Genomic DNA, 230,686 nt, shown 5'->3' on the forward strand with positions numbered 1-230,686 from the left:
CAGGTCGAGATCGCCGAGTCGCTGGAGGCCTTCCCCTCCACGCTGCCGACCCGGCGCGAGTCCGCGTACGCCGCGTGGGTCTCCATCTCCGTCGGCTGCAACAACACCTGCACCTTCTGCATCGTCCCGGCGCTGCGCGGCAAGGAGGAGGACCGCCGTCCCGGCGACATCCTCGCCGAGATCGAGGCGCTGGTCGCCGAGGGCGTCTCCGAGATCACCCTGCTCGGCCAGAACGTGAACGCGTACGGGTCCGACCTGGGCGACCGCGAGGCCTTCAGCAAGCTGCTGCGCGCCTGCGGGGAGATCGAGGGCCTGGAGCGCGTCCGCTTCACATCGCCGCACCCGCGCGACTTCACCGACGACGTCATCGCCGCCATGGCCGAGACGCCGAACGTGATGCCGCAGCTGCACATGCCGATGCAGTCCGGTTCGGACACCGTCCTGAAGGCGATGCGCCGCTCGTACCGGCAGGAGCGCTTCCTCGGGATCATCGAGAAGGTGCGCGCCGCGATCCCGCACGCCGCCATCTCCACCGACATCATCGTGGGCTTCCCCGGCGAGACCGAGGAGGACTTCGAGCAGACCATGCACGCCGTCCGCGAGGCCCGCTTCGCGAACGCCTTCACCTTCCAGTACTCCAAGCGCCCCGGCACCCCCGCGGCGACCATGGAGGGGCAGATCCCCAAGGAGGTCGTCCAGGACCGCTACATGCGCCTGGTCGCCCTCCAGGAGGAGATCTCCTGGGAGGAGAACAAGAAGCAGGTCGGCCGCACCCTGGAGGTCATGGTCGCCGAGGGCGAGGGCCGCAAGGACGGCGAGACCCACCGCCTCTCCGGCCGCGCCCCCGACAACCGGCTCGTCCACTTCACCCAGCCGGACGAGGACGTGCGCCCGGGCGACGTGGTGACCGTCGAGATCACCTACGCCGCCCCGCACCACCTCCTCGCCGAAGGCCCCACCGGCGCCGTCCGCCGCACCCGCGCGGGCGACGCCTGGGAGAAGCGCACCGCCGCGGCCGCCGCGAAGCCGGCGGGCGTGCTCCTCGGCCTGCCGAAGATCGGCGTCCCGGAGCCGCTGCCGGTGGCGGACGCGCCGGCCTGCGGCAGCCACTGACCGCCCGCCCCGCCGCGCGGGGCTGCCTGAACGACTCCGCCGCCCCGGCCGCCCGGAAGGCGACCGGGGCGGTCCGGCCTCCCGAGGACCGGGGCGCGGCGCAGTAGGCTGCGGATCATGCTTGTCGCCGCCGCCGTGTGCCCCTGCCCCCCGCTGCTCGTGCCCGCCGTCGCGGCCGGTGCCGCGTCCGAGCTCGCCGACGCGCGGACGGCCTGCTCCGACGCGCTCGCAGTGCTCGCCGCCTCCCGTCCCGACCGGCTCGTCGTCATCGGCCCCGCCGAGGAGGGCGCCCGGGGCGTCCATCCCGCCGGTGCGGCCGGATCGTTCGCCGGGTTCGGCGTCGACCTGACCGTACGGCTCGGCAGCGGGCCCGGCGGGGAGCGGGCGCTGCCCGCGTCGCTCGCGGTCGGGGCCTGGCTCCTGGAGCACACCGACTGGGCCGACGCGCCCATCGAGGGGCTCGGCGTCGGGACGGAGCTGCAGCCCGCCCGGTGCGCGGAGGCGGGCCGCGAGATCGGCGCCTCGGCGGAGCGGGTCGCCCTGCTGGTGATGGGTGACGGCAGCGCCTGCCGCACCGTGAAGGCGCCCGGCTACCTCGACGAGCGCGCCGAGGGCTTCGACGCCGCCGTCGGCCACGCGCTGGGCACGGCCGACCCGGCCGCGCTGCTCGCCCTGGACCCGGAGCTCGCGCAGGCGCTGCAGGCGGCGGGCCGGGCCCCCTGGCAGGTCCTCGCGGGCGCCGCCGAGGGCACGGGCCTGGAGGGCCGGCTGCTCTACGAGGACGCGCCCTACGGCGTCGGGTACTTCGTCGCGGCCTGGAGCTGAGCGCGGGCCCGCACACGACGGCGGACGGCCGCGGAGCGCACTGCTCCGCGGCCGTCCGCCGTGTGGAGGGACCGTGGGTGACGCCGGGCATCCGCCGGCCCCGGGTGCGCGGGCCGCGTGCCTCAGGCGGTCGGCGGCGGGGTGGCGCCGTCGCCCTTGTCGCCGTCCGTCCCGTCCTTGTGGGCGAGCCGGTCGATGGCCTCCTTGGCCTTTCCGGTGCCGGATTCGATCTTGTCGGTGTACTTGCCCTTGGTCTTCTCGTCGACCACCTTCGCGGCCTTCTCCAGACCGTGCTCCACCTTGTCGCCGTGCTGCTGCGCGAGGACGGAGACCTTGTCCTTGGCCGGGGCCAGCTTCGCCTTCAGTGAATCCAGGAGACCCATGGGGTCACCCTCCCTCCGACGGACCCCCGTGGGGCCCGTGTCCGTGCCGTGCCGGTCAGTACCGGTCAGTGCCGGTCAGTGCCGGTCTGTGCCGTGCGTGCCTATGCGCGGGCGCCTTCGCCGGCCCCGTTGTCCGCGGCGGCCTCGGCCGACTGCTGCTTCGGGATCTCGACGGCCTCGGCCTTCGCCTCGGCCGCCACGGGCTCCGCGGCCTCGGTGCCCGCCTCCGCGTCCGCCTCCACCGGCTCCGCGGTGCCCTGCGGCTGCTCCGTCACGTCCCCCGCCTCGGCGGCGGTGTCGACGGCGACGGCGACGTCCGTGGCGGCGGTGGTGCTGCTCTTGCGCCGAAACAATGCGAAAACGCCCATATCTGCTCCCTAGCGTACTCAGGGTCGGAATCCCGCAACAGCAACGAAGCCGTGACGAAGGCCGTCACGTAGCTCATTCGGGGACGCGCCGCCGGGTTTGCGAGACTGGTGCGGTGAGAAGTGCAGCTCCCGCCCCGCGGGTCATCGCCGTCGTCGGTCCCACAGCGGCCGGAAAGTCCGATCTGGGCGTCTTCCTCGCCCAGCAGCTGGGCGGCGAGGTCGTCAACGCCGACTCGATGCAGCTCTACCGAGGGATGGACATCGGCACCGCCAAACTGACGCTGGAGGAGCGCGACGGTGTTCCGCACCACCTCCTCGACATCTGGGACGTCACCGAGGCCGCCAGCGTCGCCGAGTACCAGCGGCTGGCCCGCGCCGAGATCGACCGGCTGCTCGCCGAGGGCCGCACCCCGATCCTCGTCGGCGGCTCCGGCCTCTACGTGCGCGGCGCCCTCGACGTGATGGAGTTCCCCGGCACCGACCCGGAGGTCCGGGCCCGCCTGGAGGCCGAGCTGGAGGAGCGCGGCTCCGGCGTCCTGCACGCCCGGCTCGCCGCCGCCGACCCCGAGGCCGCCCGCGCCATCCTGGCCGGAAACGGACGCCGCATCGTGCGCGCCCTGGAGGTCATCGAGATCACCGGCAAGCCGTTCACGGCCAACCTGCCCGGCCACGACTCCGTCTACGAGACCGTGCAGATCGGCGTCGACGTCGGCCGCCCCGAACTCGACGAGCGGATCACCACCCGCGTGGACCGCATGTGGGAGGCCGGGCTGGTCGACGAGGTGCGCGCCCTGGAGGCGCAGGGCCTGCGCGAGGGCCGCACGGCCGCCCGCGCGCTCGGCTACCAGCAGGTGCTCGCCGCGCTCGCGGGGGAGTGCACGCAGGACGAGGCCCGCGCGGACACGGTCCGCACCACCAAGCGCTTCGCCCGCCGGCAGGACTCCTGGTTCCGGCGCGATCCGCGCGTCCACTGGCTGAGTGGCGCCGTCGAGGACCGTGCGGAACTCCCGGGTCGGGCGCTGACGTTGGTCGAACGAGCGGTTACAGCCTGATCACGTGATGGCATCGGGACGTCATGCCCGTCATTCCGGGGGGTGGTGGCGTGCCATCATCGAGCATCGATCGACCAAGTGGAGTCCGAGTGGGGAGGGCGCGTGGCGATGGAGGCCGGCCCTCGTGACACGGAACAGCAGGCCGCCGTCCGGGGCGAAACCCCCGGTGAGGCGGTCGGTCTGACGCCGGACGGACCCGACCAGGCCGAGGGCAGCGCCGTCGAGGTGGACACGGCGGAGGTCGAGGTGGAACTGCGGCCGCAGCGCCGCCTGAGGATCTGGCAGCTGGCCCCGATCGTCGGACTCGCCGCCGTCGGCTCCCTGATGTTCGCCTTCCCGCTCGCCTTCGGCTCGGGCGACGGCGGCGCCGTCGTCGCCATGCTCGGACTGCTCATCAGCTCCTGCGCGGCCGGCTGGGGCATGATGGCCGCCCGTCGCGTCGGCTACACCTGGCCGGGCCTGCCCGCCCGGGGCTCCGGGGAGCGCCCGAACTGGGGCGCCCTCGCCCTGTACGTGTCGCTGAGCGCCCTCCTGGTCGCCCTCGCGGTCTGGCGCGTGGCCCGCCTGCGCTGAGGCCGCGCCGCACCGGGAGGGGCTCCGTCTGCCGGGCCGGGGGCCCCGCTCGCTTGGGAGCCCCTCTCACCTGGACGCCGCTTGCCCGGGGCGTCGCCTGGCCGTCCGGGGGCGCCGCCCGCCGCGGCTCGCGCTCCGCCGGGACCGACCTCGGGGAGCTCGGTCCCGCCGCCTCCGGCCCGCCCGCCTCCGGCCCGCCCGCCGCCAGGCCACCGGCCGGTCGACTCCGCGTAGCCCGGCCCGTCCGTCCCGCCCCCTGGGCCGTCCCGCCCGCTGTCCTGCCCGCCCCGTACAGTTGATCCCGTGACCAGCACGCAGACCTCGCCCCTCACGTTCCTCAAGGGCCACGGCACCGAGAACGACTTCGTGATCGTCCCCGACGCGGAGAACGCCGTGGACCTGCCCGCCGCGCTCGTCGCCCGGCTGTGCGACCGACGGGCCGGGATCGGCGGCGACGGGGTGCTGCACGTCGTGCGCAGCGCCGCCCACCCCGAGGCGCGGCACCTGGCCGACGAGGCCGAGTGGTTCATGGACTACCGCAACGCGGACGGCTCGGTCGCCGAGATGTGCGGCAACGGGGTCCGGGTCTTCGCCCGCTACCTGGAGCACGCCGGACACGTCACCGCCGGCGAGGTCGCCGTCGCCACCCGAGGCGGCGTCAAGCGCGTCCACCTCGCCAAGGACGGCTCCGTCACCGTCCGCATGGGCCGCGCCGCGCTCCCCGAGGACGGCGTCACCATCACCGTCGGCGAGCACAGCTGGCCCGCCCGCAACGTCAACATGGGCAACCCGCACGCGGTCGCCTTCGTCGACTCCCTCGACCACGCCGGCAACCTCTACACCGAGCCGCCGTACGAGCCGGCCGGTGTCTACCCGGACGGCGTCAACATCGAGTTCGTCGCCGACCGCGGCCCCCGCCACGTCGCCATGCGCGTCCACGAGCGCGGCGCCGCCGAGACCCGCTCCTGCGGCACCGGCGCCTGCGCCGTCGCCGTCGCCACCGCCCGCCGGGACGGCGCCGACCCGGCCGTGTCCGGTGCCCCCGTCACGTACACCGTGGACGTCCTCGGCGGCACGCTCGTCATCACCGAGCACCCCGACGGGGAGATCGAGATGACCGGCCCCGCCGTGATCGTCGCCGAGGGCACCGTCGACCCGGCATGGCTCGGGGCCGACGGGGCCGACGCGCGCGGCTGACCCGTCCGGGATCCGCGCGAGTGCCCCGATTCGAAACGGTCAACGACTGATTCGTCCCTCGAATGGGTGATCCGGTTCACGCTCGGCGAGAGCGGGACTGCGCCACGTGGTGGGGTCGGTAGCATCAAGCACCGGCCCGCCGGGCACGCCCTGCCCCGGCCCTCCGCCGGTCCACGCCGCCGGAGGTGCCCCATGAGCGCAGAGGCCACCAACCCCGTGAGCGAGGCCGGGGCCACCGGCCCCGACGCTCCCGGCCGCAGACGCGGCCGCCCCAGGATCGACCTGCGCAGGCTCGGCCGCGCCGCCCTGCTCGGCGCCACCGCGGGCCCCGCGATCCGCGACCGGCTGCCCGACGCCATCGGGCACGTCGCCGAGGCGCACCGAGCCCACCATCCCGAGGCCGACCTGGCGGTGCTGCGCCGGGCGTACGTCCTCGCCGAGTCCTCGCACCGCGGCCAGTTCCGCAAGAGCGGCGAGCCGTACATCACCCACCCGCTCGCGGTCACCCTGATCCTCGCGGAACTCGGCGCGGAGACGACGACGTTGACCGCCGCGCTGCTCCACGACACCGTCGAGGACACCGAGGTGACGCTCGACCAGGTGCACACCGAGTTCGGCGACGAGGTCGCGTACCTCGTGGACGGGGTCACCAAGCTGGAGAAGGTCGACTACGGCGCGGCGGCCGAGCCCGAGACCTTCCGCAAGATGCTCGTCGCCACCGGCAACGACGTCCGGGTCATGTCGATCAAGCTTGCCGACCGCCTCCACAACATGCGCACGCTGGGCGTGATGCGCCCCGAGAAACAGGTCCGCATCGCCAAGGTCACCCGGGATGTCCTCATCCCGCTCGCCGAGCGCCTCGGCGTCCAGGCGCTCAAGACCGAGCTGGAGGACCTGGTCTTCGCCATCCTCCACCCCGAGGAGTACGAGGCCACCCGCGCGCTCATCGCCGCGAACGCCGGCGCGGACGACGCCCTCGCCGTCATCGCGGACCAGGTCTCCGGCCTGCTGCGCGAGGCCGGAGTCGGCGCCGAAGTCCTGGTCCGGCCGCGCCACTTCGTCTCCGTCCACCGGGTCCGCCTCAAGCGCGGCGACCTGCGCGGCAGCGACTTCGGCCGGCTGCTCGTCCTGGTCGGCGAGGACGCCGACTGCTACGCGGTCCTCGGCGAGCTGCACACCTGCTTCACGCCGGTCGTCTCGGAGTTCAAGGACTTCATCGCCGCCCCCAAGTTCAACCTCTACCAGTCGCTCCACACCGCCGTCGCCGCCCCCGACGGGGCCGTCGCCGAGGTCCTCATCCGCACCCACCGGATGCACACGGTCGCCGAGGCCGGCGTCGTCGCCCTCGGCAACCCGTACAGCGGCCAGGAGGCCACCGACCAGGCACCCGGCGGCCCCGCCGGCGAGGACGGCGAGCGCGTCGACCCCACGCGGCCCGGCTGGCTCTCCCGGCTCCTGGACTGGCAGCAGTCCGCCCCCGACCCCGACACCTTCTGGACCTCGCTGCGCGCCGACCTCGCCCAGGACCAGGAGATCACCGTCTTCCGCACCGACGGCGGCACCCCCGGCAGCATCAGCCTGCCCGTCGGCGCCACCTGCGTCGACGCCGCGTACGCCCAGCACGGCGAGGCCGCCCACGGCTGTCTCGGGGCGCGGGTCAACGGCCGGCTCGCGCCCCTGAGCACCGTCCTCCAGGACGGCGACACCGTCCAGCCGCTGCTCGCCCAGGACAGCACCTCCGGGCCCTCGCCGCAGTGGCTGGACCACGCCCGCACGCCCGCCGCCCGGATCGCCATCACCGGCTGGCTCCAGGCCCACCCGGAGGCCGCCAAGATCCCCGCCGCGACCCCCCGCCCGGCCGCGGGCGTCACCGCCGACCGGCGCTCCGACACGCGCCTGCGGGCCGAACTGCCCGGCACCGGCACCCCCGCCGTCCGCCCCGCGGGCTGCTGCACCCCCGTACCGCCCGACGAGATCACCGGCTTCGTCGTGCGCGGCGGCTCCGTCACCGTGCACCGCACGGCCTGCGCCTCCGCCGACACCATGCGGCGGCTCGGGCGCTCGCCCGTCACCGTGCACTGGGGCGACACCGCCGCCTGCCGGGTCACCCTGGTCGCCGAGTCCTTCGGCCGCCCCCGGCTGCTCGCCGACCTCACCGAGGCCATCGCCACCGAGGGCGCCGCCGTCGTCGCCGCCACCGTCGAACCCCCCAGCGAACAGCGGGTCCGCCACACGTACACCCTCCAACTCCCCGACGCCGCCGGGCTCCCCGCCCTCATGCGGGCCATGCGGGACGTGCCCGGCGTCTACGACGTGAGCCGCGCCCGGCACCCCGCGTCCCCCCGGCCCTGACCCCTTCGGGTGGCCGGCGCGCGCGCCGCCCGGGGGAGCGCGCCCGTCCCTGGTAGCGGTAGCCCATGCCGCTCCCCACCCGTACGCCCCGCAATCCGTCGCCACGCGTGCGTGCCCGCGCGCGCGTGCTGCGCTCCGCCGTCCTCGTCGCCCTCTCCGCCGGGCTCGTCGCCGCGGCCCTGCCCCCGGCCGCACCCCTGGGCATCGGGGACCCGCTCTTCCCCCAGCTGGGCAACCCCGGCTACGACGTCCTCTCCTACGACATCGACCTCACCTACCCCGGCCGCAACACCGAACCGCTGGCGGGCGTCACCCGGATCCAGGCGCTCGCCACCGCCGACCTGGAACGCATCAACCTCGACTTCACCCACGGCACCGTCTCCGCCGTCACCGTCGAGGGCGAACCCGCCGCCTACGAGAGCAGCGGCGAGGACCTGGTCATCACCCCCGCACGCCCGGTCGACCGGGGCGACGCCGTCGAGATCGCGGTCACCCACACCAGCGACCCCACCGGGCCTGCCGACAGCGGCGGCTGGGTGCGCACCGGGGACGGCCTCGCCATGGCCAACCAGGCCGACGCCGCCCACCGCGTCTTCCCCTCCAACGACCACCCCTCCGACAAGGCGTTCTTCACCTTCCGGATCACCGCCCCCAACGCCCTCACCGCCGTCGCCAACGGCCTCCGCGAGAGCCGTGTCCGCAACGGGGCGACCACCACCTGGACGTACCGCACGGCCCACCCCATGGCCACCGAGCTCGCCCAGGTCTCCATCGGCGACTCGACCGTCGTCCACCGGCAGGGCCCGCACGACCTCAAGCTGAGGGACGTCGTCCGCACCGCCGACCGCGAGCTCCTGGAGCCCTGGCTGCGCCGCACCCCCGGCCACCTGGAGTGGCTGGAGAGCCGGATCGGCCGGTACCCCTTCGAGACGTACGGGGTGCTCATCGCCGACGCCGACACCGGCTTCGAGCTGGAGACCCAGACGCTCTCCCTCTTCGAGCGCGGCCTGTTCACCGAGCCCGGCTACCCCGAGTGGTACGTGGACTCGATCATGGTCCACGAGCTCTCCCACCAGTGGTTCGGCGACAGCGTCTCGCCCCGCGTCTGGTCCGACCTGTGGCTCAACGAGGGCCACGCCACCTGGTACGAGGCGCTGTACGCGCAGGAGAAGGGCGGGCCCACCCTGGAGCGGCGCATGAAGGCCGCGTACGGCGCCTCCGACCAGTGGCGCGCGGACGGCGGCCCGCCGGCCGCGCCCAAGCCGCCGGAGCCGGGGGAGAAGATCAGCCTCTTCCGCCCCGTCGTCTACGACGGGAGCGCCCTGGCGCTGTACGCGCTGCGGCACGAGATCGGCACCGAGGCGTTCGAGCGCCTGGAGCGCGCCTGGGTGAGCGAGAACCGGGACGGGACGCCCGGGACCAAGGACTTCGTCGTACTCGCCGAGCGGATCTCCGGCCGCGACCTGGCGCGGTTCTTCGCGGACTGGCTGTACGCGGCGAAGACCCCGCCCATGCCGGGACACCCCGACTGGCGCAGCCGGGCGCCGAGGCGGTGAAACCGGGATGACGGGCCCGGTCCGGCCGTGTCACCATCTTCAGGTCGGCGGCGCGGCCGGACCCCGGGAATTCTTCCGGGACGTCACGCGTTGTGACTGACGTAACGGACTCTTCTTCGACGTAAGGATCAAATGACCTCCTCTTCATCCCCTTCCCAGGACAAGCAGAGCTTCGCGGAGACGAACCGCACCGAGAGCCTTCGGGCCGATGCCCTGATGGAAGAGGACGTCGCCTGGAGCCACGAGATCGACGGGGAGCGGGACGGCGACCAGTTCGACCGCTCCGAGCGCGCGGCCCTGCGCCGTGTCGCCGGTCTCTCCACCGAGCTCGAGGACGTCACCGAGGTCGAGTACCGCCAGCTGCGCCTGGAGCGCGTCGTGCTGGTCGGTGTGTGGACCTCGGGGACGGTGCAGGACGCGGAGAACTCCCTCGCGGAGCTCGCGGCCCTCGCCGAGACGGCGGGCGCCCTCGTGCTCGACGGCGTCATCCAGCGTCGCGACAAGCCGGACCCGGCCACCTTCATCGGCTCGGGCAAGGCCCGGGAGCTGCGGGACATCGTCCTCGAGACCGGCGCCGACACCGTCGTCTGCGACGGCGAACTCAGCCCCGGCCAGCTCATCGCCCTCGAGGACGTCGTCAAGGTGAAGGTGGTCGACCGGACCGCCCTCATCCTCGACATCTTCGCCCAGCACGCCAAGTCCCGAGAGGGCAAGGCGCAGGTCGCGCTCGCGCAGATGCAGTACATGCTGCCGCGCCTGCGCGGCTGGGGTCAGTCGCTCTCCCGTCAGATGGGTGGCGGCGGCGGTGGCGGCATGGCCACCCGTGGTCCCGGTGAGACCAAGATCGAGACCGACCGGCGTCGGATCCGCGAGAAGATGGCGAAGATGCGCCGGGAGATCGCGGAGATGAAGACCGGCCGCGACATCAAGCGGCAGGAGCGCCGCCGGAACAAGATCCCGTCGGTCGCCATCGCCGGGTACACCAACGCCGGCAAGTCCTCGCTGCTCAACCGCCTCACGGGCGCGGGCGTGCTGGTGGAGAACGCGCTGTTCGCCACCCTCGACCCGACCGTGCGCCGGGCCGAGACGCCCACCGGCCGGGTCTACACCCTGGCCGACACGGTCGGCTTCGTCCGGCACCTGCCCCACCACCTGGTCGAGGCCTTCCGCTCCACCATGGAGGAGGTCGGCGACTCCGACCTCATCCTGCACGTGGTGGACGGTTCGCACCCGGCCCCGGAGGAGCAGCTGGCGGCCGTGCGCGAGGTGTTCCGCGACGTCGGCGCGGTGAACGTGCCGGAGATCGTCGTCATCAACAAGGCGGACGCGGCGGACCCGCTGGTGCTCCAGCGTCTGCTCCGCGTGGAGAAGCACTCCATCGCGGTCTCCGCCCGCTCGGGCGAGGGCATGGAGCAGCTGCTCGCGCTCCTCGAGTCCGAGCTTCCGCGCCCGCAGATCCAGACCGAGGTCCTGGTGCCGTACACCGAGGGCGGTCTCGTCTCCCGGGTGCACGCCGAGGGCGAGGTCCTCTCCGAGGAGCACACCCCGGAAGGCACCCTGCTCAAGGCGCGGGTGCACGAGGAACTGGCGGCGCTCCTCGCGCCGTACGTCCCGGCCGCGCACTGACGCCGACGCGACAGCGGCGACGGACACAGACGAAGGCGCCGGCCGCCTCCCTCACGGGAGGCGGCCGGCGCCTTCGTCTGTGTCGGCCCGGGTCGGCCCGGGTCGGCCTAGGTCGGACCAGGTCGGACCAGGTCGGCCCGGGTCGGCCTGTGCCGGCCCGGGCCCTGTGGAGGCCTTCCTCCGTCGGCCTGCTCGGCCTGCTCGGCCTGTTCGGGTGTTCAGCGCCCTCGGGTCAGCGGGCGAACTTCTTGCTGACCATCTCGTGGGCCGCCTTGGCGCCGCGGCCCAGCTGCGGTCCGGCCAGCCAGCCGTTGCGGCCGGCGGGGCCGATCGAGGTGTTCGACACCAGCGCCGTCGTGCCGTTGGGCAGGACGCGGAACCAGCCGCCGCCGGAGGAGCCACCGGTCATGGTGCAGCCGATCCGGTACATCGTCGGCGTCGCCGGCGCGGTGGTCAGACGGGTGGCGCGGTCCAGGCACTTGTGCATGATCATGCCGTTGTACGGCGGCGCCGCCGGGTATCCCCAGGCGCCGACCGTGCCGGCCCGCGCGGGCGCCGGCGCGGAGAAGTCGACCGGCAGGGCCACGCCCACGGTCTCCTCGAGGGACTTGCGGCCCCGCTCCGGCTGGACGTGCAGCACGGCGTAGTCGTACGGCCAGGCCTGGTTGGTGCCGCCGCTCTGGAGCCACTCGCCGGAGGTCACGGCCCAGTCGGCCCAGTACTGGCCGTAGGGGTACACCTCGTAGGGCTTGGCGTTGCGCAGCGCGGCCGGCGACTTGCCCAGGTCGTTGAAGGCCGGGACGAAGGTGATGTTGCGGTACCAGCCGCCCCGCTTGCCGGCGTGCACGCAGTGGCCCGCGGTCCACACGAGGTTGGACTTGCCCGGGTGGCGCGGGTCCTTGACGATCGTGCCGGAGCAGACCATCGAACCCTGGGGCGAGTCGAAGAAGATCTTGCCGACCGGGGCCGCGAAGCGGTGGTACGGCGTCTTCTCGCGCTGCGCCTGGACCGGCCGCGGCACCGGGTCGCTGCCGGAGCTGCCGGCCTGTGCCGTGATCGTCGGGTCGGGGCTCTTGGCCGACTGCATCCGGGCCGGGTCCCACAGCCCGTCGATCACCGGGTTGACGAAGTCCTCCGCCTCACGGAGCCACTTGTCCTGGTCCCAGTTCTTCCAGTCGCCGTTCTTCCACTGGTCGAGGTCGACGCCGTGCTTCTTCAGCTTGCCGGCGATGTCCTTGGTGAGGTCGGAGCCGGAGCCGGCACCGTCCTCGGCGGGAGTGGAGGCGGCGGGCTTGTCGGCGGGCTTGTCGGCCGCCGGGGTCTCGGTCGGACCACAGGCCGTGGCGGTCAGCGCGAGCGCCGCCGCCAGGGCCGTGAGGCCGGGCAGGATTCGTATGGAACGCATGAAGTGATGTCCCCCTGGGATGTTCTGCGCGTCCGGTCTCGTCCGGCCGCCGGCCGTGGCCCTCAGGGCCCGCAGGCGGCCGCCGGGGCGGAGGAACCCGCTCCGGATTGCCATGGACGCGTCACTAGCGGTGCACAGTATGCCCGTACGGAAGGGCGGGACCCCGGACGGGTCCCGCCCTCCTCCGTGCACGGGGTCAGCGGTTCGCGTACTTCTTGCTGACGCCCTGGTAGATCGTCTTGGCCTCGGCGCCGAGCCGCGGCCCGGCCAGCCAGCCCGCCGTCACCGGCCCGATCGAGGTGTTCGACACCAGCGCCGGCTTGCCGTCCTGGCCCGTGGCCACCCAGCCGCCGCCGGAGGAACCGCCGGTCATGGTGCAGCCGATCCGGTACATCGTCGGCTGCTCGCTCTTCACCGAGAGGCGGCCCGGCTTGTCCTGGCACTGGAACATCTTCTGCCCGTCATACGGCGGACCCGCCGGGAAGCCGGTCGCGGTCATGTCCGCGATCTTCGGCACGGCCGGGGCGTTGAACTCCACCGGGAGCGCCGAACCGACGGTCTCCTCCAGGGACTTGCCGGTCGATCCCTTCTCCGGCGTCACGTGCAGCACCGCGAAGTCGTACGGTGCGCCCTGGCCGCCGGTCTGCCCGCCCTGGTCGATCCACTGGTCGGAGGTCTGCGCCCAGTCGCTCCACCACACGCCGTACGGCGCGATCTCCTCGCGGGTCGCCTTCTCCAGCTCGGCCGTCGGCTTCCCGGCGTTGTTGTACGAGGGGACGAAGGCGATGTTGCGGTACCAGCCGCCCTTCTTGCCCGCGTGCACGCAGTGACCGGCCGTCCACACCATGTTGGACTTGCCCGGGTGCGCCGGGTCCTGCACGACCGTGGCCGAGCAGACCATCGATCCCTCGGGGCCGTCGAAGAACACCTTGCCGGAGGCGGGCGCGGTCGAGTGGTACGGCGCCTTGACGGACGTGGCCTTCACCGGGTCAGGCGTCGGGTCGGTCACGCCCTTGTCACCGGAGATGTCCTCGTCCTTGACCGGCTTGTCGGGGCGCTCGGCGTCCCGCATCCGGTCCGGGTCCCAGAGGTCCTCGATGATCGGGTTGACGTAGTCCTTGGCCTCACGCAGCCACTTGTCCCGGTCCCAGTTCTTCCACTCGCCGTTCCGCCACTTGTCGAGGTCGATCCCGTGGTCCTTCAGGCGCTGCTTCAGGTCGTCCGGAATCGTGATCTTGCCGCCCGCGGTCGGGTTCGCGGAAGCGCTGGGCTTGTCACCCCCCGCGTTGTCCTCGGTCGGACCGCAGGCCGTCGCCGTCAGCGTCAGTGCCGCGACGGCGGATGCTGCGGCCAGCATCGGACGAATCGATCGCATCTCGTGATCCCCCTGGGACTACGTCAACTTGTGCATCAGTGAACAGTGGCGGCGCGGGCGGGCCGCGCCATGTGAAGCCCCCACTATGCCGGTGCCGGATGGGACGGCACGACGCAGGTCCGCGGTTCCGGACCCCAACAGCCTTTGCCGGTCCGTGATCCGGGACACGCCAAGGATCTCGGCCTCCGCCCGTGATCCCCGGCACGCCCCGTCGTTGGTACGTACGGGGGACACAACGGCGGTGTCCGGGACGCCTCTTCGAGCGGCCCTGCAACGTACCGATGTGCAACGCAACTGTTACAGCGGGAGGACTCCGAGCCGTGGCCGTGACCGAACCAGCTCCGGCCGTGACGCCGGCCGAGCGGACCTGCGACGCCCACCGGGACGCGACCGGCGGCGGGGCCCGCGGCGACCACCGGGACGCACCCCGGGGCGAGACGCGCGCGACCGGTGACGCGGGCGCCCACGAGGGCATCCTGCGCCGCCAGGCACAGCGCGAGTCCGCGGCCCGCACCTACGCGCGCTCCCTGCCGATCGTCCCCGTGCGCGCCCGGGGGCTCACCATCGAGGGCGCCGACGGGCGCCGCTACCTGGACTGCCTCTCCGGCGCGGGCACCCTGGCGCTCGGCCACAACCACCCCGTCGTCCTCGAAGCCATCCGCAAGGTCCTCGACTCGGGCGCCCCGCTGCACGTCCTGGACCTGGCCACGCCCGTCAAGGACGCCTTCACCACCGAGCTCTTCGCCACGCTCCCGGCCGGCCTCGCCGACGACGCCCGGATCCAGTTCTGCGGGCCGGCCGGCACCGACGCCGTCGAGGCGGCCCTCAAACTCGTCCGCACCGCCACCGGCCGCGACGGCGTGCTCGCCTTCAGCGGCGCCTACCACGGCATGACCGCCGGCGCCCTCGCCGTGTCCGGCGGCGCCACCGACGTCCGCGTCGCCCGGCTGCCCTACCCGCAGGACTACCGGTGCCCCTTCGGCGTCGGCGGCGAGCGCGGCGCCGAACTGGCCGCCCGCTGGGCGGAGACCGCGCTCGACGACCCCAAGAGCGGCGTCCCCGCACCCGCCGGGATGATCCTCGAACCCGTCCAGGGCGAGGGCGGCGTCATCCCCGCCCCCGACAGCTGGCTGCGCCGCATGCGGGAGATCACCGCCGCCCGCTCCATCCCGCTCATCGCCGACGAGGTGCAGACGGGCGTCGGCCGCACCGGCACCTTCTGGGCCGTCGAGCACAGCGGCGTCGTCCCCGACGTGATGGTCCTCTCCAAGGCCATCGGCGGCTCCCTCCCGCTCGCCGTCGTCGTCTACCGCTCCGGACTCGACGCCTGGGAGCCCGGAGCCCACGCCGGCACCTTCCGCGGCAACCAGCTCGCCATGGCCGCGGGCACCGCCACCCTCGCGTACGTCCGCGAGAACGGGCTCGCCGCACGCGCCGGGACCCTCGGCGCCCGCATGCTCGGACAGCTCCAGGGCCTCGCCGCCGCCCACCCCTGCATCGGCGACGTCCGGGGCCGCGGCCTGATGATCGGCGTCGAACTGGTCGACCCCGAGGCCGAGGGCCCCGACGACCTCGCCGCGCCGCCGGACCCGGCGCTCGCCACCGAGGTGCAGCGCCAGTGCCTCGACCGGGGCCTCATCGTCGAACTCGGCGGCCGCCACAACGCGGTCGTCCGGCTGCTGCCCCCGCTCACCCTCACCGACGAGCAGGCGGCCGCCGTCCTCGACCGCTTCGCCGACGCCCTCGTCGCCGCCGAACGGGCCCACCGGGCCCGCCCGTCCGGGCCGCCCCGCTGAGTCCGGGACTTTCCACCGGCCCCGGACCGACCCGCCCGGCCGCCTCCCCCGGCCCCGCCCCCAAGGAAGCCTCCGTGAATCCCACCCCCACCCCCGCCTCCGAGTCCGCAGGCGCCGCGCGCGCGCCGCTCACCGCCGAGCCCACCGTCCCGCGCCAGTACCCGGGCCCGACCGCGGGCGGCCACACCGGGGCACCGGTGGGGGCCCAGGCCGGGGCCTTCTCCCCGCCCGCGGCTTCCGGGTGCTCCTCGCCGCCGTCCGTGACCTCCGGGGCCGCCGTGGACGCGTGGTCCGCCGGGTCCACCGTGCCTGTCGGGTCCACCGGGCCCGACGGACCGGCCGCCACCGCAGGGACCGGCGGCTCCGCCGGATCGGCCGTGCCCTCCGCCTCCGCCCCGGACCCGCTGGACGACCCCGACCCCCGGCGGGCCGCCGACCAGGCCGCCGTCGAGAACCTGCTGCGCTGCTGGGTGCGGGAGAAGGGCCTCCCGGCTCCCATCGGCGCAGCCGCCCCGGGCGGAGCCACCCTCCGCGTCCCGCTCGACGCCTCCGGGACCGCCCTCCTGGTCCCCGTCCACTACTGGTCGCCCACCGGCTGGCACCGCTTCGGCGCGCCCGTGCTCGAAGGCCCCCCGGCCACCGCGCCGACCGTCGACGCCGTCACCGTCGCGGCGCTCCTCAGCCGCGAGTCCGGCCGCCCCGAGGGCACCGAACTCGTCGGCCGCGTCGCCGACTCCGCCCGCCGCACCGCCGACTTCATCGCCGAACGGCGCCGCGACCCGCTGCCGGACCCCGAGGCCGACCTGTTCCTCAGCGCCGAGCAGTCCCTCCTGCTCGGCCACCCGCTCCACCCCACCCCCAAGAGCCGCGAAGGACTCTCCGAGGCCGAGGCCCGGCTCTACTCACCCGAGTCGCACGGCTCCTTCCCCCTCCACTGGATGGGCGTCGACGACCGCCTCCTCGCCACCGACTCGGCCTGGACCGAGCAGGGTCGCCCCGTCGCCGCCGCCCAGCTCACCGCCGCCCTCGCCGAGGGCCTCGACCTGCCGCCCGGCACCGCCGCCCTGCCGCTCCACCCCTGGCAGGCCCGCGAACTCCGGCACCGCCCCGCCGTCGCCGCCCTCCTCGACGCGGGCCTCCTCCACGACCTCGGCTCCCACGGCGCCCACTGGCACCCGACGTCCTCCGTCCGCACGGTGCACCGCCCCGGCGCCCGCGCCATGCTGAAGCTCTCCCTCGGCGTGCGGATCACCAACTCCCGCCGCGAGAACCTGCGCAAGGAACTCCACCGCGGCGTCGAGGTGCACCGGCTGCTGCGCACCGGCCTGGTCGACCAGTGGCAGGCCGCCCACCCGGGCTTCGACATCGTCCGCGACCCGGCCTGGCTCGCGGTCGACACCCCCGAAGGCGAAGCCGTCCCCGGGCTCGACGTCATGATCCGGCACAACCCGTTCGGCGCCGGCGACGACGCCGTCTGCCTCGCCGCCCTCACCTCACCGCACCCGCGGCCCGGCTCCGCCCGTATGAGCTCGCGCCTCGCCGAGGTCGTGGGCCGGCTCGCCGCCCGGACCGGCCGCCCCACCACGGCCGTGGCCGCCGAGTGGTTCCTGCGCTACCTCGACCTCGTGGTCCGCCCCCTGCTCTGGCTCGACGGCCAGGCGGGCGTCGCCCTGGAGGCCCACCAGCAGAACACCCTGGTCCTCCTCGACCCCGAGGGCTGGCCCGTCGGCGGCCGCTACCGCGACAACCAGGGCTACTACTTCCGCGAGTCCCACCGCGACGAGCTCGAAGGCCGACTCCCCGGCATCGGCAAGGCCAGCGACACCTTCGTCTCCGACCAGGTCACCGACGAGCGCTTCGCCTACTACCTCGGCATCAACAACGTCCTCGGTCTGATCGGTGCCTTCGGTGCGCAGCGACTCGCCGACGAGCGCGTCCTGCTCGCCGCACTGCGCCAGTTCCTCACCACCGCGACCAGCCTCGGCTCCCCGCTCCCGCACCGGCTCCTGGAGGCCGCGACCCTGCGCTGCAAGGCCAACCTCCTCACCCGCCTGCACGGCCTCGACGAACTCGTGGGCCCGGTCGACACCCAGTCCGTGTACGTCACCATCACCAACCCGCTGCGCGCCTGACCCGCCTCCCCCGTCCCGCGCCCGCCCCGCGCGGCCGAACCCACGGATCCCGCCGGCCCCGCCGATCCGGCGGACCGTACCCATCCCACCGACCCACGGACCGCACCCACCGCACCGCACCCCACCCCACCACCGTCCCGCCGAGAGGAGAGCGCCCCGTGCCTCCCACCGAAGCGCACCCCGGCACCGAGGCCGCAGGCCCCGCACCCGCCACCGGCACCCAGCCGGGCGTCGACGACACCCTGGACCTGCAGCTGCCCGAGGAGCTCGTGGCGCTCCTCGCCGCCGACCCGCCGCGCGGGACCGCCGACGGCGACCTCCTCGACGGCCTCGCCGACTGGCGACCGGCCGACACCCCCGTGGGGCGCTTCCAGCTCGTCCCCGTCCGGCTCGACCGCGACCTGCCGCTCCTCGCCCGCTGGATGAACGACCCCGCCGTCGCCGCGTTCTGGGAGCTCGCCGGACCCCCGGACGTGACCGCCGACCACATCCGCGCCCAACTCGACGGCGACGGGCGCAGCGTCCCCTGCCTCGGCGTCCTCGACGCCACGCCGATGAGCTACTTCGAGATCTACCGGGCCGACCTCGACCCGCTCGCCCGGTACTACCCGGCGCGCCCGCACGACACCGGGATCCACCTGCTCGTCGGAGGAGTCGCCGACCGGGGCCGCGGGGTCGGCACCACCCTCCTGCGCGCCGTCGCCGACCTCGTCCTCGACCACCGGCCCCGGTGCACCCGGGTCCTCGCCGAACCCGACCTGCGCAACACCCCCTCCGTGGCGGCCTTCCTCGGCGCCGGCTTCCGCCTGTCCGCCGAGGTCGAGCTCTCCGACAAGAGGGCCGCGCTCATGGTCCGCGACCGCGCCCTGCGCCATCTCCTGTGAACAGCCACTGACTCGCACCCACCGCCCGACCCACAGCGGTACCCACCTTGAGGAGTCCTCGTGTCGACGTCCCCTGCACCCCACGACTCCGCACAGCCCGCACAGCCCGCACAGCCGGCCCTTTGCGGGCCGCCCGAGCTGAACCCCGCCGCCTGGAGCCGGGCGTCCGCCCGCCTGCTCGCCAAGGCCATCGCCGAGTTCTCGTACGAGGAGGTGATCGAACCCCTACCGGCCGGGCCCGGCGGGGACGACGGCCGGCCGAGCCCGTACACCCTCACCCTCGACGACGGCGGCACGCTCGCCTTCACCGCCCGCCGCGGCGCGTACGGCGGCTGGCGCGTCGAGCCCGGCTCGATCACCGTCGACGGCAGGCCCGCCACCGACCCGCTGGACTTCCTCGTCCGCGCCCGGCGCCTGCTCGGCCTCGACGGCGCCACCCTCGGGCACCTCATCCGCGAGCTCACCACCACCCTCGCCGCCGACGCCCGGCTCGACCACACCGCGCTCACCGCCGCCGCCCTCGCCGACCTCGGCTACGCGGAACTCGAAGGCCATCAGACCGGCCACCCGTGGCTCGTGCTCAACAAGGGCCGCATCGGCTTCTCCGCCACCGACGCCGCCCGCTGGGCCCCCGAGGCCCGTCGCCCGGCCCGCCTGCCGTGGATCGCCGTCAGCAGCCGGATCGCCGCCTACCGAGGCGTCGCCGGTCTCGACACCCCCGAGCTGCTCTACGCCCGCGAGCTCGACCCCGAGGTCCGCGAGGGCTTCCACGCCACGCTGCGGTCCCGCGGCCTCGACCCCGACGGGTACCTCCTCCTGCCGGTCCACCCCTGGCAGTGGGACGAGGTCCTGCTCCCGCTGTACGCCCCGGCCATCGCCTCCGGGGCCCTGGTGCCACTCACCGAGGACGCCGACCTGCGCCTGCCGCAGCAGTCGATCCGCACCTTCCTCAACACCAGCCGCCCCGACCGCCACACCGTCAAACTGCCGCTCTCCGTCCTCAACACCCTGGTCTGGCGCGGCCTGCCCACCGAGCGCACCCTCGCCGCCCCGGCCGTCACCTCCTGGGTCCACGGCCTGCGCGACGCCGACCCCTTCCTGCGCGAGGACTGCGGGGTGATCCTCCTCGGCGAGGTCGCCTCCGTCGCCGTCGAGCACCCGCTGTACGACCGGCTGCCGGAGGTGCCGTACCAATACAAGGAGCTGCTCGGGGCGATCTGGCGCGAACCCCTGCGGCTGCCGCCGGGCGAGCGCGCCCGGACCCTCGCCGCGCTGCTGCACACCGACCCCGAGGGCCGGGCCTTCGTCGCCGAGCTCGTCGGGCGCTCCGGGCTCGCCCCCCGCGCCTGGCTCCAGCGCCTCTTCGCCGCGATGATGCCGCCGCTGCTGCACTTCCTCTACCAGTACGGCACCGTCTTCTCCCCGCACGGCGAGAACGCCATCGTCGTCTTCGACGCCCAGGACGTGCCCGTACGCCTGGCGATCAAGGACTTCGTCGACGACGTGAACATCAGCGCCCACCCGCTGCCCGAGCACGCCACCATGCCGGAGGACGTCCGGGCCGTCCTGCTCACCGAGGAGCCCGACTTCCTCACCCAGTTCATCCATTCGGGCCTCTTCGTCGGCGTCTTCCGCTACCTGGCTCCCCTGTACGAGGAACAACTGGGCGTGCCGGAGGAGGAGTTCTGGACCCTGCTACGGGCCGAGATCCTCCGTCACCAGGCGCGCTTCCCGGAGCTGAAGGAACGCTTCGAGCTGTTCGACCTCCTCGTCCCCCGGATCGAGCGCCTCTGTCTCAACCGGAACCGGCTCCACCTGGACGGCTACCGCGACCGGCCCGAGCGCCCCCACGCGGCCGTCCACGGCACCGTCCCGAACCCCCTCGCGTGATCACGGGGAGGGACCGGCTGTCGGTGCCGACCCGTAGGCTGGAAGCGCTATGACGAAGCCATCCCTCCCCGACCTCCTCCACGCCGCCGTCGCCGCCGTCGGCGGCGTGGAGCGCCCCGGCCAGGTCACCATGGCCGAGGCCGTGACCGAGGCCATCGACGACGGTTCCCACCTCCTCGTCCAGGCCGGCACCGGCACCGGCAAATCCCTCGGCTACCTCGTACCCACGCTGGCGCAGGGGGAGCGGGTGGTCGTCGCGACGGCGACGCTGGCCCTCCAGCGCCAGCTCGTCGAGCGCGACCTCCCGCGGACCGTCGACGCCCTGCACCCGCAGCTGCGCCGCCGCCCGGAGTTCGCCATGCTCAAGGGCCGGTCGAACTACCTGTGCCTGCACCGCCTGCACGAGGGCGTTCCGCAGGACGAGGAGGACGGCCTCTTCGACCCCTTCGAGGCGGCCGCCCCCACCAGCAAGCTGGGCCAGGACCTGCTGCGGCTGCGGGACTGGTCCGACGAGACGGAGACCGGCGACCGGGACGACCTGACGCCGGGCGTCTCCGACCGGGCCTGGGCGCAGGTCTCGGTCTCCTCGCGCGAGTGCCTGGGCGCGAGCAAGTGCGCGTACGGCCCGGAGTGCTTCGCCGAGGCGGCCCGTGAGCGGGCCAAGCTGGCCGAGGTCGTCGTCACCAACCACGCCCTGCTCGCCATCGACGCGATCGAGGGTGCGCCGGTGCTGCCGCAGCACGAGGTGCTGATCGTCGACGAGGCCCATGAGCTCGTCTCCCGGGTGACCGGCGTCGCCACGGGCGAGCTCACGCCCGGTCAGGTCAACCGGGCGGTGCGCCGGGCGGCGAAGCTGGTGGACGAGAAGACCGCCGACCAGCTGCAGACCGCGGCCGAGGGCTTCGAGCGGCTGATGGAGCTGGCCCTGCCGGGCCGTCTCGAGGAGATCCCGGAGGACCTGGCCTACGCGCTGATGGCGCTCCGCGACGCCTCCCGCGCGGTGATCACGGCCCTCGGCACCACCCGCGACCGTGCGGTGCAGGACGAGGACGCCGTCCGCAAGCAGGCCATGGCCTCCGTGGAGACCGTTCACGGGGTCGCCGAGCGGATCACCCAGGGCTCGGAGTACGACGTCGTCTGGTACGAGCGGCACGACCGCTTCGGCGCTTCGCTGCGCGTCGCCCCGCTCACCGTCTCGGGGCTGCTGCGGGAGAAGCTGTTCGCCGACCGGTCGGTGGTCCTCACCTCCGCCACCCTCAAGCTGGGCGGCGACTTCAACGGGGTGGGCGCCTCGCTCGGGCTCGCCCCCGAGGGCACCACGGGCGACGACCTGCCGGTCTGGAAGGGCATCGACGTCGGCTCGCCCTTCGACTACCCGAAGCAGGGCATCCTCTACGTCGCCAAGCACCTGAACCGGCCCGCTCGGGACGGCGAGCGCGGCGACATGCTGGACGAGCTGACCGAGCTGATGCAGGCGGCCGGTGGGCGCACCCTGGGCCTCTTCTCCTCGATGCGGGCCGCGCAGCAGGCGGCGGAGGAGCTGCGGAGCCGGATTCCCGAGCTGCCGATCCTGCTCCAGGGCGAGGACACCCTCGGCGAGCTGATCAAGAACTTCGCGGCCGACCCGAAGACCTGTCTCTTCGGCACGCTCTCGCTGTGGCAGGGCGTCGACGTGCCGGGGCCGAGCTGCCAGCTCGTCGTGATGGACAAGATCCCCTTCCCGCGCCCCGACGACCCGCTGATGAGCGCGCGGCAGAAGGCGGTGGAGGACGCCGGCGGCAACGGCTTCATGGCGGTCGCGGCGACGCACGCGGCGCTGCTCATGGCGCAGGGCGCCGGCCGCCTGGTCAGGGCCACGGGGGACCGGGGCGTCGTCGCGATCCTCGACCCGCGGCTGGCGACGGCCCGGTACGGCAGCTATCTGAAGGCCTCACTGCCGGACTTCTGGTACACCACCGACCGCAACCAGGTGCGGAAGTCGCTGGCGGCCATCGACGCGGCGGCGGGTGCCGCGGAGGCGTAGCCACGTCGTCGTCCCGGGGCCCTGGAGACACGGCAGGGCCCCGGGACCGGCGCAGTGGGTCCCGGGGCCCGGTTCAGGGCCGACGAGGTGGTGTCACACCCGTCGCAGCACGGCGACGACCTTGCCGAGGATGGTGGCCTCGTCGCCGGGGATCGGCTGGTACGCCGCGTTGTGCGGGAGCAGCCAGACGTGCCCGTCCTCGCGCTTGAAGCGCTTGACCGTGGCCTCGCCGTCGAGCATGGCGGCCACGATGTCGCCGTTCTCGGCGACCGGCTGGCGGCGGACCGTGACCCAGTCCCCGTCGCAGATGGCGGCCTCGATCATGGAGTCACCGACGACCTTGAGGACGAAGAGCTCGCCGTCGCCGACCAGCTGTCGGGGGAGCGGGAAGACGTCCTCGACGGACTCCTCGGCCAGGATGGGGCCACCCGCCGCGATACGCCCGACCAGGGGGACGTAGGAGGCGGCGGGCTTGCCGGTGGTGTCCGTCGGCTGCGTGCTGGGCTGGTCCGAGCCGCGCACCTCGTACGCACGGGGGCGGTGCGGGTCGCGGCGCAGGAAGCCCTTGCGCTCCAGGGCCATCAGCTGGTGCGCCACGGAGGAGGTGCTGGAGAGGCCCACGGCCTGCCCGATCTCACGCATCGACGGCGGGTACCCGCGGCGCTGGACCGAGTCGCGGATGACCTCGATGACCCGGCGCTGCCGGTCGGTGAGGCCGGAGCTGTCGGCCCGGATGCCTGGAGGTCGCCCGGGGAGCGAGCGCGCGGGTCGGCCGGGCTCCTCCCCGTTCATGGCTGCGTCATTCATCGCATGCACCGGCTCGAGTCGGCCCTGGGAGCGGTCCTGGGCAGTGATGGTGGCACTGTCTGCGGTGGTGGTCACGTCGGCGGCCCCTCTCGAATGGTCTCCCTGGCTGGCACAACGGTAGTGGCTTTCGAAAGGTTGCGCCAAACACACGTTCGAGTGAAAAATCGCAGATCGACTTACGCGCGTGCGTACGGGGGTGTATGTGCGGCCGCACAGGGTGTGACCGAGGGTCTCCGGCGTCCATGTCGCCGAAGTCTCAATTCGGTCATTACGGTAACCTTCGGCGCCGGGCCGCGAGCGGCGGGGTGCCCTCCCAGTGTCGCACCGGCGACCCCGGAATCCGTGCAGCCGCGCCCTTCCCGTACCCTCGTGGCCGGTTGGGGGCGACGACACGCGCGTCGGGTCGAAATCGCGGGCCAACCCAAGATCTAGTGGTTGGATCGCATCAGCCACCTAGAACTAGTGGTCCTCGGTCTGCCGAGGGTCTCCACATCACCTATGCTGGTGGTCGCTTCGAGGGCCTTGACCGGCCCGGTGGGGCTTTTCAGTCGTGCCGTGAGGGAGGGTCGGAAACACATGCACTGCCCCTTCTGCAGGCACCCCGACAGCCGAGTCGTCGACAGTCGCACCACCGACGACGGGACGTCGATCCGACGCCGCCGCCAGTGCCCCGACTGCTCCCGCCGTTTCACGACGGTGGAGACGTGCTCGCTCATGGTGGTCAAGCGTTCGGGGGTCACCGAACCCTTCAGTCGCACCAAGGTCATCTCGGGCGTGCGCAAGGCATGCCAGGGACGCCCCGTCACCGAGGACGCGCTCGCCAAGCTGGGCCAGCGGGTCGAGGAGGCGGTGCGCGCCACCGGAAGCGCCGAGCTGACCACCCACGACGTGGGTCTGGCGATCCTCGGCCCGCTGCAGGAGCTCGACCTCGTCGCGTACCTGCGCTTCGCTTCCGTTTACAAGGCCTTCAACAGCCTCGAAGACTTCGAGGCCGCCATCACGGAGCTCCGTGAGCGGCCTCCCGCTGAGCTGCGCGGGATCGGAGCGACCCCCGAGGTCCCCGTTCCCGCCACCGCCGCCGACTAGATCGGCGGGCCGGACCGGGACGGTCCGGCGACAGGCCGCCGCGCGGCCCGGAAAGACCTGCCCCGAGTGAACCGTCAGGTGCTCGTGGCAACTGCACCACAAGACGAGTACAGAAGGCGGAGCCCTGGAATTTTCCAGGCGCTCCAGCGTGTTTTGCCCGTATATGGGAGGCGGCATGACAGAGACGGCGAGCGGCCCGGCACGTGGTTCCCGCACCAAGGGGACCAAGGCGGCCAAGGGCCTGCGTATCGAGCGCATCCACACCACCCCCGGCGTGCATCCGTACGACGAGGTGAACTGGGAGCGCCGTGACGTCGTCATGACCAACTGGCGCGACGGCTCGATCAACTTCGAGCAGCGTGGCGTCGAGTTCCCCGACTTCTGGTCGGTGAACGCGGTCAACATCGTCACCAGCAAGTACTTCCGCGGGGCCGTCGGCACCCCGCAGCGCGAGACCGGTCTCAAGCAGCTCATCGACCGGATCGTGAAGACCTACACGAAGGCCGGCGAGGAGTACGACTACTTCGCCTCGCCCGCCGACGCCGAGATCTTCGAGCACGAGCTGGCGTACGCCCTCCTGCACCAGATCTTCAGCTTCAACTCCCCGGTGTGGTTCAACGTCGGCACGCCGCAGCCCCAGCAGGTCTCCGCCTGCTTCATCCTGGCCGTCGACGACTCCATGGAGTCGATCCTCGACTGGTACAAGGAAGAGGGCATGATCTTCAAGGGCGGCTCCGGCGCCGGCCTGAACCTCTCCCGCATCCGCTCCTCCAAGGAGCTGCTCTCCTCCGGCGGCAACGCCTCCGGCCCGGTCTCCTTCATGCGCGGCGCCGACGCCTCCGCGGGAACGATCAAGTCGGGTGGCGCCACCCGCCGCGCCGCCAAGATGGTCATCCTCGACGTCGACCACCCGGACATCGAGGACTTCATCGAGACCAAGGTCAAGGAGGAGGAGAAGATCCGCGCGCTGCGCGACGCGGGCTTCGACATGGACCTGGGCGGCGACGACATCACGTCCGTCCAGTACCAGAACGCCAACAACTCCGTCCGCGTGAACGACGAGTTCATGAAGGCCGTCGAGGCCGGCGGGAAGTTCGGTCTGCGCGCCCGCATGACCGGCGAGGTCATCGAGGAGGTCGACGCCAAGTCGCTCTTCCGCAAGATGGCCGAGGCCGCGTGGGCCTGTGCCGACCCGGGCATCCAGTACGACGACACGATCAACCACTGGCACACGTGCCCGGAGTCCGGCCGCATCAACGGCTCGAACCCGTGCAGCGAGTACATGCACCTGGACAACACGTCCTGCAACCTCGCCTCGCTGAACCTGATGAAGTTCCTCAAGGACGACGGCAAGGGCAACCAGTCCTTCGACGTCGAGCGCTTCGCCAAGGTCGTCGAGCTCGTCATCACCGCGATGGACATCTCCATCTGCTTCGCCGACTTCCCCACCCAGAAGATCGGCGAGAACACCCGCGCCTTCCGCCAGCTCGGCATCGGCTACGCCAACCTCGGCGCCCTGCTGATGGCGACCGGCCACGCGTACGACTCCGACGGCGGCCGCGCCCTGGCCGGTGCCATCACCTCGTTGATGACCGGCACCTCGTACAAGCGCTCCGCCGAGCTTGCCGCCGTCGTCGGCCCCTACGACGGCTACGCGCTCAACGCCCAGCCGCACCAGCGCGTCATGCAGCAGCACGCCGACGAGAACACCAAGGCCGTCCGCGTGGACGACCTGGACTCGCCGATCTGGGCCGCCGCCACGGAGGCCTGGCAGGACGTGATCCGCCTCGGCGCCAAGAACGGCTTCCGCAACGCGCAGGCCTCGGTCATCGCCCCCACCGGCACCATCGGTCTCGCGATGTCCTGCGACACCACCGGCCTCGAGCCCGACCTCGCCCTGGTCAAGTTCAAGAAGCTGGTCGGCGGCGGCTCGATGCAGATCGTCAACGGCACCGTCCCGCAGGCCCTGCGCCGCCTGGGTTACCAGGAGGAGCAGATCGAGGCGATCGTCGCCCACATCGCCGAGCACGGCAACGTGATCGACGCCCCCGGCCTGAAGACCGAGCACTACGAGGTCTTCGACTGCGCCATGGGCGAGCGTTCCATCTCCGCGATGGGCCACGTCCGCATGATGGCCGCCATCCAGCCGTGGATCTCCGGCGCCCTCTCCAAGACCGTCAACCTGCCGGAGACGGCGACGGTCGAGGACGTCGAGGAGGTCTACTTCGAGGCCTGGAAGATGGGCGTCAAGGCGCTCGCCATCTACCGCGACAACTGCAAGGTCGGCCAGCCCCTCTCCGCCAAGAAGAAGGAGGAGGAGAAGGCCGAGGTCACCGCGAAGTCCGAGGCGACGATCCGCGAGGCCGTCGAGAAGGTCGTCGAGTACCGCCCGGTGCGCAAGCGCCTCCCGAAGGGCCGCCCGGGGATCACCACCTCCTTCACCGTGGGTGGCGCCGAGGGCTACATGACCGCCAACTCCTACCCGGACGACGGTCTCGGCGAGGTCTTCCTGAAGATGTCCAAGCAGGGCTCGACGCTCGCCGGCATGATGGACGCCTTCTCCATCGCCGTCTCCGTCGGTCTCCAGTACGGCGTCCCCCTGGAGACGTACGTCTCGAAGTTCACCAACATGCGCTTCGAGCCGGCCGGCATGACGGACGACCCGGACGTGCGGATGGCGCAGTCGATCGTCGACTACATCTTCCGCCGCCTGGCGCTGGACTTCCTGCCCTTCGAGACCCGCTCCGCGCTCGGCATCCACTCCGCCGAGGAGCGTCAGCGTCACCTGGAGACCGGCTCCTACGAGCAGTCCGAGGACGACGTCGACGTCGACGTCGAGGGTCTGGCCCAGTCCGCTCCCCGCGCCCAGGAGCCGCAGGCCGTCCTCGCTCCGGTGCGCGCCGAGGTGCCCGCGCCGAAGCAGGCCCACACCTCCGCCGAGCTCGTCGAGATGCAGCTGGGCATCAGCGCGGACGCCCCGCTCTGCTTCTCCTGCGGTACGAAGATGCAGCGCGCCGGCTCCTGCTACATCTGCGAGGGCTGCGGCTCGACCAGCGGCTGCAGCTGACCTTCCGCGGACCGCCCGGGCCTGGCCCGGGCGGTGCGTGAGCAGTGCTTGAGAAGTGCCTGAGAGAGGGTGCCGACCACAGGTCGGCACCCTCTCTCGCGTCCCCGTCTCCCGCGCGGGCGCGGATACCGCCGATATCCGTGTTCGCCTCGGAACGATCACCGGTTAGGCTCGCCGCCGCGCCGTCGCGCGCGTACGACAGGGGGGAACATGGGCGAGGACGCCGAGAACGCCGAGAACGCCGAGAACGCCGAGAACACGGCCGGATCGACGAACGGGCCGAGCGTCGGAGGGCAGGTGGCCGCCGCGCTGGCCCTGGGGGCGGTGCTCGCGGGCGGCTTCTGGTACATGGCCAAGTCCGACATGGACGCGGCCGCGGCGAAGGGGCCGGCCGTCTGCACGCCGACAAAGGCCGCGACGGACCCGACGGACCCGACGCCCCCACCGCGTAAGCTGCCGGCCGCGTACATCCCGGGGAACAAGCTGTGCGAGGCACTGAACCGGCCGGACCTGCCGGCGCTCCTGGGCACACCCGGCGAGAAGGCGCAGAACGCCTGGGGCAGCGACGGCTGGGTCGGCCTCGGAGGCACCAAGATCGCGTCACCCGAGGGCAACGTCCGCCTCGCGACGTACTCCGTGAAGTTCTCCGCCTCCTACGACCGCCTCCCGGTCGCCCAGATGGGACAGCTCCTGGGAAGGACGGCGGAACCGACGAAGGTCCTGGGGCGCACGGCCCTCTTCTACTCGGACCGGACCATCGCGCTCAAGTTCCCGCTCGGCGGTGGCAGCAAGGCCGAGACGGGCACCGGCGGCATCGCCCGGCATCTGCTCGTCGCCAAGGACGCGAAGGACGGCGGCGGCTCCTTCGAGATCGTCATCTGGCGCCAGGACGAGGCACTTCCCGACGACGCGGCGCTGCTGCGGGTCGCCGAGCGGGTGCTGCCCACACTTCCCGGCTGGGCCACGCGGTGACGGAACGGGGGACCGGCCCTCTGGGCGGGTCCCCTCGCCGCATCAGGCGCGCCGCGCCCCCATCTGGGCGCCGAAGTGGCGCGGATCGGTGTCGAAGCCCACGGACAGGGGGCGCAGGGTCCAGCCCTCGGCGCCGTCGCGGGTGAACTCGACGACCGTCGCGGCGGTCGCGTCCGCCACGGCCGCGAAATCGTCCTCCAGCAGATCCGTGTAGCCCTCGCGCACCAGGACACCCGTGTGCGCGACCTGGCCGAACGTGAGCCTGCCACCGCCCTGCTGTATGGCCACGCCCACCACCACGCGCGCGTAGCGCGGTGCGAGCCTGGTCAGCTCCAGGGTCATCGCCTCGTCGTAGCCGAAGCCCTGCCCCGTACGGCTGTCGCGGTGGAGGGTGATCGTGCCGTCGGGGGAGCGGCTGTCGAAGTGCACGAGGTAGTCCGGCGGTCCGTAGGGGGCGTCCGCCGTGTAGACCCCCGCGACGAGGTCCAGGTCGTGCGGCGGGGTGCCCATCGGACTCGGGTCCCACTTGAGCGTCACCTCGGCCTTGCCGACCCCCTTGTTGAGTCCGCTCACCGTGAATCCCCTCTCCCTGTACGGTTCCTGACGACTCGGTCATGGTGTCATGTGATCAACATGTCATCGGTCGACGGGGGATGCGGTATGTGGAGCGGGGAAGAGCTGGATCTGGACGCATATCTGGCGCGGATCGGGTACGCGGGGGAGCCCGCGCCGGATCTGCCGACGCTGCGGGCCCTGCACCGCGCGCATGTCCGGGCCATCTCCTTCGAGAACCTCGACGTGGCGCTCGGGCGGCGGATCCCGCTCGACATCAAGAGCGTCCAGGCCAAGCTGGTGGGCCGGCGGCGCGGCGGCTACTGCTACGAGCAGAACTCGCTCTTCGCGGCCGCCCTGGAGAGGATCGGCTTCGAGGTGGCGGGGCGCGGCGCCCGCAACAGGTCGCGCGGGGACGCCCTGACGCCGATCACCCACGCGCTGTTGGTCGTGACGATCGACGGTGAACAGTGGCTCGCGGACACCGGGTTCGGCTGGCAGGGCCCGCTGGAACCGGTCCCGCTGGCCGACGGCGCGCGGGTCGAGCAGGACGGGTGGGTCTTCGGCGTCGTGGCGGAGGCGGAGGGCGTCCACCTGCTGCGCTCGCTTCGCCCGGAGGGGTGGGCCGACCTGTACTCGTTCGCGCCGCACTCCGTCTACCCCGTGGACTTCGAGCTGATGAACCACTACAGCTCCAGCCACCCGCGGTCGCGTTTCGTCGGCCAGGTGGTGGTCCTGCGGCCGGGCTCCGAGGTGCGCAGGTCCCTCGTCCGGTCCGCCCTGACCTCCGTGCGGGTCGACGGAACCACCGAGGAACGGACGGTCGGCCCGGAGGAGTTGGCCGGGACGCTGGACGAGCTCTTCGGAATCGAACTGGACGCCGAGGAGGCCGCGGGTCTGCTGCGGCTGCAGTCCACGGAGATCTGACGGCGCGTCGCTCCGCCCCGTACCATGGCGCGGTGCTGGTCAAGTGGATTCGCTGCACCGTGGTGGACCGTCGAGGGTTCGAGCGGGGGCAGCGGAAATGGGCGGGGCTGCTCGGTGAGCCGGGCTTCCGGGGGCAGGGTGGCGGATGGAGCCGGCGACGGCCCGATGTCGCCCATGTCTTCGCGTTCTGGGAGAGCCGGGCGTTCTACGACTCGTTCATGGCGCGCTCCCACGACCGGCTCGCCGCCACCCAGGCCGGCACCTTCAAGAACGCCCAGGTCAAGCTGTTCGACCACCGCTTCGACGTGAAGACCGGCTTCGAGCCGCGCTTCGCCGACGCCGACGTGGCGCGGGTGGCCCACAGCCGCGTCCACGAGGAGCGGGCCGAGCACTTCGCCCTCATGCAGGAGAAGGTCTGGAACCCGGCGATGGCCGGCTCCCCCGGCATGCTTCGGGGGCTGTTCGGCGAGGCGCCGGGGCCCGAGTTCCTCGTGCTCTCGATGTGGAACTCGGCCGCCGAGCACGGGAAGTACCGGGTGGAGCGGGTGGAGCGCCTCGGCCTGCGCGCGCAGACCGCGGCGGACGTGGCCGCCCTGACGGGCGACGTCGTGCAGCTCGAATCGACGTGGGCGGTGTGACGTCTGTGCGTTGCCGTGTGTCCTGTGTGGGGTGAGGTCCTCGCGTCTCGTGGGTCTCGTGGGTCTCGTGGGTCTTGTGGGTCTTGTGGGTCTTGTGGGTCTCGTGGGCTTTGTGGGTCCCGTGCGTCTCGTGCGTCTCGTGCGTCCCGTGCGTCCCGTGCGTCCCGTGCGTCCCGTGCGTCCCGTGCGTCTCGGGTGGCGGGTGAGGTGGGTGTGATCCGGGCGGGGTGCCGCGTGGCAGGTCCGCGCCCGGGTCAGGCGGTCGCCTCGCCGGGCGACTGCCGGGTCGGCGCGTCGGAGCCGTGGACGAACGCGCCCGTCGCGACCGCGGCGAGGACCGTCCGCGCTGCCTCGTCGGCGACGCGCGCGTCCACTGGTTCGCGGGTGACGAAGAGGCGGAGGAAGAGCGGCGCCGACACCGCCCGGACGACCGCGCCCGCGTCCGTCCCGGCCGGGGCCTCGCCGCGGGCCACGGCCCGGTCCACCACGGGCTCGCAGCGCCGGAAGCGCTCCGTGTAGAAGTCGCGCAGCGACTCCGCGGCCCGCTCCGACTGGAACGCGGCGCCTACGAAGGCGGTCGGCGCGGCCGCCTGAGCCGGATCGGCGAAGGCGTCGGCCACCTCGCGGGCCAGTGCGCGCAGATCACCGGCGAGGCTCCCGGTGTCCGGGGCCGCCCACGCGTCCTCGCCGGCGAGTGCGAGCGCGTCGGCGACCATGCCCTCGACGCCGCCCCAGCGCCGGTAGAGCGTCGTCTTGTGCACCCCCGAACGCTCGGCCACGTACTCGACGGTGAGCGCCGGATACCCGTGCTCCGCCAGGCCGGTCAGAACGGCGTCGCGGACCGCGGCGCGGGTCCGCGCGGTGCGCCCGCCGGGGCGCCTGCTGCCGGGGGCGGGGGACTTCTCTTCCTCGGACGACTCGTTCAATTGCTACTCCCGTTGCGTTAGTGGTGATGAGTGTGCCACACTCGTCGTAACGCGACATCCGTTGCGTTTGTCGATTCGCCGTGACTCCGTGCGAGGTGCTCCTTGCCCACTCAGATCTCACTTCACGAGGCGACCGTGACCCGTGGTGAACGCCTGCTGCTCGATCAGGTGTCGCTCACCGTGCGACCGGGCGAACGGATCGGGATCGTGGGGGAGAACGGAGCGGGCAAGTCCACCCTGCTGCGGATCCTCGGCGGCCTCGACGCCCCCGACGCCGGCGAAGCCGTCACCGTGGCCGACGGCGGCACCCGCCTGCTCGCCCAGACCCCCGAGCTGCCGCCCGGAGCCACCGTCGCCGAGGCCATCGACGCCGCGCTCACCGAGCTGCGGACCATGGAGCGCCGCCTGCGCACACTGGAGGCCGGACTCGGCGCCGCGGACGCCCGAACCCTCGGCGAGTACGGCGACCTGCTCACCGCCTTCGAACTCCGCGGCGGATACGAGGCGGACGCCCGCGTCGACAAGGCCCTGCACGCCCTCGGCCTGGCCCACCTGGGCCGCGACCGGCACCTCGGCAGCCTGTCCGGCGGCGAGCAGGCCAGACTCGGCATCGCGTGCGCGATCGCCGCCGCCCCCGAGGTGCTCTTCCTCGACGAGCCGACCATCCACCTCGACGCCCGGGCGCTCGACTGGCTGGAGGACTCCCTCCTCGCCCATCGCGGCACCGTCCTGGCCGTCTCCCACGACCGGGTCTTCCTGGAGCGCGTGACCACGGCGATCCTGGAGGTCGACGCCGACCGCCGGACCGTCGTGCGGTACGGCGACGGATACGCGGGCTTCCGCGCCGAACGGGCCGCCGCCCGGCGGCGCTGGGAACAGGCCCACGCCGAATGGTGCGCCGAGACCGCCCGACTCGCCGCGTACGCGACGACGACCGCGCTCGGCGTGGCGCCCGGCCGGACCATCAAGGACAACAACAAGATGGCCTACGACCGCGCGGGCGGCCGGGTCCAGGCCTCCGTCTCCGGCCGCGTGCGCAACGCCCAGGAACGCCTGCGCAGGCTTCACGAGGAGCCCGTTCCCGAGCCGCCGAAGCCCCTCGCGTTCACCGCACGGCCGGTCGCCGGCCGGGTCGAGGGCGAGCTGCTCGCCCTCGACGGCGTGCGGGTGGCCGACCGCCTCAGCGTGGACGCCCTGACCGTCGACGCGGGCGACCGGCTGCTGATCCACGGGGACAACGGAGCGGGCAAGTCCACCCTGCTGCGCGTCATGGCGGGCCTGACAGAGCCCGACACCGGCCGGGTCACCCGCCGCGGACGCACCGGATTCCTGGCCCAGGAGATACCGGCGCACCGCCCCGCCGAGCGCCTCCTCGCCACCTTCGGCCGCGGACTCCCGCTCACCGAGGACGAGCAGGCCGAACTGCTCCTCTCCTACGGACTGTTCCGCCCCGCCGACCTGCGGGTCCCGGTCGGCAGCCTCTCCGCCGGGCAGCGCCGTCGCCTGGCACTCGCCCGGCTGCTCGCCCGCCCCGCCGACCTCCTGCTGCTCGACGAACCGGCCAACCACCTGGCCCTCGGAGTCGTCGAGGAACTGGAGGAGGCACTGGAGCAGTGGCCGGGCGCCGTGGTCGTCGTCTCCCACGACCGCGAACTGCGCCGCCGGTTCACCGGACGGATACGCCGGATGGACTCCGGACACCTGCTCGACTGAGCCCGCCGCGGCGGGGCGATCTAGGGTCGACCCATGGCACGACCGCGGCGCATCGTCCTCGTACGGCACGGAGAGTCCGAGGGCAATGCCGATGACACGGTGTACGAGAGGGAGCCCGACCACGCGCTCCGGCTCACCGAGACCGGATGGCGGCAGGCGGAGGAGACAGGGGGACGGCTGAGGGAACTCTTCGGCCAGGAGCAGGTCAGCGTCTACGTGTCGCCGTACCGGCGGACGCACGAGACCCTGCGCGCCTTCCGGCTCCATCCGGCGAGCGTGCGGGTCAGGGAGGAGCCGCGCCTGCGCGAGCAGGACTGGGGCAACTGGCAGGACCGGGAGGACGTACGCCTCCAGAAGGCCTACCGGGACGCGTACGGACACTTCTTCTACCGCTTCGCCCAGGGCGAGTCGGGCGCCGACGTGTACGACCGGGTCGGGGCGTTCCTGGAGAGCCTCTACCGCAGCTTCGAGGCCCCTGACCATCCGCCCAACGTCCTGCTCGTCACCCACGGGCTGACCATGCGGCTGTTCTGCATGCGCTGGTTCCACTGGACGGTCGCCGACTTCGAGTCGCTGTCGAACCCGGGTAACGCGGAGACGAGGACGCTGCTGCTCGGCCAGGACGGGAAGTACCGGCTCGACCGGCCCTTCGAACGCTGGCGTACCCCGGAACCGTACGGCCCCACCGGATAGAGTGGCAGAGCGATGACCGCTGATTCCTCTCCCGACCGGCGCTTCGACCGCGCCCTGGCCAGCCTGCGCGGGCTGTCCGTGGGGGACGCGCTGGGTTCCCAGTACTTCGTCCCCGCCCACTATCCCCTGCTGAAGCGGCACGAGCCGCCCACCGGTCCCTGGCAGTGGACCGACGACACCGAGATGGCCTGCTCCGTTCTCGCCGTGCTCGTCGCCCACGACCGGATCGACCAGGACGCGCTCGCCGCGTCCTTCGCCCACCACCACGACTTCGACCGCGGCTACGGCCCCGCCGTCAACCGGATGCTCCGGCTGATCCGGGAGGGCGGCGACTGGCGCGAGCTCGCGGCCGCCCTCTTCAAGGGCCAGGGCTCTTGGGGCAACGGTGCCGCCATGCGGATCGCCCCCCTCGGTGCCTGGTACGCCGACGACCCCGAACAGGCGACCCACCAGGCCGAGATCTCCGCCTACACCACGCACCAGCACCGCGAGGCCGTGGTCGGCGCGATGGCCGTCGCCGCCGCGGCCGCACTCGCCGCGAGCCCCACGGGGCCGCCCACCCCCGAGGCGCTGCTCGACGGCGTCATCGCCCTGGTCCCGCGCAGCGCCGTGGGGGCCGGCCTGCGCCGGGCCCGCGACATGCTCGACTACGGGGACGCCGCGACGGTCGCGGCGGTGCTGGGCAGCGGCCGGCGCACCAGCGCGCACGACACCGTGCCGTTCGCGCTCTGGTCGGCGGCCCGCTCACTCGGCGACTTCGAGCGGATGTTCTGGACGACGGCCGCCGTGGGCGGCGACGTCGACACCACCTGCGCCATCGCGGGCGGAGTCGTCGCCTCCACCCCGGCCGGGACGCCCCCGGCCGCATGGTTGGACCAGACCGAGGAGCTGCCCGCCTGGGTGCCGACCGGGGTGGCCTCCTAGCGGAACCCGAGCCCGGGCCGCCACGGCGCGCGCCGGGGCGGAGTGTCACGGTCCTGCCACAGCGGCCGCCGAGCGGGTTCGCGGGGGCGGGGCGCGGTTAGAGTCGGCCACTCCGAAGCGCTGATCATGACAAGCGCGCGCCGACGAGACACCCGGCAGCGACCGGGCGCCGCCGCCCGGCCGCGCCCACGGGCGCCGGGCCGGGAGGGGGTCCCGTGACCGACACACCGTCCGCACAGCCGCCGCAGGACAGCGGAGCGAACGACAGCCCGCCGAAGGACAGCCCGCCGAGCAACGGCGACGGACCGCCGCAGGACGTTCCGCCGCCCGCGCGGCCGACACCCGCGGCCACCTCGGCCGCCGGGCCTTCACCCGTCGCTCCGGCGGGTCCGACCGCGGGCGCCCCCGCTCGGGCCGTCGCGGCCACTCCGACCGGCGGGCCACCCCCGGGCGGACCGCCGCCGGGGTGGCCCGGCGCGCACGGTGTCCCGCCGCACCACCCCTGGGCGCCGCCGAGGAAGCCGCGCGCCCCGAGCGTGCTGCGGCCCCCGGCACCGGGGCCCGCGACCCCGGCGACGCTCGGGGCGATCGTCGCCACCGCCCTGCTCGCCTCCCTGCTCCTCGACGACGGGGCCGGGGTGAACCTGCTGCTCGTGGCCGTCCCCGCCACCGTCGCCGGGGCCTTCGCCGCCCGCGCCGCCGGACGACGGCTCCGCCCCTGGACCGCCGTCTGGGCACTCGGCGGCGCGGCCCTGCTCGCCGTCCCCGCGTTGAGCGATGCCGGCTGGCCCACCTTCCTCGCGGTCGTCGCCGCCATCGGCCTCACCGGCTTCGCCCTGCACGGCGGCCGCGGCTGGCCCAGCATGCTGCTCGGACCCGCCGGTCTCTTCGACTCCGTCGGCGGCGGCATGATGTGGGTCTGGCAAGGCATCCGCGACCGCGCGGCCGGATCACGCGGCCGATGGGGCCCGATCCTGCGCACCGGCCTGATCGCCCTCGGTCTGCTGGTCGTCTTCGGCGCCCTGTTCGCCGGCGCGGACGCCGCCTTCGCCGACCTGCTCGGCTCGCTCATGCCCGACATCTCGATCGAGCAGGCCCCTTGGCGCACCCTGTGCTTCCTGCTCGGCCTGCTCGGGGCCGTCGCCGTCGCCCGCACGGCCGCCGCCCCGCTCCGCTGGGACCGCCTGGCCTTCGCCCCCGGCAAGCCCCGCAACCGCCTGGAGTGGGCCCTTCCGCTCATCGTCCTGAACCTGCTGTTCGCCGCCTTCAACGCGATCCAGCTCGCCGTCCTCTTCGGTGGCTACGACAAGGTGCTCAGCGAGACCGGTCTGACGTACGCGGAGTACGCACGCCAGGGCTTCTGGCAGCTGCTCACGGCGACGCTCCTCACCCTGGCGGTGATCGGCCTGGCGCTTCGCTGGGCACCCCGTACCGATGCGGGGGACCGACGGCTCGTGCGGAGCGTGCTCGGCACCCTGTGCGTCCTCACCCTCGTCGTCGTCGCCTCCGCGCTGCGCAGGATGGACCTGTACGTGGACGCGTACGGCCTGACCCGGCTGCGGATCTCCGTCGCCACCATGGAGATCTGGCTGGGCGTCGCCCTTCTGCTGATCATGGCCGCCGGGGTCTGGGGCGCACGCCTGCTGCCCCGCGCGCTCGCCGCCAGCGCGGCCGGGTTCGTCCTGGTCTTCGGCCTGATCCAGCCGGACGCCGTCATCGCCCGGCAGAACGTCGACCGCCACGAGCGGCTCGGCAAGATCGACGTGGACTACCTCGAAGGGCTCTCGGCCGACGCCGTCCCCGCCCTCGACCGGCTCCCCGAACCCCTGCGCTCCTGCGCGCTCGTCGACATCGACACCCGGCTCCGCGAGGACGAGGGAGGCTGGTACTCCACCAGCCTGGCCGAGACCAGGGCTCGGCAGATCCTGGACGAGCGCCCCCTGACCCGTACCGCCGACGCCTGCGGCCCGCCCGGCCGCGAGGAGGACTACGACCCGGACGCCGACCCGTACGGCGCCCCCTGACCCGTACCCCGGACACACACCGAGGGGCGTGCCCTCCTCCCCGTAAGGGAAGGAGGGCACGCCCCTCGGCCGCGATCAGGAACGGCCGCGCCCGGTCAGACGGCCGGCCCGGCGGCCTCCGCGGTGCCGCTGAGCGCTTCCAGGTCCCTCTTGCGCACCCGGATCACGGTCACCGCGGTGACGAACGCGACCAGCGCCATGACGACGGCTGCGGTGAAGGCGAGCGATATCCCGGCCGTCAGCACGTCATGGGACCAGGGCGGCGGCAGTTCGTGGGTCCGGGCGAACTGCGCCTGCTGCTCCGGCGTGGCCTCGGCCAGGAACTCCGGCGCCAGCTGCCGCCCCTCGTCCCGGCTCGCCGTACCGAAGACCGTGACCAGGATCGACAGGCCCAGCGAACCGCCGACCTGCTGCGTGGCGTTGAGCAGCCCCGAAGCGGCCCCGGCCTCGTGTTGCGCGACCCCCGAGACGGCCGTCAGGGTGAGGGTGACGAAGTTCAGGCCCATGCCGAACCCGAAGACGAGCATGGGGCCGAGGACACCGCTCGCGTACGAGCTGTCCGAGCTGATGAAACTCAGCCAGAAGAGCCCGATCGCGGTGCACGCCGCACCGGTCACCATGAACGGCTTCGGGCCGAGGGCCGGCAGCATCCGCTGGGCGAGTCCCGCGCCGAGGCCGATGGCGAGCGTGACGGGGAGGAAGGCGAGCCCGGAGCGGATCGGGCTGTAGCCGAGCACGTTCTGCACGAACAGCACGATGAAGAAGAACATGCCGAGCATGGCGGCGGCCAGGCTGAGCATGATCACGTACGTGCCCGAGCGGTTGCGGTCGGCGAACATCCGCAGCGGGGTGATGGGTTCGCGTGCCCGTGACTCGACGACGGCGAAGGTCGCGAGCAGGACGCCCGAGGCGACGAACGCGACGAGGGTCAGTGAGTCCCGCCAGCCCTCCTCCGAGGCGCGGATGAAGCCGTACACGAGCGCCGTCATGCCCAGGGTGGACGAGAGCGCGCCCGCGAGGTCGAAGCGGCCCGGGTGCCGCTCGGACTCATTGATGAAACGGGGTGTCAGGAAGGCGATGACCAGCCCGATCGGCACGTTCACGAAGAGCACCCAGCGCCAGTCGAGCCACTCGGTGAGCATGCCGCCCGCGAGGAGGCCGATCGCGCCGCCGCCCGCCGAGACGGCGGCGAAGACGCCGAACGCCCGGTTGCGCGCGGGGCCTTCCGGGAACGTCGTGGTGATCAGCGCGAGGGAGGTCGGCGAGGCGATCGCGCCTCCGACGCCCTGGAGGGCGCGAGCGGCCAGCAGTTGCCAGGGTTCCTGGGCGAAGCCGCCGAGCAGGGAGGCGAGGGTGAAGACCAGGATGCCGGTCATGAACACCCGGCGGCGCCCGAGGATGTCGCCCGCCCGGCCGCCGAGCAGCAGCAGACCGCCGAAGGTCAGGGTGTAGGCGCTCAGCACCCACGACAGATCGGTGGTGGAGAAGGAGAGCGCGTCCTGGATGTGCGGAAGCGCGATGTTCACGATCGTGGCGTCGAGGACGACCATCAACTGACAGGCGGCGATGACGGTGAGAGCGATTCCCGGCCGATTCGGGTACTTGGCGGTGCCTGGACCTGTCCGGGTGCCCACCGGAGATGTTGTCACTGTGTATCCCCCACGGAAGAATCCAGTGAACGCACTCGTTCACTGTCCTCCACGGTAGTGATTCCCCCTCAGAGAACGCAACCGTTCACTGAGCACTGCCCGTTGCCCGAGGGCGACCCAACAGAGAGGTCCTGATGGTTACTTCGCACTCCGTGGCCACCGCTCGGCCACCGGGGGCGGCGTCACGACGCCGCGGCGCCGTACTGGAACGCGCCATCCTGGAGGCGGCGCTCGAACAGCTGAGCACGGTCGGCTGGAACGGGCTCACTATGGAGGGCGTCGCCGTCGGCGCGCAGACCGGCAAGGCGGCGGTGTACCGGCGCTGGTCCTCCAAGGAGGATCTCGTCGCGGACGCGCTCCGGTCCGCGCTCCCCGCCCTGGGCGAGGCGCCTGACCACGGGAACGTCCGCGAGGACCTGCATCAGCTCTGCCGCAGGGTGCGGGCGGCGATGTACTCGAAGCCCGGCTTCGCCCTGCGGGCCGTCATTCACGAGTGCGACGGCGAGACCTCCGAGCGCTTCCAGGCGCTGATCCTCACCGGCGTGACCGATCCCTCGAAGCGGCTGCTGCGCGAGGTGGTGGAGCGGGGCGTCGAGCGGGGGGAGGTCCGGGCGGACGCCCCCGGCGACCTGGTCTACGACGTCATCCCGGCGATGATGATGTACCGCGCCAAGGTGTGCGGCAGCGAATGGAGCGATGCCGAGATCGTCGAGATGATCGACCAGGTCATGGTGCCGCTGCTGCGGAGCTAGGGCGGGGACCGGCCCGGGTGGGGGACCCGGAACGGGGCGGGAGGACGCCGGGAGCGGGCCGCCGGGGCGGGCACGGGGCCGTGGCGGGGCCGGGGCGGGGCCGGGGCGGGCCCCGAGGAAGGGGTCGGTATTCGGTCGGGTGCGGGTCACCAGATGGAATCCGGGTACCGGCGGAGGTATTCATCGGCGTAACCTGTCTGGCGCCATGCCGTACGAACCACCCACCCACAGTGTCGAGCGATCGATCCGAGCCATCACCGGCGCCAAGATCGTTGCCGGGGTCGACGAAGTCGGACGCGGGGCGTGGGCCGGTCCCGTGACCGTGTGCGCCGCCGTCACCGGCCTGCGCCGAGCCCCCGCCGGACTCACCGACTCCAAGTTGATCACCCCCAAGCGACGCACCGCGCTCGCCGCCGAGCTCCAGGACTGGGTCACGGCGTACGCGCTCGGTGACGCCTCACCCGAGGAGATCGACGCGCTCGGGATGACCGCCGCGCTCCGGCTGGCCGCCGTCCGCGCCTTGGAAGGCCTCCCGGTGCGCCCCGACGCGGTGATCCTCGACGGCAAGCACGACTACCTCGGCAGCCCCTGGCAGGTCCGCACGGTGATCAAGGGCGACCAGTCCTGCATCGCCGTCGCCGCCGCCTCCGTGATCGCCAAGGTGCGGCGGGACGCGCTGATGGGCGAGCTGGAGGCGGAGCGGTACGCCGCATACGCCTTCGGGGCCAACGCCGGGTACCCCTCACCGGTCCACAAGGCCGCGCTGGAGGAACTGGGCCCCACCCCGTACCACCGGCTCTCCTGGTCGTACCTCGACGCGATGCCCCGCTGGCGGCACCTGAAGAAGGTCCGCGTCTCCGCCGAGGCGGCCGCACTGGAAAGCGGGGGCCAACTCGGCTTCGACTTCTGACTTCCGGCCGCTGGAATCCTCCGGCGGGAACCCGTTCAGGGTTCCCCTCGGCGGAGCCCTTCCCGTGGCCGGGGCGCACAGGCGCGCCCACCCGCCGGAGCTTCCCGCGACGGCGTTTGATAGACATCCACCCATGCCTCTCATCCCCGAGGAGTCTCAGATTCACGAGAGTGCCCAGGGTCCCCGCGCGACTGCGGCCGCCGGCCGCCCCGTGCCGACCCCCCGACCCGTACCCGGCCCGCGCACCGCGGCCGCCCCGCGGCCCGGAAACCCGGTCCCCGGTCCGGTCCGTCCGACGCCGCCGGTGCCGCGCCCGCAGCCCGCTGCGGGACCGACCCCCTCCGCCGCGGAGAATCGTTCCGACCTGCGGTCCGGTGCCCAGATCCAGCTGATCCCCGCCACTGCCGACGGCGCGCTCGACGCCGCCGAGGAGGCCGTGGATCTGCTGCTGGAGTCCGGCCGTGCCCCCGGCGACGTGCTGGTGCTCACCACCGGCGAGCAGCACCCCTGGGCGGCGCACGAGCTGTCCTTCGGTGAGACCGCCTACTGGGCGCAGCAGGAAGCCCGCGAGGACGTGTTCTTCGCGGACGCCGCCGCCGTGGAGCGGGCCGCGGCCCGTCCCGTGGTGGTCGTCGCGGTCAACGGCGGTGCCGACGACGCCGTCTCGCGCTCCCTGCCCGAGGCGCTGACGCGGGCGACCGCGCTGCTGATCGTCTGCGGTGACGCCGAGCGCGTCAACGCCGCGCTGGGCGCCGGCGTCTGACCGACGCCCGCCCGGGACCCGGCTGCCCCTGAGCGGGCGGCCGGGCGGCGGCGCGTTGCTCAGCGGAGAGCCGGTCGCAGTGCCACGCCCGTGTGAGCGCTGTCGCCGAGTCGCCGTACGAGGACCCGACAGCCCGTCCACCGGCTCGCCGGTGGGGGTTGCCTCAGCGCGCGGCGGCCCGGCGCAACGGCTCCGGTGCCCCGCTCGCGATGCGGGGCACGAGCCGCTCGAAACCGGACTCCTCGCCGAGCGGCACCGGGGGAGAGTCGGAGCTCGGCCGTCGGCCCACCCGGCCCTCGCCGAGCACCTGCCAGCCGCCTCGCGTGAGCGTGATGTACGCCCCGCAGCGCAGCCCGTGGAGCGTGCAGGCGTCCCGTAGCCCCCACATCCAGGCCCCGTCCTCCTCCGTCCAGCGCTCGTCGCCCTCGCGGCAGTAGAGCAGGACGGCCGTGCGCACGGGCGTCCGGCGGCGCAGGTCGTGCGGGATGACGCGGCGCAGGTGGGCGAGGAGCGCGTTGCGGAACTCCCAGCCGTCCGCCGGGGCGGACCTGCGCGTGAACGAGGCGCTGGCGGCGAGCCGTTCCTCGTGGTCGAGGACGGCGACCACCGCCGTCGCGGGGGTGGGCAGGTGCCGCGAGTGCAGGCCGCTGACGACCTCACGGGGATTGCGCAGCAGCGGGATCCCGGCCGCGGCCCACTCCGCCGGTTCGAGCATCCGAGCGAGGCGGCTGGCCGACCCGGACGACGAACTGATCGAAGAGGCTGAGGACGGAGCGAATCCGAGGGTCACGATCCTCCCTTCGGATACGCGCCCGCTCCGCGGGCAGGGTGGTCGGGTGGTGAGGGCGCACCACGGCACGGTCCAACCGGACCGCGTACGGGCCGTGCGGGGCGGATTCCCAATTCTTCCTGGCCCGTGCGCGAGCGGCAACGAGCAATTGAGGCCGCTGACTGGAATGAGCCGGTATGACTCTCATATCCCTGCCCAGTTGCCCATTGTTCACTCCCCGTTTCACCCCTGGACGGCAAGCACCAGCGGGAACACCCCCTCCGCTCCCGCGCGCCGCAGCAGCCTCGCAGCCACCGCCAACGTCCAGCCACTGTCCGCGAGATCGTCGACGAGCAGGACGGGCCCTCCCGCCGAGGCCAGGCGCTCCACGAGATCGTCCGGGACGACCAGCGCCCGCTGCAGCCCGACCACCCGCTGCGCGCTGTTCGTCCGGGAGATCCGCAGGTCGGCCGCCTCCGGCGCGTACTCCACCGTGCCCAGCAGCGGCATCCGGCCGATCTCCGAGATCCGCCGGCCCAGCGAACCCACGAGCCGGGGCTTGCGATGCGAGGCGACCATGACCACCCCGGCCGGCCGGGGCGGCGCGTCCGGCGCGCCCGAGGCCCAACCACCCGGACCCTTGGCCCAGTCGGCGAGCACCCGCACCACCGCCTGCACCACATCGTCCGGCACCTCGCCGTCCGCGGCGCCGTCGGAGAGCATCGGGCGCAGCCGGTTGCCCCAGCCGATGTCCGAGAGCCGGCCCAGCGCCCGGCCCGCGAAGGCCTGCTCACCGGCCGGGATCCGGCCCTTCAGGTCCACCCCGACGGCGGCCAGACCCGTCGGCCACATCTTCCGCGGCTCCACCTCCACGCCCGCCCGGCGCAGCTCGCCCTTCGCCGTATCGAGCGCCGAGTCGGAGACCTTCGCGTCGAACCTGACGCCCGCGCAGTTGTCGCAGCGACCGCACGGGGCCGCCGCCTCGTCGTCCAGCTGGCGCCGCAGGAACTCCATCCGGCAGCCGTCCGTCGCCGCGTACTCCCGCATGGCCTGCTGCTCCGCCGACCGCTGCCGCGCCACCCACGCGTACCGCTCGGTGTCGTACGTCCAGGGCTGCCCGGTGCTCTCCCAGCCGCCCTTCACCCGCTTGACGGCCCCGTCCACGTCGAGGACCTTCAGCATCGTCTCCAGCCGGGTCCTGCGCAGCTCGACCAGCGGCTCCATGGCGGGCAGCGACAGCGGCCGGCCGGCCTGCGCGAGCACGTCCAGAGTGCGCCGCACCTGCTCCTCGGGCGGGAACGCCACCGACGCGAAGTACTGCCAGATCGCCTCGTCCTCCTTGCCCGGCAGCAACAGCACCTCCGCGTGCTCCACACCGCGCCCCGCACGGCCCACCTGCTGGTAGTAGGCGATGGGGGAGGACGGCGAGCCGAGGTGCACCACGAAGCCGAGGTCCGGCTTGTCGAAGCCCATGCCGAGCGCCGAGGTCGCCACCAGAGCCTTCACCCGGTTCGCCTGGAGGTCGTCCTCCGCCTGCTGACGGTCGGCGTTCTCCGTCCGGCCCGTGTACGAGGAGACCGTGTGCCCGCACTGGCGCAGATGGGCCGTCACCTCCTCGGCCGCGGCGACCGTCAGCGTGTAGATGATCCCGGAGCCCGGCAGCTCGTGGAGATGATCGGCGAGCCACGCCAGCCGGTGGGCGGCGTCCGGCAGCCGGACCACGCCGAGGCTGAGACTCTCGCGGTCCAGCGGCCCCCGCAGCACCAGCGCGTCCGTGTCCCCGCCGGTCCCCAACTGCTCGGCGACGTCCGCCGTCACCCGGGCGTTCGCCGTCGCCGTGGTCGCCAGCACCGGCACACCCGCCGGCAGGTCCGCCAGCATCGTGCGCAGCCGCCGGTAGTCCGGCCGGAAGTCATGACCCCAGTCCGAGATGCAGTGCGCCTCGTCGACCACGAGCAGACCCGTGGCCGCGGCGAGCCGAGGCAGCACCTGATCGCGGAAGTCAGGGTTGTTCAGCCGCTCGGGGCTGACCAGCAGCACGTCCACCTCACCGGCGGCGACCTCCTGCTGGACGGTCTCCCACTCCTCCTGGTTCGACGAGTTGATCGTGCGGGCGCGGATACCCGCCCGCGCCGCCGCCTCGACCTGGTTGCGCATCAGCGCCAGCAGCGGCGAGACGATCACCGTCGGGCCGGCCCCGCGCTCGCGCAGCAGCGAGGTCGCCACGAAGTACACCGCCGACTTGCCCCAGCCCGTGCGCTGCACGACCAGCGCCCGGCGTCTGTCCGCGACCAGCGCCTCGATGGCCCGCCACTGGTCCTCGCGCAGTCTTGCCGCACCCGTCGGGTCGGAGACGAGACGGGCGAGCACGGAGTCGGCGGCGGCGCGGAGGGCGGCGCGGTCTTCGGGACGGTCTGCGTGGGTCATGCCCCCATGCAACCCGATCGGTCGGACAACCCGCGAACGGGGCGCCCCGCCTGTGGATAACTCGCCGTGACGGTCACCGAGAGTTATCCACAGGGGTTTCGCGATCAGGGCCGGTCGCGGGACCGTCCTGACCATGAACACGAACCGCCACGAATCCCATGGCTCCTCCGCCGCCCCGCAGATCACTCTGCGTGGCCCCGCCGAGCTGGCCGACGCACTGCCGTTCATGCTCGGCTTCCACCCCAGCGACTCCGTCGTGCTCGTCGCACTCCACGGCGAGCGCGGCCGCTTCGGAGGCCGGGCCAGGCTCGGCATTCCCGGCTCGCCCCACGAATGGCCCGAGACCGCCGAGCACCTGGCCGAATGCCTCGTCGAGGGCAGCACCAGGCGCGGCGACCGCCCGGACGCCATCGTCGTCTTCCTCTGCCAGGACCCCGCCCCCGGCGAGACGGGACGCCGGGTCATGGAGCGGCTGCGCCCCTTCGCCCAGCGCCTGCGCACCGCCTGCGGAGCACTGGACGTCCCCGTCCTCGAAGCCCTCTGCATCTCCGACGGCCTCTACTTCTCCTACTGCTGCCCCGACAATCGCTGCTGCCCACCGGACGGCACACCCCTCGCCCTTTCCGGTACGTCGGTGATGGCGGCGTCCGCTGCCTACGCGGGGATCCAGGTGCGCGGATCCCTCAAGGACATGGAGGCCCGGCTGACGCCGAGGGAGTCCGACACCGATCCGTCGCGTACCTCGGCCCAGCGCGCGGCCCTGGGCGAGGCCGCCTTCGTCCTCGTGCCCAAGATCCTCGGCACGCCGGCCGGACAGGGACGTCAGGAGGTCCGCGCGACCACCCTCGAGCTCGCCCGGACCCTGATCGAGCGGCTCTCGGAGCCGCTCGGGAGCCCGACGGCCCGTGCCGCCGACAGTCCCCACGACGTGCTCACCGGCCGGGCGGGCCTCACCGTGGGCCGCGGACACCTGTCGGCCGACGCCGCCGACGACGCCCGCCTCACCCCCGAGGAGGCCGCCGCGTTGATCCTCGGACTCCAGGACCGGGACACCCGCGACCAGGCCGCCGAATGGATGGAAGGTCCCGAGGCCGCCGGGGCCCTGCGGCTCTGGCGGGCCCTGTCGCGACGCTGCGTCGCCCCTTACCAGGAGTACGCGGCGGCCCCGCTGGCGCTGGCCGGCTGGGTCGCCTGGTCCAGCGGCGACGAGCCCTCCGCCCGCGTCGCCCTCAGCCTCGCACTGGACGCCGACCCCGAGTACCTCTTCGCCCGCCTGCTGCACCAGGCGTGCAACGAGGGCCTCGACCCGGAATCCCTCCGCAGCTGCCTCCGCAAGGAGCGCGACGCCCGACACGCGGCGGCCGGGGAACCGGAGCCGGACGAGAACGACGACCAGGCCACCGATCACGGCCCCGGCCGGGCGGAGGAGCGGTCCGGCGGCCGGACCGCGGCGCGAAGTCGCGCACGGGTCGCCGACCGGCCCGCCGGACCCCGCCCCCGCGTGGCCGCCATGCGGACCACGCGCCGCGGGGGAGCGGGCCGCGCCCCCATGCGCGACGCCGGAGCCGTCCGGCGCGGGGTGACGGCGCCGAGGAGCGCGGTCGTCCGGCGGGTTGGGCGGCGGGGGACGAGGAGCGGCGGATGAGGCCCGTGACCCCGAAGGCCGTGGCGGCGTTCACCTGGAGGGCGGTTCCGCATGAGCCGGACCGCCGCACCCCTGCCGGAAGCGCGCACCGACCGAACCGCTCCCTGCGCGCCCGCCGTCCGGGCGGGCCCAGCCGCCCGGACCGCACAGAGAGCTGCACGCACCCGTCATGGCCCCCAGCTCCGCCCAGGCCCCCGGGCCCCCCGCCGGACACCCGCCCCCCGCCGGAGCCACCGGAGCGAACCGCCCCGGTGAACTGCCCGCCGTGCACGACGCCCTCGTCGGCGTCGCCCTGCCCGCCCTCGCCGTCAGCGCGCGGCACGCGCAGCTCACCGGTGCCGGTCTCGAAGGGGTCTACCTCTCCGGACGCAGGCTCCTCTCCTGTTGTGTCCTACGCGTCGCCGGTCGCGAACCCGTCCCCCTCCAGGGCCGCTCGACCACCGCGGACCGCGCCGACTTCCTCGGCGCCGTGCGCACGCCCGGCGACGCCGGACCCGACCCCGGGCTCACCGTGGAGCGCTCGCGCGAGGCGGACGGGACCGAGCGGATCACCCTGCGCAGCTCCTCCCCCCGCGCCGTGCGGCTCCCCGTGGAGATCGCTCTGGGTACGGATCTCGCGGACCTGGGCGCGGTGGCGGCCGGACGGCAAGGACCCGAACTCTCCGCCAGCGTCCACGGCACCGGGCTGCGCTGGACGGGCACCGACGGCAGCGCGGCCTCGGTCACCGCGGACCCTCCGCCCGACGACGCCCTCGCGGCGGCCGGACTGCTCCGCTGGGAGGCCGAGCTCGCCCCCGGCGGCACCTTCACCCTCACCCTCCGGGTCCGCGGCGAACGGGCCGCCCGGCACCCGGGTGCCGGCGCGGGCCGCCCCGGAGGCCACGTCCTCGCCGACGCCGCCGCCGAAGGGGACGACCCGCGCCTCGGCGAGCTGCTGGCCGCCTCGATCGACGACCTGCGCGCCCTGCTCCAGCGCGACCCCGCCCACCCCGCCGACGTCCACCTCGCGGCCGGAGTGCCCTGGCGCTGCGGACCCGTCACCGCCGAAGCCCTCTGGGCAGCCCGCATGGCCCTTCCGCTCGGCACCCGACTGGCCGTCACCACCCTCCGCGCCCTCGCCCGCACCCAACTCCGGGGAACCGGCGACGGATCCGGCCGCATCCCCGGGCCGCTCAGGGACGCCGGCCCCCACCTCCCGCCCCGGTGCACCGGAGTCGAGGCCACCCTCGCCTTCCCGGCCGTGCTCGCCGAAGCCCGCCGCTGGGGCCTGCCCGAGCAGGACCTCACCGAACTGCTGCCCGCGGCCGAGCGGTGCCTGGAGTGGCTCCGCGGGGCCCTCGACACCCACGGGTTCGTCCAGGAGTCGGGGCCCGCCGGACCGGCACGCGCCGAGACCCAGGCCCACGCGCACCGGGCCGCCGTGCTCGGCGCCGATCTCCTCGACGCCTGCGGGCGGCCGGGCGGCGAAGCCTGGCGGGAGTGGGCGCGGGCGCTGCGCGACCGGTTCCGGGACCGGTTCTGGCTCGACGACCCGCACGGCGGACGCCCCGCGCTCGCCCGGACCCCCGACGGACGTCTCCTGCCGTACCTCGGAGGCTGGGCGGCGCACCTCCTCGACACCGGACTCACAGCCGGCGGCGCCGCCGCCCCCGGGCTGCTCGACAAGAGCCAGACCGAGCGGCTGGCGAGACTCCTCACCTCTCCCGCGATGGACTCCGGCTGGGGGCTGCGCGGCCTCGGTACGAAGGAGCCGGGGTACAACCCGTTCGGGCACCGGTCCGGAGCGGTGCGGGTGCACGAGACCTCGGTGGCCGTCGCGGGACTCGCGGCGGCGGGGTACGAGGCCGAGGCCGCCGCGCTGCTGCGCGGGGTCGTCGACGCGGCGACGGCCTTCGACCACCGCCTCCCCGAGATGTACGCGGGGGAGCGGCGGACCTCAGGCTCGCTGCCCGCGCCGCACCCGGCCGCCTGCCGGCCCGCGGCGGTGGCGGCCGCCGCGCCGGTCCACCTGCTGACCGTGCTGATCGGCGTCCGCCCGGACGCCCCCGGCCGGACGGTCGCCCTGCATCCGCTCCGCTCGGCCCCGCTCGGCGAGGTCCGGCTGTCCGGACTGCGCGTCGCGGGCGAGCCGTTCGCGGCCCGCGTCGGCAGGCTCGGTCTCGGCATGGTCGAAGAAGCGGCCCCCGGCCTCCAGCTGGGGGTGTGAGGAATGGAAGGTGATCCTTCCCGCAGGCGTGTTTATCGTCAGGGAGACGACTATGATCGCCGCATGCCTCCCTACGACCCGTCGGCCTTTCCGCCCTTCGCTGTCACCGTCGACCTGGTCGTGCTCACCGTGCGGCGCCATGCCCTGTGCGCCCTGGTCGTGAAACGGGGTGAGCAGCCCTTCCAGGGATGCTGGGCTCTGCCGGGCGGCTTCGTCCGGGAGAACGAGGACCTGGACGGTGCCGCCGCGCGCGAGCTGGTGGAGGAGACCGGGCTCTGCGTGCACGACCCGGGCGCCCCCGGGCCCGTACCCGGGACCGGGGCGCATCTGGAGCAGCTCGCGACCTACGGGGCGCCCGACCGGGACCCTCGCATGCGCGTGGTGAGCGTGGCTCATCTGGCGTTGGCCCCGGACCTTCCGGCGCCGCGCGCGGGCGGTGACGCCAACAGCGCGCGCTGGGCACCCGTCGAGGACCTGCTCGTACCGGAGGGGGCCGGAGCGCACGAGGACGGGCAGCCGGAGCCGCTCGCCTTCGACCACGCCCGGATCCTGGCCGACGGGGTGGAACGCGCCCGCTCCAAGATCGAGTACTCCTCGCTGGCCACGGCGTTCTGCCCGTCGGAGTTCACCGTCGGTGAGCTCCGCCGGGTCTACGAGGCCGTGTGGGGGGTGGCGCTCGACCCGCGCAACTTCCACCGGAAGGTGACCGGCACGCCCGGCTTCCTCGTTCCGGCCGGCGGCACCACGACCCGTCAGGGCGGCCGCCCCGCCCAGTTGTTCCGTGCTGGTGGGGCCACCCTGCTGAACCCGCCGATGCTCCGCCCGGAGGTCTGACGGACGGTTCCCGGGCCGCTCCGAGTCATCAACCCTGCGCCAAAAGTCCGAAATGTGGCGTTATCTTGCTGGGGTAGCCGCCCTGCCGCGGAGCGGTCTCACCTACCCGCGAGAGAAGCGATGCTCCAGGCCATCGGACTCACCAGTACCCCCCGCCGGGACCGCCCGCCCGCCGTGGACGATCTCACCTTCGAGGCCCGGCCGGGCACCGTCACCGCCCTGCTCGGGCCGGCCGGCTCCGGCAAGACCACCACCCTGCGCCTCATGCTCCAGCTCGAACCGGGCCGCGGCGTCACCTACTTCCGGGGCCGGCCGCTGCACCGCGTCGCACGCCCGGCCCGCGAGGTGGGCGTTCTCTTCGGCGACGTCCCCGGACACCCCTCACGCACCCTGCGCAGCCAGCTGCGCATGCTCTGCGCCGCCGCCGGAGTGCCCGGCGGCCGGGCCGACGACATGCTCCGGGCGGTCGGCCTCACCGGCGTCCACGACCAGCGGATCGGCACGCTGCCGCTCGCCATGGACCGCCGACTCGGCCTCGCCTCCGCCCTGTTGGGCGACCCACACGCACTGCTGCTCGACGAACCCGCCGCCGGACTCTCCGTACGCGAGAGCGCCTGGCTGTACGAACTGCTGCGCGCACACGCCGACGAGGGCGGCACCGTGCTCTACACCACCACGGACGCCAAGGACGCGGCCCGCAACGCCGACCGGGTCGTCGCCCTCGACGGCGGGCGGCTCGTCGCCGACCAGGACGCCGCCGAGTTCGCCCGCACCCGGCTCCGGCCCCGCGTCGCCGTCCGCACCCCGCACGCGACCCGGCTCGCCGCCGTCCTCGCCCAGGAGTCCCGCGCCGCCCGCCGCCCCGTCGAGATCGTCACGGAGGGTGGCAACCGCCTCTCCGTCTACGGCAGCGACTGCGCCACCGTCGGCGAGAGCGCCTTCCGCAACGGCGTGCTCATCCATCGACTGGCCGACGAGACCGGCGACAGCCGTCCACCCGCGGACGCTTCCGCGCCCCACCCCGCCGCTCCGGCCACCACCACGCCCCATCCCGCCGCTCCCGACCACTCGCCCGCCCCTGCGGCCCCCCGACGGGCCCCCGAGGCCGCCCCCGACCAGGCCCCCGAGGTCGCCCCGGAGGGGCGGCCCGCCGTCCGCCGGCGCCGCGCCCTGAACCGTTCGCCGCTGCGGCCCCTGCGTTACGAGATCCGCCGACTGCTCGGTGTGCCCTCCACCCTTCTCGTCGTCGTGGGCGTCCTGCTCGTCTCCGTGACCCTCTCCGTACTGCTGGCCCGCAGTGGGCGCACTCCGCTGCCCGCCGTCCTGGCCGGCTGGCCCGGGATCTCCCCGCTCCCGCCGGCGGCGCTCGGGGCGGGGCTGCTCGGCGCCTTCTCGTTCGCCGAGGAGTACCGCTACCCCGCGCTCACCACCGGGCGCGGCGCCGTCCCGCGCCGCCTGGGCCTGCTGCTCGCCAAAATGGCCGTCGCGGCGGCCGTCGGCGCGGTCCTCGCGGTCCTGGCCGTCGTCGTCGACCTGGAGGCGCTGCGGCTCGTCTACGGCGGCGAGTTGATTCCCGTACCCAGGAACTGGGCGACGCTGTCGGCGAATTGGTTCGGGCTCGTGATCGGCTGCGCCTGGGCCGGGGTGCTCGGTGCCGGCGTCTTCCGGGCCGCGGCGGCCGGGGTCGCCGCGGTCCTCGCCGTACCGGTGCTCCTCGCCCCGCCGCTGCGGACGGCACTCGCGGGGGCGTCCGGGCGCTCCGTTGCGGGACTTCCGGCCCGGCTCCGCGAGTTCGCGAGCGTCGAGTGGTCCTCGGCCGCGGACCGCTGGGTCATGGGGGCGCTGAAGGTGGTCGGACAGCCCGTAGGGGTGGCGCTCGCGCTGACGTTGACGGTCCTGCTCTGCGCCTATGTGCTCACGGGCCTTCGCGGCAGGGCCCGTTGGTGATCACAGTCGGACCGAAAGATTCCGGTTTGCCGCCAACTCCCTTGGGGAGTGCCCTTTATGTCTGATTAATCGTCAATTGTGTAGGGGGTGCCGATCACCCTTTCGTGTGCTTTTCACCAAAGACCTCAAGGGTCACGAGAGGCACGCCGACAAAGGATGCGTGAGTACCCTTGCGCACACGATGATGACCGCCGCCCGTTCCGTCGAGTCCGGCCTCGGCGCCCCGGGCGATCTCGACCGCTACCCCTACGCGGAGGCGCCGGGAGCCGACCGCGTCGGCCCGCCCGCCTGGGAGGGGGCGGAGACGGACCTCGGCCGCGTCGGCCGCAGGACCGCCGGCAACCGTGGCCGCGGACTGCACGGACAGCTCGTCCAGCAGCTCGGCCAGATGATCGTCTCGGGCGACCTCGGTGCCGACCGCCCCCTCGTGCCGGAGGAGATCGGACAGCGCTTCGAGGTCTCGCGCACCGTGGTCCGCGAGTCGCTGCGCGTACTGGAGGCCAAGGGCCTCGTCAGCGCCCGCCCCAACGTCGGCACCCGGGTCCGGCCGGTCAGTGACTGGAACCTCCTCGACCCGGACATCATCGAGTGGCGCGCCTTCGGTCCGCAGCGCGACGACCAGCGCCGCGAGCTGAACGAGCTGCGCTGGACCATCGAGCCCCTCGCCGCCCGGCTCGCCGCCGGTCACGGGCGTGAGGACGTCCAGCAGCGCCTCGCCGACATGGTCGAGATCATGGGCCACGCCTACGCCCAGGGCGACGGCATCACCTTCTCCCGCGCGGACGCCGAGTTCCACGCCCTGCTCATCCAGCTCGCGGGCAACCGCATGCTGGAGCACCTCTCCGGCATCGTCGCCGCCGCGCTCCAGGTGTCCGGCGCCCCCGTCACCGGCTGCGACCGCCCCGGCGAGGCCTGCCTCGTGCACCACGCCCGGATCGTCGACGCCCTCGCCGCAGGGGACGCCCACGGCGCCGAGACGGCCATGCGCCAGCTGCTGACCGTCCACCCCGAGGTGGACCGGGTCGTCCCGGCTCCCCGCGAGCACTGACGCGCGCCGTGGCACCGCGGCCGGTAGGGGTGGGAGGCACCCGTCGCGTGCCGCCGGACCCGAGCGGAGCCCGGGGGCGGGAGACCGTCCCCGGTTGCGCCAGGGCCTGGCGGCGCGAGGGCGTCGCGGGGCCGGTCGCACCTGGACCCGCGGGCAGAGCGGCACCGGCGAGCCGTGCCGTACCGGCGGACCGTGCCGGGCGGGCGGGGCGTGTCGCACCGGCGAGTCGTGCGCGCCGGGCCTGCCCTGTCGACCGGGCCGGGCCTGTCGGGCGGGCGGATCATGCCGATCGGGTCGATCGCGCCGAGTCGGGATGATCATGTAGATCCCGGCTGATCGGGCCGATCGAGTCACGTTCCGACCGTTTCGTTCAATAATGGGCGTGAATGAGGTGTGACTCGGGCCACGCGGATTGGGCGTAACACTCCTGGGAGCCGCGCGATGACCTAAGAGGTGACAGCCGAGGAAGGAATACAGCCGCCCCTGAGGGCGCTGTCCAGTTCCCCGGTCCAGCCCGCGCCGTCGGCACATCCCAGGCCGACGGTCGTCGGCTCCAGCCTGATCCAGGGCGGGGCCGGAAGCCGTTTTCCATCGTTCCGAGAGGTTGTTCGTGTCGGCCAGCACATCCCGTACGCTCCCGCCGGAGATCGCCGAGTCCGAGTCTGTGATGGCGCTCATTGAGCGGGGAAAGGCTGATGGGCAGATCGCCGGCGATGACGTGCGTCGGGCCTTCGAGGCTGACCAGATTCCGCCAACCCAGTGGAAGAATGTTCTGCGCAGCCTCAATCAGATCCTCGAGGAAGAGGGTGTGACGCTGATGGTCAGTGCAGCGGAGTCGCCGAAGCGCGCCCGCAAGAGCGTCGCTGCGAAGAGCCCGGCCAAGCGCACCGCCACCAAGACCGTCACCGCCAGGACGACCGTGACGAAGACCGTCTCGGCCGCCACCGCGGCCCCGGCGGCCGAGAGCGCGGACTCGTCCGACGAGGCCGGCTCGCCCGCCAAGAAGGCCGCAGCCAAGAAGACCGTCGCCAAGAAGACGGTCGCCAAGAAGACCGTCGCCAAGAAGACGGCCGCGAAGAAGACGTCCAAGAAGGACGACGAAGAGCTGATCGAGGGCGAGGAGCTGCTCGAGGACGCCGCCCCCGGCAAGGACGAGGAAGAGACCGAGGGCGAGAACAAGGGCTTCGTCCTGTCCGACGAGGACGAGGACGACGCCCCGGCCCAGCAGGTCGCCGTCGCCGGTGCCACCGCGGACCCGGTCAAGGACTACCTCAAGCAGATCGGCAAGGTCCCGCTGCTCAACGCCGAGCAGGAGGTCGAGCTCGCCAAGCGCATCGAGGCCGGTCTGTTCGCCGAGGACAAGCTGGCGAACTCCGACAAGCTGGCCCCCAAGCTCAAGCGCGAGCTGGAGATCATCGCCGAGGACGGCCGCCGCGCCAAGAACCACCTCCTGGAGGCCAACCTCCGTCTGGTGGTCTCGCTGGCCAAGCGCTACACCGGCCGCGGCATGCTCTTCCTGGACCTGATCCAGGAGGGCAACCTGGGTCTGATCCGTGCGGTCGAGAAGTTCGACTACACCAAGGGCTACAAGTTCTCCACGTACGCCACCTGGTGGATCCGTCAGGCGATCACCCGCGCCATGGCCGACCAGGCCCGCACCATCCGTATCCCGGTGCACATGGTCGAGGTCATCAACAAGCTGGCCCGTGTGCAGCGCCAGATGCTCCAGGACCTGGGCCGCGAGCCCACCCCGGAGGAGCTGGCCAAGGAACTCGACATGACCCCCGAGAAGGTCATCGAGGTCCAGAAGTACGGCCGTGAGCCGATCTCGCTGCACACCCCGCTGGGCGAGGACGGCGACAGCGAGTTCGGTGACCTCATCGAGGACTCCGAGGCCGTCGTCCCGGCCGACGCGGTGAGCTTCACGCTGCTGCAGGAGCAGCTGCACTCCGTGCTCGACACGCTCTCCGAGCGTGAGGCGGGCGTCGTATCCATGCGCTTCGGTCTCACCGACGGGCAGCCGAAGACGCTCGACGAGATCGGCAAGGTCTACGGCGTGACGCGTGAGCGCATCCGTCAGATCGAGTCGAAGACCATGTCGAAGCTGCGTCACCCGTCGCGTTCGCAGGTGCTGCGCGACTACCTCGACTGATCCTTCGCAGACGACGTGCCCAAGGCCCGGTCCCCCGAAATGGGGGCCGGGCCTTCGTCGTGCGCGCGTGCGGCGGAGGCGGGTGTGGACGACTCTGGGTGAACCGACATCACCGGAGAGTCAGGAGGCTTCATGAGTCGTCCCATCGCCCGAGCATTGACCGGTGCCCTGGGCCTGATCGCGACGGCGGCGCCGCCGTTCGCCGCCGCCGCACCCGCGGTCGCGGACAGTGTCGTGGTCGGCGGTCAGCCGGCCCGGATCGCCGACGCGCCGTGGGTCGTCGCGCTCTCCAGCCGTGACCGGTTCGGGGGTACGCGGGCGGGACAGTTCTGCGGCGGGGTGGTCGTCGCGCCCACCAAGGTGCTCACGGCGGCCCACTGCCTGGGCCGTGAGGCCCTCGGGGGCGAGCCCTGGCAGGTGCCCGACTTCAAGGTCATCGCGGGCCGTACGTCGCTGCGTGGACCCGGCGGGGAGGAGGTCCGGGTCTCCGGAACCTGGGTCAACCCGGACTACGACCCGTCGACCAACTCGGGGGACCTGGGGGTCCTCACCCTGGAGAAGGCCCTGCCGGCCTCGTACGTGATCGCGGTGGCGGCACCGGGCGACGCCGCGCAGGAGCCGGGGACGGCGGCCGACGTCTACGGCTGGGGCGACACGACCGGGAACGGCACGTACGCGATGTCGCTGCGCTCGGCACAGGTGCAGGTGCTCCCGGACGCGGCCTGTGAACGCGCGTACCCGGGCCGTGTCGGTGTGGCGTACCGCGGCGACACCATGGTGTGCGCGGGTGATCCCCAAGGGGGCAGGGACGCCTGCCAGGGGGACAGCGGAGGCCCGTTGGTGGCCAAGGGCCGGCTGATCGGCCTGGTGTCCTGGGGAAGCGGCTGCGGTCAGGCGGAGAACCCGGGGGTCTACACGCGGGTCTCCACGGTGCTGCCGCAGCGTTACTGACGGTGGGGGAGCGACGTTCCCGGCCGAGTGCTCCCGCACCGGCCCGGCGGCAGCGCTCCTGAGGGTGCGAGAACGGGCGGCCACCCCCCTGGTGCTGCGGGGGTGGCCGCCCGTCGGCCGGTCTTCAGGTACCGGCTCCTGGCTCGTCGTGGATGAGAAGCGTCAGTGCTCGTCGCCCATCGTGCGGGCCGGCACATCCGTGAGCCGGTCCGTCTCGTCCTGTATTTCTGCGGCGATCTTCTTGAGTTCCGGCTCGAACTTGCGTCCGTGGTGGGCGCAGAAGAGCAAGTCACCGCCGCTCGTCAGGACGACGCGCAGGTATGCCTGGGCGCCGCAGCGGTCGCAGCGGTCAGCGGCCGTCAGGGGGCTCGCGGGTGTCAGAACAGTAGTCACGTCGCCTCTTCTCTAGCTCGACGAGCTGTCGTACCAGGGTCAACATCCAACCAGGCCGAAAACGTTCCCGCTCGTGGCTTTTCCTCGAAACTTCTTCGCAAGGTGGCTGTCTGCTGCCGGTTGGCGGCGAATGAGCCGTATTGCATCGCTCTACGGGTTTCGCATTGCTGTGTGTGGTCGCATCCTCCCGGCGGGTTGCCGGTTGTTCATGAGGACGTGCCCGAACCCTAAATGGTTCATGCCTGGAAGGGAACGTGATGTTCGCGTCACCCCATCGAGGGATCGAACATCCATACGACCCTGGACTAGCATGAGGAATCAGGTGGGTGGCGTGACAACGGCTCTACCAGGCATCGGTACCCTCTGACCGGTGACCGACGCCGGGCCTTACCCCACCGGGCCAGATTTCAAATTCAGCGAGGAGCGAACCGCGTGACCGCCGAGACGTCCGTGCCGTCCAGTGCGCTGCTGACCGCAGACCGTGACGGTTCCAACTACACCGCGCGGCACCTGCTCGTCCTGGAAGGGCTCGAAGCCGTTCGCAAGCGACCCGGTATGTACATCGGGTCCACCGACAGCCGTGGCCTGATGCACTGCCTGTGGGAGATCATCGACAACTCCGTCGACGAGGCTCTCGGTGGCTACTGCGACCACATCGACGTCATCCTCCACGAGGACGGCTCCGTCGAGGTCCGTGACAACGGCCGTGGCATCCCCGTCGACGTCGAGCCCAAGACCGGGCTCTCCGGCGTCGAGGTCGTCATGACCAAGCTGCACGCCGGCGGAAAGTTCGGCGGCGGCTCGTACGCGGCCTCCGGTGGTCTGCACGGCGTCGGCGCCTCCGTGGTGAACGCCCTCTCCGCCCGCCTGGACGTCGAGGTCGACCGCAACGGAGCCACGCACGCGATCAGCTTCCGCCGCGGCGTCCCCGGGATGTTCACCGAGCAGGGCCCCGACAGCCCCTTCGACTCGTCCGGCGGCCTCCTCAAGGGCAAGCGCGTCCCCAAGACCCGCACCGGCACCCGCGTGCGCTACTGGGCCGACCGCCAGATCTTCCTCAAGGACGCCAAGCTCAACCTGGAGACGCTGCACCAGCGCGCCCGCCAGACCGCCTTCCTCGTGCCCGGCCTCACCCTCGTCGTCCGCGACGAGCGCGACCTGGCGGGCGTGGGCAAGAGCGAGGAGACGTTCCGCTTCGACGGCGGCATCAGCGAGTTCTGCGAGTTCCTCGCCCAGGACAAGGCCGTCTGCGACGTGCTGCGCCTCACCGGCCAGGGCACCTTCAAGGAGACCGTCCCGGTCCTCGACGACCGCGGCCACATGACCCCCACCGAGGTCACCCGTGAGCTCGGCGTCGACGTCGCCCTGCGCTGGGGCACCGGCTACGACAGCACGGTCAAGTCCTTCGTCAACATCATCGCCACCCCCAAGGGCGGCACCCACGTCTCCGGCTTCGAGCAGGCGATCACCAAGACGGTGAACGAGGTGCTGCGCTCCGCCAAGATGCTGCGCGTCGCCGAGGACGACATCGTCAAGGACGACGCCCTGGAGGGCCTCACCGCGGTCGTCACCGTCCGCCTCGCCGAGCCGCAGTTCGAGGGCCAGACCAAGGAGGTGCTCGGCACCTCCGCGGCCCGCCGCATCGTCGCCACCGTGGTCGCCAGGGAGCTCAAGGCCTTCCTGACCTCCACCAAGCGCGACGCCAAGGCCCAGGCCCGCGCCGTCCTGGAGAAGGCCGTCGCCGCCGCCCGCACCCGGATCGCGGCCCGCCAGCACAAGGAGGCGCAGCGCAGGAAGACCGCGCTCGAGTCCTCCTCGCTGCCCGCCAAGCTGGCCGACTGCCGCAGCGACGACGTCGAGCGCAGCGAGCTCTTCATCGTCGAGGGAGACTCCGCGCTCGGCACCGCCAAGCTGGCCCGCAACAGCGAGTTCCAGGCGCTGCTGCCCATCCGGGGCAAGATCCTCAACGTCCAGAAGTCCTCCGTCTCGGACATGCTCAAGAACGCCGAGTGCGGTGCGATCATCCAGGTCATAGGGGCGGGCTCGGGTCGCACCTTCGACATCGACGCCGCCCGGTACGGCAAGATCGTGCTCCTGGTCGACGCCGACGTCGACGGCGCCCACATCCGCTGCCTGCTGCTGACCCTCTTCCAGCGCTACATGCGCCCCATGGTCGAGGCCGGCCGGGTCTTCGCCGCCGTGCCGCCGCTGCACCGCATCGAGCTGATCCAGCCGAAGAAGGGCCAGGACAAGTACGTCTACACGTACTCGGACGGCGAGCTGCGCCAGACGCTCCTCGAGTTCCAGCGCAAGGGCGTCCGCTACAAGGACTCCATCCAGCGCTACAAGGGCCTCGGCGAGATGGACGCGGACCAGCTGGCGGAGACCACGATGGACCCGCGCCACCGCACCCTGCGCCGGATCAACATCGGCGACCTGGACTCGGCCGAGCAGGTCTTCGACCTCCTCATGGGCAACGACGTGGCTCCCCGCAAGGAGTTCATCACCAGCTCCGCGGCGACCCTCGACCGCTCGCGCATCGACGCCTGATGTCCGCGCCTGACGCCTGACTCCTGACGCCTCACGCGCGGTGCCCGACGGGTGCCGCCGCGCCCGACGGCACTCCTTGACCGGTCCGTCCGATATGCCTATCGGACGGACCGGTCAGGCGTATCGGGGTATCCGTCACCTAATGGGGTGAAGAGTGCGGGAGAAGAGTCCGGGATCTTCCCGCTCTGTCCATCCTTGGGCACGCGGCCGAAACGGTTCGCTGACAAGGAGAGTTCACCAGTGGAGAAGCAGGAGGGGCGCGACCCCGCGGCGGTGCGGATCGACGACCCCTGGTACGACGGGCCGGCCGCCGGGCGAGGCGGGCACGACGCGAACGGAGCGACCGCCACGAGACCGCACGGCGGCCTCCCCCGGCAACAGGCGCACAGCGCGGCCGAGATCTATCTGGAGGTCCAGCGCAGCCCCGCCTTCCAGGAGGTGCGCAGCCGCTACCGCCGCTTCGTCTTCCCGGCCGCCGCCGCCTTCATCCTCTGGTACCTCGCGTACGTGGTGGCCGCGACCGCCGCTCCCGGCCTCATGGCCCGGCCGGTCGCCGGAGCGGTGAACGTGGCGATGCTCGCCGGACTCGGCCAGTTCGCCACCACCTTCCTGCTGACCTGGGCGTACGCCCGGCACGCCCGCCTGCGCAGGGACCGCGCCGCCCTCGAACTGCGCTGGGACACCCAGGAGATGACCCGGGGGGTGCGCCGGTGACCGGAAACCACCAGACCCTGTCCCTGCTGCTGTTCAGCGCCTTCGTCGCGGTCACCCTCGGGATCACCACCTGGGTCGGACGCAAACGGCAGGGCTCGGCCGAGGAGTTCTACGCCGGAGGGCGGCTCTTCTCCCCCCTGGAGAACGGGTTCGCCATCGCCGGCGACTACATGTCGGCCGCCTCGTTCCTCGGCATCTCCGGACTCATCGCCCTCTTCGGCTACGACGGCATGCTGTACTCCGTCGGATTTCTCGTCGCCTGGCTGGTCGTGCTCCTCCTCGTCGCCGAACTGGTCCGCAACTGCGGCCGCTTCACCCTGGCCGACGTGGTCGCCTCCCGGATGGCCGAGCGCCCCGTCCGCATCGCCGCCGGGACCTCCTCCGTGACCGTCTCGGTGCTCTACCTCGTGGCCCAGATGGTCGGCGCCGGCAGTCTCGTCGCCCTGCTCCTCGGCGGTACCAGCGAAGCCGCCCGCTCCTGGACCGTGATCGGCGTCGGCGCGCTGATGGTCGTGTACGTGTCGCTCGGCGGCATGCGGGCCACCACCTGGATCCAGATCGTCAAGGCCGTGCTCCTGATGGCCGGCACGATCGCCCTCACCGTGCTCGTCCTGCTGCGCTTCCACGGCGACTTCGACCAGCTGCTCACCGCCGCCGCCGATCGCAGCGGCCACGGCCGGGACTTCCTCGCCCCCGGGCTGCGCTACGGCGGCGACTGGACCGCCCGGGTCGACTTCGTCAGCCTCGGCCTCGCCCTCGTGCTCGGCACCGCGGGCCTGCCGCACATCCTGTCCCGCTTCTACACCGTGCCCACCGCGCGGGCCGCCCGCCGCTCCGTCGTCTGGTCGATCGGCCTCATCGGCTGCTTCTACCTGATGACGATCGTCCTGGGATTCGGTGCCGCGGCCCTCGTCGGACCCGACACCGTCCGCGCCTCCAACAGCGCCGGCAACACCGCCGTACCCCTACTCGCCCTGGACCTCGGCGGCGGCGCCGGATCCACCGGCGGCACCGTCCTCTTCGCGATCGTCGCCGCCGTCGCGTTCGCCACCATCCTCGCCGTCGTGGCCGGGATCACGCTGGCCTCCTCCGCCTCCGTCGCCCACGACCTCTACGCCTCGCTGCGCCGCCGCCACGCCAAGCAGTACAGCGAGGTCACCGTCGCCCGGTGCGCCGCCGCCGGGATCGGGGTGGTGGCGATCGGCCTCGGCCTGCTCGCCCGCGACCTCAACGTGGCCTTCCTCGTCGGCCTCGCGTTCGCCGTCGCGGCCTCCGCGAACCTTCCGGTGCTGCTCTACTCGCTGTTCTGGCGCCGGTTCACGACCCGGGGCGCGGTCTGGTCGGTGTACGGCGGGCTGATCCCGGCCGTCCTGCTGGTGCTGGTCTCCCCGGTCGTCTCCGGGAGCCCGGAGTCCCTCTTCCCGGGCGTCGACTTCCAGCTCTTCCCGTTGCAGAACCCGGGAGTGGTCTCCATCCCGCTCGGCTTCCTCGCGGGCTGGCTGGGCACGGCCACCTCACCGGAGCCGCCGGACGAGGCCCGGCACGCCGAGACGGAGGTACGGGCGCTCACGGGTGCGGGGGCCGTCTGAGGCTGCCGGAAGCGGGGCCGAGGGCGTAGACCGCGGCCAGGACGTCGGCGGAGCCGCCCGCCCCAGCCGTACGCGCGACTCCGCCGCTCGATCCGTACGGCCCCGCCTCCGCCCCGGGTCCGTGCCGCTCAGCGCGTCGCGGAGGCGGCCCACTCGTAGCGGTGCTCGGGGCGGCCCGTCTCCCCGTACTTCAGGGAGAGCCGTACCCGGCCGGTCCGCTCCAGCAGCTTCAGGTAGCGCTGGGCGGTCTGCCGGCTCACCCCGGCCCGCTCGGCGATCTCCTGCGTCGACAGCGCGCCCTCCGCCGCGAGCAGCACCTGCCGGACCAGCTCGGCCGTCGTGGGGGAATGGCCCTTCGGCAGCTCGGGGGCGACCGTGCCCGCCGAGAGCGCCGCGAAGATCCGGTCCACTTCGGCCTGCTCGGCCTCCCCGCCGCCCTCCAGGGCCCGCCGCAGCGCCGCGTACGCCTCCAGCTTGGCCCGCAGCCCCGCGAAGCTGAACGGCTTGACCAGGTACTGCAGCGCCCCGTGCCGCATCGCCGCCTGGACCGTCGCCACGTCGCGCGCCGCGGTCACCATGATCACGTCGCTCTGGTGCCCGAGGGCGCGCAGCTCCCGCACGACCGCGAGGCCGTTGCCGTCGGGCAGGTAGTGGTCCAGGAGGATCAGGTCCACCGGGGCCTCGGCCTCGGCGAGCCGGGCCAGGGCCTCCGCCGCCGAGTGGGCGACGGCGACCACCTCGAAGCCGGGCACCTTGGCCACGTAGGCGGCGTTGATCCGCGCCACCCGCGTGTCGTCGTCGACGACCAGGACGCCGATCACCGCGCCTCCCCGAAGGAGTGGGGCGAGGGCTCCCCGGTGGGCTCCCCGGAGGGCGCGGGCAGCAGCGGCTCTGCCTCGCGCAGCGCCTCGGGCAGGACGACGGTGAACTCCGCGCCCCCGTCCGCGCCGGCGCCGACCCGGGCGTCGCCGCCCCGGCGCTCCGCGAGCCGGCGCACCAGGGCGAGGCCCAGGCCCCGCTTGCCGTGCGCCGGAGGCTCCTTGGTGGTCCAGCCCTCGGTGAAGATCAGCTCGCGCCGGTCGGCCGGGACGCCGGGGCCGCTGTCCGTGACCCGCAGGACGACCGTGCCGCCCTCGGCCCGCAGATCCACGTCCACGGCGGCGTGGGCCGTGCCGGAGGCGGCGTCCAGGGCGTTGTCGACGAGGTTGCCGACGACGGTGACCAGCTCGCGCGGGTCGACCAGGCGGTCCGGGAGCAGCGAGCCAGGGGTGATGCGCAGCGACACGCCCCGCTCGGCGGCGACGGTCGCCTTGCCGACGAGCAGCGCGGCGACCAGCGGGTCGCGCACCTTCTCGGTGACCTGCTCGGCGGTGGTGCGGTGCACCCCGACCACCTCGTTGACGAAGTCGGCCGCCTCCTCGTACATCTCCAGTTCCAGCAGGCCGAGCAGCGTGTGCAGCCGGTTGGCGTGCTCGTGGTCCTGGGCGCGCAGGGCGTCGATCAGACCGCGCGTCGAGTCCAGCTCTCGGCCCAGCCGCTCCAGCTCGGTGCGGTCGCGCAGCGTGGCGACCGCGCCGCCGTCGTGGGTGGGCATCCGGTTGGCGATCAGCACCCGGCTGCCGCGCACCGTCACCAGGTCCTCGCCGGTGGCGCGCCCCGCGAGCACGTCCGCGGTACGGCCGGAGCCCAGCACCTCGTCCAGCGGGTGTCCGGTCGCCTCGGGCCCGAGGCCGAGCAGCCGCTGGGCCTCGTCGTTCATGAGCCGGATCCTGCCCGTGCGGTCGAGGGCCACCACGCCCTCGCGGATGCCGTGCAGCATCGCCTCGCGCTCGGCGAGCAGGGCCGAGATGTCGGAGAAGGCGAGGTCATGGGTCTGCCGCTGGAGCCTGCGGGAGATCAGATAGGCGGCGAGCGCGCCCGCCGCGAGGGCACCCCCGGCGTACGCGAGGAGGCCGGGGATCGCGGCCAGGAGCCGGTCGCGGACGCTGTCGTACTCGATGCCGACGGACACCGCGCCGACGATCTCGCCCCGGGCGTCCCGCAGCGGCGCCTTGCCGCGCGCGGAGCGGCCCAGGGTGCCGCTGTCGATCTCCATCACCTGGTGGCCCGCGAGCGCCTCGCTGGGGTCGGTGGAGACGATCCGGCCGATCTGGACGGGGTCGGTGTGGGACCAGCGGACCCCGTGCGTGTCCATCACCACCACGTACTCGGCGCCCGTGGACCGCCGGATCCGCTCCGCCTCCGCCTGCACCGGGCCCTGTGCGGAGGGCCGGGTGGTCGCCAGGTCGGCGGCCATCCGCGAGGAGGCCGTGGTCTGGGCGATGGCGAGGGCGCGGCGCATCGCCTGGTCGTCGAGCTGGGCGCTCAGCGGGGCCAGGAAGAGGCCGGTGGCCAGCACGGTCACGCCGGTGGCGATGGCCAGCTGCATCAGCAGGACCTGCGAGAACATCCGCCGCGGCCACCCGAACCTGCGCCGGCGGGCGGGCGGCCGCGCGGGGGGTCCCCCCGGACGGGGTCCGGGGAAGGCGACTGCGGGGCTCATGCCGGAAACGGTACGGGGACGAGGGCGCCCGCCGGAAATGCCGCTGCCCGGATCCGGGGCAGGGCCTGCCTATCCTGGAGGCTTCGCGCGCGGGCTCCGACGACCCGTGCGGGCACCGCAGGCCCGGAGGACAGCACCCTTGACCACCCAGCAGATCCCCGTCGTCGTCCTGGCAGGGTTTCTCGGGGCGGGGAAGACCACCCTGCTCAACCATCTGCTGCGCAGCGCGCGCGGGACGCGGATCGGGGTCATGGTCAACGACTTCGGCGACATCGGCATCGACGCCATGACCGTCGCAGGCCAGGTCGGCTCCACCGTCTCCCTGGGCAACGGCTGTCTGTGCTGTGCGGTGGACGCGAGCGAGCTCGACGAGTACCTGGAGGTGCTCACCCGCCCGGAGGTCCGTCTGGACGTCATCGTGATCGAGGCCAGCGGGCTCGCGGAGCCGCAGGAGCTGGTCCGCATGCTGCTGGCCAGCGAGAACGAGCGGATCGTGTACGGCGGGCTGATCGAGGTGGTCGACGCCGCCGAGTTCGCCGCCACGCGCGCCCGGCACCCGGAGACCGACCGGCACCTCGCCGTGGCCGACCTGGTCGTCGTCAACAAGGCCGACCGGGTCCCGGCGGAGGAACTCACCGGCGTCCGTGAGACGGTCGCCGCACTCGCCCCGAGGGCCGCGGTGATCGAGGCCGCGCACGGGCGGATCGACCCCGAGCTGCTCTTCGACCGGGTCGTGCCCGAGGACGAGATCGAGGGCCAGATGTCCATCGAGGACATCCTGTACGGACCCGAGGACGAGGGGGCCGGGCACGCCCACCCGCACGCCGCCTACGACACGGTCTCCCTGAGCACGGCGACGCCGCTGCACCCGCGCCGGCTGATGTCCTTCCTCGACGGACGTCCCGAGGGCCTCTACCGCCTCAAGGGCTTCGTCGACTTCGGCACCGCCGACCCGGCCAACCGCTACGGCGTCCACGCGGTCGGCCGCTTCCTGCGCTTCCGGCCGGAGCCGTGGCCGGCCGGAGAGGAACGGCTGACCCAGCTGGTCCTCATCGGCACCGGCGTCGACGCGGCCGCCCTCCGCAAGGAGCTCGCCGAGTGCGAGCAGAACGGTCCGGGGGACACCCCCGACGACCACGCCATGTGGGGCGTCCTGCGGTACGTCCCGGGCAGCGAGGACGAGCCCGGGGACACCCCCTAGCCCCCCGCCGGCGGGTGCGCGGCGCCGAAGGCGGCGAGGTAGCCGGCGAGGCCGTCGCCGTCGGAGCCGGCCCAGCCGACGTACCCGTCCGGGCGGATCAGGAAGAGACCCGTGCCGTACGGCTCGTACGCGGCGAGGCGGGCCGTGCGCACCGAGCCGTCGGCCAGGGGCGGCAGCGGGACGCCGACCGCGAGCAGCGTGAGGTGCGGGCCCCGGAAGACGTCGAAGAGCCGGCCGGCGCCGCACGGGCCGTCGGGCGCCCGGTCCCCGGCGCGCAGGGCACTGTCGGCGAGCCCGGTCCTGGTCTCCACGGTGAGTGGCGAGTCCCGGTAGCCGAGCCCCAGCTGCTGGACCTCTTCGCCGCGCTGGGTGTCCGCGCCCTCGGAGCTCGCCCGGTGCAGGCGGGTGCTGATGCCGAGGACCTCGGCGGCGACGGGCAGCCGCTCCGCCTCGTACGAGTCGAGCAGCGCGGCGGGTGCTCCGTGCCGCAGCACCCGTCCCAGCTTCCAGCCGAGGTTGTACGCGTCCTGGATGCTGGTGTTGAGGCCCTGGCCGCCCGCGGGGGAGTGCACATGCGCCGCGTCGCCCGCGAGGATGACCCGGCCGTCCCGGAACCGGTCGGCCATCGCCGCGCGGGCGCGGAAGTCGGAGGCCCACAGCACCTCGACGACGTCCGTCGCGGCGAGCGGCGTGCGGTCGGCGAGGAGCTCGCGCACCGCGCGGGGAGCGGTGTCCACGGCGGCGGCCTCGTCCTCGAAGGCCGCGATGAGCTGGAAGTGGTCGCCCCCGGGCAGCGGGCACAGAGCCACGGCCCCGCCCGGTGCCTTCGGCCAGACGTGCCAGTTGTCGCGGTCCACGATCGCGTCGGGCGAGAGGCGGACGTCCGCGACGAGCATCGGGCGCGGGTCGACGGTCTCGCCCGTCATCCCGATGCCGAGCGCCCTGCGGACGGTGGAGCGTCCGCCGTCGGCCGCCACGAGATAGGCGGCCCGCACCGTCTCGCCGGTGGACAGCTCCGCCGCGACGGCCTCCTCGGACTGGCGGAACCCGGTGAGGGCCGCCCCGAAGCGGACGTCGCCTCCGAGCTCGCGGAGGCGTGCGTACAGCACCTCCTGGGTGCGTGACTGTGGGATGAGCAGGATGTTGGCGTACGGCACCTGCTCGGTCGGCTCGGAGCGCGCCATCATGTCCCACTCGCCCTGCCGCTCGGCGCCCTCCCAGGCGCGCATCCTCGGGTAGGGCGAGCCCGCCGCCAGGATCCCGGGCAGGGCGCCGAGGTCGTCGAGCACCTCCTGGCTGCGCGGCTGGATTCCCTTGCCGCGCGAGCCGGGGAAGAGCCGGTCCGCCTTCTCGACGAGCAGGGCGCGCACGCCCCGGCGGGCGAGGTCGATCGCGAGCACCAGCCCGGTGGGTCCCGCTCCGACGATGACGACGTCCGTCTCCACGGCCCCCTCGGTCCTCTCCGTCTCCACGGTCTCGATGGTTTCCATGCCGCTGCCTCCGATGCCCACGCCCTTAACGGCGTTAAGTCCCGACATCGGAAGCATCCCCTTAACGCCGTTAAGCTGTCAAGGGGATACCGTGACCGAGTGGCGACCAAGAAGACGACCCGGCTGGACCCCGCATCGGTGGCGGAGACCGCGCTGAGCCTCCTGAACGAGCGCGGACTCGACGGGCTGACGCTGCGCGCGATCGCCCAGGAGCTGAACGTCCAGGCGCCCGCGCTCTATTGGCACTTCAAGAACAAGCAGGCGCTGCTCGACGAGATGGCGACCGTGATGTACCGGCAGATGGTCGAGGACCCCGAGACGCGCCCGCCCGGCGACCTCACCTGGCAGGAGCGGATCCTCGCCGTCAACCGGGGTCTGCGCGCCGGACTGCTGCGCTACCGCGACGGCGCCAAGGTCTACAGCGGGGCCCGCTTCACCGGGACCGACTTCGCCGCGGACATGGAGCTCCAGCTGGGCTCGCTCGTCGACGCCGGCTTCTCGTTGCACCAGGCGGTGCGGGCCAGCACCACGGCGTACATGTACACGCTCGGCTTCGTCACCGAGGAGCAGGGCACCGAGCCGGTACAGGGGCAGCCCCGCGAGGGCTTCGACGTGGAGCGGCGCGCCGAGCGGCTCGCGGACTACCCGCTCGCGGCGGCGGCCGGCGCGGAGCTCTTCGCCGACTACGACGACGGCTTCGAGGAAGGGCTGCGCCTGATCGTCGCCGGGATCGAGGCCGTCTACGCCCCCACCGTGCCCCACCCGGCCTAGGCGGAGGCAGCGCAGAAAGCCCCCTGCCCCGCGCGACGGCGCGGGGCAGGGGGCTTTCGTACGGGTCCGGGACCGGCCTAGCCGATCGGCCCCGCCACGATCTCGACCGGCTTCGCCAGCGGGGTGCCCGAGCCGTCGCGGCGCGGGTCCGGGTCCGGGAGCTCGGACGGAAGGCCGTTCTTCTGGGCGGCGTGCGCCGGGACGGCGCCCGCCCAGGCCAGGACGAGCACGTCCTCGCCCTTCAGGAAGCGCTGGCAGCGCACCCCGCCCGTCGCGCGGCCCTTGCGCGGGTACTGGTCGAACGGAGTGAGCTTCGCCGACGTACCGGCCGAGGCGTCCAGCGTGCCCGTGGAGCCGGCGACCGTGAACACCACCGCGTCCGCCGCCGGGTCCACGGCGGTGAAGGAGATGACCTCGGCGCCCGCCGTCAGCTTGATGCCGGCCATGCCGCCCGCGGGGCGGCCCTGCGGCCGCACCTGCGAGGCCGGGTAGCGCAGCAGCTGGGCGTCGGAGGTGATGAAGACCAGGTCCTCCTCGCCGGTCCGCAGCTCCGTCGCGCCGACGATGCGGTCACCGTCCTTGAGGCCGATGACCTCCAGCTCGTCCTTGTTGGCCGGATAGTCCGGGACCACGCGCTTGACCACGCCCTGCAGCGTGCCGATCGCGAGGCCTGGGGAGGTCTCCGCCAGGGTGGTCAGGCAGACCACCGTCTCGTCCGCCTCCAGGGAGAGGAACTCGGTGAGCGGTGCTCCGCCCGACAGGTTCGGCGCGGCCGCCGTGTCGGGGAGCTGCGGGAGGTCGATCACCGCGATCCGCAGCAGCCGCCCGCCCGAGGTCACCGCGCCGACCTCGCCGCGCTGGGTGGCCGTCACCGAGGAGACGATCGCGTCGTGCTTGACGCGCTTGGCCTCCGGGTCGGCCGGCGGTACCTCGGCCGTGGCCGTCCGGGCGAGCAGGCCCGTGGAGGACAGCAGCACCCGGCACGGGTCGTCCGCGACCTGCAGGGCCACGGTCGCGACGGGGGCGCCCGCGGACTCCAGCAGGACCGTGCGCCGGTCGGTGGCGAACTTCTTCGCGACCGCCGCCAGTTCCGCCGAGACCAGCTTGCGCAGCTCGGCGTCGGAATCCAGGATCCCGGTCAGTTCGTCGATCTCGCCGGTGAGCCGGTCGCGCTCGGTCTCCAGCTCCAGCCGGTCGAACTTGGTGAGCCGGCGCAGCGGGGTGTCCAGGATGTACTGCGTCTGGATCTCGCTCAGGGAGAAGCGCTCGATCAGGCGCTCCTTGGCCTGCGCCGAGTTCTCGCTCTCCCGGATCAGCCGGATGACCTCGTCGATGTCGAGGAGCGCGACGAGCAGGCCCTCGACCAGGTGCAGCCGGTCGCGCTTCTTGCCGCGGCGGAACTCGGAGCGGCGCCGGACCACCTCGAAGCGGTGGTCGAGGTAGACCTCCAGGAGCTCCTTGAGGCCGAGGGTGAGCGGCTGGCCGTCGACCAGGGCCACGTTGTTGATGCCGAAGGACTCCTCCATCGGCGTCAGCTTGTAGAGCTGCTCCAGGACCGCCTCCGGCACGAAGCCGTTCTTGATCTCGATGACCAGGCGCAGGCCGTGGCTGCGGTCGGTGAGGTCCTTGACGTCGGCGATGCCCTGCAGCTTCTTGGAGCCGACCAGGTCCTTGATCTTGGAGATCACCTTCTCCGGGCCGACGCTGAAGGGCAGTTCGGTGACGACGATGCCCTTGCGGCGGGCCGTCACGGTCTCCACGCTCGTGGTCGCGCGGATCTTGAAGGTGCCGCGGCCCGTCTCGTACGCGTCCTTGACGCCGGAGAGGCCGACGATCCGGCCGCCGGTCGGCAGGTCGGGACCCGGCACGAAGCGCATCAGCGCCTCCAGGTCCGCGTTCGGGTAGCGGATCAGATGGCGGGCGGCCGCGATGACCTCGCCCAGGTTGTGCGGCGGCATGTTGGTCGCCATGCCGACCGCGATGCCGGAGGCGCCGTTGACCAGCAGGTTCGGATAGGCGGCGGGGAGCGCGACCGGCTCCCGCTCCTGGCCGTCGTAGTTCGGCGCGAAGTCGACGGTGTCCTCGTCGATGGACTCCGTCATCAGCAGCGCGGCCGGCGCCATCCGCGACTCCGTGTACCGCATGGCGGCCGGCGGGTCGTCGTTGCCGAGGGAGCCGAAGTTGCCGTGGCCGTCGACCAGCGGGAGGCGCATGGAGAAGGGCTGCGCCATGCGCACCATCGCGTCGTAGATCGACGCGTCGCCGTGCGGGTGCAGCTTGCCCATGACCTCGCCGACGACACGGGCGCACTTGACGAACCCGCGCTCGGGTCGCAGGCCCATCTCGCTCATCTGGTAGACGATCCGGCGCTGCACGGGCTTCATGCCGTCGCGGGCGTCGGGCAGCGCGCGCGAGTAGATCACCGAATACGCGTACTCGAGGAACGAGCCCTGCATCTCGTCGACTACGTCGATGTCAAGGATTCGCTCTTCGAACGCGTCGTCCGGCGGCGGTGTCTTCGTGCTGCGGCGGGCCATCGCGGCTGCGGCTCCTTCACCAACAAGGTTGATCTGACGCGGACCATTGTGGACCGTCCCACTGACAAGCGGGACCGCGACCCGGGTCTGACGACCTGCGGGGTCACCGGCGCGCCCCCCTCACGACCCGGAAGAGGGACGTCGGGACGGGACGGGAACTTCGCGAGGTGTCGGCGCGCTTGCATACAGTGGCAGGACTTTTCCACATCGCGATCGAAGGGACGTACATGCCCATGGGTCACACGGCCACGGCCGAGGCCGGCTCCGGCGGCCTGACAGCGACCGAGCACCGGCTGGCCAACGGCCTGCGCGTGGTGCTCTCGGAGGACCACCTGACCCCGGTCGCCGCGGTCTGCCTCTGGTACGACGTCGGCTCGCGCCACGAGGTCGCGGGCCGCACCGGTCTCGCCCACCTCTTCGAGCACCTGATGTTCCAGGGCTCGAAGCAGGTCCACGGCAACGGCCACTTCGAGCTGGTGCAGGGCGCCGGCGGCTCGCTCAACGGCACCACCAGCTTCGAGCGCACCAACTACTTCGAGACCATGCCGGCCCACCAGCTGGAGCTCGCGCTCTGGCTGGAGGCCGACCGGATGGGCTCGCTGCTCGCCGCCCTGGACGACGAGTCCATGGAGAACCAGCGCGACGTCGTCAAGAACGAGCGCCGCCAGCGGTACGACAACGTGCCGTACGGCACCGCCTTCGAGCGCCTCACCGCCCTCGCGTACCCCGAGGGCCACCCGTACCACCACACCCCGATCGGCTCCATGGCCGACCTGGACGCCGCCACCCTGGAAGACGCGCGGAACTTCTTCCGTACGTACTACGCGCCGAACAACGCGGTGCTCTCGGTCGTCGGCGACATCGACCCCGAGAAGACGCTCGCCTGGGTCGAGAAGTACTTCGGCTCGATCCCGGGCCACGACGGCAAGCCCGAGCCGCGCTCCGGCGAGCTGCCCGAGGTGATCGGCGAGCAGCTGCGCGAGGTCATCGAGGAGGAGGTCCCGGCGCGTGCGCTGATGGCCGCCTACCGGCTGCCGCACGACGGCACGCGCGCGTGTGACGCCGCCGACCTCGCCCTGACGATCCTCGGCGGCGGCGAGTCCTCCCGTCTCCACAACCGGCTGGTCCGCCGCGACCGCACCGCCGTCGCGGCCGGCTTCGGGCTGCTGCGGCTGGCCGGCGCGCCCTCGCTGGGCTGGCTGGACGTCAAGACCTCCGGCGGCGTCGAGGTGCCGCGGATCGAGTCGGCCGTCGACGACGAGCTGGCCCGCTTCGCCGCCGAGGGCCCGACGCCCGAGGAGATGGAGCGCGCGCAGGCACAGTTGGAGCGCGAGTGGCTGGACCGCCTCGGCACGGTCGCGGGCCGCGCCGACGAACTGTGCCGGTTCGCCGTGCTGTTCGGTGACCCGCAGCTCGCGCTGACCGCCGTGCACCGGGTCCTCGACATCAGCGCCGAGGAGGTGCAGGAGGTCGCCAAGGCCACGCTGCGCCCGGACAACCGCGCCGTGCTGGTCTACGAACCGGTGGGCGCCGACGCCGACAGCGACGAGGAAGAGGGAGCGGACCAGTGACCGACACGGCCGCGTCTTTGACGAGCATGACCTTCCACCCGCAGCCCAAGCCGGGCGAGGCCACGCCCTGGGCCTTCCCCGCCCCGGAGCGCGGCGCCCTGGACAACGGGCTGACCGTGCTGCGCTGCCACCGTCCCGGTCAGCAGGTGGTGGCCGTCGAGATCTCCCTCGACGCCCCGCTGGACGCCGAGCCCGAGGGCCTGGACGGCGTGGCCACCATCATGGCCCGCGCCCTGTCCGAGGGCACCGACCAGCACACCGCCGAGGAGTTCGCCGCCGAGCTGGAGCGCTGCGGCGCCACCCTCGACGCCGCCGCCGACCACCCGGGCGTACGGGTCTCCCTGGAGGTCCCGGTCTCCCGGCTGCCCAAGGCGCTCGGCCTGCTCTCCGAGGCGCTGATCGCCCCCGCGTTCGACGAGTCCGAGGTCGAGCGGCTGGTGCGCAACCGGCTGGACGAGATCCCGCACGAGTCGGCCAACCCGGCCCGCCGCGCGGCCAAGCAGCTCTCCAAGGAGCTGTTCCCGGCCTCCGCGCGCGTCTCCCGGCCGCGCCAGGGCACCGAGGAGACCGTCGCCGCGATCGACGCCGCCGCCGTCCGCGCCTTCTTCGACGCGCACGTGCGGCCCGCCACGGCCACCGCCGTGGTCGTCGGCGACCTCACCGACGTCGATCTCGACAAGGTGCTCGCCGAGACGCTGGGCGCCTGGACGGGCACCGCGGCCGACCGGCGGCCCATGCCGCCGTTCTCGGCCGACGACACCGGCCGGGTCGTCATCGTGGACCGCCCCGGCGCCGTCCAGACGCAGCTGCTCATCGGCCGCGTCGGCTCCGACCGCCACGACCGCGTGTGGCCGGCTCAGGTGCTCGGCACGTACTGCCTCGGCGGCACGCTCACCTCCCGTCTGGACCGCGTCCTGCGCGAGGAGAAGGGCTACACGTACGGCGTGCGCTCCTTCGGGCAGGTGCTGCGCTCCGACGGCGAGGGCAACGGAGCGTCGCTGCTCGCCATCAGCGGCTCGGTCGACACCCCCAACACGGGCCCGGCTCTTGACGACCTGTGGAAGGTGCTCCGCACCCTCGCCGCCGACGGTCTGACGGACGCCGAGCGCGACGTGGCCGTGCAGAACCTGGTGGGCGTCGCGCCGCTCAAGTACGAGACGGCCGCCTCCGTCGCGGGCACGCTGGCCGACCAGGTCGAGCAGCACCTCGCGGACGACTACCAGGCGCAGTTGTACGCGCGGCTCGCCGAGACCGGCACGGTGGAGGCGACCGCGGCCGTGGTCAACGCCTTCCCGGTGGACCGGCTCGTCACCGTGCTCGTCGGTGACGCGGCGCAGATCGAGGAGCCGGTGCGGGCCCTCGGCATCGGTGAAGTGACGGTCGTGACCGGCTGATTGAGCCGCTGTCACACCGGTTCGGGGACCCCGACGACCTGGTTCGTCGGGGTCCTCCCATTTGTCCGTATTGATAAGAAGTGTGATCTTCTGCCCTGTGGCATGTCTTACAAAAGAGCGCGTCTGTTTGGCGATTGACAGAAGATCGGCCTAGCTTCGATCCGACTGTTCGTCCGCAGTACGACGCCGCATCCGTGGCAACGGACAGTCATCGCCGAGTCCCCGCAAGGCGCGAGCCTGGGGAGCCGGGGACCCATCGCAGTCCCTGGGGTGAATCGGACGCCTTCGCTCAGCGAGCGGAGGGGCCCGTAGGAGACCTTCCTGCTCCGAACCCGTCAGCTAACCCGGTAGGCGAGAGGGAAGGAAAGGATCAGCCACTACATGGCGTTCACCCGTGCCACCGGGAAGCATCGTGGACCGAGCCGTCTGGCGCGCCGCGGAGTGGGCATCGCCGGAGTGGCGACCCTCGCGACGACCGGCGTCATCGGCACCCTGGCCTCCCCGGCGCTCGCCGCCGACACGGAGCCCGTCTCCCCCGAGGACACCGGCCTCACCCAGGTGATCACCGCGGAGTCCCTCGCCGACCGGGTCGACGCCCAGGCCGCCGCCCAGGAGAAGGAAGCGGTCGAGACCGCCGCCCGGGCCAAGGCCGCCGCCGAGGCGAAGCGCAAGGCCGAGGCCCGCGCCAAGGAGCTCCGCGCCGCCAAGGAGCGCGCCGCCCGCGAGGCCGAGCGCAAGCGCCTGAGCGCCTTCCAGCTCCCCGTCTCCGGCTCGTACGTGAGCACCGGCTACAAGACCGGCGGATCGCTCTGGTCCTCCGGCCACCACTCCGGCATCGACTTCCACGCCTCCTACGGCTCCCGGGTCGTCTCCGTGGGCTCCGGCACCGTCGTCGAGGCCGGCTGGGGCGGCGCCTACGGCAACAACATCGTCATCAAGATGAACGACGGTACGTACACCCAGTACGGCCACCTCTCCTCGATCGGCGTCTCCGTCGGCCAGACGGTCACCCCCGGCGAGCAGATCGGCGTCTCCGGCTCCTCCGGCAACTCGACCGGCCCGCACCTCCACTTCGAGGCCCGCACGAGTGCCGAGTACGGCTCGGACATCAACCCGATCACCTACCTCCGTGCGCGCGGGGTCCACGTCTGACGTGTGAATTCTGTGAAGAAGCCCCGGCTCGAACGAGCCGGGGCTTCTTTTTCTTGCCCGAATTACCGGGTGGCATCGGAAATTCCGGCGTCCTGCAATAGAGTTCGCGAGAGTCGCAGGACGGGCGCCACTCGACGGGGTTTCGCGCGGATCAAATACGGAGGTCGGCCATGCGTGTTCCCGCGCACTCGGTATGCACGGCGATCCGGGACGACATCGTCTCCGGCGTCTTCGAGCGGGGCGCCCGGCTGACGGAGGAGCAACTCGCCCGCCGCTACGGGGTCTCCCGGGTCCCGGTCCGCGAGGCGCTGCGCACCCTGGAGTCCGAGGGCTTCGTGGTCACCCGCCGGCACGCCGGTGCCCATGTCGCCGAGCCCACCGAGCAGGAGGCGGCCGACCTGCTCGACGTCCGGACCCTGCTGGAGCCCCTGGGGGCCGCCCGCGCCGCCCAGCGCCGCACCGAGGCCCACCTCAAGGTGCTGCGCGGGCTGGTCCGGCTGGGCCAGGAGCGGGCCAAGCGCGGCCAGGGCGACGACCTGCGCTCGCTCGGCGCCTGGTTCCACGAGACGCTGGCCCAGGCCTCCGGCAGTCCGCCGCTCACCACGCTCCTCACCCAGCTGCGGCACAAGATCGCCTGGATGTACGCGGTCGAGCCCGCCGAGCACCCCGTGGAGGTCTGGGCCGAGCACGGGGCCATAGTCGACGCCGTCGCGCGCGGGGACGCCGAACGGGCCCGCGCCCTGACCGCCCTGCACGTGGAGCGTTCCCTGCCGCTGCACCGGCCGCGGCGAACGGAGCGGGCACGTGTGAGGGTTTCGCAACACGTCGTAAACACCGCGGGTCCACGGAATTAACGCGGGCGCCGTATACAAGAGGAAGACAATGCGGGCGGCTGATCGATTCACGCCGCCTATTCGCACTGCCCGATTCGCGCCGCCCTATTCGCGCGCCCGAACCGCGTGCGCGCGAATTCCGGCTGCTTGATTCCGGTCGATGGGTCGTATCGCAGAAAAGGCCGCATCCGCCGGAATTCCGGCAGGTGCGGCCCTTCGCGATCCGTCGTCGGGGAGGAGACGGGTCAGACGGTCTCGGGGAGCTCCTCGAGACCCTCGGCGACCAGCTTCGCGAGGCGGTCGAGCGCGGCCTCGGCGCCGTCGGCGTCCGAAGCGAGCACGATCTCCTCGCCGCCCTGGGCACCCAGGCCGAGGACCGCGAGCATGGACGCGGCGTTGACCGGGTTGCCGTCGGCCTTGGCGATCGTCACGGGGACGCCGGCGGCCGTGGCGGCACGGACGAAGATGGAGGCGGGACGGGCGTGCAGGCCCTCGGCCCAGCCGACGTTGACGCGGCGCTCAGCCATGGTGGTTGCCCTTCAACTTTCAGCGGTTGTCTAGACCAGTCTCTCACGGGCGGCGACGTGCTCGTACCGACCTTCGGCCCCTTTGGGGGCGGCCGTCAGGCCCTCCCTACCTTGCCCGGCGGCCACCCGCCGCGCGACCGGTGCCGCTGTCGGACCCCGGCCGTACTCTTGCCCCATGCAGAGCGCGTCGGAACAGTCCGAACAGCCGGAACACGCGTATCCCGACCACTGGGAAGCGGACGTGGTCCTCCGTGACGGCGGCACCGCGCGCATCCGGCCCATCACCGCGGACGACGCCGAGCGGCTGGTCAGCTTCTACGAGCAGGTCTCGGACGAGTCGAAGTACTACCGCTTCTTCGCCCCCTACCCCCGGCTGTCCGCCAAGGACGTGCACCGCTTCACCCACCACGACTTCGTCGACCGGGTGGGGCTCGCCGCCACGGTGGGCGGGGACTTCATCGCCACCGTGCGCTACGACCGCATCAACGCCCTCGGGCGCCCCGCCTCCGCCCCGGCCGACGAGGCCGAGGTCGCCTTCCTGGTCCAGGACGCCCACCAGGGGCGCGGGGTCGCGTCCGCGCTCCTCGAACACATCGCGGCGGTCGCGCGGGAGCGGGGCATCCGGCGGTTCGTCGCCGAGGTGCTGCCCGCGAACACCAAGATGATCAAGGTGTTCACGGACGCCGGCTACACCCAGAAGCGCAGCTTCGAGGACGGCTCCGTCCGCCTCCACCTCGACCTGGAGCCCACCGACCGCTCCCTCGCCGTCCAGCGCGCCCGCGAACAGCGCGCCGAGGCCCGCTCCGTGCAGCGGCTCCTCGCACCCGGCTCCGTCGCCGTGATCGGCGTGAGTCGCGCCCCCGGCGGGGTCGGCAGGGCCGTGCTCCGCAACCTCCTCGACGCCGGCTACACCGGGCGGGTCCACGCCGTGAACAGCGCCCTGGGGGAAGGGCGGCACGAGCTGGAGGGCGTTCCCGCCTTCCGGAGCGTCGCCGACATCGGCGAGGACGTCGACCTCGCCGTCGTCGCCGTCCCCGCCGAGCGGGTCCCCGAAGCCGTCGCCGACTGCGGCGAACACGGGGTGCGGGGCCTCGTCGTGCTCTCGGCCGGATACGCGGAGAGCGGGACCCGGGGACGCGAGCGCCAGCGCGCACTGGTGCGCCAGGCCCGCTCGTACGGCATGCGGATCATCGGCCCCAACGCCTTCGGGATCATCAATACGGCCGAGTCCGTACGGCTGAACGCCTCGCTGGCCCCCCAGATGCCGGCCGCCGGCCGCATCGGCCTCTTCACCCAGTCCGGCGCCATCGGCATCGCCCTCCTCGCCGGACTGCACCGGCGCGGCGCCGGACTCTCCAACTTCCTCTCCGCGGGCAACCGGGCGGACGTCTCCGGCAACGACCTCCTCCAGCACTGGTACGACGACCCGGCGACCGACGTCGTCCTCCTCTACCTGGAGTCGATCGGCAACCCGCGGAAGTTCACCCGGCTCGCCCGCCGCACCGCCGCGGTCAAGCCGGTCGTGGTCGTCAAGGGCGCCCGGCACAGCGGCAGCGCCCCGCCCGGCCACCGCGTCCCCGTCACCCGCATCCCGCACGCCACCGTCTCCGAGCTGCTGCGGCAGGCCGGCGTCATCCGGGTCGACACCGTCACCGAGCTGGTCGACGCGGGCCTCCTCCTCGCGGACCAGCCCCTGCCCGCCGGCCCCCGCGTCGCCATCCTCGGCAACTCCGAGTCCCTCGGGCTGCTCACCTACGACGCCTGCCTCACCGAGGGGCTGCGCCCGCTGCGCCCCCTCGACCTGACGACCGGCGCCACTCCCGCCGACTTCCGCACCGCGCTCGCCGCCGCCCTCGCGGACGACGCCTGCGACGCGGTGGTCGTCACCGCGATCCCCTGGGTCGGGGAGAACGGGGCGACCGAGTCCGGCGACGGCGAGGTCCTCGCCGCCGCCCTCCGCTCCGCCGTCGCCGGCGCCCCGGGCGCGGCCAAGCCGGTCGTCGTCGTCCACGTCGAGATGGGCGCCCTGGCCGAGGCCCTGGCGGAGGCGACCCGCACCCGCCCGCCCGGCCGGACCGCACCGCCCTCCGGGTCGCCCGAGGCGGAGCACCCGTCGCCGCCCGGGGCCCCGGCCTCCGCACCGCCGGAACCGGCCGCCCCGGAGGCGCGGACCGAGCAGGGCGAGCCGCCCGCCGCCCGCGCCATCCCCTCCTACCCCGCCGCCGAACGGGCCGTGCGGGCGCTCGCGGAGTCCGTGCGGTACGCGCAGTGGCGTCGGCAGACCGCCGCCGACCCCGGACGGGTGCCCGAGTTCGACACCATCGACGAGACCGGGGCCGCCCGCCTCATCGGACGGGTGCTCGGCGAGGGGGGCGCCGACCCGCGCGGGGTGACCCTCGGCGTCGAGGAGACGGGGGAGCTGCTCGGGCGGTACGGGATCGGCGTCCTGCCCACCCTGCCCGCGCCCACCCCCGACGAGGCCGTCCTCGCCGCCGCCCGGCTCGGCTTCCCCGTCGCCCTCAAGACCACGGCGCCGCACCTGCGCCACCGCCCCGACCTCGGCGGCGTACGGCTCGACCTGGCGACCGAGGAACAGCTCCGCACCGCGTACGCCGAGATCACCGAGACCCTCGGCAAGCCCGAGGAGCTCCAGCCGGTCGTCCAGGCCATGGTCCCGCGCGGTGTCGACACCGTCGTGCGCGCCGCGATCGACCCCGCCGTCGGCGCCGTCCTCTCCTTCGGTCTCGCCGGAGCCGCCTCCGAACTGCTCGGTGACATGTCCCACCGGCTGGTCCCCGCCACCGACCGGGACGCCGCCGACCTCGTCCGCTCGATCCGCACCGCCCCGCTCCTCTTCGGCTGGCGCGGCTCCGCCCCCGTCGACACCCCCGCCCTCGAAGAGCTGCTGCTGCGGGTCTCCCGGCTGGTCGACGACCACCCCGAGGTCGTCGCCATCTCCCTCGAACCCGTCGTCGTCGCCACCCGCGGCGTCTCCGTCCTCGGCGCCACCGTCCGCCTCGCCCCGCCCCCGCCCCGTACCGACCTCGGCCCGCGGCGCCTCCCGAGCTACCAGTGACATGAGTGAGCCGACGAGCCCCGCGGGAGGGCGGGAAGGGGGCCCGCAGCCCCGTAGGATGGAGTCCATGGCAAAGACCGGTACGACGACCCAGGGGCTGCGCGCGGCGATCGAGCGCAGCGGCTACTACCCGGCCCTCGTGGCCGAGGCGGTGGAGTCCGCCGTCGGCGGCGAGGCGGTCTCGTCGTACGTGGTCCACCAGGAGACCACCTTCGACGCGAACGAGGTCCGCCGCCACGTCACCGTCCTCGTCCTGACGGCCAACCGCTTCATCGTCAGCCACACCGACGAGCAGGCCGCCGACACCAGCTCCCCGACGCCGTACGCCACGACGTCCACCGAGTCGGTCAAGCTGGACCGGATCTCCTCGATCGTCGTCAGCCGCGTCGTCGCCAACCCGGAGTCGTACACCCCGGGGACCCTGCCCCGCGAGGTCGTCCTGACCATCGGCTGGGGCGCCGTCTCCCGCATCGACCTGGAGCCCGCCGCCTGCGGCGACCCCAACTGCGACGCCGACCACGGCTACACCGGCAACTCCACCGCCGACGACCTCAGCCTGCGCGTCAGCGACGCCGGTGACGGCCCGGACACCGTCCGCCAGACGCTCGCCTTCGCCCAGGCGCTCTCCGAAGCCACCGCGGACACCGCGGTCAGCCGCTGATGGTCCAGCCCACCGCCGTCGCCCAGGGGTGGCCGGACGAACCCGTCCCGCTCGACCCCGCCACCGCGCCGCTCCCCGAGTACGGCAGCGGCTCCCTCGCCGACCTGCTGCCCACGCTGGTCTCCGGACAGGGCGTGCCCGGCTGCGAGCCGCGGATCGCCGAGCTCGCCCCGGCCGACCGCAACTGCGTCTTCCTCATCGACGGACTCGGCTGGGAGCAGATCAAGGCCCACCCGGACGAGGCCCCGTACCTCACCTCGCTGCTCGGCAGCTCGCGCGGCGGCACCGGCCGCCCGCTCACCGCGGGGTTCCCGGCCACCACGGCGACCTCGCTCGCCTCGGTCGGCACCGGCCGCGCCCCCGGCGAGCACGGGCTCCCCGGCTACACCGTGCGCAACCCGCAGACCGGCGAGCTGATGAACCAGCTCCGCTGGAAGCCCTGGACCCCACCGCGCGTCTGGCAGCCGTACCCCACGGTCTTCCAGCTCGCCCACGAGGCCGGGATCCACACCGCGCAGGTCTCCTCGCCGATATTCCAGGACACCCCGCTCACCAAGATCGCGCTGAGCGGCGGAACGTTTCACGGCAGGCTCTCCGGCGAGGAGCGGATGGACTTCGCCGCCGAGCAGCTGGCCGCCGGCGACCGCTCCCTCGTCTACACGTACTACAGCGAGCTCGACGGCGCCGGACACCGCTTCGGCATCGACTCCGACGCCTGGCGCGGCCAGCTGATGTTCGTCGACCGACTCGTCCAGCGCCTCGCCGAGCAGCTGCCGCCGCGCTCCGCGCTCTACGTCACGGCGGACCACGGCATGGTCGACATCCCCTTCGACGAGGACCACCGGATCGACTTCGACGAGGACTGGGAGCTGCGCGCCGGCGTCGCCCTCCTCGGCGGCGAGGGCCGCGCCCGGCACGTCTACGCGGTCCCCGGGGCCGAGTCCGACGTCCTCACCTGCTGGAGCGAGGTCCTCGGCGACCGGTTCTGGGTGGCGGGCCGGGACGAGGCGATCGCGCTCGGCTGGTTCGGAGACCAGGTCGACGCGCGGGTCCGCGGGCGCATCGGCGACGTCGTCGCCGCGGCCCAGGACGACCTCGCCATCACGGCCTCCGTCAACGAGCCGAACGAGTCTGCCATGGTGGGCATGCACGGTTCGATGACCGCGGCCGAGCAACTCGTGCCGCTGCTGGAAGTACGCTCCTGAGGCCTCGGCCACGCGCCTTCCGCCCCCTCGTCCCGTCCCCGCCCGCACCGTCCCCCCGGCCGCGACCCTGACCCGAAAGGTCCCCGACCTCCCATGCCCGAGCTGGTGTTCTTCTCCGGAACGATGGACTGCGGAAAGAGCACCCTCGCTCTTCAGATCGAGCACAACAGGTCCGCCCGCGGACTCCAGGGCATGATCTTCACCCGGGACGACCGGGCCGGCGAGGGCAAGTTGTCCTCCCGGCTCGGCCTGGTCACCGACGCCGTCGAGGCGGCGGAGGGCTTCGACTTCTACGCGTACCTCGTCGCCCATCTGTCCAAGGGCGGGCGGTGCGACTACGTCATCGCCGACGAGGCCCAGTTCCTCGCGCCCGAGCAGATCGACCAGCTCGCCCGGGTCGTCGACGACCTCGAACTCGACGTCTTCGCCTTCGGCATCACCACCGATTTCCGGTCCAAGCTCTTCCCGGGCTCGCAGCGGCTCGTCGAGCTGGCCGACCGGGTGGAGGTCCTCCAGGTCGAGGCCCTCTGCTGGTGCGGCGCCCGCGCCACCCACAACGCGCGCACCGTCGGCGGCGAGATGGTCGTCGAGGGCGCCCAGGTCGTGGTCGGCGACGTCAACGCGGGGGACGAGGTCGGCTACGAGGTGCTGTGCCGCCGGCACCACCGGCGCCGCATGACGGCCTCCTCGGCCCGTGCCGCCGCACTCTCCCCGGACGTCCTGCCGGTCCCGCAGGGCTGAACCACCGGACGTCCTGCCGGTCCCACTGGGCTGAGCACCGGGCGGCTCAGTCGGGGACGGCCCGGAAACGGCGCCGGTACTCCATGGGCGTCGTGTCGAGGCGCCGGCGGAACGCCCGGATCAGGGTGTCCGTCGTCCCGAACCCGCAGAGGGTCGTGATCCGTTCCAGGGTGGCGTCGGTGGACTCCAGCTGATGGCGCGCCCGCTCCACCCGCGCCGACTCGACGTACGCGCTCGGGGTCATGCCCAGCTCGGCCTTGAAGATCCGGGTGAGCTGGCGCTCGCTGATGTGGGCGTTCTCGGCGAGGTCGGCGAGGGTGAGCGGCTCGCCGAGGTGGCGCGTGATGTGGTGGCGCAGGTCCTCGATCCGGCGGGTGGTGGAGACGGGTTCGAGGGGGACGCTGAACTGGCTCTGGCCGCTGGGCCGCTTCAGGTACATCACCAGTTGACGGGCGACGCGCAGCGCCGTGGTCTCGCCGAAGTCGTCGGCGACGAGGGCGAGCGCCAGGTCGAGGCAGGAGCTGATCCCCGCGCCCGTCCACACGTCGCCGTCGCGGATGAAGATCGGGTCGGCGTCGACCTCGACCGCCGGGTGGTCGTCGGCCAGCTGCCGGGCGGTCGACCAGTGGGTGGTGGCGCGCCTGCCGTCCAGGAGGCCGGCGGCGGCGAGGATGTGCGCCCCGACGCAGACGGAGGTCACCCGCCGGGTCCGCGCCGCCAGCTGCCGCACCCGCTCCACCACGCCCGGGTCGACGAGGGCGCGGACCCGGCGCAGGTCGTCGACCTCGACCGCACCGGGCACCAGGAGGGTGTCGATGGGGCGCGCGGCCACCTCCTCGAACGTGACGTCCGGGAGGACCCGCACCCCGGCAGAGGTGGTGACGGGGTCCATCGTCTCGGCGGCGAGGAGCACCCGATAGCCCGTCGCGTCGTCCGTCTCGCGCCGCAGCAGGGCGAACACCTCCGGCGGCCCCGTGACGTCGAGCAGGTCGACGCCCTCGAAGAGAACGATGACGATCAGCCGTCCGACGGCGCTCATGGGGGAATCCGTCCTGTGCGTGAGCCGAGGTGATGTCCGGATCTGCATGTTAGGGCACATCACCGACATGGGGAGGGCGGGCGGACCGGCGGGTGCGGGGAAGGTCCGCGGCGGACGGCCGGGGGCACCCGCTGTTCACCTGAGGTGCGCCCGGGGACCTCCTCCCGCTCGGTCGGGGGTCGTGCGGCTCGGCGGTAATGCGTCTCTACGACGATCTGCCCTACGGCGATCTGCCCTACGAGGATCAGCCCGCCCGGCCGAACCGCCTCTGGAGGACGTGTGCCACCCGCTGCCGAGACCGAGTCCTCCCCGTCCCGGCCGAGGCTCCGGGCGGCGGCCGGTGCCGGTCTCCTCACCGGCCTGCTCTTCTGTCTCGCCGGAGCGCTCGCGGGCAGCTATCCCTTCGGATCCAGGACCCGCAACATCGTCGACCTGGGCCAGCAGTATCTGCCGTTCCACGCGTACTGGCGGAAGCTGCTCCTCGGTCAGACCGAGGGCGACCTGTTCCTCAACTGGTCATCGGGTTTTGGATCCAATTTCCTCGGTGACTTCGGCACCTACCTGAGCAGCCCCTTCGACCTGCTCGTCCTCCTCTTCCCGGCCGACCGGCCCGAACTCGCCCTGTACGTCGTCACCGCGGCCAAGATCGCCGCCGCGGCGGCGGGCATGGCGGCCCTGCTGCTCACCCTGCGTCGTGGCCCCTGGCCGGTGGCGACGGTGCTCGGCACCGCCTACGCGCTCTCCGGCTGGACCTTCAACTACGGTGCCACCGTGCCGATGTGGCTGGACGGGCTCGTGGCCTTCCCGCTGCTGTGTCTGGTGGGGGAGTGGGCCCGCCGCGGACGCCGGCCGGTGCTCGGGCCGCTGGTCGTGGCCGTCGCCTGGTTCGCCAACTTCTACACCGCGTACATGGCGACCGTCGGCGCCGCGGTCGTCCTCGCCGTGCGCCTCCTGACGGCCGACGACACCGGTCCCGGCTCCCGGCCCCGGCCGTCAGGCGCCCTCGCCCGTCGCCCGCGCCTCGCCGCCCTGCTGAGGGCCGCCCGCAGCGTCCTCATCGGCATCGGGCTCGCCGCCCCGCTCGTCGTCGTCATCTTCCTCGCCACCAGGGTCGCCGACCCCACCCCGCCCACCGCCTTCGCCCCCGCGGCCTGGACGGACGTCCTGGCCCGGTTGCTGCCGGCCACGGCGAGCGTGGCCAGCCCGGCGCTGTTCATCGGCACCCCCGCGCTGGCGCTCGCCCTCACCCTGCCCTTCAACGGCGCGGTCGCCGTCCGCGTACGGACCGGCTGGACGGCCGCGATCGTCCTGGTCACGCTGTCCCTCCAGTGGGAGCCGACCCATCTGCTCTGGCACGCCGGAGCCTCGCCCAACGGCATCCCGTACCGCCAGACCTTCGTCCTCTGCGGCCTGCTGCTGATAGGCGCCTGGCTGTCGACGGCCCAGGGGCTGCCCCGGCCCGGGGCCCTCCTCGGCGGCGGCGCGCTGCTCGCGGGGGCCGCCTGGGCCGCCCGCGGCAGCCTCGACATCGACCGCTGGACCTACCCCGCCGCCGCCGGAGCGGCCGTGCTGGCGGTGCTCGCCGCCACGGCGGCCCTGTTCGCCGGTCGCCGGACCGGGAGGGCCCTCCCGGTCCTCGCCGTCCTGCTGCTGCTCGCCGGCCAGGCGGGCGAGACCCTGGTCACCGGCAAGCGCATCGAGGAGCAGCAGCTCGCCAAGGTGTCCTGGGCGCCGCGGGTCGGCCCCTGGCACACCGACATGAGCCGTGCCGTGGCCGAGAAGGACGCCTGGCCGCGCCACCGCACCGACCCCGGCGAGGTCCCCGGCGGCAACGACGTCCTCCTCGTCGGCGGCGAGGGCGCCGACTACTACAGCAGCCTCACCGCCGACACGTACTCCCGCACCCTCGCCGGCCTCGGCTTCGGCTACTACGCCAAGGGCCGGCACCCCGTCAGCCTCGACAACCCCGTCACGGACGCGATCTTCTCCATCGGCACCCGGATGCGCTCGACCCCCGAGGCGCCCCTCGCCGTCGACCGGCTCCCCAGGGCCGCGATCTCCGTCACCGACACCCCGGTGCCGCCGCTCGTCACCGTCCACCCGGAGGCACCCCCGAAGGGGAAGGGCGCCGACTCCGCGTTCGCGCGCCAGGAGCGCCTTCTCGGCCACACCGTGTACGACGTCCCGGACACCAGGCGCGACGGCACCACGCTCACCGCGCGCTGCCCCGCGGGCTCCCAGGTGTGGTTCTGGGGCCCGGAATTCCAGGGCGCCGCCGCCCTGGACGGCCACCCTCCGGTCGATTTCGCCGGCAAGCTGCCGTCCGTCCTCGCCCCCATGCGGCCGCTCGGCACCGTTCCGGGCACCGGAGAGGTCCGCGTGGACCTGACGCCCAAGGCCAAGGCCGGGCCCCGGCTCGAGCTGCCCGCCCACCCCGTCGGCTGCCTCGTCCAGGAACGCCTCACCACCGCCGTACGCGGGCTCACCGCCACCGGCGCGACCGACGTCCGCACCACCGGCCACACCCTCACCGCCGACCTGCCCGCCGGCAGCACCGGCACCGCCGTCCTCGCCGTGCCCCGCGTCTCCGGCTGGCGCTGCGCCGCCGGCGACGCGCCCCTGACGCCAGCCCGCAGCCGCCTCGGCCTCGTCGCCGTCCCCCTCGACGGCCGGGCCACCTCCGTGACCTGCTCCTTCCGGCCGCCCGGGCTCAAGCTGGGCGGCGCGGTCGGCGCGGCGGCCCTCGCCGCCCTCCTGGCCACCGCCTGGCTCCACCGGCGCCGCGTCCGCGAACCGGCAGGACGGCAAGAGTTCACCACCCGTGCACACGAGGCTCGTCCAGCCGAGAAAAGCGCTGTCTAGTCTGCCCGCCAGTACCTGTACGCGAGTACGCGAGTTGGGGATCTCCGAGTGCCGAAACTGTCCGTCGTCGTGCCCTTCCACAATGTCGGGCCCTATGCCCCCGACACCCTGCGCAGTCTCGCGGACAATGCGGATGCGGACACCGAGTTCCTGCTGGTCGACGACCATTCCACGGACGAGACGCCCGACCTCCTCGACCGCTGGAAGGACCGCATTCCACAGGCCAGGGTCATTCGCCACGAGACGAACCTCGGCGTCGCGCAGGCCCGCAACACCGGAATCGACGCGGCCACCGGCGACTACCTCACCTTCCTCGACGGCGACGACTGGTACGCCCCCGGCCACCTGGCCGCCATGACGGCCGGGATCCACCGCCTGGGCTGCGACTTCGCCCGCACCGACCACGTCCTGTCGACCGCGCGCAACCGCCAGATCCGCTACGCCCCGGCCAAGGTGCGCGACGCCGTCATGGACCCCCGGGACGGCATCGCGCCCGCCAGCATGGTGACGATGGTCGACTACCCGTTCGTCCCGTTCGGCATCTACAGCGCCCGTCTGTTCGAAAACGGTGCCTCGCGGTTCGAGACGAAACTGCGGACGGCCGAGGACCGCCTCTGGATCTGGCGGCTGCACCTCACCGCCCGCACCTATGCCGCGCTTTCCCTGCACGGCGTCTTCTACCGGCGCGGAGTCACCACCTCACTCACCCAGATCACCGACAACCGGCAACTGGACTTCATTCCCTCCTACGACCTCCTCCTCGAAGAGGTCTCCCGCGACCGCGACGCGGACCGTTTCCTTCCGAAGGCCGTCCGCACGTACTGCGCGATGATCGCCTTCCACATGGCGAAGTCCGACCAGTACGAGTCGGCCGTGGCCAAGCGGCTCCGGCGCGACGTGACCGACGCCCTGCGCCGGATGCCGCAGCAGGTCCTCGACGAGACCCTCGCGACCATGGACACGACCCGCAGCACCCTCCTGAGGAGCCTGCGCGACACCGGAAAGGCCGCCTGACCATGCCGATCACCGATCGGATCCAGATCTTCCAGGTGTCGACGCTGTACGGGGCCGCCACGGTGTCCGCCGCGATCGACGCCGGGCAGTTCGGCTCCCCGGGCGACGCCCGCCGCCTCCTCCTCGTGTCGAACAACGCCGAGATCCCCGAGACCGCCCTCCGGCTCGACGCCATGACCGGCTACGAGCCGATCGCCGCCCGCTTCGACGAGGTCGTCGACTGGAACGAGGCGATCCACCCGCACCACCCCAGCTCCTGGTCACCCCGCCCCGAGGAGTCCCCCCTCTGGCAGCGCGTGTTCCGCACCGCCTGGGGCCTCGGCACCGCCACCGTCGAGCTCGTCGTGGAGTCGATCCAGGTCAACCCCGCCAAGGCGCTCGCCGCCGTCTTCGCCGAGAGCACCGTGCAGGTCTACGCGGACGGGCTCATGAGCTACGGCCCGACCCGCGACGAGCTGCCCCAGTCCATCGCCTGCCGCATCCGCCGCGTCCTCCATCTCGACCTGGTGCCCGGACTGCGCCCCCTGCTCCTCACGGAGTACGGGGTCGGGGCCGAGCTCGTCCCCGACGAGGCCTTCCGCGCGGTGCTCCGGGAGATCGCCGAGGCCGCCGCGGACGACGCCCGGCTCGCCGCCGCTGCCGCCGCCGAGCCCACCGCCCTGCTGCTCGGCCAGTACCTCGCCGTCCTCGGCATCCTCACCGCCGACGAGGAGGAGGACCTGCACGGGCGCATGCTGCGCGGCGCCGCGGCCGCCGGGCACCGCAGCGTGGTCTTCAAGCCCCACCCGACGGCCCCGGCGCGCTACTCCCGGGCGCTGCACGAGGAGGCCGCCCGCGCGGGCGTCACCCTCACCGTCCTGGACGGGCCCCTGCTCGCCGAGACCTTCTACGAGCGCTGCCGGCCCGAGCTCGTCGTCGGCTGCTTCTCCACCGCGATGCTGACCGCCGCCGTCTACTACGGCGTCCCCGTCGCCCGGGTCGGCACGGAGACCGTCCTCGCCCGGCTGACCCCGTACGAGAACAGCAACCGCGTCCCCCTGACCATCGTCGACCACCTCGTGCCCGACCTGGAGGGCGCCGCCGAACCCCACGTCCCGGGCGCCGCTCCCGACACCCTCGCCCCCCTGGTCCGCGCCGTCGGCTACTGCATGCGCCCTTCCGCGCACCCGGGGCTGCGCGCCGAGGCGGTCCGGTACGTGGAGGAGCGGGGAGAGGAGCTCCACTTCCCGGCGGAGCGGCTGGTGGAGCTGGAGCTGAGGGTTCCGGTCGGGCGGTAGGGCCCGCGGAGGCGGATGCCGGATCGTGGATCGGGGATGCCGGATCGGGGGGATGCCGGATCGGGGATGCCGGATCCGGGATCCGGCCGCCCCGGCCCTCAGCGCCCGCCCGTCGACCGCACCAACGTGAACACCGCCCCCTCCGGGTCCGCCACCAGCGCCAGCCGTCCCGCCGTGCCCTCGCGCGGCGGGCGCAGGACCTGGCCGCCGAGTTCGGTGACGAGCCGGGCGGAGTCGTCCACGTCGTCGACCTCGAAGTACGTCATCCAGTGCGCGCCCCGGTCCCGGGGCAGGGCGGAGCCCACACCGTGCAGGGAGGCGACGGGGCGACCGTCCAGGTGGAGGGTGAGGTAGTCGAAGTCGGCCGAGACGACGGGCTCGACCTCGTACCCGAAGATCGTCTGGTAGAACTTGCCGACCGAGCCCGTCTCGTACGTCAGGAGCTCGTTCCAGACGGGCGTCCCGGGCGGGCCCGCCGTCGCGGTCCCGTGGTGGGCCTCGGCCTGCCAGACGCCGAAGACGGCGCCGGCCGGGTCGGAGCAGAGCACCAGCCGCCCGGCCTCGCCCGCGTCCAGCGGACCCACCGCGACGGTGCCGCCGCAGCAGCGGATGCTCTCCGCGGTCTCGTCGGCGTCGTCGGTGGCCAGGTACGTGGTCCAGGCGATCGGGAGATGCCGGTCCGGGGGCAGCTGGCCGATCCCGGCCACCTCCCGGCCGTCGAGCAGTGCGCGCACGTAGGGCCCGAGCTGCTGCGGGCCGGGTACGAACTCCCAGCCGAACAGTGCGCCGTAGAACTCCTGCGTCGCGTCAAGTCCATGCACCATCAAGCTCACCCAACAGGGTGTACCGGGTGTGCGCCGAGTCGCCTCGGTCATCGTCTTCGTCTCCTCGCCAGTGGCCGTACGAGGTGGGGCCGGCAGGCCGCACAGTGGCTCCCCGGCGGGTCCTGCCCGCCGTCCGCCCGTCGTACACGCGGACCGGCCGGGCGTCCCGTGCCGATCGTTGCACCACGGGACGTGCCGCGCGCCTCGGCGGATTCGGTGCGAGGGACGTTCTCAGGGGGTGGGCTGCGCGAGGATGGCACCCATGAAGCCCATCATCTCCGCAAGCGAACTCGTGAGCGAGTCGGCCGGGGCGACGCCCCCGGTCCTCCTGGACGTCCGCTGGACCCTCGGCGGCCCGCCCGGACGCCCCGAGTACGAGGCCGGCCACCTCCCCGGCGCCGTGTACGTGGACCTGGACGCCGAGCTCGCGGGCCCGCCCGGAAGCGGCGGCCGGCACCCGCTGCCGGACGTCGCCGCCTTCGGTGCCGTGATGCGCCGCGCGGGTGTCTCGGCGGACCGGCCGGTCGTCGTCTACGACGGCGGCCTGGGGTGGGGCGCGGCCCGTGCCTGGTGGCTGCTGCGCTGGGCTGGCCACCCGGACGTCCGGGTCCTGGACGGCGGCCTGGCCGCCTGGACGGGGGAGCTGTCGAAGGACGTCCCGGTACCCGGGGAGGGTGACTTCACGCCCGCGCCGGGTGCCCTCGGCCTGCTCGACGCGGACGCCGCCGCCTCGCTGGCCCGCTCCGGCCTGCTCCTGGACGCCCGCGCGGCGGAGCGCTACCGGGGCGACGTCGAGCCCATCGACCGGGTCGGCGGGCACATCCCGGGCGCGGTCTCGGCCCCGACGACGGAGAACGTCGCCGCCGACGGGCGTTTCCTGCCCGCGGACGCGCTGGCGGACCGGTTCGCCGCCCTGGGCGCCGCCGACGCCCCCGAGGTCGCCGTGTACTGCGGCTCGGGCGTTTCCGGCGCCCACCAGGTGCTCGCGCTGGAGATCGCGGGTATCCCCGCCGCGCTCTACGCCGGCTCCTGGTCCGAGTGGTCCTCCGACCCGGCCAGGCCGGTGGCCACGGGCCCGGACCCGCAGTAGCCGACGCCGCACGGCATGACGAAGGGGCCCGCGCCATCGTGGTGGCGCGGGCCCCTTCTCCGTACGGGAGGCGTCAGTCCTGCTTCTTCCGGCGTGTGCCGAAGACGATCTCGTCCCAGCTCGGGACCGCCGCGCGGCGGCCCGGGCGGACGCCGTCCGCCTCGGCCTGCCGGTCGGTGGTGCCGGTGAGACGGTCGCGGTGTCCCGACACCGCGCGGGGCATCAGGACGTCGGCGTAGGCAGCGCCCGCGCCCGCGGAGGCCGCCGGAGCCGGGGGCTCCTCGGCCTCGACCTCGTCGGACGGCTCCGTGGTGTCCGAAGGCTCGGGGACGATCATGTCGCCACGGAAGCTGGGAACCGCCTCCAGGAGGCTCGTCAGCGAATCGCGCTCCTCCTCCGGCTCGGGCGCGGGCACGGGCGCCCGCTCCAGCTGCCGGTCGAGCGCGCGGTCCAGCGGCCTGTCCCGGGGCAGCCGGGCGATCCGGGGGACGAAGGGGAAACTGGGCTCCGGCGCGGCGGCGAGGGTGTCGTCGGTCTCGCCGATCAGCGCCCGCGCCTCGTCGTCGACGGCCTGGACGAGCCGCCTGGGCGGGTCGTACGTCCAGCTCGCCGTGTGCACCTCTCCGGCGACCCGGTAGACGAGCAGCACCTCCCAGGTGCCGTCGTCGCGGCGCCAGGAGTCCCACTGCACGGTGTCCTTGTCGGCGCCGCGCAGCAGCAGTCGCTCCTGCACGGCTTCGCCGAGCTGGGGGCCGGTGTTCTCGCCGGGACGGCGCACGGGTGTCTTGCGGGCCCGCTCGGCCATGAACGCGCGTTCGGCGAGCACCGGGCCCTCGAAGCGCCGGACCCGGTCGACGGGGATGCCGGCGAGCTGCGCGACCTCCTCCGCGGACGCACCCGCACGTATCCGTGCCTGGATGTCGCGGGGGCGGAGGTGGCTCTCCACCTCGATCTCGATCTGACCGAGGCGCGCGCGGTCGTTGCGCACGGCGGCACGCAGCCGCTCGTCGATCGGAAGTGTGTACTCCGTGCTGTCAGCAGCCTTCAGCACCAGTCGTGTGCCGTCGTTCGAGACGGCCACGACACGCAGTTCGGGCATGGGAACCTCCCGGGTGGTGCCTGCCGACGTCACGTGCGTCGCTGCTTCCGCTAGTCGAGTGTGGCCTGCCCGGGTGCAGCCTGCCACAACCCTGCCGAGTTGCCCGGCGTGTCGGGCCTGGACCCTGGAACGCCGTTATGGCACGGTTACCCTTTTGCGACGTAGAGTGACCAAACGTCACGCTGTGTCGCGGGTGTCCGTGCGGTGCTGTGGCGCCGTCGGTGCGAGTGCCACCTTCGGCCCCCTTCCGTCGATTCCGGACGCCCATGGGGGAATCCGGACCCAGGGTTCGCCACAGTACTCCATTCGGGCCACCTGGGTGGACCGGCGCGCCGCCCAACTTCTCGGGGGGTACGGGAGTTGAGTCTCCGCGATCTTCCGGTATGCGTGTCCCTCTTCACAGAAGCGTCAGAAACGGAACTAATCACTTCGTTCATTTGTCCCTTCTGGGTGCATGGTGGAACGAATGAACAAGCAGGGGTTGGACATGCTGCACAGGCCGAATCCCGGCGCGGAGGCCGCGGAAGAGAAGAAACGATTCGACCTGAGCGTGCCTCAGGTCGCCGGCAGCGCCGTCGCGGCGGTGGTCGCCGCCAAACTGGCGTCCACGCTGGGCGTCTACGGAACGATCCTCGGCGCCGGTGTGATCAGTGTCATCGCCACCTGCGGCGGTCCGCTCCTCCAGCACCTCTTCAAGCGCACCGGCGAGCAGATGCACGCCGCCACGACCGCGCCCCGGCCGAAGGGGCCCCAGACGCCCGGGCGATACGGCGAGGAGCCGTACGGAGTGCCGTACAGCGAGGAGTTCGGCGCGCCCACCACGCACGGCACCCGGGTCCGTGGCTGGAAGCGCTCAGCCGTCGGCGCCGCCGCGGTCTTCCTCCTCGCGATGGGCGGCATCACCGCGTACGAACTGACCTCCGGTCAGGACCTCAGCGGCACCAAGGGCACCACGACCTTCGGCTCGGCGGTCCGCGGCGACGGCGGCTCCCGGAACGAGGAGCGGTCCGAGCCGGGCGTCACCCCGTCCTCGACGCCGGGCGGCGACGGGCGCCAGGAGCGGAAGGACGGCGGGACCCCCACCCCGGGTGACACCCCGTCGGCTCCGGCCACCCCCGACACCACGCCCACCCCCACGCCGACACCCTCGAAGTCGACCGGGCTCACCGACGGAGGCACGACCCCGCCCCCGACGACGCCGCCGACCACCGCGCCGCCGGCCCCGCCGACCGCCGGGGACCCGGCGGACGGCGCGGCCGAGTGACGGTCAGTCGCCCAGGACCCGGCGCAGGTAGTCGTTGGCGAACCGCCGCTCGGGGTCGAGCCGGTCGCGCAGCGCCGTGAACTCGGCGAACCGTGGATAGGCCTTCTCGAAGTAGGCGGCGTCCCGGGTGTGCACCTTGCCCCAGTGCGGGCGGCCGCCGTGCGCGGTCATGATGCGCTCCACCGCGGTGAAGTACGCGCGGTGGGGCGTCCCCCTGTAGAGGTGCACGGCGATGTACGCCGACTCCCGGCCCGAGGCGGTCGAGAGCGCGATGTCGTCGGCGGGTGCCGTCCGCACCTCCACCGGGAAGCTCACCTTCAGCGGCGAGCGCTCCACCATCGCCTTCAGCTCGCGCAGCGCCGCCACGGCCGCCTCGCGCGGCAGGGCGTACTCCATCTCCAGGAAGCGCACCCGGCGCGGCGAGGTGAACACCTTGTAGGGGATGTCGGTGTACGTACGGGCCGACAGCGCCCGGCTGGAGACCTTCGCGATCGACGGGACGAGCGGCGGCATGGCGCGGCCGACCGCGCAGGCGACCTGGAAGATCCCGTTGGAGAGCAGCTCGTCCTCGATCCAGCCGCTCACCTTCCCGGGCGGGGCCGCGGGACCCGCGCTGCGGTTGTTGCGCTTGGTGTTGCAGTTGTCCGTGTGGGGGAACCAGTAGAACTCGAAGTGCTCGTTCTCCGCGTGGAGCGCGTCGAACTCCGAGGTCACCTGGTCGAAGGACATCGGCTCCTCCCGCGCGGTGAGCAGGAAGACCGGCTCCACGGCGAAGGTGAGGGCGGTGACCACACCCAGGGCGCCGAGGCCGATCCTGGCGGCGGCGAACACCTCGGGGTTCTCCGTGGGGGAGCAGGTCATCAGGTGCCCGTCGGCGGTGACCAGTTCGAGCGCGCGGATCTGCGCGGCGATCGAGGCCGAGTCGCGCCCGGTGCCGTGGGTGCCCGTGGAGGTGGCCCCGGCGACGGTCTGCTCCATGATGTCGCCCATGTTGGTGAGCGACAGGCCCTCCCGGGCCAGCGCCACGTTGAGCCGCTTCAGCGGGGTGCCGGACTCCACGGTGACGGTCATCGCCTCGCGGTCGATCCGGCGGATCCCGGTGAGCAGATGGGGCCGGACGAGCACGCCGTCCGTCGCCGCGATCGAGGTGAAGGAGTGGCCGGTGCCGACCGTCTTCACCCGCAGCCCGTCCTCGGCCGCCTTGCGCACGGTGTCGGCGAGCTCCTCGGCGGAGGCCGGGCTCACCTCCCGTACGGGACGGGAGGTGACGTTCCCCGCCCAGTTACGCCATGTTCCGCTCGCCGTCCCGCTGTTCCCCCACCGCTGGTTCGTGCTCTCGCCCACTCTGCCCCTCCCGCGTCGGCACCGGCCTGCGCAGCCGGCGGTGGCCCAGGAGCGCCACCGCGACCGCGAGCGCACCCGAGGCGACGGGCACCACGTACCCCGCCTCCGCCCCGGAGGCGTCGACCACCCAGCCGGCGGCCGAGGAGCCGAGCGCCACGCCGATCGCGAGGCCGGTCCCGGTCCAGGTCATGCCCTCGGTCAGCTGGGTGCGCGGTACGTGCGCTTCGACGAGGGCCATGGTGGTCACCATCGTCGGCGCGATGGAAAGGCCCGCGACAAAGAGCGCCACGGCCAGCAACGGCAGGTTCCCGGCCAGTAGGAGGGGGATCATACTCACGGCCATCGCGCAGACGCCCACGAGCCAGCGCAGGGACGGCTCGCCCTTGACGTGGAGCAGTCCGAAGACGGCACCGGCGACGCAGGAGCCCAGCGCGTAGACGGCCAGGACCAGGCTCGCGGCGGCCTTGTGGCCCTGCTCGTCGGCGAAGGCGACCGTGACGACGTCGACCGAGCCGAAGATCGCTCCGGTGGCGACGAAGGCGAGCGTCAGGACCTGCAGTCCGGGCGAGCGCAGGGCGGAGCCGCCGCTCTGGTCGGTGCGGGGGTGCGGGGCGGGCTCGGTCGCACGCTGGGCGGTGAGCCAGAAGACGCCGATGGCGAGGAAGACGCCGGCGAGCAGCGGACCGGCCTCCGGGAACCAGATCGTCGACAGACCGATCGAGATGATCGGACCGAAGATGAAGCACACCTCGTCGACGATCGACTCCCAGGAGTACGCCGTGTGCAGTCGCTGGGCCTCGCCGTGGTAGATGTTCGCCCACCGGGCCCGGGTCATCGCGCCGAGGCTGGGCACGCAGCCGATGAAGGCGGTGAAGACGAACAGGGTCCAGTCCGGGGCCTTCTGCTGGACGCAGAGCAGCAGCCCGGCGCCGGCGACGAGCGAGATCAGGGTGGCCGGGCGCAGCACCCGGCGCTGGCCGTAGCGGTCGACCAGGCGCGAGATCTGCGGGCCGAGCACGGCGGCCGAGGCCGCGAGGGTCGCGGACAGCGCGCCGGCGAGCCCGTACCGGCCGGTGACCTGCGAAATCATGGTGACGATGCCGATGCCCATCATGGACAGCGGCATCCGGCCCAGGAAGCCGGCGACGGAGAACAAGGTGCTGCCGGGGGCCGCGAAGATCGCGCGATAGGGACTGGGCAAGAGGATCTCCGGGCTTCCGTGCGGGGCGGCGACTCCACACGTGTCGGCTCAACACGTGTAATTAATAGCTAAAGCCTACGGTGTTGAACTGGTCTGGTCACCCACTTTTTCGGTCGGGGCGAGCCTTCGCCTGTCCGAGGCGGGTGGGAGGATCGGTGCCATGTCCGACGAGCTCGATCCCGCCCCGTACGACGCCCTGCTGCTGCTCTCCTTCGGTGGCCCGGAGGGCCCGGACGACGTGGTCCCGTTCCTGGAGAACGTGACCCGCGGCCGCGGCATCCCCAAGGAACGGCTGAAGGAAGTGGGGCAGCACTACTTCCTCTTCGGTGGCGTCAGCCCCATCAACAAGCAGAACCGCGCCCTGCTCGACGCCCTGCGCGAGGACTTCGGCCAGGCCGGCCTCGACCTGCCGGTCTACTGGGGCAACCGGAACTGGGCGCCGTACCTCACCGACACCCTGCGCGAGATGATCACCGACGGCCGGCGCCACATCGCCGTCCTCGCCACCAGCGCGTACGCCTCGTACTCCGGCTGCCGCCAGTACCGCGAGAACCTGGCCGACTCCCTCGCCGAGCTGGAGGCGGAGGGCCTCCCGCTACCCCGGGTGGACAAGCTGCGGCACTACTTCAACCACCCCGGCTTCGTCCGCCCCATGGTCGAGGGCGTGCTCGCCTCGCTCGACGAGCTCGACCCGTCCGTGCGGGCCGGCGCGCACCTCGCCTTCACCACCCACTCCATCCCCGACTCCGCCGCCGACAGCTCGGGCCCCGTCACCGACCACGGCGACGGCGGCGCCTACGTGAAGCAGCACCTGGACGTGGCCCGGCTGGTCGTCGACGCCGTCCGCGAAGAGACCGGCGTCGAGCACCCCTGGCAACTCGTGTACCAGTCGCGCAGCGGCGCCCCGCACATCCCCTGGCTGGAACCGGACATCTGCGAGCACCTGGAGACGCTGCACGGGGCCGGGGCGCCCGCGGCCGTCATGGTGCCCATCGGCTTCGTCTCCGACCACATGGAGGTCCTCTACGACCTCGACACGGAGGCCACCGCCAAGGCCGCCGAGCTGGGCCTCCCGGTCCGGCGCTCGGCGACCGTCGGCGCCGACCCGCGGTTCGCGGCGGCCGTGCGCGAGCTCGTCCTGGAGCGCGCGGCGGCAGAGCGCGGTCAGCGCGCCGAGCGCTGCGCCCTGGGCGCGCTCGGCCCGTCGCACGACCTCTGCCCGATCGGCTGCTGCCCCGCGCGCGCTGAGCGCCCCGCGGCGGCCGGCGCCGACAGCCCGTACGCCTGAGGAGCCTTCCCGTGACCGATTCCCCCGTGACCGACCCGCTGCTGCGGGAGCTGCTCGACCTGGCCCTGGAGGCCGGACGCCGAGCCGGCGCGCTGCTGCGCGACGGGCGGCCCGACGACCTGGCCGTGGCGAAGACCAAGACCAGCCCCATCGACGTCGTCACCGAGATGGACATCGCCGCCGAGAAGCTGATCACCGGCTTCCTCTCCGAGCACCGCCCCCACGACGGCTTCCTCGGCGAGGAAGGCGCCGCCAGCCCCGGCACCAGCGGGATCCGCTGGGTGATCGACCCGCTGGACGGCACCGTGAACTATCTCTACGGCCTGCCGACCTGGGCCGTCTCCATCGCCGCCGAGCGCGACGGGGAGAGCGTCGTCGGCGTCGTCGAGGTCCCGCTGCGCGGCGAGACCTTCCACGCCGTCCTCGGCGGCGGCGCCTGGCTGGGCGACCGGCGCCTCGCCGTCCGCCCCTCCCCGGAGCTCGACCAGGCCCTCGTGGGCACCGGCTTCGCGTACGTCCAGAGCCGCCGCGCCCACCAGGCGGACGTCGCCCAGGGCCTCATCCCGCGCGTCCGCGACATCCGCCGCGGCGGCTCCGCGGCGATCGACCTCTGCGACGTCGCCGCGGGCCGCCTCGACGCGTACTACGAGCGCGGCCTCAACCCCTGGGACCTGGCCGCGGGCGACCTCATCGCCCGCGAGGCGGGCGCGCTGACGGGCGGCCGTCCGGGGGAGCGGGCGTCGGGCGAGCTGGTGCTGGCGGCCTCCGAGGGCGTCTTCGGGCCGTTGCAGGAGTACCTGGAGGAAGCCGGGGCCTGGCACGACTGAGCGGCCCCGCGCGGACAGCGGACATGGGTGGGCCCCCGAAGCCGACGGCTTCGGGGGCCCACCCATGTCCGGGGGGTCAGGCGCAGGCCGCGCCGACCTCCACACCGTGTTCGGCGGCCAGGCGGTGCAGGTCGTCCAGCTCGGCCTGCTCGACGTCCGCGAGGAAGTCGTCGCCCGTCTCACGAGCGCGCGTGAGGTCGGACTGAGCGGCCTTGATGCGGTGCAGCAGGCCTGCGGTGAAAGCGTCCATCGTGCGCCCCCTCGTCGTGGGTCGGTGGCACGGGGAGTGCCGGGGGTGGGCGGATCACACACTGCTACCTCTGGGGGACAGAGAGCGGTAGGTGGCGTGCCACCTACAGGGCGTGATCTCGGGGTGTGCAGTCGTCCTCCCCAGACCGTTCCTCAGAGAAACCTCAACTGGCGCGCGAATCAGGTGAATTCTTCCCGACAGAGCACGAGCCGACTCCGCCGTGGAGGCGCCGGACCGCCGCCTTACGGCCGGTTTACGCGCGTTAGGGGCAGGATGGACACGCACAGTCAGTGCGCAGACCCGCCCTGTCCGCGGTCCGGACCAGGGCGCCAGGAAAGGACTTACAGACGTGCGTGTACTCGTCGTCGAGGACGAGCAGCTGCTCGCCGATGCGGTGGCCACCGGACTGCGCCGGGAGGCCATGGCCGTCGACGTCGTGTACGACGGCGCCGCGGCCCTGGAGCGGGTCGGCGTCAACGACTACGACGTCGTCGTGCTCGACCGGGACCTCCCGCTCGTCCACGGTGACGACGTCTGCCGGAAGATCGTCGAGCTCGGCATGCCCACCCGCGTCCTGATGCTCACCGCCGCCGGCGACGTCAGCGACCGCGTGGAGGGCCTGGAGCTGGGCGCCGACGACTACCTCCCGAAGCCCTTCGCCTTCACCGAGCTCACCGCTCGCGTGCGGGCCCTGGGCCGCCGCACCACCGTGCCGCTGCCGCCCGTCCTGGAGCGGGCCGGCATCAAGCTGGACCCCAACCGCCGCGAGGTCTTCCGTGACGGCAAGGAGGTCCAGCTGGCGCCCAAGGAGTTCGCCGTCCTGGAGGTCCTGATGCGGAGCGAGGGAGCCGTCGTCTCGGCCGAGCAGCTCCTGGAGAAGGCCTGGGACGAGAACACCGACCCGTTCACCAACGTGGTCCGGGTCACCGTCATGACCCTGCGCCGGAAGCTGGGCGAGCCGCCCGTCATCGTCACGGTCCCCGGCTCCGGCTACCGGATCTGAGCGATGACCCAGACCCCGGCGCCCCTGAACGCGCCCCCGAAGCCGACCTGGGACCCCCGTGACCCGGTCCGCCCGCTGCTGCGTCCGACCATCCGGATAAGACTCACGCTGCTGTACGGCGGGATGTTCCTGATCGCGGGCATCCTGCTCCTGGCGATCATCTACCTCTTCACCGCGCAGGCCCTGCGGGACAGCACCTCCCAGCTGCCCTTCAAGGTCGTCAGCGGCACCGTCCAGCCGACCACCGACTGGTGCGAGCTCCCCGAGAAGTCCACCGGCGAGCAGCTCAACAACGCCGTCACGATGTGTCTGCGCCACCAGAGCGACCTCGCCCTGGACGACCTGCTGCGCCGCTCCCTCTTCGCGCTGCTGGGGCTGAGCATCATCGCCTTCGCGTTCGGTTTCGCGATGGCGGGCCGGGTGCTCTCCCCGCTGGGCCGGATCACCCGGACCGCCCGCCAGGTGGCCGGATCCGATCTCTCCCGCCGGATCGAGCTGGACGGCCCGGACGACGAGCTGAAGGAGCTCGCGGACACCTTCGACGAGATGCTGGAGCGCCTGGAGCGGGCGTTCAGCGCCCAGCAGCGCTTCGTCGCGAACGCCTCGCACGAGCTGCGCACGCCGCTCGCGATCAACCGCACCCTGCTGGAGGTCCAGCTCTCCGATCCGGAGGCGCCCGTGGAGCTCCAGCAGCTGGGCAAGACGCTGCTGGCGACCAACGAGCGCAGCGAGCAGCTGGTCGAGGGCCTGCTGCTGCTGGCCCGCAGCGACAACCAGATGATCGAGCGCAAGCCCGTGGACCTCGCGGAGGTGGCCTCGCGGGCCGTCGACCAGGTGCACGCGGAGGCCGTGGCCAAGGGCGTGGAGATCCGGGGCGAGCGCGCCCTGGCGGTCGTCCAGGGCAATGGCGTCCTGCTGGAGCGCATCTGCCTGAACCTGGTGCAGAACGGCGTCCGGTACAACCTCCCGGAGGACGGCTGGGTCGACGTCACCACCGAGACCCAGAACGGCCAGGCGGTCCTGGTGGTCACGAACACGGGTCCGGTGGTCCCCGGGTACGAGATCGACAACATTTTCGAGCCATTCCGGCGCCTCCGGCAGGAGCGCACCGGCAGCGACAAGGGCGTCGGCCTCGGCCTGTCGATCGCGCGCTCCGTCGCCCGCGCCCATGGCGGCCGTATCATCGCGGAGCCCCGCGAGGGCGGTGGCCTCGTGATGCGTGTCACTCTGCCGATCTGACACACTGCACGAGCCGACCGGATCTGTTCGCTTTGCGCGGAATTTCCGGTCCTCACTCCTGAGACGGTCCTGTGTGATCGATCACAGGGGTGGGTGTCCGAACCTCCACTCTCCGTGATCGCGAATTCCCTCAAAAAACCCGGAAAAGTCCGGGTTTCCAGGGGGTTGATTGACGGGAAGTACACGGGGTGGCACCCGAGAGGGAAGGCCGACGGACCGTGTACGGTCCGGTTCGCCACCCAAAGCCGCTCACTCCTGAGAGGGCGGATTGGGTGTCGATTGAGTAACAGACCTTGATGTGAGGCAAAATCTCCGCCTCGGGTCGGGCACAAGTCCGGCCTCTCACGCGTTACGTGCGCTGGAGACACCGCAAACCACCCAGAGGGGGAGAGCGACATGGCAACGGATTACGACACCCCACGCAAGACCGACGACGACGTCGACTCGGACAGCCTTGAAGAACTGAAGGCCCGCCGGAACGACAAGTCGACCTCGACCGTCGACGTCGACGAGTTCGAGGCCGCCGAAGGCCTGGAGCTTCCCGGCGCGGACCTCTCGAACGAAGAGCTGGCCGTCCGGGTCCTGCCCAAGCAGGCCGACGAGTTCACCTGCATGAGCTGCTTCCTCGTGCACCACCGCAGCCAGCTGGCTCGGGAGAAGAACGGTCAGCCGATCTGCCGCGACTGCGACTGAGATCGGTCGACCGTGGCAGGCGACACACCGTCTTGGAAACGGCGGCTCCGGCTTCCTGGCAAGCCGGGGGCGTACCGGGGCGGCTCAGGCCCGGTGGAGGACGTCCAGCAGGGCTCCTCGGCCGAGCACTCCGCCCCCCTGCCCACTTCTGGCGCACGTGACGACGGGCGAGGCCCCACGGCCTCGCTCGAAGCCGCGGAGGCGCCGCACCAGAGCGACCGGCCCCCCGTGCCGCCCGGACAGGACGACGGGGTCAAGCGGGGCGCTCTGCGGCGCGTCACCGACCCCGCACGTCTGGGGCTGGCCCACGTCAAGCTGGACCGTGCCCGCATCGAAGCCGTTCGGCGCGGTGTGAAGCGCGGCGGCCAGGGCGCCAAGGCCGGCGTCGGCTACCTCGCCGACCGGGTCATCGAACTCGCGCCCCGGGTTCCCGTCCGGGACCTGGCGACGCTGCGCCGGCACTTCCCCGGGCTCGGACCCGAGGAGATCGCCGACAAGCTGGTCGCCGGCGCGTCCAGCGCCAGCGCCACCCTCGGCGCCGGCATCGGCGCCGCGGCCATGCTGCCGGTGCCGCCCGCGATGCCCGCCGAGCTCGCCACCGAGATCACCGGCGTGGCCGCCATCGAGCTGAAGCTCATCGCCGAGCTGCACGAGGTCTACGGCCTGCGCCCGCCCGGCACGCTCACCCAGCGCTCGACCGCCTACCTGACCTCCTGGGCCGAGGAACGCGGCATCGACCCCACCAAGCCCACCACCGTGAACGCGGCCCTCGGCGGGCAGCTCAAGCGCGAACTGCGCCAGCAGATCACCAAGCGCCTGGTGCGCAACCTGCCGAACCTCACCCCGTTCATGGTCGGCGCGGCCGTCGGCGCGGTCATGAACCGGCGCGACACCAGAAAGCTCGCCGCGCACATCCGCAAGGACCTGCGCGGCCGCCAGGTCCCCTGGGACGCCCTCCCGGCCCTGCCCCCGCTGGAGCAGCCGGAGAACCCCAAGGAGATCGACTTCTAGGCCTCCTGCGCCTCCGGGGCCCCCGCGGCCTCCCGGGCCTCGCCCCGGGCGGCCTCCAGGGCCGCCACGAGCCCCTCGGGGTCACGGGTGGACAGGTAGACGTACGGCGTCGGGTCCGCCGGGTCCGTGACCTCGATCCGCAGCGCCGTCCCGACGTAGCTGCGCATCAGCATGAACGCGCGCGGATCCGCCTTGTACGTGCGCCAGGCGCGTGCCTCCTCGGCGTCCAGGACCTCGGACGTTCCCAGCGCCGACACCGGGATGCGCGCGTCCCCGGCGACCAGCGAGCCGGCCACCACCCGGATCCGGGCCGACCCGTACGAGGACACCGCCACCGCGGCCAGCGCCCCCGCCGCGATCAGACCGCCCAGCGTCGGGACCGTACCCATGGGGAACGCGATCAGACCGCCGGAGATCCCGAGCAGGGCGACGATGACCCACCAGGAACGGGGCGCGGTGAGGCGCTCGTCGAAGCTGGGTGCGGGGGAGTGTGCGGAAGGCTGCATGCCTCCCAGCTTGGCACGGCGCGACCGGCGCCCGGCCGCGCGGGTAAGGTCTGCGCCTGTGACTGGAACATCTGCCGCTCTCACCCCGCCGGCCGACGCCATACCGCCGGTACGCCACCCGGACGCGCCCGCCCCCGGCGAGCTGCTCGGCGCGCACTACGCGCAGTGCTTCGGCTGCGGCGGCGGACAGCCCCACGGCCTGCACCTGGAGGCGCGCGCGGGCGAGGGCGTGACCGTCACGGCCGAGTTCACGGTGACCCCCGACCACCAGGGCGCCCCCGGTCTCGCGCACGGCGGCGTGCTCGCCACCGCGCTCGACGAGACCCTCGGCTCCCTGAACTGGCTGCTGCGGGTCATCGCGGTCACCGGCCGCCTGGAGACCGACTTCGCCCGGCCCGTTCCGGTCGGCACCGTGCTCCACCTGGCGGCCGAGGTCACCGCGGTGCGCGGCCGCAAGATCTACTCGACCGCCGTCGGCCGGATCGGCGGGCCCGAGGGGCCCGTCGCCGTCCGCGCCGACGCCCTCTTCATTGAGGTGAAGGTCGACCACTTCATCGACAACGGCCGCCCGGAGGAGATCCAGGCAGCCATGTCCGACCCCGACCAGGTCCGGCGCGCCCGCGCCTTCGAGGTGAACCCCTGATGCGCAATCCCGTCGACGTACTCATCCGCCGCGTGGACCCCGAGGTGCCGATCCCGGCCTACGGGCACCCCGGCGACGCCGGAGCCGATCTGGTGACCACCGAGGCCGCCGTGCTGGCCCCGGGCGAGCGGGCCGTGCTGCCCACCGGAGTCTCCATCGCGCTGCCCGACGGCTACGCCGCCTTCGTCCACCCCCGCTCCGGCCTCGCCGCACGCTGCGGCGTCGCGCTCGTGAATGCCCCGGGGACGGTCGATGCCGGGTACCGTGGAGAGATCAAAGTGATCGTGGTCAATCTGGACCCGCGCGAGAGCGTGCGGTTCGAGCGATTCGACCGGATTGCCCAACTGGTCGTCCAGCAGGTCGAGAAGGTGCGCTTCCACGAGGTGGCGGAGCTTCCCGGCTCGGCGCGGGCCGAGGGGGGCTTCGGGTCCACCGGCGGTCATGCCGCCGTGGACGGCACTACGGGTGGGAATCGATACGCTTCGGTCGTATCCGACCGGGAAGGACAGTGACGTGTTCGGACGTCGCAAGAAGAGCGGTGCCGCTGAGGACGCAGCGGGCGAGGCCGAGCAGGTCGTCGACGCGGTGGACGGCGAGGACGCGGCCGCGCCGCGCCGGGTGAACCTTCCGCCGGCGCCCCGGCCCGACGGTCCCTGGGACATCTCCGAGGTCACCACGCCCGAAGAGGGCCGGGTCGACCTGGGCGGCATCTTCGTGCCCGGAGTCGAGGGTATGGAGCTGCGCGTGGAGGTGGCCGGCGACGCGATCGTCGCGGCCACCGTGGTCCTGCGCGACAGCGCCGTGCAGCTCCAGGCGTTCGCCGCTCCGAAGAAGGAAGGCATCTGGGGCGAGGTCCGCGACGAGATCGCCGGCGGCATCACCCAGCAGGGCGGTGTCATCGACGAGGTCGAGGGCCCGCTGGGCTGGGAGCTGCGCGCCCAGGTCCCCGTACAGCTTCCGGACGGCAACCGCGGCGTGCAGCTCGTGCGCTTCGTGGGCGTCGACGGACCGCGCTGGTTCCTGCGCGGCGTGATCTCCGGCCAGGGCGCGGTGCAGCCCGAGGCCGCCGGTCTGCTGGAGCAGATCGTCCGGGACACCGTGGTCGTCCGCGGCGAGGGCCCGATGGCCCCGCGCGACCCGATCGTCCTCAAGCTGCCGAACGACGCGCAGATGGTGCCGGACGGCGTGCAGCAGGACGACCAGGCCGGCTCCCGGTTCTCCGGCGGCATGGGCCAGCTGCAGCGCGGCCCGGAGATCTCCGAGATCCGCTGACCTGCCGTACCTGCCGTACCTGCCAGGACGGCCATGGGTGGGCCGTGCCCTCCCCTCCCCCGCTCGCGCCGGGGCAGGGAAGGGCACGGCCCACTCGTCTTGATCCACCGGCCCCCGGGCGGCCTGCCCGGCCGGTCTGCGAACGGCCTGCCAGGCGCCGCGGTCGGCGTCCACAGGCCGGTTGTCCACAGGCCTGGCCCCCGCCCCCGTGCTCGGACCATACTGACGGCGCACACGTTCGATCGAGGGGGGCACCACGGTGAGTGAGAGCAACGCGCGGACCGGCACGGCCGTGATCGAGGACCCGGCCGGCACGCCGATGGTCCGGATCGAGAACCTGAAGCGGTCGTACGGCACGGGCGCCGCGGCCGTGCACGCCCTGCGCGGGGTCTCCTTCGACATCCCGCGCGGCGAGCTGGTCGCCCTCAAGGGCCGCTCCGGATCCGGCAAGACCACCCTGCTCAACCTCGTCGGCGGCCTCGACAGCGCGGACGAGGGACGCATCGTCATCGACGGCACCGATCTCGCCGGGCTCGGCGAGGAAGGCCTCCTGGAGCTGCGCCGCGACCGGATCGGATTCATCTTCCAGTCCTTCGGACTCATACCGATCCTGACCGCCGCCGAGAACGTCGGCGTGCCGATGCGGCTGCGCAAGGCCGACCCGAAGGAGCGCGAGGAGCGGGTCGCCCTGCTGCTCGCCCTGGTGGGGCTCGGCGACCACGCCGCCCAGCGCCCGGGAGAGCTCTCCGGCGGTCAGCAGCAGCGCGTCGCCATCGCCCGCGCCCTGGCCAACCGGCCGGCCCTGCTGATCGCCGACGAGCCGACCGGACAGCTCGACGCCGAGACGGGCCTCGCGGTCATGGAGCTGCTGCGGGCCGTCGTGCGCAGCGAGGGCTGCACGGCCCTCGTCGCCACCCACGACTCCCAGCTGCTCGGCCTGGCCGACCGGGTGCTGGAGCTCCGCGACGGCGAGATCATCGAGCACTGAGGGGCGTCAGGATCACGTCAATACGGCGCTGACCTCCCACAGCCGTGCGGAATGTCCGTTTGGCTGGACGTAAGGTCGAGCCATGGGACGCGGCAAGCTACGGATCTACCTGGGGGCGGCGCCGGGCGTCGGGAAGACGTACGCGATGCTCTCCGAGGGGCATCGGCGCGTGGAGCGCGGCACGGACTGCGTCGTCGCGTTCGTGGAGCACCACGACCGGCCGCGCACCGAGGTGATGCTCCACGGGCTGGAGCAGGTGCCGCGCCAGGAGATCGAGTACCGGGGCGCCACGTTCCCGGAGATGGACATAGACGCCGTCCTCACCCGCGGGCCCGCCGTCGCCCTGGTGGACGAGCTCGCCCACACCAACGTGCCCGGCTCCCGCAATCCCAAGCGGTGGCAGGACGTGGAGGAGCTGCTGGCGGCGGGCATCGACGTCGTGTCCACCGTCAACATCCAGCACCTGGAGTCGCTCGGCGACGTGGTCGAGTCGATCACGGGGGTGCGGCAGCGGGAGACGGTGCCGGACGAGGTGGTGCGGCGCGCCGACCAGATAGAGCTGGTGGACATGTCGCCGCAGGCCCTGCGGCGACGCATGGCGCACGGCAACGTCTACAAGCCCGACAAGGTCGACGCGGCCCTGTCGAACTACTTCCGGCCGGGCAACCTCACCGCGCTGCGCGAGCTGGCGCTGCTGTGGACCGCCGACCGCGTCGACGAGTACCTGCGCCAGTACCGCGGCGAGCACGACATCCAGTCCACCTGGCAGGCCCGCGAACGGATCGTCGTCGGCCTCACCGGCGGGCCCGAGGGGCGCACCCTCATCCGGCGGGCCACACGGCTCGCGGAGAAGGGCGCCGGCGGCGAGGTCCTCGCCGTGTACATCTCGCGCAGCGACGGCCTGACCTCCGCCTCACCGAAGGAGCTCGCGGTCCAGCGCACCCTCGTCGAGGACCTGGGCGGCACGTTCCACCACGTCATAGGCGACGACATCCCCTCGGCGCTGCTGTCGTTCGCGCGGGGTGTCAACGCCACCCAGATCGTGCTCGGCTCCAGCCGCCGCCGCTCCTGGCAGTACGTCCTGGGCCCCGGCGTCGGCCAGACCGTCGCCCGGGACTCCGGCCCCGACCTCGACGTCCACATCGTCACCCACGAGAGCGCTGCCCAGGGCCGCGGCCTGCCCGTCGCCCGCGGTGCCCGGCTCGGCCGTGCCCGGATCGTCTGGGGCTGGATCGTCGGGGTCGGCGGCCCCCTGCTCCTCGCCCTCCTGCTCACCCATGTCGACGCGGACCTCGGCCTCGCCAACGACATGCTGCTCTTCCTGGCCCTGACCGTCGCCGCCGCCCTGCTCGGCGGCCTCTTTCCCGCCCTCGCCTCCGCGGCCCTGGGGTCCCTGCTCCTCAACTGGTTCTTCACCCCGCCGCTGCACCGGCTGACCATCGCCGACCCGAAGAACATCGTGGCCATCGCCGTCTTCTTCGGCGTCGGCGTGTCCGTCGCCTCCGTGGTCGACCTGGCAGCCCGCCGCACCCATCAGGCGGCCCGGCTGCGCGCCGAGTCCGAGGTCCTCTCGTACCTGGCCGGCAGCGTCCTGCGCGGCGAGACCAGCCTGGAGGCGCTGCTCGAACGGGTCCGCGAGACCTTCTCCATGGAGTCCGTCGCCCTCCTGGAGCGCACCGGCGACCTCGAACCGTGGACCTGCGCGGCCACGGTCGGCGCGCGACCGGTGGCCCGGCCCGAGGACGCGGACGTCGACATGCCGGTCGGCGACCACCTGGCGCTCGCCCTGACCGGACGGGTGCTGCCCGCCGAGGACCGACGGGTGCTCGGCGCCTTCGCCGCCCAGGCCGCCGTCGTCCTCGACCGCCAGCGCCTCGTCGACCAGGCGGAGGAGGCCCGCAAGCTGGCCGAGGGCAACAAGATCCGCACCTCGCTGCTCGCCGCCGTCAGCCACGACCTGCGCACCCCGCTCGCGGGCATCAAGGCCTCGGTGTCCTCGCTGCGCTCCGACGACGTCGAGTGGTCCGAGGAGGACCAGGCCCTGCTCCTGGAGGGCATCGAGGAAGGCGCCGACCGCCTCGACCACCTGGTCGGCAACCTCCTGGACATGTCCCGGCTCCAGACCGGCACGGTCACCCCGCTCATCCGCTCCACCGACCTCGACGAGGTCGTGCCGATGGCCCTCGGCGGCGTCCCCGACGGCAGCGTCGAGCTCGACATCCCCGAGACCCTCCCGATGGTCGCCGTCGACCGGGGCCTCCTGGAGCGGGCCGTGGCCAACATCGTCGAGAACGCGGTCAAGTACAGCCCCGACGGCGTCCCGGTCGCCGTCGGAGCCAGCGTCCTCGGCCAGCGCCTCGAACTGCGCGTGACGGACCGGGGCCCCGGCGTCCCGGAGGAGGCCAAGGACGGCATATTCGAGCCCTTCCAGCGCTTCGGCGACGCCCCGCGCGGCGCCGGCGTGGGCCTCGGCCTCGCGGTCGCCCGCGGCTTCGTCGAGGCCATGGGCGGCACCCTCACCGCCGAGGACACCCCGGGCGGCGGGCTGACGATGGTCCTCACCCTGAGGACCGCGGGGCCCCCGCCCCCGGACACCACCGCCCCCGCGATGACGGCGCACATCATGACCTGACCAGGGGCCAGGGGCCAGGGGCCAGGGGCCAGGGACCAGGGACCAGGGACCAGGGGCCTGGGGCCTGGGGCCAGGAACGAGCCCCACCTCGCGCCCCGTACGCCCTCCGCAGCCCCGTGTGACGACGCCGAACCCTCCCCGCGGTCCTACCGCCCCACCCGTACCTGCCCGTAGTACCTGCCCGTAGTACCTGCCCGTAGTACCTGCCCGTACCTGCCCGTATCTCTCCGCACTCCGTCCGCACTCCGTACCAACGACAAGGAAGGCCCCTCTTCATGACCCGGGTCCTGGTGGTCGACGACGAGCCTCAGATCGTCCGCGCCCTGGTGATCAACCTCAAGGCGCGCAAGTACGAGGTCGACGCGGCCCCCGACGGCGCCACCGCCCTCCGGCTCGCCGCCGAGCGCCATCCCGACGTCGTCGTCCTCGACCTCGGGCTGCCCGACATGGACGGCGTCGAGGTCATCAAGGGCCTGCGCGGCTGGACCCGGGTGCCGATTCTGGTGCTCTCCGCTCGCCAGACCTCCGACGAGAAGGTCGAGGCGCTCGACGCGGGCGCCGACGACTACGTCACCAAGCCCTTCGGCATGGACGAGCTGCTCGCCCGGCTGCGCGCGGCGGTCCGCAGGGCCGAGCCGGTCGGCGGCGGTGGCGAGGACGGCGTCGTGGTCGTCGAGACCCAGGGCTTCACGGTCGACCTCGCCGCCAAGAAGGTCCACCGCGACGGCAAGGACGTCCGGCTCACCCCGACCGAGTGGCACCTCCTGGAGGTCCTGGTCCGCAACAGCGGCCGCCTGGTCAGCCAGAAGCAGCTGCTCCAGGAGGTCTGGGGACCCTCGTACGGCACCGAGACGAACTATCTGCGGGTCTACATGGCGCAGCTGCGCCGCAAGCTGGAGCAGGACCCTTCGCACCCGAGGCACTTCGTCACCGAACCGGGCATGGGTTACCGCTTCGAACACTGAGTTCGGTCTCGGCAGGGGCCGGTACGCTTTCTGTATGAGTGCTGCACCGCGTACAGAGAAGCCGGCCGGACGGTTCCGCCGGATGCTCGACCGCCTGTCCACCTCGCAGGAGGAACTGGAGTCGGTGGAGCTCCAGGAGGACTCCGCCGCCTCGGGGTGCACGCGCATCTGCGACTGCTCCGACCGCCAGATAGTCAAGGTGACTGGTACGTTGCGGACGGTCACTCTGCGCCCCAGGGCCGGTGTGCCCGCGCTCGAAGCCGAGCTGTTCGACGGCACGGCGCCACTGGACGTGGTGTGGCTGGGCCGCCGTTCCATCGTCGGCATCGAGCCGGGCCGTAAGTTGATCGCCTCCGGCCGGATCTCCATGAGCCACGGCCGGCGGGTCCTCTTCAACCCCAAATACGAGCTCCGACCGCTCGGACAGGAGTAGCCGGTGACGTCAGTCGACAAGCCGACCACCGAGAAGCCCACGCCCGACCAGGACGCCCGGACCGACAAGGCGGTGACCGAGGCCGCCCTCTTCGAGGCCTTCGGTGGCGTGCGTGGCATGGTGGAGACGGTCCTGCCGGGCCTGCTCTTCGTCACGATCTACACGATCAACAAGGACCTGCGCTCCTCGGCGATCGCCGCGGTCGCGGTCTCGCTGGTCCTCGTCGCCGTCCGGCTGATCCGCCGCGACACCGTCAAGCACGCCTTCAGCGGCGTCTTCGGCGTCGCCTTCGGCGTGGTCTTCGCGATGATGACGGGCAACGCCAAGGACTTCTACCTGCCGGGCATGCTCTACACGCTGGGCCTCGCCCTCGCGTACATCGTCACGGCCCTCGCCGGCGTGCCGCTGATCGGCCTGATCCTCGGCCCGGTCTTCAAGGAGAACCTCTCCTGGCGCACCCGCAACCCGGGCCGCAAGAAGGCGTACACCAAGGCCAGCTGGGCCTGGGGACTGATCCTGCTCGCCAAGTGCGCGATCCTCTTCCCGCTGTACTGGTGGGCCGACACCACGCAGCTCGGCTGGATCCTGGTCGCCCTGAAGATCCCGCCGTTCCTGCTCGCGGTCTACCTGACCTGGGTGTTCCTCGCGAAGGCGCCGCCGCCGATCGACGTGTTCGCCGAGATGGAGGCCGAGGAGAAGGCGGAGAAGGCCCGCAAGGCCGCCGCCCAGGGGCACCCCGAGGCGTGACGCGGCAGCCGCGGCAGCCGCGGTAGACGCGGGAGACGCAAGGGAAGGGGCCCGGGACCTGTGACAGGTCCCGGGCCCCTTCCTCGTACCTCTGCGTCCCGTCAGGACTCCGACGGATCCCGCCGCACCGACAGCAGGTCCTCCAGCTGCTCCTCGCGCGCCTGGGTGGCCACGAACAGCAGCTCGTCGCCCGCCTCCAGGGTCTCCTCCGCGCTCGGCGTGAGGACCCGCGAGCCGCGGATGATGGTGACCAGCGAGGTGTCCGGCGGCCAGGCGACATCGCCCACCGCGGTGCCCGCGATGGCCGACTCCGGCGGCAGCGTCAGCTCGACCAGGTTGGCGTCGCCGTGGCTGAAGCGCAGCAGCCGGACCAGGTCGCCGACGCTCACCGCCTCCTCGACCAGGGCCGACATCAGGCGCGGCGTCGAGACGGCGACGTCCACGCCCCACGCCTCGTTGAAGAGCCACTCGTTCTTCGGGTTGTTGACCCGGGCGACCACGCGCGGCACGCCGTACTCGGTCTTGGCGAGCAGCGAGACGACCAGGTTCACCTTGTCGTCGCCGGTCGCCGCGATGACGACGTTGCAGCGCTGCAGGGCCGCCTCGTCGAGCGAGGTGATCTCACAGGCGTCGGCCAGCAGCCACTCGGCCTGCGGCACCCGCTCCACCGAGATGGCGGTCGGGGCCTTGTCGATGAGAAGGACCTCGTGCCCGTTCTCCAGGAGCTCGCCCGCGATGGAACGGCCCACGGCGCCGGCGCCGGCAATAGCGACACGCATCAGTGACCGCCCTCCTCGGGACCCTCGGCGAAGGCCGCCTCGACCTTGTCGATCTCGTCCGTCCGCATCATCACGTGCACGAGGTCGCCCTCCTGTAGCACCGTCTGCGAGGTCGGAAGGATCGCTTCGCCCAGCCGGGTGAGAAAGGCCACGCGCACGCCGGTCTCCTCCTGGAGGAGGCTGACCTTGTGCCCGATCCACGCGGGGGAGGTGTGCACCTCCGCGAGCTGCACTCCGCCGCTCGGGTCACGCCACAGCGGCTCGGCGCCGGACGGCAGCAGCCGCCGCAGCATCTGGTCGGCGGTCCAGCGGACCGTGGCGACGGTCGGGATGCCCAGGCGCTGGTAGACCTCGGCGCGCCGCGGGTCGTAGATCCGGGCGGCGACGTTCTCGATGCCGAACATCTCGCGCGCGACCCGCGCCGCGATGATGTTCGAGTTGTCGCCGCTGCTCACCGCGGCGAAGGCGCCGGCCTCCTCGATCCCCGCCTCGCGGAGCGTGTCCTGGTCGAAGCCCACGCCCGTGACGCGGCGGCCGCCGAAGCCCGAGCCCAGACGGCGGAAAGCCGTCGGGTCCTGGTCCACGACCGCGACGGTGTGGCCCTGCTGCTCCAGGGTCTGCGCGAGAGCGGCTCCGACGCGCCCGCAGCCCATGATGACGATGTGCACGTCCCCTTACCCCGCACTCCTGATCGCCTTGCTGACCTGCGAAAACACGCTTCTCACAACTTTCCTGGCCCCATCGGCCACGTATGTCGACCACAGCGGGCGCCCCGTCGGACGGCCCGTACCCGGCCCGGTCGACCCGGGCCACGGCGGACACGCACACGCGCTTGTCCGGTCCGAGCTTATGCGGCAACGATGGCCGGGACCTCACGCAGCCCTCGTTAGGAACGCGTCAAGACGCCAGGAACGCGTCAAGACGCCGTCAGAGCCGCGTCAGCGCGGAGAGTCGGGGCTCGCCCCCGTCTCCGCGGAGGTGGTATCCAGGGAGATTCCGTGCCGATCGGGGGTGCTGGTCGGCGGGGCTCATTTCGAACGCTTACGATCCTCTGCGTGTCCAAACTGACCGACGTGCCCAAACGGATCCTGATCGGGCGGGCCCTGCGCAGCGACAAGCTGGGCGAGACCCTGCTCCCGAAGCGCATCGCCCTCCCCGTCTTCGCCTCCGACCCGCTGTCCTCGGTGGCGTACGCCCCGGGCGAGGTCCTCCTGGTCCTCTCCGTCGCGGGCCTGTCGGCCTACCACTTCAGCCCGTGGATCGCGCTGGCCGTCGTGGTCCTGATGTTCACGGTCGTCGCCTCGTACCGGCAGAACGTGCACGCGTACCCGAGCGGCGGTGGCGACTACGAGGTCGCGACCACCAACCTCGGGCCGAAGGCCGGACTCACCGTCGCGAGCGCGCTGCTCGTCGACTACGTCCTCACCGTCGCCGTCTCCATCTCCTCCGGCATCGAGAACCTCGGCTCCGCGGTTCCGTTCGTCGTCGAGCACAAGGTCCTCTCCGCCGTCGCGGTGATCGTGCTGCTCACCCTGATGAACCTGCGCGGCGTGAAGGAGTCCGGCGGACTCTTCGCCATCCCGACGTACGTCTTCGTCTTCGGCGTCTTCGCCATGATCATCTGGGGTGCCTGGCGCGGCCTCGTCCTCGACGAGACCATGACCGCCCCCACCGCCGACTTCGAGATCAAGGCCGAGCACCAGGGTCTGGCCGGATTCGCCCTGGTCTTCCTGCTGCTGCGGGCCTTCTCCTCCGGCTGTGCGGCGCTCACCGGCGTCGAGGCCATCTCCAACGGCGTGCCCGCCTTCCGCAAGCCCAAGTCGAAGAACGCGGCCTCCACCCTCGCGCTCATGGGCGGCCTGGCCGTCACCATGTTCTGCGGCATCATCTTCCTGGCCATGGCCACCGACGTCCGGATGGCCGAGAACCCCGCCCACGACCTGCTCAAGAACGGGCAGCCGGTCGGCGAGGGCTACGTCCAGGACCCGGTCATCTCGCAGGTCGCCGCCGCCGTCTTCGGCGACGGAACGTTCTTCTTCATCCTGCTCGCCGCCGCGACCGCGCTCGTCCTCTTCCTGGCCGCCAACACGGCGTACAACGGCTTCCCGCTCCTCGGCTCGATCCTCGCCCAGGACCGCTACCTGCCCCGCCAGCTGCACACCCGCGGCGACCGCCTCGCCTTCTCCAACGGCATCGTGCTGCTGGCCGGCGCGGCCGCCCTGCTCGTGGTCATCTACGGGGCCGACTCGACCCGGCTGATCCAGCTCTACATCGTCGGCGTCTTCGTCTCCTTCACCCTCAGCCAGATCGGCATGGTCCGGCACTGGAACCGGCACCTGAGGAGCGAGCGGGACCCCGCCAAGCGCCGCCACATGATCCGCTCCCGCGCGATCAACGCCTTCGGCGCCTTCTTCACCGGCCTCGTCCTGGTCGTCGTCCTCGCCACCAAGTTCACCCACGGCGCCTGGGTCGCGCTGCTCGGCATGGTGATCTTCTACGTGACGATGACCGCGATCCGCAGGCACTACGACTCCGTGGCCGCCGAGATCGCCGCCGCAGAGGAGCGCCCCGACGAGTACGTCCGCCCCTCCCGGGTCCGCTCCGTCGTCCTCGTCTCCAAGCTGCACAAGCCCACGCTGCGCGCCCTCGCCTACGCCAAGCTGCTGCACGCCAACGAGCTGGAGGCGCTCACCGTCAGCGTCGACCCGGCCGAGACGAAGGCGCTCAAGGAGGAGTGGGAGCGGCGCGGCATCAACGTGCCGCTGAAGATCCTCGACTCGCCCTACCGCGAGATCACCCGGCCGGTCATCGAGTACGTGAAGAACCTCCGCAAGGAGAGCCCGCGCGACGCCGTCTCGGTCTACATCCCCGAGTACGTGGTCGGCCACTGGTACGAGCACCTGCTGCACAACCAGAGCGCCCTGCGTCTCAAGGGCCGGCTCCTCTTCACGCCCGGCGTGATGGTGACCTCGGTCCCGTACCAGCTGCAGTCCTCCGAGGCCGCCAAGAAGCGGGCGAGGAAGCGCCAGGACTGGAACGCCCCCGGATCGGTCCGACGAGGACCGGTCGAGAAGGGCGGCGCGAAGGTTCCGGCCGAAAAGAGCAACTAGACTGGTGGGCTGCCGTCCCGAACGGCAGCCCACCACTCTCTTCCTCTTGGAGTCCCCCCGTCATGCAGAACGTGCCTGTTGCTTCGCTCGTCGGGGAAGAGTACGAGGTCGAGGTCGGCCCGGTCGCCCACGGCGGCCACTGCATCGCCCGTACGGAGGCCGGCCGGGTCCTCTTCGTCCGCCACGCCCTGCCGGGCGAGCGGGTCCGCGCCCGGGTCACCGAGGGCGAGGAGACCTCCCGCTTCCTGCGCGCCGACGCGGTCGAGATCCTGGACGCGTCCAAGGACCGCATCGAGGCCCCCTGCCCCTTCGCCGGCCCCGGCAAGTGCGGCGGCTGCGACTGGCAGCACGCCAAGCCGGGCGCCCAGCGCCGCCTCAAGGGCGAGGTCATCGCCGAGCAGCTGCAGCGGCTCGCGGGCCTCACGCCCGAGGAGGCCGGCTGGGACGGCACGGTCCTCCCCGCCGAGGGCGACAAGCTGCCCGCCGGCGAGGTCCCGAAGTGGCGCACCCGCGTCCAGTACGCGATCGACGCCGAGGGCCACGCGGGCCTGCGCAAGCACCGCTCGCACGAGGTCGAGGTCGTCGACCACTGCATGATCGCCGCCGAGGGCGTCTCCGAGCTCGGCATCGAGAAGCGCACCTGGGAGGGCATGGCCTCCGTCGAGGCCATCGCCGCGTCCGGCTCCCACGACCGCCAGGTCGTCCTGACCCCGCGCCCCGGCGCCCGCCTCCCGCTCGTCGAGCTCGACAAGCCGGTCTCCGTCCTCCGCGTCGAGGAGAAGGACGGCGGCGTCCACCGCGTCCACGGCCGCGCCTTCGTCCGCGAGCGCGCCGACGACCGCACCTACCGCGTCGGCAACGGTGGCTTCTGGCAGGTCCACCCGAAGGCCGCCCAGACCCTCATGCTCGCCGTCATGCAGGGCCTGACTCCCCGCAAGGGCGACACCGCCCTCGACCTCTACTGCGGCGTCGGCCTCTTCGCCGGCGCGATCGCCGACCGCGTCGGCGACCAGGGCGCCGTCCTCGGCATCGAGTCGGGCAAGCGCGCCGTGGAGGACGCCCGCCACAACCTGGCCGGCTTCCCGCGCGTCCGCATCGAGCAGGGCAAGGTCGAGTCGGTCCTCCCGCGCACCGGCATCACCGAGGTCGACCTCATCGTCCTGGACCCGCCCCGCGCGGGCGCCGGCAAGCAGACGGTCAAGCACCTCGCAGGCCTCGGCGCCCGCCGCATCGCCTACGTCGCCTGCGACCCGGCGGCCCTGGCGCGCGACCTCGGGTACTTCCGGGAGGGCGGGTACCGGGTGCGGACGCTTCGGGCGTTCGATCTGTTTCCGATGACGCACCATGTGGAGTGCGTGGCGATTCTTGAGCCTGCTGAAAAGGGCCGCTGACCTGCCGTTTCTCCGGGTATGCGTTATGGGTGTTACGTGCGTTGGGTCCGAAATCGTGACGCCTATTCGACGCACGAACGGCACATTGCCTGATGGGTCGTCATGCGTGGTTTGAGGCTGCTGGACGGGAGACCACCTACCTGAAGGCGAACACCGCGATGGGGTGATGAGGTCGGCTGCCGCGCGGTTGACCTGACCCGCCCCTTCGCTTCTCGGCCGTGCCGTTCCGTGATATGTCGACGCAAGGTCCGGAGTCGGGGTCGAGGTAGGTGATAGCTGGGTCAGGACCTCAGTACACGGCATGGAGCAGTATAGAGTTCGTCCTGCGCCTCGGCGGGCGTGGAAGGTCGACGGGCACGTGCGACCGCTGGTACGACGAGGAGGGCAACCTCGGCAACCATCTGGTCGCTCTCAGCCCGACCGTGATCGCCTAGGAGGCGACAACCCTCCCGCAAGGCGAAGCCTAACGAGTGGGTACACGCAGTGGCCGGGTCCTCGACGACAAGGACATCGATGCTGCCTGGCAGGCGACTGGCGAGTGTGGCGCCCACGATGGGCGGCGGCTCACCTTCGCCGACGAGTCCCGCCTCGGCGACGCCGGCCGTCACCGTCTGCCTCCGGCCCTGGCTGGCTGCGACGGGCATGGCCCGTGAAGCAGGGCCGACAGGCCGTTCCGACGTCGCTCTGTCTTGAAGGCCGACGAGCTCAGGTGGTGACCCGCTCGGGGAGGAAGGGGCTCGGGATGCCGTGCCAGGAGACACGCAAGGCGTCCCTCGCCCGCGTGCAGGCGACGAACAGCAGACTCAGTTCGCCCATGAGATCCTCACGGTGCTGCTGGGGGTCGACCTCCTCCGGGGTGAGGGCGCTGTTCATCGGCACGACCGTGTCGCTCACCCCGGCGACGGCCACGCAGCGGAATTCGAGCCCCTTCATGCGGTGCATGGTCCCGATCCGGACCCCATCGCCGACCGCCGCCGACGCCCCCAGGACGAGCGAGGGAACCCCCGCCTGTTCCAAGGCCTGGGCGATCTCCTTGCCCAGCTGGACGTACCGCACGGCGACACCGATCTCGTGCGGCGCGACCCCCGTCCCGATCCACTCGGAGATCCAGGTGACCAAACCCGTGATCTCCTCCGGCTTGGTGGCTGAGCCTCCGAGTTCCGGCCTGGCGCCTCGGTACGCGGACCGGTAGCCGACGAGTGAGTCCTGCCCGCCGTCCATGTCATCCACGCTCGCGTCCGCGAGGAGCCGGGTCGACCAGGTCAGGATCTCCTTCGTCGTGCGGTAGTTGATACGCAGGCGGGTCGACCGGCCGGCGACCGAGATGCCGAGGCCGCGCAGGGACACCCTGTTCCCGTAGATCCGTTGGTGGGTGTCGCCCGCGATGAAGAGGTCATCCGGCCCCGGGGCGACCAGAGCGCGCAGCATGCGCCACTGAGCAGGGTGGAGATCCTGCGCCTCGTCGATCACCACATGGCGGAAGCGACGGTCCCCGCCTCGGTCCTGAAGGATGCGTGCGGCCTCCGCGCACACCTGGAGGAAGGTCCACTCGCCGGCCCGGCGCAGCTCCTGGGTGAACGCTTCGACGGCGCGCCATACCTGGGCCCGCTTGAGCGGGCTGAGCGCGGTTCCACGCCCGGAGCGGGAAGCCTTCAGGTAGGTCTCCGGCGACCGGAGGTCCTGGGCCAGGATGACGTGCCGCCATTCCTGGTCGAGGAAGTTGTCGGTGAAATCGATCTCCAGCCGCTGGGCCGCCCGACTCCAGCGGGTGAGGATCTCCTTCTGCGCGGCCACCAGCGCCAGCGGAGCGCCGCGGTCCTCCCGGACGATCTGGTTGGCCAGGGCGTCCACGTTGACGACCCAGATCTTCGCCCGCAGTGCAGGCTCGGGGATCAGCAGTTCGAGGTTGCTGCGCAGGTCGGCCGCGAGGTCGCGGGTGAAGGTGGTCAGGAGGATCGACTCGTCGGGTGCGTCCGCCGGGAGCTCTTGGGCGAGGTGCAGGGCGCGGTGCAGCGCGACCACGGTCTTCCCGGTGCCGGGCCCGCCGGTGACGCGTGCCGGACCCGTGTACGAGGAACGATAGGCGAGCTTGCGCTGGCTGGGATGGAGGAAGATCCGCCAGGCGTCGAAGGGCCGGGACAGGATGTCCGTCAACTCGTCAGGGCCGGAGACGAGCGCGATCCGCCCCTGGGACCGCGCCATCGCCGCGGAGAACTCGTCCTGCTCGACCGGGGACGCGGACGGCTCGATCCGTGGCTCCCGAACTTCTCGCGGGGGCGCGGAGCGCTGCTCCAGCTGTACGGCGACGACCTCGCGCCACACGTCCTCCGGCGTCATGCCCGCCGCAAGCCCGGCCAGCACGTCGTACTGCTGCTCGGGAAGGACCTTGTGCAGGGCGTCGAGGTGCGCCTCGGTGCCGAGATGCCGGACCAGGGGAAGCAGGTCGGCGTCGATGCCCAGCCTGACCAGGTCCTTGTCGGCGACCCCTCGGAACAGCCGCTCGGTGCCGTCGGTGGCACCGGACCGGTCGCCCGGAAGGGCGTCGATGCCGGCCGTCGCGCGTTCCAGAGCGACGTCGTCACGCAACTCGATGCCGTGCGTGGCCGAGTTGACGGTCGCCCGGTGCTTGACCGCCCAGGCGATGGCGTCGTCGTGAGGCATGACCTTGAGGAGGAGGAAGCTGTCCCCCACCTCCGGAGCCAGCACCACGCCGCGCATGAACTGGTTGATGCGGATGGTCCGGATGCGAGGGTCGCGGGACTTCTCCAGCTTCTCCAGGTGCAGGCCCGCGTGCCGGTGCTCCCGGAACTTGTCGAAGACCTCATGCACACGTTTCTGGACAGGCTTCTCCAGCTTGGCGAATTCCAGGAGGAAGTCCTTGTGGATTCCCAGTGTCGCCATGGTGCGCCCCCGGTCGTACGGTCGTCGATTCCGCTGATCACCGTACCCGGGTACGGCACAATGGCGGGCCGACGGGGCAATAGTCGGGGAGGGGATGGGCGTGCACGCGCAGGAGACGACGTTCAGCAAACTGGTTCACGGCGAGACGCAGTTCCAGGTCCCGCTGTATCAGCGCACCTACACCTGGCAGCGTGACGAGCTGCGGCAGTTGTGGGACGACGTGCTGGAGCTCGTCGAGGACAAGCTGGAGGGCAGGGAGCCGGCTGCTCACTTCCTCGGGTCGGTGGTGCTCGCGCCGGAGCGGGTCGCGGCGGGCGGGATGCAGCGCTGGCTCGTCGTGGACGGCCAGCAGCGGCTGACCACGCTGATGCTCGCCTTCACCGCCCTGCGGGATCACCACCGCGCTCGCGGACGGGAGAAGAAGGCCGCCCGCATCCACGACCTCATCCTGGTCAACGGCTACCAGGACGGGAACGACCACTACCGCCTCCTGCCGACGCAGGCCGACCGTGAGGCGTTCGTCGCCTGTGTGGAGTCGCTCCCCACGGCCGGCGGCGCGGGCAACATCGGGGGCGCCTACCGGTTCTTCCTGGCCGCTCTGACCGAGGGTGAGGAGCGCGCCGACGAGCAGTGGACCGGCGCCGTGGAGTCCGTACTCAGGGACTTCCTCTCCATCGTGTCGATCACCGCCGCCGAGGGCGACAACGTGTACCGGATCTTCGAGTCCATCAACAACACGGGTGTCGGCCTCAGTCAGAGCGATCTGCTGCGCAACTACCTTTTCATGTGCCTTCCCAAGCGTGGCGAGACCGTCTACCGCACCTTGTGGCTCCCCATGCAGGAGCTGCTCGGCCCGGCCAGGCTGGAGCTCCTCGTCTGGCTCGACCTGGTCGTCGACGGTGACAACCGGGCCAAGCAAAGCGAGATCTACCGAGACCAGAAGAGGCGTCTCGAACCGATCAGTTCGAACGAGGACGCACTGGAAGCGGAGGTCTCGCGGCTGTATGTGCGGGCCGGTCGCCTCATGCGGATCGTCGATCCGTCGAGGGAGAGTGACCCCGGTCTGCGCGAGGTCCTGGAGAGGCTCGCCCGCTGGGGCGGCCAGACCCACTATCCGCTCGCGCTCCAGCTGCTCGACCGGCTGGACGAGGGGGACTGCGACCCCAAGGAAGCGAGCGCCGCTCTCGCGTATGCCGAGAGCTACATGGTGCGTCGTCTGTTCGCAGGCAACTCCACCACGGGCAACAACCGCACCTTCATGGAACTGCCCAAGGAGGTGGAGAAGGAGCTGGAGAACGGGCGTTCGCTCGCGGACGCGGTACGACGCGCTCTGTCCGCCAAGACGGGGACGCGAGTCTGGCCCTCCGACGTGGTGACGCGGGAGTCGATCCGCAGCCGCCCCTTCTACAAGTCGGGGCGTTCGCACCAGCGCTTCGAGATCCTTCGCCGCTTCGAGGAGAGCTACGCCGCCAGCGAGCCCGTCGACTACGGCAAGGCGAAGCTCACCGTGGAGCACGTGCTGCCGCAGCACCCCGCCCAGCAGTGGTTCGATCTCCTCGCGGAGGAGGCCGGAGAGACCGAGAGCCCGGAGGAGCTGCACACCCAGCTAGTGCACACCCTCGGCAACCTCACGCTCTCCGGCGACAACACCCGCCTCTCCAACCACCCCTTCCACCGCAAGCAGCAGATCCTCGACTCCAGCGCCTTGCGCATGAACCAGCACATCGCGGCCAAGGAGCGCTGGGGGAGGGCGGAGATCCTCGCGCGCGCAGAGGAGATGAGCGACAGGGCAGTGGAGCTGTGGCCCGGGCCCATCGACGGGGTGGTCCACGCCGACGCCGAGTGGGCCGGCTGGGGAGAGCTGCGCCGGGCACTGCTGAGCATGCCGGCCGGTACGTGGACGACGTACGGTGACCTCGCCGCCCTCATCGGCACTCATGCCGTCGCGGTCGGCAGCCACATCAGCACCCGTCCCGCGCTGCACGGGGCCTATCGCGTGCTGATGGCCGACGGCAAGATCTCGCCCGGTTTCCGCTGGCCCGAGGGGATGGAAGGCACGCCCGATCCGCAGAGCGTTCTGGAGTCCGAGGGCGTTCCGTTCGACGAGTGGGGTCGTGCTCGCCGGGCCCATCGACTCACGGCGGGGGACCTGGCCGCTCTGGTGGGCAAAGACGACTTCGAGGACGAGACACCGGTTCGAACCGCCGAGGAGGCAGGAGACTCCGGGGGCATTGCTGACGGGGAGCCTGCGGCGGCGCGATTCGAGATGCTGTTGCGCGACAACCAGACGCCCGGCACGGCGGAGGGAGTGCTCGCCACCCTGCGGTTCTGGGAGGAGCAGGGCGGCTCCCTCGACTACGGGAAGAAGAGCGAGACCAGCTGCTTCCCGATGCTGTCCCTGGACGGTGCGCGCGCCCGATCGCTCTGGCCGCTGGCCCTGTATCCGGTGACGGGCACCGCCGAGGTGGTCTTCCAGCACCTGAAGCGCAGGCCGCCCTTCGACGATGAGGTGCTGCGGCGCGACCTAATGGCGCGACTGAACCGGGTGGACGGCATCGTGCTCGCGGAAGCGAAGCTGGACCTGCGCCCCTCGTTCCCGCTGGAGGTCTTCGCCGACCAGGGTGAGGCGCTGCGCGGCGTCCTGGAGTGGTTCGTCCACACGGTCGCGCTCGCGGAGGCGCGCCGGCCTGTCGACGACGCTCCCGTGAGTCCCGCGTGAACCTGTCCGACGCGACCTGACACAGTTGAGGGCCCTGGCCGGATCTGCCCTTAACGGAAGATCACTGCTCGGTTACTCTGCCGGGCAGTGATCGGTGTCACTCCGGGGCGTGGGCGCGTGGCGGGTGGCCTGCGACCGGAGCGCGGGGGCTGATGGAGCACAACAACCACCAGGGGTGGTACGGGGAGACCTTCGTGGCCGCCATCGCCGCCGCGGCGGGATTCCAGGTGGCCGTGCCCTATCCGGACATCGGCAAGGACATGATCCTCGGGCGGGATCACGAGGATCCCGAGCTCGACGTCCAGATCGCCCTTCAGGTGAAGACCCGGAGGATCGGCGACCTCGACGTCACCGACGGCCTCAAGATCACCCTGACGATCGACCAGTTCAAGCGGTTGCGCGGCCGACGGCAGGTGCCGTGCTATCTGGTGGTCGTCCTGGTGCCGCAGGATCCCGTCGCCTACATCCGTGTGAGCGAGCGCGAGTTGATCCTCTGGCATTCCGCGTACTGGGTCTCGCTGGAGGACCGTCCGCTCCCGATTCAGCAGGGTCAGAAGAGTGTCACCGTCACTGTCCCGAGGGAGAATCTGCTCACGGTCGACGCGCTGCACGAGTTCTTCCACAGGGCGTGCGAGGAGGTGCCCGCACCATGACGGCAGTAGGGGTGCCCGAGCATGAACTGGCGCGGCTGCGGCCGCGCGATGTGGAGCGTTATCTGTACCAGAGGGGCTGGCGCCCGGGCGGCCGTGTCCGCTACAGCGCCCGCTGGGAGCGGGAGTGGGACGGCCGACCGCGCCGCGTACTGCTTCCCCTGGACCGCGAGCTCGCCGACTACGCGGACCGCATGGCCGATCTGATCGGCGCGCTCGCCGAGCTGGAGGGACGGCCCCCGGCCGCCGTCCACCAGGACCTGACCCTGTCCGGCCTCGACGTGCAGTACATCCGCACCATGCCGCGCACACCGTCGGGCACCATCCCGGTGCAGGCGGCGGTGCTCGCGGTCACGAGTGCGCGGGACCTGCTGATGGCGGCCGCTTGCGACACCGTCCTGGACGGACCGTGTCTGGTCCATCCGCGGCGCAAGCCCCAGCGGGCCAAGGACTTCGTCGACAGTGCCCGATTCGGCCCGTCGGCGCCGGGAAGCTACGTCTTCCAGGTCCAGGTGCCCCTGCCGGAAGCGACGGCGTCGCAGGGACACCTCTTCGAGGACGAGCCCGAGTGGGACATGGCGCCGGAGCCGTTCGCCCGCAAGGTCTCGCGCCGGATGTACGGGGCGGTGGCGGCCGCGCGCTGGGCAGCGGGGCTCGCGGACAGCCGAGACGACTCCGCCCCGTTCGTGGCGGGCGCCCGCGTCGGCATCTCGGCGGACCTCTGCGAGGCCCTCGCCGGCATGGGCGGTCACGATGGGCGGGACTCTCCGACGCTCCACGGCTTCTCCCTGTCGTTCGCCTGGTCCCCGGCCTGGCCGGCTCCCGCCGACACCCACCCCGTGTCGTTCTCCCCGAGGGACGTCCAGATCCTGCGTGAGGGCGCGCAGGACCTCCGCCGCCAGGAGCCCGAGCGCGGCGTGACGATCGTGGGCCGGACCACGAAGCTCAAGCGCGCCGCCGACATCGGTCCCGGCGATGTGACCGTCGTGGCCCGGTTGATGAGGGAGAACGGCGACCTCGTCGGTCAGGAACGGCAGATTCACATCCACCTCACGGAAGCTGCGTACGACCGCGCCACCGACGCCCACCGGGACCGGCGGGACCTTCGGATCGAGGGCGACCTGACACGGCGCGGCAACTATCACGAGCTGACTCGGATCACCGGGTTCGACGTGCTGTGACAACACCGGTACGCCCGGTGTCCGGCCGTGCCAGAGTGGGCCCGGTGGGCCGCCGCCCACGTGTTTGAATGGCTGTGTTTGACGTATTCGCCCAGGCCGGGGCGGTAAGAGGAGTGCGGAGAGCGATGACGACGCCGACCACCGACCTGGCAGGTGTGGCACAGCGAGCGGTCCGCCGCAGCGCCGAGGCCACGGACGAGCGGGCGGTCCCCGAGATCGGCGACCTCGTCGAGGTCCGGGGCCTGCGCTGGGTCGTGGCCGAGGTCGACCAGGGCGGGGCGGACACGGGCGGGACCGGCAGGCCGGGTGCGGGCTCGCTCGTGACCCTCAACAGCGTCGAGGAAGGCCGTTACAACGACACCCTCTCCGTCATCTGGGAGGTCGAGCCGGGGCGGCGAAGGCTGCCCACCGGCTCCCTCCCCGATGTCTCGGCCGGCAAGTTCGACCCGCCGGAGCGTCTCGCCGCCTTCCTCGACGCCGTCCGCTGGTCGGCGGTCACCTCGGCGGACGTACGGACGCTCCAGGCGCCCTTCCGGTCCGGCGTCGCCATCGAGCCCTACCAGCTCGAACCGGTGTCCCGGGCTGTCGCGGCGCCCCGTGTGAACCTGCTCCTCGCCGACGACGTCGGCCTCGGCAAGACGATCGAGGCCGGCCTCGTCGCCCTCGAGCTGATCCTCCGCAACCGCGCCCACAAGATCATGATCGTCTGTCCGGCCGGTCTCACCGTGAAATGGCGGGACGAGATGGCCGAGAAGTTCGGCCTGGACTTCACGGTCATCGACTCCGAGCGCAGCGCCGAGGTCCGCCGCACCCACGGAAGCGCCGCCAACCCCTTCAACATCTACCCGCTGTCGATCGTCAGCCTCCCCTGGCTGCGCGGCGCCAAGGCCCAGCGCCTGCTCTCCGAGGTCCTGCCCGCCCAGGACTCCGACGCGGCCACCGCCGTACCCGCCAAGCGCCCCTTCGACCTGCTGATCCTCGACGAGGCGCACCACGTCGCCCCCTCCGCCCCCAAACAGCAGTATCCCGTCGACTCGCAGCAGACCAAGCTCATCCGCCGTCTCGCCCCGTACTTCGAGCACCGGCTCTTCCTGTCCGCCACCCCGCACAACGGCTACCAGCAGTCGTACACCGCCCTGCTCGAGATCATCGACAGCCAGCGTTTTGCCCGGGGCATGGAGCCTGACCCGGAAGCGGTCAAGGACACGGTCGTCCGCCGACTCAAGGACGACATCCGCGACCCGGAGACCGGCGAACGCCGCTTCCTGAAGCGCGGGACCAAGGCACTGCCCGTCGACTACACCGAGGACGAGCGGGGCATCCACCAGCTCCTCAAGGAGTACGCCGCACTGCGTCGCGCCAAGCTCGGCACCCGTTTCAAGGGCGGACGCAAAGCCGCCGACCTCGTCACCCTCCTCCTGAAGAAGCGCCTCTTCTCCTCCCCGGACGCCTTCGCCCGCACCATCGAGGTCTACCTGGAGACCCTGCGGACCAGGAAGCAGGAGGCGGCCGAGGAGATCGAGGACTGGCAGGAGACCTTCTTCGACGACTACGCGGACTACGACGACGAGCCCCTGGCGGACGCCGAGGACGACGCCATCGCCCGCGCGACCACCCTCCAGCCCGGAACCGACGGCGACGAGGCGGGCCTCCTGGAGCAGATGAAGGAGTGGGCCGTCCGCCACCAGGCCCAGGCCGACTCCAAGGCCCGCGAACTGATCGCCTACCTCAAGGCGCAGTGCCTGACCGCCGACGGCGGGCACTGGCTCAACGAGCGTGTGGTCGTCTTCACCGAGTACCGCGACACCCAGATCTGGCTCCAGAACCTCCTCCGCGACCAAGGCCTCGGCGGCGACCGTGTCGCCCTCCTCCACGGCGGCATGAACGCCGAGGAACGCGAGCGGCTCCGCCTCGCCTTCCAGGCCGAGCCCACGGAGAACGACGTCCGCATCCTGCTCGCCACCGACGCTGCCAGCGAGGGCATCGACCTTCAGCGGCACTGCTACCGACTGGTGAACTACGACATCCCCTTCAACCCCAACAAGCTGGAGCAGCGGATCGGCCGCATCGACCGCTACGGCCAGACCACGGCCCCCGAGATCGTCCACTTCATCGGCAGCGGTTTCGAGAAGACCCTCGACACCTACGACGCCGACCTCGAATTCCTCTCCCGGGTCGCCATCAAGGTCGCCCGTATGGAAGAGGACCTGGGCAAAGTGAACGCCGTCCTCGCAGAGGCCGTCCAGCGACGGATGACCGGCGACCTCGGCGCCGACTTCGACGTCGACCGGGCCGAGATGTACGCGAACAAGAAGGCCCGCCGCGGGGGCGGCAACGTCGCCGCCGAGCGCGACGCCCAGGCCCAGGCCCAGCGCCTCAAGGAGCAGGTCGAGACCACGGTCGACACGCTCGGCATCACCCCGGGCAGGGTGGCCAGGGTCGTCTCCACCGCCCTCCCGCTCGCCCGCCAGCACGGCCTCCGCCCTGTCCCCGACGAGCGAGGCCTCGCGGACGGTTTCTACGAGGTCCCCACGCTCACCAGCTCCTGGGAGCGTGCCACGCAGGGCCTCGCGGACAAGCTTCGCCCCGAGGTCCAGCGCCCCATCACTTTCGACGCGGCCTCGGCGAAGGGCCGCGACGACGTGGTTCTCGCCCACCTCGGCCACCCCCTGGTCTCCATGTCCACGCGCCTGCTGCGCGCCGCCGTGTGGAACAAGAACCAGGCCGGCCTCGCCCGGGTCGCCGCAGTCGTCAGCGACCATCCCGAGCTGGAGACCACTCTCGTAGGCGCGTTCGCCCGCTTCGTCCTCGTCGGCGCGGACGGCATCCGCCTCCACGAGGAGGTGCTCCAGGCCGGTGGCTGGCTCCGTGAGGAGGCCGGAGCCCCGGCCCGCTTCAGCCGTCTGGAGAAGGTCACCACGGTCCGCGACATCCTCGACGACGCCCTCACCGACTCCACCCAGGCCTCCCCGCTGCTCCGTGACCGGCTCACGGCGGCCTGGCCCCACGTGGGTGAGGGCCTCGTCTCCTCGCTGGAGTGGCGCGCCCGCAACCGCCAGACCGCCCTGGAGAGCCGTCTGGAGAACCGCCGCCGCGACGAGGCAGAGCGGATCTCCGCCCAGATCGACCGCTTCCGCGACTCCCTGCGCGCGGCCATCGGCAGGACGGACGCCGAGGAGGGCCAGCTGGAGCTGGAGTTCGAGGAGGCCGAGCAGCAGCGCCGCGACCGCGAGAACTGGGAGCGGCGCGTCGAAGCCCTGGAGAGCGAGAAGGAACGCGAACTCGCCTCCGTCGCCGCGCGCTACGCCGACCCCAAGCCGCTCCTCTTCCCCGTCGCCGTCGTCTTCGTCGTTCCCCGCCGGGAGGCCGTCAAGTGAGCACCAACCGTACGACCGGCCCCGGCGGCCGTGGCCGCGCCCGCGGCGGAGCCTTCCGCCCCGCGGCTCCCGACGGCAAGCAGCAGCACCTCGACTGGCTCAGCCTCGTCGACGTGTCCGGCCCCTTCCTCACGCTGCCCGTCCTGCTCAAGGCCTGGCCGCAGCTCGACGCGATCGACAAGCCCCTACGGACGAGCCTTCGCTACGAACACGGCGTTTGGCTCTCCGACCCGGCGGCCGGCCAGGAGGCGTGGACCGACTTCATCCTCGGCGAACTCCTCGGCTGGGGAGACGCGTTGCGGACGGGCGAGGACCTGACAGAGCCCCTCGCCGTCGACATCCCGGAACACGACGGCGAGCGGGTGGCCCCCACCTTCGCCCTCCTGGAGCCCGGCAGCACCGCCACCGACACGGCCTCCCTGGTCGCCGACTGCGCCATCCTCGGCCTGTCCGTCCCCTCCGGCCAGCACCCCGCGAAGCGCGTCCTCACCTCCACCTGGTCCGCCACCCCCATCGACCGCATGGCCCACCTCTGCCGCCACCACGGCATCGAACTCGGCCTCGTCACCGACGGCCGCTGGTGGGCCCTGGTGTGGGCGCCGCGCGGCGGCGTCACCACCTCCGCCGTCTTCGACACCGTCGACTGGCCCGCACCCGCCGAACGCGTGGTCGTCCGCGCCTTCCGCTCGCTCCTCAGCCGCCGCCGCTTCTTCTCCGTCGAGGACGACGAGATGCTGCTGCCGCTGCTCCGCGAGTCCCTGGACAGCCAGGAAGACGTCACCGACGCCCTCGGCGTCCAGGTCCGCCAGGCCGTCGAACTCCTGGTCGAGGCCATCGGCCGCGCCGACATCAACGAACGCGCCGAAGGCCGCCGCGGACTCGCCGAGGTCCCCGCCCACGACGTCTACCGGGGCGCCGTCGCCATCATGATGCGCGTCGTCTTCCTCCTCTTCGCCGAGGAACGCGGCCTCCTCCCCAGCGACAACGAGCTGTACGTCCAGTCCTATTCGGCCGGCCGGCTCAGCAAGGACCTCGAAGACCGCGCCGCCGAGACCACCGAGGAGGACCTGGAACTCTCCTGGGCCGGCTGGCACCGGCTCATCGCCCTCTTCAACGCGGTCTACGGCGGAGTCGACCACCCGTCGTTGTCGATGCACGCCTACGACGGCTCGATCTTCGACCCCAACGCCTTCCCCTGGCTGGAAGGCCGTGGCACCGGTGCCGACGACCCCACGGACCCGCTCCCCATCGACGACCGCACCGTGCTCCACATGCTCCAGTCCGTCCAGTACGTCTCCATCGGGACGGGCAAGAAGCGCGAGCGCCGCCGCCTCACCTTCCGCACCCTGGACGTCGAGCAGATCGGTTACGTGTACGAGGGCCTGCTCTCCTACCAGGGCCGGCGCGCCGAGGACACCATCGTGGGCCTGGTGGGCAAGCCGGGCCTGGAGGCGGAAGTCCTGCTGACCCGCCTGGAGTCGCTGGCCCGCACCCACGGGGACGGCCTGGGCGCGGCTTTGGCGGACGAGTACAACAAGACGACTGGTCTGGGCGCGGCGGTCAAGGTGACCAAGGCGCTGGCCCCTTTGGACGAGCCGGCACTTGGCGAGGCCCGGCGCAAGCTCCTCGCCGCGACCGGCGGCGACGCGGAGCTCACGGAGCGCCTGCTCCCCTTCTACGGCATCATCCGCCCGGACCTGCGCGGCCTCCCGGTCGTGATCCAGTCCGGAGCCCTGTACGTGACGGAGTCCTCGCTCCGCAAGAACACGGGCACGCACTACACCCCGAGGAAGCTGGCCCAGCAGGTCGCGGACGGGGCGCTGGAGCCCTTGATCTACGAGTACGGCCCGCTGCACACGGCGGACAGAACGCAGTGGCGCCCGAAGTTGGCGGACGACCTGCTGAAACTGAAGGTCGCGGACATCGCGATGGGCTCGGCGGCGTTCCTGGTGGCGGCGTGCCGATACCTGGCCGTCGCGCTCGTGGAGGCATGGAGCCGCGAGGGCGACGAGCGGGCTGCGGCCTACCTGGAGGCGGCGGGTTCGCTGTCCGCCTCGGCGGTGGACGCGGAGGCGGACCCGGTGATGGTGGAGGCGCGTAGGCAGGTCATAGAGCACTGCCTGTACGGCGTCGACATCAACCCGATGGCCGTGGAGATGGCGAAGCTGTCGCTGTGGCTGGTCTCGATGGACCGAGAGCGCCCGTTCACGTTCCTGGACGACAGGCTGGTGGCGGGGGACTCGCTGCTGGGCGTGACGTCGGTGGACCAGTTGGAGGCGATGCACCTGGACCCGGTGCGGGGGCGGAAGCTCCACGGGGACGGCATCGACTTCACGGGCGGTGTGCGGCGGGTGATGGCGGAGGTCGCCGAGGAACGGCGGAAGCTGGCGGGTATCCCGGGTACGGGCCTGGAGCAGTTGGCCGAGAAGCGCGCGATCCTGGCACGGGTGCGGGAGAAGACCCGCCAGGCGAGTGTGTACGCGGATCTGGTGGTGGGCGCGGCGCTGGCGAGCGCGGGCCGGGGGGAGAAGGAGCAGGACCGGCTGTCGTTCGAGGCGGTGACCGCTGCGCACAACGTGGCGGATGCGCCGGAGGGCGAGGCCGAGGCGCAGGAACTGCGGGCGGCGGAGCGGCTGGCGCGGGGGTGGCTGGCTACGGGGCAGCCGGAGGGGGCGTTCGACCGGGAGCCGGTGCATTTGCCGTTGGTGTTCCCGGAGGTGTGGGAGGAGCGGGGCGGGTTTGATGCGGTGGTGGGTAATCCGCCGTTCTTGGGGGGCCAGAAGCTCACGGGCGCGATGGGGGAGCCGTACCGGGAGTACCTGGTGGGGGAGTTGGGCCGGGGGGCGCGGGGGAGCGCGGACCTGGTGGCGTACTTCCTGCTGCGGACGCATGAGCTGTTGAATGGCGACGGGCAGGCGGGCCTGATCGCAACGAACACGCTGGCGCAGGGGGACACACGGGAGGTGGGCCTGGACCAGCTCGTCGCGGACGGTGTGGAGATCCGACAGGCAGTGAAGAGCAGGCCGTGGCCTTCGCGGAGCGCGGTGTTGGAGTATTGCGCGGTATGGACGAGTTGCGCGGCGTTGGCAGAGGGCGCTGTGCGGTTGGCGGACGGTCGAATTGCCAAGGTGATTACCCCGACACTTGAAGGTGGGGCACGAATCACTGGCGAGCCCAGCAGACTAGTCGAGAACCAGGGGCTTGCGTTTCAGGGATCCATCGTCCTGGGGTTGGGCTTCACGCTCGACGCTGAGGTTGCTGAAGCGTGGATCGCGAAGGATGAGCGCTACCGGCAGGTCCTCTTTCCGTATCTCAATGGACAGGATTTGAACTCTCGTCCAGATGGCTCTGCAAGGCGCTGGGTCATCAATTTTCACGATTGGAAGGAAGAGCAGGCGCAGACCTACCAAGAGGCGTACGAGAAGATCCTTTTGGAGGTCAAGCCGGAACGACTCAGGGTCAAGTTCAGCAAGAATGCGCGAGAACGCTGGTGGCAATATGAGCGGCGTCGCCCGGAACTGTATGACGCTCTAGCCATGTTGGATCGGATGATTGTGCTCACTAGACACAGTAAGTCCGTGATGCCGCTTTTTGTGAACACGGGGCAAGTCGCGAGTGAAGCAACCGTGGTTTTCGCATCTGCTGATGCCGCCGTTCTTGCCGTGCTCAGTAGTGCCCCTCACTACTGGTGGGCTCTGAAACATGCGGGCACGATGAAGGGCGATCTTCGATATGGTCCGTCCGATGTCTTCGAGACCTTCGCGCGCCCCGAACTCACCCCCGCCCTCCGCGAGCTGGGTGACCAGCTCGACACCCGTCGTCGCGAGATCATGCTCAAGCGCGGCGGGCTGACCGCCACCTACAACCTCGTCCACGACGAGACCTGCACCGACCCCGACATCGCCGAACTTCGCGAGATCCACCGCGCGATCGACGAGGAAGTTGCCCGCGCCTACGGCTGGGACGACCTCCTCACCCAGCCCGGCGGACTCGACCACGGTTTCCACGACACGCGCCAAGGCCCCCGCTACACCGTCGGCCCTCTTGTCCGTCAGGAAATCCTCGACCGGCTCCTCGAAGAAAATCAGCGCCGCTACGCCGCCGAAGTCGCGGCTGGCCTGCACGACAAGAAGGGCGCCAAGAAGAAGGCGGCGGCCCCCGCTAAGCGGAAGTCGAAGCCTCCGGCAGAGGAGCCGCCGAGCCTGTTCTGACCGGCAGGAGCAGGGCGGCGGCGTCACCGGGAGCAGCTCGTCCCGAGACGCCGCCATCCCTCCCTCAGCCCGCACACCCCCGCAACACCGACGCCAGCCGCCTCGCCACATCCGGCCGGCACCGCCCGAGGTCCACGAGCACGGGGCCGTACGCGCTGGCCAGGGACACGGTGTCGAGTCCCAGGGACGGCAGCAGCACGTCCACCTCCGTCAACGCCTGCCGCAGTTCGTCCCGGGCGACCTTCGCGTCCGCGATCGCCTCAACAGTCGCCCCCTGACTCGCCGTTCCCATAGCTCGCGCACCTTCCTCGTCGTTCGTGACTTCCTGCGACGAGCATGGATGCGTATGGCTACGATCACTAGGGGTAACGGTTTTCGGAACCGCAGAGCGAAAACGGGGGACCGTCAGTGCCCGCACCGAAGGAACTCGACCCATCGGCCTCCCTCGCGGCCCTGTACGGCGCGAAGTTGCGCAAACTCCGCTTGCGCGCCGGGCTCACCCAGCGCCAGTTAGGCGCTGAGGTCCCCATCGCGCACAGCCGGATCGCTCAGTTCGAACTGGGCAACGAGGTCCCGCCGGAGGATGTGGACGCCAAGCTGGACAAGATCCTGGGTGCCGAGGGTGACCTGACGGACCTGTGGGGCCACATCCACCGGACGCCGTTCCCGGACTGGGCCAGCAAGTACATGGCGCTGGAGCGCAAAGCGATCAAGATGCTCAAGTACATGGCGCAGGCCGTGCCAGGCCTGTGGCAGACGGAGGCGTACGCGCGAGCCCTACTCCGTACTAGCCGCCCTCGTGACACCGACGAGGAGATCGAGAAGCTCGTCGTCGCGCGAATCGATCGGCAAGACATCATGCGTCGGAGCAGCCCACCGCTGTTCTGGTGCATCCTGGACGAGGCGGTTCTCCGGCGCCCCGTAGGTTCCTCCGGCGTCATGCATGAACAGCTTGCGTCGCTCATGAGCTTCGCGCGGTCGCCGCACACGGTTCTTCAGGTTCTGCCGTTCAGCGCGGGGGAACACCCAGTCATGGGCGGCTCGTTGACGCTGCTCGGCTTCGAGAAGGGTCTGGATGTGGCGTACACGGAGAGTTCGCACTCCGGCGAACTCGTAGAGGGCCAGAAGGAAGTAGCCGAATACGCACTCGCTTACGATCTGCTGCAAGCGAAGGCCCTCGCCCCCGAGTCGTCGCTGGATGTGATCCGTTCCGTCATGGAGGAGTACCGAGCATGGCCGCACGCCACGACCTGAGCGGCGCCGCGTGGCGCAAGAGCACGTACAGCAACGGGCAAGGCGGCGACTGCGTAGAGATCGCTGACAACATCCCGCACACCGTCCCCGTCCGCGACAGCAAGAACCCCGCCGCCCCCGCTCTCCTCATCCCCGCCCCCGCCTGGGCCACCTTCGTCGAGGCGATCAAGCGCGCGTGACCGCCCACCGGGGCGCGCTCCAGCGCGTCCCGGTCGCCCACGCCACCCAAAGAAAAAGAACCGGGTGAGAACCCACCCAACCAATCCCCGCCCCCACTCGAACGGGTGACAGATCGTCCGGAACCCGGACAGGTGCGGTACGGTCGGCGCCAACACAACCCCATAAACGCATTCGGCCCCCGACAGGACGGCAATCCTGACGAGGGCCTGACCAACCAGGAAGTAGCACCTTCCCGATGGCTGACCCGCAGTCTAACGCGGCCACGTCCGCGTACCCCGCGATCCCCGCCGACGCCCCACCCTCCGGCGTGATCCACATCCGGCACCGCCACACCGAGCGCTTCACGGTGGTCGGCAACCACCTCGCCCAGCACGCCGAGCTCTCCGCCGCCGCGATCGGCATCGCCGTCTACATCCAGTCGCTTCCGGACGGTGTTTCCGTGACCGCCAAAGCCCTCGCGCTCCACTTCAGCGAAGGTGAGACGACCATCCGCCGGGCCCTGAACGAACTGGAGCGCGCCGGGTACATCGCCCGCCCCCGCATCCGCCTCGGCAGCGGCAGGTTCGCCACCCGCACGCTCTCGTACGACAAGCCCGGCTGCGTACCGCAGTCGACGCCGAAGCCGAAGCTGAAGCCCAAACCGGCCCCCGCGCAGGCTCAGCGGCCTGCCTCCGCCCCTGTGGCCCCACCCGCACCGAGCGAGCCCCGGGCGCAGCCCCAGCCCTCAGCCCCTCCAGAGCCGCCGCCTCCCACCGGCCCCGCCGCCGACCTCCTCGCCCGCCTCCGCCTCGCCGACCCACGGCTGCTGCTCTCCACCGGAGACGTCCAGCGCCTCGCGCCCGCCGTCGAGACCTGGCTCTCCCGCGCCGCGACGCCCGCCCAGATCACCAGGACCCTGACCGCGAACCTTCCGCCCGAGCCCGTACCGATCCACCATCCGGCCCGGTTCCTGGAGTTCAGGCTCGGCCATCTCCTCCCGCCACCCCTCCCGGCAGAGGAGTCACGGCCGCCCGGCCCCGCGCCCCTCGTCACCTGCGACGGCTGTGAGCGGGCCTTCCGCAGCCACGACCCGGACGCCTCCTGCGGGGACTGCCGTGAGGCCGCCGCCGCGTGAATCAGGCCTCGCCCACGACCGCCAGGTGATGGCGCAGCTCGTCGGCCACCCGCTCCGCATCGCCCGTACCCGGCAGGCGCCAGTCCGTCTCGATGCCCCGGTCCACGGCTTCCTCGCTGCTGAAGCGGATCAGATCGGGAGCGGGCAGGTGGTTGTCCCGCAGCCAGACGAGGAAAGGCGCGGCCTCACCGGCCGTCGTGTCGGCCAGCACCACGCAGTCCCGCCCGTGGACGGTGGCCGTGCCGTCGTACTCGGTGCCGTCGTCGGTGGCGGCCCAGAAGGAGAGGTACGGCTCGCCCTGGTGGGTGTGGTCCTGGCGGACCTTGTAGCGGGCTTCGGTGAACGACTGCCGCAGTGCTTCGCCCAGGCCGGCGAGGTCCAGGGACCAGGCGTGCGGCTGCCGCTCCGGCGCGTAGAAGAGAAAGGTGGTCCGGTCGTCGTCATCGGGTGCCACGGGCAAGTCCTTAGGGAGGAGGGAGGTAAGGGGAAACGGGAAGGGGAACGGGAACGGGGCGGGATCGAGGTCGGCGAACCCGGCGTCACTTCACATAGCGGGCAGTACCGGGCACCTGCTGGAGGGCCATGAGCGTCTGCCAGTAGGGCACGGCCTCCTTGTCGTTGGTGACGATCTCCAGGCCTCGGATCTGCTCGTGCTCGTTCATCGCCTGGCGGTACTTCTCAAGTTCACCCTCGTCCCTGCCGATCAGGACGTCCTTCTTGTTCCACTTCTTCGTCCCGTCCTCCTTGTACTCGTCCTCGATCTCGAACGTGGACTGTCGACGCCAGGTGGTCTTCCGGCAGTCGTCATCGGCGTCCTTGACGTACTTGGCGTCCACCATCATCCCGTCGGCGGGCCGCATGCCGTCCGCGCCGATCGCGGGCTTCTCGTAGTCGGCGGGCAGGGGGATGATCCGCTCGGGGTAGCCGGCGATCCTCAGCTGGTAGGCGTTCTCCGGGCTGGTGGCATCCGGCTTGCCCCCGAAGCCCGCCGGCTTCAGGCCGTCGACCCAGCTGACGAAGTCCTTCCGTTCCTCCGGCGTGAGCAACCGTGGCGGAGGCGCCGCGGCCGGCGGAATCGGGTCCCGCCACGGAATGCCCGGATCGGGGTCCCGGTAGACCGCGGGCACGATCCCCGGCATCCCGCCGGTGTAAGAGGCGAGGACGAGCGGCACAGGCGCCGGTACCGGTACCGGTACAGGGATCAGCGGAGGCAGGAACGGCAGACCGGGTGCACTCGGTCCCCGACCGCCCTCCGGCAGCCGTACCCGCTTCTCGGCCGAGTCCAGGGCATGTCCCACCTCGCCCAGACGCCGGATCCAGGGGTCGCCCAGGACGGCGTCGAGCAGGCCCCCGTCGAAGCCGTTCCCGCCGAACATCGGACTGTCCCAGGGCATGTCCATCGCGAAGAGGTCCAGCTTGTGCTGCCGGATCGCCGACTCGGCCGCTTCGACGTGCTCGGCGTACCGGTCGCAGGCCTTCGCGATCTCGTTGCAGGCGGCCACGAGGTTGGCGACGAGCGGCTCGTCCTCCTGGACCTGGCCGGGCGGGCAGGTCAGTCCGACGGACATCTTGAAGTACGCCCGGAAAGCGTCGGCGGCTTCACCCGAATGCGCCTTGTCGGCCGTCATGGCCGATGCCTGGGCGTCCTCCAGGAAGCGCAGCATCAGCTTGCCCCCACGGCGCCAGGACCCCGCCACCTCACGCAGCTTCTCGGGTGATCCGCGGTAGCGGTCGCTGCCGCCGCCGGGGGCGTACTGCTCGTACCACGCGGTCTCCCCGACGGCTTCAGGCAGTTCCCGGCCCAGGCCGAGGTAGTTCTCGGGACAGCCGTCCCCCGGGTCGCCCATGCCGGCGGTCAGGTCGGCCTGCCTGCCGAGGAGCGCGGCCACGACCGCGCTCTCCTGGGCCATGAACTAGCGCGCGTTGCGCATCAGCCCCCGGCTGGCCTCGCCGAGCACGTAGGAGCTGGAGCCGATGCCGTCCAGCGTGGCGGCGGCCGCCGATCGATACACCTTCGCGAACGCGCGCCCCGCGTCGTCGTCACCCGCCATCCCACGCTGCCGGTCCAGCTCGTGGTACAGGGCGATGGCGGTGTCCCGAGCCCCCCGCATGGTGTCGGTCAGGCCCATCGCGCCTTTGATCATTCCTTCGGCGATGAACTTGAGGTGTGGTGCCAGTCCGCTCGTCACTTCGCCCCTCCCGTCCCCCGCGTCGCGGGTGCGAACAATGGACCGTGCGACGACAGTTCTATCGCACGGCGACGACAACCAGGTCCGACGGCGGCGCGCTGCGGTAACTTGGCCGGTGTGACTGCCCTGGCCATCGAAGAGGTCCGCCTCACCGCGTTCAAGAGCTTCCGGGACGGGAGGTTCCCGCTCGCGCCGCTGACCGTCCTCATCGGGCGCAACAGCAGCGGCAAGTCGAACGCGCTCGACGGCCTGGAGGTCCTTTCGCGGCTGGCGCGCGGCGAGGACGTCATCGAGGCGCTGGAGAGTCGGCGCAGCTCCTCCGGGCCGGTGCGCGGCGGCCTCGCCGGGTGCGTACCGCACGGGTCCGACCGGTTCTCCCTCGGCTGCACGGTGCGGACCGAGGACGGACCCCTGGACCTGGACGTGACGGTCCAGGTGGAGCCCGAAGTGCGGATCATCGACGAGCGACTGACCAGGCGTACGGCCAAGGGGCCTCGGAAGATCCTCGTCAGCGGCGAGCCGAGCCCGTACTCCGGCGACATCCAGGCGTCGTGGCACAACGGCAAGCCCGGCAAGAACCCCAGCGGCCCCTTCCGCGGTTCCCGTCTGCTGACCTCCCAGCTCCCCGGCCGTGTCGCCGGCGAGAGCGAGGGGGAGTGGGAGACCATCTGGTGCGCCGAGGCCATGCTGGCCGCTCTCGTCGGGGTCTTCCATCTCGACCCTGTCCCTCACCTCATGCGTCAGTACGTCCAGTCCCGGGACAGCCGCCTCCGACGTACCGCAGAGAACCTCTCGGCCGCCGTCGGCGGGATCCAGCGGGCCCAGCCCGAGCTGTTCGAGTCCCTGGTGCACCAGCTCAGGGACCTCGCCGACCACGACATCGAACGGCTGTCCGTCACGAAGTCCGAACTCGGTGACGTGATGCTCGCGCTCGACGAAGGTGCGCTCGGGCTGACCCCCGCCCGTGAGATGAGCGACGGCATGCTCCGTTTCCTCGCCGTCACCACGGCACTGCTCACCGGCGGCGACGGGCTCGACCTCGGCTCCTCGCCCTCCTCCAGCTTCAAGGAGGGCACGTTCCTGATGATGGTGGTCGAGGAGCTGGAGAACGGACTGCACCCCACGCAGGCTTCCCAAGTGCTCAGGCTCGTACGGAACGCCAGCGCGGCGAACGGTACCCAGGTCCTGGTCACCACCCACAGCCCGGCACTCCTCTCGGCCCTTGAGAACACCGACCACCAAGGGGTCGTGGTGTGCTCCCGTGACCGGAAGACGGGCACGAGCAGACTCACCCGGCTCACGGAACTCGACGGCTACCCCAAGGCCATGGCGGCCGGGTCGCTGGGGGACGTCGTCACCCAGGGGCGGCTCGACCTGGCCGGCCGGGACGAGCGGGACTACAGCGAGTTCAACCGGCTCTTCGGGATCGGGTGAGGCATGGCCCGCCGAGTGGAATTCGTCGACACGTCGATCCTGTGCAACCTCCTCGAGGTGCCGGGCAAATGCCAGGACCTGGAGAAGGTCAGGGAAGAACTGCAGGGAAAGCTGGCGGCGCACGACTGCGACCTCCTGCTCCCCGTGACCGCCGTCATCGAGACCGGCAACCACATCGCGCAGCTGGCTGACGGGTTTCAGCGCCGCACCTGCGCGGAGAAGTTCGTCTCCGTACTGCGCTTGGTCGTGGCGGGTGAGGCGCCGTGGGCGCTGAACGAGGTCGAGTGGAACGCGGCCCATCTCGAAGCGTTGATCGCTGGCGGCAGCTCGGGAATGAGCCTCGTCGACCATGCCCTCAACAGGGTGGGCTGCGGAGACGTCAACATCCTGATCGAGCGCGACCGTTACCTGGCCCGTACCTCCGGTGTGGATGCCACGGTGTGGACGCTCGACGGGGGACTGGCCGCGCACACCTGACGGAAATCAGCTCCACCCCTGGTCAGAGCGGTGACATGTCACGACCATGGGGGCTTGTCAGTGGGGGCTCCTAAGGTCGTGGGCAACACGTCAGCCGTGGCCGTCGTCCCCGTCCCAGGAGTGTCGCCCGACCATGACCTCGCCCGCGCCCCACGCGTCCACCTGCCTCGCCGACCTCGTCCCCGCCCTCCGGTACGCCGACCCGCACGCGCTCGCGGAGCGGCTCGGCGACGAGCGGCTCCCGCTCGGCTGGTGGTACGCGACCCCGCTCACGACGGCCGAGCGGACGATCGGATCCCCGGCACTGGCGTCCGTGGTGGCCCGGGCGCTTCGGGCCCTGTGGCCGCAGATCCGGACAGGGGAACTCCTCCCTGTATCGAGGCTCTTGGACGCCGAAGCGGTCCCGCCGCATACAAGCGCGGAAGAGGCCGGTGAGGATGCGCTCGCCGCACTGGTACGCGCGCTGCTCGACCGGCTTCACGGGCGCGTCGTGCCTCGTGCCGCCCTGGGAGTCCCGGCCGCGGTGGCCGTGATCTCCGAGTGGCTGCCCGCCGACGCGCCGGCCGAGGTGCACGCGGCACTCGCGGTGCTCCGGGAGCTGGAAGAGGACCCCGCCGAGGCTCCGGAGGAGCATGGGGCACGGGACGGTGCCGAGTGCCGCTCCGCGGCAGCCGCCGTGCCGGAGCCCGTCGCCCTGCCCGTGCAACGCGTCCATGAGGAAGCCGCCGTGTCCCCGGCTGCCGAGGCCGGTGAACCGGCTGCGGAAGACGCGGCGGAGGAGGCTTCGGAACCGAGGGCTTCTGAGGCGGCGGATTCAGAGGCCCAGCTCGACAGAGAGCTTCCCGCCACCCACCCGAACCTGATGGACACGCCCCTCGCGGCCTTCGACGCCTACGCCTCCACCTGGGGAGAGAGGGAGCGCGCGATCGCCGCGCGGCGGATCTTCGCCGAGCAGCCGGAGACCTTCGCGGCGCTCGGCGACCGGTTCGAGGTCAGCCGGGAGCGCGTCCGACAGCTGGAACGGTCCGTTCTGGACTCGATCGCGCAGTGGCTCGCGTACGACGAGCAAGGCCATGCCTTCGCGGCGCACTTGGCCGCTGTCGCGGGACGTCTCGGCGCGGTGGGACGCCTCGCGGAGGTCCGTGCGATGCACCCTGACCACTCTCGGTCCGTGGACGCGCTCGGCCTGCCGCTCGGAGTCGTCGTCGCCCGCCTCCTGCCCGACCGCGCTGTCGACGGCGAGTGGATCGTCCAGGGGGACACCGCCGCACTGAGGACGGCCATGGCGGACGACCTGCTCGCCACCTGCGGCGAGACCCCGCTCGCGTGGGACGAGGCCGTCGCCTTCGGTGAGCGCCATGGAGTCAGGGCCGAGGTGCTTGCGGACTGGGCGGCCGAGATCGGCCGGTTCAAGACCATGGACGGACACCTGCTGCACTGGGGCCGATCGGTCAACGACCGCGCGATGGCCGTGCTCTCCCTGCGCGGAGAGCCGATGTCCATGGAGGACATCCACGACCGGCTCGCCGACGGCACCACCATCAACAGCATGCGCAACCAGATCTGGACCGACGAGCGCTTCGTCCGGCTCGACCGGAACCTGTACGGGCTGCGTCAGTGGGGCGGAGAGGAGTACCTGGGCATCCGGGAGATGATCACCCGGGAGATCCAACAGGCCGGCGGAGAGATCGAGGTCAACGCCCTCGTCGACGCGATCTGCGGCCGCTTCGACGTCGTCCCGGCCTCCGTACGCACGAACCTCGCCGCACCCGAGTTCACCCGCACCCGACGCGGCTGGGTGGGGCTCGCCGCAGAGCAGCACAGGGACGGCCAAGCCGCGCCGTACAACCCGCGCAAGGACGTGGCCAGGACCAGGCGGTGCTTCGTCGGCACCGACGGCCGTTGGTGGTACCGCTTCGAGGTCACCGGGGACCACCTGCGTGGTTCCGGCGCCCCCGTCCCGTCCGGCTGGGCGGCCCACCTCGGTGCCGCGCCCGCTTGTGAGCCGATCCCGCTGCGGCACGAGGCAGGCGAGAGCGCGCTCCAGTGGCGGACTCAGCCCGTACTCGGATCGATCCGTCCGCTGATGGAGCACATCGGGGCGAGCGTCGGCGACCAGGTCTTCCTCAACGTGACCGACGGCGAGCTGAGGGCGCTGCGGCTGCCGGCCGCGCAGCCGGAAGCCCGCCCGGAGGCCAGAGCGGCCCGGCTCACCGGCTGGACCGCCGCCGTGACCATGGCCGAGGCGATCGACGTCATCGGGCTCCGGACCGGTATGGGTCCCGGGCAGGAAGCGACCGCTCTCCTCCAGCACCTCGGTGACCGAGGGGACCGGGACATCGTCGGGCTCCTTGAGCAGGCGCTGACCGGCACTGTTCCGGTGAACTGACTGGCTGTCGGAGCTGGCCGCTAGCATCGGGACCATGGCAGGTCGTCACGGTCCCGGCGGAGCAGCCGCACAACCGAACGGCCCGCACGGGCCACGTACGAGGGACGAGAAGGGGACGCCGCGGATGCCGCCGACCAAGAACGCCGACGTGTCGACCGGATCGCTGGAGCAGGACCTCCTCCAGCGGGTCCGCGAGGTGTCGCAGTCGTTCAGTCCCGCCACGTCCTACCAGGTCAGGGAGGAGCTGGGCGAACTCATCAGCCGTGACCTGCTGGGCCCCTGGGGCGGCTCCGACGAGGAATTCGACTATCGGGCCGCCGGGCCCAGGGACCGCTACCTGGTGGGGTTGATCGGCCCCAAGCGGGCGCTGACCACCTCGCCCACGGCCGCCGACACCCAGACCCTGGACGACTCCGACGGCGAAGGGGACGGCACCGACCAGGGGCTTCCCGAACGGCTCACCACGCAGAACGCCGGGCGCATGTGGGCCTCCTCGATGGGCCTCATGTGCGCTGTACCGGCGGACGAGGGTGTGGACGCGATCTCCGTCAGGGCCCGCTGGGGCCGCTACCACCGTTCCCAGGTGATGAACGACGAGGGCGTCGCGCGGTCGACGTGGACGCGGGAGCAGGTCGAGGAGACCCGTGAGGTCCGGCTCGACGGCCCGGCCCGGCAGGTGCTGCCGCTGACCTCCGAGGACCCGGAGACGCCCGGAGTGCGTCTGCTCGCCGAGGTCCGGCACCGTCCCGGGCCCGCCGGCCCCACCCGCGTCGTGGAGCTCGCCCTGGTCAACGCCCAGGAAGAGCCCTTGGCGGCCAAGGACACGGCCTGGCTGTTCCAGACGGAGCTGCACGTCACGGCCATGGACGGGGGCTCCGCCGTCTTCCTGCCGATCTCCGACCCTCTCGACGAGGCGTCGCAGGACGAGGACACCTGGGGGCTCGACGACCCCGAGGAGCAGCACCTCACGCTCCTCTACCGCGACCGCCTGAAGCACGCGGCGGGCCGCAACGTCGCCGTGGACGTCGTACAGGGGGACGGCAGCCGCCGGGCCCGCGCGCTCACCACGACCTGGCTTCCCGCGCACGACGTACCGGCCACGATCGCCCCGTCCGGGGGGCAGACGACGCATCTGAACGGTCTCGAGCTCTCCATGGACGAGCTCGCCCAACTGCCGCCCGCGGCACTGCGGGAGGCTCTCGCCCCGCTCGCGGACGGCTACAGCGCATGGCTCGACGAGCGCGAGTCCGAGGCCGAGCAGTTGTCCGGAGCGCTTCGGGACAGCGCCCTGAACGCCGTGCGACAGGCCCGGGACGCGTCCGTCCGCATCGCGCTCGGCGTGGACCTGCTGTCGCACCACGGCCGTCCGGACGTCCTGGAGGCGTTCCGCTTCGCCAACCGGGCCATGGCACTCCAGCGGCGCCACACGGCCATCGCAGCCCTTCGCGAACGGGAGGGGCTCGGCTTCGAGGCGGCCCGCGAGCGCGTCGCCGAGCAGGGGCCGGAAGCCGCGTCCTGGCGCCCGTTCCAGCTGGCGTTCGTCCTGCTCAACCTGAGGGCGCTCGCCAATCCCACCTCGGCGGAGCGGGAAGCCTCCCCCACGGCCCTGGTCGACCTCCTGTTCTTCCCGACCGGAGGTGGCAAGACCGAGGCATACCTGGGACTCGCCGCCTTCACCTTCGCCATCCGCAGACTCCAGGGCATCATCGGCACCGGTGAGGACGCCCGCAGCGGCGACGCGGGCGTGGCCGTCCTGATGCGGTACACCCTGCGCCTGCTCACGGCCCAGCAGTTCCAGCGCGCCGCCGCGCTGGTCTGCGCCGCCGAGGTGCTGCGCCGCGAGGCGTACGACGGGGGCGACTACCGGTGGGGCGCCACCCCCTTCCGCATCGGGCTGTGGGTCGGCGGAGCGGTCTCACCGAACCGCTACGAGGAAGCCGCCCAGCAGATTGCCGAGGCGAAGCAGGCGGGCAGCGGGCGGGGTGCCAAGGTGCTCCAGACCCTCGCCTGCCCTTGGTGCGGTACGGCACTGAGCGCCCAGGAGGACCTGCATCCCGACGACGACCTGCGCCGGGTCCTCCTCTACTGCGCCAACGGCGAGGGCAAGGGCGCCTGCCCTTTCTCGAAGCGCCGCTCGCCCCGTGAGGGCCTGCCCATCCTCACCGTGGACGAGGAGATCTACCGGCTGGCGCCCAGCCTGCTGATCGCCACCGTGGACAAGCTCGCGCAGCTGCCGTGGCGTGGGGCGGCGGGCATGCTCTTCGGTAGGGTCACCGACCTCTGCCCGCGCCACGGCTACCGGCACGCCGATCTCGACGGCCGCACGAAGTGCGGCGAACGGCACCACGCCAAGGGCAAGCTTGAGGCCGTCAAGAGCACGGAGGTGACCCGGCTGCGCCCGCCGGACCTGATCATCCAGGACGAACTCCACCTGATCTCGGGCGCGCTGGGCACGACGGTCGGGCTCTTCGAGGCGGCGGTCGACGAGCTGTGCACCTGGCGCGCGCCCGCCCCGGACGGCGGCCTTCGGCTCGTCGGGCCCAAGATCGTCGCCTCCACGGCGACCACCAAACGAGCGGCGGAGCAGATCACAGGCGTCTTCGCACGGAAGTCGGCGATCTTCCCGCCCCAGGCCATCGACATCGGTGACACGTTCTTCTCGCAGCAGGTCGAGCTCTCGGAGAAGGCTCCGGGCCGTCGCTATCTCGGCATCTGCGCCCACGGCGTCAGGATGAAGCAGGCCGAGATCAGGGTGGCGGAGATCCTCCTGCTGGCGGGGCAGACCTTGTTCGACAAGCACGGAGCCGTCGCCGACCCGTACATGACGCTTGTCGGCTACTTCAACGCCACCCGTGAACTGGCCGGCATGCGGCGCTTCCTGGACGACGACATCTCCACGCGCGTGCGCGTCCACGGCACCCGCAAGGGTCTCTCGAACCGCCTGCTCCGCCGCACCGAGATGCTCTCCGTCCAGGAGCTCACCTCCCGTATCTCCTCGGGCGACATCACGGAGGTGCTGGCCCGGCTGGAGATCGGTTTCGACGAAGAGATGGACACGACGATCCGCCGCCAGGCGGTCGTCGAGGAACTGAAGGCGGCGGCACAGCACAAGCAGCGTCTGGACATCTCGAAACTGGGCCTCCGCAACGAGGGGGCCGGGGCCGTGGACGCGGTGCTCGCCACCTCCATGCTCCAGGTCGGTGTGGACGTGTCCCGCTTCGGCCTGATGCTGGTGGTGGGCCAGCCCAAGAACACCGCCGAGTACATCCAGGCGTCCTCGCGCGTGGGCCGTGACGCCAAGCGCCCCGGACTCGTCGTCACGCTCTACAACTGGACCCGGCCACGGGACTTGGCACACTTCGAGAACTTCGGCCACTACCACGCCACCTTCTATCGGCAGGTCGAGGCTCTCTCCGTGACCCCGTTCGCGCGCCGCTCCCTGGACCGCACGACCGCGGCCGCCTGGATCGCCGCCGTGCGCAACGCGACCGCCCCCCATTCCCGTAACCAGGACGCGTACGACGTCGACCTGGACGGCGCGATCGCGCAGAGCGTCACCGAGCGCTTCCTGGCCCGGGCGGACGTCGTGGGCGGCCCACGGGCCCGGGGCTACCTGGCCGAACGCATCGAGGTGCTCAAGGACGCCTGGGCACGCAAGAAGCAAGGCAGCGCCCGTCTCGGCTACGAAGAGGCCAAGTGGCAGGGGCAGCAGCTCAGCGGACTGCTCAACCGGGCTACGGGCGCCGGCTGGGACGAACTCACGGTCGCCCAGTCGATGCGTGAGACGGAGAACGAGATCAATCTGCTTCTGCCGGGCAGCGGCCTGTTCGACGTGGTCGGCGGAGCACCGGACTGGAGCTACTCCGGCTCCGGCGGACCGGACGGCACCGGGTACGAGGAATCGCCCGAAGGAGACGAGACCGGCGCGGTCCTGGACACCCGATCCGGAGCCGCCGGGCAGCACGGGAAGAAGGCCCAGGCATGACGGACCAGCCCCAGTACCGCCGACGCGTCGGCTCGGTGCGCCCCAGCCACCTGATGTACACCGGCGGTGTCGGCGCGCTCGTCGACCTGCCCAACTTCGCCGTGCTCGTCCGGGGGATCGACGACTGGAACTACGACTCCTTCGACTGGACGGACCTTAAGGAGCCTCGGCTGCTGCGCGCAGTCAACGGAATTCTCGGAGACCAGAACGGATCGCAGGTCACCCAGCTGCGGCCGGCCCCTTGGACGGACGGGACGGACTCCGACCCCAGCGGCCCCGCCGCCCGAGTGGGAGTGCCCGTTCTCCCGTTCCCCCAGTGGCTCCGCTGCACCGCCTGCAACGCGCTCGGCGGACTGGATTCGAAGATCTTCAAGTTCGAGAACGCCAAGCCGCGCCGTCCCGACCACGCCCGCTTCTTCCACGAGAACTGCACGGCCAAGCGCAAGGGCAAGCGCCCGCTCGCGGTGGCCGCTCGATTCGTCCTGACCTGCTCCGACGGTCACCTGGACGACTTTCCCTACACCTGGTTCGTGCACCGGGGAGGCGAGTGCGACAAAGCGAGTCATCCCCGTCTGGAGATGCTTGACCACGGCGGCAACCAGGCCGCCAACGTCAAGGTGCGGTGTGTGAACTGCGGCAAGGACCGCAACATCCGCGACGCCATGGGGCAGCGCGGCGAGTCCACCCTGCCGCGCTGCCGCGGCCGACACCCCCACCTGGCGACGTTCGCCACCCAGGGATGCCATCAGTCTCCCAAGCCGCTGGTCATCGGTGCCTCCAACCAGTGGTTCGCGCAGACGCTCAGTGTGCTCGCCGTTCCCCCGACGAGCGGCAGCGCCCTCCAGGGCAAGGTCGAGCAACTGTGGGGGGACCTCCAGGCAGCGACCTCTCCCGAGATCCTCAATGCCTTCTGGGGGCTCCAGCAGTTCCGCCATCTGCACCAGTGGAGCCAGTCCGAGGTCTGGGAGGCGATCGAGGCACAGCGCTCGGGGGCCCAGGACGCGCCGGCCGCGCAACCTGCCTCGTACCCCGACCTCCTGACTCCCGAGTGGGAGATCTTCACCAGCCCGCAGGTGCCTGAACCGACCGAGGACTTCGCGCTCCATGACGTCCCCGTCCCTCCGGCCCTGAGCGGAGTGTTCTCCCACGTGGTCCAGGCGGAGCGGCTGCGAGAGGTGCGCGCGCTCATAGGGTTCACCCGGCTCGACGCGCCGGATCCCGAGGATCCGACCCTCGTGGCCCGTGCTCCGCTGTCCCGTGCCCGGGTTCCCTCGTGGGTGCCGGCGAGCGAGGTACGTGGTGAGGGGATCTTTCTGCGTGTCGAGGACTCCCTGGTTGCCGACTGGGAACAGCGTGTCGCGGGATCCGCCGCCCTCGCGGCCCATCGTGACGCCTACGTCGAGTTCCGCCGCAATCGGTACTCGGGCCGGGTGCAGGATGCCGACGATCCCCTGCGCGGTTGGCCCGGGGCCCGCTACATCGCCCTGCACACCTTGTCGCACCTGCTGATCCGTGCGATCTCCCTGGAATGCGGCTACTCCTCGGCGAGCCTGTCCGAACGGATCTACGCCGGCCGTGAGGACGACCGCCGTACCGGCATCCTCATCTACACGGCGGTTCCGGACGCGGAGGGAACACTGGGCGGCCTGGTGTCGCTCGCCGAGCCGGAGAAGTTCGTACGGATCGTCCAGCGCGCGCTCAGGGACGCCCAGCGCTGTTCCTCCGACCCGCTCTGTGCCGACCGGCTGCCGCGCCCCCCGCACGAGGACTTCCTGCACGGCGCGGCCTGCCACGTCTGCCTCTTCGTCTCTGAAACGACATGTGAACGAGGCAACCGGTTCTTGGACCGTCGATTCGTCGTCCCCATCGACGACCCGGAACTCGTTCTTCTCCAGGGCCTCAAGTGAAAACGGCGGCTCTGCACTCGGCAGCTTCGCAAGCGCTGGTCGCGATAGGTGTCGAGGCACTCAGGACGCTGGCCGACGCCATGGCGTCGGGCCGCCCCCGGGCAGAGCTGCTGACGGCCCGTGCCTCGACGGGCTACATGGAGGCAGCGGCCACGGTCCTGGACGCCGCGGCGACCGACGGGGCGTCACCGCTGGAGGCAGCCGCATACCTGCACGGTCTCGCCGACGGATACGAACTCAGAGCGCTGGAACAAGACGTCTCCCTGGTGTGGAGCGGGCCGTCGACCCATCGCGTTCCGGTGAGATCGACAGCCCGGGTGCTGCTTCAGCTCGTCACGGAGGCGAGAGCCGAGCTGACCCTGATGACTTACTCGGCAAGACGCTACGCGCCGCTGGAGGAAGCCCTTCGGGCTGCGATCGCCCGGGGTGTCGTCGTCGATGTCGTAGTCGAGACCCTGCAAGGCGCGGGCAACGCCCTCACGGGAGTGGAGCCCGCGACGGCATTCGCCGACGTGACCGGGATCCGCCTTTGGCACTGGCCTCCAGGCCGCAGAGCCGAGAGAGGGGCCAAGACCCACGCGAAACTGGCGGTGGCCGACCGCCGCACGCTCCTGACGACGAGCGCGAACTTCACCCTCTCGGGAGTCGACCGCAATATAGAGGCAGGCGTGCTTATCACTGGAGGCTCCGCACCGGCGCGAGCGGCGGAGCACGTGCAGGAGCTCCAGCGCCGGGGAGTACTTGAGCGCTACTGGTGAGGTCTAGGGCTGTTCACTGCGACCAGCCCCAGACCTCATGGCAGGCAACGGGTCCACATCGATCTTGAGTCCTGCGACATGTTTGCTGCTGATGCGTTCCCGATGACGTACCACGTGGAGTGCGTGGCGATTCTGGAGCCGGTGAAGAAGGACGCCCGACCTGGGGTTGGTGGGTGCCCTTGCGGTCATCGGCCGCTGTCGTCCGCGTTCCTCCTCTGGCGGCGCACCGTGACGGTCATCGCCGCGATCAGCCCGACCAGTCCGATGCCGAAGCCGATCCCGACGGCCTTGAGGCTGGTGACCGCGCGCTCCCCGGAGGCCACCGCCGAACGGGAGAGGGATGACGTGGGGGACGGGGAGGGGGCGGTTGTGCGAGGGGTGGAAGCAAGCGGCTTCCGGGGGGTGGCCGGGCGGATCGTGAACGTCGACGTCCCCGTCACGGTGTGGCCGTCGGCCGATACGGCCCGGTAGCCCACCGTGTAGCGGCCCGCGGCCTGCGTCGGCTTGAGCTTCAGCGTGACCTCGCGGCCCGCCACGGCCGGAGCCCCGTCGCCCAGGGCGGTGCCGTCCGGGCCGGTGACGGAGAGGTGGGCTTGCTTCCGCTCCATCGGGTCGCTGAACGTGAGCGTGATCGTGGCGGGGGCGGCGACGAGGAGCGCACCGTTCGCCGGGTCGGAACCGTCCAGGTCCGTGTGGGCGGCGGCCGGCGGAGCGGCGACCGTCAGCAGAGCGGCGACGGCCGTGGGGAGGAGAAGGGAGCGCACTGCCGTACGGGCGGCGCGCGGATTCTTGATGCGCATGGTGTGGGATCTCTCTGCTGGTTCCCGGTTGTGAGGTGACCGTCCGCACGGTGTCACGGCGCCCGCCTGCGGCAGTCGCGTCGTACGTCGTACCTCGCACGACGTACGCGTACGTCGTGCATCGTGCGTTGGCGGGTCAGACCGCCAAGCGGAAGCCGGTCACGGCCGGTGGCCGGAACGGGTTCGGGGGGAGCGGGGCGCCGGAGGGCGGGGCGCGACCGGGGCGCGGGTGCGCGAGGGACGCAGGTCGCAGCGGGGCCGCGTCGCCAGTCGGGTGGCGTACGGGATGGTGCACCGCCGGGGCGGCGCCCAGCAGGGGTGGCAGGGCGCGCACGATCCGTCGGGCGGACTCGGCGACCGGCCGCGCCCGCAGGAGCAGCGACTCCGTCGTGCCCAGCAGGCGTGCGGCGAGCAGGAGTGTGACGGCGTGGCCGACCAGCAGTAGGGAGGGGCCCGGACCCGCGGGTGCGTGTTCGGCCAGGCCCGTCAGGTGTGCGGCGCCTCCCCGCGCGGCGGTCAGTGCCGGGCACGCCTCCGGGAGCACGTAGCAGAGGTGGTACGCGACCTGCGCGCCGACGAACGCCGTGAGCAGCTGGGCGTCGGCGAGACGCCGTCGGGTGAGGGCGAGGTTCAGGGACAGCGCGAGCGCGGTCACCAGGGTCAGGACCAGCGGGCGTGCGGTGTGTCCTTGCAGCAGGGCGTGCCCGCCGGCCGGCAGTAGTACGCACAGCGCCGCCAGCAGTCCCGCCCGCGCCGCGCGCAGCCCGCCCGCCCACGGCTGGACGCCGTGCGGGATGCGGAGAGCGGCGACCATGGCGGGCCTTCGGAGGGGGTGTGCGGGGAGGGGGGTAGGGGGCAGGGGCGGGATGGTTCCCGGGGCGCTATGCGCGGCCGGAACGCAGCGTACCGGCCCGTCTCCGGGCCGGTCGCACCGGCCGCCGGACGCCCCGGGGTGAGGGCCGAGGGCGCGCTGTCCCTGCTTCGGCCGACTCGGTCGTGCCCGGCGTGCGGGAGGCGCGGCGGTGGGTCCGCTGCGCTTGCGCGGGGCGGGCCGGTGAGCCCGCCCCGCCGGCCCTTCTCGGCCTTTCCTCAGGCCTCCATGGCTCCCAGGATCGCGTCCACCGCCGCCACCGCCGCGGCGGACGCCGGTCCCGCGCTCTCCAGCGTGTCCCTCAGGCGTCGGGCGAAGCGCGCGGCGCGGGCGGGGTCCGCCGGGAGGGTCTGGAGGGCGCGGGTGAAGGTGTGGTGGTCGGTGTCGACGTCCTCGGTCTGGGCGGCGGTGAGATGGGCTCGGAGACGGTCGAGTTCGTCGGAGAAGCGGCTGAGGAGGGAGCGGAGGGCCGCGGCGTCCCCGGCGGGGGAGTGGTCGGGCGGGCCGGTCACCGGGCGTAGCTCGGGGACGGCGGCGCTCAGGGCGGCCCGGAGCTCCATCGGGCTCTGGAAGCGGTTGGCGGGGCGCAGGAAGACGCCCCGCATCACGGTGGTGCTCAGGGGGCCGTCGTCGGGGAGCAGGGCGGGTCCGCCTTCGAGCGACTCCTCGTCGCCGTAGGGCAGCGCCCCCGTCGGGTGCAGCAGGCGGTAGAGGATCGCCGAGAGGGCGAAGGCGTCGTCGGCCTCGGTCAGGCCCGGCGGCATGCCCTTCAGGACCTGCGGGGAGCGGTAGTCGGAGGGCCCGGGAGGCAGCAGGGGCTCGTCGCCGTCGAGGTCCCGGCCGGATCCCCAGCCCAGGACGAAGAGTTCGCTCTCGTCGACGCCGTGCAGGACGAGGTTCTCGGGCCGGATGTCCCCGTGCGTGAGCCCCCTCGCGTCCCGCATCCGGTAGAGGGTGTCGCACGCGTCGACGATCCACCGGGTGGCTTCGGCGGGGCCGATGTCGAGCGTGCCGGCGAGCTTCGCGTCCAGCTTGTCCTGGAGGCTGACGCCGTTCACGGCGCGGAACAGCAGCCACTCCCCGGAGCGGGGGAAGATCTCGGGCACGCCTTCGACGTGCTGGACGGAGTCCGAGAAGATCCGGTGGAGGCGGTCCAGCCGTGGACCGTGACCCGGGTGGTGCTGGGCCACCAGCTGCCCGCTGCGGTCCGGGTGGGCGAGCAGGAGCCTCTTCGGGCGGCCCGGTTCGTCGAGGCGTCGCTCGACGACGTACCCGCCGTCCCTCAGCAGCTGCTCGTCGGCCTCCCAGCCGAGGCTGCGGCGTTCCGCGTTCCGCGGCCTGCGCAACTCCAGCCAGGCGCGCACGATCTGGTTGACCCACGCCCACTGGCCCTGGCGCTTCACGAGGATCCCGAAGTCGTGGAGCCCGTCCAGGTCCCTGCCCTTCGCGGTGGCCAGCGAGGCGCGCACGGCCGTCACGTCCGCGTCGTCCTCGATGAGGCCCGCGATCTCGTACAGCAGCGACAGGGCGTGCTCCCGGCCCCCCTCGCCGTACGGGTCGAGGAGTCCGATGACGGCGTCGTCGTCCTTGACGACCGAGGTGAACGCCTCGTCGACCAGTTCCGCGCTGACGTGGGTCCGTTGCCGTTCGTGCAGCAGGTCCAGGACCCGGCTGCCGAGCATGTGGATGTGCTGGGGGTGGCCTTGGGTGAGCTCCCACACCCGCTCGGCGGCCTCGTCCATCACCTGCACGGGCTCCAGGAACCCCAGGTGGAACGCCTGTCGCGTGGCGTCGTTGTCGAGCGGGCCGATGATGTACGGGGTGGTGAAGTCCTGCTGGAAGCGGGTGCCTTCGAGCAGGTCGCGGATTCCCTGGGTGGTCGCCGCGCCGCAGAACAGCAGGGCCAGCCCCTCGTTCTTGAGCCCGCGCAGCTGGCTCAGTACGGGATCCAGGTCGCCGGCGTCCTTCAGCCGCCGCAGCAGGTGCTGGAACTCGTCGATGATCAGCAGCAGTCCGACCGTCTCCGTGGGCCACAGCTGTCGGCGCGTGTGGCGCCACCAGCTGAGGAAGTCCAGCGGGCTGCTGCCCTCGGGCATGCCGATCGCGGGCGCCCGGTCGTCGAAGGCCCGGGCCACCGCGAGACCGACCGCCTTGGCGATGTCGGTCATGAGGGGGCAGTCGGAGTGCTCGGTCATCTCGGCGTTGAGGTAGACCGGGAAGACCCGGGGGATCCGCCACTTGTCCGGGGGCCGCAACTCCTGGGTGCCGGCGGAGCGGACCTCGCTGAGCTGGTACGCGATGGAGGTCTTCCCGGCCTGCCGGGAGCCCGTGATGAACAGGGCGCCGCCGTGGCTGCGCGAGGCCTTCTCGTAGTGCCGGGACAGGTCCTCGAGTTCCTTGGTGCGGCCGACGAACATCGCCGGGTCCACCCGGTCGCTGGGCTTGAAGTGCGCCATCAGCCTCCTGCCCGAGGGGGAGTGGCTCACGGCCCGGCTCGCGGTCTTGGACGGCTGCGGTCCCTGGGCCATCACCCCGGACGCGGTGACCGTCACCTCTTCGTGTTCGCCGGGGAGGACGAAGAGCAGGGTCGCCTTGGAGTCGGCCTCCAGCCGGTTGAGGCGGACGGTGGCGTCGGGGCCGGCGCCTTCGACGATCACCGTGATCTGCGACATCGACCGGAGCGCGGTGATCTCGACCTTGGCCTCCACGGGGCCGGTGCCGATCCGGGTGACCCGGAGCAGCTTCAGTTCGAGGAGGCGTCCGTCCCGCTCGCTCTTCTTCCTCAGGTGGGTGCGGGCCACCTCCTCCCACGCGGCGTTCAGGGCGTCGGAGAGCCGGGTGGCCGCTTCCCTCAGCTTCGCCGAGATGAGGTTCCTCGCCAGCAGCGCCTGCAGCCTCATGTCCGACTCGACACGCAGGGTCGCGGCGGCCGAGTCGCGCAGCGCGCTGCCGGCCAGGAGGGACACTGCGTCCTCCACCTCCAGGCGGACCGCGATGCCGGTCCACAGGGTCCCCAGTCGCTCCAGGGATTCGGCGTCCCGGGGTCCGGCCTCCGCCTTCAGCGCCGCGGCGGCCGCCGCCAGCCCCGCGGAGAGCGGCGGGTGCGTCCCGGCGGCCGCCCGGGAGACCAACTCCTCCGTCTCCGGCGGCAGGGACGAAGGCTCCTCCTCCGACGACAGGGTGTCGGCGTAGACCATCGCCTCCTCGCCCACCTCGACGCCGAGCCTGAGCAGGTTGACGACGGCGTGCCGGTAGCCCTCGGCGAACCGCAGCCCGTCGGAGAACGCCCTCAGCTCACCGAGGACCCGCAGCTGCTCCGCCTGCCCGGGAGCCTCCTCCGCCAGCGCGCGCCACTCCGCGTAGGCGTCGCGCACGAGCCCGTGCCGTCCGAGCACCTCCGCGCAGTACTGGCGCTCCTCGCGGGCCGTCGAGCCCTGGTCGGAGGCCCGGAGCATCAGATGGGCACCGACGAAGCGCAACAGGCGCTCCTGGTCCTCTTCCAGGGACTGGACCACGCGCTCCAGCAGCGCCCGGCCGAGCGGGAGGAGGTTCGTCTTGTGCAGGCTCTCGGGCGTGTCCTGCTGGATCGCCCAGGTGACCAGCTGGTCCGGGCCGGCCTCGGGCCGGCGCAGTTCCCGGAGCGCTTGCCGCATCGGCCTCTGGTCCTGCTTGCGGTTGCGATGGGCGAGTCCGACGGCGAGGGCCAGGGGCAGGTCCGAGGTGCCGGGCGGGCGGAGCCGCGCGAAGTTGAGCAGGAGGCCCGCCGCCGTGGAGGGGCGGCGCGGCGTCGCGAGGTGCGCCATGAGGCCGGCCTGGGCGAGTGCCTCGTCCACCGATCCGTCGCGGACCGTCCGGAAGAGCGCGAGCAGTTTGTGCGCGTGCCCGTACGCCCCGCGGTGCGCGGCGATCTGCACCTGCAGCCGGACACCGTCCGGGAGGTGTCCGACGACTCCGGCCACCACCTCCGCCTCCTCGTGCAGACGGCTCTGGAGCAGGCACACCACGGTGGCCCTCACGAGCGCGATGCTCCTGGGGGCCCGTTCCGTGAGCAGCTCGCGGAACAGGTTCGCCGCACGCTCCCAGTCCCGGGCCGCGGCGGCCTGGAACGCGGGTTCCGCCTCCGCCCTGAGCTCGGCGGGGACCTCCCGGGCCAGGACCCGCCAGTCGATCTCGGGCTGGAACCAGGTCAGCGCCTTGCTCTGCAGTGCTTTGACGTCGCTCGCGTACTCGTGCACCAGGAGCTGGACCGCCTCGGGCTCCGACACCCGCGGGTCCTTGACCTTCCGCAGGATCTCCCGTTTGTCGGGCGTCAGGGGCTGCTGCCGGTCGACGACGCTCTCGCGCATGACCGCCGCCTCCACGGACACCGGATTGCGCCGGAGCGCGAGGTCGGCGTACTTGAGCAGGGCCCGCCGGTCCCCCTGTCGCTGAGCCAGTTTGGCCAGGTTGAGGTTCAGTTCGTAGCCGGCGTCCGGCCTGTGGTGGCGTTCGAGCAGCTCGCGCAGCTGCCGTTCGCGGTCGAGGTCGCGGGAGATCCGTACCACCGGCGCGAGCAGCGCGGCCTCCGCGCCCGTGGCGTCGATCCACTTCACGAGCAGGTCCCAGGCCTCCTGGCGCTGGCCGCCGGCCTCCATGACGGCCGCCAGCTCGGCGGCCGCCTTCGACGTGGGGCGGGGCAGGGCGGAGAACAGGTTCTGCATCGTGGCCACATGGTTGCTGACGTCCGTCTGCGGTCCGGCCTGCATCGCCTTCCGCACCGCGGTGCCGGCGATGTAGAACCTGTGGTTGGCCGGCGCGCTGAGGAACTCGGCGATCCGCCGGGCCGCCAGGCCCGCGGGGGTGTCGCCGGCGATGTGGGTCATGGCCACGGGAAGGCCGGTCGGCGCGGCGGGCGGGTTTCCGTTCCTGGTCAACGCGGGCTTGAGGCCCGCGGGGGTGGGTACGGGCCGCCCCAGGGAGGAGAACAGTGCGGTGACCGCGTGCAGTTGGCCCTCGGTGTACTGCCGGGTGGAGATCCGGGCGTGGTACAGGAAGCAGGCGGCGGCCTCGTCCAGGTGACCGGCTCCCGCGTAGACGCAGCCGAGGTTCCAGGCGGCGGCGGCGCCCAGCCAGTACACGGTGGACAGGCCGTGGTGGAGCGCGACCGCCTCGTCGAAGCGGCCCGCGCGCGCCAGGGTGCCGAGCGCGTTCCCCAGGGCCAGGGACTGTCCGTCGTGCACGGCACGCACCCAGGCGTCCGCCACGACGGAGGGGGCGGTGTCCCGGGGCAGCCGCTGGGCTTCGAGGATGGAAGGGGTGCCGGCCTGTGGTCCGCTGATCGCCTGCAGGTGGACCAGGGGGACGAACGACAGGTCCGGGGCCTGCTTCGGACCGGTGACGCCGGAGGGGGGCGAGGGCGGATCGAAGTCCTCGACCGGGAGGCCGCCTCTGCGGACCGCCTCGTCCCGGAGGAAGATCACCCGCGGGAGGCGGTCGGGCGGCGTCCACGCCACCGCGTCCTGCAGCACCCGCACCGCGGCCCGATGGTCGCCGTTGTTCATCAGCCAGAGCGCCAGGTCGCGGTTGAGGAACGAGTCGCGGTACTGGTTGACCAGACTGATCAGACGCTCGAGGGTCGGGCCGCCCGGCACCGCGACCCGCTGGGTCCGGAGCTGCGAGGTCAGCATGCCCACGACGGCCGGTTCGCGCCGCGAGGTCCACTCGGGCGATTCGAGCATGGCGGGCAGGCCCAGGGAGTACAGCTGGCCGGAGATGTGCTGCCGCCACTGCTCGGGGTCGTCGCTGCCGAGGAAGGGCTGTGCCCCGCTCGTGGCCGGGGCCTCCGGGACCCGTGACGGGCCCGGTACCGGTACCGGCCCGGGGCCCTGGACCCGGCTCTGTGCGGCGGAGGCCCTGAGCACCCCGTTGAGGAGCGGGGCGGTCCAGCTGACCGCGGCGCCCATCCCCTGTGCCCGGTCGAGCCGTTGCCGTGCCAGCACGAGGTCGCCGGCGTCCAGGGCGTTGCGGGCGAGCTCCAGGTGGTGGCGCCAGGTCGCGGCACCGGCCGTCTCGATGAGGTCGACGGCCCTGCGGGCCGCCGCGAGGTCGCGCTGCTCCCGGTGGATCCGCAGCAGCAGGAAGGCTCCGGGTGACCGCGGATTCGTCGTCAGGAGCCGGTCCAGGCTCGCTCTCGCCTCCTCCACCCGGCCCGCCGCGTGCAGGCGCTTGGCCTCCTCCTCCGGCTGCGCGGGGAACTGCCCCGGTACGAAGGAGAGCGGCGCCGGGGGCGCCGGCCGGGCTCCGTGGAGGAAGAGGAACTGTTCCATCCCCCGCCGCTGCGACGGTTCCATCCGCCCGGAGAGGATCTCCTGGAAGACGACCAGGGAGTCGAGGGCGGACCGGGCGTGGCCGGTCTGGGCGTAGGCGACCGCCACGTTCCAGGCCGCGGCCGCGTTCAGGTACTGGCGCGGTCCGAACCGTCCGTACAGGCGCAGTCCCTCCGCCGGCGTCCCGGCCTCGACCGTCCAGCCGATGGCGAAGCCGAGCGACGACGTGTTGCCCACTCCCAGGGAGCGCGCGTACAGCTGCGCCTCCTCCGCCGGCGAGCGGGGTGCGGTCTCCGCCGGTACGGCCTCGGCCGGGTCGGCGACCTGCTGGAACGGGCGGACCCGCGGCAGCAGCAGATGGGCGCCCGTGACCGGTTCGCCGACGGTCAGGTCCTCCGGCGGGAGCGGGGGGTGTCCCAGGGCGAAGACCTGGTCGGCGCGTGCGGACTCGCCGAGCGCCCGCAGGGCGTCGAGCTGCAGCTGCCAGAGCAGCGGACGCAGCACCGGGCGGGACCGTTCGAGTGCCGGTTCGGTCAGGGCGAGGGCCAGGTCCGGCGCGACGAGCATCAGGTCGCGGGCCATGCTGACCACGTCGTCGAGGACGCCGGTCCGGCCGAGCGTCCGGACGTCCTGCTCCAGTCGGCGCCGGTCGGGGGCCTGGTGGTCCGGTGCCCTCACCGCCGCCAGGATGCGCTCCAGGAGCCCTTCGTCGAGGGCGGTCCCCGTCACGCCGGGCGGTGGCACGACGGCCACGAGGTCCCCGCCGGTCCGGACCGGTACGGCGACGCGTACGGGCGGTTCCTCGGACGTCGCGTCGTCCGCGGACCGGGATGCGGGGGGCAGGGCCGCTTCGGCCTCCGTCACGTAGCTCTCGGCGGCTGCCACGTCGTCCCGTTCCAGGTGCAGCTCGACGGTGCTGAGGTGGAGCCGTACCGCCTCCTTCGTGTGCTCGTCCGCGATGCCGGTCAAGGCCTCCCGCACGGCGGCGGCCCGGGTCTCGACCGCCGTACGGCTCGCGTACTCCTCCAGCATGTCGAGGCCGTCGCGGGCCTCGGGCAGGTCCCCGCGGTCCAGCGACTGCATGATGAGACTGCGCAGGTCCTCGCCCTGGCCGTCGGGGTCCCGGGCCAGGGCCCTGAACAGCTCCTGCGCCCGGGTGCGGATCCGGTCGATCGGCTCCAGTCCGAGCCGGGTCGACTCGGCCGGCACGCCGGCACCGCGCGCGCAGAGGGCGAGCATGTGCCGGTGCTCGGGCGCCGCGAGGGACAGCGCCTCGGCGGCCACCTCGGTGACCCAGCTCCCGTCCTCACCGGTACGCGGCGCGTCCAGGTCGGGCGAGGCGAACAGCAGAGCCTCCACGACGGGTACGAGGCCGGGGTCCAGGGCGTCGAGCGGCGGGGCGGGCAGCTCCGGTCCGTCCCAGGCGTGTTCGGCCGCCACTTCCAGCAGGCCCCGCACCAGCTCGCGGACCTCCGTCGTGTTCTTCACGAGCACAGGCCAGCGCTTGCCGTTGGTGGGGACGGGCGCGAGGTTGCCGTGGCGCTCCGCGTTGGCGCGTGCCAGGAGGGTTTCCACCGGGTGCGCGAGCAGGCCGTGGTCGTCGGTCACGCCCCGGCTCAGGTCGTGCAGCACGGCTTCCACCGGCTTCACGAACAGCGACCGGGTGAAGGTCTGGTCGACGGCCGCGAGCCGGTTCGCCTCCGCGCGGAGGTGTTCGGCCCGGTCGCGCAGGACGAGGCTGCCGGTGACGCGGCGCATGACGGCGCCGCGCGTGTCCAGTGCCTCCTGGAGGCTCTGGCGCAGGGGCTCGGGCAGCGCGCGCCCCGCGTAGAAGTAGCGCAGGGTCGTCCGCCCGGACCAGGAGATCGCCGCCCAGTCCAGCAGTTCGGCGAGGGCGTGCTCGCCCACCGCCGTGGCGCTCTGGCACAGGCGGGGCAGCAGCAGGGCGTGCGGGTCGGGGCCCGCCACCCGGGCGGTGGCGGGAGCGGGAGCCGAGGAGAGCAGCGTGACCCGCCGGTGCAGGAGCACCGCGAACGGTGCCACGCTCCTGAGGACCGCGGGCGAGTAGACCCCCTCCGCATTGCGTCCCCGGCCGGACAGGAAGAGTTCGACGTCCCTGGCTACCACGGACGTCTCGTTCGGAACCATCACTGCGTCGTGACCCCCGTGGTGCGTGTGCCTGTCGAGCGACGGAGGGGAGAAATGCTACCCGCGCCGGTCGAGGAACGGCCCCGAACGGCACGGCAACTCTGCTTCCCAACAGGCAAGTTGCATAGTTTCGGCCAAGCGGTGGCCGAACTCTTGCGGGAGAAGGCGGGCGTCCGTGACGCCAGTGGACTTGCGCCGACTCGAAGTCGACAATGAGCCAGGTCGTGGCCGTTCGACGGCCGCCTGAGCCTCGCCCCAAGGACACACACATGAGGATCTTCATCAGTTGGTCGGGAGACGCGGCACGTCAGTGTGCCGAAGCGCTCAACAAGTGGCTCCGCCTCATCAACTCGGAGATCAAGCCCTTCGTCTCGTCGCGCGACATCTCCAAGGGTGACCGGCCGATGGACAAGATCGCAGCCACTCTCCAGGACTCCCATTTCGGCATCGTGTGCCTCACCCGCGACAACCAGATGGAGCGCTGGATCAACTTCGAAGCGGGTGCCCTGTCCAAGGACCTGACCAAGGCCTCGCTCATCCCCTTCCTGATCGACATGCCGATCAAGGAACTCTCGGGTCCCCTCAAGCACTTCCAGGCGACCGACGCCTCCAGCAAGGAGGACGTGCTGTTCATGGTCGAGTCGATCAACGACAAGTGCGTCAACAAGCTGGACAAGGAGCAGTTGAAGATCGCGTTCGACGCCTTCTGGGGAGGGATGGAGAACGACCTGCGCGTCATCAGGGAGACGGAACCGCCCGCGGAGACGCCCAAGCGGGAGACGTCCGACATCCTCGACGAGCTGGTGGGACTCGTACGCGACCAGAGCGAGCGCATCAGCGCCCTGGAGAAGAAGCTCATAGGTGCCGGGACGGCGCCGGCGCTGCTTCCCAAGGCGACGCCCGACGTCGGGGCCGTGTCGCACACGGCCGCCAAGGCGGCCGTGCGGACGACGATGACGTCCCTGGAGGTGTCCGGGATCGTCGGCAGCGACCACGTGCTGGAGTCCCACGTCGACAGCGACGGAGTCGTCGTGCTCTGCGACGGCGAGGGGTTCCGGCGGGCCAGCGAACAGTACGAGAAGCTGCAGCGGCTCGCGGTGCGCAACCAGGTCCCCATCTCGATCCTGCACGAGTCGGAGTCCGTGGTCTTCCCGCCCCGATAGCCGACGACGCCCACCCGCCCGGGCCCACCCCACCCCACCCCGAGGAGAGTTCACCTGTCCACGCTGATAGCCACGCTCATCACGGCCTTCGCCACCGTTCTCGTCGCGGTGCTCGCCTACGTCCTGAACCAGCGCGGCGAGGTCCGGCGCGCCAGGCGGCAGGCGCGCCTCGACCGGCTCAACGCCCAGCTGAAGGAGTTGTACGGTCCGCTCCTGGTCCTCGTCGAGTCGAACGAGCGGACGTGGGACGCCTTCCGGGAGCGGCACCAGCCGTCGCGCGAGGAGAGGCAGCGGGCGGGGGGTCTGACCGAGGAGCAGGACCGGCTCTGGCGCCGCTGGGTGCTCACCGTCTTCGTGCCCACGGCCCGCCGGATGCGGGAGATCATCGTGACCCACGGCGACCTGTTCGTCGAGGACGAGATCCCGCCCGTGGTCATGGACTTCTGCGCCCACGTCGCGTCGTACGAGGTCACGCTGGTCGCATGGGAGGCCGGCGAGGACGAGGACGTCCTGGTCCGGCATCCCGGGGACGGCCTCGCCGACTACGTCCGCGGCGCCTACCAGGACCTCAAGGCGACCCAGTCGGAGGTCCTGAGCGCCCAGACCTGACCCCGCACGCGGGGGGCCCGGGCCCGACCGCCCAAGGCCCCCCGCGCACCCTCACCCCCGCGCGTACCGGCTGACCGGCCGCTCCAGCCCCAGGTGGCCCCGCAGGGTGCTCGCCGTGTAGGCGGTGCGGAAGGCGCCGCGGTGCTGGAGTTCGGGGACGAGGGCGCGGGTGATCTGCTCCAGGTCGTGGGGCAGGGTCGCGGGCCGGAGGCGGAAGCCGTCGAAGCCGAGGGGCTGCCAGTCGAGCAGGAGGTCGGCGAGGGCGGCCGGGGTGCCGGTGAAGATGTGCGCGTCGGAGGCGAGTTCGGCACCGGCCAGGGCGTCGAGCCCGTCCTTGCGGGCCCTGGCGGCGGCCTCGGTGTCGTCCAGCACGACCACCAGGTCGGCGAAGCGCTTCAGCGGCCGGGCGGCCAGGTCGCGGCCGGTGACGCGGACCGCGGCGTCGACCTCGACCAGGATGCGGCGGGCGTCCGCCGCGTCGTCGGGCGTGACGAACACCAGGTCCGAGGCGCGGGCCGCGAACTCGTACGGCGTCGACGCGTGCGCCAGGCTCGCCACGAGCGGCTGGCCCTGCGGCGGGCGCGGGGTGATCGACGGGCCCCGCACGCTGAAGAGCGGGCCCTGGAAGTCGACGGCGTGCAGCTTGGCACGGTCCACGAACCGGCCCGTCGCCGTGTCCCGTATCTCCGCGTCGTCCTCCCAGCTGTCCCACAGGCGCCGCGCCACCTCCACCACGTCGGCGGCCTCCGCGAACAGCGGGCGCAGGCGGGCGGCGATGCCCTCCTCGCTCCGCACGTCCTCGTCGGTCAGCTGCGGGGTGGTGCGCCGGCCGAAGTGCCGCGCGTCGGCGGCGCGGGAGGCTATCTGCGGACGCCAGCCGGCCCGGCCCCGGGCGGCGTGGTCGAGGGTCGCGATGCCGATCGCGACGTGAAAAGGCTCGGTGTGGGTGACGTTCGTCGTCGGCACGAGGCCGACGTGGCGGGTCAGCGGGGCCACCCGGGCCGCCACCAGGACGGCGTCCAGGCCGCCCCTGACCTGGTCGGTGCGGTCGTCGGGGCGGTGGAACGCCGCCGACTGCTGGCCCAGGGCGTCCTCCAGCGTGACGAAGTCGAGCAGTCCGCGCTCGGCCTCGATGACCAGATCCGCCCAGTAGCCGGGCGAGAACAGCTCCGCCGGGCGGGCGTCCGGAGCCCGCCAGGCCGCCGGATGCCAACCCGCGCCGTCCAGGGCGACAGCCAGGTGCAGGGTCACGATGCCTCCTTGGGGGACGTGGGGGCGCCGAGGCCCAGGTGCTCGCGGAGCGTCGTGCCCGCGTACTCCTCGCGGAAGACGCCCTTCTCCTGGAGCAGCGGGACCACCCGGTCCACCACGTCGTCCAGGCCGCCGGGCGTGAGATGCGGTACGAGGACGAAGCCGTCGGCGCCGTCGCTCTGCACGAAGTGGTCGATCGCGTCGGCGACCGTGCGCGGGCTGCCCACGAACGTCTGGCCGCCGTGCACCTCGATCATCAGCTCGCGGATGCTCAGCGAGCGCTCCTCGGCCAGCTTCCGCCACCGCCGAGCCGTCTCCTCCCGGCCTTTCCGGAACACCGAATGCCCCTTCAGGACCAGGGATTCGGGCTCCGGGTCGACGTCGGGCAGCCGGCCGTCCGGGTCGTAGCCGGACAGGTCCCGGCCCCACACACCCTCCAGGTGCGCGATCGCCGTCTGCGGGCTCACCTGGGCGCGGGTGATCTCGTCGGCGTACGCGACCGCCTCCTCGTCCGTGTCGGCGACGACCGCCGTCGCGGTGGGCAGGATCTTCAACTGATCATGCGTGCGGCCGTACTTCGCCAGCCGGGACTTCACGTCCGCGTAGAACGCGCGCGCCTCCTCCAGCCGGCTGTACTTGCTGAAGATCACGTCCGCGTCCGACGCGGCGAACTCCCGGCCCGCGTCCGACTCCCCGGCCTGGATGACCACCGGGTGCCCCTGCGGGCCGCGCGGGGTGGTGAACCGGCCCTCGATGTCGAAGTGCCGCCCGTGGTGCGCGAAGCGGCCCGCGCCCGCCCGCACGAACTGCCCGGCGTCGGCGTCGGCGACGACGTCGCCCTCCGCCCAGCTGTCCCACAACTCCCGTGCCGTACGCAGGAACTCGGCGGCCCGCGTGTAGCGGTCGGCCTCGTCGAGGAAGCCGCCGCGGCGGAAGTTCTCGCCGGTGAAGGCGTCGTAGCTGGTGACCACGTTCCAGGCGGCGCGCCCGCCGCTCAGCAGGTCCAGGCTCGCGAGCCTGCGCGCCACCTCGTACGGCTCGTTGAACGTGGCGTTCACGGTGCCGGCCAGACCGAGCCGGTCGGTGACGGCCGCGAGGGCGGCGAGCACCGTCAGGTTCTCCGGGCGGCCCACCACGTCGAGGTCGTAGATCTCCCCCTTGTGCTCGCGCAGCCGCAGCCCCTCGGCGAGGAAGAAGAAGTCGAACCTGCCGCGTTCGGCCGCCTGTGCCAGCCGGATGAAGGAGTCGATGGAGATCTGGCTCTCGGAACGCGGGTCCGACCAGACGGTCACGTTGTGGATGGCCGGCAGTTGCACCGCGAGGTGTACCTGTTTCACCGTGCCTCCTCCTTCTCGGTTCTGGGGATGGGGGCCGGTCTGCTGAAACGAGCCTGCCTGGACACCTGTACGAGTGCCCAGGCCGACCGGCGCTGTTTCATGAGCTGTTCACGGGGCGGGGCGTCCGCTCCGCCGCGCCGTCACGAAAGACGGGCGGGGCTCACGTACTTGACCGCGTTCTCGAAGGCGACGCCGTGGCTCTTCACGTCGATCGCGATGCGGTCCCCGTCCGCGATCCGGAACCCGTCGTGGAAGCTGGCCTCGTCCGCCCCGAGCAGCACGTAGTTGACGAGTCCGGGCCGCCGCACCGCCGGGAACGAGAACAGGTGCTCCACCATGTCCTTCACCCGGAAGTACAGCGCGTCGCCGCCGCAGTCGAAGCTGCCCTCCCAGGCGGTCGCGCCGTCCCGCGAGATGGTCACCCGCCCGTTCACCGAGCGCGGCGGCTCGCCCAGGAACAGCCAGGGCGCCAGGGCCGTGTCGCACAGCTTGCAGTACGGGTTGTAGCCCGGGTCCTTGCGGTGCAGGCCGATGTCGCACAGGTCGTTGCCGAAGGTGTAGCCGGCGTAGTGCGGGGTGCCGTCGGCGTCGTTGACGTAGACGAGGGCGACCTCGGGCTCCTCGATCAGCGCCACCGGGTTCGCCGGCACGTTCAGCGTCTCGCCGGGCAGCCGCACCCAGTCGCCGAAGCCCTTGAAGAACCACTTCGGCGGCGTGAACTCCCCGCCCTCCGGCTGGGTCTCGCCGCCCCACTTCTTCCGGTGCGTGCCCATGAAGCCGCTCAGCAGCGCGTTGCCGGTGGCCGTCGGCAGCAGCGGCGGGAGCAGCCGCAGCTCCGCGTCGTCGGCGGCCACGATGACGCCCGTCGCGCCCTCGGTGACGGCCGCCCGGACGGCGTCAGCCGAACCGTCGGTGGCGATGAAGGCCGCGGCCAGCTGCCCGTCGGCCACCGGGTACAGGGTGTGGGCGGCGCCCGGCTCCCCGGGCGCGCCGAAGCCGACGTGACGCTCGCCGCGGTACAGGGCCTCGAAGAGGGTGGGGGTCGGAAGGGTCATGGGATGGGCCTCCTGAACGTTCATGAGAGACATGGGGAAGGGGGGAAGGAAGGGGGGAGGGCGGGGAAGGGGCCGCCTCGTCGGCGTCGGCGGGCGCGTCGGTCACGGGGCGGCTGTGGCCGTCAGGGACGCCACCGCCTCGCCCACCCACGCCACCGCGTCCCGGATCCACGGCAGTGCCAGCGGGTCCGGTGCCGCGAGGGCGGCGAGACGCTGCTCGTCGGTGTCGCCGTACAGTCGGCTGGTCGCCACCCGGATCCGCAGGGCCTCGGCGGGTTCGCCGAAGGCGCTCGCCGGGAGCACGCCCACCCCGTGGCGGTCGCTGAGGAAGCGGGCGAGGTCGTCGCCGCCGTGGACGGCGTGGACGCGGGCGAGTCGTTCGCGGAGCGGAAGGAAGTCCGGGTAGAGGTAGCAGGTCGCCCGGACCGGGGCGAGCCGGGCGCCCGCCGCCGTGAAGTGCCCGGCGACCGCGCGGACCACCGTCTCGTGCAGCCGACGGCTCGCCGCGATGTGCGCGGTCACCTCCGGCGGCTCACCGAACGCGTACGCCGCCACCGTCTGCACGGGGGCCGGCGGGCTGGACCAGATCTGGCTGGCGACCGACACGAGACGGGAGTGCAGCTCCCCGCCGAGCTCGCCGTCCGGGAGCCGGGCGACGCCCGTGCGCCAGCCGCCCAGGGCCAGGTTCTTGGTGAGCCCGGTGGTCACGACGGTCCGTTCGGGCGCGTGCAGGGCGGGGGACTCGGCGGGCGCCCCCGTGTCGTACACGAGGTCGCCGTAGATCTCGTCCGACACCACCACCAGGTCGAGCTCCCGGGCCACCGCCGCCAGCCGCCGCACGGTGCCGGGCGAGGCGATCGTGCCGGTCGGGTTGTCCGGCACCGTCACCACCACCGCCCGGGGGTCGCGCCCGGCGGCCCGCGCCGCGAGCACCGCCTCGCGCAGCAGCTCCGGATCGGGCACCCCGCCCTCGCCCGGAGGCGTCGGTACGGGGACGGGGTTCGCCCCCGCGAGCCGTGCCTGGGCCGCGTAGCTGACCCAGCTCGGCACCGGCACCACCACGTCCCCGCCGATCGCGAGCAGCAGCGCGAACAGCAGCGACTTGCTGCCCGGACCGGCCACCACCCGCCCCGGGTCCACGCCGATCCCGCGCCGCGACCAGTACCCGGCGGCGGCCTCCCGCAGCGCCCGGCTGCCGGGCACGGGACCGTACGCGTTCTCGTCGGCCGCGGCCGCGAGGCGCTCCCGCAGGGCGGGCAGCACCGGCAGGCCGATCTCCCCGCTGGCCATGGACAGGACCCGCTCCCCGGCCAGCCGCCGGCGGGCGAGCGCCTCGTCGGCGGCCAGGGTCGCGGACATCGCGACGGGGGCGGGCGGGGGTGGGGGCGGGGCCATGTCACGCTCCAGGGAAGAGGAGGAGGGGAGCCGGCGGGGAGCCGGAGGGGCGGTCGGAGGGAGGCGGGAGTCGGCGGCGTGTGCCCTGCGGCGCGGGCGCCGCCGGGTCCGGGTCAGCCGGTCGCGGCCGGCTGCGGTCCGTACCGCTGCCGCAGCTCCACCTTCCGGACCTTGCCGGTCAGCGTCTTGGGCAGCGCGGGCAGGAGTTCCACCCGGTCCGGAAGGAACCGGGCGTCCTGCCCCGCGGCGAGGAGATGGGCGCGGACCTCGTCGAGGGTCGGGCCACCGTCCGCGGAAGCGGCGTCCGGAACCACCACGGCGCAGATCACCGTGCCCCCGCCCCCCGCGGCCCCGGCACTGCCCGCGGCCCCGGCACTGCCCGCGGCCCCGGCACCGTCCGCGGCACCGCCCGCGGCGCCCGGCAGCCCCACCAGTGCGGCCTCGACCGCCTTCGGGTGCGAGCCGATCACCGCTTCCAGCTCCGTCATCGGCGCCACCACCCCGTCCCGGACGATCGCGTCGCGCGCCCGCCCGATGATGCGGATGCCGCCCCGGCCGTCGTCCCGCGCGAGGTCCCCGGTGTCGAACCAGCCGTCCTCGCCGAACTCCGCCGCGAACGCCTCCTCGCGCCGGTAGTAGCCGAGCGCGAGCGAGGCCCCGCGCACCCGCAGCCGGCCCACGCCGCCGCCCGCGCCCTCGGCGTCGACCCGGGTCTCCATGGCGTCGATGGCGCGCCCGTTGCTGTGCGCCGCCCAGTCCTCGGGGTCCGTGGGCCGGGTCATCGTCACGGGGCCGTTCTCCGACATGCCCCACAACGAGTACGTACGGGCCCCGAGGGCCGCGTGGACCTCGTCGGCCAGCTCTGCGAGCACCGGCGCCGAGCCGATCACCACGTGCCGCAGCGTGCCGGTGTCCCGCTTCTCCGCCCGCTGCGAGGCGACGACGTCCGCGAGGGTCGCCGGCGGCCCGTACAGGAGGGTGGCGCGGTAGCGCTCGACCAGGTCGAGCAGCGCCTCGTTCTTCCGTACGTCCTGGAAGGCGACGGTCCCGCCGAGCATGACGCCCGCGAGGACGCCCTGCGCGAAGCCCGAGTAGTGGACGAGCGGGGTCGACACGGCGGCCACCCAGTCGTCGCCGAGCCCGAAGGCCTCGACGTAGCCGCGGACCGCCGAGTGGACGGTGTTCTGGCTGTGCAGCACGCCCTTCGACTCGCCTGTGGTGCCGGAGGTGAACAGCACCACGAACGGCTCGTCGGCGGTGAGCGGCGGCCGGCCGGCCAGGGTCCCGGCGGCCTCGGGGGCCTCCTCCCGGGCGGCGGCCACGAACTGCTCGTGGAAGGAGAGCGCGCCCTCGGGGACCGGGCCGTCCACGACCAGCACCTGCTCCAGGGTGGGAAGTTCGCCCTTGAGCCGGGTCGCGATCTCGGCCAGGGGCGTGCCCGACCACTCGGGGAGCGTGACGCACACGCGGGCCCCGGTGAGGCCGAAGCGGTGCCGCAGCTCCTCCTCGGGACAGATCGGCGAGATCGGGCAGATGACGGCGCCGACCCGCATGCACGCGAACATCAGCGGCACCATCTCCCAGCGGTTGGGGAGCTGGACGGCGACGAAGTCGCCCCGCCGCACGCCGAGTTCGATCAGCGCCAGCGCGAAACGGTCGGTCAGCGCGGCCAGTTCCGCGAAGTCGAGCGTGTCCGTACGGGACTCGGCGATCCGGCGGCCGGCGATGGCCGGCTTGTGGGGCCGCTCGCGCGCCTGCCGGTACAGGTCGTCGAGGAAGGTCTCGTCCCGCCACCAGCCCCGGCGCCGGTACTCGGCGCCGACGGCGGGGTCCCGTTCGGCGAGGGAAGGGCTTCCGGTCGGGGCGGACGTCATCCCAGCAGCTCCTTGCGGCGCGTGGCCAGGAGCTCCGGCAGGGGGTCGCCCGCGCGGCCGTCCGCGATCTCCAGGAGGTCCCGGGTGTTCTGCCGCACCCGGTCGCCGACCCAGTCGAACACCCACGCCTTGCGGGCGTCCGCCGCCAGGTCGAAGGGGACGACCCGGGTGACGGCCAGGGCCGCCGAGGCCGCGCCGCCGATGTTGGCGATCACGCCCGGCACCAGCGTGCCGCCCGAGGCCGCGACCTTCTCCTTCGCCGCGGCGGTCGAGGCGAGGTTCGCGCCCTCGACGACCAGGCCGGCCTTCAGGCGGTGGGCGTTCTCCGCGGTGAGCGCGTACTTCTGCGCGGCGAGGATCAGCAGGTCCGCCGGCACGTCGAGCCAGGCGTCCGGAGTGGTGGACACCGTGACGCCCTGCGGGAGGCGCGCGCGGTCGATGCGCCCGAAGTCGTCGGTGATGGCGACGAGTTCGTCGACCGGGAGCCGGTCGGCGCTGATCGTGCCCTGGACGTCGGCGACGCCCACGACGATGTGCCCGCGCTCCTCCAGGAAGCGCGCCACGGCCCGGCCGACCGCGCCGAAGCCCTGGACGACGACCCGGGCGGCCTCGGTGCGGCCGCGGGCCTCCAGGGCGGTCAGCGCGGCGACGCCGACGCCGTGCCCGGTGCAGTCGATCAGCGGCTCGTAGTACGTGCGCCAGTCGATCGGCATGTCGGGCGCGCCGAGCCGGAAGCGCGGGTCGTAGCCGGCCTCGTCGAAGAAGACCGCCCGGTCGGCGGGGGTGACGCCCATGTCGATGCCGAGGTGGATCCCGCCGTGCAGCAGCGGCTTCACGGTGCGCCCGAAGGTGCGGAAGGTCCGCTCGCGGTCGGCGCCCTCGGAGTTGCCGGCATCCGCGACGATGCCCGCCTTCGCGCCGCCGATGCGCAGGCCCGCGAGGGTGAACTTGTCGGTCATGTCGCGGGCGAGGCCGGCCACCTCCTCCTCGGTGACCCCGGTCGTCATCCGGGTGCCGCCCATCGCGAGGCCGTCGACGAGCGTGTCGACGACCACCCAGCCCTTGATCGCACCGCGGCTGCCGTTGAGGTGAACGGTGAACGCGGGCTCCTGCGGGTTCTCCACAGCGCTCATGTGACACGTCCTTGTGTAGGTAGGTGAGTTGACGTGACCGCCGGTGCGGAGGTCACTGGTAGAGCCCGGCGAAGCCGCGCAGGATCTCCAGGCCGTCGGGGCGGAACTCCACGTGCGCCTGGGAGCCGAGGATCCGCCCGTCGTCCGAGCGGAGGAACTCGACGGGCGCGTGCTCGGAGCGCCCGATGGAGCGGAAGCCCGCGGGGGCCTCCTGGAGGTAGAGGGTGTGCCGGTGGAAGACCGTCACGGTCTCCTCGACGTGGGCGAACAGCGGCTCCCGCTTGTCGACCTTCGCCTCGTGGCCGCCGACCCGCTGCGGCCCCTCGGCGAGCCGGCCGCCGTTGGCGACGGCGATGATCTGCATCCCGCCGCAGATGCCGTAGACGGGGACGTCGCTGCCCATGACGAGGTCGATGAGCGGCCGGTAGTAGTCCGTGTCGTAGGCCCGTACCTTCGTTCCGCTGAGCACGATGGCCTGGTGGCGGCCGTCGAGCCGGGCGGGCACGGACGCCGCGTCGACGACGTCGGTGTCCGAGCCCAGCTCCTCGAAGCGGGCGCGCAGCTGTTTCAGGGACAGGGTCCCGTTGTTGACGACGAGTACCCGGGGTTGCGCCATGGTGCCTTCGCTCCTCAGCTTCGCGTGATGACGGTGCCGGTACGGCCGGCGAGCAGGTCGCTGACGTCGGCCGCGCCGATGACGACCCGCGCCACGCCGCCGTCCAGCGCCTCGCCGGCGGCCCGCAGCTTCTTCCGCATGCCGCCGGTGGCGCCCTTGTCGCGGAAGGCGGCCGCCTTCCGCGCGTCGATCCGGGACACCGGCTCGCCGTCGATCAGCAGGTGGGCGACGTCCGTGACCAGGACCAGGTCGGTCGCGCCGGTCGCCGCGGCGAGGGCGGCGGCGGCCCGGTCGGCGTCGGTGTTCACCTCCTGGCCGGCGGCGTTCCTGGCCAGCGGGGTGACCAGGTGGGCGTGGCCCGGGCGGAGCTCCTTGAGGAGGGCCGGGTTCACGCCGCTGATCGGCCCGACCAGGTTCTCCAGCTCGACGAGCTGCTTCTCCCGCCACCACCAGCGCTCGCCCTCGGCAGCGCTGACCAGGCCGTCGCTGCCGAGCAGCCGCTCGCCGGTGATGCCGCGCGCGGAGAGCCGGGCGAAGACCTCCTCGGCCATCGTGGCGCTGACCGTCTTGATGTCCTCGATCACCTCGGGGGTGGTCCAGCGGCTCTGGTTGCCGTAGCGGTCGCGGAGCACCGCGGACGGCTCGCTGTAGCGCGGGCTGAGCCGCTTGAGCGGCTTGGACCAGCCGTGCACGAGGACCAGCGGATGCCGGGCGCCGTACGCGGCGAGGTCGTCCCACCAGGCGCCGGACAGGTCGTCCAGGCAGCTGCCGCCCAGCTTGACGACGGTCGGGACGACGGTGGGAACGACGGTCGGGTCGGTCGGGTCCGCGGGGGGCGTGGACGCGCTCATGCCGGCATCACCGGCTGCATGGTCAGCCCCGTCTCCTCGGGCAGCCCGAAGCGCAGGTTCGCCGCCTGCACGGCCTGGCCCGCGGCGCCCTTGACCAGGTTGTCCAGCGCCGAGAGCACGACGATCCGGCCGTCGTCCTCGTCGTACAGGACCGTCACGTCGCAGAAGTTGGAGCCCAGCACCGCCTGCGGGTCCGGCACCGGGATCAGCGTCTCGTTGTGCCGGCGTACGCGGACGAAGCGGTGCTCCTTGTAGAAGCGCAGGTAGGCCCGCTGCAGTTCGCGCTGGTCGACGGCCGTGTCCGTGAACACGTAGCTGCTGGTCAGCAGCCCGCGGACATGGGAGACGCCGTACGCGGACATGCTCAGCGAGCCGATCGAACCCGGCTTGCTCCGGTCCAGGAAGTCCCGCACCTCACCCGCGTGCCGGTGCCCGGTCGGGGCGTACGGGGCGATGGCGCCGCTGCGGAAGGGGTGCAGGTCCGCCGTGCGCAGCTGGAGCCCGCCGCCGCTGGACCCGCTCTTGCCGTCCACCACGACCGTCCTCAGGTCGAGCCCGAGGCCGAGGGTGAGCGGCGCGAGGCCGAGGGTGATGGCGGTGGCGTAGCAGCCGGGCAGCGAGATCAGCGCCGCGTCGGGCAGCTGGTCCTTGACCAGTTCGGGCACGCCGTAGACGAAGCGGTCGGCGAGGTCGGCGCGCCTGCTGACCTTCGGGTACCACCGGTCGTGCAGTTCGGGGGTACGGATCCGGAAGGCGCCGCTGAGGTCGACGACGGCCGGGACCCGGTCGGCGAGGAGCGCCGAGAGCTCGGCGGAGACCGGGGCCGGGGTGGCGAGGAAGATCACGTCGAGCGAGTCGGCGAGCTCGTCGACCGTGTCCTCGGTGACCTTGCGGACGGTCAGTCCGCCGAAGTCGAGCCGCAGTCCGGGGTGGAGCTCGGACGGGCGACGGCCGATGTTCGAGGAGCCGCCGAGGAAGGCCAGCTCCAGGTCGGGGTGCTGGGTGATCAGCCGGATGAGTTCGCCGCCGGCGAGCCCGGAGGCGCCGACGACGCCCGCGCGGATCGGGCGGGTGGTGCGCGTCATGCGAGCAGCTCCTGGAGGTAGGCGCCGACGGCGGCCGGGATGTCCGCGCCGGTCGCGGAGGCCACGGCCCGGAAGCCGGGGGCGTGATTGACCTCGTTGACGACGTAGCCGTCGGGCGTGCGGAACAGGTCGACCCCGTAGATGCCGGGGCCGAGTTCGCCCACCACCCCGTCGACGATCTTCAGCACGTCCGGGTCGTGGGCCACGGCGCGGCTGCTGTTGCCGAGCGCCGCGTTGTTGCGCCAGTCGGTGCCGGCGCTCTCGAACTCGGCCGCGCCGACCACCTCGTGGCCGACGACGAGGCAGCGCACGGAGGTGCCGCCGCCCATGTACGGCTCGACGAGGCAGGCCTGCTCGAAGGCGTGGCCGAGGTCCTCGACGTAGTCGTACACCGACTGGGCGAGGTCGGAGTCCCTGATCAGCGTGACCCGCTTGCCCATGCCGCCGAAGACCGGCTTGAGGACCAGCGGCGGCGACAGCTCGGCGACGGCCCGCTCGAAGTCCTTGCGGGAGAGCGCGAGCCGGAACTCGGGCACGGGCACCCCGGCCCTGCGCAGCTCGGCCCGCAGGACGGCCTTGTTCTCGCAGACGTGGATCGCCCGCGCGGAGTTGAGCACCCGCGCCCCGGCGGCCTCGGCGAGCGTGGCGACGAGGCCGCCGCGGGTGTAGCTGCGGCTGCGGACCAGCAGGGCGTCGTAGCCCTTGAGGGAGGGAGCGTCCTCGTGGCCGAGGGTGAGGGACTCGTCGTTGACCCACTCGACGGTCAGGCCGAAGTCCGGGCCGGCCTGGATCAGCTTGCGCTCCTCCCAGCTGATCCGGTCGGCGACGATCGCGATGCGCCGGGTCATCTCACTGACCCCAGTCGCGCAGCTGCACCTCGACCATCTCCAGCGTGAGAGTGCCGTCCTGGACGGCCTCCACGCGCAGGGTGAGCATGCACTCGGGGCACGAGAGGGTCTCGCCCTCGCCGATCGGGGGCACGGTCAGATCGGTCTCGCACTCGGGGCAGACGCCGGTGAGGGTGGCGGTGGACATGGGAGGACTCCCTTTCGGGGTGGATGGGTTGAGACGGGGACTGAAGAGTCGAGCGGCCCCGCGGGTTCAGCGGCGCTCAGGCGGCCTGGAAGTCGATCGCGGCCTTGCGGATCGCGTCCCGGTCGAGCAGCGGCGCGCCGGAGTTCTCCTGGCGCTCGGTGAGCCAGGGGGTGAAGGCGTCCACGTCGACGAAGACGCCCGAGCCGTCCAGCGCCCACTTGACGAGCGCCGGGGTGAGCCGGGTGCGGACCAGCAGCTCGCGGGAGTTGCCGACGAGTTCGGCGGGCAGCGTCTCGTACGCCTCGGGGTGGGTGAGCTGGCCGGGGAGTTCGTACGCGAAGGCGTGCGAGGTGGTCGGCCCGGACTGGAAGGCCTCGCCGAGCCCGGCGCCCTTGAGGGCGATGCGGGACAGCTCGGTGAGGTGGGTCAGGTCGAAGCGGGTGTCGTCGTGGATCACCCGCAGGGAGGTGAGCAGTTCGGCCAGCGGGGCGTTGCCGCCGCGCTCGCCGATGCCGCCGACGGTCGCCGAGATCCACTGGGCGCCCGCCCGGACGGCGGCGAGGGAGTTGGCGACGGCCATGCCCAGCATGTTGTGGGAGTGGATCTCGATCTCGGACCCGTCGATCTCGGTGAGGTCGCCGATCACCTCCTCCATTTGCCAGGGCGAGAGGTACGCGACGGTCTCGGCCAGCCGGAACCGGTCGGCACCGGCCTCGAAGCCGGCCGTGACGTACGGGACGAGCCGCTCGCGCGGGGTGCGGGCACCGTCCTCGCCGCTGAAGGTGACGTGGAAGCCGCGCTCCTTGGCCTGTGTGATCGCCGAACGGGCCAGTGTCTGCAGGAACTTGGCGCTCGGCGAGCCCAGCTTCAGCTTGGCGTGCTGCTCGGAGGTCGGGATCGAGTACATGATGTGGCGCACGCCGAGCCGTTCGGCCTCGTCGAGGGCCCGCGCGACCTGCTGGCGGTCCCGCACCACGACGAGCGTCATGCTCCGCTCGGGGGTGACGGCCTCGTGGGTGGCGAGCACCAGGTCGGCGTCCTTCGAGCCGGGGCCCGACACCATGCCGACCTCGACCAGCTCGACGCCCGTCCTCACGAGCAGGTCGGCGATGGCCGCGGCGTCCTCGGGGCCGAACTCGACGCCCGCCATGTGCGCCGAATCCCGCAGCGTCGCATCGGATATGCGGGGGAGGTGGGGGAGCGCCTCCGGCCTTTCTCCTGCTGCCATTTCCTCACTCCTTGTCGGGGGTGATCACCACACTCCAGCGAATGCATGTAAGAAACAAGGGGATTCGGGTCAGGGCTCTGTGGGGGAATGTCAAGCAGTGTCAGGAACGAAAGGACGTGCAAGGGAACGCAAGGTGGAGTGAGGACGCGTAAGGGCGTGCAAGGCTGTTGTGAGCGGCATGTCTTTTCCTTCGCCTTACGCTGCCGGTCCGGCCGGACGCGCCCTACTGTGCGGGCATGGACCTTTTCTCGCTGCCCCGACTCGGCGTCGTCGTACCGCCGGAGAACCCGACGGCGGAACCGGAGTTCAACCGGTTGCTGGGCGCCGGAATGCACGTGTACACCTCCCGGTTCCCCACGACCCCCGGCGTGGGGCTCAAGGAGATGCTGGAGACCTACAACCGGGTGCTGCCCGACACGCTCGCGGGCTTCGGCGCCATGCGCCTGGAAGCCGCCGTCGTGGCGTGCAGCGCCTCGCACTACCTCCTCGACCCGGACGGGGACCTCGCCCTGTGCGAGGAGCTCTCGCACGGCGCCGGCTTCCCCGTGCGCTCCTCCACACAGGCGATCCTGGCCGCGTGCGAGGCGCTCGACGTGCGGCGGCTGACCCTCGTCTCCCCGTACCAGCCGTGGCTCACCGAGGTCTCGCGGGCCTTCTGGGAGCGGGCCGGGCTCACCGTCGACGAGGTCGTCCTGGTCCCGGCCGGGCGCACCCCCGACGGTGCCGAGCACTTCGACCCGTACGAGGTCACCGCCGACCGGATAGGCGAGCGCATACGGACCCACCTGCAGGAACGCCCGCTCCCCGAAGGGTCCGCCCTCCTGTTCACCGGTACCGGCATGGGCACCCTCGCCGCCCTGACGGAGCTCGCCGGCCGGCCGGACACGGCCGGCCGGCCGCTGCTCTCCTCGAACCTGGCGTCCGCGTGGTGGGCGCTGCGGGCGGCGGGCGCGCCGGCCGGGGAGGCGCACCCGCTGGTGCGCCGGCTGGAGGCGCAGGTGGAGCTGGCGACGGCGCGCTGACCGGGGGCCTCGGGTCGGCCCGGACGGGGCCGGCCCCGCGGCCTCAGCTGGCCTCCGCCTCCGGGACGCGCGCGGACGGCGAGTGGTGCCCCATCCGGTAGCCGACCCCGCGGACCGTGAGGATCCAGCGGCTGCAGCCCAGCTTGGCGCGCAGGGTGCTCACATGGGTGTCGATGGTCCGGCTGGTGGTGGCCCATTCGCTGCCCCACACCTTGGCCATCAGTTCCTTCCGGGAGATCACCGTCCCGGAATGCGAGGCGAGCACGTGAAGCAGCTCGAATTCCTTCGACGTGACGTCGACGAGTCGGTCGCGGAGCCGTACTTCCCGGGCTCGCGGATCGATGTGCAGAGGGCCGAGGGAAATCACCTCGGGCGGCGCGGAGAGGGGGCGGCGGGCCCGGCGCAGAACGGCTTCGACGCGTGCCGCGATCTCCCGGAAACCCCAGGTCTGCGCGACACAGTCGTCCGCGCCCGCTTTCAGTGCGAGCACCCGCTCCAATTCGTCGTCGCGGCGGGTGAAGGCGATGAGCGGGACATCGCTTTCGGCGCGCAGGTTGCGGCAGACCTCGATGCCGTCGACATCGGGCAGTTCGAGCGAGAGCAGCACCAGGTCGGCCTCGCGGTAGGTGCGCAGGGCGTGTGCCCCGCTGTCCACGCTGCGGGCGGCGAAGCCCTGGCGGCGCAGATCGCGCACGAGCGATGCGGCGGAGGAGGCTTCCCGCTCCACCACGAGTACGTTTCTCATCGGATCGGGCCCTTCTCGTCAGCCCGCTGCCCGGGCCGGCACGGGGGTGGGGCTGCGGGACGGCGGGGCGGGGACGCTGCCGCGCCGGCGCAGGTGCTGGTACGCGTAGGCGGCGGAGGTCATCGTCATGTGGTGGTGCCATCCGGGGTAGGAACGGCCTTCGAAATCCAGTACGCCGAACCGTTCCTGCAGCGCGGTGACGGTCGAGCGGACGGTGGCACGGCTGCGCATCAGCGCCAGGATCCGTTCCACCCGCCGGTCGGCGAGGCTGGTGATCCAGTACCGGGCGGGTCGCAGCCCGTCGGGGTCGGGAAGTTCGAGCAGCCGGTAGCCGCGCGCGGCGCCGTCGGTGCCGACCGCGCGCAACGGGAACCGCACCGTACCGGCGTAGGTGTAGAGAGGGGCCCGCGCGGCGCTCCGGAGACGCGGATCGGGAGCCTGGCGGGTCATCACGTACGGCTGACGCGCGTTGCGTTCGTCCATCAGGCCGCCCACGGTGGTCACCGTCGGGGTGCGGCGTCCGCCGATCACGACCTGGCCCGGGTTCACCTCGCACAGGATGTCCGCCCGGTGCCGGGCGAGCCCGGCCAGCACCCCGCTCGCGTCCTCGCTGCGGGACAGGTCGAGCACCCAGGGCAGCCGGGGCAGCCGGGGGTGCGCCGCGGTCCCCGCCGCGTAGTCGAGCACGCAGGCGCCGAACGACCGCGCGGTCTCCTCGTCCGGGATCCGCGCCCGCAGCCGGCGCTCCTGGTCCCAGCCCCACGGGCCGTCGAGCACCAGGCTCCAGTCGACCGGGTAGCAGTGGGTGTCCGTGACGAGGAAGAGTCCCACCGCGCGCTGGCAGTTGACGGTCCGACCGCTCTCCGCGTCCAGCCGCCGGTGCACCCCCACCGAGTGTTCGCCGCGCTTGGGGATGAGGAGCTCCGTGGCGGTCCAGGCGTACGGGGCCGCGCCCGCCGCCACCCGCAGGGCGAGTCTCCTGCGCACCGGCTCCCAGTCCCAGGTGCTCGCGTTGATGAACTGGTGCAGGCTGTGCGCCGCCGCCGGCGGTAACCGCTCGGTGCGGGCCATGCTCTTCGGCGTCTTCCGCCCCGAGACGTGGATCAGGCCCCGTAGGTACGCCCGGGCCCAGCGGCGTTGCTCGGCCCTGTGGAGGGGTCTGAAGATCTCGTCGAGGAACATCCGCATGCGCGCTTCCTCGTCCCCCATGGTCGCGCGTGCCGTGCCCGAGATGCTTGACGACATGTGACGCTACGCCCCCTCGTACTTGCTTCGCTCGCACCCGAGTCGGTGCCCTGCGTTCCGTACGAAGCCCAAAAATACCGTCTCGAAGGAAAATTTCACGACGGCGTCGGCGACTTTGCTCATTCGCCCTCTGACCTGCGGAAACACCCTCGGTTCAGGGGTATGGGAGACCCTCTCCCGGCACCGCGCGGCGGTGCGTGGCCGGGTGCCTGAGATCGGCGTGAACCGCGCCCCCCGGGCCCGCATCCGCTGGTCACACGACTGTGCCGCGAGGGGCGTCGAAGGGGGTGGGACAGGTGTTCGGGCGCACGTGTCAACAGCTCGTGAACAATCCGCCGCGAGACGTCAGCGAGACGTCAGCGAGGCGTCAGTGAGACGTCCGCGAAGCCGCCGAAGGCCCGGGGGACGGATGCCTTCGGCGGCTGCTCGGGGCGCCCCGTGGCCGGCCGTGCTCTGCCGGTCGGGGCGGTCGTCGACGGGGCGACGACGATCAGTCGGTGGCGACGACGATCAGTCGGTGGGGCGCTTGGCGGGGAAGCCGTGGGCGCGGGCGGCCAGGACCACCACGAGCACCGGAGCCAGGAGCAGCAGCACCGTCCACGGGAAGGAGTCGCTGCCGACGGCGTCGAGCAGGACACCGCCGATGATGCCGCCGCCCGCCATGGCCACGTTCCACAGCGTGACGAGCATCGCCTGTGCGGAGTCGGCCTGTTCGCCGCCCGCGTCCGCGACCGCCGTCTGCAGCAGGGTCGGCACCCCGCCCCAGCCCAGACCCCACAGGGCCGCCGCGACGTAGACCAGAGCCGTGTTGTCGGAGAGCACCGCGAGCAGCGCCGCCGCCACGGCGACGAGCAGGGTGCTCGCGACCGTCAGCGCACGCAGCCGGCGGTGGATCTGCGCGCCCACGATCCAGATGCTGGCGAGCGAGGCGCCACCGAAGACCAGCAGTACCAGATCGGTGCTGCCGCCCAGTCCCAGGTCGTCGAGGAACGTGGCGATGTACGCGTACAGGATGGTGTGCGCGAGGACGAAGACCAGCGTCACGAACAGCACCGGGCTGACTCCCGGCACCTTCAGGGCGCGCAGCATCTTCGGCCGCTCGCCCGCTTCCTGGCCCGGGTAGTCCGGCACGGCGGCGGAGATCCACAGGAGCAGCAGGACCGTGAGGCCGGTCATCGCGAAGAAGGCGACCCGCCAGCCCAGTTGGGAGCCGATGAAGGTGCCGGCGGGGACGCCGAGCGAGAGCGCCACCGGGATGCCGGCCATGGCGATGGCGATGGCCTTGCCCTGGAGGTGGACGGGCGACATGCGCCGCGCGTAACCGGCGAGCAGCGCCCAGGCCAGACCGGCGGCCACACCCGCGACGAAGCGCGCGACCATCGTCACGCCGTACACGGACGACACGGCCGTGACCGTGTTGGCCACGGCGAAGCCCGCCATGGCGGTGAGCAGCAGCCGCTTGCGCCGCCAGCGCGCGGTGGCCGCGGTGAGCGGGATCGCGGTCAGGGCGGTGCCGAGCGCGTAGATGGTGACCGTCTGGCCGGTCGCCGACTCGCTGACGTTCAGGTCCTGGCTCATCGCGGGCAGCAGGCCGGCGGGCAGGGTCTCGGTGAGGCTGGTGATGAAGACGGCGGTCGCCAGGGCGAGCAGGGCGAACAGCGGCAGCTTCTGCGGCTCGCCGCCCTCGCCCGCCGCCGTCGGTGGCGAGGCGGGAGCGGCGGTGGTGTCGGGTGAGGTGCTCATCTGGTGTGCTCCGGTGAAGGGAGGGGGCGGGGGCGGGGTCGGGGATCGGGGATCGGGGCCGAGGGCCGGGGAGAGAGGGGACAGGGGACAGAAGCCGGGGGAGAGAGGGACGGGCGCGGAGGCCGGGGGAGAGAGGGACGGGCGCGGAGGCCGGGGGAGAGAGTGACGGGGACTTGACGGATTCCGTGCGGCCTACGAGGGGCCGAGGCCTCCGTCCACGGGGAGCTGGGCGCCCGTCGTGAAGGTCGCCTCGGTGGCGAGGAAGAGCGCGGCGCGGGCGACTTCCTCCGCGGAGCCGAGGCGCCCGAGCGGAGGCAGCGGCGAGGCGACGGCCGGCGCCGCCTCGATACAGCCCGGGGCCACGGCGTTGACCCGGATGCCGCGCGGCGCCAGCTCTCCCGCGAGGGCCCGGACGGCGGCCGGAGACGGGGCGGGCGCGGTGAGCACCACGGCGCCGCCGTCCCTGAGCAGCCGCAGCAGGGGCCGGGCGGTGGCGACGGCGTCCGCGAAGAGGAGGTCCGGGCCGTCCAGGTCGGCCGGGGCCGCGTCGAAGGAGCCGTCGGGGCTCTCGACGACACGGGCGGCGGAGCCCAGTTCGGTCCGGGCGTGGGCGCTCTCGGCCGCCGTGCGGGCGGTCAGCAGCACGCGCGCGCCGCCCTCCACCAGCCGCTTGGCGATGGCCAGGCCGATGCCGGTGTCCTGGCCGACGACGACGGCCCTCCTGCCCGCGTACCTGGTCATGACCGCCGCTCCCTTCCGCCGCCTGGCGAGTCGTTTCTCCGACTGTGCGCCCGGCCGCTTCGGGGACGCTTCGGATGCGCTGACGGTCGGCTGACGGGTTCGCGGGCGCGCGCGTACCGCCGTGGGGGAGGGGTACGGTGATCGACATGCGCTTTGGGGTACTGGGACCGCTCGTGGTGTGGGACGACGAGGGCGCGGCGGTCACGGTCCCCGAGGTCAAGGTCCGGGCCCTGCTCGCGGACCTGCTGGCCCACGACGGGGACCCCGTCTCCGTCGACCGCCTCGTCCAGGACCTGTGGGGCGACGAACCGCCCGGCAAGCCCACGGGTGCCCTCCAGGCCAAGGTCTCCCAGCTCCGCCGGGTCATCGGCCGCGACCGCGTCGTCCACCAGGCCCCCGGCTACCGGCTCCGGCTCGACCGGGCGGCCCACGAGGTCGACGCCGACCGCTTCCGCGCCCTGGTGGCGGAGGCCCGCACCGTACGGGACCCGCGCGGGCGGGCCGCGCTGCTGACCGACGCCCTGGACCTGTGGCGGGGCCCCGCGTACGCGGACTTCGCCGACGAGGAGTTCGTACGGGGAGCCGCCCAGCGCCTCGCCGAGCAGCGGCTCTCCGTCCTGGAGGAACAGGCCGAGGCCCGGCTCCTGGCGGGCGACCACGTGCTGCTCGCCGGCGAACTCGCCGCTCTGGTCGACCGGTACCCGCTCCGGGAACGCCTCCGCGCGGTCCAGATGCGGGCCCTCTACCTGGCCGGCCGCCAGAGCGACGCCCTGGCCACGTACGCGGACCTCCGCGCCCGCCTGTCCGAGGAGCTCGGCGTCGACCCGGGCCCGGCCCTGACCGCCCTCCACCAGGCGGTGCTCCGCCAGGACCCGCGCCTGGGGGAGGGCGGCGGACCGGCGGTGCCGCCGCTGGGGAAGGGGGACGAGGCTCCTGCTCCTTCCGCGCCCGCTTCTGCGCCGGCCGGCGACGAAACCTCCGCTTCTCGGCCGCCGGGTCCCGAGGCCTCCGCGTCCCCTTCTCTGCCGTCCGGCCCCGAAACCCCGGTACCGGCCCAGTCGGGCCCCGGGACCGCGAGGGGAGTCGGATCCGGCACCGGGCCCGGGACCGAGTCGGGGACCGGGTCCGGGGCGGGGTCCGGGGCGGGGTCCGGGACGGGATCTGCGACCGGGTCCGGGACGGGATCCGGGACGGGATCTGCGACCGGGTCCGGGACGGGATCTGCGTACGGCGCCGGCTCCCCCTCCCCCTCCCCCTCCAACCTCCCCATACCCCTCACCCACCTCATCGGCCGCGCGGAGGCCGTCACACAGGTGACCCGGCTGCTGAGCGGCACCCGGCTGGTGACGCTCACCGGGGCCGGGGGCGTCGGCAAGACGCGGCTGGCCGTGGCAGCGGCGGCGGAGGAGGCGGGGCGTTCGGACCGGGCCGAACTGCCGGACGGAGTCTGGCTCGTGGAGTTCGCGGGCGTACGCGACGGCACGGCGGCCGACCTCGCGCAGGTCGTCGCCGCCACCCTCGGCATCCGGGACGACGCCCCGACGGCGCTGCCCGGCACGGGCGCCGGAGCGGCGGGCGCGCCCTCGCCCGCGCACCGGCTCGCGACCGCCCTGCGGGACCGCCGGACCCTGCTGGTCCTGGACAACTGCGAGCACGTGGTGGACGCGGCGGTGGAGCTCGCCGAACTGCTGTTGCGGACGGCGCCCGGCCTGCGGGTCCTCGCCACCAGCCAGGAGCCGCTGGGCCTGGCGGGCGAGGCGGTGTTCCCGGTGGAGCCGCTGGGCACGGACGACGCCGTGCGCCTGTTCGGCGAGCGGGCCTCCGACCGCGATCCCGCCTTCCCGCGCGACCCGGGCGCGGTCGACCCCGCCGACCGAGCGGCCGTCGCCGAGATCTGCCGCCGCCTGGACGGCATCCCGCTGGCCCTCGAACTGGCCGCGACCCGCGTACGGGCGCTCGGAGTGCAGGAGTTGGCGGCGCGGCTCGGTGACCGCTTCCGGGTGCTGAACTCCCGCCAGCGCGGCGCGCCCGCGCGGCAGCAGACCCTGCGGGCCGTCATCGACTGGAGCTGGGAGCTGCTGAGCGCGCCCGAACGCATCGTGCTGCGCCGCCTCGCCGTGCACCGCGACGGCTGCGACCTGGCCGCGGCGGAGGCGACGTGCGCGGGGGACGGGGTGACCTGCGACGAGGTGCTCGACCTGGTGACGCGGCTGGTGGACCGCTCCCTCGTGGTGGTCGTGGACGGCCCCACGGGGCGGCGCTACCGGCTCCTGGAGTCGGTGGCCGCGTACGCGACCGAGCGGCTGCACGAGATGGCGGACCTGGCCGCGGTGCGCGACCGCCACCTGCGCCACTACCTCGCCCTGGCCGAACGCGCCGAACCCCACCTGCGCGGCGCGGGCCAGCGCACCTGGCTCATCCGGCTGGACGCGGAGGCGGGCAACCTGCGGGCGGCCCTGGACGAGGCGGTGCGCCGCGCGACGCAGGCACCGCCGGACGCCCAAGCCGCAGGTCACCCCCACCCCGCCGACGAGGCCGTACGGCTCGCGAGCGCGCTGGCCTGGTGGTGGCTGCTGCGCGGGCGGCTCGCCGAGGGGCGGCGGAGCCTGTCCGCGGCGCTCGCCACGCCCTCCGGCACCGGCGGCGGCGCCACCGAACTCGCCCTTCTCCACGGCGCCTTCGCGCTGCTCACGGGCGACCACGCCGAGGCCTGCGCGCTGGACGACACCGTCGCGACCGCCGACGGCGTGCCCGACCCCGTACGCAGGGCGCGTGCCCTGTGGCTCTGCGCGTACGGCCTGTTCAGCGTGGGCGACCCGGTCGCGAGCGAGGCGCTGAACACCCGGGCCCTGACGCTCTTCGACGAGGCGGGCGAACAGTGGGGCACCGCCGCCGCACTCGGCCTGCGCGCCACGCTCGCAATGGTCGGCGGGGACCTGGCCGGACTGGGCCGCGACGGTCTGCGCGGTGCGGCCCTCTTCCGGGAACTCGGCGACCGCTGGGGAGAGCTGCAGACCGTGTCACCGCTCGCCACCCTCGCCGAGATCAAGGGCGACTACGCGGAAGCCGCCCGCCGCCAGCGTGAAGGTCTCGCCATCGCCCGCGAGTTGGGCCTGGAGGCCGAGGTGTCGGCCCGCCTGTCCGGGCTCGGCCGGCTCGCGCTGCTCGCCCACGACTGGGAACGGGGCCGGGACCTGCACGAACAGGCCCGCCGGATCGCCGCCGAACAGGGCTACAAGTACGGGGAGATCCACTCCGAGATGGGCCTCGCGCTCGGCGCCCGCCGCTCCGGCGACCTCGACGCCGCCGAGGCGCACCTGCTGCGCATCCGGGACGGCTACGCCGAGCTGTCCTCCGAGGCGGGCGACCACCTGCTCCTCGCGGAGTTCGGCTTCCTCGCCGAACTCCGCGGCGACGCGCGCGGATCCGCCGCCCACCACCTGCGCGGCTGGGCCGTGGCCCGCTCCCTGGGCGAACCCCGCGCCCTGGCCCTCTCCCTGGAGGGCCTCGCGGGCGCGGCCCTCCTCACCGCGGACCCCCCGACCGGCCCGGCGTCCGCCGCCCTCCTGCTCGGCGCGGCCGACGCGGCCCGCCGAGGCGTGGGCGCCCCCCTCCCGCCCGCCGAACGCGGCGACGTGGACCGCATCGCGCACGCGGCCCTCGCGGCCCTGGGCGAGACGGCGTACGCGACCGGCTTCGAGCGAGGGGCAGGACTGGGCCCGCACGACGCCGTACGACAGGTGGGCGACGCACTCGCCTGGCCGACCGGGCCGGGGGCCTCGCCCGCCTGACGCCCCGAGTCAGCCGCGGGGTGCGGACGGGCAGAGTTCGATGTCCTCCTCGGCGCACGGGATGATCGCCCGTACCACCGCGATCGTGCGCTCCGGGAGGTCGGCGCGGTTGTTGAGGACCCACGAGATGTGCTGCGCGCCGAAGAAGGCGGAGACGAGGACCGTGGCGAGCGTGGTGGGCGGGGCGAGGGCCGGTGAGGCGCCGTCGAAGCAGGACGGACCCGCTACGTCGTCGCCGCCGTTTCCGTTGCTTCCGTCGCCGCCGCTCCCGTTGCTCCCGTCGTCCCCGTCGCTCACCTCGCGGTTCCGCTGTGCCGGGACGGCCTCGCCCGCCTTGGCCGCCGGGAGCTCCTTGGCGAGCCAGGAGGTGATGAGGTCGGTGTAGCCCTCGTACGGCAGCGGGATCTGGGCGCCGATGAGCTGGCGTTCCAGCTGCAGCCGGGCTCCGGCCTGGAGGGCGGTCTCGTCGCGGAAGGCCACGGCCGTGCGGATGAGGAGTTCGGCGACGGCGCTGACCGGGGGGAGGCCCAGTTCCTCGACGGCGCGGGCGATCTCGCCGATGCGCCGGTTGAAGAGCTCCGTCACCGCGACGGCGAGGGCGTCCTTGTTCTCGTAGTGGAAGTAGACCGCGCCCTTGGTCATGCCGGCCGACTGCGCCACGTCCAGGATGGTGACCGCGGGGTACCCCTTGGCGGCGAACGCAGCGGCTGCCGAAGCGAGCACCCGTTCCCGTGTCCGTACCGCCCGCTCCTGCTTCAGCTCCTTGGTGACGGCGGGAGCCGAAACGCTGAAGATGTCGCCCGAGTTGGCTGCCATGCCCGTCCCATTTCCGCGGCCGCTGATCCCCGTTTCGTACCGCCGGGAAGGAATCGTACGGGAGGGTGGCCGAAAATCGAAGGGCGCGCCGCGCGCGCCGCGTTGGGGTCGCCGTGACCGTTCCCACATCGGGGGAAGCCCTGCAGGCGGGGCGGTCGGGGGAGGCGAGTGCTCACCCCGCCCCCGCCCGCCCGCCGTCCCATGCCGTGGGGCGCCGTCCGCGCCGGGGCCGTGCCGCCGGCGCGCTGACCCGTGGCCTGGAATCGGCCCCGGACGCGACGCCGCCGGCCTGCACCGGCCGTGGCCGGCGGCCGGCTCACGCCGCGGTGCGGCAGGACTCCAGCAACTCCCAGACCTGACAGACCTGGCGGGTGCTGTGGGCGGAGGACGTGTCGGTCGGCGTCGTGTAGTTCATGCCGAACATCAGCGAGAGGAACATCGAGGCGATGACCTCGGGGCTGTGCGTCGCGGCCAGTTCCGCCCGGTCCTGCGCGGCGGCGACGAGCCGGGTCAGTTCGGCCGTCAGGTCCGTCACGGCCTGCGGGGCCGTGTCGCGCGCGGAGGCCTCCTCGTACACGAGCCGCAGCCCGGCGCGGAAGCGGAGGTCCGCGTGCATCCGGTGCACGAAGCCGACCGTGACGCGGTGCAGGATCGCGAGGGGCGGATCGGCGTCGCCGATCGTCCGGAACAGCTCCCGCCACCCCGCGTCGAACGCGTCGGTGAAGACGGCGGCGAGGGCGTCCTTCGACGGGAAGTGCCCGTACAGCGCGCCCTTGGTCATCCCCGCCTGGGCGGATATGCGCTGCAGGTTGGCCCCCGCGAAGCCGTGCCGGGCGAATTCCTCCGCCGACGCGTCCAGGAACCGCTCCTGCGTCCTCACCGCTCTCTCCTGCTTCGGCACGGTTCCCCTCCGGAGTCGTTCGATCACGGAAAATAACAGTCTCTGGAGAATTTTTTTCTCGTGGGAGCTCTCATATCCCGGAGAGCATGGCCGTGGCAACCAACCGATCCCGTCGAGATGGTGACGGAACGACACGTACTGCCGGTCCCGTCCGCGAGATCGGCGTGAAGACATGCGACCGTGGCGTGAAGCGGGTGCCCGAGCCGTCCGAGGTGACACGGCGCGCCCAGGGGTGATCTTGTGGGGGCTGCCCGGGTGGGGCGAGCCGAGTCCGCTCGTGTCGCTGTTGGGCCGAACGGGTGAGTAACGGGAGGATGTGCGCATGAGTAGGTACGAGAGGTACGACGTCACCGACGAGCAGTGGGAGGGCCTGGCGCAGGTCCTGCCCCTGCGCGGCCGTGACGAATGGCCGTCCAGGGTCGACCACCGCACGATGCCCGAGCAGTACGGAGCGGCCGAGCAGCGCCGCATGGTCGTGCTGCGGGTCCAGGTCTTCGCCGACGCCCGCGAGGTCGCCGAGTACCTCATCGCCCAGATCCCGGTCCTCCTCGACCTGACGAGCGCCGACACCGAGGTCGCCAAGCGCATCCTCGACTTCAGCAGTGGCGTCGTCTTCGGCCTCGGCAGCGGCATGCACCGCGTCGACCGGAACGTCTTCCTGCTCGCGCCGGCCGGCACCGAGGTCGAGGGCGCGGAGGACGGGACGGCGGAGGACGTCGACGGCGGCGGGGTCGCGGTCCCTCGTTCGTAGGAAGGTCATTCAGCCGTAACGGTTCGTCACGCGGACGGCTGCGTACGGTCCGATCATGACCACCACCGGCGGCACCGCCCCCGACCGCACGCCAGCACGCCCGCACGACCTCGTCCGTGACGAGGACCGGCCCGCCGATGAGGCCGGTCGCTTGCATCGGGGCGGGAGCCACCCCGATCGCGGGGGGAGCCACCCCGATCGCGAAGGGGGCCATCCCGTTCACGAGGGGGGTCGGCCGGCCCAGGGCGGGAGTCGGCCCGTTCGTGACGGGGTCGGGTCCGTGCGCGACAGCAGCCACTCCGTCCACGACCGGGGCGCTCCCGAGCTCGGCGGGAGCGGATCCGCCCCCGCGCAGGGGGTCGCCGCGTCCCGTGTCGTCCCGCCCCAGGGTGTCGCCGCGTCCCGTGTCGTCCCGCCCCAGGGTGTCGCCGCAGCCTCCCAGGTCCCGGCCCAGGGGCGGGGCCAGGTCCCGGCCCAGGTCCCGGCCCAAGGGCGGGCCCGCTCGCGCCCCGTCGCGGGAGTGGCGCACCGGGCTGCGGCCTCGGACGGTGGTGTCCCGGAGGGCGTGATCCAGGGTGATCTCGTCCTGGACGGCCTCGCTTCGGACACCCTCCGCCTGGACGCCCTGCGCCCGGACACCCTCCGCCTGGACGGCCTCGCCCCCGAAGCGGCCCCCATCGCCTCGGGAGGCGGCAGCCCGTCGCCGAGTCGGACGTTTCACCGCCCCGTCGTCACGGAGCTGCGGCTCTCCGCGTTCGGGGTGCACCGTGCGGCCGTTCTCCCGCTCAGCCCCGTGACGCTGCTGCGGGGGCCGAGCGGCAGCGGGAAGTCGACCGTGCTGCGCGCGTACGAGGCGCTGGCGCGGCTCGGTGCGGGGGCCGGGCTCGGCGAGGTGCTGCCCGACGCGGCCGACCTGGTGCCCGAGCGGGCGCGGCCCGACGCGCAGGGGCGGCGCGGGTTCCGGATCGGGTGCACGGTCGACGGCCCGGCGGGCCCCGTCCACCTGGACGTCGCCGTCCAGGCCGAACCCCGGCTGCGGATCGTGGGCGAGCGGCTCACCTCGGGCGGCCGCACCCTGTTGACCACCGCCCTGCGCGACCCGGGCCGCAACACGGTGCAGGCGGAGTGGCACACCGCCGGCAGCACCCCCGTCACCCGGGCGCCGCTCCCCGACGACCTGCTCGGCACCGCCCTGCTGCCGCTGCGCGTCGCGGGCAAGACCAAGGGGCAGCTGGAGGTGCTGGCCGCCGCGGAACAGGTGGTGGTCGGGCTGCGCTCGGTCTTCGCGTGCGACCCGCGGCCGGCGGGCATGCGGGCGCCCGTCCCGGTGGGCGAGGGGCGACTGCGCCGCGACTGCCGCAACCTCGCCGAGGTGCTGCACCGCACCGCCAACGAGTGCCCGCGCCGCCACGCCCGGCTCGCGGCGATGGCGGGCGCCGGCTGCGCGGGCCCGGTCACGGCCCTCGGCCTGCGGGAACCGGAGGAGGGCATGGTGCAGGCCGTACTGGAACGGGGCGCGAGGCTCGCGACCCCGCTGGGCCGGCTCGGCGAGGGCGAGCTGCGCTACCTCGCCCTCGCGCTCGTCCTGCTCACCGGCCCCGGTGTGCTCGCGGTGGACCCCCTCGCCGAGGTCCCCGAGGCGATGCGGACGCTCACCGTCCTCGCCGACGGACTCGACCGAGGCCTCGACGCGCGGCAGCTGCGCGAACTGCTCGCGCTGGCCGCCACGATCTGCGCGAACGGGCACATGCGGCTGGTCGGGACGCTGGGGGAGGGCCGGCTCGGCGAGCCGGGCGCCGGGTGGGCGCCCGGGGTGACGGTGGTAGACCTGGGGCGTGACCGATCCTGATGTAGCCGGCCTGCAGCGCCGCCTCGCCGACTTCGCGGCCGCCCGGAAGTGGCAGCCGTACCACACCCCGAAGAACCTCGCGGCGGCGCTGAGCGTCGAGGCGTCCGAACTCCTGGAGATCTTCCAGTGGCTGACGCCCGAGCAGGCGGAGCGGGTGATGGACGACCCGGACACCGCGCACCGGGTCGGCGACGAGGTCGCGGACGTCCTCGCCTATCTGTTCCAGTTCTGCACCGTGCTGGGGATCGATCCGCTCGCCGCGCTCGCCGCGAAGATCGACCGGAACGAGCTCCGCTTCCCGGTCCCGGGCGAGAACGACACTCATCGTCACTCTTCGGAGTGATCGAGTTTTCCCCGTCGAGCCTCCTGTCCACAGATTTCCGAATTCCCCTGGTGTTTGGGCTCAGGCGGCCTCACGCTGGGTAATGAATGAGTGGGCAGTAAGTCATAAGAACGGGGGCGGCGTTGATGGAAGCGGAGCGACTCATCGCGACCGGTCGGCATGCGCTGGCCGAGAGCCGCACGGCGCTGGACATCGTGGTGGAGGCCTGGCAGGCCCAGGTCCTCGCCCAGGCGATAGGGAGTCGTCTCGTGCTCTGCGGACCGATGGAGCTGCGGAGCGAGGCGCGGGGACTGAGCGAGATCGGCGGCGGGCGGGGGCCGACGGACCATCCCTCGCTGCGCGGCGGGGTTCCGAGGGCTGCGCAGCTCACCGAAGTGGCGGACGAGCGGGCCGCGTTGACCGCGCTCGGCGCACTCCTCGGCGAGGTGGGCATCGCCCTGGTCGGGGTGGCGTGCGCCACGGACGAGGAGGGGCTGTACTGGCAGTGCATCGAGGCGATCGACGCAGCCGACGAGGCGGGCGACCGGGTGCGCGGCATGCTGCGCCGTCTCACCTTGCGCGAACGCGGCCGGCCGCCCGACCCGGCACGAGGGAGGGCCGCTCCGAGACCGGGCCCGCGCTGAGGGACGCTCCGGTCGCGAAGGGGGCGGGCGACGGACCGGTGGGTGTCGCCCGGGGGATCCAGGTCGCCCGGGGTCGGCCGTTGTGGTCAGCTGCCCGAGGTGGGCTGCCCGAGCCCGGCCGGCGGGGTCGGCCGTTCGGGTCAGCCGGTCGCGTCGGGCAGGGCGGCGCCGTGCGCCTGGCGGTCCGCGGAGGACTGGATGTCGGCGTCCAGCCGCGACAGGTCGGCGGTCAGTGCCTCCATCAGCTCCTCCATCTGCTGCAACAGGCCCTTCGGGGCGCCGCCGCCCGGCTGCTCGGGCACGGTCGGCACGGGTGGTGCGGCCTGCCGCCCCGGCGACAGGGGAGACGCCTGCAGTACGGGGTGCTCCGGCGCGGCTTCCTGGGACATGGTGGCCTCCTGGCCAGGCCCCTCCGCTGCGGGAAGGGCCACGAAGGGGTGCGACGCACCGGCGGCGGCCGCCGGCGCGCGGGCCGGGCGGTCCGGCTCCGCCCGAGCCAACGACGGGTCCCGGGCGCCGGTCACTGGCCCGGCCGGACGCCGCCCGCCCAGGGGGCGGATATTCACCCGACCGAGCCGGTGATGATCGTCCGCTGACGAAGAGGTTGACGCACCCCCACGGTGCAGGATGGAGGTATGGATCTCCGCATCTTCACGGAGCCCCAGCAAGGGGCCGACTACGACACCCTGCTCAAGGTCGCCAAGGCCACCGAGGAGCTCGATTTCAACGCGTTCTTCCGCTCCGATCACTACGTCCGCATGGGCTCGGGCGACGGGCTGCCCGGCCCGACGGACGCGTGGATCACCCTCGCCGGGCTCGCCCGGGAGACGAGCCGCATCCGCCTCGGCACCCTGATGACCGCAGCGACCTTCCGGCTCCCCGGCGTGCTCGCCGTCCAGGTCGCCCAGGTCGACCGGATGTCCGGCGGGCGCGTCGAACTCGGCCTGGGCGCCGGCTGGTTCGAGGAGGAGCACCGGGCGTACGGCATTCCCTTCCCGAGGGAGAGGTTCGGGCGCCTGGAGGAGCAGCTGGAGATCGTCACCGGACTCTGGGGCACCGAACCCGGCAAGACCTTCTCGTACAAGGGGGAGCACTACCGGCTCGACGACTCGCCCGCGCTGCCCAAGCCGGCCCAGCCGCGGATCCCCGTCCTCGTCGGCGGGCACGGGGCGCGGCGCACCCCGCGTCTCGCGGCGCGCTTCGCCGACGAGTTCAACATCCCCTTCGCGTCGCCGGAGGAGACGGGTCGGCAGTTCGGGCGGGTGCGGGACGCGGTGGCGGAGGCCGGGCGGCCGGCGGACGCGCTGGTGTACTCCAACGCGCTCGTGGTCTGTGTCGGCAGGGACGACGCCGAGGTCGCCCGGCGGGCCGCCGCCATCGGCCGGGAGGTCGCCGAGCTCAAGGCCAACGGTCTGGCGGGTTCGCCCGCCGAGGTCGTCGACAAGATCGGCAGGTACGGTGCACTGGGCTCCACCCGGATCTACCTCCAGGTCCTCGACCTGAACGATCTGGACCACCTGGAGCTGATCTCCGCACAGGTCCAGACGCAGCTGGGGTGACCCGATGAAACCCGTCCGTCCGCTCGCCGCCGCCCTCGCCGAGCAGGTGCTCGTGCTCGACGGCGGGCTGTCCAACCAGCTCCAGGCGCAGGGGTGCGACCTGTCCGACGCGCTCTGGTCCGCCCGCCTGCTCGCCGACGGGCCCGAGCAGATCGAGGCCGCGCACGCGGCGTACGTCCGCGCGGGCGCCCAGGTGCTGATCACCTCCAGCTACCAGGCGACCTTCGAGGGCTTCGCCCGGCGCGGGACCGGCCGGGACGAGGCGGCACGGCTCCTCGCGCGGAGCGTGGAGCTGGCCCGGGCCGCGGGCGAGGCCGTGGACCGGGAGGTGTGGGTCGCGGCGTCCGTCGGCCCGTACGGGGCGATGCTCGCGGACGGCAGCGAGTACCGCGGCCGGTACGGGCTCTCGGTCGACGAGCTCGCCCGCTTCCACCGGCCGAGGGTCGAGGCCCTCGCCGAGGCCGGGCCGGACGTGCTGGCGCTGGAGACGGTGCCGGACGCGGACGAGGCGGAGGGGCTGCTGCGGGCGGTCGAGGCGTGCGGGGTGCCGGTCTGGCTCACGTACACGATCGACGGGACCCGTACCCGCGCCGGTCAGCCGCTCGCGGACGCCTTCGGACTCCTCGCCGGGATCGACCAGGTCGTCGCGGTCGGCGTCAACTGCTGCGACCCGCGCGACGCCGGACCCGCCGTGGCGCTCGCCGCCGAGGTGACCGGCAAGCCCGTCGTCGTCTACCCCAACAGCGGCGAGGAGTGGGACGCCGGTGCCCGCGACTGGCGGGGCGGCGCCACCTTCGCCCCGGACGCCACGGCCCGCTGGCGGGCGGACGGCGCCCGCCTGATCGGCGGCTGCTGCCGGGTCGGCCCGGACCTGATCGCCGGGCTGGCCACCACGCTGGGGTAGCGGGGGCGCCGGGGCCGGGAAAATGCCTGGTCGGTGGCGGGGCGTGTGGCCATACTCGGACAGGTGTTCCTGACGATCAGCACCACCGGCACCCCTGACCGCCCCGCGACCGATCTCGGCTTCCTGCTGCACAAGCATCCCGAGAAGGCGCAGGCGTTCTCGACCGCGCACGGCACCGCGCACGTCCTCTACCCCGAGGCGAGCGCGGAGCACTGCACGGCGGCGCTCCTGCCGGAGGTCGACCCCGTGGCGCTGGTGCGCCGGGGCAAGGGGAGGGGGCGGGGCGGTGCGCCCGACTCGGCGCTCGCCCAGTACGTGAACGACCGGCCCTACGCCGCCTCCTCGCTGCTCGCCGTCGCGCTCGCCAAGGTCTTCAAGAGCGCGCTGAACGGCGTCTGCGCGGCCCTGCCGGAGCGGGCCGCCGCCCCGATGCCGCTGCGGATCGAGCTTCCGGCGCTCCCGGCACGCGGCGGCGCCGGTCTCGTCACGCGCCTGTTCGGCCCGCTGGGCTGGGCGTCGGTGACGGCGGAGCCCGTCGTGCTGGACCCGGAGTTCCCCGAGTGGGGCGACTCGCGCTACGTACGGCTCGTCCTGGAGGGCGAGCTGAGGCTCGCCGACGCCCTCAACCAGCTCTACGTCCTGCTGCCGGTGCTCGACGACGCCAAGCACTACTGGGTCGCCCCGGACGAGGTGGACAAGCTGCTGCGCGCCGGTGACGGCTGGCTCGCCGGCCACCCGGAGCGGCAGCTCATCACCAGCCGCTACCTGTCGCGCCGCTGGGGACTGACCCGGGAGGCGACCGAGCGCCTGGAGCTGGTGCGGCTCGCCGAGGCGGACGGCCTTGCGGTCGAGGACGTCGACAACGCCGTCGACGAGGCGACCGACACAGAGGAGCGGCCCGTGCCGCTCGCCGAGCAGCGCCGCGAGGCCATCCTCGGCGCGCTGCGCGCCGCCGACGCGGCGCGGGTGCTCGATCTCGGGTGCGGCCAGGGCCAGTTGGTCCAAGAGCTGCTCAAGGACGTGCGCTTCACCGACGTCGTCGGCGTGGACGTGTCGGCCCGCGCGCTGTCCGTCGCCGCCCGCAGGCTCCGTCTGGAGCGGATGGGCGAGCGGCAGGCCGGCCGGGTGACCCTCCTCCAGGGCTCGCTCACGTACACCGACAAGCGGCTGACCGGCTACGACGCGGCCGTCCTCAGCGAGGTCATCGAGCACCTGGACCTGCCGAGGCTGCCGGCACTGGAGTACGCGGTGTTCGGCTCCGCGCGGCCCCGGACGGTGCTCGTGACGACGCCGAACGTCGAGTACAACGTGCGCTGGGAGACGCTGCCCGCCGGGCACGTCCGGCACGGCGACCACCGCTTCGAATGGACCCGTGCGGAGTTCCGGACGTGGGCGGCGGACGTCGCCGCCTCGTACGGCTACGAGGTCGGCTTCGTCCCCGTCGGACCCGACGACCCCGAGGTCGGCCCGCCCACCCAGATGGCCGTGTTCACCCGTACCGACGAGACCTCGAAGGAGGTCAGCGCATGACCCGCACGCTTCCCGTCACCGACCTGTCCCTCGTCGTCCTGATCGGTGCCACCGGTTCCGGCAAGTCGACGTTCGCCCGGCGCCACTTCAAGCCGACCGAGATCCTCTCCTCCGACTTCTGCCGCGGCCTCGTCGCCGACGACGAGAACGACCAGAGCGCCAGCAAGGACGCCTTCGACGTCCTCCACCACATCGCCGGCAAGCGGCTCGCGGCCGGCCGGCTGACCGTCGTCGACGCCACCAGCGTGCAGCGCGAGGCGCGGCGTCAGCTCGTCGACCTGGCCCGCGCGCACGACGTGCTGCCCATCGCGATCGTCCTCGACCTGCCCGAGGCGGTGTGCGCCGAGCGGAACGCGGCCCGCCCCGACCGGGCCGGACTGCCGCGTCACGTCATCCAGCGGCACCGCCGCGAGCTCCACCGTTCGCTGCGCGGACTGGAGCGCGAGGGCTTCCGCAAGGTGCACGTGCTGCGCGGCGTGGAGGAGGTGGAGGAGGCCGAGATCGTCCTGGAGAAGCGGTTCAACGACCTGCGGCACCTCACCGGGCCCTTCGACGTCATCGGCGACGTCCACGGCTGCCGCTCCGAGCTGGAGGCCCTGCTCGGCAAGCTGGGCTACGTGGACGGGCACCACCCCGACGGCCGCACCGCCGTCTTCGTCGGCGACCTCGTCGACCGCGGTCCGGACAGCCCGGGCGTACTGCGCCGGGTCATGGGCATGGTGGCCGCCGGGGACGCGCTGTGCGTGCCGGGCAACCACGAGAACAAGCTGGGGCGCTGGCTGCGCGGCCGGAAGGTGCAGCGGACGCACGGCCTCGCGGAGACGATCGAGCAGCTGGAGCGCGAGCCGGAGGAGTTCCGCGCCCGGGTGTCGGCGTTCATCGACGGGCTCGTCAGCCACTACGTCCTCGACGGGGGGCGGCTCGTGGTCTGCCACGCGGGCCTCCCGGAGAAGTACCACGGCCGCACCTCGGGCCGGGTCCGCTCGCACGCCTTGTACGGGGACACCACGGGCGAGACCGACGAGTTCGGGCTGCCGGTGCGCTACCCGTGGGCGGAGGAGTACCGGGGCCGGGCGACCGTCGTCTACGGGCACACGCCCGTGCCGAACACCTCGTGGATCAACAACACCATCTGCCTCGACACCGGGGCCGTCTTCGGCGGGCGGATGACCGCGCTGCGCTGGCCCGAGCGCGAGCTCGTCGACGTACCCGCCGAGCGGGTCTGGTACGAGCCGGCCCGGCCGCTCGCGACCGAGGCGCCCGGCGGGCACCAGGGGCGGCCGCTCGACCTGGCCGATGTGCACGGGCGCCGGATCGTCGAGACCCGGCAGATGGGCAACGTCGCGGTCCGCGAGGAGAACGCGGCCGCCGCGCTGGAGGTGATGAGCCGGTTCGCGGTCGACCCGCGGCTGCTCGCCTACCTGCCGCCGACGATGGCGCCGACCGCCACCTCCAAGGCGGACGGCTATCTGGAGCACCCGGCCGAGGCGTTCGCGCAGTACGCGGCCGACGGGGTCGGGAAGGTCGTGTGCGAGGAGAAGCACATGGGTTCGCGGGCCGTCGCCCTGGTCTGCCGCGACGCGGACGCGGCCCGGGAGCGGTTCGGCGTCGACGGGCCGACCGGCGCCCTGCACACCCGTACCGGGCGCCCGTTCTTCGACGACCAGGAGACGACCGAGACCGTCCTGGCGCGGCTGCGGGCGGCGATCGGCGCGGCCGGGCTCTGGGAGGAGCTCGACACGGACTGGCTGCTCCTCGACGGCGAGCTGATGCCGTGGTCGCTGAAGTCGACGGGGCTGCTGCGCGCCCAGTACGCGGCGGTCGGCGCCGCCTCCCGGGCGGTCTTCCCGGGAGCGGTGGGGGCGCTCGAACAGGCGGTCGCGCGCGGGGTGTCCGGGCTCGACGGGCTGCTCGACAAGCAGCGCGGGCGGGCGGCGGACGCGGCGGCCTTCACCGAGGCGTACCGGCGCTACTGCTGGCCGACCGAGGGGCTGGAGGGGGTGCGGTTCGCGCCGTTCCAGTTGCTCGCCGTCCGCGGGCGCTCGCTGGCCGGGGTCCCGCACGACGAGCAGCTGGCCTGGCTGGACCGCCTGGTGGAGCACGATCCGACAGGGCTGCTCCAGGTCACCCGGCGCCTCGTGGTCGACCCGGCGGACGGGGCGTCCGTACGGGCCGGTATCGACTGGTGGCTCGCACTGACCGGCGCCGGCGGCGAGGGCATGGTCGTCAAGCCGCTCGCCGCGCTGGTCCGGGGTGCCGACGGGCGGCTCGCCCAGCCGGGCGTGAAGGTGCGCGGCCGGGAGTACCTGCGGATCGTCTACGGCCCCGAGTACACCCGCCCGGAGAACCTGGCGCGGCTGCGGGACCGCTTCCTCGGCCACAAGCGCTCCCTCGCCCTGCGCGAGTACGCGCTGGGCCTGGAGGCCCTGGACCGGCTGGCGGACGGGGAGCCGCTGTGGCGGGTCCACGAGGCCGTCTTCGCCGTCCTCGCCCTGGAGTCGGAGCCGGTCGACCCGCGGCTGTGACGTGCGGGGCGCCGGGGGCCGTGGTGCGGAGGGGACGCGGGTGACGCGTCCTCCCTTCGGGCCGGGGCGCTCCGGCCGCCGCTCGCGGCGGAGAGCGGCGTCGCACATGTGGCCGACAGTGCACGCGTACGTGCGACCGTCCATCGGCCATGTGTACGAGTGGAGGTGCGTCGTCCGCCCGGGGCCGGGCGGGCCGTTCACGCGGGGGTGACCCCGCCGTACACGCGCCCGTGACCTCGTCGCCCGCCGTACGACGGGCCCGTCGCGGCCCGCGCGCGGGCCGGTGGTGACAGGGGGCGCAAGGGTGTCGAAAACGGCGCTCCCTTGCGCCCCTCGTGTTCGCCCCCGCCCGCGTTGACGCGATTCTTGGCCACCCTCTAGCGTTCTTCACCCCACGACGTGACGCAGCGTCAGCAGTGTGACTCGGGTTGTTTCTTGTTGTGGGGAACAAGCACGCGAGAGCGCAAGTCGTGCGGGGGTGTGAGCGAGCGTTGAGTCTTTTCGGCCAGGACCGCTCCTTCCTCCATGCGCTCCCCGCGTCCGACCGCCGTGACCTGCTCGCCGAGGGGGCGCCGCGCGGCTACCAGCCGGGCGAGATCATGATCCGCGAGCGGGACACCTCCGCGTACGTCCTCGCCCTGCTCTCCGGCTGGGCGGTCGTCTCCGTCGGCACCGAGCGCGGCGCCCGGCTCATCCTCGCGCTGCGCGGCGCGGGCGAGGTCGTCGGCGACCTCGCCGCCGTCGACCGCGGGCCGCGCTCCGCCACCGTCACCGCGCTGAGCAGGATCGAGGCCGTCGCGATCTCCGGCGACCGGTTCCGGCGCTTCCTCGCCGCCCGGCCGCACGCCACCTCGCTGATCATGCGGCAGCTCGCCACCCGGCTGCGCAGCGCCGACGTCGAGCGCCGCTCGCTCGCCTCCGAGACCGTCCTCCAGCGACTGGCCGCCCGCCTCGTCGAACTGGCCGAGCGGGCCGGCCGCCGGGCCGACGCGGGCACCGTCCTCGAACTCCCGCTGCCCCAGCACGACCTGGCGGCGGCCATCGGCGCCACCCGGGAAGCCGTCGCCAAGGCGCTGCGGCTGCTGCGCGAACAGGGGGTCGTCCGCACCGCGAACCGCACGGTCGTCGTCGTCGACATGCCCGTGCTCGTCCTCCTCGCGCAAGGGCGCACACGCCCCGGCGCGGAATCGTCCGACAAACCACCCCCGGCTGTGTAAACGGCTACATCGCCCACGCGCGTCGGCCGCCAGGCTGGTCACGTCACCACCACTCACCACCGCGGAACCACGTCATGAGGAGTCCGAGTGAGCAGTACGGGAGCGAGCGCGGGAGCCATCCACCGGCTCGTCGTCTTCGGGGACGTCGTCGGCTCCGGACGCCTCGGCATGGACGAGAAGCGGCTGACGAGAGCCGCCATGTACGAGGCGTTCGGCGAGGCCTACGCCTCCGTCGGCATCGAGCCCGGCACCGTCCACCAGGAGGACCGCGGCGACGGCATCCTCGCCGCGCTGCGCCCGGACGTCCCGCCGACCCTCGTGGTCGGCCGCTGGATCGACACCCTCTACGAGAGCCTGCGCGAGCACAACACGGGCCGCCGGGCGCCGTTGCGGATGCGGGTCGGCATGAACGCGGGGCTGGTCCTCGACGACGGGCGCGGACTCGTCGGCCGGGCCGTGGACCTCGCCTGCCGGCTCTGCGACAGCGCCCGCGCCAAGCAGATCATGGCGGACGCGCCGGACGTGGACCTGCTGATCGTGGTCTCCGACTGGCTCTACCGCAACGTGGTCGTCGAGGGCGGCCGATACGTGGAGCCGACGCACTACCGGCGGGCCGCCGTGGTCTCCAAGGAGACCGACGAGGACGCCTGGTTCCACGTGCCGCGGCGCCCGGAGCCGCCGACGGGGCCGCGTGGTGACGCACAGACCGGCGGTGGGCCGTCGCGGGGGGACGGCCCACCGCCCCGTACGAGCCGTACGGGCGGGGGAAGCCGCACGTTCAACGCCGGCCGGGACATCCAGGTCGTCGAGGGCGCCACGATCCACGGCGGATTCACCGGCATCCGCAACGAGAGCGGCACGGGCGCCACGGGTGCCGCGGGAGTCGGCGGCGGCCGCGGCAAGAGCGGCGACGGCGCCCCGTGCGACGAGCGAGACCTGAGCAGCAGGAGCAAGGGGGACCCGGCGTGAGCGACGACGACCTCGACCACGGCGGCGCCGAGTCCCCGGCAGGCGCCTCCGGCCACGACGGCAGGGACGACAAGGGCGACCGCGGCGACCGCGGGTCCGACAAAGGGGGCGACAAGGGCGGTGACAAGGAGGCGGACAAGGGCGCCGACGGCCCGGACGCGCCGTCCCCGGTCAACCCCTTCGAGAACGCCGGCCGCGGCTACCTCGGCGGGGCCGGCACCGGCGGCGCGGGCACCGCGCGCGCGGCACGGGCCACCCTCGTCCGGGAGGCGGGGGACCGCCACACCACCGTCGGCCGGGACGCCACGATCCACGAAGGGGACCTGTACAACTTCTGGTTCAGCGGCCGCGGCCACTTCGTCCAGGGCGCCGTCCCGCGCGACACCCTCGACCACCTCGACGACGTGTACTGCGAGACCGCCGGATACCAGCGCATGAAGGACCGGCTGCGCGGCAACCGCGTCCTGGTCCTGTGCGGGGAGCCGGGCAGCGGGCGCAAGGCCACCGCGCTCGCGCTGCTCTCCGAGGTCGCCAAGGGACAGGTCTTCCGGCTCGACCCCCGGCACGGCGTCGACGAGATCCGCTCCGAGAACCTCCAGCCGGGCGCCGGCCACCTCATCGAGCTCCTCGCCGAGGACGAGCGGGCCGAGCGCGAACCCCGCCGCTCCGGCGGCGCCGGCGCCGAGCAGACCCCGAAGCCCGCCGGGCGCCTCGCCGAACTGCACCTCGACCGGCTCGCCGACCTGCTGGGCGGCGTCGACGGCTACGGCGTGCTGGTCGTCGGCAGCGGCGACCTCGCCGACCGGCTGCTGCGCGGACGGTACGGCATGTTCTGCGCCCCGCCGCCCTCCGACGAGGTGCTCCACCGGCACCTGCGGCTGCTGCTGCGCGGCGAGCCCGAGGAGGCCACCGCCGCCGCCCGGGCCCTCGCGGACCGCGAGGACGTGGTCGACGCGCTGGGCCTGGAGGAGCTCCGCCCGCGCGAGGCCGCCCGGCTCGCCGACCACCTCGCCCGCCGCCAGCGCGAGGAGCTGACCGACGAGCAACTCCTTCAGGACTGCGCCGCGTTCGTACGGGCGCAGGCGCGCGAGTGGTTCGCGGGCGCCGACCTGCCCGGCACCGTCCCCGAGGCGCTGCCCGTCCTGAACGCCACCGCGTTCCGGATCGCCGTGGCCGTCTTCAACGGCTCCGCCTACAGCATCGCCGCCGAAGCCGCCGAACTCCTCTCCTGGGAGCTCGCCGTCACCCTCGACCCCGAACACCCCTCCGGACGACGCCTGTTCGGCACCCACGCCGAACACCGCCCGGTCCTCGCCCGTTCCGTCCTGGAGGACGTCGAGCTCGACCTCGGCCCGGCGAAGGTGCCCGCGCGGGCGGTGCGCTTCCAGGGCGGCGCGCTCGCCACCGCGGTCCTCGCCGAGGTCTGGCACGGCTACCACAACGTCCGCGGACCGGTCGCCCGCTGGCTGCGCGCGCTGTGCGACGACCCCCGGCCCGAGGTGTGGGTCCGGGCCTCCATAGCCGCCGGGGTGCTCTGCTCCTGGGACTGGATCCACGGCTACGGCGAGCTCGTCGCGCCCCTCGCGGTGCGGGACGAACCCGTCGCGCGGATGGCCGCCGCCACCGCGCTCGCCGAGGCCGCCCGCGACCCGCGCGTCCGGCCCGCGGTCGCGGCGACCGTCAAGGACTGGGCGGGCGCCGACGATCCCGCGCTCGTGGAGACCGCGCTGCTCACCCACGGCTACGTGCTGGCCGCCGGGGGCGTTTCGGGCTCGCTCGACGCCATCGGCCGGGTGGTCAGGTCCCACGACGCCGACGCCGTCGAGATCCTCGGCCCGGCCACCTTCAGCGTCGCGCGGCTGCTCGCCTCGGGCGACCCCGAACCGGTGCTGCGCCGGCTCGAACGCTGGCTCGCCGACGGGCGGCTGAACCTGTCCAACCTCGTGCACATCACCCTGATCACGACCCTGACCACCCGGACGACCCACCTGTGGGGCCTGCGCGACGTGCCCGCACTCGACGAGCACGCGAGCCGCCCCCTCCTCGTCGCCCTGCTCGCCACCCGGCCCGACCTCGGGCCCGCGCTCGGTGCCCTGCTGCGCCGCACCCTGGGCACCGCCCGCGCCGGCGAGGCCGCGCTCGACGGACTCGGCGGCCTGCTGCGCCGTGCGGCCAAGGACGAGACAGGCCTCGCCCTCGTCTGCGGCCTGCTGCCGCTGCTCGCCGTGGAGCGCCGCGACCGCGACCGTCTCCGCGGCCTGCTCAACGAGCTGGTACGGGACCGGGACCGACCCCTGAACAAGAGCGCGGCGCGCCGCATGTGGGACGCCGTCGCGGAAGGAGCCAAGCGATGAGCGGTCCCGAGCAGGGCGGAGTCCAGGGCGCACAGCGCCCCGGCGGGCAGCAGCAGGGCGGCTGGAAACAGGGCGCGTCGAACCAGGGCGCGCCGAACCGGGGAGTGCCGAACCAGGGAGCGCACCAGGCCCGGCAGCGCGCCGGGGCGGGCGGCGGCAACGGGCAGGGGCGCCCGTCCGGCAAGGCTCCCAAGGGCCCGCTCGGGCCGCTGATCCGCGAGGTCGCGCCCCCGTACCGCCGCACCAGCGGTCTCATCGCCGCCGTCCTGCTCTACCGCAACGGCGGGCACCGCATCGTCTGGCCCGACCGGCAGGAGGACAACGACAAGCCGCTGCTGCGCGCCCCGTACACCGTCTTCGAGGTCCAGCTCGGGCAGAACGTCACGGAGTTCTCCCTCAAGCTGCCGGCCGCCGGCGACGGGGCCTCGTTCAACGTCCGGGTGCGGGTCAAGTGGACGGTCGAGGACCCGTACCGGGTGGTGAAGGAGCAGGTGTGGAACGTGGCGGAGCTGCTCCACGACGACCTGCTCGACGGACTGCGCTCGCTCTCCCGCCGCTTCCGGCTCACCGAGGCCCAGCGGGCCGACGAGGCCGTCCGCGACGAGCTGAGCACCGGCCGGCTCGTCCTCGGCCGGGAGATCGGCCTGCGCACCCAGGTGTACGTCTTCTTCGACCTGGACGAGCAGGTCCGCAAGGAGGTCGCCCGTGCCGACAAGGTCGAGGTGACCGTCCGGGCCGACGCCCGCGAGGCCGAGGCCGAGCTGCGCCGGGAGGAGTGGGAGCGGAAGAAGATCATGGCGCGGGCCGCGGACCTGGAGGCCATGTTCCGGCGCGGCGACCTCGCGCAGATCGCCCACCACATGGCCAAGAACCCCGACCACGAGTGGGAGATCCGCACCCAGCTCCAGCGGGAGAAGCGCGAGGGCCAGGCCGACCTCCTCGCCGTCTTCAACCGGCTCCTCGACTCCGGTGTGCTCGAACGCCACGAGGTCGACGAACAGGCGTACCAGATCCTCCAGCACCTGCGCAGCAGCACGGGCACGATCCTCGGCGGCGTCGCCGACCGGGTCCTCGAGTCCACCACCGCCCCCGACCGCCGTGCCCTGGAGCGGGCGGCGAGCCCGGAGCCGACCGCGCCCAACTGGGACGACGAGGACACGCCGGACAGCCCGCCGGACCCGCGCGTCTACGAACCGACCCGCGTCCAGGCCTCGTTCGAGCGGGAACGGGAACGGGAGCGGGAGCGGGGTGGCGACGGGGACCGCAGGCGCCGGGACGGCCGAGGCGGCCGTGACGACGGCGACGGCGGTGACGACGGCGACGGGAGGTACGACGGGCGTGACGGTCACGCCGGTTACGGCACGGACCGCCCCGCTCCCCGTGCGCCCTCCGCTCCTCCCTCCTCACCCCCGAGCGCCGACTTCGACGACTGGGACGACGAATGACCACCGTCGGGGCCGCGGGGGCCACGGGGGCCGAACCCGGGACCGGCGCGGACCCCGGTCCCGCACCCGGCTCCGGCCCCGCCCCCGCCGAGCTGCGCGGCATGGCCGAGCAGCTCCTGACCACCGTCCGCGAGGACATCGGCCGGGCCGACACCAAGGCGGCCATCCTGCTCTCCGGAGCCCTCGCCTTCCTCGCGGTCGTCTTCTCGCGCGACCGCGGCCCGCTGCCGGCCGGCGGCCCCCTGGCCCTCCTGGTCACGGCCGGACTGCTGTGGACCGCGGGCGTCCTGATGCTGGTCTCCGTCGTCCTGCCGCGCACGCGGTTCGGCGCCGAGCGGACCCTGCTGCGCGAACTCACGGCCGGCACCACCGCCGGCGCCCTGCGGAGCCGGCTGGAGGGCTCCGCCACGGACGCCACCGGCTGGCTCCTGGAACAGGCGAGCGTCCACGGGGTGGTCCTCGCCGCCAAGTACCGATGGCTCAGGCTCGGCGTCGCGTCCCTCGTGCTCGGCGCCCTCCTGGCCCTCCTCAGCGAACTGTGGTGAGTTGACCATGCAGTGGAGACACCCGAGGAGCGCCCTGTTCCTCGCCGGGGCGCTGCTCGCCCTGTCCGGCCCGTTCGGCGGCCCCGCCGTCGCGGTGCCGGCCGCGGGCGCGCCCTCGACGGCGGCGTCCCAGGCGTCCGACGGGCCCGACCCGATCGACTTCGCCGTCGTCGTCGACCAGTCGGCCAGCCTCGCCGACAAGGACCTCGTGCGCGAGACGGAGGCCGCCGCACTGCTCGGCCAGGGCGAGATATCCGACCGGTCCCGCGCCACGGTGATCGGCTTCGGCAGCTCGGAGAAGGCCGGACAGTCGCCGGTACGGGAGGTGTGCCCGCTCATCACCGTCGACGAGGCCGGCCGCCGGAAGCTCAGCGACTGCGTCCAGGGCCTCTCCCGCCGCGACAGCGCCCTGATGGGCCCTGGCACCGACTTCCCCGCGGCGATCCGCCAGGCCGTCTCCCGGCTCACCGAGGCCGCCGGGAGCGGGACCGCCGGGAAGACCACGCCCAAGGTGGTCTTCCTGCTCACCGACGGGAAGCTGGACGTCGGCGACAGCCCCGAGTACGGCACCGACCCCGCCAGCCGCCAGGCCAACGGGGCCAAGCGGCTCGACGAGGAGCTGGCCCGCGCCCGCGCCGCCGGGGTACAGATCTGGCCGCTCGGCTTCGGCAGCGGCATCGACAAGGCGGCGCTCACCGCGATGGCCGAGGGCGGCTACCGCGGCGCCTGCTCCGACGTGCCCGGTGCCACGCCCCGGATGCGGGTGGCCGCCACCTCCGCCGAGATCGACAAGGCGCTCCAGGAGGCCTTCGCCGGCGCCCGCTGCGCCCGCGTCTCGCACGGCACCGTCGGCAAGCCGCCCGCCGACCTGTACGTCACCATCCCGCCCATCGCCACCGACGGTTCCCTCACCGTCAGCAAGCACGACCCGAAGGTGCGCGTCACCTACTACGACCCGAACGGCCGCAAGGTGCCCACGCACGGCACGTTCGAGGACTCGGCCTTCGAGGTCAGCGGCGAGGACGGGCCCGTCGAGGCGCTGCGCGTGAAGAACCCGCTGCCCGGCCGCTGGCGCATCCGCGTCGAGGCGCCCGAGGGCCACGACGGCCAGGAGGTCGCCGTCCGGGCCATCTGGCAGGGCCGGCTGCGTTCGGTCCTCACCCTCGACCCGGCCGCGCCGCGGGCGGGCCAGCAGGCCGTGGTGGAGGTGCGGATGCAGACCCGGCGGGGGGTCGTCATCACCGACCCCGGGCAGCTGGAGGGCATCGGCGTCACCGTCGAACTGAGCGGCGACGGCTTCTCCCCGGTCAGCGCACGGCTCGCGGACGACGGGCGGGCCCCGGACCGCCGGGCGGGGGACGTCCGGTTCACGGGCACGCTCACCGTCCCGGCCGGCGCCGCCGGGAAACTGAGGCTGATCGCCCGGATGTCCGCGCCGGGCGTCACCTCCGACGAGCGCCCGCTGTACACCACGACGACGGTCGGCACGCCCGAGATCACCGCCGGGCTCTCCGTGGACCGGGTCACCGTGCACCCGGGCGGCACGGTCCACGGCACGCTCTCCGTCACCAACAACGGCACCGCCCCGCGCACCCTGCGCCTCAGCCTCACCGACGGCACCGGGTCCGACGGCTCCGGAGCCGGCACGGCGGGGCCCGACGCGTCCGCGACGACCGGCGACGGGGCCGGCGGCACGCCGGGCGCCGCGCAGCTCGGCATCTCCCCGGCCACGGTCGTCGCCCCGCCGGGCAAGCAGACGAGCGTGGCGTTCACCGTCACCGTCGGCGAGGGCACGCCGCTCGGCGAACTCGGCGGCCAGGTCGCCGTCGTGGACACCGCCGACCCCGACCGCCCCCTCGACACCGCCTTCCTCGACGTGTCGGTCGCCCCGTGGCCCACCTGGTGGGAGACGTACTGGTCGTACGTGGCCGGCGGCGCGGCCGTGCTCGCGCTGCTCGGCGCCTTCGCCGCCGTCCGGCTCGCGGCCCGGCGCCGCCGCCGCGCCCTCGCCGGGACCCGGCTCGAACTCCGCAGGGACGGAAGGACCCTGGACACGCTCACCATCCGCGCCGGACAGAGCGTGGGCGGGGAGTTCCACTTCACCGTCGACGAGGTGCGGGGCGCCGCGCCCACCCTGCGCCGGGCCCGCGGCGGCGGCGCCCACCGGCTGCGCAGGAACGGCGCGGGCGAGCTGCTGCTGCGCCTGAACCGGGGCCGCGAGGAGCCCGTACGGGCAGGGGAGGCGTTCGCCGTCGACGACTGCGAACTCGTCGTGCAGGGCGCGCGCCCCCCGGACCGCACCGCCCGCACCCCGCGCACCGCCCGCACCCGCATCCCCGGATTCCCGGGGGCCCGGTCCGGCACCCGTACGGGCACCCGTACGCGCGCCGGCGGCGGGTCCGGCACGGGCGCGGGCGACGGGGGAGCGGGCGGGGACGACACGACCTGGCAGCCCGGTCCCGCGCTCGACACCGACGGCACCGGCACGAGAGGCACCTGGAACGGGGACTTCTGACCCACGCCCCGACGAGCGACACCCCCACCCACCGAACCACGGGGTCCTCAGGGTCCTTCAGGGAGACGACATGAAGATCTACCAGCCCATGCTGTTCGTCGGGCTAGGCGGCACCGGCGGGCGCATCGGCAGCGAACTGGAACGCAGCCTGCGGCGCGAACTGTGCGGGCCCGACGGCACCGCGCTCGTCGACGGAGGGCGCCGACTGCCCTTCCAGCTGCCCGACTGCCTGCAGTTCGTGTACGCCGACTTCAGCGAGTCCGAGCTGCTGCGGCAGCCGCAGTTCCGCGCCAAGGGAGCCGAGGGCGCCGCCTACGCCCGCACCTCCCGCATGGTCCGCGACCTGCTGCCCACCGACTACGACTCCTCCCCGGAGGTCACCCGCATGCTGCGGGTCGCCCTGCACGAGGAGACCCGGCTCTGGCTGCCGCCGCAGGCCCGCCAGCCGCGGGTGGCGCCCCTGCACAACGGCGCGGGACAGCTGCCCACCGTCGGGCGGGCCGCGCTCTTCGCGACGATGCGCACGGGCCTCGAACCCGTCCTGCGGCAACTGCGCGAGGCCATCGGGGCCATCGGCAACTCGGCCGGCGACCTCCAGCAGGTCGGCGGCGGCCGGATCCGCGGCTGCGACGTCTTCGTCGCCTTCTCCGTCGCGGGCGGCACCGGCGCAGGCATCTTCTACGACTTCATCCACCTCATCGGGCACGAGTTCCGGCGCTCCAAGGTCCCCGGCGTGAAGATCTACCCGCTGGTCGTCATGCCCTCCGCGTTCCCGCCGGAGGCGGGCGGCGGACGCGAGGCCGAACTCAACTCCGCCCGCGCCCTCGTGGACCTGTCGCGCCTGGTCGACGACCAGAACGTGCCGGACGCCCTCGACGAGGTCGGCGATGTCGAACAGCGGGGCCGGATCAGCGTCCACTACCCCGGCGACGGCGTGGTGTCCCTGCGCCCCTCCACGGTGCAGACGGCCTTCCTCTTCTCCAAGCCGGCCGTCATCGGCACCGAGGACCTGCGCCGCTCCATCACCGCGATGGTGCTGTCCCTCATCGGCACCGAACTGAGCGAGGAGAGCGGCTCCGCGAGCCGCGCCGAGGACGACTACCAGTCCTTCGCCGCCAGCTTCATCAACAAGAGCGTCGAGCGCTCCACCCCCGCCCGTACCGGCATCGGCTACCGCGGCATGTCCACCAGCCTCGCCGCCTCCCTCACCGTGCCCGTCGACGACCTCGCCGAGATCGTCGCCGCCCGGCTGCTGGCCCAGGCGGTCCGCGGCCTCGGCGAGCGGGCCCGGCGCGGCGGCCGCGAGGACAAGCAGCTCGTCCAGGACATGTTCACCCGCTCCGGCGTCGGGCGCCTGTGGAGCCGCGAGGCCCCCGACGTCCCCGCGCCCGAGCAGTTGCCCAAGGGCAGCCGGGCCATCACCCAGGCCCTGCGGGACCGGCTCGGCGACATGGAGGACTCGCTGCGCCGCCTGGAGGCCGAGCTCGCCCGCGAGGTGCCCCGGCTCACCGAGGACTTCAAACCCGGCACCGCAGCCCGCGAACTCCTCGGCGTGATCAGCCCGTTCCGCCTCGAAGCCGTTCTCAACGGGCTGCCGGGCCACGCCGACCGGGTCGCCTCCGTCGGCTTCACCGGCATGCTCGACAACCGGCGCAACGACCCCGAACGGCCCCCGGACATCCAGACCTCGGCCCCCGTCATCCCGCACATCAAGCGCGGCGCGGGCGGTCTCGTCCCGGCCCGCTGGGGCGACCCCGACGTGCAGGACGCGCTCGCCCGCCAGGAGACCTGGTACCAGTGGCGGGCCCGTACCCTGTGGCACCGGGCCTGGAAGGCCGGCGACTCCCAGTGGCGGCCCCCGCTGCTGCGGATCCTCGGCGAGCTCGGCGAACTCGCCAAGGTGCTGCGCGCCCACGAGCAGGACGAGGGCAAGCAGTTCGCCGACCGCCGCCGCGAGCTCTACCGCGACGACCGCACCGGCATCTCCTACCTGCTGCCCCCGCAGAACAGCCTGCGCGCCTTCTACGACGACGTCCTCGACCGCCTGGTGAAGAGCGAGGGCCTGCCCGAGAACACCGACGCCGCCGGCCTGCTCGAAGAGCTGGTCCGCCCCGAGGACTGGCGGCGCGCCCTCGACGCCGTGCGCCGTTCGCCCGGCGCCGCCGTCAAGGAGATCAAGCAGGTCGTCGAGCGGCGGGTCAAGAAGCTGTTCGGCGAGGCCGACGACGACCGCTTCGACCGCCCCCTGCTGCCCTCCATGGAGCTGCTGCTGCGGGCGGCGGCCGGTGACGAGTCCGCCGAGTCCCGGGTCGACGCCCGCTGGCTCGGCCAGTTCCGCTCGGCGCTCGCCGGACTGCTCCCGGTCGGCTTCACCCCGGACGGCGGCGGCCCGCTGAAGATCCTCATCGTGCACCCGGCGAGCGAGTCCGACGGGCGGGCCAGCGGATACCTGCGCCAGGAGCTCAACCTGCCGCCGCGCGCCACCCAGGAGTACCGGGCGGTCGACACCGACTCCATCACCGTCGTCCTCTTCCGCAGCGGCATGAACCTCACGGACATCTCCGAGGTCCGGGGCGTCCTCACCCTCTGGGCCGAGGCGCGCGACTCGGCGGGCCAGGACGACTTCCTGCACTGGCGCCAGCGCCTCGGCTACCAGGACGACTGGCTGGTCTCCACCGAGGAGGACCGGCAGCGGATCCTGCACCGGCTGCTGAACGCCATGTGGAACGGGAACATCCACGTCGAGGGCCACCCCGACTCGCCCGACCTGGTCCGCATCCGCCTCCAGGAAGGCGAGTCCGCGACCATGTCGCTGCGCCTGGAGGGCTTCGACGGCGCCCTGTCCAGCTGGGCCGGACTGCTGCGCGCGTACGAGCGGTGGGCCCTGCTCGACGAGGGGCAGATCATCGAGGAGTTCTGCGAACGCCTGATGCGCGCCCTGCCCAGGGGGCTCGCCCACACCCCGGCGCCGCCCGCGCCGCTCTTCACCCACTTCGTGGAGAAGGTCGCTCCTCGTCAGCGGGTGCTCCTCGACGAACTGGCCGCCGAGTACGGGGACGAGGACGCCGAATGGCTGGCCCCGCTGCGCCACTTCTGGACGGTGACCTTCCCGGGCGCCCTCCACATGCGCTTCGCCGGCGCGAGCCGTGCCACCCGGCCCAGCCTGAGGGCCCTGTTCGAACGCCACGCGCCGGGCCGGGAGCAGAGCTGGACCGGCGAGGGCGGCGGGCGCGCCGCGGACCGGGAGTCCGAGCCCCCCTGGCCCCCGGCACCCAGGGCCGCCGACGCGCGCGACCGGCACGACCCGCGCGAGCGGCGCGACCGGTACGACGCGCGCGACCCGTACGACGCGCGCGACCGCCACGACCCGCGCGAGTCGAGGGCACCGTGGCCCGCCGACCCGCCGGAGCCGCGGGCGCCCGATCCGGTGGCGCCCGCCCGCGAACCGTCCGCCGCGCCGTCCCACCGCCCCGAGCCCGAGGACGCCGGCTACCCCTGGGAACTGGACGGTGAGGAGGAGTGAGCGACCGCACCACCTTGGACCAGCCCGTCCCGGGCCACGCCGTCCTGCTCGACCTGCGGGCCGGCGGGTACGCCCCCAGCCACGCAGACGCCGACGCGGAGGCGGCCGTGTACCGGGCGCTCGCCGCCCCGCAGCCCGTCGGCGAGCGCCGCTTCCTCGTCGTCGACGACGCCGACCGGCTCATCGCCCACCAGCGCCTCTACGAGCGCCTCTCCTCCTACGGACCCGCCCAGATCGTCTGCCTGGCCGTCGGCGCCCCGGGGGAGCGGACCCTGCGCCGCACCCTCACCCTGGGGCCCCCGCCCGCCGGGGTGCTGTGGCTGCTCGACGACTTCCGCGGCCCCGACGCGGGCGCCCTGCGCCCGCTCGTCGACGTGCTCGCCACTCCCGAGGTGTTCGACGCCGTGCTCCGGGGCCTCGGCCGCATCGTGAACGGCGTCGCCGTCCCCTCCGTACGCATCCTGGAACACGACCTGACCGACGAGGCCCGTGCACGGGCCTGGCGCCAGGCGATCGAGGCACTCACCGGGCCCGACGTCCCCACGCCCGCCTCCATCGGCCCCGTCCCCGGCGAACTGGCCCTGCTGCTCGACGAGTCGGTGCCGCGCTCGCTCGCCGGGCACGCCTGGCTGCCCGCCCACGGGAGGGCCGGGGCCCAGCTCAGCGCCTGCGAGGACGCCCTCGACGAGGCGATCGAGGGCCACGCCCGGGTGCGCGGCGCCGCCGGGCTGTTCGGCGCCGCCGGCCGGGACGCCGACCTGCCCGGCGACCTCGAACGCCTCGCCCAGGCCCTCGTCCGGTTCCGGAACACCGTCGCCGACGCCTTCGCCCTCGCCGGCGGCACCCGGCCGACCATCGAGGAGCGCGGGCTGCTGCGCGACCGCGGCGTCCAACTCCCCGAGATGCCGCGGGAGATCACCCGTACCGGCATCGTCCCCGCGCTGCGCGACCACACCCACGAGCTGATCGGCCGCCGGCTGCCGCTGCGCTCGGTCGCCGCCCGGCTCACCGCCCTGGCGGCCCGCACCGCCCCGGCGGGCAGCGCCGCCCGGCTCTCCCGCCTCGACGCGATCTGCGGCCCCGCGCAACTGGACCGGCTCACCGCGCGGCACCCCTTCCTCACCGGCGGCCCGGCGCCTTCCGCCGTGGCCGTGACCGGACTCCTCGCCGCGATCGCGGGACTGTGGACGGGCGTCGGCTGGGCCCTCGGCCCCGCCGTCGGGCTGCTCGCCGCCCTCCTGGCCCAGCGGATGGGACGCCGCCGCCCCAACCGCTCGCCCGACGGGCGCCTCGACGGCGGCGGCAGCACCGGCACCGTGCCCCGCCTCTTCGGCGGCCTGGCCGGCGGGCTCGCCGGGGCGGGCGCCGGCAGCTGGCTCGGCCTGCCGCTGTGGGTGGGCGCCCCGGCCTTCGCCGTGGCCACGATCGCGGTCGTGCTGCTCGCGCTGCGCGACTGGACCCGGGGCGTGGACGACTGGTGGGACCGGGCGGACCCGGAAGGGGCGGGCCGGGTCCTCAAGGAGATCCAGGCCCTGGTCGTCACCACCGCCGTGCACGACTGGCTCTTCGCCGACGTGCGCCACCACTGCTCCGACGGGGCCGGGGCGGTCGCCCGGCTCCTCAAGGGCCTCGCGGCGACGGCGCAGGCGCACGGCGGGAAGGAGGACCGCGACCCGTACGGGTGGGAGACGCCCGCCCCGGAGACCGGCGCCACGACGCCGGCGGCCGGAGCCCGCCGGGGCGAGCCGACCGGCTGGGACTGGGACGACTCGGCGGACGGCGCCGGGTACGGCGCCGACCACGGCTCCTGGCCGGGCGGGGGCACGTCCGGCGGCGCCTGGCCCGGCGACCCCCGGTTCGGCGGCGACGACCCGCACCCCGCCACCGCCCCCGCGCCCCCGACGGCGCCCACACCGCCCGCGCCCGCCCCGAAGTGGCTGGAGCGGCGGTACGGGGACGGCGGCCCCGCGCTCGTGGACACCCTCAACGGGGACCTCGTCGAGGGGGTCGTGACCCTGCTCGACACCTGCTGGGCCGGGATCGAACGCGACCCGGGCAACGCGGGCCGGGCCCCGCTCGACCGGCAGATGAACGAGCTGCTCGACGAGACCCGGACGCGCCTCGAACGCGACGCCGCCGCGTCCCCGCCGCCCGGCCGGGACCGGGGCGAGCGGCCCGACGCCGCCCGGCTCACGGGCGTCGCCCCGGAGGCGGTCGCCCGGCTGATCGCCGCCGCCGACGACGACCCCGCCCTGACCGTCCCGCTGTGCGGCCCCGAACACCTGCGGCTGCTCACCCACGAGCCGGGCGCGGTGCGCCGCGTGCGGTTCGTGCCCGAGACCATGCGGCGCGGGACGACCGGCGACGACATCTGGCGGGGCGCCGTCGAGGACGTGGTGTGGACGGACTCCGGCCGGCACGCGGGCGTCCTGCGTCTCGTACCACTGCGTGCGGACGTGGTGCGCACCGTGAGGGAAGAGGAGGGCGGAGCGCCATGACCGAGGCGGAATCCGCACCGGGGCAGGGGCCCCTGGAGGAGCTGGAGTTCCTCACCCACCGGCAGGAGCAGATCCGCATCGCCGTACGCCTCGGCGAGGAGAGACGGGCACCCGCCCGGCCCCACCTGCTGATGCGGCAGCTCTCCATGGGCGACGGCTGGCCCGTCGTCCAGTTCCGGCTGCCGCGCTCCGCACAGGGCGACCCCCGCGCGTACGCCCTGCTCGAACGGGAGGTCGCCGCCGCGGTCGCCGTCGAACGCCGTTACGAAGGGGAGAAGTTCGCCGAACTCTTCACCCGGATCGTCGGCTTCGACCTCGACTGCGCCGAACCCTTCGTGCTCTACCGATCCTCGCCGGGCACCCCGCTCGCCGAGTGCCTGCCCCGCCTCGGCGGCGAGGAACAGCAGAAGATCGTCGGCCAGCTCGCCGTCGCCGTACGGCTGCTCGGCGAGGCGGGCCTCGTCCACCGGGCCCTCACCCCCGAGACCGTACGGTGGACCGGCGGCCACATCCGGCTGAGCGAGCCGCACGCGGCGCAGCGCACCGGCGAACCCCGCGAACCCTTCGGCACCTCCCCGTGGGCCTCGCCCGAACAGCGCGCGGGCCGCGGCGGCGCCGACACCCGCGACGACCTGTGGTCGCTCGCCCGGATCGCCTACTACCTGCTCTCCGGACACCCCGGACCGCCCGGGCTCGCCGACCGGGCCGACGGGCCGCCCGCCGACCTCGGCGAGTACCGCCGGCTCACCGCGCTCGCCCAGAGCGGCCTGTTCGGCCCGGTGGCCGCCGCCCGGCCGTCCCCCGCCGAACTGCTGCGCCTGCTCCGCCTGCGCGACCCGCTCGCCGACTCCGTCGACACCGCCGACCCGCTCGACCACGGCCGCGAACGGTACGACGCCGAACTCGCCCGCAAGGAGGGCCTCCTGCGGGCGGCGCGGGAGGAGGCGGAGGAACGGGAGCGGCGCAACGAGAGGTTCGAACCCGCCCCGCCGCGCAAGAGCTGGTTCCCGAGGGGCAACCGGGAGGACGACCGGGCCGCCGCCGCGCCGCCCCCGCCCGTCGAACCACCCCCGCGGACCTGCCCGTACTGCCTGCTGCCCGTCCACTACGACGAGAACCTCCTCGTCACCATCGACGCCAAGGGCACCCGCATCCCGCTCGACCTCAGCGGTGAGCACCGCCCCGCCCACATCAAGGACGCGCTGCGCACCGCCTACCACCTCTGCCCGCACGCCGACGGGGACGAGGCCCACGAACTGCCCGTCCCCTACCTCACCAACGGCGAGCCGCTGTCCATCGCCTTCGTCGGCAGCTCCGCCGTCGGCAAGACCCACCTGATGGCCGCCATGCTCGGGGAGGTCGAGCTCGGCGGCCTGGAGCCGTACGGCCTGAAGGCGCTGCCCCTCAACCCCGAGGCGCACCGCGCCTATCTGCGCGAACGCGTGCAGAGCCTCCAGCAGGGAAGACAGCTGGGCCGCACCGGACAGCAGACCTTCGCCCACTTCGCCGACGGACTGCTCGTCTCCGCCCCCGGCCGCGCCCCGCGCCCCGTCGTCTTCTTCGACCTCGCGGGCGAGGACCTCGCCCAGGACGGGGTGGTGACCCGATTCCTGATGGGCGTGGACGCCTTCGTGTTCGTCGTCGACCCGCTGCGCGCCCTGCGCATGCCGGCCCTCGACCCGCTGCGCGAACGGTACGGGCTGCCCCGCCGCGACCTCGGCGACGAGGCGTTCACCACCGTCCTCAACAAGCTGGACCGCCCGTCGCACGGCCTCCTCCCCGCGCCCGCCGCGATCGCGGTCAACAAGAGCGACCTGATGCGCTTCGAACCGGCCGTCGACCGCTGGCTCGGACGGGCGCTGCCCGAGCGGTACGACCAGGAGCAGACCAGGGCCGAGAGCCGGGACGCGTACGCCTTCCTGGACCACCACGCCAGCCCCGCCTGGCTGCGGCCCTTCGACGACCACGCCCACTGCACCCTGCACTTCGTCGCCGCCACCGGAGGCCAGGCGCGCGGCGACCGCTTTCCGCACGGGGCCCGGCCGCGGCGGGTCCTGGCGCCGCTGCTGTCCGTCTTCGCCGCGTGCGGGCTGCTTCGAGGGAGAGGCTGATGGCGCGCAACCCCGACGAGTTCGACCAGATCGTCTTCCGCTGGGACAGCGAGAACGTCTCCGGCACCACCGGTTTCGGGCCCGTCGCCTGGTCGGGCTCGCGCACGGACGCGGAGGGCCTGTTCCACGGTGCCGGGTCGCTGCTGCGGGCCAGCGGGGACGAGACCAGACCCGCGCTGATCCGGCTCCAGCGCCGGGGCGGCGATGCGGTGCTGATCCGCCGCCTCCCCTGGACCGACCCCGGCGGAGGCGCCTCCGCGCTCTGCCACGCCCTCGTCGGCTCGCCCGAGGTCCTGTCGGCCGCCACCTGCCTGGGGCTGCACGGCTGGACCTGGGAGGGCGCCGACCTGGCGCTCGCCGAGGTGCGGGGCGAGCTGCCCACGGTGTGGGAGGCGGCGCTCCTCTCGGTCGTCGGCGAGGGACAGTTCGCGCTCGACGCGCGGATCCCGGACGTCGCCGAGGAACTCGTCGGCGTGGCTGCCGAGTTGATCCGCCACCCGGAGGACCGCTTCACTTTCCTGGACGAGCGGGGCGACACCGCGCTTCCGGTCCTGTGGGGCCTGCAGAGCATGTTCGGCCGCATCCACCGCAGCTGGACCTTCGCCAGCCACGACACGGCCGAACTCCCCGGACTGCGCTTCGTGTTCGTCAGCCGCTGGGCGGGCGCCGCCGCCCGCAACACCGACCGCCGCCGCTCCGACCCCCGCGAACGCGTCGGCGACGCGGCGGAGTCGGTGGCGGCCCGCCTCGTCGAACACCACCTGCGAGGCCTCGAAGAGGGCGACAACCGAGAGTTCGACGTCAGCGGCGCCCTCGAACGCTTCCACCCCCGCCCCGGCACCCCCCTCCTCCCCACGGCCCAGACGGCCGCCGCCCACCTCGACCGCCGCTACCCGACCCGGCCGGCGCCGCGTCGAGGGTCGGCGGGCGAGCGGGGGGCGGAGAACGCGCGGGCGGAGAACGCGCGGGGTGAGAGTGCGCGGGGCGAGGAGCGGGGCCGGGGGGCGGAGTCTCCTTGGGGGAGCGAGTCACCTCGGGGAGCGGAGTCCCCTTGGGGGACGGACGCGGCTCGGCGCGGGACGGAGCGGCCTCGCGAGGCGGAGCCGCCTCGCGGGGCTGAATCACCTCGCGGGGCGGGATCGCCTCGCGGCGCGGAGTCGCCCTGGGGGAGCGAGTCACCTCGGGGGTCCGAATCGTCTCAGGGGTCCGAGGGTGCTCGGGGTGCCGAGTCCGGTCGGCCTGGCGAGTCTCGTCGGGGGGCCGAGTCGCCCCGGGGCGCCGAGTCGCCCCAGGGGACCGAGAGCCCTCGGGGTTCCCAGCCGCCGCGCGGCACGGACTCGCCTCGTGGCACGGACTCGCCTGGAGGTGGCGAGCCCCCTCGGGCGGATGAATCGCCGCGGGCGGGCGATTCGCCCTGGGGCAACGAACGTGCCCGGGGCGCCGAGTCCACGCGCGGGGCCGAGCCACCCCGTACCGACGCAACGCCCTGGGCAGCAGACCCGCCCTGGGCAGCAGACCCGCCCTGGGCCGCCGACTCGCCCCGTGGCGCCGGCGCGCCTCGCGGCGCGCAACCGCCCTGGGGTGCCGCGTCCTCTCGGGACTCCGAGGCCTCCCCTACCCCTGAGGCCTCCCGTACCCCCGAGGCGACTCGGCCCAAGGGCGAGCCCGAGGCGGGCTCGGACGTCGCGCCCCCCTCGTACCCCCCTCGCGCCTCGGAAGGCGCCCGACCCGCCGACCCCGCCGCCTCCCCCTGGGCCGGGCCCGCGAAGCTGGGGCGGCGGATGCGGCGGCGGAGGGGGCCGGTTCCGAAGGAGGGCGGGCTCGGCGGGCGGCTGGACCGGGCGGAGAACGTCGGGCAGGCGCAGGCCGCCGCGCGCGAGGCCTCGGACGCGGACCTGCTCGCCGTGCTCCGCGACCGCGGACTGCCGCACCGCCTCACCACCGTCCTCGTCCAGGAGACCGCGCACCGCCTCCCCTCCTGGAACCGGCGGCTCCGCCACGAGCTGCGCGATCTGGTCCTCGCCGAGGCGTACTTCGTCTACCGCACCCACCCCGCCGACCACGTCGAGCCCGCCGAGCGGGCCGCCGACGCGGCCGCCCTGCACCGCTGGGCCGTGGGTCCGGTGCTGGGCGGCACGAAGAGCGGCAGCGGCGGCCGGAACGCCGAGGCCGCGGTCGACGAGCTCGCGGAGCTGCTCGCCCGGTTCCGTACGAGTCCGCACCCGGCGGCCTGGGCGGCCTTCCGCAAGATCGTGCGGGACGAGCGGTCGGGGCTGCCGGGGTCCGTCCTGCGCGGTCTGGCCCTCGGCACCCAGCGGCCCGCCGAGCGCGACCGTCCGCCGGACCCGGGGCGGCCACCCTCGGCGCCGCCGGAGTCCCGCCCCGCGGGTCCGGACCGGCCGGCGCCGCCCACCGGCGGGCCCGGTGCCGCCGCCCCGACGAGCCACGCCTCGACGCACCCCACGCGGACGGGCCGCCCCGCCTCGACGAGCCGTCCCCCGGCGGCCCCCGGCCAAGCAAGGTCCGCGCCGGACGGCAGCGTCCCGCCGGGTCAGGTCCCGCCGGGCCAGGTCCCGCCAGGGCACGTCCCGCCGAGCCGAGTCCCGCCGAGCCGAGTCCCGCCGACCTTCGACCCGCCGACCTTCGCCCCGCCGGCCCCCGACCCGCGAGCCCCGAGCCCCGACCCCTCCGCCCTCTCCGCCCCCTCCAAGGACGGCCGGGTCGTGGTCGGTGTGCTCGGTGCGGTCCTCGTCCTGCTGATCATCGTCATCTTCGCGTCGTTCCTGACGCGCTGAGAACCACGCGCGAGCCGTCCCGCTCCGTCAGGATGGGGCCATGGGATTCCATGTCGATTCCGAGACCGGGCGGCTGCGCCGCGTCATCCTGCACCGCCCCGATCTGGAGCTGAAGCGGCTCACCCCCACCAACAAGGACGCCCTCCTCTTCGACGACGTGCTGTGGGTGCGCCGGGCCCGGCAGGAGCACGACGGTTTCGCCGACGTGCTGCGCGACCGGGGTGTCGAGGTGCACCTCTTCGGGGACCTCCTGCGGGAGGCCCTGGAGCTCCCGGCGGCGCGCGCCCTGGTCCTGGACCGGGTCTTCGACGAGAAGGAGTACGGTCCGCTCGCCACCGACCACCTGCGCGCGGCCTTCGACTCGCTCGACGCCGCCACCCTGGTGGACGCGCTGGTCGGCGGGATGACGAAGCGGGAGTTCCTGGCCGGCCACCGCGAACCGACCTCGGTCCGCTTCCACGCCCTGGATCTGGACGACTTCGTGCTCGGCCCGCTGCCGAACCACCTCTTCACCCGGGACACCTCGGCCTGGATCTACGACGGGGTCTCGATCAACGCGATGCGCTGGCCGGCCCGGCAGCGCGAGACCGTCCACTTCGAGGCGATCTACAAGCACCACCCGCTGTTCAACGGCGCCGAGGCGGGCAGTTTCCACCACTGGTCGGAAGGGCAGGCCGACTACCCGTCGACGATCGAGGGCGGTGACGTCCTGGTCATCGGCAACGGCGCGGTCCTCATCGGCATGAGCGAGCGCACCACCCCGCAGGCCGTCGAGATGCTGGCCCGCGGCCTGTTCGCGGCGGGCTCGGCGCGCACGATCATCGCGCTGGACATGCCGAAGCGCCGGGCGTTCATGCACCTGGACACGGTGATGACGATGGTGGACCAGGACACCTTCACCCAGTACGCGGGGCTCGGCAATCTACGCTCGTACACGATCGAGCCGGGCGACGACGGGCGGTCCCTGCGGGTGACGGACCATCCGCCGGAGCAGATGCACAGCGCCATCGCCGCGGCGCTCGGCCTCCAGGACGTCCGGGTGCTCACGGCGACCCAGGACGTGCACGCGGCGGAGCGCGAGCAGTGGGACGACGGGTGCAACGTGCTCGCGGTGGAGCCGGGCGTGGTCGTGGCGTACGAGCGGAACGTCACCACCAACACGCATCTGCGCAAGCAGGGCATCGAGGTGATCGAGATTCCGGGCAGCGAGCTGGGCCGGGGGAGGGGCGGCCCGCGGTGCATGAGCTGTCCGGTGGAGAGGGAGGCGGTATAGAGAGGAGGGGGGGGCTGTATAAGAATTCTGAATTATGTATACACTTCCAGGGTCCTGATCCGTGCTGGACCGTGCCGATCGAGCTGATCGAGTTGATCCGCGCCGGTCCGTGCTGTCCTCGTCGATCCCTCGCGATCCCGCCCGACCCATCCCAGGAGCGCCTCATGGCCACCGACCTCACCGGCCGCCACTTCGTCAAGGAGCTGGACTTCACCGCCGAGGAGTTCCGCGGCCTGATCGCGCTCGCCGCCGAGCTCAAGGCGGCGAAGAAGGCGGGCACCGAGGTCCAGCGGCTGAAGGGCCGGAACGTCGCCCTGATCTTCGAGAAGACCTCGACCCGCACCCGCTGCGCCTTCGAGATCGCCGCCGCCGACCAGGGCGCCGCCACCACCTACCTGGACCCCGCCGGATCCCAGATCGGGCACAAGGAGTCGGTCAAGGACACCGCGCGGGTGCTCGGCCGGATGTTCGACGGGATCGAGTACCGGGGCGACAGCCAGGAGGCCGTCGAGGAGCTGGCCGCCTTCGCCGGCGTGCCCGTCTTCAACGGTCTCACCGACGACTGGCACCCGACCCAGATGCTGGCCGACGTGCTCACCATGACCGAGCACTGCGACAAGCCGCTGACCGGCATCGCCTTCGCCTACCTCGGCGACGCCCGCTTCAACATGGGCAACTCCTACCTCGTCACCGGCGCCCTGCTCGGCATGGACGTCCGGATCGTGGCCCCGAAGGAGTACTGGCCGGCCGAGGGCTTCGTCGCCGAGGCGCGGCGGCTCGCCGAGGGGAGCGGGGCCCGGATCACCCTCACCGAGGACGTCGCCGAGGGCGTGCGCGGAGCCGACTTCGTCGCCACCGACGTGTGGGTGTCGATGGGGGAGCCGAAGGAGGTCTGGGACGAGCGGATCGCCGCGCTCTCCCCGTACGCCGTGACCATGGACGTGCTGCGCGCCACCGGCAACCCGGACGTCAGGTTCCTGCACTGCCTGCCCGCCTTCCACGACCTCGGCACCGCCGTCGGCCGTGACATCCACGCCCGGCACGGGCTGACCGAGCTGGAGGTCTCCGACGAGGTCTTCGAGTCGGCGCACTCGGTCGTCTTCGACGAGGCGGAGAACCGGATGCACACGATCAAGGCGGTCATGGTCGCCACCATGGGCGACCCGGCGGCCGAGCCGACCGCGTAGGGCTCGGGCGGCGCCCAGGGTGCAGACGCCGCCCCGGGCCGTGCATGGAATTGCACCCGATGGGGTGAACATGCGCGGTACGGACTACTATCGCATCCTTCAGGGGGGTTCGGGCATACACGCCCGGACCCCCCTCGCGTCTGCCCGACCAGAGATGAGAACCACCGCATGTCCCCGTCCGCCCGGCGGATCAAGTCCCCGCACCAGCTGATCGCCGAGTCCGGTGCCGACCTCGAAGGCCACGGCCTCAAGCGCACGATGGGCCTCTTCCAGCTCGTCTGCTTCGGCATCGGCGCCATCGTCGGCACCGGCATCTTCGTCGGGCTCTCCGACAGCGTCGCCGAGGCCGGGCCCGCGGTGGTGGTCTCCTTCGTGCTCGCCGCGGTCACCTGCGTCTTCACCGCCTTCTCCTTCGCGGAGCTGGGCAGCGCGATCCCGGTGTCCGGCTCCTCGTACTCCTTCGCGTACGCGAGTCTCGGCGAGCGCGTCGCCTTCCTCGTCGGCTGGTGCCTGCTCCTGGAGTACGGCATCTCCGTCTCCGCGGTCGCGGTCGGCTGGAGCCAGTACCTGAACGAACTGCTCGACAGCCTGACCGGCCATCAGCTGCCCGCCGCGCTCTCCGCCGGGCCCGCCGACGGCGGGGTGGTCAACCTGCCCGCCGTGATCGTCATCCTGCTCGCGGCGACGCTGCTGGTCCGCGGGGTGCGCGAGAGCGCCCGGGCGACCGCCGCCATGGCGGTGCTCAAGATCGGGATCCTGGTCCTCTTCTGCGCGATCGGCTTCAGCGCCTTCCAGGACGGCAACCTCTCCCCGTTCGCCACCCACGGCACCGCCGGGATCACCGCGGGCGCCTCCGTCGCCTTCTTCTCGTACATCGGCTTCGACGCCATCACGACGGCCGGCGAGGAGGTGAAGAACCCGCGGCGCAACATCCCGCTGGCCATCCTCATCTGCATCGGTCTCGTCACCCTGCTGTACTGCGCCGTCGCGCTCTCCGCGATCGGGGCGCTCGGCGCCGACGCCGTCGCCGACAAGCCGGCCGCGCTCTCGCTCGTCGTGAACCAGGTGACCGGCTCGACCGTCGGCGGCGGGATCGTCGCCTTCGGCGCGGTCGTCGCCATCGCCTCCGTGGTCCTCACGGTGATGTACGGACAGACCCGCATCCTCATGTCGATGTCCCGCGACGGCCTGGTGCCCCGGGTCTTCGAACGGGTCTCTCCCAAGAGCGCGACCCCGGTGGCCAACACCTGGATCGTGGCCTGCGTCTTCGCGGTCCCGGCGGCGTTCGCCTCGCTCGACGTCGTGGTCAACCTGACCACGATCGGCACCCTCGCGATCATGGTCGTGGTGAACATCGCGGTGATCGCGCTGCGCCGCCGCAACCCCGAGCTGCCGCGCTCCTTCCGGGTCCCCCTGTACCCGCTCAGCCCGATCCTCGGCGTCGGATTCTGCTGCTATCTGATCTGGGGCACCGGCTGGGCGACCTGGGTGCAGTTCGTGGTCTTCCTCGCTGTCGGCGCCGTGGTCTACGCCGTGTACGGGCGCCGCAGGTCGCGGCTGGTCACGACCCCGGACCCCGGCGCCGCTGCGCCGGCACGGCCGGGAGCGTGAACCAGACCGCCTTGCCGTGCGCGGTGGGGCGGTGCCCGCAGTCGCTGCTGAGCGCGCGGATCAGCAGCAGCCCGCGTCCGTGCTCCTGCCAGGGGTCGACCGGTGTTCCGGGCGCCGGGCCGACCAGCTCGCCGGGGGCGGCGGGCCGCCCGTCGTGCACCTCTATCTGACAGCCGCCGGGGCCCGGGAGCAGCTCCACGACCAGCTCGATGGGGCCGTCGCCCGCGGTGTGCTCGACGGCGTTCGCCACCAGCTCGGCCGTCAGCAGCTCGGCCGTGTCCCGGTCGGCGGCGCCGATCCGGCCGCCCTCGATGTCGGCGAGGGCGGTCCGGACGAGCGCGCGGGCGATCGGCACGGCTGCCGTCGTGTGGGGCAGCGCGACGCGCCAGGAGGCGGGGCCTGGGACTTCGAACACGGCGGGGCTTCCGTTCGGGCTCGGGGCGGGCGGTGGGGCGTCCTGGTCGCAACCTTACGGACTCATAAATCTGGATACAGAGGCGGTCGCCCGGGGCTCCGGGGACCTGGGTCCGCGCCGGGGCGGGACCTTCGGGCGGGACGGCGGCGGTGCCGTCCCGGGTGCCGCCCGGCCAGTCGCACGACCGCCGGCGCGGGTGCCGCACCACCAGCCGTACGCCTGCTCGCGCCGCGTGCCGAGCCAGCCATATCGCGTACTCGTGACGACAGTCACAACTGAGTGATACCCTCTTCGTGGTGATGCCGTACCCGTACGTGCGCACAAAAAGGGAGGCCGTCCCGAAATGAGCCCCTTCACCGGCTCCGCGAGCCGCACCGAACGCTGGCGGCACCTGCGCCTCACCGTCGACGACGGGGTCGCCACGATCACCCTGGCCCGCCCCGAGAAGCTCAACGCCCTCACCTTCGGCGCCTACGCCGACCTGCGCGACCTGCTCGCCGAGCTCTCCCGGGAGCGCGCCGTGCGCGCCCTCGTCCTGGGCGGCGAGGGGCGCGGCTTCTGCTCCGGCGGCGACGTCGACGAGATCATCGGCGCCACTCTCTCCATGGACACCGCCCAGCTCCTCGACTTCAACCGGATGACCGGCCAGACCGTCCGCGCCCTGCGCGAATGCCCCTTCCCCGTCATCGCCGCCGTCCACGGCGTCGCCGCCGGTGCCGGGGCGGTCCTCGCCCTCGCCGCCGACTTCCGCGTCGCCGACCCCACGGCCCGCTTCGCCTTCCTCTTCACCCGCGTCGGCCTGTCCGGCGGCGACATGGGCGCCGCCTACCTGCTGCCCCGGGTCGTCGGGCTCGGCCACGCGACCCGCCTCCTCATGCTCGGCGACCCGGTCGGCGCCGCCGAGGCCGAGCGCATCGGCCTGGTCAGCGAGCTCACCGACGAGGGCGCCGCCGACATCCGCGCCGCCGCCCTCGCCCGCCGGCTCGCCGAGGGCCCCGCGCTCGCCCACGCCCAGACCAAGGCGCTGCTCACCGCGGAGCTCGACATGCCCCTGGCCGCCTCCGTCGAGATGGACGCCGCCACCCAGGCCCTGCTGATGCACGGCGAGGACTACGCCGAGTTCCACGCCGCCTTCACGGAGAAGCGCCCCGCGAAGTGGCGGGGGCGATGACCGTGCCGCCCCGGGACGGCCGTACCGCACCGGGCGGCACCGCTGCGGTACGGCCTGGGGGAGCGGAGCCCGTGCCCCCCGCGCCGCTCCGGGTCGCGGTCGTCGGCGGCGGGCCCGGCGGGCTGTACGCCGCCGCGCTGCTCAAACGCGGCGACCCCCGGCGCCGGATCACCGTCTGGGAGCGCAACGCCCCCGACGACACCTTCGGCTTCGGCGTCGTCCTCTCCGACGAGACCCTCGGCGGCATCGAGCACGCCGACCCCGCCGTGTACGCCGAACTCCAGGCCGCTCTCGTCCGCTGGGACGACATCGACATCGCCCACCGCGGCCACCTCCTCACCTCCACCGGACACGGCTTCGCCGCCCTCGGCCGCCACCGGCTCCTGAAGATCCTGCAGGACCGCTGCGCCGGACTCGGCGTGGACCTCCGCTTCCGGACCGAGGCCCCGCCACCCGCCGAACTCGCCGCCGGCCACGACCTCGTGATCGGCGCCGACGGCGTGCACAGCCGCACCCGCGAGGCCCACGCCGAGGCCTTCCGGCCCGCCTTCACCACCCACCGCTGCCGCTACATCTGGCTCGCCGCCGACTTCGCCCTCGACGCCTTCCGCTTCGACATCGCCGAGACCGAGCACGGCGTCATGCAGCTGCACGCCTACCCGTACGCCCACCCGGCGCCCGGCCACACCCCCGCGACGGGTCCCACCGGTCCGCGGCACCCCTCCGGCTCCTCCACCGTCATCGTCGAGATGCGCGAGGAGGTCTGGCGGGCCGCCGGCTTCGACGAGCTCGACGAGGCCGAGTCCGCCGCCCGCTGCGCCAAGATCTTCGCCGAGGTCCTGCACGGCCGCGCCCTGCGCGGCAACAACTCCGCCTGGACCGCGTTCCGCACCCTCGTCAACGCCCGCTGGTCCCACGGCAACACCGTCCTGCTCGGCGACGCCGCCCACACCGCGCACTTCTCCATCGGCTCCGGCACCAAACTCGCCGTCGAGGACGCCGTCGCCCTCGCCGCCCACGTCGACACCCACCCCACCCTCCCCGAGGCGCTCGCCGCGTACGAGGCCGAGCGCCGCCCCGTCGTCGAGTCCACCCAGCGCGCCGCCGCCGCGAGCCTGCGCTGGTTCGAGGAGCTCGCCGGCCAACTCGACCGGCCGCCCCGCCAGTTCGCCTTCAACCTGCTCACCCGCAGCCGCCGCGTCACCCACGACAACCTGCGGCTGCGCGACCCCGCCTTCACCACCTCCGTCGAGCGCGAGTTCGGCTGCCCGCCCGGCACCCCGCCCATGTTCACCCCCTTCCGGCTCGGCGGCCTCACCCTGCGCAACCGGGTCGTCGTCTCCCCCATGGACCTGTACGTCGCCGAGGACGGCGTCCCCGGCGACTTCCACCTCGTCCACCTCGGCGCCCGCGCCCTCGGCGGCGCCGGACTCGTCATGACCGAGATGGTCTGCGTGAGCGAACGGGGCCGGATCACCCCCGGCTGCGCGGGCCTGTGGACCGACGAGCAGGCCGACGCCTGGGCCCGTGTCACCGCCTTCGCGCACACCGCCGCCCCCGGCGCCGCGATCGGCGTCCAGCTCGGGCACTCCGGCCGCAAGGGCTCCACCCGGCTCATGTGGGAGGGCATCGACCAGCCGCTGCCCAGCGGAAACTGGCCGCTCGTCGCCGCCTCCCCCCTGCCCTACCGGCCCGGCGTCAACCAGATGCCCCAGGCCCTCGACCGGGCCGGGCTCACCGCCGTGCGCGAGGAGTTCACCGCCGCCGCCCGCCGGGCCGCCCGGGCCGGCTTCGACCTCCTCGAACTCCACTGCGCCCACGGCTACCTGCTCTCCGGCTTCCTCTCCCCGCTCACCAACCGGCGCACCGACGCCTACGGCGGCGACCTCGCGGGCCGGCTGCGCTACCCCCTCGAAGTCTTCGACGCCGTACGGGAGGCGTGGCCCGCCGACCGGCCCATGACCGTCCGCATCTCCGCCACCGACTGGGCCGACGGCGGCACCACCGCCGACGACGCCGTCGAGATCGCCCGCGCCTTCGCCGCCCACGGCGCCGACGCCCTCGACGTCTCCACCGGCCAGGTCGTCCCCGACGAGCGGCCCGAATACGGGCGCTCCTACCAGACCCCGTATGCCGACCGCATCCGTGCCGCCCTCGGCATCCCGGTGATCGCCGTCGGCGCGATCTCCTCCTGGGACGACGTCAACTCCCTGCTCCTCGCCGGCCGCACCGACCTCTGCGCCCTGGCCCGGCCCCACCTCTACGACCCCCACTGGACGCTCCACGCCGCCGCCGAGCAGGGCTACCAGGGGGACGGCGCGCCGTGGCCCGCGCCGTACCGGGCGGGGAGCAGGCGACCGCCGACCGGGCGCAAGGACGCCTAAGCGGACGCCCCCGGGCTCAGGACTCCCGCGCCGGGGCCTGGGGCTCCCGCGTCACGAACTCCCCGCCCAGCTCGTGCAGCAGCGCGTGCAGCGCCGCGAACACCTCCGCCGAGCGGGTCCCCGGCCAGTTCTCGGGGAGCAGCTCCAAGGGGAGCACCGGGTCCGCGTACGGCAGCCGACGCCACGAGTCCAGGGCCGGGAGATAGGCCCGGTAGGCCTCCTCCGGCGTTCCGGGCGGCGTCGACCAGGCGCGCAGCACCGGCTCGTGCGCGTCCAGGAACTCCTCGTGCAGCTTCGCGATGGACGGCAGGTCCCACCAGCGGGCCACCGCCTCCGCGGTCGGGGCGTAGCCCAGGTGGTCGCCGCGGAACAGGTCCACGTAACCGGAGAGGTCGAGGCGCTCCAGGGTGTGCCGCGTCTCCTCGTGCAGGCGGGCGGGGGCGATCCACACGCCGGGCGCCGCCGTGCCGAAACCGAGCCGGGCCAGCCGGGAGCGCAGCAGGTGCCGCTTGTGCCGTTCCGCCTCGGGCACGGAGAAGACGGCGAGCACCCAGCCGTCGGACAGCCGGGGCTCGGTCCGGGCGTAGATGCGGCGGTCGCCGTCGTCCAGGAGCATCCGGGCGTCGTCCGACAGGGCGTACCCGGCGGCGCCGTCCGCGGTCCGTCCCGGCAGCAGCAGTCCGCGCCGCTTCAGCCGGGACACCGACGAGCGCACCGACGGCGCGTCCACCCCGAGCACGCCGAGGAGCCGGATCAGCTCCGCCACCGGCACGGGCGCGCCGTCCGGGGACCGGCCGTACGCGCCGTACAGGGAGACGATCAGGGAACGCGGGGTGTGCTGCTCGGCCACGTGATCACTCTAGGGGGTGCGGGCGGATGGGGTGCGGCGCGCGTCACGCACCGGCGTCGCGGAGCCGGTAGCGCTGCAGTTTGCCCGTCGCGGTGCGGGGGAGCGCGTCCAGGAAGACGATCTCCCGCGGTGACTTGTACGGGGCCAGCCGGGCCCGCACGAAGGTGCGCAGGGCCGCCGCGGTGCTCGCGTCGCGCGGCACGCCGTCCCGCACCACCGCGTACGCCACCACGATCTGGCCGCGCAGCGGGTCCGGGCGGCCCACGACCGCCGCCTCCAGCACGTCCGGGTGGGCGGTCAGGACCTCCTCCACCTGGGTGCCGGCGATGTTGTACCCGGCTGAGATGATCATGTCGTCGGCGCGGGCCACGTAGCGGAAGTAGCCGTCCGGCTCGCGGACGTACGTGTCGCCCGTGATGTTCCAGCCCTCCTGCACGTACTCCGTCTGGCGCGGGTCCGCGAGGTAGCGGCAGCCGACCGGGCCGCGGACGGCGAGCAGGCCCTCCTCGCCGTCCGGCAGCTCCCGGCCGTTGCGGTCGACGATCCGCGCCTGCCAGCCCGGCACCGGGCGCCCGGTGGTGCCCGGGCGTATGTCGCCGTCGGCGGCGGCGATGAAGATGTGCAGCAGCTCCGTCGCCCCGATGCCGTTGATCAGCTTCACACCGGTCCGCTCGTGCCAGTCCTGCCAGGTCCCGGCCGGCAGGTTCTCGCCCGCCGAGACGCAGCGGCGCAGCGAGCCGAGGTCGTGGTCGCCGATCTCGTCCAGCATCACCCGGTACGCGGTGGGTGCCGTGAACAGGACCGACACCCGGTGCCGGTCGATCGCCGCGAGCAGCTGCTTGGGGCCCGCCTGTTCCAGCAGGACCGCGCACGCCCCGGCCCTCAGGGGGAAGACGACGAGCCCGCCCAGGCCGAAGGTGAAGCCGAGCGGCGGGGAGCCGGCGAAGACGTCGTCCGGCTCCGGGCGCAGGACGTGCGCGGAGAAGGTGTCGGCCACGGCCAGCACGTCCCGGTGGAAGTGCATGCACCCCTTGGGCCGTCCGGTGGTGCCCGAGGTGAAGGCGATCAGCGCCACGTCGTCGGCGGCGGTCGGCACGGCCTCGTAGCGGTCCGGCTTGCCGATGGCCAGGGTGAGCAGGTCCTCGGGGCCCTCGCCGCCGAACGGGGTGATCCGCAGCCCCGGCACCTCGGCCTTGACCAGCTCGTCCACGGCCCGCACGTCGCACAGGGCGTGGCTGCAGCGGGCCATCTCGGACATCACCGCGAGCTCCCCGGCCCGGGCCTGCGCGAGGACGGTGACGGCGACCGCGCCCGCCTTCATCACGGCCAGCCAGCAGGCCGCCAGCCACGGGGTGGTGGGGCCGCGCAGGAGGACCCGGTTGCCGGGGCGTACGCCCAGGTCGTCGCTGAGGACGTGGGCGATCCGGTCGACCCGGTCGCGCAGCTGCCCGTACGTCCACCGGCCGTCCTCGCCGTCGAGGAAGACGGTCCGCTCGGTGCCGAATCGTTCCACCGTGCGGTCGAGCAGTTCGGCTCCGCAGTTGAGCCGGTCGGGGTAGGCCAGCTCGGGCAGGTCGAGCAGCAGGCGCGGCCACTGCTCTCCGGGCGGCAGATGGTCGCGGGCGAAGGTGTCCTGGTGGGCCGAGGGAGTCAGCTCCATGCGTCCGTCCCCCTGTCGGGTGGGATCGTCGTGGTGGGGTCGACCGTCGCCCAACGAGCGTATCGTGATGGTGACGACAGTCAACGGTTCGCGATACGTCGGTCTGGGCGGCGCGCTCCGAGTGGTCCTCCTCGACCCGGCCGGCCGGGTCGAGGAGGCCGCCGGACGGCCCCGTTCCGGCCCGTCCCGCCGTCGGCGCGCGAGCGCGCCAGAGAGGGCGCCCACATGCCCGCATTCTCGCTCGATCCGGAACAGACCACCTGGTGTGCGCGGCTGCGGACGCTCGCGGCCGAGCAGCTCCGGCCGCTCGCCGACAAGGGCGAGCCCGGGCGCGTCAACCGGCCCCTCGTCGCCGCCCTGGGCGAGCTGGGCCTGCTCGCCCGGCTCTTCGACTCCGGCGCACTCGACCTGTGCCTGATGCGCGAGTCCCTCGCCCAGGTCTGCACGGAGGCCGAGACGGCGCTCGCCCTCCAGGGCCTCGGCGCCCACCCCGTCGCCGCCTTCGGCAGCCCCGAGCAGCGCGGGCGCTGGCTGCCCGAGGTCGTCGCGGGGCGCGCCGTCGCCGCCTTCGCCCTCTCCGAGCCGGGCGCCGGCTCCGACGCCGCCGCGCTCGCGCTGCGCGCCGTCCCCGACCCCGCTACCGGCGGCTGGCGGCTGCACGGCGAGAAGCGCTGGATCTCCAACGCGCCGGAAGCGGACTTCACGACCGTGTTCGCCCGTACGGGGGATCCCGAGGGCCTGGACGGCGCGGGCGGTGCAGGTGGTGCGCGTGGCGCGGGCGGTGCGGGTGGCGCCCGGGGTGTCAGCGCCTTCCTGGTCCCCGCCGACCGGCCCGGGCTCACCGGGGAGCCGCTCGACATGCTCGCCCCGCACGCCATCGGCGGCCTCGCCTTCGACGGCGTCCCCGTCGGGCCCGAGGACCTCCTCGGGGAGCCCGGGCAGGGCTTCCGGGTCGCCATGAACACCCTCAACCTGTTCCGGCCCAGCGTCGGCGCCTTCGCCGTCGGCATGGCCCAGGCAGCCCTCGACGCGACCCTCGTCCACACCGCCGGCCGCCCCGCCTTCGGCGGCGTCCTCGCCGACCTCCAGGCCGTCTCCCACCAGGTCGCCGAGATGGCCACCCGTACCGAGGCCGCCCGGCTGCTCGTCTACGCGGCGGCCGAGGCCCACGACCGGGGCGACCCGGACGTGCCCCGCCGGGCCGCCATGGCCAAGCTGCTCGCCACCGAGACCGCGCAGTACGTGGTCGACGCCGCCGTCCAGCTGCACGGCGCCCGCGCCCTCCAGCGCGGACACCTCCTCGAACACCTCTACCGGGAGGTGCGGGCGCCCCGCATCTACGAGGGGGCCACCGAGGTGCAGCGCACCATCATCGCCAAGGAGCTCTACCGGAACGCGGCCGCGCGCACGGGAAGCACGGGAAGCACGGAAAGCACGGAAATGTCGTCCGCGCGTCCTTCCGGGGCAGGAGTACCCGCATGAGCCTGCACCGCCACAACCCGGCCGACCTCTCCCCGCCCACCGGCTTCAGCCACGCCGTCACGGCCACCGGCTCCCGGATCGTCTTCCTCGCCGGGCAGACCAGCCTCGACCGCGACGGCAAGGTGACGGGCGAGACGCTGCCCGAACAGTTCGAGACCGCGCTCGGCAACCTGCTCACGGCCCTCCGGCACGCCGGCGGCTCGCCCGCCGACCTCGCCCGGGTCACCGTGTACGCCACCGACGTCGCCGACTACCGGCTGCACGCCGCCGAACTCGGGCACATCTGGCACCGGTTGGCGGGCCGGGACTATCCGGCGATGGCCGTGATCGGGGCCGTACGGCTGTGGGACGAGCAGGCGTTGGTGGAGCTCGACGGGTTCGCCGTGCTCCGCTAGCGGGCCCTGCCGTAGATCAACTGGTCACGTTCGGGGGGCGGGCTTAGGGTCGAAAGGTGGACTGACCGGCCCACGGCTGCCTCAGGTGAGGGCGAGATGCCCCATGAGTACACCCAAGCCGACCACCCCGCAGCAGGCCGTCGCCCCGAAGAAGGGCGGCGACGGCAAAGGCATCGCCCTCTTCGTGATCGCCTCCTGCCAGTTGATGGTCGTTCTCGACATCACCATCGTGAACATCGCGCTCCCGCACATCCAGAGCGCGCTGGACTTCTCCACCACCAGCCTGTCGTGGGTCGTCAACGCCTATACGCTCACCTTCGGTGGTCTGCTGCTGCTCGGCGGCCGCGCCGGTGACATCCTCGGCCGCCGCCGGGTCTTCATCTTCGGCGTCCTGCTCTTCGGACTCGCCTCGCTCTTCTGCGGCCTCGCCCAGAGCGAATGGCAACTCCTGGCCGCTCGCGCGCTCCAGGGCGTCGGCGGCGCCATCGCCTCGCCGACCTCCCTCTCCCTGATCACCACGACCTTCGACGAAGGGCCCGAACGCAACAGGGCGTTCGGCGTCTTCGCGGGGGTTTCGGCGGGCGGCGGCGCGATCGGCCTGGTGGCCGGCGGCGTGCTCGTCGAATGGCTCGACTGGCGCTGGATCTTCTTCGTGAACGTGCCGATCGCCCTGCTCATCGCCTTCCTCACGCCCCGGCACGTCAAGGAGTCCGAGCGGCACCCCGGACACTTCGACTTCGCGGGCGCGCTGTTCTCGACCCTCGGCATGGTCGCCCTGGTGTACGGCTTCATCCGTGCCGCCCAGGAGGGCTGGCGCGACCCCTACACCATCGGCTCGTTCGTCGCGGCGATCGTCCTTCTCGTGGCCTTCGTCCTCAACGAACGGCGCTCGCAGCAGCCCATCACCCCCCTGCACATGTTCGCCGACCGCAACCGATCCGGCACCTACGCCATCATGCTGTGCCTGGCGGCGGCGATCTTCGGCATGTTCTTCTTCCTCACCCTGTTCGTCCAGCAGGTCCTCGGCTTCAGCCCCTTGTCCACCGGCCTCGCCTTCCTGCCGGTCAGCGCGATCATCGCGGTCGGCGCGGGGCTCACCTCCAACCTGCTGCCGCGCTACGGACCCAAACCCTTCATGGTGACCGGTTCGCTGCTGGCCGCGGCGGGCCTGTCCTGGCTGACCCTGACCGACGTCGACTCCACCTACCTCGGCAGCATCCTCGGGCCGATCCTGGTCTTCGGCCTCGGCATGGGCCTGATGTTCGTCTCGCTCACCATCATGGCGCTGTCCAACGTCGAACAGCGCGAGGCCGGAGCCGCCTCCGGACTGCTCAACGCCATGCAGCAGGTGGGCGGTTCGCTCGGCCTGTCGATCCTGGTCACGGTCTTCGGCACCGCCAGCCGCAACGAGGCGGACACCCAGGTCCCCCTCTTCCTCTCCCAGGCGACCCCCGTGGAGAAGGCGCAGTTCGCCAAGACCGGCCAGCTCCCCCCACCCTGGAGCGACCAGGTCCTCAGCTCCGGCGTCTCAGCCGGATTCGTCACGGCCGCGATCTTCGGCGTGGTCGCCTTCTTCATCGCCCTGTTCGTCATCAAGGTCCGCCCCTCCGACATCGAACGCCTCAAGGGCGGCGGGATGGTGCCGGGCGGGGGGTGACCCGCCCGGCACCACCCGCCCGGTTCCGTACCCCCATGCGATCCGCTCGGCGGACGCGCTGAACTGACACCCCGACGAGACGGCCCGCCGGACCCGCGTCCGGCGGGCCGTCGGGCGTCCCGGAGATCGTTTCACCCCACTCCCGAGTGTTTTGGGACAGCAAGGCCGAATCGGCATGGTTTCGCGCCCCGCCGGTCGTGCGGACCCTGGCTACAGGTCACCGGAGTCGGCAGGGCCGAGGGGGAATCCGCCGTGTCTGAGCTGTCGTACGTGCCCGTGTTCCAAGCCCGACCCCATGCGGTGGAGGCCTACGGCTGGCTGCCACCGACCGACCGGCGGCACGTCGCACCCCTGTGGAACCTGTCACCGAGGCCGGGATGCGCCGTTCCGGCCCTCGCCGCGGCGCTGGGCCAGGAGCTCCGCTCGGTGAGCCGCGTCCAGCGCCACGGTGCCGCGTGGATCGACGCGCCCTTCGCGGACGAGGTGCAGGTGTCCGTGCTCGCCGACCTCCTGGACGAGTACTGCGTGTACGGAACCCTCCGGCCGGTGACCGGACCGGACCGGTCGGTGCTCCAACAGGGCGCGGCCCTCGCGGCCGCTCGCCGCGGGCGGGGGTTCGGGGTCCGTGTCCGCGTCACGGGGGAGTGGGACGCCGCGGCGGCAGAGGGTGTGCGCGCACTGCTGGAACGTGCCGGGCCCGAAGTCGGCGTCGACCTGCTCCTGGACATGGGTGGAGTGCCCGCATCCCGATCCGATGCCGGCAAGGAGGCGTTGCGCGCCCTCGACGCCCTGTTCCCCCTCGCGCCCTGGCGCGACGTCTGCGTGCTGAGCGGCGGGTTCCCGAAGGTCACGGTGGAGATGCTGGAGCAGGGGCTGTGCGAGGAACCGCGAGCGGACTGGGCGTTGTGGCACGAGATGGCGCAGAGCCGACGGGCGTACCTGCCCCTGCTGACGTACGGCGACTACGGCACGCAGCCGGCGGGCGACATCTCCCGGCTGCCACGGCGGCCCGGCCAGGACGGCGGTGGCCCCGACTGGGGCTTCCTCCGCTACACGACCGAGCAGACGTTCGTCGTGTCGAAGGTCCTGCACAAGGGCAGGGGGAAGGGCGAGAGACTGGCGTTCAACCGGGCGGCGGCCCGCCGGATCGTCGAGCTGGCGGACTTCCGCGGACCCGCCGCCGGGGTCGGCGAGACCTGGCTCCGCGACCTGGCCCGAGGGGGCGACAGCACGGGCGCGTTCGCGAAGTGGCTGACCGTGGGAAACGCCCAGCACATGGCCTATGTCGCCCGCGCGGCACGACGGCCGTGAGCGTCGGTCCCGTCACCGTGACGTGGAAGGACCGGGGCCCCGGCGCCGTTGCGGCGGCTGACGGGGCCCCGGTCGCGGGTTGCCGCGGGTCTTCCTAGATGTCCCGGAAGATCTCGATCTGCGCGCCCACCGAGTTGAGGCGCTCCGCCAGCTCCTCGTAACCGCGGTTGATGACGTACACGTTGCGCAGCACCGAGGTGCCCTCGGCGGCCATCATCGCGAGGAGGACGACCACGGCCGGGCGCAGGGCCGGCGGGCACATCATCTCGGCGGCGCGCCAGCGGGTGGGGCCCTCCACCAGGACGCGGTGGGGGTCCAGGAGCTGGAGGCGGCCGCCGAGGCGGTTGAGGTCGGTGAGGTAGATGGCGCGGTTGTCGTAGACCCAGTCGTGGATCAGGGTCTTGCCCTGGGCCGTGGCCGCGATGGCCGCGAAGAAGGGCACGTTGTCGATGTTGAGGCCCGGGAAGGGCATCGGGTGGATCTTGTCGATCGGCGCCTCCAGCTTGGAGGGGCGGACCGTCAGGTCGACCAGGCGGGTGCGGCCGTTGTCCGCCGCGTACTCGGGCGAGCGGTCGTGGTCGAGGCCCATCTCCTCCAGGACGGCGAGCTCGATCTCCATGAACTCGATCGGGACCCGGCGGATGGTCAGCTCCGACTCCGTGACGACCGCCGCGGCGAGCAGGCTCATCGCCTCGACCGGGTCCTCGGAGGGGGAGTAGTCGACGTCGACGTCGATCTGCGGGATGCCGTGCACGGTCAGCGTGGTGGTGCCGATGCCGTCGACCCGGACGCCCAGGGCCTCCAGGAAGAAGCACAGGTCCTGGACCATGTAGTTGGAGGACGCGTTGCGGATGACGGTCACGCCGTCGTGGCGGGCCGCCGCCAGCAGGGCGTTCTCGGTCACCGTGTCGCCGCGCTCGGTCAGGACGATCGGGCGGTCCGGCGAGACGGACCGCTCCACCTGGGCGTGGTACAGGTTGTCGGTCGCCGTGATGTCGAGGCCGAAGCGGCGCAGCGCGATCATGTGCGGCTCGATCGTGCGGGTGCCGAGGTCGCAGCCGCCGGCGTAGGGCAGCTTGAAGCGGTCCAGGCGGTGCAGCAGCGGGCCGAGGAACATGATGATGGAGCGGGTGCGGATCGCCGCCTCGGCGTCGATCGACTCCATGTCCAGCTCGGCCGGCGGCACGATCTCCAGGTCGACGCCCTCGTTGATCCAGCGGGTGCGGACACCGATGGAGTTGAGGACCTCCAGGAGGCGGAAGACCTCCTCGATGCGCGCGACCCGGCGCAGCACCGTGCGGCCCTTGTTGAGGAGCGAGGCGCAGAGCAGCGCGACGCATGCGTTCTTGCTCGTCTTGACGTCGATCGCGCCGGAGAGGCGGCGGCGGCCGACGACCCGCAGATGCATGGGGCCGGCGTAACCGAGAGAGACGATCTCGCTGTCGAGCGCTTCGCCGATGCGGGCGATCATCTCAAGGCTGATGTTCTGGTTGCCGCGCTCGATCCGGTTGACCGCGCTCTGGCTCGTGCCGAGTGCCTCGGCGAGCTGCGTCTGTGTCCAGCCACGGTGCTGACGGGCGTCACGGATGAGCTTGCCGATGCGTACGAGGTAGTCGTCTGCCATGCCGTCACGTTATCTCAGATATGAGATGACGCTCGCGGTGGGGTGCGCCATCGGAGTGACAGGATGTGCGCAACGGGGTGACGCGCTTCCCGTGGAAGGGGAGTTCACCCCTCCGTCCGAGGCGGCGCGCGCCCCGTTCCGCCGCTGACGGATCGTGAGGCTCGACCTTGTCGATCGTCCTCCTATGTCCTGTTTGTGGCAAACACTCCGCGTCCGTACGGGTTGTCAGCCCGCGTCCCGCAACCTGACCCGCTGGATCTGGCGCGCCAGTGCCCGCCGCGCCGACGGTGAACCGGCCTCGGTGGCCCCGCCCTGCGCCTCCTGCGTGTCGAGCGCCCGGGCGATCCGGTCGTACGCCTCCCGGTACGCGCCCGGCAGTTCCGCCGCCCGCTCCCGTAGGTCCGCCTCGATCAGGCGGCGCAGCGCGTCCACGTTCTGCGGGGTGAACCGCTTCCGGCCGCGCGCCAGCGCGTGCACCGGCCGCGCGCAGTGGGCCGTGTCGTCCAGCGCCTCCGACAGCTCCTCGGCGAGGCCCCACAGGCGCCCTTCGAGCCACGGGGTGTCGTCCAGGTCGAGCGACAGGTCCGCCGCCTCCCCGGTGCGCGGCTTGGACACCTGCTTGGAGACGGCGGGCTGGCTCATCCCGGCGAGCCGTGCCAGCCGGTCCTGCGTCCAGCCCGCGTCGGCGAACAGCTGGATCATCTCGGCGCGTGTCCGGCGCATCTCCTCGCCCGCCCGGATGACCTCGTTCATCCCGGCGAACAGGTCCGCGACCTGTCGCTCGGTCAGGCTGGCGGTCAGGCCGGCGCTCGGGCCGGGGGTCGGGCGGCCGGTCGGATCGCCGGTCGAACCGCCGGTCAAGCCCCCCGTGCCCTCGGCGGGCGGCCCCGCGGTCGTCGCGCCCTCTTCGCTCTCGGGTGTCATTCCTCAGTTATACCCGCTCTCGACACGGGGGATAACCAGGTTGTATAACGTGGTTATGCGATCCCCTCGCGGCGAGACGCCGCCCTCCTCCCCGCTCCTCCTCACCGCCCCCGACGGCACCCGCCTGGCCCACCGCCTCACCGGCTCCGGCGCCCCGCTCCTCTGTGTGCCCGGCGGTCCCGCCGACTCCGCCTACCTCGGCGACCTCGGCGGGCTCTCCGCCCACCGCACCCTGGTGATCCCGGACCTGCGCGGCACCGGCCGCTCCGACCGGCCCGCCGACCCCTCCTCGTACCGCTGCGACCGTCAGGTCGAGGACGTCGAGGCGCTCCGCCGCCACATCGGGCTCGACCGGGTCGACCTGCTCGGCCACTCCGCGGGCGCCAACCTCGCGGCCCAGTACGCCGCCCGGTACCCGCACCGCGTCGGCCGGCTCGCCCTGGTCGCCCCCGGGATGCGGGCCGCCGGGGTGGACATCGGCCCCGCGGTGCGGCGCGAGCTGGCGCTGGAGCGGGCGGGGGAGCCGTGGTTCCCGGCCGCCTTCGCCGCCCTGGAGGCGATCGCCGCGGGGGAGGGGAGCGACTGGGAGGCCGTCGCGCCGTTCCTCTACGGCCGCTGGGACGAGGCCGCCCGGCGCCACCACGCCGAGGGGCAGCCGGACAACCCGGAGGCCGTCGCGCACTTCGGCGCCGACGGCGCCTTCACCCCGGACACCACCCGCGCCGCGCTCGCCGCCTTCGCCGCCCCGGTGCTCCTGCTCGCCGGGGCCCACGACCTGAACAGCCCGCCGAGCGCGGTGGCGGAGTTCGCCGCCCTCTTCCCGCACGCCTCCTTCACGGTCCAGCCGGGGGCCGGGCACTACCCGTGGCTCGACGACCCGGGGCGGTTCGTCGCCGCCCTGGCCGCGTTCCTCGCGTAGGTCCCGGCGGCCGCCGTCAGCTCTGGTCCTCCGCGGCGTCCGTGGTCGCCGAAGTCGCCTCGGCCGGGGCGGCAGGGGTGCCGGCGACACCGGCGCCGCCCCTGAGGATCGTTTCGCACACGGCCTGAAGGGCTTCGACGGTCTCCATCATCAACGCGTACAGGTCGACGTAGATGCCCTGCGTCTCGCCGACCCACTGGGTGAACTTCTTCTGGTGCCTTCCCTTCTCGATCCCCTTCAGGGCGTTCCGCACCCTGCGTTCCGCGTCGGCGTCGTAGACCTTTCCCGAGAGGTTGCCCCATCCGCCCCGCGCGGCCGCCACGTCGGGGGGCAGCGTCAGGGCCTGGACGGCCCCGCCCGCTGCCGTGGTTCCGCACCGCTCCGGAAGTGCGGCCAGGGTGGCGCTGAACGTGCCGAACGTCGTCGAGTTGGTGTCGCCGCCGGCTTGGCTGACGACGCCCTCGGCGGCGTAGAAGAGCGACTGCGGGTAGCTGTCCGGGTGGCGCTCCCGCCTGGCCTCGGCGGCCTTCTCCCGCAACAGGGGCAGCTTGGCGAGGAACGCGGCCCGCTGGGCCCTGAAGAGGTCCGGGTTGTCCCGGAGGCCGATCTTGACGGCCTTGCCGGTCCCGGCGAAGACGGTCGCCAGTCTGGCCTCGGCGTTCGTGGCGAGCTGGTCCGCGGCGTCCGCCAGCTTGTTGAACAGGTGGTCGCCCTGCTTCGGGGGCGGCCCGGCGGTCTGCTTTCCGTTGGGGTTGAAGGGCATGCGCTGCACGCTGGCCGTGCGGGCGCCGTCCTGTGCGCGGGGGTGCGTGCCGTGCCCCGCAACGGTCTCCACCGCAGGCGCCCGCATGACCCGGGTGGCGTTGGCCTCCGCCTCGCGCTCGAAGCGGTCGGAGGGGTCGCTGACCCGCAGCCCGTCCCCGTGGTCGGACCCGGCCACCGGCCCCTGGCGCTGCTGGATCACGTGGGTGAGCTCGTGGGCCAGCGTGTGCTTGTCACCGCCGCCGGCACCGATGACGACATGGCTGCCCGAGGTGTAGGCCCGGGCGCCGATCTCGCCGGCGGACGCGCGGGCCGCGCTGTCGTCGTGGATGCGGACGTCGGTGAAGTCCGCGCCGAGGCGGGACTCCATGTCCGTGCGGGTGTGGTCGTCGAGGGGCCGGCCGGGGGTGCTGAGCACGTCGTGGACGGTGGACCGCTGCACCGGCGCCGCCTCGGTGGCCCCGGCGGACGGGTCGGCCCGATGGCCGCAGCCGGCTCCGTGCCGGTGCTGTTCGGGTCCCGCGGGCTCGGCGGCCTGGGCCCAGGGGTGTCCGGCCTGGCGGAGCATCTGGATCATCGCCGTGTTCCCGGCGGCCTCCGGGAGGTTCAGCGCCCCGGACCGGGGCAGGGGTGTCCGGGCCGGGGCCGGGGTGGAGCGTTCGGGGTCGGGGGTTCGACCGTTCTTGCGGACCATGCGCGCCGAGGCCCTTCCTGTCGACGTTGCGGGAGGTCGTCCCACGACATCACCGCGGCCGGGGCGCGGAAAGGAAGGGGAGTGCATGACGCCGGGCACGGTTCGCTGCCCGCGGGACCCGGTCGGCGAGGGCCGGCGAGGTCTGCGGGACGGCCCCGGGGTGACGGCTCGCGGCCGGCTGCTGGCATGCCGGGCATGACCGACCGCCGGTGATGTACTAGAGTTATCTCGACATCGAGATATCTGCCGAGGCGCACCGCTGCCGCCAACCCGGTAAGGGTTACCTAACTTAGCCTTACCTTAGCGGATCCGCGACGTGTACGTGGCGGCAGGATGTGGTGGAACGCGCACATATATGAAGGAGACTGTCGTGTCGGCGAACAGCTTCGACGCCCGCGCCACGCTGCGCGTGGGTGACGAGTCGTACGAGATCTTCAAGCTGGACAAGGTCGAGGGCTCCGCCCGGCTGCCTTACAGCCTGAAGGTCCTCCTGGAGAACCTGCTCCGCACCGAGGACGGCGCGAACATCACCGCCGACCACATCCGGGCGCTCGGCGACTGGGACTCCCAGGCCCAGCCGAGCCAGGAGATCCAGTTCACGCCGGCGCGCGTGATCATGCAGGACTTCACCGGCGTGCCCTGCGTCGTCGACCTCGCCACCATGCGTGAGGCCGTCGCCGCGCTCGGCGGTGACCCGGCGAAGATCAACCCGCTCTCCCCGGCCGAGATGGTCATCGACCACTCCGTCATCGCCGACAAGTTCGGCACCAACGACGCGTTCGCGCAGAACGTCGAGCTGGAGTACGGCCGCAACAAGGAGCGCTACCAGTTCCTGCGCTGGGGCCAGACCGCCTTCGACGACTTCAAGGTCGTCCCGCCGGGCACCGGCATCGTGCACCAGGTGAACATCGAGCACCTGGCCCGCACCGTCATGGTCCGCAACGGCCAGGCGTACCCCGACACCCTCGTCGGCACCGACTCGCACACCACCATGGTCAACGGCCTCGGTGTGCTGGGCTGGGGCGTCGGCGGCATCGAGGCCGAGGCCGCGATGCTGGGCCAGCCGGTCTCCATGCTGATCCCGCGCGTCGTCGGCTTCAAGCTGACCGGCGAGCTGCCCGCCGGCACCACCGCCACCGACCTGGTGCTGACCAT

Annotated in this window: 171 protein-coding genes and 1 riboswitch (2 of these 172 cut by a window edge); of the genes, 113 read left to right on the forward strand and 58 right to left on the reverse strand. The window is 72.8% G+C overall.

Annotated features, from left to right (window positions below; all coding sequences use genetic code 11):
- Positions 1-1,113, forward strand: partial view of a tRNA (N6-isopentenyl adenosine(37)-C2)-methylthiotransferase MiaB gene (miaB, locus tag OG309_RS27955; protein ID WP_329424855.1) — the 3' portion only. The gene continues 420 nt to the left of window position 1, outside the view; the window shows 1,113 of its 1,533 coding nt (coding positions 421-1,533); its start codon lies off the left edge, out of view; its stop codon occupies positions 1,111-1,113.
- A 117-nt stretch (positions 1,114-1,230) separates the two neighbouring features.
- Positions 1,231-1,938, forward strand: coding sequence for a class III extradiol dioxygenase subunit B-like domain-containing protein (locus tag OG309_RS27960; protein WP_329424857.1), 708 nt, complete (start codon positions 1,231-1,233; stop codon positions 1,936-1,938).
- Between the two features lie 122 nt (positions 1,939-2,060).
- On the opposite strand, the gene OG309_RS27965 is transcribed toward OG309_RS27960, so the two are convergent.
- Both OG309_RS27965 and OG309_RS27970 read right to left on the reverse strand, forming a co-directional pair.
- Positions 2,061-2,321 carry an antitoxin gene (locus tag OG309_RS27965; RefSeq protein WP_329424859.1) on the reverse strand — a complete coding sequence of 87 codons (261 nt, stop codon included), beginning with the start codon at positions 2,319-2,321 and terminating at the stop codon, positions 2,061-2,063.
- Between the two features lie 101 nt (positions 2,322-2,422).
- Positions 2,423-2,689 carry a hypothetical protein gene (locus OG309_RS27970; protein WP_329424861.1) on the reverse strand — a complete coding sequence of 89 codons (267 nt, stop codon included), beginning with the start codon at positions 2,687-2,689 and terminating at the stop codon, positions 2,423-2,425.
- 113 nt (positions 2,690-2,802) lie between these two features.
- On the opposite strand from OG309_RS27970, the gene miaA reads away from it, so the two are divergent.
- The 6 genes from miaA (at position 2,803) to hflX (ending at position 11,045) form a co-directional block, all read left to right on the forward strand.
- Positions 2,803-3,741 carry a tRNA (adenosine(37)-N6)-dimethylallyltransferase MiaA gene (miaA, locus tag OG309_RS27975; protein ID WP_329424863.1) on the forward strand — a complete coding sequence of 313 codons (939 nt, stop codon included), beginning with the start codon at positions 2,803-2,805 and terminating at the stop codon, positions 3,739-3,741.
- Positions 3,742-3,849: 108 nt separating this feature from the next.
- On the forward strand, positions 3,850-4,314 hold the full coding sequence (locus tag OG309_RS27980; protein WP_329428577.1) for a hypothetical protein: 465 nt from the start codon (positions 3,850-3,852) through the stop codon (positions 4,312-4,314).
- Positions 4,315-4,617: 303 nt separating this feature from the next.
- Complete coding sequence (dapF, locus tag OG309_RS27985) at positions 4,618-5,511, forward strand: diaminopimelate epimerase (protein WP_329424865.1); 894 nt, start codon at positions 4,618-4,620, stop codon at positions 5,509-5,511.
- A gap of 192 nt (positions 5,512-5,703) precedes the next feature.
- Positions 5,704-7,863 (forward strand): RelA/SpoT family protein, encoded by a 2,160-nt coding sequence (locus OG309_RS27990; RefSeq protein WP_329424867.1) that lies wholly within the window; start codon positions 5,704-5,706, stop codon positions 7,861-7,863.
- Positions 7,864-7,928: 65 nt separating this feature from the next.
- A complete protein-coding gene (locus OG309_RS27995) occupies positions 7,929-9,419 on the forward strand; it encodes a M1 family metallopeptidase (protein ID WP_329424869.1) in 1,491 nt (496 codons plus the stop codon).
- Positions 9,420-9,551: 132 nt separating this feature from the next.
- Positions 9,552-11,045, forward strand: coding sequence for a GTPase HflX (gene hflX / locus OG309_RS28000; protein ID WP_329424871.1), 1,494 nt, complete (start codon positions 9,552-9,554; stop codon positions 11,043-11,045).
- A gap of 232 nt (positions 11,046-11,277) precedes the next feature.
- Here the strand turns inward: hflX and OG309_RS28005 are convergent, their stop codons facing one another.
- Entirely contained in the window at positions 11,278-12,450 is a 1,173-nt protein-coding gene (locus OG309_RS28005) for a trypsin-like serine peptidase (RefSeq protein WP_329424873.1), read from the reverse strand.
- A gap of 196 nt (positions 12,451-12,646) precedes the next feature.
- The gene (locus tag OG309_RS28010) at positions 12,647-13,825 is read right to left on the reverse strand and encodes a trypsin-like serine peptidase (RefSeq protein ID WP_329424874.1); all 1,179 of its coding nucleotides are present in this window, start codon (positions 13,823-13,825) and stop codon (positions 12,647-12,649) included.
- A 320-nt stretch (positions 13,826-14,145) separates the two neighbouring features.
- On the opposite strand from OG309_RS28010, the gene OG309_RS28015 reads away from it, so the two are divergent.
- The 5 genes from OG309_RS28015 to OG309_RS28035 all read left to right on the forward strand — a co-directional run bounded on the left by OG309_RS28015 (position 14,146) and on the right by OG309_RS28035 (position 22,550).
- Positions 14,146-15,621 (forward strand): diaminobutyrate--2-oxoglutarate transaminase family protein, encoded by a 1,476-nt coding sequence (locus OG309_RS28015; protein ID WP_329424876.1) that lies wholly within the window; start codon positions 14,146-14,148, stop codon positions 15,619-15,621.
- Between the two features lie 74 nt (positions 15,622-15,695).
- Positions 15,696-17,753, forward strand: a complete 2,058-nt coding sequence (locus OG309_RS28020) for an IucA/IucC family protein (protein ID WP_443067596.1) — start codon at positions 15,696-15,698, stop codon at positions 17,751-17,753.
- 158 nt (positions 17,754-17,911) lie between these two features.
- Positions 17,912-18,637, forward strand: coding sequence for a GNAT family N-acetyltransferase (locus OG309_RS28025; protein WP_443067597.1), 726 nt, complete (start codon positions 17,912-17,914; stop codon positions 18,635-18,637).
- A gap of 60 nt (positions 18,638-18,697) precedes the next feature.
- On the forward strand, positions 18,698-20,527 hold the full coding sequence (locus OG309_RS28030) for an IucA/IucC family protein (RefSeq protein WP_329424878.1): 1,830 nt from the start codon (positions 18,698-18,700) through the stop codon (positions 20,525-20,527).
- Between the two features lie 49 nt (positions 20,528-20,576).
- A complete protein-coding gene (locus OG309_RS28035; protein WP_329424880.1) occupies positions 20,577-22,550 on the forward strand; it encodes an ATP-dependent DNA helicase in 1,974 nt (657 codons plus the stop codon).
- Between the two features lie 93 nt (positions 22,551-22,643).
- Here OG309_RS28035 and lexA read toward each other — a convergent pair whose 3' ends face one another.
- A complete protein-coding gene (lexA, locus tag OG309_RS28040; protein WP_046911342.1) occupies positions 22,644-23,432 on the reverse strand; it encodes a transcriptional repressor LexA in 789 nt (262 codons plus the stop codon).
- Positions 23,433-23,933: 501 nt separating this feature from the next.
- Between lexA and nrdR the strand changes: the two genes are divergently transcribed.
- The 3 genes from nrdR (at position 23,934) to OG309_RS28055 (ending at position 28,482) form a co-directional block, all read left to right on the forward strand.
- A complete protein-coding gene (gene nrdR, locus OG309_RS28045) occupies positions 23,934-24,443 on the forward strand; it encodes a transcriptional regulator NrdR (protein WP_329424884.1) in 510 nt (169 codons plus the stop codon).
- Between the two features lie 175 nt (positions 24,444-24,618).
- The gene (locus OG309_RS28050; protein WP_329424886.1) at positions 24,619-27,510 is read left to right on the forward strand and encodes a vitamin B12-dependent ribonucleotide reductase; all 2,892 of its coding nucleotides are present in this window, start codon (positions 24,619-24,621) and stop codon (positions 27,508-27,510) included.
- Between the two features lie 210 nt (positions 27,511-27,720).
- Entirely contained in the window at positions 27,721-28,482 is a 762-nt protein-coding gene (locus OG309_RS28055) for a DUF6215 domain-containing protein (protein WP_329424888.1), read from the forward strand.
- Positions 28,483-28,524: 42 nt separating this feature from the next.
- On the opposite strand, the gene OG309_RS28060 is transcribed toward OG309_RS28055, so the two are convergent.
- The gene (locus OG309_RS28060) at positions 28,525-29,055 is read right to left on the reverse strand and encodes a TerD family protein (RefSeq protein WP_329424890.1); all 531 of its coding nucleotides are present in this window, start codon (positions 29,053-29,055) and stop codon (positions 28,525-28,527) included.
- A gap of 87 nt (positions 29,056-29,142) precedes the next feature.
- Here OG309_RS28060 and OG309_RS28065 point away from each other — a divergent pair, with 87 nt between their 5' ends.
- Together OG309_RS28065 and OG309_RS28070 are read left to right on the forward strand one after the other, a co-directional pair.
- Complete coding sequence (locus tag OG309_RS28065; protein WP_329424892.1) at positions 29,143-29,961, forward strand: arylamine N-acetyltransferase family protein; 819 nt, start codon at positions 29,143-29,145, stop codon at positions 29,959-29,961.
- Positions 29,962-29,993: 32 nt separating this feature from the next.
- Entirely contained in the window at positions 29,994-30,599 is a 606-nt protein-coding gene (locus OG309_RS28070) for a YdbC family protein (RefSeq protein ID WP_329424894.1), read from the forward strand.
- 254 nt (positions 30,600-30,853) lie between these two features.
- Here OG309_RS28070 and OG309_RS28075 read toward each other — a convergent pair whose 3' ends face one another.
- Entirely contained in the window at positions 30,854-31,525 is a 672-nt protein-coding gene (locus OG309_RS28075; protein WP_329424896.1) for a TetR/AcrR family transcriptional regulator, read from the reverse strand.
- Positions 31,526-31,627: 102 nt separating this feature from the next.
- Here OG309_RS28075 and OG309_RS28080 point away from each other — a divergent pair, with 102 nt between their 5' ends.
- The 4 genes from OG309_RS28080 to OG309_RS28095 all read left to right on the forward strand — a co-directional run bounded on the left by OG309_RS28080 (position 31,628) and on the right by OG309_RS28095 (position 36,879).
- Positions 31,628-33,238 carry an ABC-F family ATP-binding cassette domain-containing protein gene (locus OG309_RS28080; RefSeq protein ID WP_329424898.1) on the forward strand — a complete coding sequence of 537 codons (1,611 nt, stop codon included), beginning with the start codon at positions 31,628-31,630 and terminating at the stop codon, positions 33,236-33,238.
- 33 nt (positions 33,239-33,271) lie between these two features.
- The gene (locus OG309_RS28085; RefSeq protein ID WP_329424900.1) at positions 33,272-33,931 is read left to right on the forward strand and encodes a histidine phosphatase family protein; all 660 of its coding nucleotides are present in this window, start codon (positions 33,272-33,274) and stop codon (positions 33,929-33,931) included.
- 12 nt (positions 33,932-33,943) lie between these two features.
- A complete protein-coding gene (locus tag OG309_RS28090; protein ID WP_329424902.1) occupies positions 33,944-34,855 on the forward strand; it encodes an ADP-ribosylglycohydrolase family protein in 912 nt (303 codons plus the stop codon).
- A gap of 215 nt (positions 34,856-35,070) precedes the next feature.
- Positions 35,071-36,879 (forward strand): DUF4153 domain-containing protein, encoded by a 1,809-nt coding sequence (locus tag OG309_RS28095; RefSeq protein WP_329424904.1) that lies wholly within the window; start codon positions 35,071-35,073, stop codon positions 36,877-36,879.
- 95 nt (positions 36,880-36,974) lie between these two features.
- On the opposite strand, the gene OG309_RS28100 is transcribed toward OG309_RS28095, so the two are convergent.
- The gene (locus tag OG309_RS28100) at positions 36,975-38,528 is read right to left on the reverse strand and encodes an MFS transporter (protein ID WP_329424906.1); all 1,554 of its coding nucleotides are present in this window, start codon (positions 38,526-38,528) and stop codon (positions 36,975-36,977) included.
- A 134-nt stretch (positions 38,529-38,662) separates the two neighbouring features.
- Between OG309_RS28100 and OG309_RS28105 the strand changes: the two genes are divergently transcribed.
- The 3 genes from OG309_RS28105 to OG309_RS28115 all read left to right on the forward strand — a co-directional run bounded on the left by OG309_RS28105 (position 38,663) and on the right by OG309_RS28115 (position 40,953).
- Entirely contained in the window at positions 38,663-39,280 is a 618-nt protein-coding gene (locus OG309_RS28105; protein ID WP_329424908.1) for a TetR/AcrR family transcriptional regulator, read from the forward strand.
- A 205-nt stretch (positions 39,281-39,485) separates the two neighbouring features.
- Positions 39,486-40,190 carry a ribonuclease HII gene (locus OG309_RS28110; RefSeq protein WP_329424910.1) on the forward strand — a complete coding sequence of 235 codons (705 nt, stop codon included), beginning with the start codon at positions 39,486-39,488 and terminating at the stop codon, positions 40,188-40,190.
- 133 nt (positions 40,191-40,323) lie between these two features.
- Positions 40,324-40,953, forward strand: a complete 630-nt coding sequence (locus OG309_RS28115) for a hypothetical protein (protein ID WP_329424911.1) — start codon at positions 40,324-40,326, stop codon at positions 40,951-40,953.
- 163 nt (positions 40,954-41,116) lie between these two features.
- On the opposite strand, the gene OG309_RS28120 is transcribed toward OG309_RS28115, so the two are convergent.
- Both OG309_RS28120 and OG309_RS28125 read right to left on the reverse strand, forming a co-directional pair.
- Positions 41,117-41,743, reverse strand: a complete 627-nt coding sequence (locus OG309_RS28120) for a hypothetical protein (protein WP_329424914.1) — start codon at positions 41,741-41,743, stop codon at positions 41,117-41,119.
- A 222-nt stretch (positions 41,744-41,965) separates the two neighbouring features.
- The gene (locus OG309_RS28125) at positions 41,966-44,149 is read right to left on the reverse strand and encodes a RecQ family ATP-dependent DNA helicase (RefSeq protein ID WP_329424915.1); all 2,184 of its coding nucleotides are present in this window, start codon (positions 44,147-44,149) and stop codon (positions 41,966-41,968) included.
- Between the two features lie 133 nt (positions 44,150-44,282).
- Here OG309_RS28125 and OG309_RS28130 point away from each other — a divergent pair, with 133 nt between their 5' ends.
- The 7 genes from OG309_RS28130 (at position 44,283) to OG309_RS28160 (ending at position 54,932) form a co-directional block, all read left to right on the forward strand.
- Positions 44,283-45,794 (forward strand): DUF4192 domain-containing protein, encoded by a 1,512-nt coding sequence (locus OG309_RS28130; RefSeq protein ID WP_329424916.1) that lies wholly within the window; start codon positions 44,283-44,285, stop codon positions 45,792-45,794.
- A 169-nt stretch (positions 45,795-45,963) separates the two neighbouring features.
- Positions 45,964-48,000, forward strand: a complete 2,037-nt coding sequence (locus tag OG309_RS28135) for a glycogen debranching N-terminal domain-containing protein (RefSeq protein WP_329424918.1) — start codon at positions 45,964-45,966, stop codon at positions 47,998-48,000.
- Positions 48,001-48,063: 63 nt separating this feature from the next.
- Complete coding sequence (locus OG309_RS28140) at positions 48,064-48,834, forward strand: NUDIX hydrolase (RefSeq protein WP_329424920.1); 771 nt, start codon at positions 48,064-48,066, stop codon at positions 48,832-48,834.
- Positions 48,835-48,954: 120 nt separating this feature from the next.
- Positions 48,955-50,781 carry an ABC transporter ATP-binding protein gene (locus OG309_RS28145; RefSeq protein ID WP_329424921.1) on the forward strand — a complete coding sequence of 609 codons (1,827 nt, stop codon included), beginning with the start codon at positions 48,955-48,957 and terminating at the stop codon, positions 50,779-50,781.
- Between the two features lie 160 nt (positions 50,782-50,941).
- A complete protein-coding gene (locus OG309_RS28150; RefSeq protein WP_329424923.1) occupies positions 50,942-51,829 on the forward strand; it encodes a FadR/GntR family transcriptional regulator in 888 nt (295 codons plus the stop codon).
- A 610-nt stretch (positions 51,830-52,439) separates the two neighbouring features.
- Entirely contained in the window at positions 52,440-53,981 is a 1,542-nt protein-coding gene (locus OG309_RS28155) for an RNA polymerase sigma factor (protein ID WP_329424925.1), read from the forward strand.
- A 132-nt stretch (positions 53,982-54,113) separates the two neighbouring features.
- A complete protein-coding gene (locus tag OG309_RS28160) occupies positions 54,114-54,932 on the forward strand; it encodes a serine protease (RefSeq protein ID WP_329424928.1) in 819 nt (272 codons plus the stop codon).
- Positions 54,933-55,094: 162 nt separating this feature from the next.
- Here OG309_RS28160 and OG309_RS28165 read toward each other — a convergent pair whose 3' ends face one another.
- Complete coding sequence (locus tag OG309_RS28165; protein WP_046910811.1) at positions 55,095-55,325, reverse strand: DUF7455 domain-containing protein; 231 nt, start codon at positions 55,323-55,325, stop codon at positions 55,095-55,097.
- 432 nt (positions 55,326-55,757) lie between these two features.
- Here OG309_RS28165 and OG309_RS28170 point away from each other — a divergent pair, with 432 nt between their 5' ends.
- The 3 genes from OG309_RS28170 (at position 55,758) to OG309_RS28180 (ending at position 60,178) form a co-directional block, all read left to right on the forward strand.
- Entirely contained in the window at positions 55,758-57,875 is a 2,118-nt protein-coding gene (locus OG309_RS28170) for a DNA gyrase/topoisomerase IV subunit B (protein ID WP_329424931.1), read from the forward strand.
- A 240-nt stretch (positions 57,876-58,115) separates the two neighbouring features.
- Positions 58,116-58,589, forward strand: coding sequence for a DUF485 domain-containing protein (locus OG309_RS28175; protein ID WP_329424932.1), 474 nt, complete (start codon positions 58,116-58,118; stop codon positions 58,587-58,589).
- A complete protein-coding gene (locus OG309_RS28180) occupies positions 58,586-60,178 on the forward strand; it encodes a solute symporter family protein (protein WP_329424934.1) in 1,593 nt (530 codons plus the stop codon). Before OG309_RS28175 ends, OG309_RS28180 begins: the two co-directional genes overlap by 4 nt.
- Before the next feature lie 128 nt (positions 60,179-60,306).
- Here OG309_RS28180 and OG309_RS28185 read toward each other — a convergent pair whose 3' ends face one another.
- Positions 60,307-60,999, reverse strand: a complete 693-nt coding sequence (locus OG309_RS28185) for a DUF7342 family protein (protein ID WP_329424936.1) — start codon at positions 60,997-60,999, stop codon at positions 60,307-60,309.
- Complete coding sequence (locus OG309_RS28190; protein WP_443067598.1) at positions 60,996-62,720, reverse strand: sensor histidine kinase; 1,725 nt, start codon at positions 62,718-62,720, stop codon at positions 60,996-60,998. Before OG309_RS28190 ends, OG309_RS28185 begins: the two co-directional genes overlap by 4 nt.
- Before the next feature lie 139 nt (positions 62,721-62,859).
- Between OG309_RS28190 and OG309_RS28195 the strand changes: the two genes are divergently transcribed.
- Complete coding sequence (locus tag OG309_RS28195) at positions 62,860-63,921, forward strand: CobW family GTP-binding protein (RefSeq protein WP_329424940.1); 1,062 nt, start codon at positions 62,860-62,862, stop codon at positions 63,919-63,921.
- On the opposite strand, the gene OG309_RS28200 is transcribed toward OG309_RS28195, so the two are convergent.
- Positions 63,918-65,411: an FAD-dependent monooxygenase gene (locus OG309_RS28200; protein ID WP_329424942.1), complete on the reverse strand. Its 1,494-nt coding sequence runs from the start codon at positions 65,409-65,411 to the stop codon at positions 63,918-63,920. The two genes, OG309_RS28195 and OG309_RS28200, sit on opposite strands and share 4 nt — an antisense overlap.
- 99 nt (positions 65,412-65,510) lie before the next feature.
- On the opposite strand from OG309_RS28200, the gene OG309_RS28205 reads away from it, so the two are divergent.
- Positions 65,511-66,182 (forward strand): TetR/AcrR family transcriptional regulator C-terminal domain-containing protein, encoded by a 672-nt coding sequence (locus tag OG309_RS28205; protein ID WP_329424945.1) that lies wholly within the window; start codon positions 65,511-65,513, stop codon positions 66,180-66,182.
- Positions 66,183-66,259: 77 nt separating this feature from the next.
- On the opposite strand, the gene OG309_RS28210 is transcribed toward OG309_RS28205, so the two are convergent.
- Entirely contained in the window at positions 66,260-68,719 is a 2,460-nt protein-coding gene (locus OG309_RS28210) for a DNA gyrase/topoisomerase IV subunit A (RefSeq protein WP_329424947.1), read from the reverse strand.
- Between the two features lie 227 nt (positions 68,720-68,946).
- Here OG309_RS28210 and OG309_RS28215 point away from each other — a divergent pair, with 227 nt between their 5' ends.
- The 4 genes from OG309_RS28215 (at position 68,947) to OG309_RS28230 (ending at position 73,690) form a co-directional block, all read left to right on the forward strand.
- Positions 68,947-70,290, forward strand: a complete 1,344-nt coding sequence (locus OG309_RS28215; protein WP_329424949.1) for a M16 family metallopeptidase — start codon at positions 68,947-68,949, stop codon at positions 70,288-70,290.
- A 26-nt stretch (positions 70,291-70,316) separates the two neighbouring features.
- Positions 70,317-71,684: a M16 family metallopeptidase gene (locus OG309_RS28220; RefSeq protein WP_329428583.1), complete on the forward strand. Its 1,368-nt coding sequence runs from the start codon at positions 70,317-70,319 to the stop codon at positions 71,682-71,684.
- A gap of 202 nt (positions 71,685-71,886) precedes the next feature.
- Positions 71,887-72,053, forward strand: a riboswitch (cyclic di-AMP (ydaO/yuaA leader).
- Positions 72,054-72,065: 12 nt separating this feature from the next.
- Positions 72,066-72,836, forward strand: coding sequence for a M23 family metallopeptidase (locus OG309_RS28225; protein ID WP_329424951.1), 771 nt, complete (start codon positions 72,066-72,068; stop codon positions 72,834-72,836).
- A gap of 170 nt (positions 72,837-73,006) precedes the next feature.
- Positions 73,007-73,690 carry a GntR family transcriptional regulator gene (locus OG309_RS28230; RefSeq protein WP_329424953.1) on the forward strand — a complete coding sequence of 228 codons (684 nt, stop codon included), beginning with the start codon at positions 73,007-73,009 and terminating at the stop codon, positions 73,688-73,690.
- Between the two features lie 224 nt (positions 73,691-73,914).
- Here the strand turns inward: OG309_RS28230 and OG309_RS28235 are convergent, their stop codons facing one another.
- Positions 73,915-74,196, reverse strand: coding sequence for an HPr family phosphocarrier protein (locus OG309_RS28235; RefSeq protein ID WP_046910823.1), 282 nt, complete (start codon positions 74,194-74,196; stop codon positions 73,915-73,917).
- Positions 74,197-74,371: 175 nt separating this feature from the next.
- Here OG309_RS28235 and OG309_RS28240 point away from each other — a divergent pair, with 175 nt between their 5' ends.
- The 4 genes from OG309_RS28240 (at position 74,372) to OG309_RS28255 (ending at position 79,879) form a co-directional block, all read left to right on the forward strand.
- A complete protein-coding gene (locus OG309_RS28240; RefSeq protein ID WP_329424955.1) occupies positions 74,372-77,272 on the forward strand; it encodes a bifunctional acetate--CoA ligase family protein/GNAT family N-acetyltransferase in 2,901 nt (966 codons plus the stop codon).
- Between the two features lie 67 nt (positions 77,273-77,339).
- Positions 77,340-77,933: a DUF5998 family protein gene (locus OG309_RS28245; protein WP_329424957.1), complete on the forward strand. Its 594-nt coding sequence runs from the start codon at positions 77,340-77,342 to the stop codon at positions 77,931-77,933.
- Entirely contained in the window at positions 77,933-79,138 is a 1,206-nt protein-coding gene (locus tag OG309_RS28250) for an alkaline phosphatase family protein (RefSeq protein ID WP_329424959.1), read from the forward strand. Before OG309_RS28245 ends, OG309_RS28250 begins: the two co-directional genes overlap by 1 nt.
- 93 nt (positions 79,139-79,231) lie before the next feature.
- Complete coding sequence (locus OG309_RS28255) at positions 79,232-79,879, forward strand: thymidine kinase (RefSeq protein ID WP_329424961.1); 648 nt, start codon at positions 79,232-79,234, stop codon at positions 79,877-79,879.
- Positions 79,880-79,925: 46 nt separating this feature from the next.
- Here OG309_RS28255 and OG309_RS28260 read toward each other — a convergent pair whose 3' ends face one another.
- Positions 79,926-80,918: a GlxA family transcriptional regulator gene (locus OG309_RS28260; protein ID WP_329424964.1), complete on the reverse strand. Its 993-nt coding sequence runs from the start codon at positions 80,916-80,918 to the stop codon at positions 79,926-79,928.
- A gap of 279 nt (positions 80,919-81,197) precedes the next feature.
- Between OG309_RS28260 and OG309_RS28265 the strand changes: the two genes are divergently transcribed.
- From OG309_RS28265 to OG309_RS28275, 3 genes are read left to right on the forward strand one after another with little or no spacing between them, the layout of a single operon-like run.
- A complete protein-coding gene (locus OG309_RS28265) occupies positions 81,198-83,780 on the forward strand; it encodes a YfhO family protein (protein ID WP_329424966.1) in 2,583 nt (860 codons plus the stop codon).
- A gap of 48 nt (positions 83,781-83,828) precedes the next feature.
- Positions 83,829-84,794 (forward strand): glycosyltransferase family 2 protein, encoded by a 966-nt coding sequence (locus OG309_RS28270; protein ID WP_329424968.1) that lies wholly within the window; start codon positions 83,829-83,831, stop codon positions 84,792-84,794.
- Between the two features lie 2 nt (positions 84,795-84,796).
- Positions 84,797-86,071, forward strand: a complete 1,275-nt coding sequence (locus OG309_RS28275; RefSeq protein WP_329424970.1) for a polysialyltransferase family glycosyltransferase — start codon at positions 84,797-84,799, stop codon at positions 86,069-86,071.
- Positions 86,072-86,169: 98 nt separating this feature from the next.
- On the opposite strand, the gene OG309_RS28280 is transcribed toward OG309_RS28275, so the two are convergent.
- The gene (locus OG309_RS28280; RefSeq protein WP_329424971.1) at positions 86,170-86,946 is read right to left on the reverse strand and encodes a VOC family protein; all 777 of its coding nucleotides are present in this window, start codon (positions 86,944-86,946) and stop codon (positions 86,170-86,172) included.
- Positions 86,947-87,157: 211 nt separating this feature from the next.
- Between OG309_RS28280 and OG309_RS28285 the strand changes: the two genes are divergently transcribed.
- On the forward strand, positions 87,158-87,985 hold the full coding sequence (locus OG309_RS28285) for a sulfurtransferase (RefSeq protein WP_329424972.1): 828 nt from the start codon (positions 87,158-87,160) through the stop codon (positions 87,983-87,985).
- A gap of 73 nt (positions 87,986-88,058) precedes the next feature.
- On the opposite strand, the gene sepH is transcribed toward OG309_RS28285, so the two are convergent.
- A complete protein-coding gene (sepH, locus tag OG309_RS28290) occupies positions 88,059-89,117 on the reverse strand; it encodes a septation protein SepH (RefSeq protein ID WP_329424973.1) in 1,059 nt (352 codons plus the stop codon).
- A gap of 454 nt (positions 89,118-89,571) precedes the next feature.
- Between sepH and OG309_RS28295 the strand changes: the two genes are divergently transcribed.
- The gene (locus OG309_RS28295) at positions 89,572-90,348 is read left to right on the forward strand and encodes a hypothetical protein (RefSeq protein ID WP_329424976.1); all 777 of its coding nucleotides are present in this window, start codon (positions 89,572-89,574) and stop codon (positions 90,346-90,348) included.
- A gap of 3 nt (positions 90,349-90,351) precedes the next feature.
- Here OG309_RS28295 and OG309_RS28300 read toward each other — a convergent pair whose 3' ends face one another.
- Both OG309_RS28300 and OG309_RS28305 read right to left on the reverse strand, forming a co-directional pair.
- Positions 90,352-91,692 (reverse strand): D-arabinono-1,4-lactone oxidase, encoded by a 1,341-nt coding sequence (locus tag OG309_RS28300; protein ID WP_329424977.1) that lies wholly within the window; start codon positions 91,690-91,692, stop codon positions 90,352-90,354.
- The gene (locus OG309_RS28305) at positions 91,631-92,893 is read right to left on the reverse strand and encodes an MFS transporter (protein ID WP_329424979.1); all 1,263 of its coding nucleotides are present in this window, start codon (positions 92,891-92,893) and stop codon (positions 91,631-91,633) included. Before OG309_RS28305 ends, OG309_RS28300 begins: the two co-directional genes overlap by 62 nt.
- A 160-nt stretch (positions 92,894-93,053) precedes the next feature.
- Here OG309_RS28305 and OG309_RS28310 point away from each other — a divergent pair, with 160 nt between their 5' ends.
- Complete coding sequence (locus OG309_RS28310; protein WP_329424980.1) at positions 93,054-94,181, forward strand: ferrochelatase; 1,128 nt, start codon at positions 93,054-93,056, stop codon at positions 94,179-94,181.
- Between the two features lie 26 nt (positions 94,182-94,207).
- The gene (locus OG309_RS28315) at positions 94,208-95,008 is read left to right on the forward strand and encodes an inositol monophosphatase family protein (protein ID WP_329428585.1); all 801 of its coding nucleotides are present in this window, start codon (positions 94,208-94,210) and stop codon (positions 95,006-95,008) included.
- A 76-nt stretch (positions 95,009-95,084) separates the two neighbouring features.
- Here the strand turns inward: OG309_RS28315 and OG309_RS28320 are convergent, their stop codons facing one another.
- Complete coding sequence (locus OG309_RS28320; RefSeq protein ID WP_165961865.1) at positions 95,085-95,258, reverse strand: hypothetical protein; 174 nt, start codon at positions 95,256-95,258, stop codon at positions 95,085-95,087.
- Positions 95,259-95,607: 349 nt separating this feature from the next.
- Between OG309_RS28320 and OG309_RS28325 the strand changes: the two genes are divergently transcribed.
- The 4 genes from OG309_RS28325 (at position 95,608) to OG309_RS28340 (ending at position 99,204) form a co-directional block, all read left to right on the forward strand.
- Entirely contained in the window at positions 95,608-96,261 is a 654-nt protein-coding gene (locus tag OG309_RS28325) for a response regulator transcription factor (RefSeq protein ID WP_046911485.1), read from the forward strand.
- 3 nt (positions 96,262-96,264) lie between these two features.
- The gene (locus OG309_RS28330; RefSeq protein ID WP_329424982.1) at positions 96,265-97,500 is read left to right on the forward strand and encodes a sensor histidine kinase; all 1,236 of its coding nucleotides are present in this window, start codon (positions 96,265-96,267) and stop codon (positions 97,498-97,500) included.
- Positions 97,501-97,896: 396 nt separating this feature from the next.
- Positions 97,897-98,193, forward strand: coding sequence for a DUF4193 domain-containing protein (locus tag OG309_RS28335; RefSeq protein WP_003955561.1), 297 nt, complete (start codon positions 97,897-97,899; stop codon positions 98,191-98,193).
- Positions 98,194-98,205: 12 nt separating this feature from the next.
- On the forward strand, positions 98,206-99,204 hold the full coding sequence (locus OG309_RS28340; protein WP_329424983.1) for a hypothetical protein: 999 nt from the start codon (positions 98,206-98,208) through the stop codon (positions 99,202-99,204).
- On the opposite strand, the gene OG309_RS28345 is transcribed toward OG309_RS28340, so the two are convergent.
- A complete protein-coding gene (locus OG309_RS28345) occupies positions 99,201-99,710 on the reverse strand; it encodes a DUF3093 domain-containing protein (RefSeq protein WP_329424984.1) in 510 nt (169 codons plus the stop codon). The two genes, OG309_RS28340 and OG309_RS28345, sit on opposite strands and share 4 nt — an antisense overlap.
- Before the next feature lie 58 nt (positions 99,711-99,768).
- Between OG309_RS28345 and OG309_RS28350 the strand changes: the two genes are divergently transcribed.
- From OG309_RS28350 to OG309_RS28385, 8 genes are all read left to right on the forward strand, one after another.
- Positions 99,769-100,353, forward strand: a complete 585-nt coding sequence (locus tag OG309_RS28350; protein ID WP_329424985.1) for a PaaI family thioesterase — start codon at positions 99,769-99,771, stop codon at positions 100,351-100,353.
- Complete coding sequence (gene dut / locus OG309_RS28355; protein ID WP_017237679.1) at positions 100,353-100,865, forward strand: dUTP diphosphatase; 513 nt, start codon at positions 100,353-100,355, stop codon at positions 100,863-100,865. The genes OG309_RS28350 and dut overlap by 1 nt, the downstream gene beginning before the upstream one ends.
- A gap of 1 nt (position 100,866) precedes the next feature.
- A complete protein-coding gene (locus OG309_RS28360; RefSeq protein WP_329424988.1) occupies positions 100,867-101,625 on the forward strand; it encodes a DUF3710 domain-containing protein in 759 nt (252 codons plus the stop codon).
- 319 nt (positions 101,626-101,944) lie between these two features.
- Positions 101,945-102,613 (forward strand): ABC transporter ATP-binding protein, encoded by a 669-nt coding sequence (locus tag OG309_RS28365; protein ID WP_329428586.1) that lies wholly within the window; start codon positions 101,945-101,947, stop codon positions 102,611-102,613.
- A gap of 82 nt (positions 102,614-102,695) precedes the next feature.
- Positions 102,696-105,245 (forward strand): sensor histidine kinase KdpD, encoded by a 2,550-nt coding sequence (locus tag OG309_RS28370; protein ID WP_329424990.1) that lies wholly within the window; start codon positions 102,696-102,698, stop codon positions 105,243-105,245.
- A 275-nt stretch (positions 105,246-105,520) separates the two neighbouring features.
- Entirely contained in the window at positions 105,521-106,210 is a 690-nt protein-coding gene (locus OG309_RS28375; RefSeq protein WP_329424991.1) for a response regulator, read from the forward strand.
- Positions 106,211-106,244: 34 nt separating this feature from the next.
- Complete coding sequence (locus OG309_RS28380; RefSeq protein WP_329424993.1) at positions 106,245-106,643, forward strand: OB-fold nucleic acid binding domain-containing protein; 399 nt, start codon at positions 106,245-106,247, stop codon at positions 106,641-106,643.
- 3 nt (positions 106,644-106,646) lie between these two features.
- Entirely contained in the window at positions 106,647-107,390 is a 744-nt protein-coding gene (locus tag OG309_RS28385; protein WP_329424995.1) for a DUF3159 domain-containing protein, read from the forward strand.
- Between the two features lie 101 nt (positions 107,391-107,491).
- On the opposite strand, the gene OG309_RS28390 is transcribed toward OG309_RS28385, so the two are convergent.
- Together OG309_RS28390 and OG309_RS28395 are read right to left on the reverse strand one after the other, a co-directional pair.
- Entirely contained in the window at positions 107,492-108,169 is a 678-nt protein-coding gene (locus OG309_RS28390; RefSeq protein WP_329424997.1) for a potassium channel family protein, read from the reverse strand.
- The gene (locus OG309_RS28395) at positions 108,169-108,837 is read right to left on the reverse strand and encodes a potassium channel family protein (protein ID WP_329424999.1); all 669 of its coding nucleotides are present in this window, start codon (positions 108,835-108,837) and stop codon (positions 108,169-108,171) included. Before OG309_RS28395 ends, OG309_RS28390 begins: the two co-directional genes overlap by 1 nt.
- 387 nt (positions 108,838-109,224) lie before the next feature.
- Between OG309_RS28395 and OG309_RS28400 the strand changes: the two genes are divergently transcribed.
- Positions 109,225-111,279: an APC family permease gene (locus OG309_RS28400; protein WP_329425002.1), complete on the forward strand. Its 2,055-nt coding sequence runs from the start codon at positions 109,225-109,227 to the stop codon at positions 111,277-111,279.
- 62 nt (positions 111,280-111,341) lie between these two features.
- Positions 111,342-112,670 (forward strand): class I SAM-dependent RNA methyltransferase, encoded by a 1,329-nt coding sequence (locus OG309_RS28405; RefSeq protein WP_329425003.1) that lies wholly within the window; start codon positions 111,342-111,344, stop codon positions 112,668-112,670.
- Between the two features lie 705 nt (positions 112,671-113,375).
- Here OG309_RS28405 and OG309_RS28410 read toward each other — a convergent pair.
- Positions 113,376-115,571 (reverse strand): DEAD/DEAH box helicase, encoded by a 2,196-nt coding sequence (locus OG309_RS28410; protein WP_329425004.1) that lies wholly within the window; start codon positions 115,569-115,571, stop codon positions 113,376-113,378.
- Between the two features lie 94 nt (positions 115,572-115,665).
- On the opposite strand from OG309_RS28410, the gene OG309_RS28415 reads away from it, so the two are divergent.
- The 5 genes from OG309_RS28415 (at position 115,666) to OG309_RS28435 (ending at position 127,709) form a co-directional block, all read left to right on the forward strand.
- Entirely contained in the window at positions 115,666-118,290 is a 2,625-nt protein-coding gene (locus OG309_RS28415) for a GmrSD restriction endonuclease domain-containing protein (protein ID WP_329425007.1), read from the forward strand.
- A 194-nt stretch (positions 118,291-118,484) separates the two neighbouring features.
- Positions 118,485-118,943, forward strand: coding sequence for a DUF4365 domain-containing protein (locus tag OG309_RS28420; protein WP_329425010.1), 459 nt, complete (start codon positions 118,485-118,487; stop codon positions 118,941-118,943).
- Positions 118,940-120,121 (forward strand): hypothetical protein, encoded by a 1,182-nt coding sequence (locus OG309_RS28425; protein ID WP_329425014.1) that lies wholly within the window; start codon positions 118,940-118,942, stop codon positions 120,119-120,121. The genes OG309_RS28420 and OG309_RS28425 overlap by 4 nt, the downstream gene beginning before the upstream one ends.
- Positions 120,122-120,246: 125 nt before the next feature.
- Positions 120,247-123,498, forward strand: coding sequence for a DISARM system SNF2-like helicase DrmD (gene drmD / locus OG309_RS28430; RefSeq protein ID WP_329425016.1), 3,252 nt, complete (start codon positions 120,247-120,249; stop codon positions 123,496-123,498).
- Positions 123,495-127,709, forward strand: a complete 4,215-nt coding sequence (locus OG309_RS28435) for an Eco57I restriction-modification methylase domain-containing protein (RefSeq protein ID WP_329425019.1) — start codon at positions 123,495-123,497, stop codon at positions 127,707-127,709. The genes drmD and OG309_RS28435 overlap by 4 nt, the downstream gene beginning before the upstream one ends.
- Before the next feature lie 64 nt (positions 127,710-127,773).
- On the opposite strand, the gene OG309_RS28440 is transcribed toward OG309_RS28435, so the two are convergent.
- Positions 127,774-128,001, reverse strand: coding sequence for a hypothetical protein (locus OG309_RS28440; protein WP_329425022.1), 228 nt, complete (start codon positions 127,999-128,001; stop codon positions 127,774-127,776).
- 116 nt (positions 128,002-128,117) lie between these two features.
- On the opposite strand from OG309_RS28440, the gene OG309_RS28445 reads away from it, so the two are divergent.
- From OG309_RS28445 to OG309_RS28455, 3 genes are all read left to right on the forward strand, one after another.
- The gene (locus OG309_RS28445) at positions 128,118-128,963 is read left to right on the forward strand and encodes a helix-turn-helix domain-containing protein (protein ID WP_329425024.1); all 846 of its coding nucleotides are present in this window, start codon (positions 128,118-128,120) and stop codon (positions 128,961-128,963) included.
- Positions 128,942-129,142, forward strand: a complete 201-nt coding sequence (locus tag OG309_RS28450) for a DUF397 domain-containing protein (RefSeq protein ID WP_329425026.1) — start codon at positions 128,942-128,944, stop codon at positions 129,140-129,142. Before OG309_RS28445 ends, OG309_RS28450 begins: the two co-directional genes overlap by 22 nt.
- 236 nt (positions 129,143-129,378) lie before the next feature.
- Positions 129,379-130,257 (forward strand): helix-turn-helix domain-containing protein, encoded by an 879-nt coding sequence (locus OG309_RS28455; protein ID WP_329425028.1) that lies wholly within the window; start codon positions 129,379-129,381, stop codon positions 130,255-130,257.
- A gap of 1 nt (position 130,258) precedes the next feature.
- Here OG309_RS28455 and OG309_RS28460 read toward each other — a convergent pair whose 3' ends face one another.
- The 3 genes from OG309_RS28460 to OG309_RS28470 all read right to left on the reverse strand — a co-directional run bounded on the left by OG309_RS28460 (position 130,259) and on the right by OG309_RS28470 (position 132,446).
- Entirely contained in the window at positions 130,259-130,711 is a 453-nt protein-coding gene (locus OG309_RS28460) for a hypothetical protein (protein ID WP_329425030.1), read from the reverse strand.
- Between the two features lie 85 nt (positions 130,712-130,796).
- Positions 130,797-132,167, reverse strand: a complete 1,371-nt coding sequence (locus tag OG309_RS28465; protein WP_329425033.1) for a restriction endonuclease fold toxin-2 domain-containing protein — start codon at positions 132,165-132,167, stop codon at positions 130,797-130,799.
- Positions 132,168-132,170: 3 nt separating this feature from the next.
- Entirely contained in the window at positions 132,171-132,446 is a 276-nt protein-coding gene (locus tag OG309_RS28470; protein WP_329425035.1) for a hypothetical protein, read from the reverse strand.
- Between the two features lie 117 nt (positions 132,447-132,563).
- On the opposite strand from OG309_RS28470, the gene OG309_RS28475 reads away from it, so the two are divergent.
- The 6 genes from OG309_RS28475 (at position 132,564) to drmC (ending at position 143,396) form a co-directional block, all read left to right on the forward strand.
- The gene (locus tag OG309_RS28475) at positions 132,564-133,880 is read left to right on the forward strand and encodes an AAA family ATPase (protein WP_329425036.1); all 1,317 of its coding nucleotides are present in this window, start codon (positions 132,564-132,566) and stop codon (positions 133,878-133,880) included.
- A 15-nt stretch (positions 133,881-133,895) separates the two neighbouring features.
- Entirely contained in the window at positions 133,896-134,357 is a 462-nt protein-coding gene (locus OG309_RS28480; RefSeq protein ID WP_329425037.1) for a hypothetical protein, read from the forward strand.
- Between the two features lie 133 nt (positions 134,358-134,490).
- Complete coding sequence (locus OG309_RS28485; RefSeq protein WP_329425039.1) at positions 134,491-136,746, forward strand: sigma factor-like helix-turn-helix DNA-binding protein; 2,256 nt, start codon at positions 134,491-134,493, stop codon at positions 136,744-136,746.
- 124 nt (positions 136,747-136,870) lie between these two features.
- The gene (gene drmA, locus OG309_RS28490; RefSeq protein WP_329425040.1) at positions 136,871-140,731 is read left to right on the forward strand and encodes a DISARM system helicase DrmA; all 3,861 of its coding nucleotides are present in this window, start codon (positions 136,871-136,873) and stop codon (positions 140,729-140,731) included.
- A complete protein-coding gene (locus tag OG309_RS28495; protein ID WP_329425042.1) occupies positions 140,728-142,638 on the forward strand; it encodes a DUF1998 domain-containing protein in 1,911 nt (636 codons plus the stop codon). The genes drmA and OG309_RS28495 overlap by 4 nt, the downstream gene beginning before the upstream one ends.
- Positions 142,635-143,396 (forward strand): DISARM system phospholipase D-like protein DrmC, encoded by a 762-nt coding sequence (gene drmC / locus OG309_RS28500; protein WP_329425043.1) that lies wholly within the window; start codon positions 142,635-142,637, stop codon positions 143,394-143,396. Before OG309_RS28495 ends, drmC begins: the two co-directional genes overlap by 4 nt.
- A 185-nt stretch (positions 143,397-143,581) precedes the next feature.
- Here the strand turns inward: drmC and OG309_RS28505 are convergent, their stop codons facing one another.
- The 3 genes from OG309_RS28505 to OG309_RS28515 form a co-directional block, all read right to left on the reverse strand.
- Positions 143,582-144,196 (reverse strand): copper resistance CopC family protein, encoded by a 615-nt coding sequence (locus OG309_RS28505; RefSeq protein WP_329425045.1) that lies wholly within the window; start codon positions 144,194-144,196, stop codon positions 143,582-143,584.
- Positions 144,197-144,332: 136 nt separating this feature from the next.
- Entirely contained in the window at positions 144,333-145,010 is a 678-nt protein-coding gene (locus OG309_RS28510) for a hypothetical protein (RefSeq protein ID WP_329425047.1), read from the reverse strand.
- A 275-nt stretch (positions 145,011-145,285) separates the two neighbouring features.
- Positions 145,286-153,499, reverse strand: a complete 8,214-nt coding sequence (locus OG309_RS28515; RefSeq protein ID WP_329425048.1) for a hypothetical protein — start codon at positions 153,497-153,499, stop codon at positions 145,286-145,288.
- 290 nt (positions 153,500-153,789) lie between these two features.
- On the opposite strand from OG309_RS28515, the gene OG309_RS28520 reads away from it, so the two are divergent.
- Both OG309_RS28520 and OG309_RS28525 read left to right on the forward strand, forming a co-directional pair.
- Entirely contained in the window at positions 153,790-154,683 is an 894-nt protein-coding gene (locus OG309_RS28520; RefSeq protein WP_329425050.1) for a toll/interleukin-1 receptor domain-containing protein, read from the forward strand.
- Between the two features lie 108 nt (positions 154,684-154,791).
- Complete coding sequence (locus OG309_RS28525; protein WP_329425052.1) at positions 154,792-155,292, forward strand: hypothetical protein; 501 nt, start codon at positions 154,792-154,794, stop codon at positions 155,290-155,292.
- Between the two features lie 51 nt (positions 155,293-155,343).
- Here the strand turns inward: OG309_RS28525 and OG309_RS28530 are convergent, their stop codons facing one another.
- The 12 genes from OG309_RS28530 to OG309_RS28585 all read right to left on the reverse strand — a co-directional run bounded on the left by OG309_RS28530 (position 155,344) and on the right by OG309_RS28585 (position 168,152).
- Positions 155,344-156,546: an LLM class flavin-dependent oxidoreductase gene (locus OG309_RS28530; RefSeq protein WP_329428588.1), complete on the reverse strand. Its 1,203-nt coding sequence runs from the start codon at positions 156,544-156,546 to the stop codon at positions 155,344-155,346.
- Positions 156,540-157,880, reverse strand: a complete 1,341-nt coding sequence (locus OG309_RS28535) for an NtaA/DmoA family FMN-dependent monooxygenase (RefSeq protein WP_329425054.1) — start codon at positions 157,878-157,880, stop codon at positions 156,540-156,542. Before OG309_RS28535 ends, OG309_RS28530 begins: the two co-directional genes overlap by 7 nt.
- A gap of 140 nt (positions 157,881-158,020) precedes the next feature.
- Positions 158,021-158,935, reverse strand: a complete 915-nt coding sequence (locus OG309_RS28540; protein ID WP_329425055.1) for a fumarylacetoacetate (FAA) hydrolase — start codon at positions 158,933-158,935, stop codon at positions 158,021-158,023.
- Between the two features lie 102 nt (positions 158,936-159,037).
- Positions 159,038-160,330, reverse strand: a complete 1,293-nt coding sequence (locus OG309_RS28545) for a pyridoxal phosphate-dependent aminotransferase (RefSeq protein WP_329425057.1) — start codon at positions 160,328-160,330, stop codon at positions 159,038-159,040.
- Between the two features lie 113 nt (positions 160,331-160,443).
- A complete protein-coding gene (locus OG309_RS28550) occupies positions 160,444-162,204 on the reverse strand; it encodes an AMP-binding protein (protein WP_329425058.1) in 1,761 nt (586 codons plus the stop codon).
- Positions 162,201-163,337 carry a Glu/Leu/Phe/Val dehydrogenase dimerization domain-containing protein gene (locus OG309_RS28555; protein WP_329425060.1) on the reverse strand — a complete coding sequence of 379 codons (1,137 nt, stop codon included), beginning with the start codon at positions 163,335-163,337 and terminating at the stop codon, positions 162,201-162,203. The genes OG309_RS28550 and OG309_RS28555 overlap by 4 nt, the downstream gene beginning before the upstream one ends.
- 52 nt (positions 163,338-163,389) lie before the next feature.
- Positions 163,390-163,953 carry a type 1 glutamine amidotransferase gene (locus tag OG309_RS28560; protein ID WP_329425062.1) on the reverse strand — a complete coding sequence of 188 codons (564 nt, stop codon included), beginning with the start codon at positions 163,951-163,953 and terminating at the stop codon, positions 163,390-163,392.
- Positions 163,954-163,967: 14 nt separating this feature from the next.
- On the reverse strand, positions 163,968-164,804 hold the full coding sequence (locus OG309_RS28565) for an amino acid kinase family protein (RefSeq protein ID WP_329425063.1): 837 nt from the start codon (positions 164,802-164,804) through the stop codon (positions 163,968-163,970).
- Entirely contained in the window at positions 164,801-165,889 is a 1,089-nt protein-coding gene (gene argC / locus OG309_RS28570; RefSeq protein ID WP_329425065.1) for an N-acetyl-gamma-glutamyl-phosphate reductase, read from the reverse strand. Before argC ends, OG309_RS28565 begins: the two co-directional genes overlap by 4 nt.
- A complete protein-coding gene (locus tag OG309_RS28575) occupies positions 165,886-166,737 on the reverse strand; it encodes an ATP-grasp domain-containing protein (RefSeq protein WP_329425067.1) in 852 nt (283 codons plus the stop codon). The genes argC and OG309_RS28575 overlap by 4 nt, the downstream gene beginning before the upstream one ends.
- Before the next feature lies 1 nt (position 166,738).
- Positions 166,739-166,924 carry a lysine biosynthesis protein LysW gene (locus OG309_RS28580; protein WP_329425069.1) on the reverse strand — a complete coding sequence of 62 codons (186 nt, stop codon included), beginning with the start codon at positions 166,922-166,924 and terminating at the stop codon, positions 166,739-166,741.
- 76 nt (positions 166,925-167,000) lie between these two features.
- Positions 167,001-168,152 carry a LeuA family protein gene (locus OG309_RS28585; protein WP_329425070.1) on the reverse strand — a complete coding sequence of 384 codons (1,152 nt, stop codon included), beginning with the start codon at positions 168,150-168,152 and terminating at the stop codon, positions 167,001-167,003.
- Positions 168,153-168,388: 236 nt separating this feature from the next.
- Between OG309_RS28585 and OG309_RS28590 the strand changes: the two genes are divergently transcribed.
- On the forward strand, positions 168,389-169,174 hold the full coding sequence (locus tag OG309_RS28590; RefSeq protein WP_329425072.1) for a maleate cis-trans isomerase family protein: 786 nt from the start codon (positions 168,389-168,391) through the stop codon (positions 169,172-169,174).
- A 43-nt stretch (positions 169,175-169,217) separates the two neighbouring features.
- Here the strand turns inward: OG309_RS28590 and OG309_RS28595 are convergent, their stop codons facing one another.
- The 4 genes from OG309_RS28595 to OG309_RS28610 all read right to left on the reverse strand — a co-directional run bounded on the left by OG309_RS28595 (position 169,218) and on the right by OG309_RS28610 (position 173,648).
- Positions 169,218-169,919 carry a response regulator transcription factor gene (locus OG309_RS28595; RefSeq protein WP_329425074.1) on the reverse strand — a complete coding sequence of 234 codons (702 nt, stop codon included), beginning with the start codon at positions 169,917-169,919 and terminating at the stop codon, positions 169,218-169,220.
- Positions 169,920-169,937: 18 nt separating this feature from the next.
- Positions 169,938-171,164, reverse strand: a complete 1,227-nt coding sequence (locus tag OG309_RS28600) for an IS701 family transposase (RefSeq protein ID WP_329425076.1) — start codon at positions 171,162-171,164, stop codon at positions 169,938-169,940.
- A 510-nt stretch (positions 171,165-171,674) separates the two neighbouring features.
- The gene (locus tag OG309_RS28605; protein ID WP_329425078.1) at positions 171,675-172,907 is read right to left on the reverse strand and encodes an MFS transporter; all 1,233 of its coding nucleotides are present in this window, start codon (positions 172,905-172,907) and stop codon (positions 171,675-171,677) included.
- Between the two features lie 192 nt (positions 172,908-173,099).
- The gene (locus OG309_RS28610) at positions 173,100-173,648 is read right to left on the reverse strand and encodes an SDR family oxidoreductase (protein WP_329425079.1); all 549 of its coding nucleotides are present in this window, start codon (positions 173,646-173,648) and stop codon (positions 173,100-173,102) included.
- A 146-nt stretch (positions 173,649-173,794) separates the two neighbouring features.
- On the opposite strand from OG309_RS28610, the gene OG309_RS28615 reads away from it, so the two are divergent.
- Positions 173,795-177,439, forward strand: coding sequence for an AfsR/SARP family transcriptional regulator (locus OG309_RS28615; RefSeq protein ID WP_329425081.1), 3,645 nt, complete (start codon positions 173,795-173,797; stop codon positions 177,437-177,439).
- A gap of 9 nt (positions 177,440-177,448) precedes the next feature.
- On the opposite strand, the gene OG309_RS28620 is transcribed toward OG309_RS28615, so the two are convergent.
- Both OG309_RS28620 and OG309_RS28625 read right to left on the reverse strand, forming a co-directional pair.
- Complete coding sequence (locus OG309_RS28620) at positions 177,449-178,255, reverse strand: TetR/AcrR family transcriptional regulator (protein WP_329425082.1); 807 nt, start codon at positions 178,253-178,255, stop codon at positions 177,449-177,451.
- 316 nt (positions 178,256-178,571) lie between these two features.
- Positions 178,572-179,135, reverse strand: coding sequence for a helix-turn-helix domain-containing protein (locus tag OG309_RS28625; protein ID WP_329425084.1), 564 nt, complete (start codon positions 179,133-179,135; stop codon positions 178,572-178,574).
- Between the two features lie 343 nt (positions 179,136-179,478).
- On the opposite strand from OG309_RS28625, the gene OG309_RS28630 reads away from it, so the two are divergent.
- The 4 genes from OG309_RS28630 (at position 179,479) to OG309_RS28645 (ending at position 182,722) form a co-directional block, all read left to right on the forward strand.
- The gene (locus OG309_RS28630) at positions 179,479-179,907 is read left to right on the forward strand and encodes a cell division protein SepF (protein ID WP_329425086.1); all 429 of its coding nucleotides are present in this window, start codon (positions 179,479-179,481) and stop codon (positions 179,905-179,907) included.
- A gap of 280 nt (positions 179,908-180,187) precedes the next feature.
- A complete protein-coding gene (locus OG309_RS28635; RefSeq protein WP_443067599.1) occupies positions 180,188-181,756 on the forward strand; it encodes an AAA family ATPase in 1,569 nt (522 codons plus the stop codon).
- Positions 181,743-182,099 carry a nucleotide pyrophosphohydrolase gene (locus tag OG309_RS28640; protein ID WP_329425088.1) on the forward strand — a complete coding sequence of 119 codons (357 nt, stop codon included), beginning with the start codon at positions 181,743-181,745 and terminating at the stop codon, positions 182,097-182,099. Before OG309_RS28635 ends, OG309_RS28640 begins: the two co-directional genes overlap by 14 nt.
- A 125-nt stretch (positions 182,100-182,224) precedes the next feature.
- Positions 182,225-182,722: a DUF6099 family protein gene (locus OG309_RS28645; RefSeq protein WP_329425089.1), complete on the forward strand. Its 498-nt coding sequence runs from the start codon at positions 182,225-182,227 to the stop codon at positions 182,720-182,722.
- Positions 182,723-182,862: 140 nt separating this feature from the next.
- On the opposite strand, the gene OG309_RS28650 is transcribed toward OG309_RS28645, so the two are convergent.
- A complete protein-coding gene (locus OG309_RS28650; protein ID WP_329428760.1) occupies positions 182,863-183,111 on the reverse strand; it encodes a hypothetical protein in 249 nt (82 codons plus the stop codon).
- A 246-nt stretch (positions 183,112-183,357) separates the two neighbouring features.
- On the opposite strand from OG309_RS28650, the gene OG309_RS28655 reads away from it, so the two are divergent.
- The 17 genes from OG309_RS28655 to OG309_RS28735 all read left to right on the forward strand — a co-directional run bounded on the left by OG309_RS28655 (position 183,358) and on the right by OG309_RS28735 (position 213,283).
- Positions 183,358-184,281 (forward strand): LLM class F420-dependent oxidoreductase, encoded by a 924-nt coding sequence (locus tag OG309_RS28655; RefSeq protein ID WP_329425092.1) that lies wholly within the window; start codon positions 183,358-183,360, stop codon positions 184,279-184,281.
- A 4-nt stretch (positions 184,282-184,285) separates the two neighbouring features.
- A complete protein-coding gene (gene mmuM, locus OG309_RS28660) occupies positions 184,286-185,185 on the forward strand; it encodes a homocysteine S-methyltransferase (RefSeq protein WP_329425094.1) in 900 nt (299 codons plus the stop codon).
- A 63-nt stretch (positions 185,186-185,248) separates the two neighbouring features.
- Positions 185,249-186,715, forward strand: coding sequence for a 3' terminal RNA ribose 2'-O-methyltransferase Hen1 (locus OG309_RS28665; protein WP_329425096.1), 1,467 nt, complete (start codon positions 185,249-185,251; stop codon positions 186,713-186,715).
- Positions 186,712-189,240: a polynucleotide kinase-phosphatase gene (locus OG309_RS28670; protein WP_329425097.1), complete on the forward strand. Its 2,529-nt coding sequence runs from the start codon at positions 186,712-186,714 to the stop codon at positions 189,238-189,240. Before OG309_RS28665 ends, OG309_RS28670 begins: the two co-directional genes overlap by 4 nt.
- A 491-nt stretch (positions 189,241-189,731) precedes the next feature.
- On the forward strand, positions 189,732-190,457 hold the full coding sequence (locus OG309_RS28675) for a Crp/Fnr family transcriptional regulator (RefSeq protein WP_329425099.1): 726 nt from the start codon (positions 189,732-189,734) through the stop codon (positions 190,455-190,457).
- Between the two features lie 87 nt (positions 190,458-190,544).
- A complete protein-coding gene (locus tag OG309_RS28680; protein WP_329425101.1) occupies positions 190,545-191,426 on the forward strand; it encodes a hypothetical protein in 882 nt (293 codons plus the stop codon).
- On the forward strand, positions 191,423-193,780 hold the full coding sequence (locus tag OG309_RS28685; RefSeq protein WP_329425103.1) for a hypothetical protein: 2,358 nt from the start codon (positions 191,423-191,425) through the stop codon (positions 193,778-193,780). Before OG309_RS28680 ends, OG309_RS28685 begins: the two co-directional genes overlap by 4 nt.
- Positions 193,777-195,225, forward strand: coding sequence for a hypothetical protein (locus tag OG309_RS28690; RefSeq protein ID WP_329425104.1), 1,449 nt, complete (start codon positions 193,777-193,779; stop codon positions 195,223-195,225). Before OG309_RS28685 ends, OG309_RS28690 begins: the two co-directional genes overlap by 4 nt.
- A complete protein-coding gene (locus OG309_RS28695) occupies positions 195,222-195,770 on the forward strand; it encodes a Pycsar system effector family protein (protein WP_329425106.1) in 549 nt (182 codons plus the stop codon). The genes OG309_RS28690 and OG309_RS28695 overlap by 4 nt, the downstream gene beginning before the upstream one ends.
- Positions 195,771-195,777: 7 nt before the next feature.
- A complete protein-coding gene (locus OG309_RS28700; protein WP_329425108.1) occupies positions 195,778-198,285 on the forward strand; it encodes a VWA domain-containing protein in 2,508 nt (835 codons plus the stop codon).
- Between the two features lie 70 nt (positions 198,286-198,355).
- Positions 198,356-201,808, forward strand: coding sequence for a tubulin-like doman-containing protein (locus OG309_RS28705; protein ID WP_329425110.1), 3,453 nt, complete (start codon positions 198,356-198,358; stop codon positions 201,806-201,808).
- Positions 201,805-204,306, forward strand: a complete 2,502-nt coding sequence (locus OG309_RS28710; protein ID WP_329425112.1) for a hypothetical protein — start codon at positions 201,805-201,807, stop codon at positions 204,304-204,306. Before OG309_RS28705 ends, OG309_RS28710 begins: the two co-directional genes overlap by 4 nt.
- Positions 204,303-206,417, forward strand: coding sequence for a hypothetical protein (locus tag OG309_RS28715; protein ID WP_329425114.1), 2,115 nt, complete (start codon positions 204,303-204,305; stop codon positions 206,415-206,417). Before OG309_RS28710 ends, OG309_RS28715 begins: the two co-directional genes overlap by 4 nt.
- Entirely contained in the window at positions 206,417-209,212 is a 2,796-nt protein-coding gene (locus OG309_RS28720) for a hypothetical protein (RefSeq protein ID WP_329425116.1), read from the forward strand. The genes OG309_RS28715 and OG309_RS28720 overlap by 1 nt, the downstream gene beginning before the upstream one ends.
- Before the next feature lie 40 nt (positions 209,213-209,252).
- Positions 209,253-210,485 (forward strand): arginine deiminase, encoded by a 1,233-nt coding sequence (locus OG309_RS28725; protein ID WP_329425118.1) that lies wholly within the window; start codon positions 209,253-209,255, stop codon positions 210,483-210,485.
- 164 nt (positions 210,486-210,649) lie between these two features.
- Positions 210,650-211,672 (forward strand): ornithine carbamoyltransferase, encoded by a 1,023-nt coding sequence (argF, locus tag OG309_RS28730; RefSeq protein ID WP_329425119.1) that lies wholly within the window; start codon positions 210,650-210,652, stop codon positions 211,670-211,672.
- 168 nt (positions 211,673-211,840) lie between these two features.
- Positions 211,841-213,283, forward strand: coding sequence for an amino acid permease (locus tag OG309_RS28735; protein ID WP_329425120.1), 1,443 nt, complete (start codon positions 211,841-211,843; stop codon positions 213,281-213,283).
- Here OG309_RS28735 and OG309_RS28740 read toward each other — a convergent pair.
- The gene (locus tag OG309_RS28740) at positions 213,234-213,698 is read right to left on the reverse strand and encodes an ATP-binding protein (RefSeq protein WP_329425121.1); all 465 of its coding nucleotides are present in this window, start codon (positions 213,696-213,698) and stop codon (positions 213,234-213,236) included. The genes OG309_RS28735 and OG309_RS28740 overlap by 50 nt on opposite strands.
- A 343-nt stretch (positions 213,699-214,041) precedes the next feature.
- Here OG309_RS28740 and OG309_RS28745 point away from each other — a divergent pair, with 343 nt between their 5' ends.
- Together OG309_RS28745 and OG309_RS28750 are read left to right on the forward strand one after the other, a co-directional pair.
- A complete protein-coding gene (locus OG309_RS28745) occupies positions 214,042-214,869 on the forward strand; it encodes an enoyl-CoA hydratase family protein (RefSeq protein ID WP_329425123.1) in 828 nt (275 codons plus the stop codon).
- On the forward strand, positions 214,866-217,253 hold the full coding sequence (locus tag OG309_RS28750; protein WP_402545510.1) for a bifunctional salicylyl-CoA 5-hydroxylase/oxidoreductase: 2,388 nt from the start codon (positions 214,866-214,868) through the stop codon (positions 217,251-217,253). The genes OG309_RS28745 and OG309_RS28750 overlap by 4 nt, the downstream gene beginning before the upstream one ends.
- Positions 217,254-217,269: 16 nt before the next feature.
- Here OG309_RS28750 and OG309_RS28755 read toward each other — a convergent pair whose 3' ends face one another.
- On the reverse strand, positions 217,270-218,103 hold the full coding sequence (locus OG309_RS28755; RefSeq protein WP_329425127.1) for a PaaX family transcriptional regulator: 834 nt from the start codon (positions 218,101-218,103) through the stop codon (positions 217,270-217,272).
- 43 nt (positions 218,104-218,146) lie between these two features.
- Positions 218,147-219,763 (reverse strand): AMP-binding protein, encoded by a 1,617-nt coding sequence (locus OG309_RS28760; protein ID WP_329425130.1) that lies wholly within the window; start codon positions 219,761-219,763, stop codon positions 218,147-218,149.
- A gap of 225 nt (positions 219,764-219,988) precedes the next feature.
- On the opposite strand from OG309_RS28760, the gene OG309_RS28765 reads away from it, so the two are divergent.
- From OG309_RS28765 to OG309_RS28780, 4 genes are all read left to right on the forward strand, one after another.
- Positions 219,989-221,245 (forward strand): acyl-CoA dehydrogenase family protein, encoded by a 1,257-nt coding sequence (locus OG309_RS28765; protein ID WP_329425132.1) that lies wholly within the window; start codon positions 219,989-219,991, stop codon positions 221,243-221,245.
- Entirely contained in the window at positions 221,242-221,640 is a 399-nt protein-coding gene (locus OG309_RS28770; RefSeq protein ID WP_329425133.1) for a RidA family protein, read from the forward strand. The genes OG309_RS28765 and OG309_RS28770 overlap by 4 nt, the downstream gene beginning before the upstream one ends.
- A 103-nt stretch (positions 221,641-221,743) precedes the next feature.
- Positions 221,744-223,297, forward strand: coding sequence for an MFS transporter (locus OG309_RS28775; RefSeq protein ID WP_329425135.1), 1,554 nt, complete (start codon positions 221,744-221,746; stop codon positions 223,295-223,297).
- 252 nt (positions 223,298-223,549) lie between these two features.
- Positions 223,550-224,608 (forward strand): beta family protein, encoded by a 1,059-nt coding sequence (locus OG309_RS28780; protein ID WP_329425138.1) that lies wholly within the window; start codon positions 223,550-223,552, stop codon positions 224,606-224,608.
- A 94-nt stretch (positions 224,609-224,702) separates the two neighbouring features.
- Here OG309_RS28780 and OG309_RS28785 read toward each other — a convergent pair whose 3' ends face one another.
- The gene (locus tag OG309_RS28785; protein ID WP_329425139.1) at positions 224,703-226,232 is read right to left on the reverse strand and encodes a helix-turn-helix domain-containing protein; all 1,530 of its coding nucleotides are present in this window, start codon (positions 226,230-226,232) and stop codon (positions 224,703-224,705) included.
- Positions 226,233-226,457: 225 nt separating this feature from the next.
- On the reverse strand, positions 226,458-227,156 hold the full coding sequence (locus tag OG309_RS28790) for a sigma-70 family RNA polymerase sigma factor (protein ID WP_329425140.1): 699 nt from the start codon (positions 227,154-227,156) through the stop codon (positions 226,458-226,460).
- 55 nt (positions 227,157-227,211) lie between these two features.
- Between OG309_RS28790 and OG309_RS28795 the strand changes: the two genes are divergently transcribed.
- Positions 227,212-228,075 (forward strand): alpha/beta fold hydrolase, encoded by an 864-nt coding sequence (locus tag OG309_RS28795; protein WP_329425141.1) that lies wholly within the window; start codon positions 227,212-227,214, stop codon positions 228,073-228,075.
- Between the two features lie 16 nt (positions 228,076-228,091).
- On the opposite strand, the gene OG309_RS28800 is transcribed toward OG309_RS28795, so the two are convergent.
- The gene (locus tag OG309_RS28800) at positions 228,092-229,531 is read right to left on the reverse strand and encodes an eCIS core domain-containing protein (protein WP_329425142.1); all 1,440 of its coding nucleotides are present in this window, start codon (positions 229,529-229,531) and stop codon (positions 228,092-228,094) included.
- A gap of 370 nt (positions 229,532-229,901) precedes the next feature.
- Here OG309_RS28800 and acnA point away from each other — a divergent pair, with 370 nt between their 5' ends.
- Positions 229,902-230,686, forward strand: the 5' end (the start) of a protein-coding gene (gene acnA, locus OG309_RS28805; protein ID WP_329425143.1) for an aconitate hydratase AcnA. Its footprint extends 1,933 nt past the window's final position; only the first 785 of its 2,718 coding nucleotides appear in the window; it begins with the start codon at positions 229,902-229,904; its stop codon lies beyond the right edge, outside the window.

It is taken from the genome of Streptomyces sp. NBC_01268, from assembly GCF_036240795.1.
Classification (GTDB): domain Bacteria; phylum Actinomycetota; class Actinomycetes; order Streptomycetales; family Streptomycetaceae; genus Streptomyces.

Bases quoted from the DNA above. Each gene is read 5' to 3' on its own strand.
- OG309_RS27960 (WP_329424857.1), top strand. From the start codon at position 1,231: ATGCTTGTCGCCGCCGCCGTGTGCCCCTGCCCCCCGCTGCTCGTGCCC.
- OG309_RS27965 (WP_329424859.1), bottom strand. From the start codon at position 2,321: ATGGGTCTCCTGGATTCACTGAAGGCGAAGCTGGCCCCGGCCAAGGAC.
- OG309_RS27970 (WP_329424861.1), bottom strand. From the start codon at position 2,689: ATGGGCGTTTTCGCATTGTTTCGGCGCAAGAGCAGCACCACCGCCGCC.
- OG309_RS27980 (WP_329428577.1), top strand. From the start codon at position 3,850: ATGGAGGCCGGCCCTCGTGACACGGAACAGCAGGCCGCCGTCCGGGGC.
- OG309_RS27990 (WP_329424867.1), top strand. From the start codon at position 5,704: ATGAGCGCAGAGGCCACCAACCCCGTGAGCGAGGCCGGGGCCACCGGC.
- OG309_RS27995 (WP_329424869.1), top strand. From the start codon at position 7,929: ATGCCGCTCCCCACCCGTACGCCCCGCAATCCGTCGCCACGCGTGCGT.
- hflX (WP_329424871.1), top strand. From the start codon at position 9,552: ATGACCTCCTCTTCATCCCCTTCCCAGGACAAGCAGAGCTTCGCGGAG.
- OG309_RS28005 (WP_329424873.1), bottom strand. From the start codon at position 12,450: ATGCGTTCCATACGAATCCTGCCCGGCCTCACGGCCCTGGCGGCGGCG.
- OG309_RS28010 (WP_329424874.1), bottom strand. From the start codon at position 13,825: ATGCGATCGATTCGTCCGATGCTGGCCGCAGCATCCGCCGTCGCGGCA.
- OG309_RS28035 (WP_329424880.1), top strand. From the start codon at position 20,577: ATGACGAAGCCATCCCTCCCCGACCTCCTCCACGCCGCCGTCGCCGCC.
- nrdR (WP_329424884.1), top strand. From the start codon at position 23,934: ATGCACTGCCCCTTCTGCAGGCACCCCGACAGCCGAGTCGTCGACAGT.
- OG309_RS28050 (WP_329424886.1), top strand. From the start codon at position 24,619: ATGACAGAGACGGCGAGCGGCCCGGCACGTGGTTCCCGCACCAAGGGG.
- OG309_RS28055 (WP_329424888.1), top strand. From the start codon at position 27,721: ATGGGCGAGGACGCCGAGAACGCCGAGAACGCCGAGAACGCCGAGAAC.
- OG309_RS28065 (WP_329424892.1), top strand. From the start codon at position 29,143: ATGTGGAGCGGGGAAGAGCTGGATCTGGACGCATATCTGGCGCGGATC.
- OG309_RS28085 (WP_329424900.1), top strand. From the start codon at position 33,272: ATGGCACGACCGCGGCGCATCGTCCTCGTACGGCACGGAGAGTCCGAG.
- OG309_RS28090 (WP_329424902.1), top strand. From the start codon at position 33,944: ATGACCGCTGATTCCTCTCCCGACCGGCGCTTCGACCGCGCCCTGGCC.
- OG309_RS28105 (WP_329424908.1), top strand. From the start codon at position 38,663: ATGGTTACTTCGCACTCCGTGGCCACCGCTCGGCCACCGGGGGCGGCG.
- OG309_RS28110 (WP_329424910.1), top strand. From the start codon at position 39,486: ATGCCGTACGAACCACCCACCCACAGTGTCGAGCGATCGATCCGAGCC.
- OG309_RS28115 (WP_329424911.1), top strand. From the start codon at position 40,324: ATGCCTCTCATCCCCGAGGAGTCTCAGATTCACGAGAGTGCCCAGGGT.
- OG309_RS28125 (WP_329424915.1), bottom strand. From the start codon at position 44,149: ATGACCCACGCAGACCGTCCCGAAGACCGCGCCGCCCTCCGCGCCGCC.
- OG309_RS28130 (WP_329424916.1), top strand. From the start codon at position 44,283: ATGAACACGAACCGCCACGAATCCCATGGCTCCTCCGCCGCCCCGCAG.
- OG309_RS28135 (WP_329424918.1), top strand. From the start codon at position 45,964: ATGGCCCCCAGCTCCGCCCAGGCCCCCGGGCCCCCCGCCGGACACCCG.
- OG309_RS28140 (WP_329424920.1), top strand. From the start codon at position 48,064: ATGCCTCCCTACGACCCGTCGGCCTTTCCGCCCTTCGCTGTCACCGTC.
- OG309_RS28145 (WP_329424921.1), top strand. From the start codon at position 48,955: ATGCTCCAGGCCATCGGACTCACCAGTACCCCCCGCCGGGACCGCCCG.
- OG309_RS28160 (WP_329424928.1), top strand. From the start codon at position 54,114: ATGAGTCGTCCCATCGCCCGAGCATTGACCGGTGCCCTGGGCCTGATC.
- OG309_RS28190 (WP_443067598.1), bottom strand. From the start codon at position 62,720: ATGAGCCCCGCAGTCGCCTTCCCCGGACCCCGTCCGGGGGGACCCCCC.
- OG309_RS28200 (WP_329424942.1), bottom strand. From the start codon at position 65,411: ATGGAAACCATCGAGACCGTGGAGACGGAGAGGACCGAGGGGGCCGTG.
- OG309_RS28210 (WP_329424947.1), bottom strand. From the start codon at position 68,719: ATGGCCCGCCGCAGCACGAAGACACCGCCGCCGGACGACGCGTTCGAA.
- OG309_RS28215 (WP_329424949.1), top strand. From the start codon at position 68,947: ATGCCCATGGGTCACACGGCCACGGCCGAGGCCGGCTCCGGCGGCCTG.
- OG309_RS28220 (WP_329428583.1), top strand. From the start codon at position 70,317: ATGACCTTCCACCCGCAGCCCAAGCCGGGCGAGGCCACGCCCTGGGCC.
- OG309_RS28225 (WP_329424951.1), top strand. From the start codon at position 72,066: ATGGCGTTCACCCGTGCCACCGGGAAGCATCGTGGACCGAGCCGTCTG.
- OG309_RS28230 (WP_329424953.1), top strand. From the start codon at position 73,007: ATGCGTGTTCCCGCGCACTCGGTATGCACGGCGATCCGGGACGACATC.
- OG309_RS28235 (WP_046910823.1), bottom strand. From the start codon at position 74,196: ATGGCTGAGCGCCGCGTCAACGTCGGCTGGGCCGAGGGCCTGCACGCC.
- OG309_RS28240 (WP_329424955.1), top strand. From the start codon at position 74,372: ATGCAGAGCGCGTCGGAACAGTCCGAACAGCCGGAACACGCGTATCCC.
- OG309_RS28245 (WP_329424957.1), top strand. From the start codon at position 77,340: ATGGCAAAGACCGGTACGACGACCCAGGGGCTGCGCGCGGCGATCGAG.
- OG309_RS28250 (WP_329424959.1), top strand. From the start codon at position 77,933: ATGGTCCAGCCCACCGCCGTCGCCCAGGGGTGGCCGGACGAACCCGTC.
- OG309_RS28255 (WP_329424961.1), top strand. From the start codon at position 79,232: ATGCCCGAGCTGGTGTTCTTCTCCGGAACGATGGACTGCGGAAAGAGC.
- OG309_RS28260 (WP_329424964.1), bottom strand. From the start codon at position 80,918: ATGAGCGCCGTCGGACGGCTGATCGTCATCGTTCTCTTCGAGGGCGTC.
- OG309_RS28275 (WP_329424970.1), top strand. From the start codon at position 84,797: ATGCCGATCACCGATCGGATCCAGATCTTCCAGGTGTCGACGCTGTAC.
- OG309_RS28280 (WP_329424971.1), bottom strand. From the start codon at position 86,946: ATGACCGAGGCGACTCGGCGCACACCCGGTACACCCTGTTGGGTGAGC.
- OG309_RS28285 (WP_329424972.1), top strand. From the start codon at position 87,158: ATGAAGCCCATCATCTCCGCAAGCGAACTCGTGAGCGAGTCGGCCGGG.
- OG309_RS28295 (WP_329424976.1), top strand. From the start codon at position 89,572: ATGCTGCACAGGCCGAATCCCGGCGCGGAGGCCGCGGAAGAGAAGAAA.
- OG309_RS28310 (WP_329424980.1), top strand. From the start codon at position 93,054: ATGTCCGACGAGCTCGATCCCGCCCCGTACGACGCCCTGCTGCTGCTC.
- OG309_RS28320 (WP_165961865.1), bottom strand. From the start codon at position 95,258: ATGGACGCTTTCACCGCAGGCCTGCTGCACCGCATCAAGGCCGCTCAG.
- OG309_RS28330 (WP_329424982.1), top strand. From the start codon at position 96,265: ATGACCCAGACCCCGGCGCCCCTGAACGCGCCCCCGAAGCCGACCTGG.
- OG309_RS28335 (WP_003955561.1), top strand. From the start codon at position 97,897: ATGGCAACGGATTACGACACCCCACGCAAGACCGACGACGACGTCGAC.
- OG309_RS28345 (WP_329424984.1), bottom strand. From the start codon at position 99,710: ATGCAGCCTTCCGCACACTCCCCCGCACCCAGCTTCGACGAGCGCCTC.
- dut (WP_017237679.1), top strand. From the start codon at position 100,353: ATGCGCAATCCCGTCGACGTACTCATCCGCCGCGTGGACCCCGAGGTG.
- OG309_RS28365 (WP_329428586.1), top strand. From the start codon at position 101,945: ATGGTCCGGATCGAGAACCTGAAGCGGTCGTACGGCACGGGCGCCGCG.
- OG309_RS28370 (WP_329424990.1), top strand. From the start codon at position 102,696: ATGGGACGCGGCAAGCTACGGATCTACCTGGGGGCGGCGCCGGGCGTC.
- OG309_RS28375 (WP_329424991.1), top strand. From the start codon at position 105,521: ATGACCCGGGTCCTGGTGGTCGACGACGAGCCTCAGATCGTCCGCGCC.
- OG309_RS28380 (WP_329424993.1), top strand. From the start codon at position 106,245: ATGAGTGCTGCACCGCGTACAGAGAAGCCGGCCGGACGGTTCCGCCGG.
- OG309_RS28390 (WP_329424997.1), bottom strand. From the start codon at position 108,169: ATGCGTGTCGCTATTGCCGGCGCCGGCGCCGTGGGCCGTTCCATCGCG.
- OG309_RS28405 (WP_329425003.1), top strand. From the start codon at position 111,342: ATGCAGAACGTGCCTGTTGCTTCGCTCGTCGGGGAAGAGTACGAGGTC.
- OG309_RS28410 (WP_329425004.1), bottom strand. From the start codon at position 115,571: ATGGCGACACTGGGAATCCACAAGGACTTCCTCCTGGAATTCGCCAAG.
- OG309_RS28415 (WP_329425007.1), top strand. From the start codon at position 115,666: ATGGGCGTGCACGCGCAGGAGACGACGTTCAGCAAACTGGTTCACGGC.
- OG309_RS28425 (WP_329425014.1), top strand. From the start codon at position 118,940: ATGACGGCAGTAGGGGTGCCCGAGCATGAACTGGCGCGGCTGCGGCCG.
- drmD (WP_329425016.1), top strand. From the start codon at position 120,247: ATGACGACGCCGACCACCGACCTGGCAGGTGTGGCACAGCGAGCGGTC.
- OG309_RS28440 (WP_329425022.1), bottom strand. From the start codon at position 128,001: ATGGGAACGGCGAGTCAGGGGGCGACTGTTGAGGCGATCGCGGACGCG.
- OG309_RS28450 (WP_329425026.1), top strand. From the start codon at position 128,942: ATGGCCGCACGCCACGACCTGAGCGGCGCCGCGTGGCGCAAGAGCACG.
- OG309_RS28455 (WP_329425028.1), top strand. From the start codon at position 129,379: ATGGCTGACCCGCAGTCTAACGCGGCCACGTCCGCGTACCCCGCGATC.
- OG309_RS28465 (WP_329425033.1), bottom strand. From the start codon at position 132,167: ATGGCCCAGGAGAGCGCGGTCGTGGCCGCGCTCCTCGGCAGGCAGGCC.
- OG309_RS28485 (WP_329425039.1), top strand. From the start codon at position 134,491: ATGACCTCGCCCGCGCCCCACGCGTCCACCTGCCTCGCCGACCTCGTC.
- drmA (WP_329425040.1), top strand. From the start codon at position 136,871: ATGCCGCCGACCAAGAACGCCGACGTGTCGACCGGATCGCTGGAGCAG.
- OG309_RS28495 (WP_329425042.1), top strand. From the start codon at position 140,728: ATGACGGACCAGCCCCAGTACCGCCGACGCGTCGGCTCGGTGCGCCCC.
- OG309_RS28505 (WP_329425045.1), bottom strand. From the start codon at position 144,196: ATGCGCATCAAGAATCCGCGCGCCGCCCGTACGGCAGTGCGCTCCCTT.
- OG309_RS28510 (WP_329425047.1), bottom strand. From the start codon at position 145,010: ATGGTCGCCGCTCTCCGCATCCCGCACGGCGTCCAGCCGTGGGCGGGC.
- OG309_RS28520 (WP_329425050.1), top strand. From the start codon at position 153,790: ATGAGGATCTTCATCAGTTGGTCGGGAGACGCGGCACGTCAGTGTGCC.
- OG309_RS28540 (WP_329425055.1), bottom strand. From the start codon at position 158,935: ATGACCCTTCCGACCCCCACCCTCTTCGAGGCCCTGTACCGCGGCGAG.
- OG309_RS28545 (WP_329425057.1), bottom strand. From the start codon at position 160,330: ATGGCCCCGCCCCCACCCCCGCCCGCCCCCGTCGCGATGTCCGCGACC.
- OG309_RS28550 (WP_329425058.1), bottom strand. From the start codon at position 162,204: ATGACGTCCGCCCCGACCGGAAGCCCTTCCCTCGCCGAACGGGACCCC.
- OG309_RS28555 (WP_329425060.1), bottom strand. From the start codon at position 163,337: ATGAGCGCTGTGGAGAACCCGCAGGAGCCCGCGTTCACCGTTCACCTC.
- OG309_RS28560 (WP_329425062.1), bottom strand. From the start codon at position 163,953: ATGGCGCAACCCCGGGTACTCGTCGTCAACAACGGGACCCTGTCCCTG.
- OG309_RS28565 (WP_329425063.1), bottom strand. From the start codon at position 164,804: ATGAGCGCGTCCACGCCCCCCGCGGACCCGACCGACCCGACCGTCGTT.
- argC (WP_329425065.1), bottom strand. From the start codon at position 165,889: ATGACGCGCACCACCCGCCCGATCCGCGCGGGCGTCGTCGGCGCCTCC.
- OG309_RS28575 (WP_329425067.1), bottom strand. From the start codon at position 166,737: ATGACCCGGCGCATCGCGATCGTCGCCGACCGGATCAGCTGGGAGGAG.
- OG309_RS28580 (WP_329425069.1), bottom strand. From the start codon at position 166,924: ATGTCCACCGCCACCCTCACCGGCGTCTGCCCCGAGTGCGAGACCGAT.
- OG309_RS28585 (WP_329425070.1), bottom strand. From the start codon at position 168,152: ATGGCAGCAGGAGAAAGGCCGGAGGCGCTCCCCCACCTCCCCCGCATA.
- OG309_RS28590 (WP_329425072.1), top strand. From the start codon at position 168,389: ATGGACCTTTTCTCGCTGCCCCGACTCGGCGTCGTCGTACCGCCGGAG.
- OG309_RS28595 (WP_329425074.1), bottom strand. From the start codon at position 169,919: ATGAGAAACGTACTCGTGGTGGAGCGGGAAGCCTCCTCCGCCGCATCG.
- OG309_RS28600 (WP_329425076.1), bottom strand. From the start codon at position 171,164: ATGTCGTCAAGCATCTCGGGCACGGCACGCGCGACCATGGGGGACGAG.
- OG309_RS28605 (WP_329425078.1), bottom strand. From the start codon at position 172,907: ATGAGCACCTCACCCGACACCACCGCCGCTCCCGCCTCGCCACCGACG.
- OG309_RS28610 (WP_329425079.1), bottom strand. From the start codon at position 173,648: ATGACCAGGTACGCGGGCAGGAGGGCCGTCGTCGTCGGCCAGGACACC.
- OG309_RS28615 (WP_329425081.1), top strand. From the start codon at position 173,795: ATGCGCTTTGGGGTACTGGGACCGCTCGTGGTGTGGGACGACGAGGGC.
- OG309_RS28620 (WP_329425082.1), bottom strand. From the start codon at position 178,255: ATGGCAGCCAACTCGGGCGACATCTTCAGCGTTTCGGCTCCCGCCGTC.
- OG309_RS28630 (WP_329425086.1), top strand. From the start codon at position 179,479: ATGAGTAGGTACGAGAGGTACGACGTCACCGACGAGCAGTGGGAGGGC.
- OG309_RS28645 (WP_329425089.1), top strand. From the start codon at position 182,225: ATGGAAGCGGAGCGACTCATCGCGACCGGTCGGCATGCGCTGGCCGAG.
- OG309_RS28650 (WP_329428760.1), bottom strand. From the start codon at position 183,111: ATGTCCCAGGAAGCCGCGCCGGAGCACCCCGTACTGCAGGCGTCTCCC.
- OG309_RS28655 (WP_329425092.1), top strand. From the start codon at position 183,358: ATGGATCTCCGCATCTTCACGGAGCCCCAGCAAGGGGCCGACTACGAC.
- mmuM (WP_329425094.1), top strand. From the start codon at position 184,286: ATGAAACCCGTCCGTCCGCTCGCCGCCGCCCTCGCCGAGCAGGTGCTC.
- OG309_RS28670 (WP_329425097.1), top strand. From the start codon at position 186,712: ATGACCCGCACGCTTCCCGTCACCGACCTGTCCCTCGTCGTCCTGATC.
- OG309_RS28690 (WP_329425104.1), top strand. From the start codon at position 193,777: ATGAGCGGTCCCGAGCAGGGCGGAGTCCAGGGCGCACAGCGCCCCGGC.
- OG309_RS28695 (WP_329425106.1), top strand. From the start codon at position 195,222: ATGACCACCGTCGGGGCCGCGGGGGCCACGGGGGCCGAACCCGGGACC.
- OG309_RS28700 (WP_329425108.1), top strand. From the start codon at position 195,778: ATGCAGTGGAGACACCCGAGGAGCGCCCTGTTCCTCGCCGGGGCGCTG.
- OG309_RS28705 (WP_329425110.1), top strand. From the start codon at position 198,356: ATGAAGATCTACCAGCCCATGCTGTTCGTCGGGCTAGGCGGCACCGGC.
- OG309_RS28715 (WP_329425114.1), top strand. From the start codon at position 204,303: ATGACCGAGGCGGAATCCGCACCGGGGCAGGGGCCCCTGGAGGAGCTG.
- OG309_RS28720 (WP_329425116.1), top strand. From the start codon at position 206,417: ATGGCGCGCAACCCCGACGAGTTCGACCAGATCGTCTTCCGCTGGGAC.
- OG309_RS28725 (WP_329425118.1), top strand. From the start codon at position 209,253: ATGGGATTCCATGTCGATTCCGAGACCGGGCGGCTGCGCCGCGTCATC.
- argF (WP_329425119.1), top strand. From the start codon at position 210,650: ATGGCCACCGACCTCACCGGCCGCCACTTCGTCAAGGAGCTGGACTTC.
- OG309_RS28735 (WP_329425120.1), top strand. From the start codon at position 211,841: ATGTCCCCGTCCGCCCGGCGGATCAAGTCCCCGCACCAGCTGATCGCC.
- OG309_RS28745 (WP_329425123.1), top strand. From the start codon at position 214,042: ATGAGCCCCTTCACCGGCTCCGCGAGCCGCACCGAACGCTGGCGGCAC.
- OG309_RS28750 (WP_402545510.1), top strand. From the start codon at position 214,866: ATGACCGTGCCGCCCCGGGACGGCCGTACCGCACCGGGCGGCACCGCT.
- OG309_RS28760 (WP_329425130.1), bottom strand. From the start codon at position 219,763: ATGGAGCTGACTCCCTCGGCCCACCAGGACACCTTCGCCCGCGACCAT.
- OG309_RS28765 (WP_329425132.1), top strand. From the start codon at position 219,989: ATGCCCGCATTCTCGCTCGATCCGGAACAGACCACCTGGTGTGCGCGG.
- OG309_RS28770 (WP_329425133.1), top strand. From the start codon at position 221,242: ATGAGCCTGCACCGCCACAACCCGGCCGACCTCTCCCCGCCCACCGGC.
- OG309_RS28775 (WP_329425135.1), top strand. From the start codon at position 221,744: ATGAGTACACCCAAGCCGACCACCCCGCAGCAGGCCGTCGCCCCGAAG.
- OG309_RS28785 (WP_329425139.1), bottom strand. From the start codon at position 226,232: ATGGCAGACGACTACCTCGTACGCATCGGCAAGCTCATCCGTGACGCC.
- OG309_RS28790 (WP_329425140.1), bottom strand. From the start codon at position 227,156: ATGACACCCGAGAGCGAAGAGGGCGCGACGACCGCGGGGCCGCCCGCC.
- OG309_RS28795 (WP_329425141.1), top strand. From the start codon at position 227,212: ATGCGATCCCCTCGCGGCGAGACGCCGCCCTCCTCCCCGCTCCTCCTC.
- OG309_RS28800 (WP_329425142.1), bottom strand. From the start codon at position 229,531: ATGGTCCGCAAGAACGGTCGAACCCCCGACCCCGAACGCTCCACCCCG.